This window comes from Kiloniella sp. EL199 (assembly GCF_900313065.1).
In the GTDB taxonomy this organism is placed as follows: domain Bacteria; phylum Pseudomonadota; class Alphaproteobacteria; order Kiloniellales; family Kiloniellaceae; genus Kiloniella.
This window is the reverse complement of the sequence record NZ_OMPU01000013.1, coordinates 115344-346029: the sequence shown is the minus strand read 5'-3', so window position 1 is coordinate 346029 and position 230686 is coordinate 115344. Positions and strand designations below refer to the sequence as shown.

Annotated in this window: 219 protein-coding genes, 1 tRNA gene and 2 pseudogenes (1 of these 222 running past the window's edge); 103 read left to right on the top strand and 119 right to left on the bottom strand. The window is 45.0% G+C overall.

What is annotated here, in order from left to right; genetic code table 11:
* Positions 1 to 213 precede the first annotated feature (213 nt).
* Positions 214 to 957, top strand: coding sequence for a glycosyltransferase family 25 protein (locus tag D9A03_RS16505; RefSeq protein ID WP_120498304.1), 744 nt, complete (start codon positions 214 to 216; stop codon positions 955 to 957).
* A gap of 33 nt (positions 958 to 990) precedes the next feature.
* On the opposite strand, the gene D9A03_RS16500 is transcribed toward D9A03_RS16505, so the two are convergent.
* Entirely contained in the window at positions 991 to 1830 is an 840-nt protein-coding gene (locus D9A03_RS16500) for a glycosyltransferase family 2 protein (RefSeq protein ID WP_120498303.1), read from the bottom strand.
* A gap of 150 nt (positions 1831 to 1980) precedes the next feature.
* Here D9A03_RS16500 and D9A03_RS16495 point away from each other — a divergent pair, with 150 nt between their 5' ends.
* The 6 genes from D9A03_RS16495 (at position 1981) to D9A03_RS16470 (ending at position 8091) form a co-directional block, all read left to right on the top strand.
* Positions 1981 to 2928, top strand: coding sequence for a nitrilase-related carbon-nitrogen hydrolase (locus tag D9A03_RS16495; protein WP_216825516.1), 948 nt, complete (start codon positions 1981 to 1983; stop codon positions 2926 to 2928).
* A 230-nt stretch (positions 2929 to 3158) separates the two neighbouring features.
* Positions 3159 to 4727: a SulP family inorganic anion transporter gene (locus D9A03_RS16490; RefSeq protein ID WP_120498302.1), complete on the top strand. Its 1569-nt coding sequence runs from the start codon at positions 3159 to 3161 to the stop codon at positions 4725 to 4727.
* A gap of 250 nt (positions 4728 to 4977) precedes the next feature.
* A complete protein-coding gene (locus tag D9A03_RS16485; RefSeq protein ID WP_120498301.1) occupies positions 4978 to 5400 on the top strand; it encodes a GFA family protein in 423 nt (140 codons plus the stop codon).
* Between the two features lie 90 nt (positions 5401 to 5490).
* Positions 5491 to 5928: an N-acetyltransferase gene (locus tag D9A03_RS16480; RefSeq protein WP_162938211.1), complete on the top strand. Its 438-nt coding sequence runs from the start codon at positions 5491 to 5493 to the stop codon at positions 5926 to 5928.
* 25 nt (positions 5929 to 5953) lie between these two features.
* Positions 5954 to 6466, top strand: coding sequence for a DUF523 domain-containing protein (locus D9A03_RS16475; protein WP_371682966.1), 513 nt, complete (start codon positions 5954 to 5956; stop codon positions 6464 to 6466).
* A gap of 101 nt (positions 6467 to 6567) precedes the next feature.
* The gene (locus tag D9A03_RS16470) at positions 6568 to 8091 is read left to right on the top strand and encodes a YifB family Mg chelatase-like AAA ATPase (RefSeq protein WP_120498299.1); all 1524 of its coding nucleotides are present in this window, start codon (positions 6568 to 6570) and stop codon (positions 8089 to 8091) included.
* A gap of 59 nt (positions 8092 to 8150) precedes the next feature.
* Here D9A03_RS16470 and D9A03_RS16465 read toward each other — a convergent pair whose 3' ends face one another.
* Positions 8151 to 8399, bottom strand: a complete 249-nt coding sequence (locus D9A03_RS16465) for a ParB N-terminal domain-containing protein (protein ID WP_120498298.1) — start codon at positions 8397 to 8399, stop codon at positions 8151 to 8153.
* A 337-nt stretch (positions 8400 to 8736) separates the two neighbouring features.
* On the opposite strand from D9A03_RS16465, the gene D9A03_RS16460 reads away from it, so the two are divergent.
* Positions 8737 to 10278, top strand: a complete 1542-nt coding sequence (locus tag D9A03_RS16460; protein ID WP_120498297.1) for a PAS domain-containing sensor histidine kinase — start codon at positions 8737 to 8739, stop codon at positions 10276 to 10278.
* A 74-nt stretch (positions 10279 to 10352) separates the two neighbouring features.
* On the opposite strand, the gene D9A03_RS16455 is transcribed toward D9A03_RS16460, so the two are convergent.
* The 7 genes from D9A03_RS16455 to hisB form a co-directional block, all read right to left on the bottom strand.
* Positions 10353 to 10709 (bottom strand): HIT domain-containing protein, encoded by a 357-nt coding sequence (locus D9A03_RS16455; protein WP_120498296.1) that lies wholly within the window; start codon positions 10707 to 10709, stop codon positions 10353 to 10355.
* 90 nt (positions 10710 to 10799) lie between these two features.
* Positions 10800 to 11138 (bottom strand): phosphoribosyl-ATP diphosphatase, encoded by a 339-nt coding sequence (locus D9A03_RS16450; RefSeq protein ID WP_120498295.1) that lies wholly within the window; start codon positions 11136 to 11138, stop codon positions 10800 to 10802.
* A 20-nt stretch (positions 11139 to 11158) separates the two neighbouring features.
* Positions 11159 to 11920, bottom strand: coding sequence for an imidazole glycerol phosphate synthase subunit HisF (gene hisF, locus D9A03_RS16445; RefSeq protein ID WP_120498294.1), 762 nt, complete (start codon positions 11918 to 11920; stop codon positions 11159 to 11161).
* Between the two features lie 105 nt (positions 11921 to 12025).
* The gene (hisA, locus tag D9A03_RS16440; RefSeq protein ID WP_120498293.1) at positions 12026 to 12766 is read right to left on the bottom strand and encodes a 1-(5-phosphoribosyl)-5-[(5-phosphoribosylamino)methylideneamino]imidazole-4-carboxamide isomerase; all 741 of its coding nucleotides are present in this window, start codon (positions 12764 to 12766) and stop codon (positions 12026 to 12028) included.
* Between the two features lie 12 nt (positions 12767 to 12778).
* Entirely contained in the window at positions 12779 to 13333 is a 555-nt protein-coding gene (locus tag D9A03_RS16435) for an N-acetyltransferase family protein (RefSeq protein WP_371682965.1), read from the bottom strand.
* A complete protein-coding gene (gene hisH / locus D9A03_RS16430) occupies positions 13330 to 13971 on the bottom strand; it encodes an imidazole glycerol phosphate synthase subunit HisH (RefSeq protein WP_120498292.1) in 642 nt (213 codons plus the stop codon). The genes D9A03_RS16435 and hisH overlap by 4 nt, the downstream gene beginning before the upstream one ends.
* 54 nt (positions 13972 to 14025) lie before the next feature.
* Entirely contained in the window at positions 14026 to 14613 is a 588-nt protein-coding gene (hisB, locus tag D9A03_RS16425) for an imidazoleglycerol-phosphate dehydratase HisB (RefSeq protein ID WP_120498291.1), read from the bottom strand.
* 429 nt (positions 14614 to 15042) lie between these two features.
* Here hisB and hslV point away from each other — a divergent pair, with 429 nt between their 5' ends.
* From hslV to msrA, 5 genes are all read left to right on the top strand, one after another.
* A complete protein-coding gene (gene hslV, locus D9A03_RS16420; RefSeq protein WP_085901820.1) occupies positions 15043 to 15600 on the top strand; it encodes an ATP-dependent protease subunit HslV in 558 nt (185 codons plus the stop codon).
* The gene (hslU, locus tag D9A03_RS16415) at positions 15600 to 16934 is read left to right on the top strand and encodes an ATP-dependent protease ATPase subunit HslU (RefSeq protein WP_120498290.1); all 1335 of its coding nucleotides are present in this window, start codon (positions 15600 to 15602) and stop codon (positions 16932 to 16934) included. Before hslV ends, hslU begins: the two co-directional genes overlap by 1 nt.
* A 36-nt stretch (positions 16935 to 16970) precedes the next feature.
* The gene (locus tag D9A03_RS16410) at positions 16971 to 17147 is read left to right on the top strand and encodes a DUF1737 domain-containing protein (protein ID WP_120498289.1); all 177 of its coding nucleotides are present in this window, start codon (positions 16971 to 16973) and stop codon (positions 17145 to 17147) included.
* Positions 17148 to 17391: 244 nt separating this feature from the next.
* Entirely contained in the window at positions 17392 to 17838 is a 447-nt protein-coding gene (gene msrB / locus D9A03_RS16405) for a peptide-methionine (R)-S-oxide reductase MsrB (RefSeq protein WP_120498288.1), read from the top strand.
* The gene (gene msrA, locus D9A03_RS16400; protein WP_120498287.1) at positions 17839 to 18345 is read left to right on the top strand and encodes a peptide-methionine (S)-S-oxide reductase MsrA; all 507 of its coding nucleotides are present in this window, start codon (positions 17839 to 17841) and stop codon (positions 18343 to 18345) included.
* Between the two features lie 108 nt (positions 18346 to 18453).
* Here msrA and D9A03_RS16395 read toward each other — a convergent pair whose 3' ends face one another.
* The 4 genes from D9A03_RS16395 to D9A03_RS16380 all read right to left on the bottom strand — a co-directional run bounded on the left by D9A03_RS16395 (position 18454) and on the right by D9A03_RS16380 (position 21726).
* Positions 18454 to 18837 carry a helix-turn-helix domain-containing protein gene (locus D9A03_RS16395; protein ID WP_120498562.1) on the bottom strand — a complete coding sequence of 128 codons (384 nt, stop codon included), beginning with the start codon at positions 18835 to 18837 and terminating at the stop codon, positions 18454 to 18456.
* A 46-nt stretch (positions 18838 to 18883) separates the two neighbouring features.
* The gene (locus D9A03_RS16390) at positions 18884 to 19486 is read right to left on the bottom strand and encodes a Smr/MutS family protein (protein ID WP_120498286.1); all 603 of its coding nucleotides are present in this window, start codon (positions 19484 to 19486) and stop codon (positions 18884 to 18886) included.
* Between the two features lie 179 nt (positions 19487 to 19665).
* A complete protein-coding gene (locus tag D9A03_RS16385; protein ID WP_254055073.1) occupies positions 19666 to 20871 on the bottom strand; it encodes a murein transglycosylase A in 1206 nt (401 codons plus the stop codon).
* Between the two features lie 108 nt (positions 20872 to 20979).
* Positions 20980 to 21726 carry a Tim44/TimA family putative adaptor protein gene (locus D9A03_RS16380; protein WP_120498284.1) on the bottom strand — a complete coding sequence of 249 codons (747 nt, stop codon included), beginning with the start codon at positions 21724 to 21726 and terminating at the stop codon, positions 20980 to 20982.
* 114 nt (positions 21727 to 21840) lie between these two features.
* Here D9A03_RS16380 and D9A03_RS16375 point away from each other — a divergent pair, with 114 nt between their 5' ends.
* The gene (locus D9A03_RS16375; RefSeq protein WP_120498283.1) at positions 21841 to 22398 is read left to right on the top strand and encodes an FxsA family protein; all 558 of its coding nucleotides are present in this window, start codon (positions 21841 to 21843) and stop codon (positions 22396 to 22398) included.
* A gap of 21 nt (positions 22399 to 22419) precedes the next feature.
* On the opposite strand, the gene D9A03_RS16370 is transcribed toward D9A03_RS16375, so the two are convergent.
* Both D9A03_RS16370 and D9A03_RS16365 read right to left on the bottom strand, forming a co-directional pair.
* Positions 22420 to 22938, bottom strand: coding sequence for a hypothetical protein (locus D9A03_RS16370; RefSeq protein ID WP_216825515.1), 519 nt, complete (start codon positions 22936 to 22938; stop codon positions 22420 to 22422).
* 108 nt (positions 22939 to 23046) lie between these two features.
* A complete protein-coding gene (locus tag D9A03_RS16365) occupies positions 23047 to 23601 on the bottom strand; it encodes a thioredoxin family protein (protein ID WP_120498282.1) in 555 nt (184 codons plus the stop codon).
* Positions 23602 to 23796: 195 nt separating this feature from the next.
* On the opposite strand from D9A03_RS16365, the gene D9A03_RS16360 reads away from it, so the two are divergent.
* On the top strand, positions 23797 to 24354 hold the full coding sequence (locus tag D9A03_RS16360) for a histidine phosphatase family protein (RefSeq protein ID WP_120498281.1): 558 nt from the start codon (positions 23797 to 23799) through the stop codon (positions 24352 to 24354).
* A 9-nt stretch (positions 24355 to 24363) separates the two neighbouring features.
* Here D9A03_RS16360 and D9A03_RS16355 read toward each other — a convergent pair whose 3' ends face one another.
* Entirely contained in the window at positions 24364 to 25239 is an 876-nt protein-coding gene (locus D9A03_RS16355; protein ID WP_162938210.1) for a LysR family transcriptional regulator, read from the bottom strand.
* 178 nt (positions 25240 to 25417) lie between these two features.
* On the opposite strand from D9A03_RS16355, the gene D9A03_RS16350 reads away from it, so the two are divergent.
* Together D9A03_RS16350 and secB are read left to right on the top strand one after the other, a co-directional pair.
* Positions 25418 to 26071 (top strand): DUF2306 domain-containing protein, encoded by a 654-nt coding sequence (locus D9A03_RS16350; protein ID WP_120498279.1) that lies wholly within the window; start codon positions 25418 to 25420, stop codon positions 26069 to 26071.
* 124 nt (positions 26072 to 26195) lie between these two features.
* Positions 26196 to 26696 carry a protein-export chaperone SecB gene (gene secB / locus D9A03_RS16345; protein WP_120498278.1) on the top strand — a complete coding sequence of 167 codons (501 nt, stop codon included), beginning with the start codon at positions 26196 to 26198 and terminating at the stop codon, positions 26694 to 26696.
* Between the two features lie 112 nt (positions 26697 to 26808).
* Here secB and dnaQ read toward each other — a convergent pair whose 3' ends face one another.
* Genes dnaQ through D9A03_RS16320 form a run of 5 tightly spaced genes read right to left on the bottom strand, consistent with a single transcriptional unit; the run spans position 26809 to position 30542 of the window.
* Positions 26809 to 27507 carry a DNA polymerase III subunit epsilon gene (gene dnaQ / locus D9A03_RS16340; protein WP_120498277.1) on the bottom strand — a complete coding sequence of 233 codons (699 nt, stop codon included), beginning with the start codon at positions 27505 to 27507 and terminating at the stop codon, positions 26809 to 26811.
* Positions 27508 to 27528: 21 nt separating this feature from the next.
* Positions 27529 to 28185: a dephospho-CoA kinase gene (gene coaE, locus D9A03_RS16335; protein ID WP_120498276.1), complete on the bottom strand. Its 657-nt coding sequence runs from the start codon at positions 28183 to 28185 to the stop codon at positions 27529 to 27531.
* A 49-nt stretch (positions 28186 to 28234) separates the two neighbouring features.
* Positions 28235 to 29095: a shikimate dehydrogenase gene (locus tag D9A03_RS16330; protein WP_120498275.1), complete on the bottom strand. Its 861-nt coding sequence runs from the start codon at positions 29093 to 29095 to the stop codon at positions 28235 to 28237.
* Complete coding sequence (locus tag D9A03_RS16325; RefSeq protein WP_120498274.1) at positions 29096 to 29728, bottom strand: Maf family protein; 633 nt, start codon at positions 29726 to 29728, stop codon at positions 29096 to 29098.
* The gene (locus tag D9A03_RS16320; protein WP_120498273.1) at positions 29721 to 30542 is read right to left on the bottom strand and encodes a pyruvate, water dikinase regulatory protein; all 822 of its coding nucleotides are present in this window, start codon (positions 30540 to 30542) and stop codon (positions 29721 to 29723) included. Before D9A03_RS16320 ends, D9A03_RS16325 begins: the two co-directional genes overlap by 8 nt.
* A 684-nt stretch (positions 30543 to 31226) precedes the next feature.
* Here D9A03_RS16320 and hemE point away from each other — a divergent pair.
* The 3 genes from hemE to rho all read left to right on the top strand — a co-directional run bounded on the left by hemE (position 31227) and on the right by rho (position 34223).
* Positions 31227 to 32258: a uroporphyrinogen decarboxylase gene (gene hemE, locus D9A03_RS16315; RefSeq protein WP_120498272.1), complete on the top strand. Its 1032-nt coding sequence runs from the start codon at positions 31227 to 31229 to the stop codon at positions 32256 to 32258.
* A gap of 22 nt (positions 32259 to 32280) precedes the next feature.
* Positions 32281 to 32724, top strand: a complete 444-nt coding sequence (gene hemJ / locus D9A03_RS16310; RefSeq protein ID WP_120498271.1) for a protoporphyrinogen oxidase HemJ — start codon at positions 32281 to 32283, stop codon at positions 32722 to 32724.
* 242 nt (positions 32725 to 32966) lie between these two features.
* On the top strand, positions 32967 to 34223 hold the full coding sequence (gene rho / locus D9A03_RS16305; RefSeq protein WP_046505658.1) for a transcription termination factor Rho: 1257 nt from the start codon (positions 32967 to 32969) through the stop codon (positions 34221 to 34223).
* 84 nt (positions 34224 to 34307) lie between these two features.
* On the opposite strand, the gene D9A03_RS16300 is transcribed toward rho, so the two are convergent.
* Entirely contained in the window at positions 34308 to 35291 is a 984-nt protein-coding gene (locus tag D9A03_RS16300; RefSeq protein WP_120498270.1) for a quinone oxidoreductase, read from the bottom strand.
* A gap of 27 nt (positions 35292 to 35318) precedes the next feature.
* Positions 35319 to 35813, bottom strand: a complete 495-nt coding sequence (locus D9A03_RS16295; RefSeq protein ID WP_120498269.1) for a methylated-DNA--[protein]-cysteine S-methyltransferase — start codon at positions 35811 to 35813, stop codon at positions 35319 to 35321.
* 153 nt (positions 35814 to 35966) lie between these two features.
* Here D9A03_RS16295 and D9A03_RS16290 point away from each other — a divergent pair, with 153 nt between their 5' ends.
* The 8 genes from D9A03_RS16290 to D9A03_RS16255 all read left to right on the top strand — a co-directional run bounded on the left by D9A03_RS16290 (position 35967) and on the right by D9A03_RS16255 (position 43371).
* Positions 35967 to 36713, top strand: coding sequence for a phosphatase PAP2 family protein (locus tag D9A03_RS16290; protein WP_162938209.1), 747 nt, complete (start codon positions 35967 to 35969; stop codon positions 36711 to 36713).
* Between the two features lie 119 nt (positions 36714 to 36832).
* Positions 36833 to 37084 (top strand): DUF6489 family protein, encoded by a 252-nt coding sequence (locus D9A03_RS16285; RefSeq protein WP_120498267.1) that lies wholly within the window; start codon positions 36833 to 36835, stop codon positions 37082 to 37084.
* Between the two features lie 182 nt (positions 37085 to 37266).
* Complete coding sequence (gene mnmE, locus D9A03_RS16280; RefSeq protein ID WP_120498266.1) at positions 37267 to 38622, top strand: tRNA uridine-5-carboxymethylaminomethyl(34) synthesis GTPase MnmE; 1356 nt, start codon at positions 37267 to 37269, stop codon at positions 38620 to 38622.
* Positions 38623 to 38777: 155 nt separating this feature from the next.
* Positions 38778 to 38978, top strand: coding sequence for a YqaE/Pmp3 family membrane protein (locus tag D9A03_RS16275; RefSeq protein ID WP_120498265.1), 201 nt, complete (start codon positions 38778 to 38780; stop codon positions 38976 to 38978).
* A 57-nt stretch (positions 38979 to 39035) separates the two neighbouring features.
* Positions 39036 to 40904 carry a tRNA uridine-5-carboxymethylaminomethyl(34) synthesis enzyme MnmG gene (gene mnmG / locus D9A03_RS16270; protein WP_120498264.1) on the top strand — a complete coding sequence of 623 codons (1869 nt, stop codon included), beginning with the start codon at positions 39036 to 39038 and terminating at the stop codon, positions 40902 to 40904.
* Entirely contained in the window at positions 40894 to 41526 is a 633-nt protein-coding gene (rsmG, locus tag D9A03_RS16265) for a 16S rRNA (guanine(527)-N(7))-methyltransferase RsmG (protein WP_120498263.1), read from the top strand. The genes mnmG and rsmG overlap by 11 nt, the downstream gene beginning before the upstream one ends.
* Before the next feature lie 16 nt (positions 41527 to 41542).
* Entirely contained in the window at positions 41543 to 42379 is an 837-nt protein-coding gene (locus D9A03_RS16260) for a ParA family protein (RefSeq protein ID WP_254055072.1), read from the top strand.
* 59 nt (positions 42380 to 42438) lie between these two features.
* On the top strand, positions 42439 to 43371 hold the full coding sequence (locus D9A03_RS16255) for a ParB/RepB/Spo0J family partition protein (protein WP_120498262.1): 933 nt from the start codon (positions 42439 to 42441) through the stop codon (positions 43369 to 43371).
* A 16-nt stretch (positions 43372 to 43387) separates the two neighbouring features.
* Here the strand turns inward: D9A03_RS16255 and holA are convergent, their stop codons facing one another.
* The 5 genes from holA to D9A03_RS16230 all read right to left on the bottom strand — a co-directional run bounded on the left by holA (position 43388) and on the right by D9A03_RS16230 (position 49424).
* Positions 43388 to 44422 carry a DNA polymerase III subunit delta gene (gene holA, locus D9A03_RS16250; RefSeq protein WP_120498261.1) on the bottom strand — a complete coding sequence of 345 codons (1035 nt, stop codon included), beginning with the start codon at positions 44420 to 44422 and terminating at the stop codon, positions 43388 to 43390.
* A 27-nt stretch (positions 44423 to 44449) separates the two neighbouring features.
* Positions 44450 to 44944, bottom strand: coding sequence for an LPS assembly lipoprotein LptE (gene lptE / locus D9A03_RS16245; RefSeq protein WP_162199385.1), 495 nt, complete (start codon positions 44942 to 44944; stop codon positions 44450 to 44452).
* A gap of 49 nt (positions 44945 to 44993) precedes the next feature.
* Entirely contained in the window at positions 44994 to 47555 is a 2562-nt protein-coding gene (gene leuS / locus D9A03_RS16240) for a leucine--tRNA ligase (protein ID WP_120498259.1), read from the bottom strand.
* 143 nt (positions 47556 to 47698) lie between these two features.
* Entirely contained in the window at positions 47699 to 48235 is a 537-nt protein-coding gene (locus D9A03_RS16235) for a DUF3576 domain-containing protein (RefSeq protein WP_120498258.1), read from the bottom strand.
* Positions 48236 to 48356: 121 nt separating this feature from the next.
* Positions 48357 to 49424, bottom strand: coding sequence for a porin (locus D9A03_RS16230; RefSeq protein WP_162938208.1), 1068 nt, complete (start codon positions 49422 to 49424; stop codon positions 48357 to 48359).
* Between the two features lie 415 nt (positions 49425 to 49839).
* Between D9A03_RS16230 and D9A03_RS16225 the strand changes: the two genes are divergently transcribed.
* The gene (locus D9A03_RS16225; protein WP_120498256.1) at positions 49840 to 50655 is read left to right on the top strand and encodes a sulfotransferase domain-containing protein; all 816 of its coding nucleotides are present in this window, start codon (positions 49840 to 49842) and stop codon (positions 50653 to 50655) included.
* A gap of 12 nt (positions 50656 to 50667) precedes the next feature.
* Positions 50668 to 51336: a YggS family pyridoxal phosphate-dependent enzyme gene (locus D9A03_RS16220; RefSeq protein WP_120498255.1), complete on the top strand. Its 669-nt coding sequence runs from the start codon at positions 50668 to 50670 to the stop codon at positions 51334 to 51336.
* 38 nt (positions 51337 to 51374) lie between these two features.
* Here the strand turns inward: D9A03_RS16220 and D9A03_RS16215 are convergent, their stop codons facing one another.
* From D9A03_RS16215 to ribA, 4 genes are all read right to left on the bottom strand, one after another.
* Positions 51375 to 51863 (bottom strand): hypothetical protein, encoded by a 489-nt coding sequence (locus D9A03_RS16215; RefSeq protein ID WP_162938206.1) that lies wholly within the window; start codon positions 51861 to 51863, stop codon positions 51375 to 51377.
* An 83-nt stretch (positions 51864 to 51946) separates the two neighbouring features.
* Positions 51947 to 52477, bottom strand: a complete 531-nt coding sequence (locus D9A03_RS16210) for a L,D-transpeptidase (protein WP_120498559.1) — start codon at positions 52475 to 52477, stop codon at positions 51947 to 51949.
* Between the two features lie 72 nt (positions 52478 to 52549).
* On the bottom strand, positions 52550 to 53638 hold the full coding sequence (locus tag D9A03_RS16205) for a hypothetical protein (RefSeq protein WP_120498253.1): 1089 nt from the start codon (positions 53636 to 53638) through the stop codon (positions 52550 to 52552).
* A gap of 195 nt (positions 53639 to 53833) precedes the next feature.
* Positions 53834 to 54967, bottom strand: a complete 1134-nt coding sequence (gene ribA, locus D9A03_RS16200) for a GTP cyclohydrolase II (protein WP_120498252.1) — start codon at positions 54965 to 54967, stop codon at positions 53834 to 53836.
* Between the two features lie 661 nt (positions 54968 to 55628).
* Here ribA and D9A03_RS16195 point away from each other — a divergent pair.
* The 3 genes from D9A03_RS16195 (at position 55629) to D9A03_RS16185 (ending at position 58690) form a co-directional block, all read left to right on the top strand.
* Entirely contained in the window at positions 55629 to 56324 is a 696-nt protein-coding gene (locus tag D9A03_RS16195; RefSeq protein WP_047764063.1) for a response regulator transcription factor, read from the top strand.
* 65 nt (positions 56325 to 56389) lie between these two features.
* Positions 56390 to 57229: an MBL fold metallo-hydrolase gene (locus D9A03_RS16190; RefSeq protein WP_120498251.1), complete on the top strand. Its 840-nt coding sequence runs from the start codon at positions 56390 to 56392 to the stop codon at positions 57227 to 57229.
* Between the two features lie 138 nt (positions 57230 to 57367).
* Positions 57368 to 58690 (top strand): adenylate/guanylate cyclase domain-containing protein, encoded by a 1323-nt coding sequence (locus D9A03_RS16185; protein WP_120498250.1) that lies wholly within the window; start codon positions 57368 to 57370, stop codon positions 58688 to 58690.
* A gap of 39 nt (positions 58691 to 58729) precedes the next feature.
* Here D9A03_RS16185 and D9A03_RS16180 read toward each other — a convergent pair whose 3' ends face one another.
* From D9A03_RS16180 to D9A03_RS16135, 10 genes are all read right to left on the bottom strand, one after another.
* On the bottom strand, positions 58730 to 59917 hold the full coding sequence (locus D9A03_RS16180; RefSeq protein WP_120498249.1) for an ABC transporter permease: 1188 nt from the start codon (positions 59915 to 59917) through the stop codon (positions 58730 to 58732).
* Positions 59914 to 60912, bottom strand: coding sequence for an ABC transporter permease (locus tag D9A03_RS16175; protein WP_120498248.1), 999 nt, complete (start codon positions 60910 to 60912; stop codon positions 59914 to 59916). Before D9A03_RS16175 ends, D9A03_RS16180 begins: the two co-directional genes overlap by 4 nt.
* Positions 60912 to 62828 (bottom strand): ABC transporter ATP-binding protein, encoded by a 1917-nt coding sequence (locus D9A03_RS16170; RefSeq protein ID WP_120498247.1) that lies wholly within the window; start codon positions 62826 to 62828, stop codon positions 60912 to 60914. The genes D9A03_RS16175 and D9A03_RS16170 overlap by 1 nt, the downstream gene beginning before the upstream one ends.
* Before the next feature lie 55 nt (positions 62829 to 62883).
* A complete protein-coding gene (locus tag D9A03_RS19810; protein WP_162938205.1) occupies positions 62884 to 63225 on the bottom strand; it encodes a hypothetical protein in 342 nt (113 codons plus the stop codon).
* Positions 63226 to 63422: 197 nt separating this feature from the next.
* On the bottom strand, positions 63423 to 64643 hold the full coding sequence (locus D9A03_RS16160) for a glycosyltransferase family protein (protein WP_120498245.1): 1221 nt from the start codon (positions 64641 to 64643) through the stop codon (positions 63423 to 63425).
* Positions 64640 to 65287, bottom strand: coding sequence for a histidine phosphatase family protein (locus D9A03_RS16155; protein ID WP_120498244.1), 648 nt, complete (start codon positions 65285 to 65287; stop codon positions 64640 to 64642). Before D9A03_RS16155 ends, D9A03_RS16160 begins: the two co-directional genes overlap by 4 nt.
* Positions 65280 to 66485 (bottom strand): glycosyltransferase family protein, encoded by a 1206-nt coding sequence (locus D9A03_RS16150; protein WP_120498243.1) that lies wholly within the window; start codon positions 66483 to 66485, stop codon positions 65280 to 65282. The genes D9A03_RS16155 and D9A03_RS16150 overlap by 8 nt, the downstream gene beginning before the upstream one ends.
* A gap of 2 nt (positions 66486 to 66487) precedes the next feature.
* A complete protein-coding gene (locus D9A03_RS16145; protein WP_120498242.1) occupies positions 66488 to 67675 on the bottom strand; it encodes a glycosyltransferase family 4 protein in 1188 nt (395 codons plus the stop codon).
* A 13-nt stretch (positions 67676 to 67688) separates the two neighbouring features.
* Positions 67689 to 68912: a glycosyltransferase family 4 protein gene (locus D9A03_RS16140; RefSeq protein WP_120498241.1), complete on the bottom strand. Its 1224-nt coding sequence runs from the start codon at positions 68910 to 68912 to the stop codon at positions 67689 to 67691.
* Between the two features lie 82 nt (positions 68913 to 68994).
* A complete protein-coding gene (locus D9A03_RS16135) occupies positions 68995 to 70293 on the bottom strand; it encodes a glycosyltransferase family protein (protein WP_174233662.1) in 1299 nt (432 codons plus the stop codon).
* 459 nt (positions 70294 to 70752) lie between these two features.
* On the opposite strand from D9A03_RS16135, the gene D9A03_RS16130 reads away from it, so the two are divergent.
* Positions 70753 to 73389, top strand: a complete 2637-nt coding sequence (locus tag D9A03_RS16130; RefSeq protein WP_162938204.1) for an ABC transporter transmembrane domain-containing protein — start codon at positions 70753 to 70755, stop codon at positions 73387 to 73389.
* 21 nt (positions 73390 to 73410) lie between these two features.
* Positions 73411 to 73875: a cyclic nucleotide-binding domain-containing protein gene (locus tag D9A03_RS16125; protein WP_120498239.1), complete on the top strand. Its 465-nt coding sequence runs from the start codon at positions 73411 to 73413 to the stop codon at positions 73873 to 73875.
* A 124-nt stretch (positions 73876 to 73999) separates the two neighbouring features.
* Here the strand turns inward: D9A03_RS16125 and xth are convergent, their stop codons facing one another.
* Both xth and D9A03_RS16115 read right to left on the bottom strand, forming a co-directional pair.
* Entirely contained in the window at positions 74000 to 74797 is a 798-nt protein-coding gene (gene xth, locus D9A03_RS16120; RefSeq protein ID WP_120498238.1) for an exodeoxyribonuclease III, read from the bottom strand.
* Positions 74798 to 75347: 550 nt separating this feature from the next.
* Positions 75348 to 76103 carry a gamma-glutamyl-gamma-aminobutyrate hydrolase family protein gene (locus D9A03_RS16115; RefSeq protein WP_120498237.1) on the bottom strand — a complete coding sequence of 252 codons (756 nt, stop codon included), beginning with the start codon at positions 76101 to 76103 and terminating at the stop codon, positions 75348 to 75350.
* A 172-nt stretch (positions 76104 to 76275) separates the two neighbouring features.
* Here D9A03_RS16115 and D9A03_RS16110 point away from each other — a divergent pair, with 172 nt between their 5' ends.
* Entirely contained in the window at positions 76276 to 77079 is an 804-nt protein-coding gene (locus D9A03_RS16110) for a sterol desaturase family protein (RefSeq protein WP_120498236.1), read from the top strand.
* A 415-nt stretch (positions 77080 to 77494) separates the two neighbouring features.
* On the opposite strand, the gene D9A03_RS16100 is transcribed toward D9A03_RS16110, so the two are convergent.
* Positions 77495 to 77785 (bottom strand): putative quinol monooxygenase, encoded by a 291-nt coding sequence (locus tag D9A03_RS16100; protein ID WP_120498234.1) that lies wholly within the window; start codon positions 77783 to 77785, stop codon positions 77495 to 77497.
* A gap of 165 nt (positions 77786 to 77950) precedes the next feature.
* Here D9A03_RS16100 and D9A03_RS16095 point away from each other — a divergent pair, with 165 nt between their 5' ends.
* Positions 77951 to 78880, top strand: coding sequence for an AraC family transcriptional regulator (locus tag D9A03_RS16095; protein ID WP_120498233.1), 930 nt, complete (start codon positions 77951 to 77953; stop codon positions 78878 to 78880).
* Positions 78881 to 79054: 174 nt separating this feature from the next.
* Here the strand turns inward: D9A03_RS16095 and D9A03_RS16090 are convergent, their stop codons facing one another.
* A complete protein-coding gene (locus D9A03_RS16090; protein WP_120498232.1) occupies positions 79055 to 79975 on the bottom strand; it encodes a LysR substrate-binding domain-containing protein in 921 nt (306 codons plus the stop codon).
* A 300-nt stretch (positions 79976 to 80275) separates the two neighbouring features.
* Here D9A03_RS16090 and D9A03_RS16085 point away from each other — a divergent pair, with 300 nt between their 5' ends.
* Genes D9A03_RS16085 through D9A03_RS16075 form a run of 3 tightly spaced genes read left to right on the top strand, consistent with a single transcriptional unit; the run spans position 80276 to position 83426 of the window.
* A complete protein-coding gene (locus D9A03_RS16085; protein ID WP_162938203.1) occupies positions 80276 to 81295 on the top strand; it encodes a zinc-binding alcohol dehydrogenase family protein in 1020 nt (339 codons plus the stop codon).
* Positions 81296 to 81324: 29 nt separating this feature from the next.
* Positions 81325 to 82521 carry a pyridoxal phosphate-dependent aminotransferase gene (locus D9A03_RS16080; RefSeq protein WP_216825514.1) on the top strand — a complete coding sequence of 399 codons (1197 nt, stop codon included), beginning with the start codon at positions 81325 to 81327 and terminating at the stop codon, positions 82519 to 82521.
* Positions 82518 to 83426, top strand: a complete 909-nt coding sequence (locus D9A03_RS16075) for a fumarylacetoacetate hydrolase family protein (protein ID WP_120498229.1) — start codon at positions 82518 to 82520, stop codon at positions 83424 to 83426. The genes D9A03_RS16080 and D9A03_RS16075 overlap by 4 nt, the downstream gene beginning before the upstream one ends.
* Positions 83427 to 83715: 289 nt before the next feature.
* On the opposite strand, the gene D9A03_RS16070 is transcribed toward D9A03_RS16075, so the two are convergent.
* The 5 genes from D9A03_RS16070 to D9A03_RS16050 form a co-directional block, all read right to left on the bottom strand.
* Entirely contained in the window at positions 83716 to 83919 is a 204-nt protein-coding gene (locus D9A03_RS16070; protein ID WP_120498228.1) for a hypothetical protein, read from the bottom strand.
* Between the two features lie 51 nt (positions 83920 to 83970).
* Positions 83971 to 86184: a molybdopterin cofactor-binding domain-containing protein gene (locus tag D9A03_RS16065; protein ID WP_162938201.1), complete on the bottom strand. Its 2214-nt coding sequence runs from the start codon at positions 86182 to 86184 to the stop codon at positions 83971 to 83973.
* Positions 86181 to 86651, bottom strand: a complete 471-nt coding sequence (locus D9A03_RS16060; protein ID WP_120498226.1) for a (2Fe-2S)-binding protein — start codon at positions 86649 to 86651, stop codon at positions 86181 to 86183. Before D9A03_RS16060 ends, D9A03_RS16065 begins: the two co-directional genes overlap by 4 nt.
* A gap of 194 nt (positions 86652 to 86845) precedes the next feature.
* Positions 86846 to 87988, bottom strand: a complete 1143-nt coding sequence (locus D9A03_RS16055) for a HAMP domain-containing sensor histidine kinase (RefSeq protein WP_162938200.1) — start codon at positions 87986 to 87988, stop codon at positions 86846 to 86848.
* Positions 87989 to 88162: 174 nt separating this feature from the next.
* Complete coding sequence (locus D9A03_RS16050) at positions 88163 to 88846, bottom strand: response regulator transcription factor (RefSeq protein WP_120498224.1); 684 nt, start codon at positions 88844 to 88846, stop codon at positions 88163 to 88165.
* Between the two features lie 1343 nt (positions 88847 to 90189).
* Between D9A03_RS16050 and D9A03_RS20125 the strand changes: the two are divergent.
* Positions 90190 to 90339, top strand: a pseudogene (locus tag D9A03_RS20125) (IS481 family transposase); the annotation flags it as partial.
* 115 nt (positions 90340 to 90454) lie between these two features.
* Here D9A03_RS20125 and D9A03_RS16040 read toward each other — a convergent pair.
* The 3 genes from D9A03_RS16040 to D9A03_RS16030 are packed head-to-tail and all read right to left on the bottom strand — an operon-like array spanning position 90455 to position 92280.
* On the bottom strand, positions 90455 to 91036 hold the full coding sequence (locus tag D9A03_RS16040) for an FMN-dependent NADH-azoreductase (protein WP_120498223.1): 582 nt from the start codon (positions 91034 to 91036) through the stop codon (positions 90455 to 90457).
* A 38-nt stretch (positions 91037 to 91074) separates the two neighbouring features.
* The gene (locus D9A03_RS16035) at positions 91075 to 91863 is read right to left on the bottom strand and encodes an SDR family oxidoreductase (RefSeq protein ID WP_120498222.1); all 789 of its coding nucleotides are present in this window, start codon (positions 91861 to 91863) and stop codon (positions 91075 to 91077) included.
* A gap of 42 nt (positions 91864 to 91905) precedes the next feature.
* On the bottom strand, positions 91906 to 92280 hold the full coding sequence (locus tag D9A03_RS16030) for a nuclear transport factor 2 family protein (protein WP_120498221.1): 375 nt from the start codon (positions 92278 to 92280) through the stop codon (positions 91906 to 91908).
* A gap of 96 nt (positions 92281 to 92376) precedes the next feature.
* Here D9A03_RS16030 and D9A03_RS16025 point away from each other — a divergent pair, with 96 nt between their 5' ends.
* Positions 92377 to 93297 carry a LysR family transcriptional regulator gene (locus D9A03_RS16025; protein ID WP_120498220.1) on the top strand — a complete coding sequence of 307 codons (921 nt, stop codon included), beginning with the start codon at positions 92377 to 92379 and terminating at the stop codon, positions 93295 to 93297.
* 163 nt (positions 93298 to 93460) lie between these two features.
* On the opposite strand, the gene D9A03_RS16020 is transcribed toward D9A03_RS16025, so the two are convergent.
* The 4 genes from D9A03_RS16020 to amt all read right to left on the bottom strand — a co-directional run bounded on the left by D9A03_RS16020 (position 93461) and on the right by amt (position 99649).
* Entirely contained in the window at positions 93461 to 94162 is a 702-nt protein-coding gene (locus D9A03_RS16020) for an outer membrane lipoprotein carrier protein LolA (RefSeq protein WP_162938199.1), read from the bottom strand.
* An 84-nt stretch (positions 94163 to 94246) separates the two neighbouring features.
* The gene (locus D9A03_RS16015) at positions 94247 to 96631 is read right to left on the bottom strand and encodes a DNA translocase FtsK (protein ID WP_120498218.1); all 2385 of its coding nucleotides are present in this window, start codon (positions 96629 to 96631) and stop codon (positions 94247 to 94249) included.
* A complete protein-coding gene (locus D9A03_RS16010) occupies positions 96631 to 97944 on the bottom strand; it encodes an aminotransferase class I/II-fold pyridoxal phosphate-dependent enzyme (protein ID WP_120498217.1) in 1314 nt (437 codons plus the stop codon). Before D9A03_RS16010 ends, D9A03_RS16015 begins: the two co-directional genes overlap by 1 nt.
* Positions 97945 to 98263: 319 nt before the next feature.
* Positions 98264 to 99649 carry an ammonium transporter gene (gene amt, locus D9A03_RS16005; protein ID WP_120498557.1) on the bottom strand — a complete coding sequence of 462 codons (1386 nt, stop codon included), beginning with the start codon at positions 99647 to 99649 and terminating at the stop codon, positions 98264 to 98266.
* A gap of 404 nt (positions 99650 to 100053) precedes the next feature.
* Here amt and D9A03_RS16000 point away from each other — a divergent pair, with 404 nt between their 5' ends.
* From D9A03_RS16000 to D9A03_RS15985, 4 genes are all read left to right on the top strand, one after another.
* Complete coding sequence (locus tag D9A03_RS16000) at positions 100054 to 101904, top strand: autotransporter assembly complex family protein (protein WP_120498216.1); 1851 nt, start codon at positions 100054 to 100056, stop codon at positions 101902 to 101904.
* Between the two features lie 18 nt (positions 101905 to 101922).
* Complete coding sequence (locus tag D9A03_RS15995) at positions 101923 to 106335, top strand: translocation/assembly module TamB domain-containing protein (RefSeq protein WP_120498215.1); 4413 nt, start codon at positions 101923 to 101925, stop codon at positions 106333 to 106335.
* A 302-nt stretch (positions 106336 to 106637) separates the two neighbouring features.
* Positions 106638 to 107903: a UbiH/UbiF/VisC/COQ6 family ubiquinone biosynthesis hydroxylase gene (locus tag D9A03_RS15990; RefSeq protein ID WP_254055071.1), complete on the top strand. Its 1266-nt coding sequence runs from the start codon at positions 106638 to 106640 to the stop codon at positions 107901 to 107903.
* Positions 107904 to 108203: 300 nt separating this feature from the next.
* The gene (locus D9A03_RS15985; protein WP_120498214.1) at positions 108204 to 108902 is read left to right on the top strand and encodes a hypothetical protein; all 699 of its coding nucleotides are present in this window, start codon (positions 108204 to 108206) and stop codon (positions 108900 to 108902) included.
* 68 nt (positions 108903 to 108970) lie between these two features.
* Here the strand turns inward: D9A03_RS15985 and D9A03_RS15980 are convergent, their stop codons facing one another.
* From D9A03_RS15980 to D9A03_RS15960, 5 genes are all read right to left on the bottom strand, one after another.
* The gene (locus D9A03_RS15980) at positions 108971 to 109369 is read right to left on the bottom strand and encodes a gamma-butyrobetaine hydroxylase-like domain-containing protein (protein WP_120498213.1); all 399 of its coding nucleotides are present in this window, start codon (positions 109367 to 109369) and stop codon (positions 108971 to 108973) included.
* Between the two features lie 27 nt (positions 109370 to 109396).
* Positions 109397 to 109579, bottom strand: coding sequence for a Trm112 family protein (locus tag D9A03_RS15975; RefSeq protein ID WP_120498555.1), 183 nt, complete (start codon positions 109577 to 109579; stop codon positions 109397 to 109399).
* A 45-nt stretch (positions 109580 to 109624) separates the two neighbouring features.
* Positions 109625 to 110296, bottom strand: a complete 672-nt coding sequence (locus tag D9A03_RS15970; protein WP_120498212.1) for an LON peptidase substrate-binding domain-containing protein — start codon at positions 110294 to 110296, stop codon at positions 109625 to 109627.
* A 76-nt stretch (positions 110297 to 110372) separates the two neighbouring features.
* Positions 110373 to 111287, bottom strand: coding sequence for a co-chaperone YbbN (locus tag D9A03_RS15965; protein WP_120498211.1), 915 nt, complete (start codon positions 111285 to 111287; stop codon positions 110373 to 110375).
* A 169-nt stretch (positions 111288 to 111456) separates the two neighbouring features.
* Positions 111457 to 111990, bottom strand: coding sequence for a prolyl-tRNA synthetase associated domain-containing protein (locus tag D9A03_RS15960; protein ID WP_120498210.1), 534 nt, complete (start codon positions 111988 to 111990; stop codon positions 111457 to 111459).
* Between the two features lie 166 nt (positions 111991 to 112156).
* On the opposite strand from D9A03_RS15960, the gene D9A03_RS15955 reads away from it, so the two are divergent.
* Positions 112157 to 112231 (top strand) — tRNA-Gly (locus D9A03_RS15955).
* Positions 112232 to 112363: 132 nt separating this feature from the next.
* Here D9A03_RS15955 and D9A03_RS15950 read toward each other — a convergent pair.
* Entirely contained in the window at positions 112364 to 113140 is a 777-nt protein-coding gene (locus D9A03_RS15950; protein ID WP_120498209.1) for an ABC transporter substrate-binding protein, read from the bottom strand.
* Positions 113141 to 113330: 190 nt separating this feature from the next.
* Here D9A03_RS15950 and D9A03_RS15945 point away from each other — a divergent pair, with 190 nt between their 5' ends.
* Positions 113331 to 113537 (top strand): DUF2842 domain-containing protein, encoded by a 207-nt coding sequence (locus D9A03_RS15945; RefSeq protein WP_162938198.1) that lies wholly within the window; start codon positions 113331 to 113333, stop codon positions 113535 to 113537.
* Between the two features lie 41 nt (positions 113538 to 113578).
* Complete coding sequence (locus D9A03_RS15940) at positions 113579 to 113932, top strand: hypothetical protein (RefSeq protein WP_162938197.1); 354 nt, start codon at positions 113579 to 113581, stop codon at positions 113930 to 113932.
* Here the strand turns inward: D9A03_RS15940 and D9A03_RS15935 are convergent.
* The gene (locus tag D9A03_RS15935) at positions 113905 to 114240 is read right to left on the bottom strand and encodes a hypothetical protein (protein WP_120498206.1); all 336 of its coding nucleotides are present in this window, start codon (positions 114238 to 114240) and stop codon (positions 113905 to 113907) included. The two genes, D9A03_RS15940 and D9A03_RS15935, sit on opposite strands and share 28 nt — an antisense overlap.
* Positions 114241 to 115019: 779 nt before the next feature.
* Between D9A03_RS15935 and D9A03_RS15930 the strand changes: the two genes are divergently transcribed.
* Entirely contained in the window at positions 115020 to 119855 is a 4836-nt protein-coding gene (locus tag D9A03_RS15930) for an NAD-glutamate dehydrogenase (protein WP_120498205.1), read from the top strand.
* A gap of 88 nt (positions 119856 to 119943) precedes the next feature.
* Here D9A03_RS15930 and D9A03_RS15925 read toward each other — a convergent pair whose 3' ends face one another.
* From D9A03_RS15925 to D9A03_RS15915, 3 genes are all read right to left on the bottom strand, one after another.
* The gene (locus tag D9A03_RS15925; protein WP_120498204.1) at positions 119944 to 120657 is read right to left on the bottom strand and encodes a DNA helicase; all 714 of its coding nucleotides are present in this window, start codon (positions 120655 to 120657) and stop codon (positions 119944 to 119946) included.
* A gap of 281 nt (positions 120658 to 120938) precedes the next feature.
* Complete coding sequence (locus D9A03_RS15920) at positions 120939 to 121259, bottom strand: YbjQ family protein (protein WP_047764029.1); 321 nt, start codon at positions 121257 to 121259, stop codon at positions 120939 to 120941.
* Between the two features lie 50 nt (positions 121260 to 121309).
* Positions 121310 to 121492 carry a hypothetical protein gene (locus D9A03_RS15915; RefSeq protein WP_216825512.1) on the bottom strand — a complete coding sequence of 61 codons (183 nt, stop codon included), beginning with the start codon at positions 121490 to 121492 and terminating at the stop codon, positions 121310 to 121312.
* Positions 121493 to 121610: 118 nt separating this feature from the next.
* On the opposite strand from D9A03_RS15915, the gene D9A03_RS15910 reads away from it, so the two are divergent.
* The 3 genes from D9A03_RS15910 (at position 121611) to D9A03_RS15900 (ending at position 123244) form a co-directional block, all read left to right on the top strand.
* Positions 121611 to 122159: a YaeQ family protein gene (locus tag D9A03_RS15910; RefSeq protein WP_120498202.1), complete on the top strand. Its 549-nt coding sequence runs from the start codon at positions 121611 to 121613 to the stop codon at positions 122157 to 122159.
* 67 nt (positions 122160 to 122226) lie between these two features.
* The gene (locus D9A03_RS15905) at positions 122227 to 122520 is read left to right on the top strand and encodes a hypothetical protein (RefSeq protein ID WP_120498201.1); all 294 of its coding nucleotides are present in this window, start codon (positions 122227 to 122229) and stop codon (positions 122518 to 122520) included.
* A 139-nt stretch (positions 122521 to 122659) separates the two neighbouring features.
* Entirely contained in the window at positions 122660 to 123244 is a 585-nt protein-coding gene (locus D9A03_RS15900) for a helix-turn-helix domain-containing protein (RefSeq protein WP_120498200.1), read from the top strand.
* 69 nt (positions 123245 to 123313) lie between these two features.
* Here the strand turns inward: D9A03_RS15900 and D9A03_RS15895 are convergent, their stop codons facing one another.
* The 7 genes from D9A03_RS15895 to D9A03_RS15865 all read right to left on the bottom strand — a co-directional run bounded on the left by D9A03_RS15895 (position 123314) and on the right by D9A03_RS15865 (position 131326).
* Positions 123314 to 125098, bottom strand: coding sequence for an ABC transporter ATP-binding protein (locus tag D9A03_RS15895; RefSeq protein ID WP_120498199.1), 1785 nt, complete (start codon positions 125096 to 125098; stop codon positions 123314 to 123316).
* A gap of 3 nt (positions 125099 to 125101) precedes the next feature.
* On the bottom strand, positions 125102 to 126046 hold the full coding sequence (locus D9A03_RS15890; RefSeq protein WP_120498198.1) for an acetamidase/formamidase family protein: 945 nt from the start codon (positions 126044 to 126046) through the stop codon (positions 125102 to 125104).
* A gap of 2 nt (positions 126047 to 126048) precedes the next feature.
* Positions 126049 to 127668, bottom strand: a complete 1620-nt coding sequence (locus D9A03_RS15885; RefSeq protein ID WP_254055069.1) for an ABC transporter substrate-binding protein — start codon at positions 127666 to 127668, stop codon at positions 126049 to 126051.
* 85 nt (positions 127669 to 127753) lie between these two features.
* A complete protein-coding gene (locus tag D9A03_RS15880) occupies positions 127754 to 128674 on the bottom strand; it encodes an ABC transporter permease (RefSeq protein WP_120498197.1) in 921 nt (306 codons plus the stop codon).
* A complete protein-coding gene (locus D9A03_RS15875) occupies positions 128674 to 129522 on the bottom strand; it encodes an ABC transporter permease (protein ID WP_120498196.1) in 849 nt (282 codons plus the stop codon). The genes D9A03_RS15880 and D9A03_RS15875 overlap by 1 nt, the downstream gene beginning before the upstream one ends.
* A complete protein-coding gene (locus D9A03_RS15870; protein WP_120498195.1) occupies positions 129522 to 130136 on the bottom strand; it encodes an ANTAR domain-containing response regulator in 615 nt (204 codons plus the stop codon). Before D9A03_RS15870 ends, D9A03_RS15875 begins: the two co-directional genes overlap by 1 nt.
* On the bottom strand, positions 130133 to 131326 hold the full coding sequence (locus D9A03_RS15865) for a transporter substrate-binding protein (RefSeq protein WP_120498194.1): 1194 nt from the start codon (positions 131324 to 131326) through the stop codon (positions 130133 to 130135). The genes D9A03_RS15870 and D9A03_RS15865 overlap by 4 nt, the downstream gene beginning before the upstream one ends.
* Before the next feature lie 444 nt (positions 131327 to 131770).
* Here D9A03_RS15865 and ftrA point away from each other — a divergent pair, with 444 nt between their 5' ends.
* A complete protein-coding gene (ftrA, locus tag D9A03_RS15860; protein WP_254055068.1) occupies positions 131771 to 132844 on the top strand; it encodes a transcriptional regulator FtrA in 1074 nt (357 codons plus the stop codon).
* A gap of 334 nt (positions 132845 to 133178) precedes the next feature.
* Here the strand turns inward: ftrA and D9A03_RS15855 are convergent, their stop codons facing one another.
* A complete protein-coding gene (locus tag D9A03_RS15855; RefSeq protein ID WP_120498193.1) occupies positions 133179 to 133589 on the bottom strand; it encodes a GFA family protein in 411 nt (136 codons plus the stop codon).
* Between the two features lie 143 nt (positions 133590 to 133732).
* The gene (locus D9A03_RS15850; RefSeq protein WP_162938195.1) at positions 133733 to 134638 is read right to left on the bottom strand and encodes a leucine-rich repeat domain-containing protein; all 906 of its coding nucleotides are present in this window, start codon (positions 134636 to 134638) and stop codon (positions 133733 to 133735) included.
* A 353-nt stretch (positions 134639 to 134991) separates the two neighbouring features.
* Here D9A03_RS15850 and D9A03_RS15845 point away from each other — a divergent pair, with 353 nt between their 5' ends.
* Together D9A03_RS15845 and tdh are read left to right on the top strand one after the other, a co-directional pair.
* Complete coding sequence (locus D9A03_RS15845) at positions 134992 to 136179, top strand: glycine C-acetyltransferase (protein WP_120498191.1); 1188 nt, start codon at positions 134992 to 134994, stop codon at positions 136177 to 136179.
* A gap of 279 nt (positions 136180 to 136458) precedes the next feature.
* The gene (tdh, locus tag D9A03_RS15840) at positions 136459 to 137490 is read left to right on the top strand and encodes an L-threonine 3-dehydrogenase (protein WP_120498190.1); all 1032 of its coding nucleotides are present in this window, start codon (positions 136459 to 136461) and stop codon (positions 137488 to 137490) included.
* Here the strand turns inward: tdh and D9A03_RS15835 are convergent.
* On the bottom strand, positions 137487 to 138293 hold the full coding sequence (locus D9A03_RS15835; protein ID WP_120498189.1) for a TIGR02391 family protein: 807 nt from the start codon (positions 138291 to 138293) through the stop codon (positions 137487 to 137489). The genes tdh and D9A03_RS15835 overlap by 4 nt on opposite strands.
* 198 nt (positions 138294 to 138491) lie before the next feature.
* Here D9A03_RS15835 and D9A03_RS15830 point away from each other — a divergent pair, with 198 nt between their 5' ends.
* The 6 genes from D9A03_RS15830 (at position 138492) to D9A03_RS15805 (ending at position 143057) form a co-directional block, all read left to right on the top strand.
* Positions 138492 to 139394, top strand: coding sequence for a LysR substrate-binding domain-containing protein (locus tag D9A03_RS15830; protein WP_120498188.1), 903 nt, complete (start codon positions 138492 to 138494; stop codon positions 139392 to 139394).
* A gap of 171 nt (positions 139395 to 139565) precedes the next feature.
* A complete protein-coding gene (locus D9A03_RS15825; RefSeq protein ID WP_162938194.1) occupies positions 139566 to 140396 on the top strand; it encodes a LysE family translocator in 831 nt (276 codons plus the stop codon).
* The gene (locus D9A03_RS15820; protein ID WP_120498186.1) at positions 140393 to 140956 is read left to right on the top strand and encodes a cysteine hydrolase family protein; all 564 of its coding nucleotides are present in this window, start codon (positions 140393 to 140395) and stop codon (positions 140954 to 140956) included. Before D9A03_RS15825 ends, D9A03_RS15820 begins: the two co-directional genes overlap by 4 nt.
* 38 nt (positions 140957 to 140994) lie before the next feature.
* Positions 140995 to 141480 carry a cupin domain-containing protein gene (locus D9A03_RS15815; RefSeq protein ID WP_120498185.1) on the top strand — a complete coding sequence of 162 codons (486 nt, stop codon included), beginning with the start codon at positions 140995 to 140997 and terminating at the stop codon, positions 141478 to 141480.
* A gap of 335 nt (positions 141481 to 141815) precedes the next feature.
* Complete coding sequence (locus D9A03_RS15810) at positions 141816 to 142490, top strand: YafY family protein (RefSeq protein ID WP_216825511.1); 675 nt, start codon at positions 141816 to 141818, stop codon at positions 142488 to 142490.
* Between the two features lie 60 nt (positions 142491 to 142550).
* On the top strand, positions 142551 to 143057 hold the full coding sequence (locus D9A03_RS15805) for an SgcJ/EcaC family oxidoreductase (RefSeq protein WP_120498184.1): 507 nt from the start codon (positions 142551 to 142553) through the stop codon (positions 143055 to 143057).
* Between the two features lie 67 nt (positions 143058 to 143124).
* Here the strand turns inward: D9A03_RS15805 and D9A03_RS15800 are convergent, their stop codons facing one another.
* Complete coding sequence (locus D9A03_RS15800; protein WP_120498183.1) at positions 143125 to 143763, bottom strand: LysE family translocator; 639 nt, start codon at positions 143761 to 143763, stop codon at positions 143125 to 143127.
* 339 nt (positions 143764 to 144102) lie between these two features.
* On the opposite strand from D9A03_RS15800, the gene D9A03_RS15795 reads away from it, so the two are divergent.
* The 3 genes from D9A03_RS15795 to D9A03_RS15785 are packed head-to-tail and all read left to right on the top strand — an operon-like array spanning position 144103 to position 145442.
* Entirely contained in the window at positions 144103 to 144696 is a 594-nt protein-coding gene (locus tag D9A03_RS15795) for a DUF2975 domain-containing protein (protein WP_162938193.1), read from the top strand.
* Between the two features lie 21 nt (positions 144697 to 144717).
* Positions 144718 to 144936 (top strand): helix-turn-helix transcriptional regulator, encoded by a 219-nt coding sequence (locus D9A03_RS15790; protein WP_120498181.1) that lies wholly within the window; start codon positions 144718 to 144720, stop codon positions 144934 to 144936.
* Positions 144937 to 144977: 41 nt separating this feature from the next.
* On the top strand, positions 144978 to 145442 hold the full coding sequence (locus D9A03_RS15785; RefSeq protein WP_120498180.1) for a hypothetical protein: 465 nt from the start codon (positions 144978 to 144980) through the stop codon (positions 145440 to 145442).
* Between the two features lie 95 nt (positions 145443 to 145537).
* Here D9A03_RS15785 and D9A03_RS15780 read toward each other — a convergent pair whose 3' ends face one another.
* The gene (locus D9A03_RS15780) at positions 145538 to 146605 is read right to left on the bottom strand and encodes a porin (protein ID WP_120498179.1); all 1068 of its coding nucleotides are present in this window, start codon (positions 146603 to 146605) and stop codon (positions 145538 to 145540) included.
* A gap of 167 nt (positions 146606 to 146772) precedes the next feature.
* On the opposite strand from D9A03_RS15780, the gene D9A03_RS15775 reads away from it, so the two are divergent.
* Complete coding sequence (locus tag D9A03_RS15775) at positions 146773 to 147159, top strand: hypothetical protein (RefSeq protein ID WP_216825510.1); 387 nt, start codon at positions 146773 to 146775, stop codon at positions 147157 to 147159.
* Between the two features lie 375 nt (positions 147160 to 147534).
* Here the strand turns inward: D9A03_RS15775 and purH are convergent, their stop codons facing one another.
* The 8 genes from purH to D9A03_RS15735 form a co-directional block, all read right to left on the bottom strand.
* Positions 147535 to 149109 (bottom strand): bifunctional phosphoribosylaminoimidazolecarboxamide formyltransferase/IMP cyclohydrolase, encoded by a 1575-nt coding sequence (gene purH / locus D9A03_RS15770; RefSeq protein WP_120498178.1) that lies wholly within the window; start codon positions 149107 to 149109, stop codon positions 147535 to 147537.
* Between the two features lie 181 nt (positions 149110 to 149290).
* Complete coding sequence (locus D9A03_RS15765; RefSeq protein WP_120498177.1) at positions 149291 to 150148, bottom strand: NAD(P)-dependent oxidoreductase; 858 nt, start codon at positions 150146 to 150148, stop codon at positions 149291 to 149293.
* A gap of 1 nt (position 150149) precedes the next feature.
* Positions 150150 to 152102 carry a nucleoside-diphosphate sugar epimerase/dehydratase gene (locus tag D9A03_RS15760; RefSeq protein WP_120498176.1) on the bottom strand — a complete coding sequence of 651 codons (1953 nt, stop codon included), beginning with the start codon at positions 152100 to 152102 and terminating at the stop codon, positions 150150 to 150152.
* A gap of 110 nt (positions 152103 to 152212) precedes the next feature.
* On the bottom strand, positions 152213 to 153070 hold the full coding sequence (locus D9A03_RS15755; RefSeq protein ID WP_162938192.1) for a glycosyltransferase family 4 protein: 858 nt from the start codon (positions 153068 to 153070) through the stop codon (positions 152213 to 152215).
* 164 nt (positions 153071 to 153234) lie between these two features.
* Positions 153235 to 155034 (bottom strand): heparinase II/III family protein, encoded by a 1800-nt coding sequence (locus D9A03_RS15750; RefSeq protein WP_120498174.1) that lies wholly within the window; start codon positions 155032 to 155034, stop codon positions 153235 to 153237.
* Positions 155035 to 155046: 12 nt separating this feature from the next.
* Complete coding sequence (gene rpe, locus D9A03_RS15745) at positions 155047 to 155709, bottom strand: ribulose-phosphate 3-epimerase (protein WP_120498173.1); 663 nt, start codon at positions 155707 to 155709, stop codon at positions 155047 to 155049.
* Positions 155710 to 155827: 118 nt separating this feature from the next.
* On the bottom strand, positions 155828 to 157009 hold the full coding sequence (locus D9A03_RS15740) for a diaminopropionate ammonia-lyase (RefSeq protein WP_120498172.1): 1182 nt from the start codon (positions 157007 to 157009) through the stop codon (positions 155828 to 155830).
* 31 nt (positions 157010 to 157040) lie between these two features.
* Positions 157041 to 158210, bottom strand: a complete 1170-nt coding sequence (locus D9A03_RS15735; protein ID WP_120498550.1) for a M20 aminoacylase family protein — start codon at positions 158208 to 158210, stop codon at positions 157041 to 157043.
* Positions 158211 to 158330: 120 nt separating this feature from the next.
* Here D9A03_RS15735 and D9A03_RS15730 point away from each other — a divergent pair, with 120 nt between their 5' ends.
* Both D9A03_RS15730 and D9A03_RS15725 read left to right on the top strand, forming a co-directional pair.
* The gene (locus D9A03_RS15730; protein WP_120498171.1) at positions 158331 to 158792 is read left to right on the top strand and encodes an Lrp/AsnC family transcriptional regulator; all 462 of its coding nucleotides are present in this window, start codon (positions 158331 to 158333) and stop codon (positions 158790 to 158792) included.
* A gap of 476 nt (positions 158793 to 159268) precedes the next feature.
* Positions 159269 to 161461: a methyl-accepting chemotaxis protein gene (locus tag D9A03_RS15725; RefSeq protein ID WP_120498170.1), complete on the top strand. Its 2193-nt coding sequence runs from the start codon at positions 159269 to 159271 to the stop codon at positions 161459 to 161461.
* A 45-nt stretch (positions 161462 to 161506) separates the two neighbouring features.
* Here D9A03_RS15725 and D9A03_RS15720 read toward each other — a convergent pair whose 3' ends face one another.
* Complete coding sequence (locus tag D9A03_RS15720; RefSeq protein WP_120498169.1) at positions 161507 to 162886, bottom strand: RsmB/NOP family class I SAM-dependent RNA methyltransferase; 1380 nt, start codon at positions 162884 to 162886, stop codon at positions 161507 to 161509.
* Positions 162887 to 163069: 183 nt separating this feature from the next.
* On the opposite strand from D9A03_RS15720, the gene D9A03_RS20120 reads away from it, so the two are divergent.
* Positions 163070 to 163330, top strand: a complete 261-nt coding sequence (locus tag D9A03_RS20120; protein WP_162938191.1) for a DUF1674 domain-containing protein — start codon at positions 163070 to 163072, stop codon at positions 163328 to 163330.
* A 53-nt stretch (positions 163331 to 163383) separates the two neighbouring features.
* Positions 163384 to 163665: a chorismate mutase gene (locus D9A03_RS15710; protein WP_120498168.1), complete on the top strand. Its 282-nt coding sequence runs from the start codon at positions 163384 to 163386 to the stop codon at positions 163663 to 163665.
* A gap of 127 nt (positions 163666 to 163792) precedes the next feature.
* Here the strand turns inward: D9A03_RS15710 and D9A03_RS15705 are convergent, their stop codons facing one another.
* Positions 163793 to 164713, bottom strand: a complete 921-nt coding sequence (locus tag D9A03_RS15705; protein WP_120498167.1) for a DMT family transporter — start codon at positions 164711 to 164713, stop codon at positions 163793 to 163795.
* Positions 164714 to 164912: 199 nt separating this feature from the next.
* Here D9A03_RS15705 and D9A03_RS15700 point away from each other — a divergent pair, with 199 nt between their 5' ends.
* The 3 genes from D9A03_RS15700 to D9A03_RS15690 all read left to right on the top strand — a co-directional run bounded on the left by D9A03_RS15700 (position 164913) and on the right by D9A03_RS15690 (position 168400).
* Positions 164913 to 166457, top strand: coding sequence for a PLP-dependent aminotransferase family protein (locus D9A03_RS15700; protein ID WP_120498166.1), 1545 nt, complete (start codon positions 164913 to 164915; stop codon positions 166455 to 166457).
* 195 nt (positions 166458 to 166652) lie between these two features.
* Positions 166653 to 167441: an HAD-IIB family hydrolase gene (locus D9A03_RS15695; protein WP_120498165.1), complete on the top strand. Its 789-nt coding sequence runs from the start codon at positions 166653 to 166655 to the stop codon at positions 167439 to 167441.
* Positions 167378 to 168400, top strand: a complete 1023-nt coding sequence (locus tag D9A03_RS15690) for a LysR family transcriptional regulator (RefSeq protein WP_120498164.1) — start codon at positions 167378 to 167380, stop codon at positions 168398 to 168400. Before D9A03_RS15695 ends, D9A03_RS15690 begins: the two co-directional genes overlap by 64 nt.
* 191 nt (positions 168401 to 168591) lie before the next feature.
* On the opposite strand, the gene pgsA is transcribed toward D9A03_RS15690, so the two are convergent.
* The gene (gene pgsA / locus D9A03_RS15685; RefSeq protein ID WP_120498163.1) at positions 168592 to 169149 is read right to left on the bottom strand and encodes a CDP-diacylglycerol--glycerol-3-phosphate 3-phosphatidyltransferase; all 558 of its coding nucleotides are present in this window, start codon (positions 169147 to 169149) and stop codon (positions 168592 to 168594) included.
* Positions 169150 to 169345: 196 nt separating this feature from the next.
* On the opposite strand from pgsA, the gene D9A03_RS15680 reads away from it, so the two are divergent.
* A complete protein-coding gene (locus D9A03_RS15680; protein WP_120498162.1) occupies positions 169346 to 169966 on the top strand; it encodes a DUF2062 domain-containing protein in 621 nt (206 codons plus the stop codon).
* A 117-nt stretch (positions 169967 to 170083) separates the two neighbouring features.
* On the opposite strand, the gene D9A03_RS15675 is transcribed toward D9A03_RS15680, so the two are convergent.
* The gene (locus tag D9A03_RS15675) at positions 170084 to 170338 is read right to left on the bottom strand and encodes a DUF1344 domain-containing protein (protein ID WP_085906301.1); all 255 of its coding nucleotides are present in this window, start codon (positions 170336 to 170338) and stop codon (positions 170084 to 170086) included.
* A gap of 291 nt (positions 170339 to 170629) precedes the next feature.
* Here D9A03_RS15675 and D9A03_RS15670 point away from each other — a divergent pair, with 291 nt between their 5' ends.
* Positions 170630 to 171055, top strand: coding sequence for a GFA family protein (locus D9A03_RS15670; protein WP_120498161.1), 426 nt, complete (start codon positions 170630 to 170632; stop codon positions 171053 to 171055).
* Between the two features lie 2 nt (positions 171056 to 171057).
* Positions 171058 to 171753: a DUF2461 domain-containing protein gene (locus D9A03_RS15665; protein ID WP_120498160.1), complete on the top strand. Its 696-nt coding sequence runs from the start codon at positions 171058 to 171060 to the stop codon at positions 171751 to 171753.
* Positions 171754 to 171956: 203 nt separating this feature from the next.
* Here the strand turns inward: D9A03_RS15665 and D9A03_RS15660 are convergent, their stop codons facing one another.
* A complete protein-coding gene (locus D9A03_RS15660; protein ID WP_120498159.1) occupies positions 171957 to 173129 on the bottom strand; it encodes an XRE family transcriptional regulator in 1173 nt (390 codons plus the stop codon).
* Positions 173130 to 173134: 5 nt separating this feature from the next.
* Positions 173135 to 173713 carry a hypothetical protein gene (locus D9A03_RS15655; RefSeq protein ID WP_120498158.1) on the bottom strand — a complete coding sequence of 193 codons (579 nt, stop codon included), beginning with the start codon at positions 173711 to 173713 and terminating at the stop codon, positions 173135 to 173137.
* Between the two features lie 536 nt (positions 173714 to 174249).
* Between D9A03_RS15655 and D9A03_RS15650 the strand changes: the two genes are divergently transcribed.
* Together D9A03_RS15650 and D9A03_RS15645 are read left to right on the top strand one after the other, a co-directional pair.
* Positions 174250 to 174468, top strand: coding sequence for a hypothetical protein (locus D9A03_RS15650; RefSeq protein WP_120498157.1), 219 nt, complete (start codon positions 174250 to 174252; stop codon positions 174466 to 174468).
* Between the two features lie 23 nt (positions 174469 to 174491).
* On the top strand, positions 174492 to 175814 hold the full coding sequence (locus D9A03_RS15645; protein WP_120498156.1) for a deoxyguanosinetriphosphate triphosphohydrolase family protein: 1323 nt from the start codon (positions 174492 to 174494) through the stop codon (positions 175812 to 175814).
* 206 nt (positions 175815 to 176020) lie between these two features.
* Here the strand turns inward: D9A03_RS15645 and D9A03_RS15640 are convergent, their stop codons facing one another.
* Positions 176021 to 176386 carry a helix-turn-helix domain-containing protein gene (locus D9A03_RS15640; RefSeq protein ID WP_085906294.1) on the bottom strand — a complete coding sequence of 122 codons (366 nt, stop codon included), beginning with the start codon at positions 176384 to 176386 and terminating at the stop codon, positions 176021 to 176023.
* Between the two features lie 211 nt (positions 176387 to 176597).
* Here D9A03_RS15640 and D9A03_RS15635 point away from each other — a divergent pair, with 211 nt between their 5' ends.
* Positions 176598 to 177542: a hypothetical protein gene (locus D9A03_RS15635; RefSeq protein ID WP_120498155.1), complete on the top strand. Its 945-nt coding sequence runs from the start codon at positions 176598 to 176600 to the stop codon at positions 177540 to 177542.
* Between the two features lie 89 nt (positions 177543 to 177631).
* Here the strand turns inward: D9A03_RS15635 and D9A03_RS15630 are convergent, their stop codons facing one another.
* The 10 genes and pseudogenes from D9A03_RS15630 to D9A03_RS15580 form a co-directional block, all read right to left on the bottom strand.
* Entirely contained in the window at positions 177632 to 179200 is a 1569-nt protein-coding gene (locus D9A03_RS15630) for a polyamine aminopropyltransferase (RefSeq protein WP_120498154.1), read from the bottom strand.
* 14 nt (positions 179201 to 179214) lie between these two features.
* Complete coding sequence (locus D9A03_RS15625; RefSeq protein WP_120498153.1) at positions 179215 to 179451, bottom strand: hypothetical protein; 237 nt, start codon at positions 179449 to 179451, stop codon at positions 179215 to 179217.
* Between the two features lies 1 nt (position 179452).
* Positions 179453 to 180028 carry a hypothetical protein gene (locus D9A03_RS15620; RefSeq protein WP_120498152.1) on the bottom strand — a complete coding sequence of 192 codons (576 nt, stop codon included), beginning with the start codon at positions 180026 to 180028 and terminating at the stop codon, positions 179453 to 179455.
* A 10-nt stretch (positions 180029 to 180038) separates the two neighbouring features.
* On the bottom strand, positions 180039 to 180893 hold the full coding sequence (locus D9A03_RS15615; RefSeq protein WP_120498151.1) for a DUF350 domain-containing protein: 855 nt from the start codon (positions 180891 to 180893) through the stop codon (positions 180039 to 180041).
* The gene (locus D9A03_RS15610) at positions 180893 to 181528 is read right to left on the bottom strand and encodes a DUF4178 domain-containing protein (RefSeq protein WP_120498150.1); all 636 of its coding nucleotides are present in this window, start codon (positions 181526 to 181528) and stop codon (positions 180893 to 180895) included. The genes D9A03_RS15615 and D9A03_RS15610 overlap by 1 nt, the downstream gene beginning before the upstream one ends.
* An 86-nt stretch (positions 181529 to 181614) precedes the next feature.
* Positions 181615 to 182304 carry a PspA/IM30 family protein gene (locus D9A03_RS15605; protein ID WP_120498149.1) on the bottom strand — a complete coding sequence of 230 codons (690 nt, stop codon included), beginning with the start codon at positions 182302 to 182304 and terminating at the stop codon, positions 181615 to 181617.
* A gap of 39 nt (positions 182305 to 182343) precedes the next feature.
* Positions 182344 to 182871: a YjfI family protein gene (locus tag D9A03_RS15600; protein ID WP_162938190.1), complete on the bottom strand. Its 528-nt coding sequence runs from the start codon at positions 182869 to 182871 to the stop codon at positions 182344 to 182346.
* 198 nt (positions 182872 to 183069) lie between these two features.
* On the bottom strand, positions 183070 to 184041 hold the full coding sequence (locus D9A03_RS15595; RefSeq protein ID WP_162938189.1) for a potassium channel family protein: 972 nt from the start codon (positions 184039 to 184041) through the stop codon (positions 183070 to 183072).
* 534 nt (positions 184042 to 184575) lie between these two features.
* Positions 184576 to 184890, bottom strand: a pseudogene (locus tag D9A03_RS20115) (histidine phosphatase family protein).
* 31 nt (positions 184891 to 184921) lie between these two features.
* Positions 184922 to 185236, bottom strand: a complete 315-nt coding sequence (locus tag D9A03_RS15580; RefSeq protein WP_120498144.1) for an antibiotic biosynthesis monooxygenase — start codon at positions 185234 to 185236, stop codon at positions 184922 to 184924.
* A 105-nt stretch (positions 185237 to 185341) separates the two neighbouring features.
* On the opposite strand from D9A03_RS15580, the gene D9A03_RS15575 reads away from it, so the two are divergent.
* Complete coding sequence (locus D9A03_RS15575) at positions 185342 to 186217, top strand: LysR family transcriptional regulator (RefSeq protein WP_120498143.1); 876 nt, start codon at positions 185342 to 185344, stop codon at positions 186215 to 186217.
* An 89-nt stretch (positions 186218 to 186306) separates the two neighbouring features.
* Here D9A03_RS15575 and acs read toward each other — a convergent pair whose 3' ends face one another.
* Entirely contained in the window at positions 186307 to 188247 is a 1941-nt protein-coding gene (gene acs, locus D9A03_RS15570; RefSeq protein WP_120498142.1) for an acetate--CoA ligase, read from the bottom strand.
* A 269-nt stretch (positions 188248 to 188516) separates the two neighbouring features.
* A complete protein-coding gene (locus D9A03_RS15565; protein WP_120498141.1) occupies positions 188517 to 190202 on the bottom strand; it encodes an EAL domain-containing protein in 1686 nt (561 codons plus the stop codon).
* 435 nt (positions 190203 to 190637) lie between these two features.
* On the opposite strand from D9A03_RS15565, the gene D9A03_RS15560 reads away from it, so the two are divergent.
* Positions 190638 to 191873 carry an MFS transporter gene (locus D9A03_RS15560; protein ID WP_120498140.1) on the top strand — a complete coding sequence of 412 codons (1236 nt, stop codon included), beginning with the start codon at positions 190638 to 190640 and terminating at the stop codon, positions 191871 to 191873.
* 152 nt (positions 191874 to 192025) lie between these two features.
* Positions 192026 to 192505, top strand: a complete 480-nt coding sequence (locus tag D9A03_RS15555) for an Hpt domain-containing protein (RefSeq protein ID WP_162938188.1) — start codon at positions 192026 to 192028, stop codon at positions 192503 to 192505.
* A 25-nt stretch (positions 192506 to 192530) separates the two neighbouring features.
* Here D9A03_RS15555 and D9A03_RS15550 read toward each other — a convergent pair whose 3' ends face one another.
* From D9A03_RS15550 to tsaD, 4 genes are all read right to left on the bottom strand, one after another.
* Positions 192531 to 192947, bottom strand: a complete 417-nt coding sequence (locus D9A03_RS15550; protein WP_120498138.1) for an EVE domain-containing protein — start codon at positions 192945 to 192947, stop codon at positions 192531 to 192533.
* A gap of 96 nt (positions 192948 to 193043) precedes the next feature.
* Positions 193044 to 193325 carry a YciI family protein gene (locus tag D9A03_RS15545; protein ID WP_120498137.1) on the bottom strand — a complete coding sequence of 94 codons (282 nt, stop codon included), beginning with the start codon at positions 193323 to 193325 and terminating at the stop codon, positions 193044 to 193046.
* A gap of 41 nt (positions 193326 to 193366) precedes the next feature.
* On the bottom strand, positions 193367 to 194371 hold the full coding sequence (locus tag D9A03_RS15540; RefSeq protein ID WP_120498136.1) for an NAD(P)H-dependent glycerol-3-phosphate dehydrogenase: 1005 nt from the start codon (positions 194369 to 194371) through the stop codon (positions 193367 to 193369).
* Positions 194368 to 195450, bottom strand: coding sequence for a tRNA (adenosine(37)-N6)-threonylcarbamoyltransferase complex transferase subunit TsaD (gene tsaD / locus D9A03_RS15535; protein ID WP_120498548.1), 1083 nt, complete (start codon positions 195448 to 195450; stop codon positions 194368 to 194370). Before tsaD ends, D9A03_RS15540 begins: the two co-directional genes overlap by 4 nt.
* A gap of 372 nt (positions 195451 to 195822) precedes the next feature.
* Here tsaD and D9A03_RS15530 point away from each other — a divergent pair, with 372 nt between their 5' ends.
* The 13 genes from D9A03_RS15530 to D9A03_RS15470 all read left to right on the top strand — a co-directional run bounded on the left by D9A03_RS15530 (position 195823) and on the right by D9A03_RS15470 (position 214202).
* On the top strand, positions 195823 to 196683 hold the full coding sequence (locus D9A03_RS15530) for a PHB depolymerase family esterase (protein WP_120498135.1): 861 nt from the start codon (positions 195823 to 195825) through the stop codon (positions 196681 to 196683).
* A gap of 207 nt (positions 196684 to 196890) precedes the next feature.
* Positions 196891 to 197841, top strand: coding sequence for a hydroxymethylbilane synthase (hemC, locus tag D9A03_RS15525; RefSeq protein ID WP_120498134.1), 951 nt, complete (start codon positions 196891 to 196893; stop codon positions 197839 to 197841).
* Positions 197842 to 197860: 19 nt separating this feature from the next.
* Positions 197861 to 198574, top strand: coding sequence for a uroporphyrinogen-III synthase (locus D9A03_RS15520; protein WP_120498133.1), 714 nt, complete (start codon positions 197861 to 197863; stop codon positions 198572 to 198574).
* 138 nt (positions 198575 to 198712) lie between these two features.
* Complete coding sequence (locus D9A03_RS15515; RefSeq protein WP_120498132.1) at positions 198713 to 200347, top strand: COG4223 family protein; 1635 nt, start codon at positions 198713 to 198715, stop codon at positions 200345 to 200347.
* Entirely contained in the window at positions 200347 to 201783 is a 1437-nt protein-coding gene (locus D9A03_RS15510; RefSeq protein ID WP_120498131.1) for a heme biosynthesis protein HemY, read from the top strand. The genes D9A03_RS15515 and D9A03_RS15510 overlap by 1 nt, the downstream gene beginning before the upstream one ends.
* 247 nt (positions 201784 to 202030) lie before the next feature.
* Positions 202031 to 202606 (top strand): hypothetical protein, encoded by a 576-nt coding sequence (locus tag D9A03_RS15505; RefSeq protein WP_120498130.1) that lies wholly within the window; start codon positions 202031 to 202033, stop codon positions 202604 to 202606.
* Between the two features lie 457 nt (positions 202607 to 203063).
* Entirely contained in the window at positions 203064 to 204272 is a 1209-nt protein-coding gene (locus D9A03_RS15500) for a M24 family metallopeptidase (RefSeq protein WP_120498129.1), read from the top strand.
* 176 nt (positions 204273 to 204448) lie between these two features.
* Positions 204449 to 204904: a carboxymuconolactone decarboxylase family protein gene (locus tag D9A03_RS15495; protein WP_216825507.1), complete on the top strand. Its 456-nt coding sequence runs from the start codon at positions 204449 to 204451 to the stop codon at positions 204902 to 204904.
* Between the two features lie 15 nt (positions 204905 to 204919).
* Positions 204920 to 205837 carry an RNA polymerase sigma factor SigJ gene (gene sigJ, locus D9A03_RS15490; protein WP_120498128.1) on the top strand — a complete coding sequence of 306 codons (918 nt, stop codon included), beginning with the start codon at positions 204920 to 204922 and terminating at the stop codon, positions 205835 to 205837.
* Positions 205838 to 206005: 168 nt separating this feature from the next.
* Positions 206006 to 206872 (top strand): LysR substrate-binding domain-containing protein, encoded by an 867-nt coding sequence (locus D9A03_RS15485; protein WP_120498127.1) that lies wholly within the window; start codon positions 206006 to 206008, stop codon positions 206870 to 206872.
* 155 nt (positions 206873 to 207027) lie between these two features.
* Positions 207028 to 209019: an acetoacetate--CoA ligase gene (locus D9A03_RS15480; RefSeq protein ID WP_120498126.1), complete on the top strand. Its 1992-nt coding sequence runs from the start codon at positions 207028 to 207030 to the stop codon at positions 209017 to 209019.
* A gap of 467 nt (positions 209020 to 209486) precedes the next feature.
* A complete protein-coding gene (locus D9A03_RS15475; protein ID WP_120498125.1) occupies positions 209487 to 211616 on the top strand; it encodes a site-specific DNA-methyltransferase in 2130 nt (709 codons plus the stop codon).
* Between the two features lie 3 nt (positions 211617 to 211619).
* Positions 211620 to 214202 carry a DEAD/DEAH box helicase gene (locus D9A03_RS15470; RefSeq protein ID WP_120498124.1) on the top strand — a complete coding sequence of 861 codons (2583 nt, stop codon included), beginning with the start codon at positions 211620 to 211622 and terminating at the stop codon, positions 214200 to 214202.
* A gap of 86 nt (positions 214203 to 214288) precedes the next feature.
* Here the strand turns inward: D9A03_RS15470 and D9A03_RS20205 are convergent, their stop codons facing one another.
* From D9A03_RS20205 to D9A03_RS15460, 3 genes are all read right to left on the bottom strand, one after another.
* Complete coding sequence (locus D9A03_RS20205) at positions 214289 to 214417, bottom strand: hypothetical protein (protein ID WP_256386301.1); 129 nt, start codon at positions 214415 to 214417, stop codon at positions 214289 to 214291.
* Between the two features lie 14 nt (positions 214418 to 214431).
* Entirely contained in the window at positions 214432 to 216345 is a 1914-nt protein-coding gene (locus D9A03_RS15465) for a hybrid-cluster NAD(P)-dependent oxidoreductase (RefSeq protein WP_120498123.1), read from the bottom strand.
* A 178-nt stretch (positions 216346 to 216523) separates the two neighbouring features.
* On the bottom strand, positions 216524 to 217210 hold the full coding sequence (locus D9A03_RS15460; RefSeq protein ID WP_120498122.1) for an SOS response-associated peptidase: 687 nt from the start codon (positions 217208 to 217210) through the stop codon (positions 216524 to 216526).
* A 218-nt stretch (positions 217211 to 217428) separates the two neighbouring features.
* On the opposite strand from D9A03_RS15460, the gene D9A03_RS15455 reads away from it, so the two are divergent.
* Both D9A03_RS15455 and D9A03_RS15450 read left to right on the top strand, forming a co-directional pair.
* Entirely contained in the window at positions 217429 to 217833 is a 405-nt protein-coding gene (locus tag D9A03_RS15455; RefSeq protein WP_120498121.1) for a hypothetical protein, read from the top strand.
* Positions 217834 to 218227: 394 nt separating this feature from the next.
* Entirely contained in the window at positions 218228 to 218638 is a 411-nt protein-coding gene (locus D9A03_RS15450) for a hypothetical protein (protein WP_120498120.1), read from the top strand.
* Positions 218639 to 218686: 48 nt separating this feature from the next.
* Here the strand turns inward: D9A03_RS15450 and D9A03_RS15445 are convergent, their stop codons facing one another.
* On the bottom strand, positions 218687 to 218986 hold the full coding sequence (locus tag D9A03_RS15445) for a PilZ domain-containing protein (RefSeq protein WP_120498119.1): 300 nt from the start codon (positions 218984 to 218986) through the stop codon (positions 218687 to 218689).
* 359 nt (positions 218987 to 219345) lie between these two features.
* Here D9A03_RS15445 and D9A03_RS15440 point away from each other — a divergent pair, with 359 nt between their 5' ends.
* Positions 219346 to 219984, top strand: coding sequence for a glutathione S-transferase family protein (locus tag D9A03_RS15440; protein WP_120498118.1), 639 nt, complete (start codon positions 219346 to 219348; stop codon positions 219982 to 219984).
* Positions 219985 to 220229: 245 nt separating this feature from the next.
* Complete coding sequence (locus D9A03_RS15435) at positions 220230 to 221633, top strand: MFS transporter (RefSeq protein WP_120498117.1); 1404 nt, start codon at positions 220230 to 220232, stop codon at positions 221631 to 221633.
* A gap of 93 nt (positions 221634 to 221726) precedes the next feature.
* On the opposite strand, the gene recQ is transcribed toward D9A03_RS15435, so the two are convergent.
* On the bottom strand, positions 221727 to 223565 hold the full coding sequence (gene recQ, locus D9A03_RS15430) for a DNA helicase RecQ (RefSeq protein ID WP_120498116.1): 1839 nt from the start codon (positions 223563 to 223565) through the stop codon (positions 221727 to 221729).
* 185 nt (positions 223566 to 223750) lie between these two features.
* Between recQ and D9A03_RS15425 the strand changes: the two genes are divergently transcribed.
* A complete protein-coding gene (locus tag D9A03_RS15425; protein WP_162938187.1) occupies positions 223751 to 224161 on the top strand; it encodes an Hpt domain-containing protein in 411 nt (136 codons plus the stop codon).
* Between the two features lie 77 nt (positions 224162 to 224238).
* Here the strand turns inward: D9A03_RS15425 and D9A03_RS15420 are convergent, their stop codons facing one another.
* From D9A03_RS15420 to D9A03_RS15410, 3 genes are all read right to left on the bottom strand, one after another.
* A complete protein-coding gene (locus tag D9A03_RS15420) occupies positions 224239 to 224955 on the bottom strand; it encodes a Bax inhibitor-1/YccA family protein (protein ID WP_120498114.1) in 717 nt (238 codons plus the stop codon).
* A 111-nt stretch (positions 224956 to 225066) separates the two neighbouring features.
* The gene (locus D9A03_RS15415) at positions 225067 to 227601 is read right to left on the bottom strand and encodes an ABC transporter permease (RefSeq protein ID WP_120498113.1); all 2535 of its coding nucleotides are present in this window, start codon (positions 227599 to 227601) and stop codon (positions 225067 to 225069) included.
* 5 nt (positions 227602 to 227606) lie between these two features.
* The gene (locus D9A03_RS15410) at positions 227607 to 228341 is read right to left on the bottom strand and encodes an ABC transporter ATP-binding protein (protein WP_120498112.1); all 735 of its coding nucleotides are present in this window, start codon (positions 228339 to 228341) and stop codon (positions 227607 to 227609) included.
* A 288-nt stretch (positions 228342 to 228629) separates the two neighbouring features.
* Here D9A03_RS15410 and D9A03_RS15405 point away from each other — a divergent pair, with 288 nt between their 5' ends.
* The 3 genes in view from D9A03_RS15405 to D9A03_RS15395 are tightly spaced (at most 16 nt apart) and all read left to right on the top strand, a layout consistent with a single transcriptional unit that may run on beyond the window.
* Positions 228630 to 229280, top strand: a complete 651-nt coding sequence (locus D9A03_RS15405; RefSeq protein ID WP_216825506.1) for an arylesterase — start codon at positions 228630 to 228632, stop codon at positions 229278 to 229280.
* On the top strand, positions 229277 to 230455 hold the full coding sequence (locus D9A03_RS15400) for an FIST C-terminal domain-containing protein (RefSeq protein WP_216825505.1): 1179 nt from the start codon (positions 229277 to 229279) through the stop codon (positions 230453 to 230455). The genes D9A03_RS15405 and D9A03_RS15400 overlap by 4 nt, the downstream gene beginning before the upstream one ends.
* A 16-nt stretch (positions 230456 to 230471) precedes the next feature.
* Positions 230472 to 230686, top strand: partial view of an NADP(H)-dependent aldo-keto reductase gene (locus D9A03_RS15395; protein WP_120498111.1) — the 5' end (the start) only. Its footprint extends 826 nt past the window's final position; the window shows 215 of its 1041 coding nt (coding positions 1-215); it begins with the start codon at positions 230472 to 230474; its stop codon lies off the right edge, out of view.

Below are 230686 nucleotides of genomic sequence, written 5' to 3'. Positions count from 1 at the left end.
GGATAAACACACTCATCATATGTGGTTGTAATAATTTTTCTAGTATTACAGCTATTTTATTGACCTTTCTTTTACATCTCCAGGATCTGTCCCTACTACACTTGACGCCATAAGAGCGATTAACACAGACTAGATATGCTCTATCATCCTTGCGAACCTGTATGGTCAGAACTATAAGCCCTATCTAGCCGCAAATTCATTTTAGGATTCTTCATGACTCAGCAAATTCCGATTTTTATTATAAATCTCGAAAGATCTGCCGAGAGAAGAAAAAAAATTGAAGACCAATTTAACTCAATCGAGTTGAATTATGAGTTCTACAAAGCCATCGATGGAAGAGAACTTGATTGGAAAAGCATAAAAAACTATGCACATAGCTATCGTTTAAAGGAGTTTGGTAAAGATATGACTCCTAATGAAATCGGGTGCTATCTGAGCCACTTTACACTGTTTGAGCGCATATTAAATGAAGGGCATGAAATGGCCCTGATTATTGAAGATGATGTTAAGATTACAAAAGAATTACCAGCTGTTTTAAAAGCTATTAAAAACGTCAAAACACCATGGGATATGATACGCCTTGCATCTTCCCGTGACCGCAAATTTGAGATTTTAGAACCAATCACCGAGATAGCTGACTTAGTAAAACTCAAAGGCAATGCGTGCGGAGCCGTTGGATATATTCTGAACCAGTCCGGTGCTGAAAAACTTTGTAATTATTGCAAAACTATTTTCCATCCAATAGATATCGCGATGGATAGAGTATGGGAAAACAAGCTACAAATCCGAGCCGTTTATCCCTTCCCTATTGTACATGATAATAGCGTTCAATCAGATATTCGGTCTGATAGTCCTCCAATTCAAGATCCTCAAAAAACAATACACAAGCTTCGTCGGAAACGAAGAAAGATTGTCGATGGAATCAACAAAAGATTGTGGGAATTCAGAAGCGATTAAGAATGTCGTTTTGTAATTTAAAGTAAGGGCATTTTAGCGATTTAAACGGCGTGAAATTCCTTGAACAGCAATATGCCGATCACTTTCCAACAATTTTTGGAAATATTCAGGATTCCTCAACTCTTTACCTTCTCGCCCAGGAATGGATCTACTGTGAAAAAGATGAAGAACTGGCGAGCAATAATTGGCATCAATTCGATAGACGCCACTTCTGATCAATCTAACCGTGAAGTCTGAATCCTCAAGCCCATGGCCTTCATAACTCTCATCAAACCCATCAACCCGGTAAAAATCTTCTTTCCAGACACCTAAATTACAGGTTTGAACTTTTTCCCAGTTTTTTGCCTGTTTCTTACGAGCTATGTCTGATTGAGGTATCCTGAGAAACTGAAAAGGTCGATTGCATTGACCTGTCAGCCCCATAGCAAACAGAATCCCAGTGGGCCAACGGAAAAAATTCCATGCTTTCTTGAAAATTTTCGCCGTAAAACGTTTTTTCAAATAAACTCTACGACCTGCGACAAACCATTTCCCTTGAGCAAGCTTACGATGAAATGCAATAAAGGAGGGCATCAGACAACAATCACCATCAATAAAAATAAAATAATCACCTTCTGCCAATGCAGCAGCACCATTTCGTACCGCAGCCACTCGAAACCCGTTATCCTCGTGCCAAAAATGCTTAATGGTTATATCTGACTTATCTGCAAAATTTTTGATGAGTTGCTTTGTATCTGGACCAGATCCATCATCCGCAATGATGACTTCAAAATTTTTATTTGTCTGATATTCCAATGATCTCAATACAAAATCCAATGCCTGCGGCCAGTTGTATGTGGTGATAATCAAACTGATTTTCGGCACGGGATGCATATTAATCTCAATTTATGCTTTGGATATAGAACAAGAAATCAAAGCCTTTGTAATAGAGACCATGGCTTTTGCCAATTATCTTATTCAGTTTAAAGATTTTCTTTGGATACATTTTCTATATCATGGAGCATATAACACAGGAGAAAACGCGTGCCTCTATCCCCTTTAAATATCGCTCTTTGGGCCGTAAATCTGGAAACGCCTCTGAAATCTCTGTCTGATTGGATAGAGATTACCAGCCAGCGGATGGAACAGGCCAAAGAGCAGGGGACAGATCTGTTACTTATGCCCGAATATGTTTCAGAACAGTGGATGGCTTTTGCTCCGGCTGGTATAGGCCCTGATGAAGAAATTCCCTGGATGGCAACACAGGCAACAGAAGCTATAGACCAGTTAAAAGTTTTGGTAAAAGCTCATGATATCGCGTTATTGGCAGGCACTTTCCCCGTTGCGATTGATACCAAGGATGACGTTTCTGATTCTCCCGTCAATGATAACAGTGGTTATTACAACAGGGCACATCTGTTTTTGCCTGATGACAGATATATCACACAAGATAAACTCTGTCTGACACCAAATGAACAAGACCCAAAGGTCTGGTGTTTGACACCTGGCAACAAGATCAAAGTTTTTACATGGCGAAGCTTGCGGATTGCAATCCTGATTTGTCTGGATATAGAAATGCCAGCTTTGTCATCACTTATAGCCGATCATGATATTGATTTAATTCTTGTTCCATCAATGACATCAAAACTTGCAGGCTACAATCGCGTTTTCGGCTGTGCCAAGGCCAGAGCAATAGAATTACAAGCCGCAGTAGCCGCTGTCGGTCCAATTGGGGCCACGCATTTTTTTGGCAAAAAAAGACAAAACCAAACCTCTGCTGCAGCTGTGTACATTCCCTGTGAAGAAAGCCTTGGACATATTGGCGTTGCAACAGAAATTTCACCAACAGATACCACTGTCGGGCAAGGACCTTTGATTGTTGCCAAAGATATCCCCTTTGATGAAATTCGTCGATTGCGAAGCGGCTCAGCAGAAGTTTGGCCCGGAGCCTGGAATGCTGATCACGTAGTCGTCGAAGACAACGAAAAATGAAACGACGTCTTTGTTCTATTATTTTAGCCCTAGATATGTGTCAAACACATACCCCACAGAACAGGCAAGACGCAGATTAGATATTTTCTAAAGTAAATAAATTTGTTAGAAGCGCGCCAGAATAGATACGTGAACTAGAATACGGCGGCTTTTCCAAAAGGCAAAGATCGCCCTTAATTCGGGCAAAAGGTAATCCTTACTGCCTTAAAGAAGATCCGATCGGATATCAGATGAAAGCCTACAATTTTTGCGACCCGAAAAATATCAAAGCTGATGTTCTCTCGGGATTAACCGTTGCTCTTGCTCTTGTACCGGAAGCGGTCGCTTTTGCATTCGTGGCACAGGTCGATCCACTCGTTGGCCTTTATGCTGCTTTTATCGTTGGCCTGATTACCTCGTTAATCGGCGGACGTCCCGGGATGATTTCCGGCGCTACTGGTGCATTGGCCGTTGTAATGGTCGCCCTTGTTGTTTCACATGGCGTACAATACCTCTTTGCTGCCGTGGTCCTCATGGGCATTTTGCAAATTCTCGCCGGTATTTTTAAACTCGGGAAATTTATTCGTCTGGTTCCACATCCCGTGATGCTTGGTTTTGTGAACGGTTTGGCTATTGTCATCTTCCTTGCGCAGTTGTCCCAGTTCAAAGTCACCCCAACTGATCCAAACAGCGAATGGCTGAGTGGTACAACTCTATACATCATGCTGGGTCTTGTTGCCCTGACAATGGCGATCAGCTATCTCTTGCCAAAGGTGACAACGCTAATCCCTGCACCATTGGCAGCCATTGCTGTTGTCAGTGCCGTTGTTATTGGTTTTGGACTTGATATCCCAACCGTTGGTAACATGGCGTCTATTGCTGGCGGTCTTCCGGAATTTCATATCCCGAGTGTTCCTTTCACGCTTGAGACACTCTACATTATTTTCCCATACTCTCTCATTCTCGCAGCAATTGGCTTGATTGAATCCCTGTTGACCCTGACCTTGATTGATGAAATCACTGAAACCAAAGGCGGTACATCGCAAGAATGTATGGGGCAGGGCGTTGCGAACCTGGTAACAGGTTTCTTTGGAGGTATGGGTGGCTGTGCCATGATCGGGCAGTCAATGATCAACATTAAATCAGGTGGTAAAGCCCGTCTTTCCGGTGTTGCAGCTGCACTCTTTCTTTTGATCTTCATTCTCTTTGCTTCAGATCTTATCGAGCTTATCCCGCTTGCCGCATTGGTCGGCGTGATGTTTATGGTGGTGATCGGCACGTTTGAATGGTCAAGTTTTCGCATCTTGCACCGCATTCCAAAAACAGATGCTTTTGTCCTGATTTTGGTTTCCGGTGTTACAGTTTATAGTGATCTTGCCATTGCCGTTGTGGTTGGTGTCCTTGTTTCTTCACTGGTCTTTGCCTGGAATTCAGCTAAACACATCTATGCGCGTGTTGGCACAACAGAAGATGGCAAAACAACTGTATATGAAATTTCCGGCCCACTGTTCTTTGGATCTATCAGCTCTTTCAGAGATCTTTTTAATCCCGCAGATGATGCTGATGATGTAGTTGTCGATTTCCAAAATGCCCGTGTTTGGGATCATTCAGGTCTGGAAGCAATCGATGGCTTGGCTGAACGTTACACCCGTAGAGGAAAAACGCTGCACCTTCGTCATCTAAGCCCCGATTGCCGCCATCTCCTCGAAAAGTCAGTCAGCATGGTCGAAGAAGACAAAGAAGGTGATCCGCACTACGGTGTTTTTGTAGATTATAATAAAATGTACCATGAAGATGATGAAATCGCTGATAAAACTTAAACATCAATTGTCATAATCTGTTATAAAAAGAGGGCTTTGGTCCTCTTTTTTTTCGGCCATCAAATGGCTACCTCTATTCCTCTTCTGATATATTTAAGGTAATCGAAAGGGCTTTATCGCCATTCTCCATTCGGCATAAATTGACAAAACACGACAAACAAGTGATCTTAATACTAAGTTCTATTTTTGTTCTCTTCCTTATGCTCTGAAATACAGAGCCATTGATAAGATACCCTGGAAACTTGATCATATGTCTGACCCAACGTCACAAAAGACCAAGCACACAGGCAGATGCCTTTGCGGAAATATTCGCTTTGAAATAAAATCCGAACTCAACGATATTTCAGTATGCCATTGTCAACAATGTCGGCAATGGTCTGGTCACATCTGGGCGTCAACAGATTGTCCAACTGATCAACTGACTTTCACGTCTTCTCTCTCAAGCCTAATCTGGTATAAGTCTTCCGATCATGCCAAGCGCGGGTTTTGTAAGACCTGTGGATCTTCCCTATTCTGGAAGCTGAATAAAGAAGGTGAGGAGGGGGATTACTATGCTATTTCAGCCGGATCTCTAAATGATACATCCCCTCTAAAAATGAAACGCCATATCTTTTGCCGCTACAAAGGTGATTATTACACCTTGGAAGATAATATTCCCCAAGAAGAAACCTAATAAGCTAAGAAACCTGAAAGCTAAAGAACCGAGCCAAACGAAAAGCCTAGTTTATCCCAATACTAGATTATGCCAATACAGGTCACATGGATGTTCAGAGAAGTTCAGAATTCAGACAAAGAAACAGTTATTGCAATGGCAAAGAGCTATTACCTCGAAGACGGAAATAGCTATGGAGAAACCAGAATAGAAAAGGCAATTGCCTCTATTTTAGCGGGCGAGCCCCTTGCAAAACTCTGGATCATTGAACAAGAGCGCACTGTCATCGGCTATCTTTGTGTATCACTTGGCTTTTCTCTCGAAACCGGAGGGCGTGATTTCTTTATTGATGAGCTTTTTGTTAAAAGGGCATACAGAAATCAAGGCATTGGCACAAAAGCGCTTGAACTTGCCTGTGAAGAATCAAAAAAACTGGGCGCAGAACGCATTGTGTTAGAAGTTGAGCAAAGTAATCCCCAGGCAAAAGCTCTCTATAAACGGTTTGGGTTCGAGTCACATCCGCGTTATTTAATGTCTAAGTTTCTGTGAATAACAAAGGCTGCACAACGCTATTATGAATAATAAACCTGATATAAATCTCAGTAATATTAGAGAATCCGGTCCACAGCCCATGCTTTCGAAAATACTAGTAAGTGCCTGTTTAATGGGAAAGCCTGTACGCTATGATGAGTGTTACGCATCCAAAGGCGCAGAAAAACTACACCACTTACAGGGACAAGGACGTATTGTTTTACTTTGCCCCGAAATTGCTGGAGGGCTACCAACTCCCAGAGCCCCAGCTGAACGTGTATCTGACCAGATAAAAAGCCAAACAGGTGAAAATTTCACCAATGCTTTTATCCACGGCGCAGAACAAGCTCTCACTCTATGTCTGAATCACAACATCAAAATCGCGATCCTCAAAGAGAACAGCCCCTCCTGTGGTAGTGATTTTATCTACGACGGCTCCTTTACCGGAACAAAAATCAGAGGTTCAGGCATCGTCACAGATCTATTGCGTGCGAACGGTATTTCAGTTTTTAGCGAGCATAACATTGATCATGCTATTGATTTGGCAAACCAATAAGTCAATACAATAAATTACACTTAAAATATAAATTTCTTCTTTTACGTGCATCAAAGAATGATACACTAAGTTCTCCATTTGTTCTGCTTGAGTAAAAGAAAATGACCGTCCAGATCAATACTGTTTCTTTTCAGGGTATAGAAGTTCGCGACATCGAAGTACAAGTCCAACTATCAAGTGGATTGCCCGCTTTTCATATTGTCGGATTACCAGATAAAGCCGTTGCCGAGAGCCGGGAAAGAGTACGTGCAGCTTTAACCGCAATTGGTCTCGCGCTTCCTCCGAAAAGAATCACAGTCAATCTGGCCCCGGCCGATTTACAGAAAGAAGGCAGTCATTACGATCTTCCCATCGCGCTTGGCATCCTTGCCGCCATGGAAATTGTGCCGGCAAGCGAGCTAACAACCTATCTTGTTCTTGGAGAATTGGCACTTGATGGAACTATCCGGGCCGTAAATGGCATTTTACCCGCCGCTTTACAGGCCTTGGCAAGTGATAAGGGCATTATTTGCCCTGAAAATCAGGGCGGAGAAGCTGCGTGGGTGAAAGGGTTAGAGATTATTGCCCCGCCCAGCCTTTTAGCTCTCACAAATCATATCAATGGACGCCAGATACTCTCGCCTCCCAAAACAGCATTACCTCAGCCGGCGAGTGATCGCCGACACCTTCCTGACCTAAGGGACGTTAAGGGCCAGGAAACAGCCAAACGTGTTCTTGAAATCGCAGCAGCTGGCGGCCACCATTTGCTGTTTAATGGGCCACCCGGGTCTGGAAAATCAATGCTCGCTTCTCGATTACCGTCTATTTTGCCAGAACTTCTGCCCGAAGAAATTCTCGAAGTCAGCATGATTCACTCCCTTGCAGGTTTGTTAAAGAATGGCGCGTTAGAGAATTTACGCCCCTACAGAGATCCGCACCACTCTGCCTCTGCGCCCGCCATTGCAGGCGGCGGGCCCAAAGCAAAACCCGGAGAGATATCTCTTGCTCACAGAGGCGTTCTTTTTCTCGACGAACTCCCCGAATTTAATCGCAATGTATTGGAAACTTTACGGCAACCACTGGAAACCGGTAAAATTTCCATTGCTCGCGCAGAAGCCCATATTACATATCCTGCACGTGTTCAGATGATTGCTGCAATGAATCCCTGCCGTTGCGGAGAGGTTGATCCTGTTACCCAGATTTGCGCCAGAGGTCCAAGATGTAGCACTCAATATCAAGCCCGTATCTCTGCACCACTCTATGATCGAATTGATCTCTATCTCGATGTTCCCCCCGTCAGAGCATCTGACTTATCCCTGCCACCTCCGAAAGAAGGTAGCCGTGATGTTGCTCTTCGGGTTCAGGCAGCACGTGATATCCAAACAGAACGATATGCAGCTTATCCAGAACAGAAACGACCCCATTGCAATGCAGAAGCAGAGGGCGAAATTCTGGATAAAATTGCCTTACTCGGTCCCAGGGAAAAAGAATTGATGCACCGCGCCTCAGAGACGTTCAAACTCTCAGCCCGCGCTTATCATCGCGTTCTCAAGGTTTCACGAACTATCGCCGATCTGGATAATCAGGAAATGATTGAGACAAAGCACATAGCCGAAGCTTTACGTTATAAAAAGCCAAGAAAGTAAGGCCGTAAACAAGGCATAAAATCACTAAAAAAGATTGGTCGGTAAAACCTGTTCAGAAGCTACCTTTGCTTGGCCTGCAGTATATGTCCCTTAATTGTCGTTTCACCCAAGGCCTTGCGGGCTTCAAGCCTGTGGACCCCTCGCAACAACACATAGCGGCCTTTTCCCTGACGAACACTTATAGGGTTCTGTTCTGTCTCTTCCATGATCTTGTCAGCAGTGATTTTTAACTTCTCAGGATCAAACTCTTTGCGGCGGCCTGCTGGCACATAAATCTCGTCTATGTTTAGCGTATGAACCTTCAGCACTTTCTTTCTCCCAACCCGGTCAATCCAGACAGTCTAATAATCATTTGCTCTATTGGGAATAGCTTTCCCAGCTCTCAAATTTCCTAAAAAAGAGAAAAGGGTTCATGGACAAGACAAGGACTCCACAAAAACATATATCCCCACATTATATTAAACAGAAATAACAACCCTTAGTTTAAAAGATACAGATGAAAAATCACAAGCGTAGTTATATTAAATGTCTGATTTTTAATATTAATTAAAAATCACTAAAGTTTTACTAAAAATAATTTCAACATGCATCTATAATTAATAACAACTTGTGCGTTTATTCCTCTTAATTTTAACAGGACTCGCAATGCTCGCAATAAATCAAATCAAGTCACTGCATCCCTCTGAGATAAGTGAAATTGGTTCGTGTGAAAGTCTCGTCAACAACTGCCCATACGGCATGTATCGTACAGACTTTGAAGGCTATTTTTCTACTGTAAATCCAGCTTATGCCCGTCTTTTTGGCCTGAATACGGTCGAAGAGTTTTTTGAGTATACTCGATCACCTAACTGCCAACTCTACACTGATCTCGATTTACGCAGAGATATCTATGACAACCTAAAAAAACAGAACCAACTCAGCCAGATTGTATACCAGATATTCAAAGTGGACGGCACAACCCGGTGGGTAAAAGAACACTGTGTCGCTGTCCGAGATCGCTATGGCTCTATTATCGCTTTCGAGGGTTATGTTGAACCGCTGGAAAAGCATGATGATTCAACTGAAACCAGCCTGCTTCCAGAAGCCAGATTCAGGGCCATTTTCGATCAAATTGAAAACATTGCGGTTCAGGGTTACGACCAGAACAGGCGTGTTATCTATTGGAATAATGCCAGTGAGAAGCTTTATGGATACCAACAAACCGAAGCATTGGGGCAAAAGCTGGAAGACCTGATTATTCCTGAAAAAATGCGGGATCATGTCATCAATGTGCACCAACAATGGCTGGAAAAAAACAAGCCAATCCCATCTGGTGAAATAGAACTCAAAAACAAAAAAGGAGATAATGTGCCCGTCTATTCCAGTCACATCACGCTCTTGAACTCTCATAAAGAACATGAAATGTACTGCATAGACGTTGAACTCACTGAAATTAAAAAAGTTGAACGCGCCTTACGAATTGCCAAAGATCACGCAGAAAGAGCCAGCATGGCAAAAACGGCTTTTCTTTCTGCAATGACTCATGAACTACGAACACCTCTCAATGCCATTATTGGTTTTTCCGAGGTCATGGAACAAAAAATATTCGGTGATTTGGGCCATCCCAGATATCAGGAATACGTCAGTGATATCCATCATAGTGGCAGTCACCTCTTGGGAATTATCAATGATATCCTTGACCTTTCCATGATCGAAGCTGGTGAATTAAATCTTGCGAAAACAAATGTTTGTCTGCGAACTGTAATTGCACACACCATTCAAATCGTACAACGGAAGGCTATCACTACGGGCATTTCACTACAGACAAATATCCCCAAGGACATTCCTCGACTTCATATCGATGAAAAAAGCCTGAAACAGATTTTGCTCAACCTGCTCTCCAACGCACTCAAATTTATAGATGACCAAGGCGTTGTTACGATCACCGTCAACTATTCAGAACAAGACGGCTTTCAGATCCAAATTGAAGACACCGGGATCGGTATGAGCGAAGCGGAAATTAAACTCGCTTTGCGACCCTTTACACAAGTTGATAACAGCATAGAACGAAAATACGAAGGTACTGGTCTGGGGCTTCCGTTATCAAGGTCCCTGACGGTTATCAATGGCGGCAGCCTCAAGCTAACAAGCACTAAGGGAGCAGGAACGATTGCTCTGCTTCATTTCCCTGCTGATATGGCTATATAAAATTGAAATCATAAGTAGATACAAAAAACGGAGGCTCTCTAGCCTCCGTTTAAAACTGAACTATATCCCGCATCTTAATTAAAGCATCCACCAAGATCAGCACCGCCAAGCAAATGCACATGATAATGCGGGACTTCCTGATGCGCATGAGCTGCATGATTTGAAATAACCCGATAGCCGGATTCAACGATTTCCTTTTCTTTCGCTATCTCACCAATTGCACGATTCAAGGCAACAATTTCATCAGCAGACGCTTTTTCCGAAAAATCGGCAAAGGAGACATAAGGCCCTTTTGGTATGATCAAAATATGAACCAGGGCTTTGCGGGCAATATCATTGAAAGCCAGAATATGTTCATTTTCAAAAACCTTCTCGCAAGGAATTTCGCCTCTGAGGATTTTCGCAAAGATATTATTTTGATCATAGGCCATTGTTATTATTCCTTTAAAATATAATTACCTCATAAAACAGCAGCCTGCATGATCCGTCAAGATTACCTGTAGATCCAGCTGTGATTAAGATCAGTATTTTATACGAGACGCCTTCTCGGCAATGCCGGAAATCCCTTTGCGGCCTTCCAATGCTTCCCAAACATCACAGGGCTTTACACCCCGGGCTTCCCAAAGAACCAGAAGATGATAAAGCAAATCAGCTGATTCAGCCGCAAGCTCTTCTTTTGATCCATTCACAGCCTCAATAACGGTTTCAACCGCTTCTTCTCCAACCTTCTGGGCAATCTTGTTTACACCCTTCGAAAACAGGCGCGCCGTATGAGATTCTTCCGGGTTGTCACCTTTACGACTGACAATAACATGGTGAAGTTCATCCAGAATATCTGCCGAGAGTTTCTTTTTCGCCATTTGCCTGATCCAATATTCGTCTAGACAGTTCTAACGGGGACACCTGCCTGTGCCATATGATCTTTTGCTTCTGCAATACTATAAGTACCAAAATGGAAAATTGACGCCGCAAGTACAGCCGTGGCATGACCTTCTTTGACTCCATCAACCAGATGATCAAGATTTCCAACGCCTCCGGATGCAATTACTGGAATGCGCACAGCATCAGCAATCGCCCGGGTCAGGGGTAAATTGTACCCCTGTTTGGTGCCATCGCGATCCATAGAGGTCAAAAGCAGCTCACCGGCACCATAGCGTTCCATCTTTTGAGCCCATTCAACGGCATCCAGTCCTGTTTCCTTGCGACCACCATGGGTGAAAATTTCATACTTACCCGGTGCAACCTGCTTCGCATCAATCGCGACAACAATGCACTGAGACCCAAATTTTTCACTGGCTTCTTTGACAAATTCAGGATTGGTAACAGCAGTTGTATTGATAGAAACCTTGTCAGCACCTGCAAGTAACAGGCTTCTGATGTCTTCAAGTGTACGAATACCACCACCAACGGTCAGCGGCATAAAACACTCTTCTGCCGTTTGGGAAACCACATCCAGCATGATGTCCCGCTTTTCATGACTTGCGGTAATATCCAGAAAACAAAGCTCATCAGCGCCAGCTTTGTCATAAAGACGTGCCTGTTCAACCGGATCGCCAGCATCACGCAGCCCGACGAAGTTCACGCCCTTTACAACGCGTCCGTCTTTCACATCAAGACAGGGAATAATTCTTGCCTTAAGCATTTAATTCTCCGGAACTTACAAGGTTTCCACCCCATGATATCATCCACAATATCAAACGACCTGTTGCCTATTACAAATGACAGTTTGATTATCTCTTAAACCATACTAACTGGCAGCAATCGTAGCAGACGCAATTGCGAGTGCTTCTTTGGCATTAATACATCCATCGTAAATGGATCGCCCGCAGATTACACCTTCAATCCCGGCATCTTCCACCAGCTTTAGTTGTTTGAGATCCTCAACCGAAGCAACACCACCGGATGCAATCACGGGAATTGAAATCGCTCTTGCCAGATTGGCCGTTGAATCAACATTACATCCCTGAAGCAAACCATCCCGGTCAATATCAGTATAGACAATTGCACTGACGCCAGCATCTTCAAACTTACGGGCAAGATCTGTTGCCTTGAGATCACTGGTTTCGGCCCAACCTTCGGTCGCAACCATGCCACCCCGGGCATCAATCCCGACAACAATTTTGCCCGGAAATTTTTTACAGGCTTCCATAACCAATTCAGGGTTTTTAACTGCTACTGTTCCAAGAATGACGCGTGTAACCCCGGCATCCAGCCACTGTTCTATGGTCTTGATATCGCGAATACCCCCCCCAAGCTGGGTAGGCATAGAAACTGTTTTAACAATATTTTCAACCGCAGCCCGGTTTACCGGACGACCTTCAAAGGCACCGTTCAGATCAACCATATGCAGGAACTCAAATCCAGCGTCTTCAAACTCTTTTGCCTGTGCAGCAGGATTTGTATTGAAAACAGTTGCCGTATCCATTTCACCCTTCAACAGGCGAACGGCTTCCCCATCCTTCAGATCAATTGCCGGAAATACGATCATGGTCCTCTACCCTCAGGAATTATTTAAAAGCTTGCTGTAATAGTGCCCGGCGACCCACTTGTCATCTACTTTGGCGTAGCTGTGTTGCGTGCCCCAACGTGTGAAACCCAGTTGTTCATAGACACGAATAGCCTGTTTTTGTGTTTCTCGTACGTCAAGGTTAAGCACACTCAACTGGCGTTCTTTCGCAGCCAGTTCAACTGCCTTGACCATCTGTGCCGCCAGTCCGTGACCGCGGGCCCAAGGTGCGAGAAAGAATGAGGACAACTGACCGGAATGTGCCTGTGCTTCATTGTTCCGTGGTTGACAGTGTAACTGGGCTGACCCACAGATCGTGCCATCAAGTCGCGCGACAAAAACTTGTCGGCCTGGCACAAGCAATGCCCCACGCCAATGATTTTCCAGCGTATCGCGTTCAGGAACACGTAGCCATCCAAAACCACCACCATCTTCAATAGCAGCTTCTGTCGCATCACAAAGATCATAAAGATCTGGCCCGCGAAATTCTGTTAGTTCGTTCACACCGACTGTGGGTTCACGATCAGGCATAATTGGCGTTGCGTTCATGGTTTCCACTTCAGGAAATTGGAAAATAAACTCAAACCGGCAGTTTGAGATTTTTCAGGATGAAATTGAGTACCAATCAAATTATCGCGCCCGATGACAGCAACAATCCTGTGACCATACTCTACTTCGGCAAGGATATGATCCCTGCTTTCAGGGATATAGTGATAGCTGTGGACAAAGTAAATATGTGTCCCGTCTTCCAGCCCGCCCAAAACAGGGTTCTTTTGCAGAACACATAACTCATTCCACCCCATATGAGGGATCTTCAGGCTTTGGTCTTCCGGATCCATTTTGACAACTTCGCCCGGAATCCATCCCAAACCAGCACAGTCTTTGTATTCACGGCCTACAGTTGCCATCAGCTGCATGCCGACACAAACACCCATAAAGGGCTTACCACCTTGAATAACCTGTTCCTGCAGAACATCAATCATGCCATCGACAGCATTCAGGCCGCGCCAACAATCAGCAAAAGCCCCAACACCAGGCAATACAATACGATCTGCTTTTCGCACTTGCTCAGGATCACTTGTCACAACAACAGGCGTCCCCAGTCCAGATTCAGCAGAAGCACGCTCAAAGGCCTTGGCAGCCGAGTGTAAATTTCCAGATCCATAGTCAATGATCGCGAGCGTCATTTTTCAATGCCTCATCATATTTACTTTGAAAAGTTTGCTATCAGCTCAGATTGATCAAAGCACACCCTTGGTCGAAGGAACTTCATCCGCCTTACGCGGATCAATCTCGATTGCTTCACGAATGGAACGTGCCAAAGCTTTGAAGCACGCCTCAATGATATGGTGATTGTTAAATCCGTGAATCTGATCCACGTGCAACGTCATCCCCGCGTTAAAGGCAAAAGCCTGAAACCACTCGCGGAAAAGTTCGGTATCCATATCACCGATCTTGTCGCGATCAAAGGTTACGTTCCAGACCAGATAGGGACGATTGGATAAATCCAATGCAACCCTGCTCAAAGCTTCATCCATTGGTAAAAGACAGGATCCATAGCGACGAATCCCCTTGCGATCACCCAAAGCCTGTTTAAAGGCCTGGCCCAATGCGATGCCCACATCTTCTGCAGTGTGGTGAAAATCAATGTGTAAATCGCCCTTGGCGCGCAGCGTTATGTCCATCAAGGAATGTCGAGAAAGCTGCTCAATCATATGATCGAGAAATCCAACACCTGTTTCCACATCATATTTACCGGAACCATCCAGATTAATGGTTGTCGTAATTTGCGTTTCGTTGGTGTTACGCTCGATACTTGCTTGCCGCACGGGGGTATCCTTCCCAATGACTGAATCAGATTCAATGACTTAAAAGTCTATCCGAAAATTGTCTAAATTGTCCTAAATTGTATAGACGACTAAACAGCTTTTTCTCTAGTAAAGTCGCGGCTTTTGTAACAGGTCAGCCCCCCTGATACCAGAGAGATTTAACCCAACATGCAGATTAAAACATCAAAGGTCTCTTTTTGACCAAAAACATTCTTTAACAGATCAAATAAATGCCCCCCAAGCGTGGTTGTCATACTCTGCCATAGCTTGTATTACCTATGGCCAGAGTATGATAAGAAGACGATAACAAAACATTTACGAAAACAGGTTGCTGAAAAAGTACATAATTTCAGCTTTTCTCAGCACAAACATACTTTTCTCGTATGATCATCCCTTGACGTAAAGCAGTGAATGGACCATTTCAAAACAATGTCTGAACACGATCCAATTAAATGGCGCGGCACGACGATCCTGTCTGTCCGCAAAGGTAACAAGGTTGTTATAGCCGGCGATGGCCAAGTGAGCCTGGGCAACACCGTTATCAAAGCAAATGCACGCAAAGTACGCCGACTGGGCAAGGGCGATGTTATCGCTGGTTTTGCCGGGGCGACTGCCGATGCTTTCACTCTTTTCGAACGTCTGGAAGCCAAACTGGAAAGCTACCCCAGCCAACTGACACGCGCCTGCGTCGAAATGGCAAAGGACTGGCGAACCGATCGCTATCTACGCCGACTTGAAGCAATGATGGTTGTTGCAGATTCCACAACATCCTTGATTCTAACGGGTAATGGCGATGTTCTGGAACCCGAAGATGGTTTGATGGGCATTGGATCCGGTGGATCATTTGCTCTGTCTGCAGCAAAAGCACTTATCGATATCGATGGCATGGAAGCCGAAGAGATCGCCAGAAAATCTCTGGGAATTGCCGCTGATATCTGCGTTTTCACTAATTCCAATTTGATCGTCGAAAGTATGGACGCCAAATAATGACCGATAATAACATCCAACACGCCAGCTCTTTTAGCCCGCGTGAAATCGTATCAGAACTCGACCGCTACATCGTTGGCCAGAACGAGGCCAAGCGTGCTGTTGCCATTGCCCTGCGCAACCGCTGGAGACGCCAACAACTCAGCGACGATATGCGCGAAGAAGTTTTACCAAAAAACATCCTTATGATTGGCCCGACCGGTGTTGGTAAAACTGAAATTGCCCGCCGTTTGGCGAAACTTGCCAATGCGCCTTTCCTGAAAGTGGAAGCAACTAAGTTCACCGAGGTCGGCTATGTGGGTCGTGATGTTGAGCAAATCATTCGTGATCTGGTTGATGCATCCATCCTGTTAACAAAAGAAAGTCAGCGTAAATCTGTTAAGGCACAGGCAGAGCAGAATGCAGAAAACCGCGTTCTTGATGCCTTGGTTGGCGAAGGATCAAGCGAAGAAACCCGGCAAAAGTTCCGGAAAATGCTACGCGAAGGCCAACTAAACGACAAAGAAATCGAAGTTGAGGTGACTGACCATGGCGGCATGCAAATGCCGACCATGGATATTCCTGGCATGCCGGGCGCAAGCATGGGAATGCTCAATCTGGGTGATATTTTTGGCAAAGGCTTTGGTCAGAAAACCAAAAAACGCCGCCTGAAGGTTGAAGAATCGTACGAACTTCTGATGACAGAAGAAAGCGACAAGCTACTGGATGAAGAAAGCCTTGTTCAGGACGCTATCCGCAATGTTGAACAGAACGGGATCGTATTCCTTGACGAGATCGACAAAATCACCATCCGCTCGGAACGTTCCGGTGGTGATGTCAGCCGGGAAGGGGTTCAACGTGACCTTCTGCCGCTGATCGAAGGAACAACTGTCAGCACCAAACATGGTGCCGTTAAAACCGATCACATTCTCTTCATCGCTTCCGGTGCATTCCATCTGTCCAAACCATCGGACATGCTGCCAGAACTTCAGGGACGCTTACCTATTCGCGTAGAGCTAAACGCCCTGAGCCGTGATGATATGAAACGTATCCTCATGGAGCCGGAAAACAGCCTGATCAAACAATATATTGCTTTGATGGGAACCGAAGAGCTAACCCTTTCCTTTGAAGATTCTGCCATTGATGCCCTTGCGGATCTTGCCGCTGAAATCAATACTTCTGTTGAAAATATCGGCGCCCGTCGTCTTCATACAGTGCTTGAAAAACTGTTGGAAGAAATCTCTTTCACAGCAACAGACAGAAGCGGCGAAAGCGTGACAATCACGGCTGATGATGTAAGAGAACAGGTCTCTGGCCTTGCCAAAGATACCGATCTGTCGAAATTTATTCTCTAATCTGCCCAGAACAAAGACAAGTACAAAGGAAAGATGATGAAATTAGATTATCGTTTTATCACTGGTAAAGACGACGACATCTTTTGCAAACGCATCTCTCAGGCATTGGAAGATGGGTATGAGCTCTATGGCTCTCCGTCCCTGACGTTCAACGGTGAAGATGTCATCTGCGGACAAGCTGTTATCTGGCCAGAAGGCAAAGAGAAAAACTAGGTAAAGCCATCAATAGGTTTAAACTTAATCGATGACAGAACAGAATGCAGGTGAGACTTTCACCTGCATTTTTTTATTTAGTCAATAATAACAGACGCATAAACCACTCAACTTACATATTATTTCCTTGATAAATCTTCGCAAATTCTGTCTTCACACAAAGTTTATGGCAGGATCACTTGGCATTTACGGCCCATGCGCCCCATATTCCTATAAGAAATAATGATAAAAGGATCTTTTTGTCATGAAGACCTATAAAAAAAATCAAGAGGCAATCGCACAGCTGACCCCTGAACAATACCGGGTGACACAGGAAAATGGGACGGAACGCCCCTATACCGGCGAATATCTGGAAAACAAAGAGGCTGGTATCTATGTGGATATTGTCTCAGGCGAACCTCTGTTTGCCTCATCAGACAAATATGAAAGCCATTGTGGATGGCCAAGCTTTACCAAACCAATTGTGTCTACAAACATTGCTGAACTCAGGGATAGTACACATGGAATGGAGCGCGTGGAAGTAAGATCCAAACACGGCGATAGCCACTTGGGCCATGTTTTCACCGACGGACCAACCGACAAGGGCGGACTGAGATACTGCATTAATTCTGCTTCGCTGAAATTTATTGCCAAAAGCCAGATGGAAGTAGAAGGTTATGGCGAATACATAGAGCAAGTAGAGGACGTATAGATGACTGAAAAAGCCATATTAGCCGGCGGCTGTTTTTGGGGCATGCAAGATTTGATCAGAAAGCTTCCCGGTGTGGAAAAAACCCGGGTTGGTTATACAGGCGGTGATGTTGCGAATGCAACCTACCGCAATCACGGGACCCATGCCGAGGGTATCGAGATCCTGTACAATCGAGCCCAGATTACTTACCGGGACCTGCTAGAGTTCTTCTTCCAGATTCACGATCCTTCCACACCCAATCGACAAGGAAACGATCGCGGAGCATCCTATCGTTCAGCTATATACTATACCAATGAAGACCAGCGACAAATCGCCATAGATACCATTGCCGATGTCGATGCCAGCGGCCTATGGCCCGGAAAGGTCGTCACAGAACTTGAACCCGCTGGTGATTTCTGGGAAGCAGAGGTCGAGCATCAGGACTATCTCGAACGTGTACCCAACGGCTATACCTGTCACTTCGCACGACCAAACTGGAAACTCCCCAAACGCGAAGTGGCTGAGTAACGTCTGAGTATTTTGAATCTAAAAAGATTTAATCACAGCAAAAGGCGCTTCTGAGCGCCTTTTTTTAAACCTGAAGATGAAAGTGCCCGTAATAAATCTGGAAATCTGCTACTCAGAAGAAGAGTCCAGGTTGTCATCAAACTCTTCTCCCATAACTTTCATCATGGCTTCGATTTGTTCATCATCCAGCGTCGACATTTTTTCGGCGAGGCAATTCGCAAAGTAAGTAGCTTTAGGCGATAATCCTGCCGTGTTAACCGACACTTTGGGGTCAGATCTTATCGCCAGTTCTTCCAGCTCTTCCGCGTCATCCCAGATAATATTGAGATACTGACAAACCCGGTGCACAAAGCGACGGCTTGGCTGCCCCCGGTGCCCGTGTTCGATAGACGACAGGTAGGCAGACGAAACGCCTAGGCCTTTTGCCATTTCCTTGAGGGTAATATTACGCTCTGCCCGAATTTCGCGCAGCTTGTGTCCAAAGGGTGTCATGTAAACATTATATAACAATTACAGCGATGTATCGAGTGAACAGTCTCTAACTTTCTCGCCGTCTTTTCAAGAGAACATATAGAGCTCCACTGCCACCATGATAATGTTTGGCATGGCTAAAGGCCAAAATAGCGCTGCGATTTGGTTCTTCATTCAACCAATAAGGCACCATGGATTTCAAAACACCCTGTGACTGCGGTCCCGATCCCTTACCGGTGATCACAATGACATTTCGCAGATCACGCGCACGACAATCCCTGATAAAACGCTCCAGGGAGCTTTGCGCCTGTGCCTGCGTCTGTCCATGCAGATCCAGCACGGCTTCCATAGGGAGTTTTCCCTTGATAAAACGCTCAGCCTGACGCCGATCCATATTTTCGACCTGTCCGTGGCTCAAGGGGCCCGGAGTTTGCTTCTTCTTGCTTGGTCTCGGGGCCGTTGGCGCACTGCGATAGGATTTGAAAGGTTGATCTTCTTTCAGATTGGGAATATCGGCTTCCAGATGATCCGGATCAAACGCTGGCTGGGGCAATGCACGACCAAAGACAAAATAGTCTCTGTTCTCAAGCGGTTTAACGGTCGTAGAGACAGAACGCCAGAGATCAGAATCCTTTGTTTTCGAAGATATATTTTTATCTTTTTTGGCCACGCAGTATCACCGGAATAATAGGGAGACTCATTTCTCTCTTCTTGCGCCAATTATACTGTCAGTTACGCGCAACTGATGCGGAGGTAATCAAGTTACCTGAAAATTGCAAGTATCTTCTCTGTTATTCCGCTCAAAAGAAAGTGCTTCCTCTAACCACTTACTTGTTCTGCCCAGAATCGTTATGACGAAATGTTTTTTGGTAAAACAGTCTTTGGCAGTAACAGATAGTACTGTCCCTTTTGTTTCATCTTGCCCGCTTGAGCCAAGGCAGGCTCGCCCGGCCCCCAAAAAAAATCCCCCCTTACAGGGCCACGAATGGCGCTACCCGTATCCTGGGCAACCATAAGCCTTTGCAAAGGCTTCTGCGTTCCGGGCCATGTCGTATCCAGCCACAGGGGAACTCCAAGAGGCATATGACGAGGATCAACCGCGAGAGAACGTTCAGGGGTGAGGGCAACCCCCATTGCACCAATAGGTCCGTCACCCTCTATTTTCCGGAAAAAGATAAATCTGTTATTCCGCTGCATAAGCTCATTGGCTTGTTCAGGGTTTTCCCTAAGCCACATTCTAATGGACTGCATGGACATCTGATCCCGAGGGATAATCTTTTCGTCAATCAGTGCCCGACCAATAGCATAGAATTTATGTCCGTTGTTACCGGCATAGCCAACGCGAACAACTTGCCCATCCGGCATTTTCACCCGGCCAGATCCCTGTACATGCAGGAAAAATACATCCACAGGATCATCCGACCAGATTACCTCCAGATTCTGCCCCTCAAGAACACCGCCATCAATTTCGGTCCGGTTGTGATAAGGGACCAGCCGATTACCTTCGACCTTTCCTACTAGTGTTGTCCCCTTAAGCTTTTTATCAAAGTCGCTGAGGCGAACAGAAACAAGATCAGATGGCACATCATAAAGGGGATACTTATAGGTTTCGTCTTTGGTAAAAGATCCGTTTAATTCGGCTTCGTAGTAACCAGTAAAAAGGCCTTCCGGCTCTGCATTATTCTTTACATGATAAGGCGTCAGATTTTCTTGTAACCAAACACCAAAGTCGCTGTGATTATCCGGGTTGGACATAAAAAGCTTCAAATCCTCACACAAAGCTTTCCAGTCCTTGGCCTTGCCGGCAATACCTTCTGGACCTACGTTTTTGGTATCCGGCCATTTTTGATATCGGACGCAACTTCTTTCCAGCGCCGGATAGGCTTTGAACAACTCATCATCATGCCAGCCGGGTAGAGTTTCGTATCCAACAGGGTTCAGCGTCAGGCTTTCTTCAACTGTAACACTGGGGGCTGGGGGTTTGGCAGCCTGATCACAACTGGCTAATGAAAATGCTGCAGCTGGTAAAGAAATCAGAAATAATTTCCGGAACAATCCCTGTCCTTTAGTCGAAACAATTTGCGAAGAAACCTGCAAAGTCACCCCCATGGCTACCAATAAAATTGGTAGCCTGTCGTCAAAGATTCAAACCTGTGTAGAAGCTTAATTGGGACTGCGCGTTTCCACCAGTAACCAATTTGGGTCTTTACTTCTTGTATCACGTGTAAAGGTCCAGATATCAGTCACTTTGGCAACATGATTTGAATCACCTGAAACAGTGTTACCGTTTGCATCACGGGTCACATTAACCTGTTCTGATACAAACTTGACGGTAACAACAGCATGCCGTCCTGACATTTCGGCTTCAATAATGTCCACATCATTGATACCAACCATAACGGTTTCATGCGTTTGCTTCAGTGCTTCGCGTTCATCAATAGCTGATTTGAAATCATGATAAACTTCATCATCCAGAAGATTACGAAGAGTTTTGGTATCGCCGGAAGCAAAAGACCCAATGATCATTTCGAACGCAGCACCCGCACCCTGAACAAATTCAGCGGGGTCAAAAGACCGATCCGACATCTGAATAGCAGAAAGCCCTTCGGCCAATGCAGAATCAGAAGGCAGAACATCTACCGCCACTTTTCCACCATGCAAGGAACCCGTACGGATTTCTTTGGTTGATGTATCGCCAGAATCCAGAAACTGTGAATCGTCGCTATGCCTGTCTTCACGTCTTGGCAAATTAACGACATTGTCGTTCTCGCCACGATCTGAAAAAGGATCATGATCAGGCTTTTCATCAAAACCTGTGCGCTTACCAAGCGTACTGCGAAGTCTAAGGACGAGGAAAACTGCAACTGCAGCAAGAAGAATGATATCGAAAAAAGGCAAGTTGCTACCCATATATGATTTGATCCAATAAATATCGATCAGCTACTAGTGAGAAACCACATTAGTCACTATATTCATAATCACTTAATATAGATTAAATAGGCAAGTGCTTAAGAAAGAGCAAGTATGGGAATTGTTTTCCTTATTCTTTTTATCGGTATTCCACTGTTGGAAATCGCGGTTTTGATTCAAGTTGGCGATCAAATCGGTCTCTGGAGCACGATTGGCTTAATCATTTTGACAGCTGTCATTGGCACCGGAATGCTTCGCCACCAAGGCATAGCAACACTGGCAAATGCTCAAAAACAGCTTAATCAGGGTGCTGTCCCCGCCAAAGAACTGTTTGATGGCTTGTGCCTTCTTGCCGCTGGTGCTCTTTTGCTCACCCCTGGCTTTGTTACCGACAGCATTGGCTTTGCCCTGCTTATTCCCCCAGTTCGGGAACTAATGCGAAATACCTTGGGTAAACGAATCTCACAGGGTTTGCAAAATTCCAGGTTCCAAAGCCCCAGATACCAAAACCAAGGCTTTCACGCTCAAGGATTTTCGAATCATCAACAATCAGGCACTTCCCACGAACAATCACCTTTTGGTAAAGCAGGCTCATGGAATAAAAACGATGACACCGTTATTGATGGCGATTATCAGGATGTCACCGAAAGTGATAAAGATCGCCTGAAATAGTAAAATTTAATGCTTCGAAAATTAAAACTGAACAGGAACAACTTCACCTGTAGAAATCGTGCATCGTCCAACTCCACCATTTGAAAAACCGCTTCGGGGATCACTCAGTGTCATAAGACATTGCATAGAGCGAGAAGCACTAAACAGAACACCTCTGGCCTGGGAAGAATAAGAGGTTGAATTTGTATTCGTTGTTTCTGGATAGTGCTTTTCTTTTTTCTTTTTATCATCGTCACTATCCCAAGAAAAATAATCAGAAGAGTCTGTGGTAGATTCCATATGTTCTCTTTCAATAATTATTTTTCCCTTGAAAACCTCACCATTACCCAGAGCCACCATCGCCTCGGCTCCTGAATCATCAAAAGTATCTTGAGTAATTTTTAACTGGACAGATTGAGAACCTTTTCCATTGGTTGTCTGAATTTGTCCATGTCCCATTGTTGTCTCGGTAGTATCGCAACCCGCCAAAAAGCTCACGCCAATTACCAAAAGGCCTGCACTAATAAATTTTATAATTTTGAGATTAAATCCTGACTTCATCAAGGCATATGCCCCATGTATAAACATGGGAAACATCATCTAAACAGAAGCCTGAATATTAGCGACATACCTGACGGGTCCCTGACAAGAAGTTAAATTATTGCCAACTCAACCTATTTGCCGCCACTTTATAGAACACCCCATAGAAGGAATTTGCTCAACAGGTCCTTTGCCATGTTCGACGACACCCATCATGGCTTCCAGAAGTTCAGGCCTTGCATCTGGAACAACTTGCACTGTTGATGCATTCAAACGACCCCGATATTGCAAACCGTCTTTGGCATCAAAGCCGAAAAAGTCCGGGGTACACACCGCATCATAGGTCCGCGCAACATCCTGACCTTCATCCAGTAAATAGGAAAAGCTAAAATTGTTATCTCGACTGAATTTCTTCATGTTTTCCGGGGAATCATCGGGATAGTTTTGATAATCATTAGACATAATCATAGCCACACCGATCCCAGCGTCTTGAAGCTTTTTGGCATCGGCCACCAGATTACCAATTATCGCTTTTACATAAGGACAGTGGTTACAAATAAACGCGATTAGCGTGCCATTTGGTCCCCTAATATCTTCAAGACTTAAGAACTCTCCGCCGAGGTCTGGCAACTTGAAATCAGGCGCAGGCCATCCAAAATCGCAAACAGGTGTTTTGATCAACATGAATTATCATCCTTTGATATTGTCTGTAATTCGTAGAACCCCCGTATTCCCATCAACGCCCCCCAATAGCGCTATTTGGTTTTCAAGATTCCAATCTCTGTATATCCTCTCTTCTTGTAACTGGTAATAACAACAGTTTTTACCAGATGTAGCCTAGATGCAATAAAGAGTCAGATCTAACACACGGGATAAAAAATGTACCTTCTCAGACACGGACAATCCGAGTTTAACGTGACCTATGCAAAAACGCGCATTGATCCTAACATTCCGGATCCGGAATTAACTGATGAAGGACGATCACAGATCCATGCCGCAGCCCAACACCTAAAAAACAAGGACATTACCCGGATTTTGGCAAGTCCCTATACACGAACCCTTCAAACTGCCGAAATTATCAGTGATATCTTAAACTTACCTATCCAAATTGAAGAACTGATCCGCGAACACGCCTTTTTCTCCTGCGATATTGGATCCCCATCTTCAAAGCTATCCCGGGAATGGCCGCATCTGGATTTTCAACATCTATCGGAATGCTGGTGGCCGGATTTAAATGAAACCGAACATCAGGTAAAATTGAGAGGTCAGGAGTTTCAGCAAAAAATGCTCGCACTTGAGGACTGGTCAAAAACACTGGTTGTCAGTCATTGGGCCTTTATTCGCGGCTTCACAGGCGAGGAAATAGACAATGGTGCTATCCTTAATATAGACCTACAATCCCTCTCAATCGATACGGCTATTTCCACGACACAGTAAACTTCCGTATCAGACATCGCGGGTTATATCCTGCGTAAGTTGACGCATCCATTGATGTGCCGGGTCTCTGTCATAACGTTGATGCCATATCAGTTTAATGTCGACATCATGGACCGAAAACGGAGGCTCAAAAACTTGTAGCTCATAGCGTTCAAGAAAAGGCTGCACGAGCTCCATTGTGGTCGTCGCAATCAAGTTACTGTTTGATACAATAATCGGACTTGCCATATGTGATGCTATTGTTGCCGCAATGCTACGCTCTACACCAAGCGGTAACAGAATGTCATCCAGATATGAATGCCTGTTCCCGTCACTCGAATAAACAAGGTGACGCGCTTTTTTATAGTCAACCAAGCTAAGCTTACCCCGAATAAAGGGGTGATCCTTTGCTGCAATTACAACATGGTGGCTTTTAAATAACTTCAAGGTTCGAAATCGCGCTGGGGGACTGTGGCAAACTGCAGCAGCCATATCCAGCTGATTGGTTTCCATCATTTCTATAAGCTGATGGATGGGGTGAGGGTACAGATTGATCGACAAATTGGGCGCTTCTTTTGTAAACTTTTCAAGAATAAGCGGCGCATAGCGCGCAACGGCATGGTCGGGAAGGCCAAAATGAAATACTCGATCAGAAGTCTGGGGATCAAAGCTCGATGGCTGTGCTATAACGTCGTTAATTTGGATAAGTGCCTGAAAAACAGGTTCCGCAATCTCATGAGATCGCGCTGTTGGATCAACACCATTTTTAGAGCGAATAAAAAGCGGGTCATCCAATGCATGTCTTAATCTTTGTAGTGCATGACTTACAGCTGATTGCGACATACCAAGATGATCTGCTGCACGCGAAATACTTCTTTCCGAATAGATCGCGTTAAAAATTTTCAATAGATTCAGATCAATATTAACATTATGAATTTTATGCATGTTAATTATAATAAATATGCAATGGCATAATATCCAGTTTTATTCAAAGGTATTGGCAACAAGAAAAACGAGTGGCTCTTTCTTTTGGATTGCCAAAAATTGAAGCCATTAGAATGATCAATAGAGATTGGGTAAAATAATGACGTTGCAATCCTTCGCCCAAAAAGGTTTCTGGCTATTTATCATGCTATCAGCAACTGCCATATCACTTTTATCCTTACGGTTTTTGCTACCAAACCCACCCCACGTGGCACCGGAAATTTTACAGAACTATATCAACCATAAAGCAGCTTTCCTTGCGCATGTAACCAGTAGTTTAATCGCGCTGCTTGTTGGCCCCTGGCAGTTTGTCACTGGAATCAGAACTCGATTTCCCAAACTACATCGTTGGTCAGGACGCATTTATATCATTTCTGTCCTCATTGGCGGTATCGGGGGATTTTTCATCGCATGGTCTTCAGAATATGGTCCGATTGCAATTGCGGGTTTTGCACTGCTCTCTGTCGTTTGGCTTTATGTAACTTGCAAAGGCTATCTCTATGCAACAAATCGGCAGTTTCAGGCTCACAGCAGATGGATGTTAAGATCTTTTGCTCTAACGGCAGCAGCAATAACGCTTAGATTGGGCTTACCTGTTGCCCCGGCTCTCGGATATGATTTTGATACAGGTTATATTGCTCTTTCCTGGGCAAGTTGGCTCGTCAATCTGGGAATTGCTGAAATCTATCTCAAGCTAAACTCTTCTGACTATGGGGATAAAACGAAATCTCCACTTGCTCCCCTATCCACATAACATCGCACTTTATTGCCAGATCAGAGCGCAGTTGAATATGAATTTTTAACATCTGGCCTAATCGTTGGTTGTTCAACCCTTCAAAGCATGCTAGCCAATCAGGCAAACATTTAGGGAGCTTTTTATGGCTGAAGAAACAACCGCCCAGCAACAGCCGCTGGTTATCAAAATGCAGTTCATCAAGGATTTATCATTCGAAAATCCACATTCGCCGATGATCTATCCAATGATGTCAGAAAAGGCACCACAGCTGGATATCAATGTTGATGTCACACCGACTCAACTTTCCGACACAGCATATGAAGTTGTTTTGAACATACGTGGTTCTGCAACAATCGACGACAAGACCGCCTTCATGATCGAGCTTGATTACGGCGGGGTTGTTACCCTTGCCGAAGGTCTTGAAGCACAGATCGTTGAGCTATTGTTAATGGTTGAATCGCCACGTTATCTCTTCCCGTTTGCACGCAACATCGTTGCAGACATTACCAGAGACGGTGGTTTCCCACCATTAATCATGAACCCGATTGATTTCCATCAGATGTTCATGCAGCGCAAAAGCGAAGCTGCCGCTGCCGAAGCAAATTCTGAAATGGCAAAAGACGAAAAAACAGCAGACGCTTAAAGTCTTCTGACTGACCCGTCCTGAAATATGTTGATGTTTTTAAAAAGGGTGGCTTTTGCTACCCTTTTTTATTTTTCCAAAACTTCATGAGATTTTCTGTTTGCCAGATTATTCATTTTTTCCAGATTGGATCACTTAAAAGTTCTAGCATCGCACTATGTGCAGCCAATTCTTCCTCTGGAACAGCATGAGGCCTTGCTTCACATACTTTTTTACCGGTCTTGGTTCGACTTAAATCTCGACTTTGAGCACTGCTGCTTGCAGATGAAGCTGCTTTTTTTGCACCGAGATCAAACCCGTGTTGTCGACCGCCCCGAAGTTCCAGATACACCTCTGCAAGAAGCTCACAATCCAATAGGGCGCCGTGGTAGGTACGTGACGAGTTATCAATTTCAAATCGACGACACAAAGCATCCAGATTAACAGGTGATCCTGGGAAAAGCTCTCTGGCGATCACCACTGTATCAATTGGTTTATTCTTCAGGTTCGGTCGACCCGCCCATTTAAGTTCCGAGTTGAGGAACTTCATATCAAACGGTGCGTTGTGGATCACCAGAGGATCTTCGCCAATAAATTCCAGAAACTCATCAACCACATCAACAAAAACAGGTTTATCAGCCAGAAACTCTTCACTAATGCCGTGAACTTTAAAAGCACCTTCTGGCATATCACGCTCTGGATTTATATAGAGCTGTAATGACTTACCCGTCGGCAAATTTTGATAAACTTCCAGACACCCGATTTCAACAATACGGTGCCCTTCTTCAGGTTTAAAACCGGTTGTTTCTGTATCCAGAATAATTTCACGCATGTTGACTATCTAAATCCCAGATTACTGTTTGCATACCAGTGACAGATGAGGAGAAAACCTTCTATCTTTTGTACCACTTGCTCTTTTATCATTTGACCCCAGCTTTTCAACAATCTGTTGTACCTGTTGAAAAGAATATCTTCGTCCCTGATTTGATCTGATAACAAAGTCAGCCCGCGCCCTTTTTTCCATATCAGACATCTGTTTTTTCAGTATTCCCTGATATTTTTTCGCTGTCATTCCCTTGCGTAATAACACCCGCTGATCCTGTATATATTTAGGGCAGGAAACAACAAGAACACTGTCGCAAAACCTGTCTCCGCCTGTTTCAAACAAAAGCGGGATATCCAAAACAACCAACTCTCTTCTTTGTCGGGCATAGCGGTCGATAAAACGGTGCATCCTTTGTCTAACGAGGGGATGTAAAATTGCCTCGAGCCGTTTTAATTTTTCCGGTTGTCCAAAAACAGCATCCCCCAGCTTTTTGCGGTCAATCCCGTTGTTTGTCTCTATCCCGGGAAAAAACCTCGAAATTTCCTTAACTGCGGCCCCATTTTTAGCCATCAGTTGATGAACAACAGCATCAGCATCATGCACAGGGACTTTCAACCGCTGAAACATCTTGGCAGCAGTCGATTTTCCCATTCCGATTGAACCCGTAAGTCCAAGAACATGCATTTAAAACAACCCGTTCCTGATACACTAAAACCTGTAGAAAAATCTGGAATTAACTTTCCAGAACAAATTTGCGTAAACCCTCTGTTACCTTTGGCTTTTCACCAAACCATGCTTCAAATCCGGGTCTTGCCTGATGCAATAGCATACCCAGACCATCCACAATTTTGTTCCCTCTTTCCTTGGCCAAAGCAAGAAGAGGTGTAATCAAAGGCGCATAGACAATATCCGTCACCACACAGGATTTTGGCAGCTTATCCAGTGATAGTTCCAAGGGTGGCTGACCTGCCATACCAAGGCTTGTCGTGTTTACCAGTAAATCACAGCCGTTAAGCACATCATTACGATCATCCCAATCAGCAACTGTAATCATACCATCAGCACTCGATGATAAATCAGCGGCAAGAACTTCTGCGCGCTCTCTTGTACGGTTCACAAGAATAATGTTTTGAACACCTGCATCTTGCAAAGCGACAATCACACCACGAGATGCACCACCAGCACCCAGAACAACAGTTTTTGCCCCAGAGAAATCAAGGGAAAAATCAAGATTTTCAGCGCCTTGTTTCAAGTTCTCGATAAACCCGAAGGCATCGGTATTAGAACCATAAGAGCGCCCGTTTTTAAAAACGATCGTATTCACAGCTCCAATTCGTTTCGCAAGCGGATCAACTTCATCGCAAAACGTCAAGGCAGCTTCTTTGTGCGGAACAGTAACATTTACACCACCAAAGCCTGAATACATAAGCCCGCGCAAAGCCTCTTCAAAATTTTCAGGTTCAATGGCAAGCGGCAAATAGGCACCGTCTATCCCCAGATTTTCAAGCCAGTAACCATGCAATCGTGGGGATTTTGAATGGGATACAGGCCAACCAATTACCCCGGCCAAACGGGCTTTCCCAGAAAGAATCATCTAAGCCAGAATCCTGTTTTGTCTTAAAAATGTGAGAAGAGGGAGAAGCGGGAGCCCCAGGATTGTGAAGTAATCCCCCTGAATCCTGTGGAAAAGCTGTGCGCCGATACCTTCCAGTTGATAAGCCCCAACAGAAAAAAGCGCATCATCCCCCAATCTATTCAAATAAGCAGCGATAAAATCATCATCCAAAGGACGCATGGTCAAAGAAGCCGTTTCATTATGATGCCAGAGCCTCTCGCCATTTTTTACAACGCAGACCGAGCACTCCAACTGATGGGTTTTCCCCGACAAGGCCTTCAAGTGAGCTGCGGCATGATCCAGATCGGTTGGTTTATCAAACCAGACCCCGTTACAGTTCAACATCTGGTCTGCGCCAATGACAAAAGAACTGGGATTTGTCATGGAAATTTTACGCGCTTTAAGCTCCGCAAGAGTTTCCGCAACTTGTATAGCTGTTGCCCCTTCGGATTTTAAAGACTGTTTAACCTCATCCTCATCAATCGCGGCAGGCAGTAAATCTGTAAGCAGAACCCCGGCATTTCTTAAAAGAAGTCCACGCGCTTTACTTGCTGATGCCAGAATAACAGGCGTTTGTTCCAGATTTCCTTGTTCTAGGAGGTTACTATTCATCAGCAATGCCCATATGACGATGATAGTGTTTTATAATTGTTGCAGCAGTTTCTTCTATAGAACGGCGGGTTACATCAATAATTGGCCAGCGATGCTCGTTACAAAACTTCCGCGCCATTTTCACCTCTTCCTTGATAGATTCCAGGTGAACATAGTCTGTTTCTTCTTCATTCGAGATCATTTTCAACCGACTGCGACGGATCTGCATCAGGCTTGCCGGGTCTTTTGTTAGGCCAACAACCAAAGGATTGCCTAAACTTTCCAACTCTTTCGGCAAGGGACATCCCGGAACAATAGGAACATTTGCTGCTTTATATCCCCGGTTAGCGAGGTAGATACAGGTGGGCGTTTTTGATGTTCTGGAAACACCCAGCAATACAATCTCGGCGTCATTCAGATTTTGGGGCAGTTGTCCGTCATCATGATTCAGCGCAAAATTCATTGCTTCAATTCGATTGAAATATTCTGAATCCAGTGTGTGTTGCAGACCGGGTTTACCCGACATTTCCAGATTGAAATAGCTGGCAAGCGCATGGATAACTGGATCAAGAACCGGAATAGAGGGTAATCCAAGACGCCGACATTCACGAATTAAAATCTCTCTAAGCTCTTGATTAACAACTGTAAAAAGAACTGGTCCAGGTTTTTGTCGAATTTGATGCAGAACCTTTTCCATTTGAACCTTGGTTCGGATCAAGCTCCAGACATGTTCAATAGGTTCTTCTACTTTAAACTGAACCATACAGGCGCGGGCGACAGAATTGATCGTTTCGCCTGTAGAATCTGAAACAAGGTGTAAATGGGTTTGCGACATATTTATTTCCGAACTCTTGGCCCAGCCTCTCGGCTTCCCGGCACATTATTGTGCTTCATACATACACATTAAGTCCAAAGCACGAAACCTGTCTGAGCGGGAAAGCAATCTATTTTCATATTTTCTTCAAGGAATAGTTAATTTTTAATCGGCAAAATTCACCTTTTTTAAAGCACCAGAACAAACACCAAGCCAAAGAAAAACAACAATTTATTCTTCGGACAATACGACTATTCTCGTCGCACTCTCAAATGTGAACAAAATTGGGGGTAGTGCGTAAAACTTTGTGGATAACTATAGCTATTTGTCCACATGCTCTTTTTCTACACACCCTGTCCTCAAGTCATTCCCTCACCTTATGCGACAATTCGCTGCAATACTCACATCTGTGCAAAACTTGTAAAAGGACTCCGAAATGTAAAAAAGTTATCCCCATAATTAAGGTAATTAAGGAAAAAATAGGACTCCGAGATTCGTTAACGAGTCCCCATTTTCAATCCACGATGAAATTCACAGAACAATCAGGAATCACGAAAATTTTAAATTGAAGACTTGAAGCTTGAGGACAAGTTATGAATAACTGACTAATCCTCGTGATTCACAGGGATCTACAACAACAACAAATAATTACTATTACATAGTATATTAATAGAGATAACTCTTAACGCGAGGTTCAAAGAGATCGTGAAAACCGAAAACAAACTCATGATACGCGCCCTCAAAGGCGAAAAAACAGAGCGCACACCAATCTGGCTAATGAGACAAGCAGGGCGTTTTTTACCTGAATACAGAAAAACAAGAGCATCTGCGAACGGCTTTCTCGACCTTTGTTACACACCGGATCTTGCAGTAGAAGTTACCCTTCAACCCATTCGCAGATTTGGTTTTGATGCATCAATTATGTTTAGCGATATTTTGGTTATACCTCATGCGCTTGGTCAAAAAGTATGGTTTGAAGAGGGCGTAGGTCCTAAACTCGAAGGACTTAATTCCATAGAAGATCTATCAAACCTCAATATGGATAATCTTCATGAACATTTAGCACCCATGTATGAAACACTAGGTCGTCTGAAAGAAGAACTACCAAAAGAAACGACCTTGATCGGTTTTGCAGGAGCTCCCTGGACAGTTGCCAGTTATATGATTGAAGGTGGATCTTCCAAAGATTATGCCAAAGCTAAAACCTGGGCCTATTCAAAACCTGAAGAGTTTGATCAAATTATTAATCTGGTGGTTGAAGCAACAACCAAATACCTGATCAAACAAATTGAAAGCGGTGCAGAAACAGTACAGATCTTTGATTCCTGGGCAGGCGTATGGCCGGAATTTGCTTTACGTCGTTGGTGCTTGGAACCCTGTAAACAGATTATAGCCGGAATCAAATCAGTTTGTCCAAACGTCCCGGTTATTCTCTTTCCAAGGGGAGTAGGGGACAGCTATCCAGTTTTTGCTAAAGAAAGCGGAGCTGATGCCTTGGGTCTGGATACAACTTTGTCAACGTCCTGGGCCAGAGATAACATTCAATCTCACGTCACTGTCCAAGGTAATTTGGATCCGCTCGTGCTGGTAGCTGGTGGTGACATATTGGAAAAATCCATTGAAACCATTATGAACGATCTCAGTGGTGGCCCCTTTATTTTCAATCTGGGTCATGGCATTGTGCCGCAAACACCAATTGAGAATGTTGAAAAAATGCTAAAGCTCGTCAGGGGCTGAATTAAACGGGAATTTCTGACAAATGGGTGGATTTTTGGGTGAGGGCTATCTCTGGATAAAAGCTCTGCATATTATTTCTGTTATTTCATGGATGGCAGGTTTACTCTATCTTCCGCGCATTTTTGTTTATCATACTCAGGTTCCTGTTGGTTCCGAACGGTCAGAAATTTTTAAAGTTATGGAGCGAAAACTCTTTCGCTTCATAATGAACCCAGCAATGATGGCCAGCTGGCTTTTTGGTATTCTTTTGGTTTTAAATATTGAAGCTTATAGTGATGGCTGGTTTCACGGCAAATTTACCTTTTTGATTGCTTTGACAGTTTTCCATGAAATCGCTGGAAAATGGATGAAAGCCTTTCAGGCTGATGAAAATATACGAAGCGAACGATTTTATCGCTATGCCAATGAAATTCCGACAGTTTTGATGATTCTTATCGTGATTTTTGCAGTCGTGAAGCCATTTTAAGTCTAAAATTTAAATTAAAAGAGAATTCTTTTACTTGACTTCCTTTTTGAGGTACTATAATTCACCCCGCTAGCAAACGTGGGCCAACTTCAACAGCCCGTTACTCCGATTTACATTGCAACAGGATATCAGATCTTTGAGGATCGTCATAAATAAAGACGAAGCCTTTTATAAATCTTAACTTGTATGTTGCATCCTTATCATCTCGTTCATTTTTTAACTGAACCAAACTTTTCCATCATATGAACTTACAAGATCTCAAAGTAAAAAGTCCCGCAGAGCTTCTTAAGCTTGCAGAGGAACTTGAAGTAGAGAACGCCAGCACTCTGCGGAAGCAGGACATGATGTTCGCCATCCTTAAACAAATGGCTGAGAACGATGTGCCTATTTTTGGCTCGGGCGTTTTGGAAATTTTACAAGATGGATTTGGTTTTCTCCGGGCGCCGGAATCAAACTATCTGCCAGGGCCTGATGATATCTATGTCAGTCCAAGCCAGGTAAGGCGCTTTGGTTTAAGAACAGGTGATACTGTCGAAGGACAAATTCGTGCACCAAAAGATGGCGAACGATATTTTGCTCTGTTAAAAGTTAATCAGATTAATTTTGATCAACCGGAATCTTCGCGACACAGGATCAATTTTGATAACCTGACACCGCTTTATCCGGATGAAAAACTCAAGCTTGAGCTTGATGATCCAACAAAAAAAGACATGACGACCCGCGTGATCGATTTGGTGACGCCACTGGGTAAAGGTCAACGTGCATTGATCGTAGCGCCGCCAAGAACAGGTAAAACTGTCTTGATGCAGAATATTGCGCAGTCGATCGTGGCAAATCATCCCGAAGTTTTCCTGATTGTTCTTCTTATTGATGAACGCCCGGAAGAAGTCACAGACATGGCGCGTTCAGTGAAAGGTGAAGTGGTTAGTTCTACCTTTGATGAACCTGCCCATCGCCACGTTCAGGTAACTGAAATGGTTCTGGAAAAAGCAAAACGTTTGGTTGAGCACAAAAAGGATGTTGTCATCCTTCTTGATTCTATCACCCGTCTCGCCCGTGCTTACAACACTGTTGTTCCGAGTTCAGGTAAAGTTTTGACCGGTGGTGTCGATGCGAACGCCCTACAGCGTCCTAAACGTTTCTTTGGTGCAGCACGTAACATTGAAGAAGGCGGCAGCCTGACGATCATTTCTACGGCTCTTATCGATACTGGTAGCCGTATGGACGAAGTGATCTTTGAAGAATTTAAAGGTACTGGTAACTCTGAAATTGTTCTGGACCGTAAACTGTCTGATAAACGCACCTATCCTGCGATTGATATCAGTAAATCCGGTACCCGTAAGGAAGAGTTGCTCGTAGACAAGGCAACACTCAGTAAAATGTGGGTTCTTCGCCGTATTCTTACACCAATGGGCGTAACAGATTCTGTTGAATTCTTGGTTGATAAACTGAAATCATCCAAAAATAATGACGAATTCTTTGATTCAATGAACCAATAATTGGTTTCGTGAACAAAAAAGGGCTGCCAGTTTTCTATGGTAGCCCTTTTTTATTTTATTTTAATTTCGGATTGATAATCAGCTTTAATGTGCAGGAACCAAAATAGTTGATCCTGTGGTTTTCCTTGCTTCCAGGTCTTCATGTGCTTTGCGAGCATCGTATAGTGCATAGCTTTGGTTGACATCAATCTGTATTGCGCCAGAAGAAATTGCCTGGAACAAAGCGTTTGCTGAAGCTGTCATTTCTTCATGAGTTCCACAATAGTGTGCCAAACTCGGACGGGTAAGGTAAATTCCACCTTTTGCATTGAGAATGAGGGGTTCTATAGCTGGGACCGGGCCTGATGCATTTCCAAAAGTTACCATGGTGCCACGAACTTTCAGGCAATCCAAGGATCCCTCGAAGGTGTCTTTGCCTACTGAATCGTAAACAACATTTACACCCTTACCATCTGTAATGTCCTTTACCCGATCGACAAAATTTTCAGTTTTATAATTGATGGTATGATGACAGCCTTTTGCTTTGGCTATTTCTGCCTTTTCTTCTGAACCAACTGTACCAATAACTGTTGCTCCCAATGCGTTGAGCCATTGAATAGCAAGGGATCCAACGCCACCAGCTGCGGCATGGAAAAGAACATAATCACCTGATTGGACGCAATAGGTGCGTCTGATCAAATATTCAGCAGTCATCCCCTGTAGCATTACAGATGCTGCTTCTTCATCAGATATTCTTTCAGGAATAAGAATAACTTTATTTGCAGGGATTATCCTATGTTCTGCATAAGATCCTATCGGGCCTGTTCCATAAGCAACTCTGTCTCCAATATGTAAATCGGTAACACCAGGACCAATATCCTCAATGATACCAGCCGCTTCCAAACCTATTCCAGAGGGAAGTGATGGTTGTGGGTACAGACCAGTTCTGTGGTAAACATCAATGAAGTTCAGCCCTATAGCTGTTTGTTTAAGTCTTATTTCGCCTTTGCCTGGTTTACCAATCTCAATGTTTTCGTAATGTAGGACTTCTGGCCCTCCATACTCATAAAATTTAACGCCTTTGTTCATGGTTCACCTGTGTTTGTTATTATTGGATTAAAGACCGGGGAGACTTGGTTGGTTTTCTTCAAAATGTTTATAACCTTCGAGAAACAAGAGCTCTTTTTTAGACTTTCCGCCTTCACCACCGGAAAAACCACCGAGTGCCTGATTTCCTGCAATGACACGATGGCAAGGGATAATGATAGGAATAGGGTTTGCACCACAGGCTCCGCCTACTGCTCTGGCGACTGATTCAACCTCATGGGCAATATCCCCATAGGTTTTAACTTTTCCATAGGGAATTCGATACAAGGCTTGCCATACATTTTTTTGAAAGTCTGTTCCTTGTGGTGCCAAAGGAATGTCATCAAAATCATTCCGTTTTCCGGCAAAGTATTCTTCCAGTTGTTTTTTGCATTTTAAAAGCAGGGGAGTAGGAGTTTGTTCATATAGATCTTTGTTATTAATCCATTGCAATCGAATAACTTTACCATCTTCCTCTGCAACATCCAGATAGCCTTGTGGCGAAGAAAAGGTTAAGTGATACATTGCAGTTCCCGGTTGTCAGATGCTTGTAATAGGATTAGGAGAAAACGCGTAAATTGCATTATAACGTTTTTTATTGTTTCGCGATATTATAACAGCATATTTAGTGATATTTGGTAAGGAATACCAACCGCTAAAATATTTAAGGGTTCAATAGTGAATAACTCTGATCAAAATTTGCCAGCATGGAATTTCAAGAAACTGTTTCTGGGAAACCTTATTGTTGGCTTGGTTGTTTATTTTTCAATAGACCAGGGTTTTAAAACGCCTTGGGATGAGCAGATATTTTTCTATTTGAATGGTTCTTTGCAGGAAGGTCGTACTCTTTGGAATAACTATTGGGCTTTCACTAATAGCAAAATTTTTGACAGTTTAAGTGGTCTGTTTCTGGTTGCTCTTTGCCTTTGGTATATATTGTTCAACAGAGCAGCCTGTTTTCAAGAACGCCTTTCAAGGGTCTTTCTGTTAGTGGTTGCTGTTATTCTAACCATGATAATAATTTCATGTGGTTTTGAGCTTTATTATCATCAAAGTCCGTCGCAGGTTTTGATCCCTTTTGTGAATATAAATGATCTTGTTTCCTGGATAGAGGTTAAAACAGGGACACGAAAATCATTCCCTAGTGACCATGCCGCCATTTCTTTTATTTCTGTTATTTTCATGTGGCGATATTTTGGAACTTCTTATGGAATTCTTGTAAGTTTTTTTGCGGTTATAAATGCAAGCCCCAGGTTGGTCGGGGGAGGGCACTGGTTTGGTGATGTTGCAATTGGCGGTGTTTTCTTGGCCTTTATGGTTACGATCTGGCTGATTTATACTCCTATGCTCAATGTAATGCGCAAGGCAGTGCACTGGATTTTTGCCAAAGAACCCTTGGTTAGTTTTAGTAAAAGCTGGAATTGAATTGTTTCGTTAAGGTAATGTTTCACGGGAAACAAAACCTTATATAAAAACTTGTAATTCTTTTCCTGTAAGTAAGGTATGGTATTTGAAAGAGTATTACCTAACTGCAGGAAATCGCGATGAAAATCACTTTTGACATAGATTGTACCCCAGAAGAAGCACGGCAGTTTCTTGGGCTTCCAGACGTTTCTGAACTTCAAAAAGATGCAATTGAAGAAGTTAGGAAAAAAATGATGGAAACTATTCAATCAAGTGATCCCGAAGCTTTAATGAAAACCTGGATGCCAGCTTCTATGCAAGGATTTGATCAGATGCAGAAGATGTTTTGGTCTCAATTTTCACAAGATGATTCAACAAAAACAAATAAGTAACTCTCTTAATTTTTCCTTTTAGATATTAGTACTGGTTTCATTCTGTGATTTGATAGAATTTCTGCAGTTCTGCTATGTCATAAAGGTTTTTGACCTGATGTTTGTCTGAGGCTAATGTGCGAATTCCGCTTATATGTGAATTCCAGTGAATTGAGCATGAAACTCTTATTGGTTTAGACAAAATGGCTTCCGACACTATTTTTGCCTTATCAACTGCGCCAGGACAGGCCGGTGTTGCCGTGATCAGAATATCAGGCAGCAATGCCAAAGCTGTTTTGGAAAAGATGTCATCCTCTTTTCCAGAGCCACGTGTTGCAGCGTTGATAAAGTTGTTTGATCCAGAAGATAAAGCTGAACTTGATCGTTGTTTGGCCCTTTGGTTTCCTGGTCCAGCTAGTTTTACAGGCGAAGATGTTGTGGAATTACATCTTCACGGTGGTCGTGCAGTTGTTGATGGTACCATTGAAGCTTTGGCAAAATTGCCTAATTTTCGTCCGGCGGAAGCTGGTGAATTTACCCGACGTGCTTTTGACAATGATAAACTCGATTTAACAGAAGTAGAGGGTTTATCTGATCTCATTGCTGCTGAAACCGAAGCGCAAAGGAAGCAGGCCATTCGTCAAATGGATGGAGAACTTTCCAATCTTGTCGAAGGTTGGAGAGATCGTCTGGTTCGTATGTTAGCCTATATGGAAGCTGAAATTGATTTTCCTGATGAAGAGCTGGAAGAGGGGATTTCTGATCAGGTTAAACACAATATAGAGCAATTAAAGAAAGATATTAAACATCATCTGGATGATAGTCATCGTGGCGAACGATTACGGAATGGAATAAAAATAGCAATTGTGGGTCCACCAAATGCGGGAAAATCGTCACTTCTAAATGCTTTGGCACGACGTGAAGTTGCTATTGTTTCTGATGTTGCCGGGACAACGAGAGATATTATTGAAGTACATCTAGACCTATCTGGTTATCCCGTTATTGTCTCTGATACAGCGGGCCTGAGAGAAATAGAAGAAAACACAACAGACGGAATTGAACTAGAAGGAATAAGACGAGCTAAATTACATGCTGAGTCCGCCGATTTATGTCTGGCTGTTTTTGATATTGAAGATAGAGATAATCTGGATCAAGAAACTCTAAAGCTGTTGGATAGCGATAACAGTTTTATAGCAATCAATAAATGTGACAAAACTGAAGAAAATCTCTCAGACACTATTTTTGTTCCTGGGTTTGATGTAACTAGCATATCCACCAAATCCGGTGAGGGTATTGGTATCCTTTTAGAAAAGCTGAATACCTGGGTTGTTGCTAATATGGGACTCTCAGGTAGTTCGTCCGGTATTACGAGACAACGCCATAGATCGGCATTGCAAGAGTGTTTGGACTCTCTTGATCGTTCTCTTCTGACAGATCTTCCAGAACTTTGTGCAGAAGATTTACGTCTTGCTACACGTTATCTTGGTAGAATTACAGGAAAAGTAGATGTTGAAGAGCTATTAGATGTTATTTTCCGTGATTTTTGCATTGGAAAATAGGCTGATTTAGCTTACATAAGTGAAGTGTTTTGTGAATTATGTTTCACGTGAAACAGGCCATATAGTTATGAATATGGCTGAAAAATAAGTTGAGAATAAAATCGCTTATTATTAACTCATCAAAAGTGTGAAGAGATTTCTTAAGGGAAAAGAGAATGCGTTTACTATTGGCTATAATCATCCCATGGCTCCAGTTCTTCACAATAGGAAGACCTATTGCCGGAATTTTTTGCTTTATTTTACAAATCTCCACTATTTTCACCTTAATTGGATGGCCTGTGGCTGCGATTTGGTCTGTTTATGCTTTGAGCCAATATAAGACGGATCAAAAAATTAAAGATGCTCTGGGCAAATAGTCTTTAACTTAGTTCTGAGTATTTTTTGTATTCAAAAATATAGCAAAGCGATCAGCTATGAAAAACTATGATGTTATTGTTGTTGGGGGCGGACACGCTGGAACAGAAGCTGCTGCTGCTGCTGCCAGGATGGGGGCTGCGACGCTTCTTGTCACCCATAAAAAATCGACTATTGGGGTTATGTCTTGTAATCCTGCCATAGGCGGTCTTGGCAAAGGGCATCTGGTAAGAGAAATTGATGCGCTTGACGGTTTGATGGGCAAAGCCATTGATCGTGGCGGAATTCAGTTTCGCGTTTTAAATAGAAGTAAGGGTCCTGCTGTCCGTGGACCAAGAGCACAAGCTGATCGCAAATTATATAAAGAAGCCATTCAAGATCTCTTGGATGATCAGGAAAATCTGACAATTCTTGAAACGCCTGTTGAAGATCTTATTCTGGACAAGAATGATGTTTGTTGTGGGGTGATCACAGCGTCTGGGGAAAAAATCTTTTCTTCCTGTGTTGTTTTAACAACAGGAACTTTTTTAAACGGTCTAATACATCTTGGGAAAAAACAAATTCCTGCCGGGCGAGTAGGGGATGAACCTGCTATCGGGTTATCCAGGACACTTTCCCGTTTTGGGTTTGAATTAGGACGCTTGAAAACGGGCACACCGGCCCGGTTGGATACCCGGACAATTGATTATAGTAATCTGGTTGTTCAGCCAGGGGATACACCACCTGAACCTTTTTCCTATATGACAAAGGAAATTACACAGGAACAGGTAGCCTGTCATATCACCTATACCAATACTGATACCCACGATATTATTGCTAAAAATATAGACCAATCTCCGATGTATTCCGGACAGATTGAAAGCAAGGGTCCACGTTATTGTCCCTCTATTGAAGATAAAGTTGTTCGATTTAAGGAAAAAGATCGCCATCAGATCTTTTTGGAGCCAGAAGGGCTGGATGATGTAAATGTCTATCCAAATGGCATATCAACTTCTCTTCCCGAAGATGTTCAAGAGGACTTCCTGAAAACAATCCCTGGACTTGAGAAGGCAAAGATCCTTCAACATGGTTATGCTATTGAGTATGACTATGTTGATCCACGTGAGCTGCGGCCAACTTTGGAAACTCGAAAAGTCCAAGGTCTATATTTTGCTGGCCAAATAAACGGAACGACCGGATATGAAGAAGCCGGGGCTCAAGGCCTTATTGCTGGCGTAAATGCTGCTTTGAAATCGCAAGGATCTGAGCGAGATTTTGTGTTAGATCGTGCTGATGCTTACATGGGTGTCATGATTGACGATCTGGTGAGTTTGGGTGTTACTGAACCTTATAGAATGTTCACCAGCCGGGCAGAGTATCGTTTAAAACTTCGGGCAGATAATGCAGATCAACGCCTGACACCAATTGGGCTTGATATAGGGTGTATTAGAGAAGACAGAGCTTCTGTCTTTAAAAATAAGATGTCAAAGCTTTCAAAAGCAAGAGCTTTTGCAAAAGAACACTCTGCAACACCAAATGAGCTGATTTCCTATGACATCAATGTAAACAAAGATGGACAAAGAAGATCCATTTTTGATTTACTTCGTTACCCTGATGTTACTATAGAAGTTCTAACTAAAGTATGGCCAGAGCTTTCACAATTTGATCAGGTCATTGTAGAACAGCTTGAAATTGATGCTAGCTATGCTGGCTATATAGAGCGACAAGATGCAGATATCAGAGCCTTTAGAAAAGATGAAGCCCTAAAGCTACCTGAAAATTTTGATTATGCATCTGTCCCAAGTCTGTCTAATGAGATAGTTCAAAAACTCAATCAATCAAAGCCGGAAACCTTGGGCGCTGCATCACGTATTTCTGGTGTTACACCAGCAGCTTTGGTTGCACTCTTAAGATATGTAAGAAAATTAGATAAAAATTATGTTGCCTGATACTACCGGAATTGATGGTTTTAAAAAGCATATTCCTGTTTCACGTGAAACAGAGGATAAATTGAAATGTTATGCAGATCTTCTTGTTAAATGGAATAAGGCAATAAATCTGGTGAGCAAAAATACCTTACCAGATTTATGGACCCGCCACTTTTTAGATTCAGCTCAGCTTATTAAATATCTTCCTGAGACTGATCATAAAAAAACAATTGTCGATTTTGGCAGTGGTGCAGGTTTTCCAGCTCTTATTCTTGCCATTCTGGAGGCAGGGAATGTGCATGCGATGGAATCAGATCTTAAGAAATCAATGTTCTTACGTGAAGTTTCACGTGAAACAGATGCTGGTTTAACTGTTCATAATAACCGTATTGAAAAGATCGAACCTTTCGCCGTTGATGTTTTTACAGCACGCGCTTTTGCACCACTTACCAAGATTATAAACTTTTCCCAACCCTTCTTGGAGGTCTCAAAGGCTGAAAAAGATCCAGAATTTTTGCTTTTAAAAGGGCGAAATGTAGATGAGGAATTGACCGAAGCAGAGAAAAAGTGGACTATGAAAGTGTCGAGGTACAATTCTTTGTCTGATGATGATGCAGCAATATTGAACCTCAAACTTCTATAACTTGGGGGGATTGATCATGTCAGTACAAGATATGGATTCAATTTCAAGTAAAAAGAAACGCGAAGCAAAAGTCTGGTCCATTGCAAATCAGAAGGGTGGAGTTGGTAAAACGACAACAACGGTAAACTTGGCCACTGCTCTTGCAGCTTGCAAAAAGAAGGTTTTGATTATCGATCTGGACCCTCAAGGCAATGCCAGTACAGGATTGGGTGTAGAGCCTGATGCCCGTCAGCAAAGTATTTATCAGGTTATGATCGAGGGATTACCTATTACGCGTGCCGTCAGATCAACAGATGTTCCCCGGATGCATGTTATTTCTTCTGGTGTGGAACTTTCAGGTGCTGAGCTTGAGCTCGTAGGTCTAGCAGAGCGCGAATTCAAACTTGTGAATGCTATTGGGCCACTTCTGGATCAATTTGATTACATTTTGATTGATTGCCCGCCAGCACTTGGTCTGTTGACCTTGAATGCGCTGGTTGCTTCTGATGCTGTTCTTGTACCTCTTCAGACAGAGTTCTATGCCCTTGAAGGACTATCTCATCTCCTGCGTACTATTGACCGCGTGAAGAGGGGGCTTAATCGTCGTCTTCAAATTCAGGGTGTTGTCCTTACCATGTATGACAGAAGGAATAACCTCTGTGAAATGGTTGCTGCTGATGTGCGGGCTTTCTTGGGAGAGAAGGTTTTTAATACAGTTATTCCTCGAAATGTCAGAGTGTCAGAGGCGCCTTCACATGGCAAACCGGTCCTGTTGTACGATGTAGCCTGTGCTGGATCTCAGGCCTATATCAAGCTGGCTGGGGAAATTCTTAGAAATGAACAAGTTCGTATTACAGCACCAGCTGTCGCGTAGGATTAATCGGTCATACGCCGGATAGAGTAGATAACAGGATTAGTTGAGAGGGTCGATTGGTGGCTGAAGCTCAGGATAAACGGAAAAATTTAGGCCGCGGTCTTGCTGCTCTTTTTGGGGACGAGACGGAAGACTATGCTTCGTTGGATAAAGTACGTTCAACAAAGCAGGTTCCGATAGAGCATATTCACCCCAACACAAAACAGCCTCGTCGTCATTTTGAAGAAGAGGCACTTGCGACTCTTGCCGATTCAATTGAACAATCAGGATTATTACAGCCTATTTTAGTACGAAGGCACCCTGAACTGTCTTCTGAATACGAGATTGTTGCGGGGGAACGCCGTTGGCGGGCTTCTCAACGGGCACAGTTACATGAAATTCCGGTTGTTATTCGCGAACTGAATGATGCGGAAGTTCTTCAGGTTGCCATTATTGAAAATGTGCAGCGTCAGGATCTGACACCGATCGAAGAAGCGACGAGTTATCGACGCCTGATGGATGAATTTGGCCATAAACAGGATGATGTTGCTAAAATCATTGGGAAAAGCCGTAGCCACATTGCAAACATGCTGCGTTTGCTATCCTTGCCGGATGAGGTACAGGAGCTTGTTGAAAAGGGTGATTTGAGCGCAGGTCATGCCCGCGCACTTGTTGGGGCTGAAGATGCGGTTGATTTGGCTCAGGAAATAGCTTCAAAAGGCCTTTCTGTTCGCGAGACAGAACGCCTGGCTAAAGCGATGAAGAATGAGTTGAAAGAACCTGAAAATGATCAGGCTCATTTAAAAAAGCCTATCACTAGCTCAAAGATTAAGCCGAGTTCAGGGCCACAAAAGGACGCAGATACCCTTGCCTTGGAGCGTGATCTTTCAAATATGTTAGGCCTAAAGGTGAGTATTGATTTCCACGGGCAAGGTGGGGCGCTTAAAATTTCATACGATACACTGGAACAGCTTGATAATGTTCTGCATCGGTTAACCCAGTCTTCTGAGTAAACGGCTTTTAAAGAGCTTAAGCGCGGCGGCGCGTAGGGGCGTTTGCTGTAATTTCCAGAAGTGTTCTGGCGCAGAGGGTTTCAGCCGGAGCGCCCGTTTTTTTGCAATTTGCTTCAGTCTCTAAAAGCATGCCGAGTGATTTGGACAGAGCGTTTGGCGACCATTTTCTTGCCTGGGCTTTAAAGGGGTCAGCAACTTTCCAGAACAAGGGTGGGCGAAGTGTAGATACAGCTTTGTCCATGGGGACACCTTGTGCAACAAGACCGGCGGTTAAATGCAATCTTTGAAAATGTCTGGTGACGGCTCTCAGGATGGTGATTGCATTCTGATTTTCCTGTTGTGCCCGTAACAGATTTTTTTCAAGTTTTTGAATATTTCCTGTTCCGACGGCAATTGCTAAATCATCCAGTGTTAATGTGGCGGTATCACCGATACAAGCCTGCGCATCTTCAAGAGAAATGGGAGAGGAATTTTTTCCTTTGTATAGGCATAATTTCTGTAATTCTCGGCGCGTTAATCGTCTATCTGTACCAAGATTTGCCACGAGGAAGCCGAGAGCGTCGTTTGAAAGAGAAAACCCTTCATTTTCAATGGTTTGACGAATTAGACCTGGGAGGTTTTTTTCGTCATCTTTGTAACAGGCAATCGCTGCGGCAAGATTTTCGGTTTCAAAAACTTTTCTGAGTTTGGATCTTCCTGGTAAATCTCCGCCTTCTAGAATGATGAGGGCATCGCCAACCGGATCAGAAAAGTAATCGGAAAAAACTTGGGCTAAGGCATCACTGGCTGAGCGTATTCGTATCACACGTCTGCCACCCATCATGGATATGGCCGCTGCTTCATCACTGATCAATGAAGGTTCTTTTTTAAGAGCATCATTGTCCAGGTTGACCACACGAAAGGGATCTTGTGCATCATCAACAACTGAATGAAGTAGGTTTTGGCTTCGCTCTAAAACCAGCCCCTCATCGGGACCATAAACCAGTATAGCTTTTATGCTGCTGTCAGGAGACTTTGAAAAACTATCAGCTTTGGCAGCAGGTATTTTCACGTATCTAAAGCCTTATAGGGTTATTTCTTACTGTAATTTATTGAAGTAGGCACCAAGCTGTAAAGCCATATCATCTGCGACCTGACGTAATACACGATTACGGGCGGTATCTTCAGCAACAAGGTTTGCATAGGGATCGTCAAGCTTGTCAAAGCTGTTGGTAGATCTTGCGATGGAAGAAAAAACAGCATTATTGCTTGATAGGCTTATTAGCGAATATTTCACCATTATAGTCAAATTTGTCCTGGAGGTCGTATTATCAAGACGGACAGCAAGATCCTTTTCCGTTTCGGTAATCGTGGCTTTTAAAACATAAAGCGGTTTTCTGGGTTGCCCCAGAGGATTCATTCTGTCGCGCAACAGGTTGTGAAGGATTTGTCCCGGACGATCGGGAAGGGGACTAATTCTAATCGTTTGCAAAGCCTGATGTGAAGAGTACCCGGTTTCTGCACTCTTCTTGTAAACAGGTTGAAATCCGCAGGCAGTGAGGCTGATAAGGCCGAGAATTAGCACAACTGGCATACATAATTTTTTGAGAATAATGGGCATCATCAGGGCCTTAAAAGCAGATTTATACAACAATATTTACGATACGGTTTTTGACGATAATAACTTTCCGAATATCTTTGTCATCAATTGCTCTTTGAACCCCGGCTTCGGACAGCGCAGCTTCTTTAATTTGATCTTCGGTCGCTTCAAGAGGCAATGAAATTGTCGCGCGCAGCTTACCGTTAACCTGAACGGGAAGTTTTACAGTGTCGTCTACGATCAGGCTGTCATCGGCAACAGGCCAGGATACATTAACAATAAGATCGCTATGGCCAAGTTGATTCCAAAGCTCTTCGGAAATATGTGGCATCATTGGCGAAACAAGACGAACGAGAATTTCAAATGCTTCGCGTAAAGCCCAGAAATCATTATCTTCCGTTGCTTTGAATTGACCAATAGCATTCGTCAACTCGTATATTTTAGCGACAGCAGCATTAAAGCGGAAGCTTTCAATATTCTCGCTTATGGATGCAATTGACTTGTGAACCGTTCTTCTTAGTTCCAGTGCTTGATCATTGAATTTATCTGGCTGTGCCGTATTGACAGCAGGAAGGCTATCCAACTGTGTTGTGATCAGACGCCACATACGTTGGGTAAATCGCCAGGACCCGTCAATTCCGGATTCTGTCCATTCCATATCACGATCGGGTGGGCTGTCAGAAAGCATAAAAAATCTTGCTGTATCAGAACCATAGCTGCCAATAATATCGGCAGGATCGATGGTATTTTTCTTTGATTTACTCATCTTGATCGATGGACCGACGTTTACTGGGCCACCATCTAAAGTGACAAAGTTACCACTATCATTTTTCTCGATCTCTTCGGGGGAAAGCCATTCGCCTTTGTCGTTTTGATAGGTTTCATGGCAAATCATGCCCTGAGTGAAGAGGCCCTTGAAGGGCTCTTTCGCAGTCAGATAACCACACTTCTCAAGCCCGCGGGTGAAGAACCTTGAATAGAGCAGGTGAAGGACAGCGTGCTCAATACCGCCGATATACTGATCAACGGGAAGCCAGTAATCTACATCCTTGCGATCAAAGGCATTGTCATCTCTCGGGCTACAAAACCTCGCAAAATACCAGGAAGATTCCATAAAGGTATCAAAGGTGTCTGTTTCTCTGACGGCTGCTTTTCCACAACAAGGACACGCGGTATGTTTCCACGTCGGATGGTGCGCAATGGGGTTACCTGGTTTGTCGAAGGCAACATCTTCAGGCAACTCAACGGGCAGGTTTTCTTCCTTCTCAGGAACAGCGCCACAATCATCACAATAGATAATGGGAATTGGACAGCCCCAATAGCGTTGACGGGATACACCCCAGTCTCTCAGGCGGAATTGGGTTGTTCCTTTGCCGTGGCCAAGGTCTTCCAAATGACTGATAACCTTTTTCTTCGCAGCAGCAATGTCCAAACTATCAAGGAACTGAGAATTAAATAGCGTTCCTTCGCCTGTATAGGCTTCGTTTTCGACATTGAAAGTGTTGGGATCTTCGTCTTTTGGCAGGACGACAGGTGTGACGTTCAGATCGTATTTTCGGGCAAAGTCCAGATCACGCTGATCGTGAGCGGGACAGCCAAAGACAGCGCCTGTTCCATAGTCCATGAGGACGAAGTTTGCGACATAAACGGGAAGCTCAATAGAAGAATCCAGTGGGTGGGTCACTCTTAAACCTGTATCAAAGCCTTTTTTCTCTGCCTTTTCTATGGCTTCTTCAGATGTACCCATCTGGTTGCACTCGGCAACAAAGGCTTTGAGCTCAGCATTATCAGTAGAAAGCTGGTCAGTGAGGGGATGGTTTGCTGAAATCGCACAAAATGATGCACCGAACAAGGTATCCGGGCGTGTAGTATAAACCTCAATCTCTTGATCGGAGTCTTTTATTTTGAAAAAGACTCTGGCCCCTTCGGATTTACCGATCCAGTTGTGTTGCATCGTACGGACTTTATCAGGCCAACGATCAAGTGTTTCCAGGCCTTCTAAGAGTTCGTCAGCAAAGTCAGTGATTTTAAAGAACCATTGGCTTAACTTGCGCTTTTCAACTTCGGCACCGGATCGCCAGCCTTTACCGTCAATTACCTGCTCATTGGCGAGCACTGTATGATCTACGGGGTCCCAGTTCACCCATGACTCTTTACGCTCAACCAGACCCGCTTTCAGGAAGTCCAGGAACATCTTTTGTTCATGTTTATAGTATTGGGGATGGCAGGTGGCTATTTCGCGATCCCAATCAATGGAAAGACCCATGGATTTAAGTTGTTCGCGCATAGCGGCAATGTTTTCGTAGGTCCATTTACCTGGATGGACTCCGCGAGCCATGGCAGCGTTTTCTGCTGGCAGACCAAAGGCATCCCACCCCATGGGGTGAAGAACATTAAAACCTTTGGCTTTTTTGTAGCGTGAGATTACATCGCCAATTGTATAGTTCCGAACGTGCCCCATATGAATCCTGCCCGAAGGATAGGGGAACATTTCCAGGACATAATACTTGGGTTTGTTTGTATCTGTTTTGACAGAAAAACAATTGTTCTCAACCCAGGCTTTTTGCCATTTGGTTTCGGTTTCCTTGACGTTGTAACGGCTCATAATGTTCAGACTTACTTATATATAATATGGGCTTGTGAAAAGCTGGTGACTAACAAGGGTAAAAGGCCACAGATGAATGTCGTTCAATTTCTGCGGCCTTGATTACGGATTGTTCCAATTTCCACGAACGAGGAAAATCGGATCTATTCACTTGATGCAATGCGTAACTGGCGTGCACGGGTAAGAATTGCATCTTCCAACTCTGTCCCGGTTTTAGGATCGACTTTTGAGTCAATCCAACTACCTGTAACGTCACGTTGTTGTTTGAAAACAGAAGCCCGTACGCCATCAGCGCGAAGATCACGGCCAAGAATGAATACGTTAACTTTAAAGCGCTCTGGCTTGGCTTCGTCTGGGCTGTACCAATCTGTAATAATCACACCGCCGAAGGGATCAGCAGAGGTTAGCGGCATGAAAGCTATGGTATCCAGTGAAGCGCGCCAAAGGAAAGAATTTACCCCAATTCCTGCACCGCCATCCTGTGGTTTATTTTTGTCGTCACCACCAAGAAGGTTTATACCACCATCTTTTCCACCGAGCAGCGAACCACCTGTTTGTTTGTAATATTTATCACTTTGGTTTTCGATTTTTTTATCTCTGCCTTGTAAACCACAGGCTGTGAGTAAAAGAAAAGAAAGCAGAATAATCAGGTATCGGGAAGCAAAGCTCTTGAGCGACATGAACGTTTCTTTCGAAGCTTATTAAAATTGGCTCTATAGCTACCATAAAAAAAAGCACAAAAAAATACTGCCAGTGCTAATTTTAGCACTGGCAGTACATTTTGTTTATTGAAAGCTTAAATTAGAAGCTTACAAGAACACCAGTCTGAACTGATGTGAAATCTTCAGAACCACCTTCATAATCACCAGTGATCGCAGAACCGTATACGGAAAGACCCGGAGCAACTTCGTACTGTACACCAGCGGAGATAGCTGAGTTCTCTACGTCAGTACCACCAGAGTTTGCTTCTTGCTCAGACCAAACACCAGCAACAGCAACCTGCCATGGACCAGTTGTGTAGTTGATACCAGCATCAACAGTTAGCTGGTTGTCAAATACATCGTCACCGTCTTCGTAAGAAACACCTGTACCGATTGTGAAGCCAGCGAAGCCAACTTTACCACCGATTCCAGCACCCCAAACAGTGTTGTCACTGCTGTCAACGCCAGCACCTTTACCATTAGTATCAGCCCAAACAGCTGAAGCACCAACTTCAAGAGAAACATCATTGAAAGAACCGGAATAATTTAGACCAGCTTCAACGGTTTGTTCTCTTTGAAGATCAGTTTTACGTCTTGCAACAGATGAACCCTCGGTAGCATCTGGTGCATACGTTAGACCAGCTTTGAAACCGTTAAAAGAAGGTGTGTAGTATGTGATTTTTGTTGAATCGCCAGAGTCTGCTACATCAGCAGCAGTATCAGCATCACCAGATTTGACAGCTGAACCAGTTGGGTTATCGATCATACCGTACATTAGGCCAACGTCAGCACCGGAAACGAACAGACCGTTTGCACCATCCTGGTCGCCAAGTTCAACGCGACCAAAGTCACCTTCGAGCCAGATGTAGTTTTCATCTGTGTTGTTATCGCCGCCCTGATCAGCTTCTAGCTCAATAACAAGACCGTATTTCAGGCCGTTGTCAGCTGTGTTGGAAGCAGTCAGTTTGATTTCAGAGTTTGTGTTGAAATCGTGACCGTTGTTTGAACCAGCATTATCTGTGTTGTTTGTGTCATTATCAGCATCTGTAGAAGAAGCGTGGAACTGAGTGAATACTGACAGGTTGATTTTTCCGTCTTCAGCAAATGCTGGAGCGGAAACTGCAGTAGCTGCAACCATTGCAGAGCTAGCAAGCAGGAATTTTTTCATTTTCGATCTCCAAAAGATAAACTTATGAAGAGGATACTCCCCCTCAAAATTAGTGTGCTCAGATAACACCCTTTTTTTCAGGAACTCAAGCCCTGTTGGCAGATGTGCATTGTTTTTAAGTATCACTGTGGCATTGATGCAACAATTATCCATTTAACCCCAATATTTGTTAAAGAAAATAGGCATTTCATTAATGAATAAGATGCTTTGGGGGGGAGGTAGAATGGTTTAAGGTCAGTTTTCTCAACATCGTCTAGTTTGGATTCCATTATCTCTCATAAAATCAGAACTCCATCATTTATTGCTATATATATAAGGAAACTGCTAGATGTACCTTGTTTGGTTGATTATGTCTGAAGCATCACATTTATGATGTCATGATATTTAGCTATGTCTTATGGAGTAATATTTTACTATGCCTGGAATTTTGTGGCTCGCGTCTTATCCAAAATCTGGAAATACGTGGATGCGTACTTTTTTAGCGAATTTAATTTCTGATTCTAAAGAGCCATTACCAGTTAATAAAATTAGCGAAATATGTTCAGGCGAAGCTAATTCCCTTTGGTATAAAAATGCTTTCAACAAACCATTGGAACAAGCTAGCGAAAGTGATCTTGCTAATATCCGCGCAGATGTTCAACGCGAAATATCCAGACGCAGTAAAAATATCTTAATTCTCAAAACCCATAACTTTCTCGGCGAATATCTTGGCAAGCCCCTTGTTGCTATGGATGCAACAGGTGCTGCTATATATATAGTCAGAGATCCAAGAGATGTCGTGATTTCCGCTGCAGACCATTTTGGTGTTTCGATAGATGAGTCTATTGAAATTATGGCGAAAGAAACGTCGAAATCTGATAAAGTTCTATATGAAGTTTATAATAGCTGGTCTAACCATGTGAAATCCTGGACGCAGATTCCACATAAAACCCTTCTGGTTCATCGATATGAAGATATGCTGGAAAAACCAACCGAAATTTTTGGGGCTATCTCCAAGAAGTTGGGTATCACCAGAGATGATGATAGAATCCAGCGTGCGATCAAACATTCTTCCTTTAAAACCCTTCAGGAGCTCGAGCAAAAACAGGGCTTCACTGAAAAATCTAAAAATAGCGAACGCTTTTTCCGATCAGGTAAATCAGAACAATGGAAAACCGTTCTGACCAATAAGCAGATTAAGCAGATTGAAAAAGATCATGGCCAACAGATGAAACGTTTTGGCTATCTTTAGGGGGGATTGAAGATGTCTCTTATTGCTGAAAACTTGCTCTCCATAAAAGAGAAAATCGATACAGCTGTTAAAACATCCTTTATGAATCAGGGCGATGTTAATTTGATTGCTGTTAGTAAAACAAAACCTTTGGAGGCTGTAGAGGAAGCTTATGCGGCAGGCCAGAAGGTTTTTGGTGAAAACAAGGTCCAGGAAGCCCTATCCAAGTTTCGTGACTTAAAAGATCAGCACAGTGATATTGAAGTACATCTTATCGGTCCCTTGCAAACCAATAAGGCCAAGGAAGCTGTTTCCCTGTTTGATGTTATTGAATCTGTAGACAGGCCAAAGCTTGTAAGTGCGCTTATCAAGGAAATGAAAAAACAGGATCGCTGGCCGGACTGTTTTATTCAGGTGAATACTGGTGAGGAAGAGCAAAAAGCAGGCGTCTTGCCAAAAGATCTGGACAGCTTGATTTCCTTTTCAAAAGAACAGGGGCTACCTGTTATCGGATTGATGTGTATTCCCCCGGTTGATGAAGAAGCTGCAACCCATTTTTCTTTTCTATATGAATTGGCACAGAAACATAATCTTCAGCGCATTTCTATGGGAATGAGTGCCGATTTTGAAAAAGCTGTGCGGTTCGGGGCCACAGATGTCCGTGTTGGATCCAGTATTTTTGGGGAACGCAATAAAATCTGAGCTCACCCTGAGACTATAGGGCTGAGACTATAGGGATTTTACAGGCACTCTTCTATTTTTTTACAGTTTTCAATCCGATCAGGATTCCTGATCGGCATCAACTTCCACCCCATATACCCAACTGTTCTTCTGAATTTATCAGTGTTAAAGTCTTCAACGATGGTTGCACGAATACTGGAGAGAAATGTTGATTTCCGACAAAAGGCACCCAGCAAAATATGTGTTGGCGCTTCGGATTCTTCCAAAGAGTTGGCATAGTCATCGTCGCAAAGGCGATCTTCATTTGCGTTGATCGGGGCGTTATAAAACCAACGCAGTTCGTACCCTTGCGTTTTATGATCTGTCATTGTTGAGCTGTAGTTAGCTCTGAACCATTTTGGACCATATTGTTCCATTGCGGATGCGATTGCTTTACCTGGTTCAGGAGAAGAGACATTTTCTTGCAGAGTTATTTTTATGGGGGAATGATTAGCGGCAAGAACGGCGTCGCCGGATGTATAAGCTCCATAAGTTGCCGTCCTGACCAAAGTCAAATCCCCGGAACTTATGCAAGAAGTGGTAAAAAGTGCAAATATGAGCGGTGATACAAGTCTCTTTAACATATACAGAACTAACCCTGTATGGTAATTTTTGTTTGTTCTTTCATGAATGATAGTAGCTTCAAGAGGTCATTGAGTTCAAGAGCAACACAGCCTTCTGTTGGTGTCAGGTCAGGCTTGGCCACATGAAGAAATATCGCAGATCCCCGGCTTGGAATCACCGGATCAGCATTATGACTGAGGAGTCCGATGAGATCGTAGGTGTTTTCCTGATCTTTCCACAAGACTTCGTAGCGAGATGTGTAGGGAACGATAACAGCTTGATTGTAATAGGGATCTTCTGGTTCATCACACCAGCCATCTCTTTGGCATAAGGGTGCTATCTCAATGGCTTTGCCTATTTCTTTTCTTTGCTCCAGAGATATACGATCTGCGCGATAAAGAACTTTTGTTAAATCCCAGCTTCCAATTGGTGTTTTGCCATCACCTTCAACTTTTTCATTTGCTGGAACGATGCCATTTTTACCAATAGCACAGGGCCAGATTTTGTCACCGAAAGATGCTTGCCACTTGCCATTAATTGATTGAACGATGATATCCATGTTCGTACCCGAGATCAGTCCTTTGAGATAAGCTGGGCCAAACATACATATTCAGTCTGGATTGTCGAGGCTTCAATTATTGCTTTTTAACTGTTGATATTTATCAAGCCCGTTTAACAGATTTTGTGCGAAATCACTTTCGATAGATGCAATGGTTTCCTCAGCCGATGGTGCATTGTCTGTTTTTGGTAATGTCGTTGTGGATTCTATTGGCTGTGATACTGGTTTGGATGGTCTTGTTTGCGGAAGATGTGAGGTTTGCGCGATCAGCACATTACCGCCAGATAGGGGAAACCATTTTCCCGGCTTTGATGCTGGTAGAGGTCGTGGGGCTTCCTGTTGGATATCCAAACTTGCATTCGATGCTCTAATTTCCTGTGAAACAGGTTCTGTGGCTTTAGGTTTTGCCAGGTCATTATACAGGGCTGTCAGCGCTGCTTTTCCTTCAAGTGGTGATGATGTTGAACCCGGGTTATTTGAGACGATTGCATTTTCTGGCTTTGGCTGCTGAACGGGCGCTGGCGGGATAACAGGTGCCAGTTGGGAAAATAACGGAGTTGTTACATTCTGGGATGACGTTTCTAACGCGGCAGTTTGAATGGGACTTTCTTCATCTAGTTCATTTGGTCCAAGAAAAGCTTCTAATATATTTTCACCAATATCTTTGCCAGTGGTCTCTTCTGAAACTGAGTTTGCAATGGCAGTAATAAATCCTGTTGGTCCACCAAAAATCATACCGCCGGCAATCCGTGCGGCTGGCTGGATTTCGTCGCCAGTGATCTCTCTGTACAGAGTTGAAATCACTGGAATGTGTTGAAGTGGATTTATAACATCCAGGAAATCAAAGAACCCGAAAGTTTGTTCTTCTTGCTCAGAACTTTTTGGGTCCGGTGTCTTATGCTTAACAGGCCAGTCTTTCTTCTCTGTCGTATTTGTTTTTGCCGTATTTGCTTTTTCAAGTTCGTTTTTGAATTGGTGTTCTTGTGTTGATTTCGTGACAGAAGCGGTTTTTAGTCCCGTCTCATTCTCTTTTTTGATAGAATCCGGAATTGTTCCAAGCGCAACACTACCTGATCTCAAATTATTATTTTGGCCATGATTATTGGCAGGACTGATCTGTCCTTTTGGGGTAATTTTTTGAGAATAGAGCTGATCCAACATAAGCCTGATAATCACCTGATCGTTAATTCAGGTATATTAATGCAATGATTGGGCCAATTAATTTAGGTCTTTATTTCAGTGTTTTTGGTTCACTTTGATCAACTTGGTGGGAATACTTTTCCCGGAATGAGGAAAGGCTTGCCGATGACAGTGATTATATATCCCTCAAATTCAATGCTTTGAGTGCCTGTTTTATCAGAGCTTGTGTCCGAAGCGCGTTGCTTTGGTTTTCAGATAAAATTCATTGTGGCCGTTTGAAGGGAAGTGGTGTGGGACCATTTCAATGACCTCTATGCCACATTCTATTAAAGAGTTAGCTTTTTCCGGATTGTTGGTGAGAAGCCTGACTTCATCATATCCTAATTGTCGTAGCATTTCTGCGGCAGGAATATACACGCGTTCATCAGGATCAAAACCGACGAGTTCATTTGCATCAGACGTATCGGCACCTCTATCCTGCAGTTCATAGGCTCTGAGCTTGTTCATCAGACCTATACCACGACCTTCTTGTGAGAGATAGAGCAGGATGCCGCCACCCTGTTCTTCCATAAGACTAACGGCACCGCGAAGTTGGTCGCCGCAATCACACCGTAAACTGCCAAGTAGATCGCCGGTAAAACATTCGGAATGCAAACGGATCAGCGTTGGTTGATTCGGGTCAGGGTCTCCGATAACGAGTGCAAGATGTTCTGTACCACCGTCTTTGGGGCGAAAGGCAACAACGGTGGTCTTTTCAGCCACTTCCAATGGAACTTGAGCAGAGGCAACTTTTTTCAGACTATAAGCTGCTGTACTCCGATAGCTTGCAATGTCATCTGCTGAAACGATTAAGAGATTATGTTCTTTTGCAAGTTCTGTGTCTGCACCATCAGGCAGATTCACAAACAGAGCTGCAGGAAGCAGGCACGCCAGTTTTGTTAAAAGAACGGCATTACGTGCCAGGATTTCGGGGACTTCTGTGGTCAGAAAGTTGTCATGCCGTAGGTTGATGCCCAAGGGATCATGTACGGGATCAGCAAGATAAGCTGCGGCTTCTGGTGACATTCCGTCCAAGGCAAAAGCAATAACCTCGGTCGTATTGATAAGCGGTTCTGCTTCGTTGATACCAATTGCTGCTGCACGTCGAGCGGTTAAAAGAAGGCAGGGTTCCGCATTGCTGATATTCCGGAGTCTATTCAGGCTTTCATCAGATGAAGTTTCAGATGCCTGAATTAAGGCAGACTGTCCGTCCGGGCGCTGTACAATAACGGCTGCTCCACGGCGCAATTCTGCAATAGCTCGCTCAACAGCAGGGAGGATCCTTGCGGCATTTTCTTCTAGCGCTGGCACTGATCTGTTCTTTCGTCCGGCTTGGTTACATTTGGTAATCGTAGCTTTTGGTAATGTATATCACCTCTAAACAATGATTCGATCATTATTTAGGGAACACGGTTCTGACATTCCAGATAAATGTCTAAAAGCCATTGCTGAATTATAGCAAAGTACGTCAGTTGGAAAGAGCGAAAATACGAAGTTACGAGAAGGGTTTGCGACAGAAGACAGGATTTGTTGTTTAGCTGCTGACTGTAAGACTCTGTTTCTTTCCCCTTGGCAACTTAATCATCTCTTCAAGATAATATAGAAAATCCAGATAGTTAGCTTTTATGCTTTCATTACACAAATTTTTTTATCAGTTACGATTTGAAATACTCTGTAGATTTCACGATATATAAAAGAACATGACTAAATCTGACAGCTAAAGTGTAACTTTCTTTGTTTATAGCCTTTGCCAAAAGTTCTGTTTTACAGGTTGTGCGGGTGAACTTGAATGTCCATTGTGCCAATGCTATCTAAATAAGTGTTATTTTTAGATAAAAGCTGGTTACTTGATATCTGTAGGAATAACGCAATCGGATTATAAAATCTGTCGCTGAAATGAATGTTGAGTAATAAACGTTGCGAAATAAACATTGTGACGTAAAACAGGGAAACAGAATAAGGGGCCTATGGGATGACGACTTCAAATGGCCGTAGAATATTGCTTGTTGACGATGATGATGCACTGCGTTCTTCATTAAGAGAGCAACTACATCTACACGAAGAGTTTGAAACAACAGAAGCCGTTAATGGTATGGAAGGTCTGGATAAGGCCAAAGACGATTACTATGATGCGATTTTGCTGGATGTTGGTCTTCCCGATATGGATGGGCGTGAAGTTTGTCGTTTAATGAGACGCGCAGGTGTCAAAAGCCCTATTATCATGTTAACGGCGGCTGAATCAGATGCTGATACTATTCTTGGTCTGGACGCTGGAGCTAACGATTATATAACCAAGCCATTCCGTTTGGGTGTCCTTCTAGCACGATTGCGCGCACAACTTCGTCAGCATGAACAAAGCGAAGATGCCGTTTTCACCATTGGGCCCTATACTTTCCAACCCAGTGGTAAAATTCTTATTGAAGGTGAAACGCAAAAGAAAATTCGCCTGACTGAAAAGGAAACGTCTATCCTTAAGTATTTGTATCGTAAAGGGTCTCAAGTTGTTGGCAGGGATACCCTACTCAACGAAGTTTGGGGGTATAACGCTGGTGTAACCACCCATACACTGGAAACTCATGTCTATAGATTGCGACAAAAGATTGAAATCGACCCATCGAATGCAAAGTTATTAGTAACAGAGACTGGTGGCTATCGTTTAGTACCTTAAAAATAGCTCAGTAAAGATCTGTGAATTTTGCATTTGGCTGTCTAGTGGCCGGGAGATTATGAAACGTGTCGGCAACGAGTGATTTTACAGTAAAATTCTGGGGAGTAAGGGGATCAATCCCTTGTCCAGAAAATAGCCACAGACGTTATGGCGGAAATACGTCATGCGTAGAGGTTCGCTGTGGAGATCACCATTTTATATTCGATGCAGGTACAGGTATCAGATCTCTGGGAAATAATATTTGTTCTGCGAGTGATAAACAGCAAATCGATATCTTTTTCTCTCATACTCATCACGACCACATTATGGGCATGCCGTTCTTTGGTCCGAACTTTTACCCCAAAAACAAGGTGCGGTTGTGGGCAGGCCATTTATTGGAACAGCAGAGTAATTTGCATGAAATTCTATGTCGCTATATGGCTGAACCTTTGTTTCCGGTTCCGCCTAAAATATTTTCAGCAAACGTAACGTTCCATGATTTTCATAGCGGTGAAACCCTGGAGCCCTATCCCGGCCTTAAGATTCGTACAACGCCTTTAAACCATCCCAATGGGGCGACAGGATACCGCCTTGAATACAAAGGTAAATCCTTTTGTTATATTACTGATACAGAGCACACTCCGGGGGTCCCTGATCGTCAAATAATTGAGCTGGTCCAAGGTGCTGACTGCATGGTTTATGACAGTAGCTATACGGATGAAGAATTCCCCAAATTTAAGGATTGGGGGCATTCAACGTGGCAGGAAGGGGTGCGTTTATGTGATTTGGCAGACGTGAAACAGTTAATTGCTTTCCATCATGACCCTTGTCACAACGATGATTTCCTGGATATTGAGTCCGAAAAGGCAGAGAAAGCACGTCCGGGCACTTTGTTTGCAAAAGAAGGCCTTGTTCTTAATTTATAAGTCGCTCCGGTTTTGATCACGGAATTCTGACCATGGCTTGATCAAAGTACCTGTAGAATTAATAACAGCTAAAGCTTATTTAGATATAACATGCGGGCAGATCGCAGTGTGATTTAGGAGCAGCTTGGGATTATAAAAATGAAATGGTTTAGCTCGGTTAATGAGACAGCTTTGCCAGAGCGGGTACTTAGGGCCATTCATGAGCAGGAAGATAAAACAGAACGGTTGATCGGCTGGATTCAGCTTGCTGTGGTTTCTATTTTCGGTTCTCTTTACCTTATATCCCCTAAAACCTTCAATGAAGATGTGACCTTTGCGCCGGTCCCTTGGGCCTTGAGCATTTATCTGGTACTGACATTGATACGTATCGTCTGGGCCTATAATTTTCATATGCCTGACTGGTCGCTAGCCTTTTCTGCGCTTTTTGATATGACGCTCCTAATGGTTTTGATCTGGAGCTTTCATGTTCAGTACAATCAACCTCCAAGTTTTTATCTAAAAGTCCCAACCCTTCTTTATGTTTTTATTTTCATCGCAATCAGAGCTTTGAGATTTGAAGCCAAATTCGTTGTCATTGCCGGATTATTTGCGGCTCTGGGGTGGGGGATGATGATTATGTATGTTGTGTCTTTTGATTCAATGGACAGTATGATCACGCGTGATTATGTGCACTACATGACATCAAATTCCATTCTTCTCGGCGCAGAATTTGACAAGATAATCTCTATTGTGGTTGTGACGCTTATTCTGGCTGTTGCATTGGTCCGTGCCCGGGCTTTATTGATTAATTCAGTCTCAGAACGACAAGCGGCGCAGGAACTTTCGCGCTTCTTTTCGCCTGAGGTCGCCAAAAAGATTGCGCATTCAAAAGATAAAATAATGGTGGGAAGCGCCGAAAGGCGTGAAGCAGCGATTATGAACTTGGATATGCGTGGGTTTACCAAGCTGGCTGCTGTTGAATCGGCAGAGATTGTTATGGGTACTTTGGCCGAATACCAGCAACTTTGTGTTCCAATTATCCAAAAGCATGGCGGATCAATTGACAAGTTTATGGGGGACGGCATCATGGCAACTTTTGGGGCCTCTGTTCCCTCTGAAACCTATGCTGCGGACGCTTTAAGAGCCATGGATGAAGTAATGGATGTAACGGCATCATGGCAAAGAGACAACGGTGAAGAGGCGCCGCTGGTTAATGGGTCAGTTGCCGTTGGGCCTGTTCTCTTCGGGGCTGTTGGTGATGATACGCGTCTGGAATACACTGTGATTGGCGATGCGGTTAATCTATCGGCAAAGCTTGAAAAGCATAATAAGGATGTTGGTGTGCGTGCTCTTGCTGATCAAACGACCTACAAAAAAGCTGTTGAACAGGGGTACCAACCTTTGTTAGAGCGCAAAGTGTTGGAGAAGAGTCAGGTCGTGGGTGTTTCTGGTGCCATGGATCTTGTCGTAGTTGCTGATTAGTTTGTGGTTAGAATAAACTCTCTTCTTTCCATAAACGGTTTATTTATAGGGATCCGCAGCATCACGCAGTCCATCACCTAAAAAGTTATAGCAAAGCACAACCAAAACAACGGGTTGTACGGGTAATAGCAGCCATGGATATAAAACAACGGCGCTGATATTTTGCGCTTCGTTGAGTAGCACACCCCATGATGTGATCGGCGCTCTTAGTCCCAAGCCTAGGAAAGACAAGCTAGTTTCGCCCAATATCATCATGGGAATGGCAAGAGTTGCAGAGGCGATGAGATGACTGCTGAACGAAGGTAAAAGGTGTTTGCCAATAATTCTTGCATGTGAAGCGCCCATTAACTGTGCTGCTGTGGTGAAGTCCTCTTCACGCAAACTCAACAATTTGGACCTGACGGCACGGGCTAATCCCGGCCAATCCAGAAAGCCTTGAATAATTGATATCCCAAAGAAAACGCCAAGGGGGCTCCAGGTAACAGGCAAAAGGGCGGAAAGTGTCATAAATAATGGCAGGCTTGGAAAGGACTTGAGTATTTCAATAGCTCGCAGAACGAAATTATCGACGAGACCACCAAAGTATCCGGCCAAACCGCCAAAGAAAGTGCCGAGTACAAAGCTAATGGCAACACCAATCAAACCAATGGTCAGAGAAATTCTTGAACCATAAATAATGCGGCTAAAGACATCTCGTCCCAATCGATCTGTTCCCCAAATGAAAAGGGTACCGTTTTCTGCCGGACAGACGAAATGAAAGTCTCCACTGATCAGGCCAAGATAATCATACTCCTGATCGCTACGGCAAAAGAAACTTAGCTTCTGAATATCAGATGTGTTCGGCGTGTATTCCCGTTTCAAATTTTCCATATTGAGGTTGTAATCAAAGCCATAGACAAAGGGGCCTATAAACTCGTCTTCATGGAAAAAGTGAATGGCCTGCGGCGGGGCATAGATAAACTTTGTTTCCCTGTTATGTAAATTATAGGGGGCCACAAGTTCCGCCAGAATCGCAACAATGTACATACAGAGCAAAATAACGCCGGAATAAACCGCAAGTTTGTGTTTCTTGAATTTCCACCACATGATCTGCCATTGTGATGCAGTGAAATAGCGCTCTTGCTGTGGCGTTAGTTTCGTTACTGACTGTGGATCAAATGGCGCTGGATTGACGTAATGTTCCATAGGTCGAATTGGATGCTGATGATCTGTTGTGTTTTTACTCATTTTTCAGCTCCCCCGCCCAGACGAATTCTCGGGTCGATCGCAGCAAGAATCAGGTCTGAAATAAAGACCCCGATAACGACCAATGATGCTTCGATGATCAGGAATGATCCCGCCAGATACATATCTTGGCTCAAGAGTGAATCAACCAGCATCGGGCCTGTTGTCTCCAATCCCATAACCACGGCAACCAGCACAGATCCGGAAAGTAAATCAGGCAGAATAGATCCAATATCCGCGATAAAGGGATTTATTGCCAAACGAAGCGGGTACTTCATAAGGATTTTTAGGGGTGTCTGACCTTTGGCTTTTGCTGTAATGACATATTGTTTTGATAGCTCGTCCAGCATGTTGGCTCGTAGCCGCCTTATCATACCGGCGGTACCGGAAGTTCCAATGACCACAACGGGAACCCATAGATGTTCCATGACGGACAAAGCTTTATCCATACTCCACGGCTTACCGATAAATTCGTCGTCCATCAGGCCGCCAATAGAAGTACCGAACCAGACATTGGCAAAATAGAGTAAAACCAAAGCTAGTAAAAAATTAGGTGTTGCGAGGCCAATGAAGCCAACAAAACTGAAAACGTAATCACCGACAGAGTATTGTTTTACGGCGGTGTAGATACCTATCGGGAAGGAAAGGACATAGGTAAAGAGTGTTGCGGCAAGGGCGAGCACAATCGTTAGTGTGATCCGATCGCCAATAACTTCAGTTACAGGTAATTCATGTTCGAATGAATAGCCAAGATCACCTTGTAAAAGCCCAAAAACCCAGTCGAAATATTGTTCATACATGGGCTTGTCCAAACCGTATTCGGTGCGGAGATAATCAATTTTTTCCTGATCGACGTTTTCACCCTGTGCCTGCATTTCGGCAATCTGTGTTTCCAGATAATCCCCGGGCGGCAACTGAATTAAAGTAAAGATCACAGCTGAAATAATAAGCAGTGTTGGCACCATAGCCAAAATACGATTGACGATATAGGTCAACATTATACGTTCTCCCTCATATCTGTTTGAGGGATTGCATCGCTACCAGTACCTTTATGAACACGAACATAATGGCCACCACCCAAATCAACCATGGCCATATCATGCTGATTATTTACGGTAAAAGGCGCTGGCCAATTTTCCGGTACCGAGGCTTTTCCTTCCAGTAAATCCTTTAAGTCAAGCGGATGATCTAGATCGGGATCAGGTACTGCAGATACCAACGCCCGGGTATAGGGATGAACCGGATTTTTGAAGAGTAGTTCTTTCGGGGCGGTTTCAACCAATCGCCCTCTGCACATGACGATAATTCGATCAGCAATATAATCAATAACCGCCAGATTGTGACTGATAAAGATATAGGTCAGGCCCAAAGCTGCTTTTAAATCTTTCAGCAGGTTAAGAACTTGTGCCTGAATAGAGACATCCAACGCTGATACGGGCTCGTCACAGATCAAAAGGTCGGGTTGTAGGGCCAATGCTCTGGCAATCCCGATACGTTGACGCTGCCCCCCTGAAAATGAATGCGGATAGCGATTTATATGCATTGGTGCCAATCCAACCACGTCCATCAGGCTTTCAACGTACTTTCGTCGTTCTTTGGCGTCTTTCATGCCATGTATCAACAAAGGTTCGCCGATTAACTCTTGCACCGTCATACGGGGATTAAGTGAACTATAAGGGTCCTGGAACATGAACTGAACACGTTCACGAAAATCAAAGAGATCTTTTTTCTCCAGCGCAAGAACATCCGTCGGATTATTATCCTGATCCCGGAAAATAATTGATCCCTGATCAGGCCTCAGGGCGCGCATGATAATTTTTGACAGGGTGGTTTTCCCGCACCCGCTTTCCCCAACCAAACCGAGACATTCCCCACGATTGACAAAAAAGCTGATATCATCAACGGCGAGTGCTTTTTCCGCTGATCTTTGAGAGAAAAACCCCCCTTTTCTGATCGAAAAAGATTTTGAGATGTTATTTACCTCAAGCAAAGGGGGATCATCTTTACAGATTTTTCGTCTTTGTCTCTTTGCTTTGAGAATGGGATTGTCCGGGTGGTGTTCAATTTCACGAATTGGCTTGAGCCGTTCATTAGGCTTCATATCAAAACGTGGAACCGCGTGAAGCAAGGCCTTGAGGTAAGGGTGTTCTGCTTTTCTGAAAATATCTTCCAGAGTACCGCTCTCCATAACCTCGCCGTGGTACATGACCACGACTTCATCGGCCATATTGGCAACAACGCCAAGGTCGTGTGTGATCATGAGAACGGACATATCTAGCTCGCTCTGTAAATCTTTGATGAGCTTTAGAATTTGTGCCTGAATGGTGACGTCCAGAGCCGTGGTGGGTTCGTCGGCAATTAGCAGGGCGGGGTGGCATACCAGTGCCATTGCAATAACGGCGCGCTGACGTAAACCGCCTGAAAGTTCAAAGGGATAGGTACGCATTGCGCGGGCTGGGTCGGGGAACCCCACCATACGTAACATGTCGGTTGCAAGTTCCAGTGCTTGAGCCGAGGTAATATCGCGATGCAGCTCCAGGGCCTCGCAGATTTGGTTACCAACGGTGTGTACTGGCGAAAGCGAGGTCATGGGCTCCTGAAAAACCATAGAGATTCGACCACCGCGGATCTGCCTCATTTGCCTGCTATCAGGTTTGATCCTTGCCAGATTCAGGATTTCACCCTGTTTTTCCGGATCGGAAAAAAGAATCTCCCCGCCTGCAATTTCAGCTACTTTGGGTAAAATTCCCATGATTGCTTGACTGACAACCGATTTTCCTGACCCTGATTCACCGACCAGAGAAACTGTTTTTCCCCTTGGGATACGAAAGGATACGCCCTTGACGGCGTTCAAAGTGCCTTCTGGAAGCTTGAATGCGACACGGAGGTCTTTGACCTGTAACAGATCGTCCACGATTATACTCTGGCCCCGTTGTTAAACCCTGTTGGCTTGATCTTTTTATATCTTCTTAAATTCCCGACATTTTTGGATCCGGCATTTCACTGCTGCCTTCTGGATCAAGTCCAATATCTAGCATATTGCCAATGGTGCTTGGGTCAAGCGGCAGGTTACACTCTTTCGCAAATAGTATGGCTGACCAGACCAGATATCTGAAGCCATATAAGTTGGAATCTAAAGTAATTTTTTGCTCTTTGTCTTTTAAAACCAGATGTAAGACACCTTTGGGTTTTTGGTCATTGTCTTTGTCTTTCACGGGACGTCCGTAATAGCGTAACTCTATGTTTTCTATATTTTTAAATAGAATTTTTCGTTGTTTGAAGTCTGTAATCTCAACCTGTTCACTATCCACGGTTACGCACGTTTTGTGGCGTCGAAGGGAATGAAATCCAAATAGTATAAAGATAATAAGGATCGCGCTAAAACAGATCTGGGAAAAGGTATTATTCAGACCATAAATCAGCCCGCCAAGACCAATTGATAAACCGAAAGCTGTTTTTAGGTAATCGAGATAAATATCAAAAAGAGGGTATTTAAAACTTTGCGGAGTTATTTGGGGCACAGTATGTCTCGCTTATTGTGTCTTTTCTCGATTAGATCTTTGATAAAAAGTGCTGTTTTTTGTGTGCCGCGAACATCGACTTTTATTTTTGATCCAGGTTTTTGTGTGTTGGATTTTTGAGTTTGGGATTTTTGCACAACATCATCTATTTTTTGGGCCAGATTTTCCGGGGTTAGATTTGCTTCTGATAACAGTGACAGCACGCCAGCTTTTGCAAGTTTTTTTGCACGATCCGTTTGTTCACTTTGACCATCAGCTGAAAAGGGAACAACAATTGCCGGTGTTTCGGTCATAAGTGTTTCCATAACGGTATTATACCCGGCCTGACTAATTGAAAGCTGTGCTTTGGAGAGAAGCGTATAAAAATCCGACCGATTTCGTTCAACACTTAATCCGTCAGGTGCACGTTTGACGATGTCGTTGAACTCTTGGTCGGGTAGATTGGTTCCCAGAAGCAATCGCCAAGGCACATTTTTTAAAGTGGAAAAATCCTTGGCTTTGATTGTTGCTTCAGCCAAGGGCAAGGCTACGGCACCGCCCCCACCAGAGATAAGTACACCCTCTCGTTTCGTTGCTGAACGGGTATCTGGACTTTCGATGTCATGTTCAACGACATACCCGGTATAAACGATTTTATCCTTAATTTTAGCAGCGAGCGGGAAGCTGTCTTCAAGAGGCATAAAGTCGGGATCACCATGTACCAGAACGTGATCGATATCTTTCTGAACCCGATCAATAATCCATTCACTTTTCCCGGGGGTTTTATGCGTTGTGAGTATATCCCGGATAGAACTGATAACCGGGATGTTCATGGATTTGGCCAGATCGATCAAGGGATCTAACTCGAATCGCATCTGGCGCCTGCCAAAGGGAAACATCTCGATCAGAAGAACATCTGGTGCAGCTTCGCGAAAAGCCGATAACAAAAGTTCTTTTCGTTGTTCTTTCCACGTATCATCAACAACAGATCCTTCAATGTTCTTTAGAATTTTAAAGCTGTTATCCGAGGCATGAAGTGCGGGAAGCTGAAGAAAGTCGGCATCACCAATATCAAGATAAGAAACGGGGCGTCCGCCTGATGCAAAAACAACAGACATTCCTGCGTTTTCCATTGCTTTTGCAAGTAAAGAAGCACGTCTAAGGTGCCCAATACCCAGAAGATGCTGAACATAGATAAAAATATTAACCGTACTTTTTTTTATCGTCATCTGGCCGTTTCTTTGGAAGATGTGGAAGAGTTAACAGGTAGTGGAAAGCCATCAGTGAGTGATAACAGGCTGATATTCATTGCTTTTACACTGATTTCACCGATAGGGGAAATCTGAAAAAGATGAGCACAGTTATCTCTGATTTTTTCTTTTGGTTTGCCAAGCATGTCCCAATCTGTTGCGGCAGCATAAATGGCTCTGAGGACGCCTTTATGAGCTACAGCCACAAATGATTTATTTGATTTGGCTATTGTGTTTAGAAAAGGTTTCAGGCGTATTTGGACATCTCTCGGGCTTTCACCCCCGGGGGGGCAAAGATCAAGCCCAAGGGCTTCCATTTTTTGCATTTCTGGCCCCAGCTTTTCCCTCAATTCCGGTAATCTCTGTCCTTCCCAACTTCCCCAGGACATCTCGATTAATAGAGGAACAATTTCAAACTTCTTTTGCCCTAGCAGTTCTGCTGTTTGTCGGGCGCGTTGCAAAGGGCTGACATACCAGGGCACTTCCATCCATTCATCTGGAAGCTGCCACTTTTGAACTGTTTCGATGCCTTGTTCAGAAAGGGAAATATCAGACCTTCCCTGCATTCTTTTTTCAGCATTCCAAATGGTTGGCCCATGCCTGAAGATCAAGAGTTCAGCCATTTTTCAAAAACTGTTGCAGGGGGTTATCATTCAAAATGTTAGAGAGAATTGTCGCTGTGTTTTCAGCGCCATTTGTATTAAGACTGGATGGCGGCTTTTGTTTGTTTTGTAATGTTTTTTCTATGGCTGTAGCCAGTTTTTCGGACGTCAGTGTTTCTTCATCTACATAGGTAAGGGCGTTTTGTTCTGATAATAGCTTGGCCCTGAGAGTCTGTTCTGTTTCAAGACCACCGGAATAGGGAACAATGACACGGGGACACCCGGCACGCAGAACCTCCATAACTGTGTTATAGCCGCCCTGACTTATGGATAGGGCGCAGTTAGCCAAAAGAGATGTGAAATCCGGCCTTGAACGCTCAACAATCAAGTTGTCATTTGACTGTGCTTTGTACTTTTCAAACAACTTTTCCGGTAGGCTATGGCCAATAAGTATGCGCCAAAGTTTTTCTTTCAAGATACTTTGTTTTCTCGCACTCAAGGCCGCGTCTATCAGGCGCTCGCTGACAGCACCGCCACCAGTTGAAACCAGAACTTCATCAATGCCATCTGTCGGGTGAGGAGTGCCGTCAACTTTTTCATCAACGACATAGCCGCTATAGAGAATTTTATCGGCGATATCCCGGGCAGGGTGAAAGGTTTTATCAAAGGGAATTAGATTTTGATCGCCGTGAATAAGAACATGGTCGAAATGAGTATCTACCCAGGCAAGCATTTCGGTAATACGTTCCGGTTTTGGTGCTTTGACCAGAATATCCCGAACAGATGAGACAATCTTACTCGAAAACTCAGATGCTTTGGCAGCTTCGAGTAAAGGAATAAGTTCGAAGCGCATTTGCCGGCGGCCAAAGGGAAACATCTCCAACAGTACAAGCCGTGGCTTTGTCGCGTGATAAATATCAACAAGATCCCGGGCCCGTTTGGCCTTGAAGGCCTTGTCGATTGGTTGGTCGTTTTTATCAAGTAACTCTGTAAATAGAATACCATCAGCACGAACGGGTTCCAGTTGATAAAACTCTGCACTGCCTGTATCCAGCCCGGGAACTTCCATACCACCAGATACAAAAGCTACTGAAAGGCCGGCTTTGTTCATAGCCCGGGTGAGAGTTGCTGCTCTTTTTTGATGTCCAATGCCGAGAAGGTGTTGAACATAAAAAAGAACGTCAATGCGTTTCACAGAATTCTTGGTTTCAGTTGTCATGATTATAATGTCTTGTTTTTCTTTGCATAATCCAACAGAGGTAACCCGGGTTCTATATAACCTTTTCTGGATGTCGCCAGGATTGCATCCAATCGTTGCCCGGCTGTCATCAGACTATGCATTGCTTCGACTTTTTGTGCGGCAGATTTCCCCATCTCTCTACGACGAACGGGGGCGGTTAGTAAACTTCTAAGCGCTGCGGCAAATGCTACGGGGTCTCCCGGTGTTGTCAGCAGGCCAGTTTCGCCATCTGCAACCACTGCTGGCACCCCGCCTGTATTTCCCGCAATGACAGGTAATCCACCAGCCTGAGCCTCAAGAAAAGCCAGACCATAAGCTTCATTAACCGCAGGCCAGGTATAGATATCACACGCCGGAATGATTGTTGCCAGTTCATTGGAATCAAGCTGACCAGTATAGGTGATTTTGGTCTTTGGTACCCATATAAAGCTAGCTTCCACGTCAGGTCTCGCCTGCCCATCTCCTACAATAATCAATTGCCAGGACAAGTCTGGAAGACCGCGCAAGGCTTTCGATAACACCTTGTATGATTCCAGTTTGTCTCCCGGGCGCATCATGGCAATTGCGAGTAACCATTGTTTATGCGGATCAAGCTCATATTGTTCGGCAACAGTTTTTCGGCATTGTGACCAATTTTCCCGCTTTGCTATAATTGGGTCGGGAACAATAAAGGGTGGCAGGGACCAGTTTCTTATATTTTCAGGCAGGCAGTGCGTATCATGTGGATTAAGGCTGATGACACACTCTGCCTGATTTACTGCTGCGACAACGGCTTGGTGACTTAAATCCCAAGGACCATTTGCCCGTTTGTTGGCGATAGATGCTTCGATGGGAATGTAGGGAATATTGAGCGCATCACATACAAGGGGGCCAATCCAGTCTGGCGCCTTGTAATAAAGATGATACGTGATCCAGATATCAGGACGCTGGTTTTCTGGTTTATTTTGGATTTTCTTTATGTATCTCGCGGCAAGTTTTTTGCCTATCTTCTTTAGTCTGGCTTGGCGATTTTGATCGCCTGTTGCGTCTCTACTTCGTAGATGAGACGCTATTTCAACCTCGTGCCCTTGTGTTTCCAAGGCTTGGATAAGTAATCTGGCAACGTGGCGATCGCCCGATGGCGTAGGGTGGCGGGGTGATTTTAGAGGGGCGTAAAAAGCAATCCGCATTTCTATCGCCTGACTATTGTGCCGTGAACCGGTTAAAAAGCTGATCTATGCCTTGTTTCATGGAAAACTCACCTCTCACGCGCTTTGCTCCGGCTTTCCCCAGTTTTTCCCTGAGTGCGGGATCTTCGATGAGTTTCTGGAGGACATCACCTAAAGCATCCGGGGTCTCTGGTGGAACCAGTATACCCGTTTCGTTGTTAACAATAAGCTCAGGTATAGCAGATATATTCGTTGAAAGGCAGGCCAGAGCTTGACTTTGTGCTTCCATAAGCACATTTGGCATGCCGTCACGATCACCATCTTCGGTGATTCTGGACGCTAATACGAAAAGATCTGCTTTTCGATATTGTTCCAGAACAACCTCCTGAGGTTGAGCACCCATCCAGGTGATTTTATCGTTAATACCTAGTGATTCAGCTTGTTTTTTCAGATCCTTACTTAATGTTCCACCTCCGATATGGATGAAGTGCCAATGTAAGGTTGGTGGTAAAAGGGAAAGAGCTTTCAGTAGATCGTCGTAGCCTTTTTTGGCAACCGCCCGCCCGACGGATATCAAGGTCACGCTTTTATCTTTTGAACTTCCGTCATTCAGAGAGTGGCTGTTCGCTGTTTTATCAAAACGGTCAAAATCAAGACCGTGATAGACTAGGTCTACACGGCTTTTGTCGGTGGTTAAGCCTCGTAAATAGTCCACGTTAAACTTTGTACAGGTCGCTAACCACTTAATGTCAGACAGCTTTTCTCTAAGTTCCCATTCTGGTGATGTCCATATATCCTTGGCATGGGCTGATCCACACCAGGGAATACCCCGCATAAAGGATGCATAGCGCGTTACAGAGGAGGGGGTGTGTAAAAAGTGTGCATAGAGCCAATCGACCTCCTCTGGTAATTCAGCGGCAAGAACACAGGCTTGGGCAAAACGTCTTATCCGATTTGGCGTTCGGTCGCGTTTTAAGTCTTTGATGAACAGGGAAAAGGCCTTTTTATACCCGGCCAACTTTCGAACCTTCCACCAGCTTTGTAAAACTCGTAAAGGTTCTTGATAGACATATTCGGGCAGATAACGAATAGGTGCCTTGATTTCCTGATGAATAGGGTGTGTGGACGTATCCGTAGGGTGGCGCAATGAGACCAATGACAAGTCTAGCCCGCGTTGTTCCAGAGCCAGAAGTTCTTGTGCGATAAATGTTTCAGAAAGGCGTGGGTAACCCTTTAGGATTACGGCTATTTTTTTCATACCGTTGGATTATATCTCTTTTGCTGCTGTATGCTTTTGGGAGAGAAATATTTTGATGAAGAGCATAATCCAGCAGGTGGGGTTAATTTGTTTTTGATAGCTTGTCGATCAATCCCAGTTTCGAAAGTTTGGCTTTGAAGCAGTGATCAGCAAGTTTGATGACGTTTTTCTGGCCATCAAGCAAACCCGGGACAACGACATCAGATGGTAAATGTTGTTGAGGCAAATTCCTTAAGGCAGTGGCCATTTTTTGTGGATCGCGTTTGCCATCATTTTCGAGCATACAAACCAAACCCAGTTCCTGGGCACGGCTGGCCCGGATGTACTGTTCCATTCTGGGCACAGTCCTTGGCACGATGAGTGCACGCTTGTCGTAGGAAAGGATCTCGCAGAATGTATTGTATCCACCCATGCCGACGATGCCGATGGCTCTATCGACAAGGCTTTCGAACTGGGCGTTAAAGGTTATGGCTTCAACATTAGGTAACTTGCTGGCGCGAACCTGAAAGTCATGCTGAAGGTCACTATTCATAAAAGGACCAAGAGCAATCAGTGCTGGATAAGGAAGATTTGGGTCACTTTCATAGGCAGAAAGGACCCAATCAATGATTTCTTCACCATCACCACCACCACCGACAGTTACGAGTAAATAAGGCGTTTCTTCGTCGATTTTTTCAAGTACGGGCATGGGAACATCATTGCCCCCGGTCCGACGCAGATAGCCAGTATAGGTCATTTTTCTTTGGACGGATGGGGGGAGATCAATACCGTCCAGCGGGTCGCATATTTGCGGCAGGCCATAGACCCATATGTCATCATAGTATTCTGACAAGGCAGGTGCTGTATTTTTACGCTCCCACTCATTTGAAAGAAGATCTGGATCATCCATGACATCTCTGAGACCAAGCACACAAGGAGTACCGCGGCTTTTTAGCAGGCGAAGTGTGTCTTCTACTTCACCTCTTAGCCCCAGTGGTTCCTTATCTACAATGAAGAGATCCGGATCATAAAATTCTGCGGTATGTTTGATAATGGATGATCTGATACTCAGGGTTTGTTCAATATCAATATGAAGGTTGAGCGAAGTATAATCGCCATTTCTGAGTTTAATGACTCCGGGAATACGGACAAAGTCAACACGGGCTTTAAATCCAAAAGATCCGATGATTGGTGAACCGGATAAAATCAGAACAGATAGGTTCTTATGCTCTTCTACCAAAGTATGGGCAATTTCTCGACAGCGCCGTAAATGGCCCAGACCAAAGCTATCGTGACTATAAATCAGGACACGTGTGCTTTTATGGTCATCAACAATATGTGTGCTGTCTTGTGTAATGGTTTTGCTCCCCTCGGTAATGTTGGCGACTATGCCACATTTCATTCCCAGGACCCAAGAAAGAATGTGCGAATAGAGCTTTTTGATATAATTTTTCTTAGGTGGTTAAATCAAGCTTAATGTAATCATTTGTTATTAAAAATTCTTTTGTCAGAGAGGTATACTTAATAATTCCACATATCCAGTTTTATCAGGTTAATATGGTTTTTTGCTTTGAGCATTACACAACGAATAACAATGTGTTTATCTCTGTGAGTTTACCCCGATTTGTACTTCGGCTAGGCTGGGTGATCTCAAGTATTAAATTTTGTAGTTTGTTTACTCATTAGAGTTTAAGGCTTATTTTGTAACCTGTTTGAAATACAAATGTATTGGCTATGGTTTTAATTCATTTAAAGCCGGGTGCGGGGGATCTGGGACGCAATGGAACAACGACTTTTCAAGTATATTTGGAAACATAGCAAACAAGATCAGTTAAAGATCCTGTTTCTAGTGTTGGCATCGATGCCCTTTTATTTCCTTTCGCTGGATTTACCCAAAAGTATCATAAATCGCGCGGTTGACTCTCAGAATTTCGCTGACATCAATTCGACGTTGTCTTTCATGCGATTTGAGCTTCCTTTTGGTGAAGAAATTTTTGGCCATACAGTTGTTTTGTTTGAAGGTTTTGATTTAACGCAAATCTCTTTGTTAATTGCTTTATGCTTTTCTTTTCTGGGATTGGTATTGGTGAATGGACTTTTTAAGTTTGTCATTAATACCTTGAAAGGTCGGTTAGGCGAACGGATGCTCCGAAGACTGCGTTATGAGTTAACGGATCGTATTCTTCGTTTCCCAGTCATGCACAGCCGCCGCGTTAAGCAGGCGGAAATTGCAACAATGCTGAAAGATGAAGTTGAACCTCTTGGCGGGTTTATCGGGGATGCTATCGTAACGCCGTTCTTCCTTGGTGGGCAGGCGCTTACGGCGCTGATCTTTATTATGGTTCAGAACGTATGGCTTGGCATTGTTGCCATGAGTATTGTTCTCGTCCAGGCGTTTCTTATCCCTAAACTCCGCAAACGTATCCTAAATCTTGGGCGGCAACGTCAAATGACGGCACGTGCCTTGGCGGGGCGCGTTAGTGAACTGGTCGAAGGTGCTGTAGAAATTCAGGCACATGATACCAGTAATTATGAACGTGCCGAAATATCTAGCCGGTTGGGTAAGATTTTCAAAATCAGATATGAAATATATCAACGAAAGTTTTTTGTTAAATTTTTAAACAACTTACTGGCACAGATAACACCTTTTATATTCTACCTGGGGGGCGGATATCTGGTTATTACAGGGCAGTTCGAGATTGGTACTCTTGTGGCTGTTCTTGCTGCTTACAAAGATTTGCCTCCTCCTATCAAAGATCTCATTAACTGGGATCAGCAACGAAATGATGTACAGATCAAGTACGAGCAGGTCGCAGAGCAATTTCAGCCAAGTGGTATGATCGAAGCAGAAATGCAACGCCTTGAGGAGGGACACAGTCCTGCACTTACAGGGGATATCGTTGCAAGCAATCTTAACCTGATAGACGAGAGTGAAAACAAGCTTTTGGAAGGTATTAGCTTTACCATTGGGGTTGATAAAAAAATTGCAGTTGTTGGAAATGCAAGCAGCGGTAAGGAATATTTAGGGCTTGTATTGGCTAACTTGGTTAAATCGTCCTCGGGATCGGTTAAAATAGGTGGGCAACCGATAGCAAAGTTACCTTCGGCGATAACCGGGCGTCGCATTTCCTATGTAGGGTCAGAGGCTTATCTTTTTCCCTTGTCTGTTATGGATAACCTTTTTTATGGCTTGCGGAACTGGATGATAAATGATCCGTCCCGGTTACCAAATTCAGAGGCAGAATTCGTTCGTGAAAAGCAAGAAGCATTGCGTACGGGGAATACAGTGCTCAACCCAAAGGGAGAATGGGTTGATTTTGTTTCTGCTGGGATCTGTGAATCATCGGAATTGATCCCGCGTGTAACAGAGGTTTTAAGGCATGTGGATCTGGAAGAGGATGTATACCGCTTTGGGTTGAGCGGGATTGTGGACAGTGAGAATCGCCCGGATATCGCGGAAAGTATTCTGGGGGCACGAATTGCGCTGAAGGAACATCTGAAAGCGACTGGTGAGGAAGATCTCGTTATCGCTTTTGATCCCGAAAGCTATAACAATAATGCAACGTTACGTGAAAATCTCTTGTTTGGTACACCACGTAAAAAACAATACGCGGGCAATAATTTACTGGCCATGCCTATTCTCAGGGAGTCAGTAGAAGAGGCAGATTTAAGAGATCGCATCTATAATATGGGCCTTTCTATTGCCCGTACGATGGTTGAACTCTTTATGGGGCTTCCACCGTCTCATCAATTCTTTGAGCAGTTCAGTTTTATATCCGCTGACGATCTGCCTGAATTCGATAAAATTGTTAAACGTGCGGACAAGAGCAGTTTTTCTGATATTTCGGATTCTGACCGGGAAGCTTTGATGTATCTGCCTTTCGATTATGTCGAGGCTCGCCATCGTCTTGGACTTGTGACTAAAGATGTTGAAGAGAAAATTCTTAAAGCCCGGAAGATCTTTGCTGAAAAGCTGGAAAGCCGTGATCCGAATGCGGTAGAGTTTTATGACCCCGATAATTATAACTCTGCAGCGAGTATCCAGGATAATATCCTTTTTGGTCGTTTGGCTTATGGGCGTGCCGAAGCAGGTGCGACAATAGGTCGGGTTATGACAGAGCTTCTCGATGATCTGGGGTTGCGATCCGAAGTCATAGAAGTTGGACTTGAATTTAATGTCGGTATTGCCGGAAATCGTTTGAGTAGTGTTCAGCGCCAAAAGCTAGCTTTGGCCCGATCACTGATCAAGCGTCCTGATCTGCTCATTTTGAATGAAGCAGCAGCTGTTATGGATTCCCAAAGCCAGAACAGACTGGTGCCTTCTATTATGGAAGCTCAGGAAGATCGAGGGATTTGCTGGACATTGCAAAGGGCAAGTCTGTCGCAACATTTTGAATATGTCATTGTCATGCAGAATGGAAAAGTTGTCGAGAGTGGTCGTTTCGACGAATTAAACAAGGATGGTAAGGTTTTAAAAAGCCTTATTGATGACGAATAAAGTCACAGGGATGTAAAATAGATGTCGATTGAACAAGAAGTTGAAGCCCTAAAGAATATTCCGCTTTTTGCGAATATTGATCCCTCAAGGTTAAAGCTTATGGCTTTTGCGAGTGAACGCCTGATTTTTAAAGAAGGAAAAGAGCTTTTCCATCAGGGGGATGCAGGAGATGCCGCCTACATCTTTATCGAGGGAGAAGCGGATGTCATTGTTGACACTGATGACGGGCCCCTTGTTGTTGCTTCTTTTGGGAAAAACGATTTTGTTGGCGAGATTGCAATTCTTTGTGATGTGCCAAGGACAGCGACCATTAAAGCCAAATCAGAGCTGATAACATTAAAGATTACCAAAGAACTCTTTTTCAATATGGTAATGGACTTCCCGGAAATGGGTGTCGAGGTCATGCGAGTGCTGGCACATCGTATTGATCATACGACTAGCCAATTGACTGAAGCTCGGAATGCATTGGCAGAAAAAACGGGTTAAATGATAACTATTGTTTCGTGTTTTATTTGATGGCCCAATCTTCTACTGGGGTATCCACTTTGGCACGAGCTACTTCCCCGTGAACCTGTGCTAAGTGAGTTATAAATCCTCTGATGTCGAAAAATTAGATATCAATATCCACGATATTTGGAACGTGATCAGAGGGTTTTTCCCAACCACGTGTATGCCTGACAACTTCAAAATTCTTCAAAGCGGATTTCAGACTTTGAGTTGCTAGAATGTGATCTAGCCGCCAGCCGTAATCTTTTTCAAAAGAGGGTTTATAACGATATCCCCACCAACTGTAGAGAGGCTGATCATCAGGAACAAAGTGACGGCCAACATCAATTAAATCACCCGATTTTCTAAGTTTTGCCATCAATTCACTCTCCAAAGGAGTATGCCCAACAGATTTTAGGAGCTTTTTGTGATTCCAGACATCCTTTTCCAATGGGGCGACATTAAGATCGCCAACAAGGATTAGTTTTTTCTCTTTTGTATCAGGATTTTTGACCCACTTTGCCATTTCTTTGAGGAATTGAAGTTTATGAGCAAATTTATCATTTTGTTCCGGATCCGGAATGGGGCCGCCTGACGGAACATAAAAATTATGCACTTCCAAGCCATTTTTTAACGTAACTGATAGATGTCTGCGATCATCTTTTTCGCACCAAACGATTTTTTCATTTTTTTCAACAGCGTTTTTGCACAGGATAGCAACGCCGTTATAGCTTTTTTGTCCATGGAAAAAGACTTCTTCATAACCCATTGATTTTATATCTGATAGTGGGAATTCACTATCTTGTACCTTTGTTTCTTGCAGGCAGAGAACGTCTGGATTATGGCTATCGGTAAAGTCTTTGAGGTGACCTAAACGTTGTCTGATTGAATTGATATTCCAAGTAGCAATACGAAGGGACATAAATTTATTCCATGCACGTAATGATTTTATTCCGCATTCGATATGAATTTGTTTCGAATGCGGAATAATTTTTATTTTTTGTTTCGAATGCGAAATGAAGAGTGATTTGATTGAACAAGATCAGCATTATAAATGCAGAACTTTAAAAACTTTACCATACAGATTGTAAAAATAAAAGAAAGGAACACCTGATTGGGGGGATTAACCAGGTGTTCCCGCTTCTTCGCAGAGTTTCAAGGAACCGGAGGGGGGATTCCAGTTCCTTTAACGTCGCCATGAGTGAGGTAGGAGGCGACATGATTCTAAGATAAGCCATCCAGTAGGGATTTCAATAAACCTGTGGATAAAATTTAAGTTACAGGATTATATTCTTAATATACTTATACTAATAAGCACATATTCCTGTAATAATTAATAATTTGTCGTTAAAATTGAAACTATCGTCAGGGACTCCACAGAAAATAAAGATTTTTGTAACAGGCAAAAAAGAAAGCCTGTCAGAGACTGAAGTAATATAAACTTCCTGGAGCGAGTTAATATAGACTTGAAATTATTTTACTCTATGACTGACAGCGTTCCCAAAAGCCTTGAAGATATCTTTTGACACATTGTTATCTGCGGCCTTGTATTCTGGATGCCATTGAACGCCCAATACAAAAGAATTTTGTTCAGGCATGGAAATAGCTTCAACTGTTCCATCCTTGGCTATGGCATCAGCGACCAAACCATTGCCAAGTTGATTTATGGCTTGATAATGGAGTGAGTTTACCTTTGCTTCATTGCTTTTCAGGATACTAAATAAACATCCATTTTGTGCGATAGAGATCGTATGATTAGGACCATAATCGATATCCATGTCTTTTGTATCCGGACTACTGTGGTCCATGCGCCCGGGGATCTTGCTGACCTGAGGATGCAAGCTGCCACCCAGAGCTACGTTCAGCTCCTGAAACCCTCTACAGATAGCTAAAAGAGGTACCTCCTGCTTCAAGGCTTCATTAATCAAAGCAAAGGTGGTCTGATCACGCATGGGATCATAGGGCTCAGCTTCGGGGGATGGCTGTGTATTATAGCGATCAGGGTGAACGTTGCTGGCACTGCCGGTTAACATAATACCGTCTAACTTTGAAACCAGCTTGGGTATATCCAACAGATTACCAAGAGCGGGGATGATTACCGGCATTGTATTTGAGGACACAGCAACAGCGCGTAAATATTTATCATCAACCGCGTGATAGGGTTTGGGAGTATCAGCTTTGTAAAGACAGGCAGATACACCAACAATTGGCAGTACTGAATTCGTCATTGGGCTTTTAAATCAAATATGTTCATGAAAACTTGATTTGTGATGGTACTATTTAGGCTATTCAGTGCAAGTCTGTTCTGGTTTTGCGAAGAAAGAAAATAACCAGGTAAGTGAACAGTGAAATTATGAGAATGATGACCTGACAATGAACGTAATGTTGTGTGATGTGTAAATGGAAACACTAGAAGAGGTATTACTGGCCTATAAAGGAGGGCTTGTCTTTCTATGGCTCTTAGTTTTTTTTGTATTAGAGCGAGCTTTTCCTGCGGAACCTCTGATAAAAATAGGTGGATGGTTTGAGAAGTTCTTTCCCGCTAGAGTCAGGCGAAACATTGGCCTATGGTTTTGTAATTTAATTCTTTCTCCGCTGGTTGTTATACCGCTAACGGCTTGGGCAACGTCTCATGCTATTGGTTGGCGACCAGATTTTTTGTCAGGCAGTGCAGGTATTATATTTGATCTTATTCTTTTGGATGGATTGATTTATTGGTGGCATCGTCTCAATCATGAAACCCCGTTTCTCTGGCGTTTTCATGAAATACACCATCTGGATACAAATTTGGATACAACTTCGGCACTTCGCTTTCATTTTGGCGAGGTTTTGCTGTCTGCTTTCATGAGAGTCTTTGTGGTTATCGTTTTTGATATACCGTTAGTGTCTGTCATAATATTTGAAACCATTTTATTGATTTCTACGCTTTTTCACCATTCTAATGTGCAATTACCAGAAAAGCTTGAGAAAGTTTTATCATTGGTCATTATCACACCGGCTATTCACTGGGTACATCATCACGCGCTTCGCCACGATACGGATAGTAATTATGGAACAGTGTTTAGCTTTTGGGATAGGATTTTTCGCTCAAAAAGCAAAGGGCAAAGAACAATTGGCATGCCAATCGGTGTTGAAGGAGCACAAGATAAAGGGTTTCTTCAGTTGTTAATTAGACCTTTTAAAAAGGTTTTATGGTACAAATGAAATAGTAATAAGGAAAATTTGCTTATTACTGTTTTGAAGCGGATATGAATTTTTTGGGTATGTAAACCAAGGCTCTTTGATTTAGCAAAGAGCCTTGGTTTTATTTGCTACTCTCAAATTTCTTTTCGATGATAGCAATTAGCGCCTTGCGATGCTGGTGTGTTCCATTCCTCTATAAGTGTCGTGCTTGACTCATTCTGTAAGATTTTCTGGGAAATGAGTCCCTTTTGTGAACGCCGTGCAACAATCTTTGCGAATAAATTATCAGATATAGGCTCTGTTATAATTGTCTTAGTCACAAAAGGTTTGGCTAGTGATTTTGCGTTTAGTGACTTCGGCATGGACATGATCACAGCCCCTGCCGCTATCATGCTTAAGACTTCTCTGCGAGTAGGTTCCATGAATCTTTCACTTGTCATATCATAATGCGTTCGAAATATTGCACTTCTGGTGGTGAGGTCATGAAAGATACAAGTTGTTCCATGACACCGTTTTCCTTAATCGCAGCAATATATGCTTGATGATGTTTCTGGGATTTCCACTCTTCAAGAATCAATAGCTTGTTTGTTTCTTCATTAAAGAGAATTGATACAGAGAGTGCACCTGCAAAACCACGAACAGCAGGCAGCTTTTCCTCCAAAAATGTATGTAAATCAGCGTAAGCACCGTCACGCACTGTCATTTCCAATGTTACCCAAATACTCATAATTACCTCCTAAATTGTATGAATTCTTTTAAACGTTCTGGATATGGGGGGATATCTGAGATAAGTTAAAAATGCCGGAAATCGCGCACAATTTATACTATCCTATCTTGTCATGCTGACATTCCAGAATAAAGAAAATAGTCAATATAAATAAGGAAAAGTTTTATGTTATCTAAACTCAAACCAAAACCAAAACCAAAACTCGCGGAATTTGGTTTGTGGAAGGATCAAAGTTTGGTTATTCCCGAGGGTTTGTCAGAATTTTTGGATGTACAGATCGTGATGAAATACGATCAAAAATCTATTTATCACAAACAAATTAAGTCAAGCGCTATGAATGTCGAATTTTTCAACAATGTAGCCAGCCTGTGTTTTGTTGTAAAAGGGAAAGAGACCTTCATAACATCTAGAGAAGAGGAAATTGTCGTACATGAAGGGGAAATGATTATGTTGCCGCGCAATGTATTCATGGTATCCAATTTTTCAAATAGAGAAGGTCCGCTAGAGGCTCTATTATTTTTCTTTGATCATGGCGTTATTTCAGAATTTGAGCAGCAAAACAGAGCGTTTTCTTCTAATCCTCTGCCTGGAACGGGCGCCTATAAAATATCGTCACACGGCAGCCTGACGGCTTATATGCAATCAATACTTGGAATTTATCAGAATATAAAAGGTACGCGTGATCTTTTACATACAAAAATGATGGAGCTTTTGTATCTTATTGCAGCAGTAGACAATCCCCAACGCTTACAATCATTTCTGTATGAAAATAGCTCTGACAGTGGTAGACGGAACATTCGGTACCTTATGAAAAAGCATGAAGCTCATAATTTGAATGTAAATGATTATGCTCAATTATCTGGCAGATCAGTATCAGCATTTAACAGAGAATTTAATCGACAGTTTGGCACTTCCCCAAGTCGCTGGCTAATTAATGCCCGGCTTGATCGCGCGTACAATATGATACTGATGTCAGATATGTCTATAACAGAAATTGGGCTGGAAATTGGATACGCAAATACATCCCACTTCATAGCCCAATTTAAAAATAAATTCGATATAACTCCCAAACGCCTTCGCTTAAAAAACCTTTGAAGTCCGGGCAAAGTAATATGTTAGTTAAAGGAATAGCTGTAAAGACTGGTTTTTAGTAGCAGGTGGTTTCTTGCCGGGGGCTTTCTTCAACAGACCGTGTAATATTACGAAGTGCAGATCCCGAGTTTAGTTTCCACAAGTTGGTTAAGTCCTCCGATTTTAGTCGGAGGAGGTTCAGTTTTCCGCAATTCCAGGAGTAGTCTTTGCCTCTTCATAAAGCCAATTAATAAAAGAGCGGAGTGGGTTTCTTGGCGGGTGATGCATTTTTGGATACACTATAAAATATGGCCAATCAGATATTTGTTTACGTTTAAATGGTGCTATTAACGTACCTCTTTTAATCTCTTCATTTATAAGGATACTTCTGCCAAGCATAAAGCCTTCCCCATTAACAGCTGCTTGGATAGTCAAGTTGCTGTCAGTATATGATTGGCTTGGGACTAAGCTTTTTGAAAGTTTGATGTTTTCCCGGACTATCCATGTATTCCAATTAAGATTTGTTTTTTCTTTTCCAAATGTGTGGTCCGCAAGGAGAGTGCATTTGCCAATATCAGCCAAAGAAACAGTGTTTTTTGCCCAATAGTCTGGACTACAAACAGGCATCACATATTCGTCAAATAATTTTGTTGAATGGCATCCCGTGTATGAACCAATACCTGATCTTATTGCGACAGTAAATTCTTCATGATTAAAATCCTTTATATCAAAGGATGCCTCTACCATAACCCTGTTTTGAGAATAGTTGTTAGAGTAAGTGGGCAACCGACTGATTAGCCATCGTGAGGCGAGAGAAGGGAGGATACTAAGCCGGATTTCATTGTTGTTTGGGCGGTTTTTTGTGTAGAAAACATTTTCTTCAAGGGAATCAAATAAACGATTTAATTGACTGGAAAATAGAATGCCTTCTGGGGTTAATATTGTCTTATTAGATAATCTTTTTAAAAATTTAACTCCCATCCAATCTTCCAAAAGAGAGATTTGTTGACTTACGGCAGAAGCACTAACACACAGCTCTGCTGCTGCTTTTGAAAAGCTGCCATTTCGTGCAACTGCATCAAATGCACGAAGTGAATTCAGTGGAGGGAGCTTTCTCATAATGATCGTTCTACCGATTATTGAATCTTCAAAATATACACATGCAAATAAACAGTAATGGTAGAGTTTGAGTCAAGTTTCTCTAATTAATTTTAGCTAAATTAAAACGAATGGTAAAGGAGTGAATTTGCCTTCGAATTAATATATCTATTTGAAAATAAACAATTAAATATGAAAGGACTCATTCTGCAATTAGAATAACTATTGGTAGAGTGAGTATTTAGTGAGGTCATTTATGCCTGTTTATGCTCTATGCCTATTTCTTGAGTACTAATGAATATAGAGATAGGGTTGAATATTATGAAAGCTGTCTATGTCCAGGAAAGCCTGCCTACAGATCACCAAAACTGTTTCATTGAGGGTGAACTGAATACGAATGTCCCGGAAGGGCGTGATTTGTTTGTCAGGATTGATGGGATATCTGTAAACCCGGTTGATTGTAAGCAGAGGCAATTGATTGAAGATCGCTTGTCTGAACCGCGTATTCTTGGGTGGGATGCTTGTGGTGAGGTTATTTCTGTAGGGAATGATGTCGAAAACTATAAACCTGGTGATCGTGTAATTTATGCCGGAGATATTACTCGTCCTGGTTGTTACGCGCAAACTCAGCTTGTTGATGAGAGGGTGGTTGGGCCTAAACCAGATAAGCTGACTGAAGAGGAAGCAGCCTCTCTTCCCTTAACCTCATTAGCGGCTTGGGAAGGATTATTTGATCGATTAAAAATCGATAGAACCTCGACTCAAAAACAGGTCATTCTGATTATAGGCGGTGCTGGTGGATTAGGATCGATGGCTGTTCAGCTTGCTCGGCAACTTTCTAATTGCACTGTTGTTGCAACGGCTTCCAGAGAAGAGAGTCGGCGATGGTGCCTTAAAATGGGTGCGCATCACGTAATCGATCATTCCAAAGATTTAAGAGAACAGCTGAATCAGCTTGGCTTTAATACAGTCCCTTATATTTTGAATTGCAGTAATAATGCACCTTATTGGGAAACGATGAGCGAGATTATCTCTCCCGAAGGTTCAATCTGTTTGGTAGCGAGTACAAAGGCAAAGCTGGATCTGGATCTTTTCATGAAAAAAAGTGTTCAAATCAATTGGGAGCTTATGTTTACAAGATCGCTTTTTTCCACAAATAACATGCCGAGACAAGGTGAAGTGCTACGACATATCTCTGAATTAGTAGATGCGGGCATTATTACGCATACCAAAACCAAAAGTGCCGGGAAGATATCAGCAAGCTCAATTGCCAAGGCACATGCTCTGGTGGAAAGTGGGCGGATGATCGGAAAGGTAACACTTGAGGGTGTGGATGTGTAGTTAGTAAGGAAAAGGCCAAAAGTAAAATGATGTTAAGATCAAATTTCAAAGGTGCCGAACTGCCATTAATATTTCAGTTTGCCCAGATCGCACGTAACTTGTCTGGTGTTGATGGGGAAATAATATCACTAGAACAAGGGCAAGCCGACTTTCAACCTCCAGATGCCGTTAAGAAAGAAGCGCAAAATTTTATAAAAGAAAAACCAGTTCACTATACCACAATTGATGGGTTAACTGAACTGAAAGCCAAAATTGCGGCTAAATATCAGAGAGAGAATAATCTGGATGTAAAACAGGAAAGGATATCTGTTGGTGCAGGTGGTAGCCAAATTATCTTTGAAGCTTTAGCTGTTACCCTATCAGCTGGTGATGAGGTAATTGTTCCAACTCCTTACTGGCCAAGTTTTGTTCAAGGTATTCAGGTTAATAATGGAAAGCCGATCTTTATCGAAACGGCTTTGGAAACAGGTTTTAAATTTGATGCACAACAGCTTGAACATCATATTTCATCCAAAACTAAATGGCTGATTTTGAATTCACCAGGAAATCCTGCAGGGGGATATTACAGTGCCGAGGAGTTACACGAAATATGTCTTGTTTTAGATCGTTACCCAAACCTGCTGGTTATGTTTGACGAAATCTATGAACACATGCTGTTTGATAATAAAGTTCATCAAAACATACTCAATATTCGCCCCGACCTTAAAGAGCGGGTTCTTTTGGTTAATGGTGTATCTAAATCGTATTCTATGACCGGGTGGAGAATTGGCTATGGAATAGGGCCTGTCGAACTTATAAATGCAATGAAACTATACCGGTCAGCATCTACTTCCAGCCCTTCATCAGTTAGCCAGATCGCTGCTTTAAAAGCCCTGGATACACCGCTTGTTGATTTGAAGAAACAGTCCAGGATTCTAGAATTTCGTCGTAACGATGTTCTTCGAAAACTTAATGATATAAACGGTTTGGAATGTGGAACACCTGATGGGGCAATGTATGTTTTTCCTCGTTGCAAACAGCTACTTGGTACAAGACAACCCAATCGCAAGAAAATCGTAACTGATATCGATTTCTGCGAGTATCTGATCTTTAATGCAGGCGTTAGTACCGTTCCTGGAACAGCTTTGGGGCTTCCTGGGTACTTTCGGATGAACTTTGCACTCAAAGAAAAAGTATTAGATGAAGCAATTGCTAGGATTACTAAAGCGGTTAGTCAGTTGTCATGAAAAATATTCAAAGTTTGAAAATTGCCCAAATTTATCATGACTTTGGGTTGAAGTTAATACTTTCAGTTGATGGCAGAGAGTGGAGAGATGCTTCTAAATACATAAAATGGGAAAATGCGGAAGATTTAACAGTTGATAACTTTTCCCGTATAGAAGCTGAAGATTTTTATCAAATGCCGATAATTTCAGTCAAAACAGGATTTCATCAACCTATACCAACGCCGGGTAAAATAGTATGTATCGGGCTGAACTATTCTTCACATTCGGCAGAAGTCGGTCATGAATGTCCGGCTGAACCACTCGTTTTTCTAAAATCACCAACTTCCATATGTGGGCCAAACCAAGATGTGATTAAGCCAGTCTGGGCTGAGAAGCTTGATTGGGAAGTTGAGCTTGGGGTTGTGATTGGGCGTAAGGCAAAGAATGTTAGCCGGGAATATGCGCAAAACTATATACTTGGTTATGTTGTCGTGAATGATCTTTCTGATCGAAGTGCCCAGCTGGAAAGAGGTGGGCAATGGACCAAGGGGAAAAGTGCAGACGGATTTTGCCCTGTTGGCCCCTTTTTGGTCACTCCTGAGGAAGGGCAGAGTATTGATGATTTAGAGCTTATGTTGTCGGTGAATGGAGTAATTCGCCAGAATGCAAAGGTCAGTGATATGCTCTTTTCACCCTTCCGGTTAATTGAATATATTAGCACTTTTATGACGTTAGAGGCCGGTGATTTGATACTAACGGGTACCCCTCATGGCTGCTCAATAGGACAGGCAGATCTTTCATATCTTTGTGTAGGAGATCGCGTTAATGCGCGTATTTCTGGACTTGGGGAGCAGGAAATAAAAATTGTAGAAGATATTAATACTTTGTATCAGATGCAGGTTAATGACGGTGCAGGAAATCGTTAGGGTCGATTTTGAATTTTATTCGATCTAGGCAGGGAAATACTTGAATGATGTCATTATCTTGACCACTGAAAATTAAACTATTTGGTAAAAACCTATCCTTGGATTTATGTCTCATAAAAACCGGCTTGTGTAGCGTCAAAAGATTTTGGAGTGATGAAAGCTGTACCGAGAGAAACTCATCTAGAGTGACATATTTTTTCGCTATAATTGATAAATGTTATTTGGTGTAAACAGAAATATTAGAAAAGGATAATGACTTTAGTTGTAGAAGTCTTGACTTGATCTGACACTACCGCCTTTTCACCGGAGTGAATTGGCAGCAGCGCATCTCTTGCAAGAGAGAGTGGTTATCCGTTTTGATGGTGGTGCTGACCATACCCTTAGCATTTGGCGTGCCGGTGACCACAACTTTAAGGGTGACCGCTTGTGCCGCCGCGATAGAGACGGTGAGGCTTATTGCCAAGGAGGCAATCAAATATTTCGTCTTTTTCATCAAGGTTTTCCTTTGTTTTCCAAATCAATAGGTGTTTCATCGCATCAGCGATTATTCATCGGGGATGGGGAGATCGTCGAAGCTGACAGGTAATTTCAGTGTTCGATAGCCGGTCGCGTCCCGGATGGCGTTTGCAAGTGCGGGGACAGTCGCAATAATCGGGGCTTGCCCAACGCCGGCAGGCGGGATTGAACTGTTGTCGATTATTTCAATTTCAAACTCTGGTGTATCACCCATCAACGGTGTTGGGTAATCGCTAAAGCTGATCGATGCCAAACCGCTATCGTCGATTGGGGCTGTTTCCATAAGCAATTGGCCGATGGCCATCATTGCACATCCTTCAATCTGCGCTTTAATCTGATCTGGACTGATGGCTAGGCCGACATCCAGTGCGACATAACACCGTTCAGCGCGGATTTCCTGTTGCTCATAGTCAACGACAACATCAAAGGCCGCTGCAACATAGCTGTGTTCCTGATAAATTCCGCAGGCAAATCCCCGTCCAATTCCAGGGATGCTTTGGTGTGGGTGAGTATCGCACATCGCCTTGACTCTGCTCAGGCAGTTTTTAAGGCGGACTCTGCTTGATCCGAGGTTTTGAAGCCGGAATTCAACCGGATTCTTGCCGAGTTTTCGCGCGAGTTCATCAATGGCGCTCTCGATTGCGAAGACATTGGGACAGGCCCCGAGCGAGCGCCATTCACCGGCATGAAAGGGCAGCTCGACATCGCTCATCTCGATGCGCCGATGCTGTGCATTATAGGGTGCTACCAATTCACGAGACGCCCCGAAATCATGCATCGCCATACGCATTACGGAAAGCAGCGGTTGCGGTGCCATAAGTTCAGTAAGCAAAACATGACCACTAACACAGGCGTGCCGCCAATCCGTAATGTGACCAACCGTATCCGTTCGAATTTGAACACGATGAGAGGAAGGTGGTCGCGTTCTGTCTGCGAGAAATTCATCACGCCGTGACCAGTGCACTTTGACCGGACGTTTTACATGTTGGGCGAGGAGCACAGCCTCGCGGACGACATCGTAGAGTACGCGTCCGCCAAAACCGCCGCCAACGCGCATTGCATGAATAGTTACCCTGTCTGGCGACCAGTCAAGATCAGCGGCAGCTTTTTTCTGGTTGACGAAAATATCCTGTGTACCTGTCCATATGTCGACGACTTCTTGTCCGTTGCGCAGGCTGAACTCTGCCACAGCTGTGCGCGGTTCCTGCGTCGCATGATGCAGGATAGGCAGGTCAAACCGCATATCGACTGTCCAGGCCTCTGATGTATTGATATCGTCATCGACAATCGAATGTTCCAGCCTCCCGCTAGAAAGAGCTGTATCGACATCAACCTGCGCAGCGATATCTTCAGCCGAAAAGCTTCCTGGTCTATCCCATTTCACTTCAATTTGCTCAAGTGCATTGTCGAGCGCGCCGGGTGTTTCCGCAACAACTCCAACCAGGCCTCGTGGCACGTCGATGACAACCTGGATGACTCCTGGCATCGTATCTGCTCCGCCGTCATGGATCTCAATGATCCGTGCATCGGGGGCCGGTGCTTGAACAGCGCGTCCGAATGCCATATTTGGGCGGCGTATATCACCTGCAAATATTGGCCCACCGGTAACAATCTCAAGGGCCTGGACTTGCAAAGCGGTGCGTCCGATCTGCCGTTTCTTGCGACTGGCATCGAAGGTGTAGGCATGACTTGCGGGCAGATTATCCTCGGCAAGTGTTAACTCAGAGCCTCCCACGATGTCAGCATAGGTCAAATAACGATCTTCCTCTGTAGTAAAGCCGCCTGTTGTATCTTTGAGTGCCTCTGGGTTGAGGCCAGTAATCACTGCCGCTTTTCGCCTGAGTTCTTCACGCAGACTAGCCGCCGCTTCAGCGACAGGACGTGCATGTAGCGCTATGGCCTCACTGCCTGTTGTAAACCGCATATGCGGTATATCGCGTGTCGACGGGAACTTAACGGTAATTGTCGCGATATCGACATTGAGTTCTTCGGCAACAATTTGCGCCAACCCAAGAGAGGATCCTTGACCCATTTCATGCACCGGGCTCAACATCGAGACTTTTCCGTCTGGGCTAACAGTGATCCATGCTTCACCCTTGATTTCGGGTGTAGCGAGAGATGGCAGGATCGGTGCAAAATTGCGGCCGACCAGATAAGTGACCGTTAGACCTGCCGCTGCATAACCAGCCCCTTTGAGGAAGCCACGCCTAGTGAAGCGGGGTTTTGACTTTGCATTGCTCATGATTGACCTCGCATCTGACTGGCGGCGCGATGGATTGCTTTTCGAACGCGCGCTTGAGTGCCACACCGGCATAGATTGTCTCGCATAAATTCGTTGATCGCTTGGTCATCTGGCGCTGGATTTTCTGCAAGAAGAGCCGCCGCTTGCATGATCTGACCAGCCTGACAGTAGCCGCATTGTGCAACACGCTCATCAAGCCATGCCTGTTGTACGGGATGCAATTGTGTTTGCGGACTGCTCAGGCCTTCGATAGTGACGATTTCGTTTGTTTCGACATCCTGTGCGCTTATATAGCAGCTCCGCGTTGGAAGGCCGTCGACATGAACGGTGCAAGCACCGCAATCGCCATGGCCGCAGCCGAATTTAGCACCGACAAAACCCAATCTTTCCCGTAATACAGTTAGAAGCGTTTCTTCGCTCCATACATCCTCAACTTCATACGTTGCGCCGTTGATCTTGAGTTGCATTAGAAATCTCCCCGATTTGCCGTTTTTTGTTCTTCTTCATTGGCAAAAACAACCGGGGACATCGCAACCAGCATCGGCACGATAGACGTATCTGCTAGGAATTTGATATGCATTGGAAACCTATTGATTGATATTGACTTACGCAACAATACCAACGAGCAGGGTGTCCAAGAGGTAACCGGAATTTGGCTTTTCTAATTTTTTTTGGTCAAAGAAAGAACGGCACGCATTCCACCATTCTCAAGGGGTGTAGTCTCACAGAGCCAACTACATCGCGTACATATACGTTGAACCAGGTTCAATCCCACGCCCACGCCCACGCCCTCTCCCTGTTCGTTGGAAAGTTGGGGGGATTGCGTATCCAGAAAATTTTCAATTGTCAGCACATTGTTTTCAAGTTGTACATTAACGCGCCCTTTCGGGGTGTGTTGGAATGCGTTACGGATCAGGTTTGAAACCACGATATAAAGCGCGGCAGGAGAAGCCGCCACTGAATTCGTATTCTTCATCTTGACCTGATGCTCTATATTTTCACTTTGGGAAAGATAGGACAAATCATCCAATACGTCTGACAGCAAGGCGGGATAATCAACCTCTTCTTTGATCAGGTCAGGCTCACGTTCTCGTCCCAGCCACAACAAGGTTTCAATCAATTGTTTCATGTTTTTTGAAGCACGATTGATGCGGTCTACGATTTTGATTTGCTTGGTCGTGAGATCGTGCTTTGCCAGAAGCACGATATTCCCACTCACGACAGTAACTGGGGTCCGTAACTCGTGGCTGGCATGTTGCAAAAATTCCCGTTCCCTGATGACAAACTCATCAAGGCGAACGAGGGAGCCATGAAGTTCGTTTGCGACGCTATTCAGTTCGATAAAACCGAAGTTGGGGATAGGGTGATGCAGGTTTTCCGATTTCAGGTTTTGTGCCCATAACGCTAATTCTTGTGCCGGATCGGCCAATCGCTTTCCCAGGAGTCCTGTAATTATCAAGAAAAGAATGATAACTCCGCCTGCAATAGGCAACGTAACAAGAGAGAAATTTATGATTTCTCTGAAGAAAACACTGTTTTTATCATCCTGATTAAAATTCTGGACAATAAAGAGGATCCTGCCGTCATTGAGTTCATAGGGGAGGATCATATAGAGCAAATCCAGGCGTTTCTCTCCGGATTTTATTTGTTTCTCGAAGCTTTTTAGTTGCACATCGAAAAGTTTTCCTGGCTTGATTTTATTTTTTGGAATTTCCCCCCGTATTTGTTCCGGAATATCCTCAAATGTTTCATATGTCGTAATATTAAAACTATCAGGAGGTGGCGCTTGGGGATCCGCAGTCAAATCCCTTTCATATTGAAGCCCGTACAATTCAATTCCAAAAGAAGTCGCTATATACGCGCCATGAATCAGATAAAAAATCAAAATGATGGTGTAAAAAAGTAAAATAAAGCCGAGGCACCACAGAATATATCTTCTTATAACTTTGGGAAAAGTCCGAAGCTTTTGTTCCATACCTTACGCCTCCCTCAAAGCCACGCCTTGTCCGGCAACAGTGTGTATAAGGTCATGTTGAAACGGCTTGTCAATTCGTTGACGTAACTTGTAAAGATGCGTTTTAAGAGCATTTGTATCTGGCGGTTGCCCCTGCCACAGGGCCACCTCCAGACGAGAACGGGAAACCAGCTTGGGACTGTTTTGTGACAAGACCTCAAGGATCGTCCAACCTGTCGGTGACACCTTGATGTCTTTTCCGGCACGGGTGACAACGCGTTTGTCAAAATCGACCGACAGATCAAGCAGATTGAACTTCTTGAATTCTCCGCTTCGTCTGCGGGATAAAACCCGGGTGCGCATCAGGAGTTCTTCCATTGCAAACGGTTTGATCAAATAATCATCAGCACCTGCTTGAAAGCCTTGAAGCTTGTCCTCCAAGGTATCTCTGGCTGTAAACATTAGGATTGGGGTGTCCACACCATTAGCTCTTAACTCTTCACAAATACTCATCCCATCGCGAAAGGGCAGCATCACATCAAGCAAGATAACGTCGTAATTGCTCTGTTGAGCAAGCTCAAAACCCCGTATCCCATCAAAAGCGTGATCACATTCGACACCTTCCAGTTCTAGGTAATCACTGACGGTTCCGGCGATATCCATATCATCTTCAATCAATAGAACCATAATATTGGCTGATGATGTCATGTTCATAATTCCTGCTGATGATAAATGCATGTCCCATATAAAAGCATAATCTATGCCCAGGTAAACAGTTGGTGAAACCTTCGCGGCAACCTCTCTCGTATCTGTAACAAAGCATTCTTCGAGATGAACGTATGTTTTACTACAATCTGACGGGGAACACTCCATCGCCATGCAAAAGTTTGACTGAAAAGGACTCGCTTTCATTCACCTGTATTTGTTCGATTTGCGTGTAATATGGAGAGTCGGCAAGAGCTTGTTCCGCACCAAATAAGCATAGGAAATTAATAGAGCACTTAGTCTATTCATTGTTTTCAAGAAACCTTTCAAGCGTCCTAAAAATATGCGATCTCCCACAACTATTCCTCAGCACAGCTTGAAATGCAATGTCAACGCGCGGTCATCAGTGACAGCCGGAGTATAGGTCACTCTGGGTTCGAAGCAGAAGATTGACAGAACGAGTTCAATTGATCGTGCCATTCGACGTTCTCGGCCCTAAGCTGACATTGAAGCCCCACAAGCTTTCTCGTAACAGATGCTTCAAAGCAGGCAGTATTCAATTGCACTGAACGGGTCAGCCTTCTAACCTCAACCCAAATCAATTATCGGGATATGTGAGTGACTTCAATTTGCAGTTTTCTTGTATTTAGGCGGGACGAATTTGAACTTGTTCGATCAGTTTGCACTGAAGTAGGTCGGTCTGTTTACGGTATTATTGATCCTTCAATGAGATACAGGTTTTCCGCTGCAGGGATGAGTGAAATTCTCAGGCGCCAGTCTTGTCCATGTATGATGGTCTTCGTGAAGGAGAAGAGTATGGGCAAGTGCTTATCTTTGAGGCTGGGCAGGATGAAGCCAATAACATCATAAGCTCATACGCGCAGCAAATTTGGTCTTGGAGGGGTTTCCAGATCGGTTTAGCCCAAGTGGGCACGGGTTTAAGATTTCTGACGACCTAATTGAACGCGAAGAAACATTTGAGCTGCTATTCCGCACAACTGGATAATTTTGAACAATTCACCTTTCGACAAACACTTCCTGTAGCGGTGGCTGCGAAGGCATGGTCAGACAGGAGTCTAACTTATGCGATTCACAAGCTAGCACAAAGCATTATGACACAGAGCGTTTCACCACATTCGATGCATCCAAAACATGGGCAAGTTTTTCAGAAGCACAGCCCTGATTTTTCGGCACATGTTGGAACTTCAATTGCCATTAATCTCGCGTATTCTGCGATTCAAGAACTTGGTTTGGATGTGAGGTCAAGTAGCAAAAATCCAAGATGGTTAGACAAGAAGAGGTTTGTCTGGAATCCAGATGTGCTGGAGGACCTGAATGAAAGCATTGAACAACTACAAGCGGATCTTGATGAATGGATATATCATTACAACACGCAACGCACCCACCAAGGTAAAATCTGTTGCGGAAGAACACCCTTCGAAACTATGATTGAGGGGAAACAAATCTGGAAAGAAAAGTTTGTAAATCAAATCTGATCTGACAGATCATCACCGTAAAACGGACAACTGTCAGATCAAGTCCGAACTTTTACACTTTTGTTTTCACAAGTTGGCTAAATCCTCCGATTTTAGTCGGAGGAGATTCAGCCTCTTAAATATGATTTTGAGCCTCCGTTGAACAAAAGTTACTATTGGCAATAGTGGCTATGGCTTGATTAATTCTAGTCTCATCAATTAGAAGTTGATCAGCAATGATAAAATGTAAATCCTTAAGCCCAATCATATTTAATGATGTACGTATCCACGGCATAGCATGGTCATAATCTGATGAGACCTCTACTCCATCAGATGCAATTACAATCCAGCAGGGGCGATTTTTTAGAAGCCCGACTGGCCACCCTTCAACATAATGGAAAGTTCTTTGTGCGATAGCAATCTGATCAAACCAGGCCTTGAATACAGCAGGTACACTGAAGTTATAGATTGGAAGCCCAATTACCAAAGCATCTGCCCATTCCACTTCTCCGATTAGTTCTTCGCTCCAGCTTAATGCATCTACCTTTTGCTGCAACCAGTCTTCGTTGATAAAAGGAATAGTTGCTCCAGTACCAAGATCTCTCTTTTTTGTTTGGCTAATATCATTTTCTTCAAGACGAGAGACAACCATTTGACTCAAGTCGCGAGTGACTGATCCTTTTGATCTTGCAGATGTATCAATATGTAAAACTTTCATAACTTTTCATTCCGCTTTTTCTAATAGAATTATTTTTATTAGCGTGCTGTAAAGCCGCCGTTTACAAAAAAGGTTTGGCCTGTTGCCCAGGTTGAAGCTGGTGTTGCAAGGAAAACGACCCAGGGCACAATATCTTCTATTTGGCCCAACCGGCCGCTAACACTTGCCTGGGCTAACCAGTTCAATGTTTCAGGTGTTTCTGCAGAAGTTAAAAATGATGTTTCAACTGGTCCGGGGCAAATTGTATTAACCGCCACTCCGCGATGACCAATTTCTTTTGCTAAAGCCCGGGTAAAATCTTCCAAAGGAGCTTTTGATCCCGCATAAGCTGCGTAATGTCCTGTGAAAGCACTCAGCAAACTTGTACCGATATTTATAATACTTCCGCCAGCGCGTATACGGTTCCCAGCTTCCTTCATAACGAAAAAAGCAGCTTTTGTATTCAGTGCGAAAACTTCATTAAATTCACTTTCCAAAGTATCGCTCACAGGTGCCTTATGCATACGTCCTGCATTGTTAACGACAATATCAACGCCACCCTGTTCTTTTTCTATGGTATCAAACAGTAACTTTATTTCTTCACAAGAAGTAAGGTCAGATTGCACGACCATTCCTTTACCACCTGTTTGAGTCACGGTTTTGAGTAAGTGTTTAGCTTCTGTTTCAGATGATGGGCTATTATAGTGAATGATTGTAACAGCCCCGGCTTGAGCGAGCCCCTCTACAAAACCTGCTCCTAGATTTCTGGCAGCACCTGTAACTAAAGCTATTCTACCTTCCAGCGGGCGAGCAAAAGGGGAAGGATGAGAAGTATAAATCTCGGACATGATATCTATCCTGTAATAATTCGGTAGCTGGCTAAAATGTTGTTATGCGGCAGCGTCAAAAGCATGGTTAAGGAGAGCGGTTTCTGCATGTTGCTGTACGGATAGGACCATGCCGTCTTTTACTTGCCATACATGGGTGAAGGGAACCTCAAACTCGGAACTGGCAACGGTTACCTTCCCCACATAACGTCCGACAATGATTACTGTCATGCCGTCTTGTAGCTCAAGATCCCGTTCTACCCGGAATTCGGCAAAACGTGATAGCAATTTACCAAAAAAATCTTCATATATAGCTTTAGCTCCATGGTAAGTGCCTGAATAAGGGAAAGTTTTACAGATTGTAAATTTCACATCATGAGAGAACAGTTTTGGGTCGCGTGTTTCGTACCAATGCCGGACAAGTTCAAGTTCAGTCATAAATCATTTCTCCATATCATTTGTTACTTTCTGCCTTGTGGTTAGCATGAAGATTATATATTGATAAAATCAATTGTATTGATAATAGTAATTGATATGGATGATCTTAAGAATGTTGACCTTAATCTTCTCAAAGCACTGGTTGCGCTTGTTGAAGAAAAGAATGTTACGAAAGCGGGTGAAAGATTAAGTCGAGGCCAGTCAGCAGCCAGCAGTTCTCTTGCCCGATTAAGAGAAATCGTGGTTGATGAACTACTTGTTCGATCTGGCCGGGAAATGACGGCGACACCTCGGGCTGAAGAATTATTACGTAATATCCGTCCATTACTGGATCAGATTTCCAACATACTTCATACAAAAGAAAGCTTTATCCCACAGACAACAACACGCACATTTCGTCTAGGTTTGCCAGATGATTTGGAAGTTACTCTTTTGCCACTTGTTATTCGTGCTTTATCGGAAGAAGCTCCACAAGCTCAATTGATTGTAAAATCTATAGATTATGAGACTTTTTCGAGTAGCTTGGATAGTAACATCGTAGATTTAGCAGTCACTGTAACTGATGATGAGATTCCATCTTGGCTAAGAAAAGCTTCTTTGGGAAATACTGGCTTTACTGGATTGTATTGTCCTAACCGAATAGCAAATGCTCCCTCCACTTTAGAGATTTATCTTCAACACCCGCATATTCTTGTTTCTATTCTGGGAGATGCTAATGGTATCGTTGATGATGCACTGCGTTTCATAGAAATGAAAAGAACCATTAGTGTTGTTGTTCCAAGATTTGCGACTCTTCCAACGATTTTGCAACAAACAGATATGATTGCGACAATTCCAGACTATGTCGCCAAATGTTTTTCTAGTACATATGGCCTCAAGACATTTATACCACCAGTAAAACTGGAGGAATATTCTATTGACGCAGTTTGGCATGGTGCTCGAAATCAAAGTAAAGCAGACCAATGGTTCCGGAATCTTATAGCAGAACAGGCGCAAGCCCTTTTTAGTTCTGATTAAAAAAGTTCTCTTAGTTAAAAGTGCTAGTGTGCCGCAAAATATGATTTTGTCCTGAAGCATATAAAACAGGATCTCTTTATTATGTGTATGATTTTCAGGGATAATTTTTATTTAATATCCTGAAAATCATACTAATAAGTTCAATCTTGCTGCGCTTGATTATTTATTTTTCAGGGTTTTGTCTCTTTAGGTCCAAATCATCTGTTTTAAAAATGGCTTCATCAATTTTGGTATCGTAGACGGGGTTTATCAAAGACACCTGTGTTGTAATGCCTTGCGCATCAACAACTTCCCACTTTTTAAGAGAAATTGGGTTGTCACTAAATAAAAGTGTCATTTGTGTTCCATCTGACTCGCCTTCTGCTTTCAATTCCAGTTGAATTGTGCTGTCAGATTCTTGAGCACGAAGAATTTGGATATCCTTGTGTAACTCAACCTTTTCTCTAATTAAAAACCATAGAGGGGTTTTCCAAAGGGGAAGGTAAGTTGATTGCTTTAGTTTTTTATCGAAATAAAGCAGGGTTGCACCGTTGGCAACCATGACAATGGGAACAGGCGGATCGTATTCAAAACGCATTTGCCCTGGCCGTTGAATGTTGACTTTTCCTTCCGATAAACTGCCATTGCTGGAAATTTGTATAAAACGTGCAGATACGGATTTTAAGTCGTTCAAATAACCTTCCACACGACGGACGATAGACACCTCATCGGGGGAAAGCCCTTGTAGCCCATTAGGTTCACTTGATGCATTTGAATCGGCATGAGCTATGGAATTGCCAAGCGATAGCGTCCCGGCGAACAGAGATAATGTCAGGGCAACTGTCAGTAAGGTTTTAACTGAAAATATTTGTGCGATCTTGATCAAAGCTTGATCCTTATAAATCAATAATTCAATAATAGGTTTGTGCGCTGTACCTTGATTAAAAACAAGGTCGTAGCTCTACGTATTCTATTCATTTCTGTCCGGAACCAGTACTTCGCGCTTTCCTACGTGATTGGCTGATGAAATAACGCCTTCATCTTCCATTCTTTCAATAATTGTTGCGGCCCTGTTGTATCCTATTTGAAGGCGGCGCTGAACGTAGCTGGTTGATGCTTTTCGGCTTTTAATCACTTCTGCAACTGCTCGGTCATAAAGTTCATCCGCCTTGCTGCTGTTCCCGCCACTGCTGGATGGTGCAGCAGCGTCAAAATCAGGACTTTCAGAGTCTTCGGTTGTTACTGATTCGATGTAGTTTGGCATGGCCTGTTTCTTCAGCCAGTTAACGACTTCCTCGACCTCTTCATCTGTTACCAGTGGGCCGTGGACACGTTGAATTCTGCCGCCCTGACCCATGTAAAGCATATCACCTTGCCCAAGAAGCTGTTCTGCACCCTGTTCACCAAGGATCGTTCGGCTGTCGATTTTTGATGTGACATGGAAGCTTATACGTGTCGGGAAGTTAGCTTTGATTGTACCGGTAATAACATCAACAGATGGACGCTGCGTTGCCATCATAATGTGAATACCCGCGGCACGGGCCATTTGTGCGAGTCGTTGAATAGCAGCTTCGATGTCCTTGCCAGCCACAAGCATAAGATCGGCCATTTCATCGACAACGACGACGATGTAAGGCAGAGCGTTCATATCAAACGGTTGTTCTTCGTGGATTGGCTGTCCGGTTTCTGGGTCAAACCCTGTCTGGACTTTACGTGTCAGAATTTCACCGTTCTTGCGGGCTTCTGCCATGCGGGCGTTATAGCCGTCGATGTTTCGGACTCCTAGTTTGGACATAGCGCGATAACGGTCTTCCATTTCACGTACAGTCCACTTGAGGGCAACGACAGCCTTTTTGGGTTCTGTCACTACAGGTGCCAACAGGTGCGGAATATTGTCGTAGACGGATAACTCCAGCATTTTGGGGTCGATCATGATGAATTTACATTCATCAGGTGTAAAGCGGTATAGTAGCGAGAGGATCATGGCGTTTACAGCCACTGATTTACCTGATCCTGTGGTTCCTGCGATCAGCAAGTGTGGCATGCGTGCAAGATCCACAATGGATGGAATGCCACCGATATCTTTCCCGAGGATAATGGGAAGTTTGCCTTTGTCTTTGTCGTAGTCGCTGGATCCCATTAATTCTTGCAGATAGACGGTTTGTCGTTTGCTGTTTGGCAGCTCTATACCAATTGTTGTTGATCCGGGAACAACAGCGACACGTACCGAAATTGCTGACATTGATCTCGCGACATCATCGGCAAGGCCAACAACCCGACTTGTTTTGGTGCCGGGGGCGGGTTCCAGTTCATAGCGTGTGACAACGGGGCCGGGGCGAATTGTAACAATCTCTCCTTTGACGCCAAAATCATCAAGAACAGTTTCCAGCAAGCGTGCTGTTTTCTCCAACGCGTCTTTGCTTAGGCTGTTTTTCCCTGTATCGCTGGGCGGATCGTTGAGTATGGAAATCGGAGGCAACTCATATTCACCATCAACGGTTTCCAGATTGAGGCGTCCTTGTTCTTCCGCTTTTATCCGCTTGCTTGGTTTGGCCGGTTTTGCAGATGTTTCAACACGAGCATTGGTGATCTTTTCGTCTTCCAGGGTCGGTTCAATTCTATCTTTCTTTGCCCGTCTGCGGATTGCTTGATCTCTTTTTCCCCGGATATCCGGTGTTGCATCATTGTCGTCACGATTACTTTTGAATGGGTTGGGCGCATTGAAGATATGTTTGATTTGCCCCGCTGCGGAAAAGCCAAACTTTAATCCGCGCCCTATTGTTTGCCATTCTTCTTTCCTGAGGGCGATAGCATAGAGGAAAAGAGGAATGGAAATAAGGAATGAAGCCAGGGAAAGTGCCCAAGACAAGTCACCTAAATAAGGCTGTGACTCGTTAAGGGCCAACTGTCCGAAAGTGCCACCCAGATTGGATGTCTGACCCAGCCCTAACCATCCTTCTGCTTGCGGGAGCCATGCACAGGCGACAAAGAGTGTGATGATTAACAGGGGGAGAGTCATAACTCTGGTCCAGGGATGGCTAAGGCTATGATCTTTGAAGCATCTCCAGCACCAGGCGGTAAGTATAAGCGGCAGGCAATATACGGATAAGCCTACAAAAGGGAGCAAGAAGCTAGCAATTTGTGCGCCATAGATACCTAACAAGTTCTCTGCAATACCATCTGTGGCCCTGTTAAAGCCGGGATCTGTGGGGCTGTAACTCACCAAAGACAGGAATAGCGCGATTCCTGTAAGCAACAGTATGACACCCAGGCATTCTATAAGACGCTTTTGGAAAAAGACGCCAGTGCCCTGAGGAAGCAGTTGAACTTTATCTGATTTGGCTGATCGTGCCATTAATTACGGGCCCCCAAATCGTTTGCTGTAGAATTATTCATACTGTCGAGCAGGTCGCGAATACTTTCGAGAGTCCTTTCCATGAAGTCAGGATCATATACCAAGGCAAGGCGGATATAACGATCTCCTGGTGACGATCCTGTACTGTTGGCGTGGCTCATGTAAGCACCGGGCATGACACGGATACCTGCTTCCTGCCAAAGCCGCTTTGTAACTTCTATACCATCGCCGACTTCTAGCCATAAACAAAATCCGCCAGCAGGAATTTCCACGGGTATTCTTTTCCCGAGAATTTTTTGTGCAAGGTCGAAATTCTTCTTATAGAGCTTGCGGTTAACCTCTACGTGCTCTTCATCTTGCCATAACCGTGTTCCTGCTGCTTGCACAGGAATTGGAACGCCTGCGCCCCCAACCTGACAGGTTGTGTTGATCATGGAAATCCATTTCTCATCACCGGCAATGAAACCACAACGAAGGCCAGCAGCACTTGATCTTTTGGAAAGAGAATGAAAAACCAGAATATTGGCTAAAGGATCTGCCTGAGAACTATTCGAAAGATTTGCGTCCGTTTCTGCTGCTATTTCCCCGGCTATTTCCCCGGCTATTTCTAGGGCTGAATGGGGAGGCGTATCGTTATAGATTTCGGCATAACATTCATCAAAAACAACAACGAAGTTGTACTTTCGAGCCAGAGAGATCAGATCTTTAATACGCTGTGGATCAGCGACCGCTCCTTCGGGGTTAGAGGGGCTGCAAAGTACGCAAAGTTCGGTCCGTTTTAAGATATCTTTGGGAATAGTCGTATAATCAGGCAGGTAGCCGCTTTCTTTGGTTGCGCTGACGGTAACAACTTCGGCTGCTGCAGCTGCGGCTGCCCCAGTATAAACATGATAACAGGGGTTGGGAGTAAGGAATACGGGGGCTTCTTCTCCCTTTTTGGGCGTAGAGAGTACAGTAAGGGCGGTCATGAAGAGTCCTTCACGAGTACCAGGCACAGCCAGAATATGTTTGTTTGGATCAATAAAATTTTGCGGTAAGTTGTAACGTTGTTCCAGCCAGTTAGCACTGGCAGAAAGATATTCTGCTGTCCCCTTTGACAGGGGGTATTTTGACCAGCCTTTAGCTGCTTTTTCGATTTCTTCGGCAACAAATGCCGGTGGCTGTGTCTGTGGTTCACCGATAGACAGATTGATCACCTGTCCATCTTCAAGACATGATCGGCCAACCGGAAGGTCTCCGAGTAGGGTACGAAGACGGGTAAAGGGATGAAATTCCTGTAATTTTTGTCGATCAACAAACTGTCTTGTTATCACGTGAACTCTTAACCTCGGACTCTACTATTTCGGTCAGCATGAATTGGTTTAATTAATGTAACTAAATACCAATTCGGGCAAGAGCGTGGCTAGAGAAAAGAAAATTTTTTGCGAGTTTAGTGATGTTTTCAAATAAAAAGACCGCCTATCACGGGGGTGTGACAGGCGGCAAGTTAAGACCCTACTAGGAAAGAGCTCGGATAGCGGTCTGTAGGGCCTAAGGAGGATGAGACGTACCGGAAAAGGGATGACCGGATGTTCTCGGATGATTTCACGATAGGTTGTGAGATCACCAACTTCAGTGGGGAGACTGAAAACGTTAGACGAGTTTTTGTGAGCCTCGTCCAAATTCTGGGTAGGCTTCCAAGCCTAGTTCGCTGACATCAAGACCGTTGTATTCATCTTCATCGGAAACCCGAATACCGACAGTTATCTTGAGCAGAACCCATAGGCCAGCGCTGCAGACAATGGTGAAAGCGCCGATGGCAATAATACCTGTCAGCTGGGAAACAATGGTTCCGGAACCAAAAATGCCAACAGCCAGCGCTCCCCAGATTCCTGCGCAGAGGTGAACGGGAATAGCGCCGACAACATCGTCAATTTGCAGGCTGTCAAGTAGGGGGACGGCAAAGACTACGATAGCACCGCCAATGCCGCCAATGATAATGGCCATATATGCGTGGGAAACATCTGGTCCTGCGGTAATCGCAACCAAACCGGCAAGAGCACCGTTGAGGGCCATTGTCAGGTCAATTTTTTTGTAGAGAATCTGTGTCAGGATCATGGATGCTACAACACCAGCAGCGGCGGCGATGTTCGTGTTTACAAAAACGATGGCCATGGCGACGGCATCTGCTGCAGACCCAAGTGCGAGCTGAGACCCGCCGTTAAATCCAAACCACCCCATCCACAGAATAAATGTACCGAGTGTTGCGAGTGGGAGGTTAGACCCCGGAATTGGCTTAACCCGACCATCTTTTGAGAATTTACCTTTGCGTGGCCCCAGTATGATTGCGCCGGTAAAAGCTGCCCATCCACCAACGGAATGAACGATGCTTGATCCGGCAAAATCGCTAAAACCAAGCTCGGACAACCAGCCGCCACCCCAGCTCCAGGAAGCTTGAATTGGATAAATAACTGCGGTCAGGACGGCAATGAATAACATAAATGGCCAAAATTTTATACGCTCGGCGAGGGTGCCAGAGACAATAGAGGCAGTCGCGGCGACGAAAACCATCTGAAAGAACCAGTCTGACATAACGGAATAACCGTTTGATGTGACAGCAGTGATCAATTCTTCGGTACTGGCTTCTGCGGAAAGAAGAGCGACTTCTGCGTTGCCTGAGTCATAAAAAAAGCTGAACGTTCCTATAAAGCCACCTTCTTCTACACCAACGTACAATAGATTGTAGCCGACGAGATAAAACATAAGGCCTGCAATAGAATAGAGGGCAATGTTCTTCAGGCAAATTGCGGCTGTGTTTTTACTGCGCACCAAACCGGCTTCCAGCATGGCAAAACCGGCTGCCATCCACATAACGAGAACACCGTTAATCAAAAAGGAAAATGTGTTGAAGACAAAAGCAGTTTCTTCTGTTACTGCGGCATGTGCTGGTGTGGAGAGCATAAGCAATGAGGCTGTTATCGCAAATGGTGTGACAGTGCTTTTGCGAACGTTTTGTAGGGAACTGAGAAGGCTGGACATTGTTTCTTCCATTATTTGCGTTCTGGGACTGCTCTTCTAGTTCCAAGAAACGTGCCAACTTTTAGAAAAATTAATATCCTTTATTTTCATATAGATAAGTGTTGTATATGGCACTTGCACGTGGATTCAAACTGTGCAGCGCAAAATAATTTTTGTCTAAATTTTAATCACGTATAATTTGTTGGTCAAATAATAGGCAAATTAAAAAATTATCTTTACAGCATAGGTATAAGCCACGATTGAATGGCAAGCTCTAAAGCGATAGTTATTGGTTAAGTAGAGTTCAGGGGAAGTGTTATTTTTCTGTACTAAGTCATCGGATCAGTTAGTTTAATTGGGCAAGCTAGTCCGAATAGGGCCTGTATTGTAAAGCCCTAGTATCGAAGCAACAGGGTGCGCTCTTTATGAGACGATTTAATTTCCTTGGGAATGGTCAAAAATTCCTGAAGACAAGCATAACTTTTTTGGCTTTTATCCTGCTGAGTTTCGGGGCGTTTATTCCTGCCAATGCACAAGACTTATTATCGACAGTTGCTTCAGAGATATACAAGTATGAGGTTTCTATTTCTGGCGATATGCAAGGTGACTTGTTAGGCCTTGTTGAAGAATCTTCCCGTTTGGAACAGCTCAAGGACAAGCTCCCCTCCAGTTTGGCGGCGCTTAAGCGCAGAGTAAGGGAAGACAGTGAGGGATTTGATAAGGTTCTGCGCTCTGAAGGTTATTACGATAACAAAATTTCTTATGAGGTTGACGATAGTCAAAGGCCCATCAGTGTTGCTTTTGATATTAAGACAGGTCCTCAATTCCAGCTCCATACATTCCGTGTTGTATTCAAATCCGGGAAGCAGATTCCCACAGCGTTAAATAATGCAAACATTGGAATATCAACGGGTGTTGCTGCCCGCTCAGAAGCTATTGTCGAAGCTAAGAATCAGGCAATTGTAATTTTGGCTGATCATGGGTATCCGGATGCTAAACTTGCCGATCAGGAAGCAATCGTTGATTTTGCGACACAAAAAATGGATGTGACGCTTGTTCTTGATGAAGGCCCGAGACTGGTTGTGGGGAATCTGGAATTTGAAGGTTTGGCAGAGGTTGATGCAAATTATCTTCATCAACTGGGACAGTGGAAAGCCGGCATACTTTATAATGCAAAGATCATAGACGAACTGCGCCGTAAGTATTTGCGGACGGGGTTGTTTGAAGCTGTCCGGATGAAACCGCTGGATACAAGTAATGCGGCCCGCGATGGCACCTATGTGACCCCGATAACTTTTGTATTTGTTGAGCGTGAGCATAAATCGGTTGGTCTTGGGGCCAGCTTTTCAACAAGTGAAGGGGCCGGAACACAGTTTTTCTGGGAAAACAGGAATACCTTTGGTCAGGGTGAAAAACTGCGGGCAGATCTGACTGTTGCGGAGATACGTCAGCAACTAAAGCTCGGGTTTAATAAGCCAAATTACCTCAGAAATAATCAGAGCTTTAATGCCAATACAAACATCAAGCACGAAGATACTGATGCCTACGAAGAGAAATCTGTAAGCGCTTTTGTGGGTATAGATCGCAAATGGAGTAAAAATTGGACTGTCGGTGGTGGTCTTGAGCTTGAATTGTCCGAAATTGAAGATGAAGACGATACTGAATCCTTTGCCTTTGCAAGCATTCCCCTTAGTGCGCGATACGATTCAACAAATGATCTGCTGGATCCAACAACAGGCTTTCGCTTTGGTGTAACAGCAACACCTTATTACGGATTGACGGCGGCTTCCCCGGATTTCTTCAAGACGGAAATTGACGGATCGACCTATTATTCCATTTTGGATGATGACAGACTGGTTTTTGCGACGCGTGGTAAAATCGGTCTGTTGGCCGGGGATAGTTCCAGCGATATACCGGCAACCAAGCGATTTTATGCTGGTGGTGGTGGATCAATCCGAGGCTATGAGCATCAAACTGTTGGCCCTCTTAATTCAAGCGATGATCCCATTGGTGGGCGATCTCTTGTTGAATTTGGCGCAGAAGCCCGGGTGCGTGTAACTGAAGATATTGGTTTGGTTCCTTTTATAGAGGGCGGTAACGTTTACGACAGTGCGGTTCCTGACTTTTCAGGGAATTTCCAATGGGGTGCTGGTCTTGGGTTGCGATATTATACCGCCATCGGGCCGATACGTTTGGATGTGGCAGTTCCGTTAAACAGACGTGAAGAAATCGATGATGCTTGGCAGTTTTACGTTAGTATAGGACAGGCCTTTTGAGATGAAGGTTAGTTCAAAATGAAAATGAGTAAAGGCAAGATTATTGCCTCGGTCATCGTTGCACCATTGGCTCTTTTTCTGATTCTGTTGTTGGGTGGTTATGTTTATCTGCAAACGGATAGCGGTCGGGCGATCCTGTTGGCACAGATTGAGGCAGTGGTAAATGACCCCGCTGGCTTGACCATTTATCTACAACAGCTTGATGGTAATGTTTTTTCCAATGCGCGGCTTGGTAAGGTTATTCTGCGGGACCCTCAAGGTGACTGGCTTGAAGCAACAGACCTTGTTCTGGATTGGTCTCCACAGGATTTGTTGTTTGGCCAGTTAAAAATAAACCAAATCTCTCTTGCTTCTCTGGTTGTGAAACGTAATCCGGACTTGCCTTCTGCACCGGAAGAGGAGGAGAGCACATCATCACCTCTGCCTTTATCTATAGATATAAGCCTTGGGCAGCTTGATATAGCAAAGATTGATCTTGCCGAGAGCATGTTGGGGCGAAAGGCTCTGTTGGCCCTGTCTATGAAGCTTTCTGTACGGGATGAATCCGGGATTGTCAGTACTCTTAATATTGACCAGCTGGATGCGCATCAGGGGGTTGTCAGTGCCAGAGTTAATTACCTGCCTGATGCAGACACCTTGTCAATTGACGCACAGCTTACTGAGTCTCAAGGGGGATTGATTGCACGGGCGTTAGATCTTCCCGATTACCCTGAAGTGAATTTTGCTATCACGGGGCAGGGACCCTTGGTGAATTGGCAGGGGCAGCTCAAGGGCCACGCGGGGGAATTGTTTGAAACTAACCTCTCTCTTTCCAGCCAAGGGCAGGATACAATTACTTTTAATCTTTCCGGTACTACAGAGTTTTCAGAGAAATTTGCGTCTTCCCTGCCTTTGGTAGATAGCAAGCCGATTGATATGGCATCGACAGTTCTTTGGGACAGAGAAAATGATCTGATCACACTGTCATCTCTGGAGGTTGCGAATTCTAACCTGAGTGTTTCTATCAGTGGTGATGTGGATCTCGACAAGGAAAGCGTTCATGTCTCTGCCAGCACCTTGTTGTTACGTGTCGATACTCTTAATTCGTTGATTACACCGGCCTCGCTTGGGCGTGGGGTTGTCGATCTTGATATCGCTGGTGATTTTCAGTCGATGAATATCACGACGACCTTTCAGGCGGGGGGCATAAAGCTTAATCAAGGTGCGCAGACTGATACCGAAGCTCAAAATATTTTAGGTATCGGGGATATTATCGGGAGTATTAGCTCTGATATCAATTTGATGTCGCTGGAAATGATTCCCGTTAATGCATCTGCTGCTCTCACAGAAGTTAGCGGGCTTCCTCCTCAGGCAGAGAGCTTGCTGGGGCGTAACTTGCGTCTTGAGCTTGAGAGTCATTATGTCCTTGAAAGTGGATTGTTAAATATCCCGATGCTGCGTGCACGCGGGGCTTTCATCGGTGCAGATGTCAGAGCGGCCATGGCAACCCGTGAGAATACGGCAAGCTCAAAGATTGCGATCGTTCTGGATGATCTTTCCCGGATTGCACCGATAAAGGGAAAGCTGGTCACCGAATTAAATTTGCAGAGTCTGGATGTCGCCAATCAGGTGACGGGTGATATCTCGATTACAGCTCAAAGCCTTGATGTGGGTGAACCTGTCCTTCAGGAACTCGTGAGTACCGATCCATCCTTGAGGGCAAATTTGAATTTGGGTGATGGGATCTTCAGGATATCGGATGTCTCTTTACCGCTTCCGGTGGCACAACTTACCGGGGCAGCTGAACTTCCTGCCACCTTTGAAAGTCTTTTGGCTGATGTAAAAGTCGAAGCCCCGGAGCTTTCAAGGTTGAATAAGGTTGCCGGACTTGACTTATTGGGGGCAGGAAACTTTGAAACCACACTAAGCGGCGAGATCACAGATCCAGAAGCAGAAGGAACGTTAACGCTGTCCGCTTTGAATCTGAATCAGAATAAAATCGGTGATTTGGTGACAACCTTTAACGCGAAGACATTGGCGAGTGGGGCAAGTGGGGGTGTTGATTCAGAGCTTCGCGGAGGGATTCTAGCTCTGGATCTGGCGTTTGGATTTTCTATGGCAGATTACGGGAAACTGGAAGTCTCGGATATTCTGTTGCAAACGGGGCAGAATAATATGTCGGGTACGGCAACGGTTCCCTTTGATGGGGCGCCGCTTATTGCTGATATCCGGGGGGATTTCCGTGATATTTCCTCTCTGGGAACAGCCTTTGGGGTTGGTCTCGCAGGTGCAGTCTCGGCCAATGCAGCCCTCACAGAAAAAGGCGGTGTGCAACATCTGGCTTTGGACGCGAAGGCAAATAATTTCTCACCTGACTCCGGGGGGACAGTTATCAGGAATCTGGATGTGACTGCCACATCACAGGGGAATTTTAATGATCCCTTGTTGGTGATGACGGCCATTTTGTCCGATGTTTCTGTTCAGGATCGTTTGATAGAACAAGCCCGGCTGGATGTTAAGGGCGGTTTATCCAATGCTGATTTTACCTTTGCAGTGGACAGTACAATGGCACCTTCTGTTGCTTTAGGTGGTGGCGGCAAATTGACGCTTCCAGTGGCGGGGAAAACATCACACACACGTTTTGAACTGTCTCAGTTGGATGGCACGATTGCAGACAAGGTTCTGGCTTTGCGCCAAGCTCTTGTTGTGCTTCAGGATCAGGATAAAACCAGTATTGATCCTTTCGAGCTTGCATTAGATGGTGGCGTGATAACCGGGGCTGGTGAGCTGACAGAATCCAGTGCAGATGCGCAAGTGGAAATCAAAACCTTTCCCGTAGATCTGGTGAACTTAGTTGCCCCTGATCTGGAAATAAAAGGGATGTTGGCCGGAAAGGCAAACTTGTCTCTGCGTCCTGAAAGTGCACAGGGAAATCTTTTGCTGAGGGCTGAAAATATCAAGCTTTCTGACGACTCAGATTCAACGATACCGCCGTTGCAAACAACCTTAGCCGGGTCGTTGAATAATAACCGCTTTGATTTTCAAAATGATGTAACAGGGTTGGAAAAATCAAAGATTCAGGCCAAAGGTTCCGTACCTCTACAGGTTGGGCTTTCACCTTTCTCTGTCACTGTTCTTGAAAACCAGCCTCTGGCTGGAGATCTTTTGATTGATAGTGAAATCGAAAGTTTGTGGGCTATTCTGGCGCTGGATACGCAGGAAATGCTCGGAAAACTTCGTAGTGATCTCAAGGTTTCCGGGACTGTTGCAAATCCGCAGTTGATCGGCACAGCCACTGTGCGTGAAGGGCGTTATGAAAATATTGAACTGGGAACGCTGCTTAAAAATATCACCCTTGATGCCGGGTTGGAAAATAGCCAGTTGTTGCGATTAAACCTTCTGGCGAATGACAATAAACAGGGGGTTTTGAGATCTGAAGGCACCGTGCGCTTTGAAAATTTAAGCAACCCACTGGTTGATTTGGCTATCCAACTCGACAATCTTGCAGCGCTCGATCAGGATCAAATAGCCGTACAGACGGATGGTAATATCGCAATCAAAGGTTCGCCCGCCAATATGACGGTAGCGGGGGATATTACGACCCGTGAAACCAATATTAATATTGGTAGCGCAGTTGCCCCAAGCGTCGTAGATCTGGAGGTCACTGAAATCAATCGTCCAAATAAGAGCCAGTCAAAATCAGTTGATGCAAAAGCTGAGAAAGAACAAAAACCTTCAAATATTTCACTGAATTTACTGTTGAATATGCCACGAAAGGTTTTCATTCGCGGCCGAGGTCTTGATTCTGAATGGGAAGGCAGATTCACCATCAAAGGGCTTGCCAATGCCCCGGTGATTGAAGGGTACCTGAGTCCGGTAAGAGGGCAGTTCTCTTTCGCAGGTAAAAACTTTAAATTGCGACAGGGCAAGATCGCGCTGCTGGGCGGTACCCAGATTAATCCAGAACTTGATCTTTCTGCAATCTACGAAGCTGATAACGTGACGGCGGTTGTGTCTATACAGGGGACAGCGACCAACCCCAAGATCAGTTTCTCTTCCCCCGATGGCTTGCCCGAGGATGAGGTACTTTCCCAGGTTCTCTTTGGAAAAGCTTCGGGCAAGCTTTCGGCGGTCGAGGCCCTTCAGCTTGCATCGGCGATTGCATCCCTTTCCGGTACAATAGATTCTGGTGGTGGTGTTCTCGGCTTTGCCCGGGATACTTTGGGCGTAGATGTTCTGACTGCAGGAACAAATTCTGATACCGGATCACCGGAAGTGAGCGCCGGAAAATACATCACCGATAATATCTATATCGGTGTTGACCAAGGGGCTTCAGCGGACAGTACCAAAGCAAAAGTCCAGATTGACCTGACGCCCAATATTACGCTTGAGAGTGAAACCGGACAAACGGCAGACAGCAAGGTCGGTGTTTTCTGGAAATGGGATTACTGATTGTTTTAATTGAATCAATACTTGATCAGAATTTTTGTTTAAAATTCTCAGGTTAAATTGTCGCAAATCCCTAGGTGGTGCCGATTATAGTTGTTTAATTTAGTTTTTTGCTCAAGGCATGAAGAGAGAAGTGTAGATACTCCTACACGAACGATGAAACAACGACGAGAAAGAATTAAATTAAACAACTATATCTTTTGGCAAAGGCTTTAATCCCTCTTATATAGGAATGAGTAAGTTCGGTGCGATTGGATTATCTTTGTTCTGAATGCACTTATCTTAAAAAAAGATCCTGAATATAAATGACTCAAAATAATATGGCTCAAAAAGATCTAAGCGTTGAAGTTCTTGTTGTTGGTGGTGGCCTGGTTGGCTTGACTCTGGGTGTTGCCCTTGCTGGCGCAGGGATGGATGTCGCTGTTGTTGATCGCGAAGAACCTTCTGATCAAAAGGCCACGCCTTTTGATGGTCGTTCATCTGCCATTGCTCTGGGATCTCAACGGGTTTTTGATCAGGTTGGCCTGTGGGATGGGATGACATGGGCGGCAGAGGCTATTCGCTATATCGAGATTACCGATGGTCAGATTGATCGTGGCGCATCTCCGCTTTCCATGTCTTATGACTTTAGTGAAGTCGGTGATATGCCGATGGGGTGGATTGTGGAAAATCGCGCCATCAGGCTTTCGACACATGCCAAGGCCGCTGAGCTTGAAAACCTTCATCATCTGGCACCGCATAGCTTGCGGGAACTGGAAAGAGATAAACGCGGTGTTGTTGCCTCCTTGGATGATGGCACACATATCAAAGCGCGCTTGGTAATTGGTGCAGACGGGCGCGGTTCCCAGTTGCGTAAAAATGCCGGGATTAAGGTATCAGGAACGGATTATCATCAGAATGGTATTGTTTGTACTGTGGTGCACGAAAAACCCCATAATGGTGTTGCTTTCGAACATTTCTTGCCTTCAGGTCCCTTTGCGCTTTTACCGTTACCTGATAGCGAAGAGGGTGTGCATCGCTCGTCACTGGTCTGGTCGGAAAAAAGAGACCTTGTTGATGGCTATATGGCCATGAGTAATGAAGATTTTGCCAATGAACTTCACCGCCGATTTGGTGAAAGTCTCGGGGCCTTTACGGTAACAGATATGCGTTGGTCCTATCCTTTGAGCTCATTACATGCGGAACGTTACACAGATACCCGTCTGGCCCTTGTGGGGGATGCAGCCCACGGAATGCACCCGATTGCCGGACAGGGGCTGAATCTTGGGTTGCGGGACGTTGCTGCGCTGGCGCAGGTCGTTGTGGATTCCAGAAGAGTAGGTCTCGATGTTGGATCACCACAGGTTCTGGAAGATTATGCCAAGTGGCGTCGTTTTGATAACGTACTCTTGCTCGGTGCCATGGATGGTCTTGTGAAACTGTTTTCCAATGATTTGGCACCTGTTCGTGTGGCACGTGATCTTGGTTTGGCCACCGTGGACAAAATTCCGCCAGTAAAACGTTTTTTTATGAAGCATGCCATGGGAATTGTCGGGGATCTTCCTCGGTTGATGCAGGGTGAGAAACTATAGTTTCGCTTAATTTTAATTTCATATGAGTATGAATTCGCTTGGGCTTTCCATAGGTACAGATGCTTGGTCATAAAGATGAATAAACTGGGCCAAAAAATTCGACTGAAAATTTGCCAGAGAACTCATCAGGAAAGCTTTCTGGACCAATGACATAAAATCGCCAGAGTTGGTTGTTATCTTTATGCTAACGTTTGAGAATATAATGTGATATCTCACAAAAATGTTCAGTATGTATCTTGGCATAGGCTGGCCTAGCTTAGGATGGAATGAGTAGAAGTTGTTTGCGTTGGAGAGATATCAGTGTCTTTCGTAAAAGACGAAATTAAATGGCCCAAAAGTATCCTTGCAGGCCTGTTTTTTCTGACCATAGGCTTGATGCCTGTGAGTAATGCTCAGGCTGCGGGTGATTCAGTTATTGCCCAAGGCGGAAACGGAGAGGTTTTTTTTGCGGCTTTACCTGATCAATGGCAGGCTTTGCCCAGAAATACACAGGCCCAATCAACAACCGCTGAATGGCTGCCGCCCGGGCAAGACGTCAACAACTGGAAAGACATGATTACCGTTCAGGTTTTTCCGGGATGGGCTGACGGTGATGTCGTCAGTTTTCTGGATGAGCTGGCTGCGATTTATAAACAGAATTGTGAAGTAAGCGGGGCAACACCCCCCCTAAAAGATCAGGTTAATGGTTTTCCAACTGGCTTTCGTTTGATCAACTGTACCCGCGATTTAACTCGCAACACGGGTGAAGTGGCTCTTTTTCGGGCAACAGTCGGCCAAAATGCCTTATATTTGATTCAACATGTTTTTCGCGTGCCTGAATTTGAAATCGGTGCGCAACCGGTCACGAACGAGGCAATGAAACAGGCTTTCGAAGGTATTCGGACCGGGTGGGCATGTAATCAGAATTCTAAAAAACATCCTTGCCCGCCAAGTTGGCAAAGCTCTTTGTCTAAACTGGATGGCAAGCCATCTGTTGTTGTGATAAAGGCCCAAAACTAATCAGACTGCGGGGCATGGACAGAGGGCAACACGGCGTGAATACGAGAGTAAGAAAATAAAAGTTGTTCTTAAGGGATTCTTGAAAGACCCCGTTTTTCCATTTCATTCAGATATCTTTGCCAGATGGTTTCTTGCTCGGTTGCAAGTTTATAAAGGTATTGCCAGGAATAGATCCCTGTATCGTGCAAGTCATCAAAGGTTAGTTTGACGGCATAGTTGCCAACGGGCTCAATGGCAATAATGCCAACCATACGACGCCCGGAAAGGATTTGTTTCTGGCTAGGATGATGGCCTTGCACTTCGGCAGAGGGGCTTTCCACCCGAAGGTACTCAGCAGGCAAGACAAAGGTCATTCCGTTTTCAAAAGTTATGTGAAGAGATCTTTCGTCTGATTTGTATTTCAGATCCGTTGGCCAGTGTTCGGTATGAAAACCCTGCGCGTTATCTTCTTCGATTGACTCTGACATTAAAGGTCTATCCAGAATCTGTTTGATTTAATCAATTGCTCTGGCTTCGTCAGTCAGCATCACCGGGATGCCATCGCGAATGGGGTAAGCGAGTTTTGCCTGACGGGATATCAGTTCTTGATTCTCTGCATCATATTCCAATGGACCCTTGGTTTCCGGGCATACAAGTATTTCGAGTAATTTTCTGTCGACGCGTGGTTCACTGCTCATAATTATATCCATTGTGCACTGATCTATCCTGTCATCAGTGCGATTTTACTGTTTGGCAAAATTCTGATTACTTTGGTGAACGGCCATATCCATAATTGTTTCCATGATATCTGCTCGTTGTACCAAAGTGGAGGCCTCTAATATTGCTTGCTTTTCTGCGGATGAAAAGGGGCAAATCATCGCAAGAGTATTTACCAAACGATGATTGTTTGTGTGTTCTATTGCCTTCCAGTCCGCATCAATATTGTTAACGTCAAAATAGCTACGCAAACACGATAAAAGTCGGGTGCGATCCAGATCTTCTGGCTCGGTATTTTCCAGATCCGGACGATAAGGCTTGTAGTCGGGCAGAACACGTCTGTAGCCAAACTCAGCGGGTTTTTCTTCGGCAATATTGTAACGAATCAAGCCTTGAAGAGAGATGAGGTATCGTCCGTCATCTGTTTCCATAAAGGATGTTATTCTGCCAAGACATCCAACTTTATAGAGAGATACAGTGTCATCATCCAGGGTATCTTGACTGGACGTGCTGCTTGGTTGAATCATGCCGATACATCGGCTTTGCCCCAGTGCATGATCAATCATGGTAAGATAGCGGGGCTCAAAAATATTGAGCGGAAGTGTTCCCCCAGGGAGTAACAGCGCGCCTTCCAATGGGAAAATAGGAAGTTCGTTCGGAAGTTCGTTAAACTTTGGGTCGAAGATACCACCGGTCATAGCATGCCTTTTATGACTGTATTAATAGGGGAACCCGCCTTGTTTTAAGTCTATTATAATCGCGCAAATAATCGGTTTAGCTAAAGAGTAACGAAGATAGTTTGCCGCGCGCTTTCATTGTCATTGGGTCCATCATGCCCCAGGCTTCAAAAAATTTCAAAAGCTGAATACGCGCTGCATCGTCATTCCATTCACGATCATGCTTGATAATGTATAACAGATGGTCGGCAGCTTCTTCGTGACTGCCTTCTGCCTGTAGTGCCAATGCCAGATCAAACCTTGACTGATTATCTGTCTGATCTTTCTCAACTTTGTTTTTCAACGCAACAATTTCTTCGTTACCAAGGCTTTGACCCGCAAGCTCAAGTTTGGTCACAATTGCTGAAAATTCGGGCTTGGTCTTAATGTCGTCGGGTACCTGGTCAAACAGTGCCTGAGCTTCTTCTTCCATATTAGCACTGATTTGACATTCAAGCATACCAATAAGAGCAGGCTCATTATCAGGCACATGTTCCAGAATCTGACTATAGATGGACATGGCTGCCATATCGTCCTGATTTTCCCGGGCCATTGCTGCTTGTTCAAGCGCGTCTGCAAGTGGGTCGCTTTTAACACCCCCGGTTTTCTTTATGACAGTGTCAATGAACTTGGTGATTTCGCTTGGTGGGAGAGCTCCGTTAAAACCGTCAACAGGTTGTCCCTGGAAAAACGCGTAAACCATTGGTACAGATTGAACGCGCAGTTGTGATGCCAACATCTGATTTTCATCTATATTCACTTTGACAAGCTTTACAGCGCCTTTTGCTGCTATAACGGCTTGTTCTATGGCGGGCATCATTTGTTTGCATGGCCCACACCATGGTGCCCAGAAATCGACAAGAACAGGCTGGGTCATAGAAGCTTCCATGACATCTTTGGCAAAGTCTTGCTGATTTGTGTCCTTGATCAGGTCAGTTTGTGGTGCTGAGGCGCTGCCGATGAGTTCTTCCATAGTTCAATATCCGAGCTTTTAAAAAATGATCTCTGAAGTACATAAATTTTTGCAAGCACATGAAGTTTGGTGTTCCAAACTTAGGCTTCAACCCCAATTTAGCTTCAATTCCAGAGAATTTGTCTTTGTACCTGAAAAGATGAGGTTGAATTACCTGAACTGCAAGGGGTCAAGTTGCGTCTTGGGCAAGTTGTGACAAATTATCCATATCCAGCTCTTCTGGCGGGTGATCAATTGCTGTCAAAAACTGCACTAGATTTTCAGGTGTAATTGATGTCGTCATGGTATTGGTCAGGGGGTGTGAATTAATTGGTGATTGCTTCATCATTTGTGAATCGAGAATCACTTTTACGGCGTTATCTTTGTCGTTAATTGCGGTAAAGGGCGAGACTGATCCAGGGGTAATGCCTAGAAATTCCATCAGACGATCTGCACTGCCAAAAGAAAGCTTCCCTGCGCCCAAGGCTTTTGCGAGTAACTTTATGTCGATTTTTCTGTCTTCATGACAAACAAGGAGCCACATCTGTCCTTTTTTATTACGTAGAAAGAGGTTCTTTGTATGGGCGCCGGGGATGTCACTGCAATGTTCTTTGGATTCTTCCACAGTATAAACGGCAGGATGAGTAATAGTTGTGGTTTCGATTCCAAGTTCAGTCAGCTTGTTAAAAAGATTATCAGGGGTGCAAGGAGTGTTACTGGTCATATTTTTCTACCTGCCAGATTGTGCAAATTTTGTTTATAATTAAGGATATGCCTCGTTTTTTTTATCTTTGAAACCAGAAAGGATAAAAGCAGATTGTTTTTTTGTTAAAAAAGCCCTTGCAAAGTCAAACTTCGTGGCGTAAATACCCCTCCACCAACACAGAGACGCGGGCGTAGCTCAGTGGTAGAGCATCTCGTTGCCAACGAGAATGTCGTGAGTTCGAATCTCATCGCCCGCTCCAATGTATGGATGAAAAAGACCCGGCCTTGACCGGGTTTTTTCGTTTTAAAATAAACCTTTAAGAATTTTAGTTAGATTTTGTTTCCCATTTGTGGAAAAGAAGAGCCAGATAGTTGTTATTGGACACTTCTAATCAATTAACTTGCACTTCAATACCGGTTTCCTGACCCCAGATCGATAAGCTGGGAAAGTGTTTGCTAAGTATGGCAGCGTGTTTGCCTTCTTTAATGAGTTCGTTAAGTGCTTTCTGCCATCTGTCAACTTCCGCCGCAGGCGTATTTTTGGAAAAGGCCAGATAAAGGTCAGCTTGAGAGAGGATGGCTATGGGTTTTACCTGTGAAAAGCTTAAACTGTTTTTTTGCAGATCAAAGGACATTGCCAAGTCTGAGACCTGTAAAGCTGATACTCGATTAGTTAACAACAGATCCAGTTGTCTGCTTACCTGGTAGATTAATGTTAAATTATTGAAATCCATCTTTTCAAGTGCCTTATGAACAGCGCCTTCAGCTTGTGTTCCAATACTAGGTATCTTTTTTAAGTCAGAGATATTCTGGCCGGTAAAATCAAAATTCCTTTTAACAAAGATGTAGTCACGGACACTAAAGAGTGGGCCAACCCATTGAAAGAGGTCTTCTCTGTCTTTGGTTCGGCTGATTGAAAAAATGCCAGTATTGGGCTTGGTGAGAGCTGTTTTGTAGGCTCTTTTCCAAGGTAAAACTCTGGGGGTTTTCTCTATACCAAGCTTGTTTCCCAAAGCTTTGACAATATCTGCACCAATTCCCTTTAGCTCATCATTCTCGAGATAGTTGAAAGGGGGATAATTTTCTGTGAGGAATTGTAAATCTGAAGCTTTGGAAAGTGAGGTGCTGAAAAGCAGAAATAAAATACAAAAAGAGCGTAGTAGTCTCATGAAATCCTCATTTTCTACCCCTCATTGACTACTATAGTATGTTTATTGTTAAAGATGCCTTAAATTTTTTGCTTGAATCATCATGATAACTTTAACAGCAATACTTTTTTATGCTGGCTCTTGTTTCCGAGGCGGGATATAAAAATTACCTTCCATTTTAATTCTTAACTGTTGTTCAAGAGTCACAGCTTTGGTTAAAAACCTTATTGGGTATCTATTTTTTTTCTTTTTTCTGGGGCTCTATTCGGCAATGGTTATTTCTATTGGAACAGACTGGCTTCCGGATCATCCGGCTGTGCATCTTTTGTACTATCCCTTTGTGGGACTTATCTGGATTTACCCGGTGATCAAGATGATGTTCTGGATGAAGCGACGGCGTGAAAGAGAAGAGAGTTAATGCGATTGAACAGATTCTCGTGGGTATCAGCGTGTTTTTTTGTGACAATAATTGCTGTGGTGCCAAATGATGCCAGATCCTTCGACAATCTTGGTCACGAAGAAACACTTGATTTTTGCGTGACAGAACTCGGGAAGCGAATAGGGGCTGAAAATGCTCTCAAGATGGAAGATCACTGTGGGTGTGCTGCGGACCTCGCCTTGGAAAAAACGCCAGATTCTTTAAAGGTACCTTTGGCGCGCCTGGTGCGTCATCAGGGCTTAAGGCCCGAAGACCGAGCGGCACTCAAAGCTGAATCGGGTAATCTCTTCCTCTACATTGCAATGCTCGACAGCCATTGTCCCAAAATTCTGAGCGATCCACAGCTTCAAAAACTTTTATTGCCATCGCAATAAAGCTTGCATTCGGCGATAACGTCACCAGCTTTGTTTTCCAGTTTGCTGTGCAGTGACTTTGGCCTGATCTTTTTCATAAACCATTTACTAAGAATCGTAAGTTCAAGAGAATGAACCTTTGCTTCTACCAGAAGACAGTATTGGTCTTTGTTTACCGATGCAGATAAATCTGCGAGCACATCGTACTGATTGGAAGACAATTTATCTCTGATTGTGTCGACTGACAGCGGCGTAGCAGAAAAGCTTAGTCTGATAAATCGATAGGAATTAGATAGGCTGTATTGTTGCGGTTGAGCTGAATTCTTCATGATCGGATCTCGTGTAGCGAAGATTTAAACAAGCGGGCATTGTTATGGTCGTTGACATTTTCATGTCCCCGGTCATTCGCGTACTCGTATACATTCGCGCAGATATTGCTGTGTCTGTCCGATACATATTCATAGAGTTACCCCGTCCCATGTTTTAATGCAAGTCGCAGATGAACAAGTCACAAAGGTGTCATCCTACCTTATGAGCCCGGAAGGAAACCCAGAGGTTTTTTCGAGGCGCTATTTGCCCCCTTTGTCCGGGTTTGTTTTTCTTCCTATGGAGCTCATTATCTATTGGTTTTAAAGATTTTAAAGGATAGAGAGAATTGTGGATATTTTACGGCCTGAAGGTGTCACAAAAATATTCATAGGGGTGTCTCAAACACTAATGTGTCTGGTTACTCTATCGAGAAAGCTTTGATGTTTGAAAGTGAGATTGCATGGTCGAATCTTGGCGAATCTGTTTAGTAATCCGAAATATTTCAATAACTTTGGCCGATACCAAAAACAGATAGAGCCAATGGACTCTTTTTGTTCTCGTCTGTTCGGTGGTTTTATCGCATGTACCCTAAACTTATGAGCGAAAATATCGTGGATAACTTTACTCTTCTGTAAGTATTGGAAAATTATCCTGTGGGCGACGTATTTTTTACTAACAATGGCTCTGAAATAGGTTAACGTGGTTTGTCCTCCACCTTTAAGGGCGGACCTGGGGTGGAGACGTCGAATAGAGCAATAACCTGATAATTAAAAAGCGACAGCGGTCCGAGGAAAAAATAATGGCCATTCATGGCAATGACAGTACATCTGAATGTATTGATAAAGTAGTCAAGCTGGTTCATAAAAAAATAAGTGCTGATAAAGCCCAGATGATTGAACAGTTTGTACGCACTTTCTACGAAAATGTCCCACCGGATGATTTGCGTGAAGAGACAGCAGATAACCTTTTTGGGGCTTCTTTGGCCCTTTGGGGGCAATTGCAGCAGCGCAAAGCCGGAGAAACCAAAATAAAGGTCTATAACCCGCGGCCTGAAGAACACGGGTGGAAATCGTCCCACACTATCATCGAAGTTGTTAATGACGACATGCCGTTTCTTGTTGATTCGGTCACAGCGGCGTTGGAGCGTCTGGATGTTGAGGTGCATTTGGTCGTGCACCCCGTCCTTAGTTGTATCCGTGATGCAAAAGGTAAACTGAGTGCCATAAACTCTAATGGGGGTGGTAAAGGTATCCTGACTGAATCTGTGATGCACATACAGGTTAGTGAACAGGTTGCTGAAAGTCATACCCAGATTGCGCATGAACTGACCAAAGTTTTCGAAGACGTCAAAGCTGCGGTCGAAGATTGGCAGCCAATGCTGGGCAAGATGAGCGACATTATCAATGAACTCAAGAAGTCGCCACCCTCTTTGTCCAAAACTGAAATTAGCGAATCCATTTCTTTTCTGGAGTGGATGACTCAGGATAACTTTACCTTTCTTGGCTACCGCGAATACAAATTTGAAGGAGAGGGCACCAATTCAATTCTGAAGGTGTTGCCAAATTCGCTGGGCGTTTTGCGCGATATTGATGTTCATGTTTTTGATGGTTTGAGAGATTTCGGATCTTTACCCGCAGAAGTACGGGACTTCATGACCAAGCCTGTTCTATTGCGTATCACAAAAGCGAACCGCCGCTCGACAGTACACCGTGCGGTGCATCTGGATACGATCGGTGTGAAGCGCTTTGATGATAAAGGCAAGGTAATCGGCGAGATTCTTTTTGCGGGACTTTTGACCTCGACGGCCTATGCCCGTTCACCAAGCGATATTCCGCTTCTGCGTCACAAGGTAAAGAAGGTTCTCGACAAATCCGGCTTTAAGTCTGGTAGTCATGACAGCAAAGGTCTGGCACATATTCTCGATACCTATCCTCGGGACGAATTATTCCAGATTTCAAGCGCTGAACTGTCCACGATCTCTCACGGTATTTTGCATCTACAAGAACGCCGTCGGATTGCGCTTTTTGTGCGTAAGGATCCTTTTGAACGCTTTGTTTCCTGTTTGACATATATTCCGCGTGATCGCTTTGATACAGCGCTGCGCCGCAAGATCGGAGCGATCCTTTGCGAAGCTTATAATGGACAGGTGAGTGCGTTTTTTACCCATCTCTCAGATACTGTTCTTGCACGGGTCCATTTTATCATTAAAACCACACGCGGTCAGGTGCCGGATGTGGATGTCAGCGAACTGGAAGCTCGTATTGCTGATGCTGGTCGCTCTTGGCAGGATCGTCTTGAACGGGTTCTGATTGAAGATCGTGGCGAAGAACAGGGAATCCGGGCGATGCGTCGTCTCGGGGCAGCTTTTCCGGTAAATTATCAGGAACATTTTAACGAAAACGATGCCGTTTTTGATATCACCCGGGCCGAAGAAGCGCTTGAGGGTGATGGCCTGGCTATGAATCTTTACCGTCCGCTTGGGGCAGATCCCGAGCAGGTCAGATTCAAGATTTATTTGCGGGATAATCCGGTTCCATTGTCTGATGTTTTGCCGATGCTGGAAAACATGGGATTGAAGGTTTTCAGTGAAATCCCTTATCACTTTAATTCTCTGGAAACCGGCGAAAGCGTGTGGATGCACGATTTCAACATGGTGATATCGGGTGATCAGGAAATTTCCATTTCCAGCTTGCGCGAAGGTTTCCACGAGGCTTTTGCTTCTGTCTGGCATGGTCAGATGGAAAACGATGGTTTTAACAGACTGGTTTTGGTTGCTGGACTGAAAGTTCGCGAAGTCACTGTTCTGCGTGCTTATTGCAAGTATCTTTTGCAGGCACGTATTCCTTTCTCTCAAAGTTATATGGAACAGACTCTGGCCAATAATCCGGACATTACCCGGATGCTTGTTGATCTCTTCCTTGTGCGCTTTATGGGCAAAGGCACAGAGCGCGATGAACAACTGGCGAGCGACCTGAATAAAAAGATCAATGACGCGCTGGATAATGTCAGCAATCTTGATGAAGACAGAATTATTCGTCGTTTCCGCAATGTGATCGAATGTACTTTGCGGACAAACTTTTTGCAGAAAACGGAAGAGGGCGACTTTAAAACCTACCTGTCGTTCAAACTTAATTCTGAAAAGATCACTGATCTTCCACTGCCAAGGCCTTATCGCGAGATCTTTGTGTATAGCCCGGATATCGAAGGTGTTCACTTACGCTTTGGGCCTGTTGCCCGTGGTGGGCTGCGTTGGTCAGATCGGCGTGAGGATTTCAGAACTGAAATTCTTGGCCTCGTCAAAGCGCAGCAGGTTAAGAACTCGGTTATCGTACCTGTGGGATCCAAAGGTGGCTTTGTTGTCAAGAACCCCCCACCAGCGAGTGATGGGCGCGAAGCTTTTATCGATTCAGGTATCGAGTGTTATAAAACCTTTATCCGCGGTTTGCTGGATCTAACGGATAATCTGGTCGCTGGCGAGATTGTACCGCCCGAAAGATTAGTCCGTCGTGATGGCGATGATCCTTATCTGGTTGTGGCGGCTGATAAAGGAACTGCGACCTTTTCTGATATCGCAAATGGTGTTTCTGCTGATTATGGTTTCTGGCTGGATGATGCTTTTGCGTCTGGTGGGTCAGCTGGTTATGACCACAAGAAAATGGGTATTACGGCAAAAGGGGCCTGGGAATCTGTTAAACGCCACTTCCGTGAATTGGGTAAGGATATTCAGACCGAACCCTTCACGGCGATCGGTGTTGGTGATATGTCTGGCGATGTATTTGGGAACGGTATGTTGCTGTCAGATCAAACCAAGCTTGTTGGTGCCTTTAACCATCTGCATATCTTTGTTGATCCTGATCCAGATGTGGCAAAATCCTTTGCCGAGCGTAAACGTCTTTTTGATCTGCCGCGCTCATCCTGGACAGATTATAACGAAAAACTGATTTCCAAGGGCGGTGGCGTCTTTGATCGCAGTGCCAAATCTTTGAAAATCAGTAAAGAGATGAAAGATCTCTTTAATATTTCCGAAGATGAATTGGCGCCTAATGATTTGCTGCGTGCCATACTGAAATCAGAGGCTGAATTGCTCTGGTTCGGGGGCATCGGGACCTATGTCAAGCATTCAACTGAAACTAATGGTGATGCCGGGGATCGTGCGAATGATGCCTTGCGTCTCAATGGCAAGGAGTTGCGTTGCAAGGTCGTAGGTGAGGGTGCCAATTTGGGCATGACCCACCGTGCACGTATTGAGTTCGCGCAAAACGGTGGTCGTGTAAACGCTGACTTCCTGGATAACTCTGCGGGTGTTGACTGTTCTGACCACGAGGTGAACATCAAAATTCTTCTCGGTGCTGTCGAGCAGGATGGCGATATGACCCGGAAGCAGCGTGACAAACTGCTGGAATCCATGACTGATGAGGTCGGTGATCTGGTTTTGCGCGATAATTATCTGCAAAGTCAGGCGATTTCGGTCACGGCAAATATTGGTGGGCGTCTGCTTGATCGTATTGCCCGTTATATGCGGTCCTTGGAAAAGCAGGATCTTCTGAACCGTGCTATTGAGTTCCTTCCTGATGATGAGATGGTGCTCGAGCGCATGAAGCAAGGTCTTGGTTTTGAGCGGCCAGAGCTTGCGACCTTGATGTCCTACAGCAAGATTTCTCTCTATGACGAGTTGTTAAGTTCTAACCTGCCTGACGATTCTTATATGGAAGATACGCTGATTGACTATTTCCCAACGGCATTGCGGAAAAAGTTTACCAAGCAGATTGGCGAGCACCGCCTGCGTCGTGAAATTATTGCCACAGCGGTGACCAATGACATGATCAATCGTGTCGGTATTACCTTTGTTTACGAGGTAAAGGAAAAAACCGGCATGGCGTCGTGTGACATAGCGCGGGCCTATACAATTGCCCGTGAAGTGTTCGACATGAATACGCTGTTTGATATGATCGAAGGGTTGGATAACAAAGCACCTGCCTCGCTTCAGGCAACGCTTCTGGCGGAATGTGGGCGTTTGATTGAACAGGGCACTGTCTGGTTCCTGCGTCACGGGGCTCACCCGCTGGATATCCGTAAAGAAGTCAATTCCTATGGCAAGGAAGTCGGCACGATCGCTGCGCAGCTGGAAAAACTGCTTTCAGCCGAGAACAAGGATTTGCTGAAATCGAAGATTGCCGGTTACAAGGCACAAGGTGTTCCGGCTGATATTGCCAAACGTATTGCAGGTCTGCGTCTTTTGACACCAGCCTGTGATATCGTCCGTCTGGCTCACACCCTGAAAATGCCTGTGGATACCGTTGGTAGCACTTATTTCTCTATCGGTGAACGCTATGGCTTTGACTGGTTGCGTAGTGCTGCGGGGCGTCTGCCGAGCGAATCTGCATGGGATAAGTTGGCTGTTACGGCGATTGTTGATGATCTCTATGGTCACCAGGGTGAATTGACATCCCGGGTGCTCGAGGCGGCGGGGAAAACCGACCGTGTCGAAGCCGCAATCAAAGAATGGGCTGAATCCAAACGTCCACTGGTAAACCGGACCGAGCAGATCCTTGCGGAACTGAACGCCGCCGGAAAGCCGGACTACGCGATGTTGGCTGTCGCCAACCGTCAGCTCAAGAACATGGTATCTTCCTAAGACAACATCGTTGCTTTTGTTTAGGGCTTAAAATAAAGGCCAGCTTCATATTAGAAGCTGGTCTTTTTCTATGATTGAAAACTGTTTCCTAGTTTATGTGATTTACCTGAACGACATCGTTATGCAGAAAACAGCTTTTGTTGAAAAGTTTTAGATCCAGTGGATTGGGAAGCCGAATATCTGAAAGGTCAGGAATCAGTTTTCCAGAAAGTTCAAATGACCTGTCGATCTGTGAGATGAGCACAAATATCACACCAGTTTCTTTGGCATAATCCTTTAGAGATTGAATCTGTATTGAAAGGTCGGGCTTGGTGCGCTTTTGATCCAATAGTTGCAGGTAATCAATGACAACAAGCTTGGGTGTAGCACCAGATTTTATTTTCTCGATAATGTAATCGGCACTGATTTCGTCCGACACATCAATCTCTAGATTGTTATTTGTAATCAGATTGTTCTCGCCAAATGTTTCAATGCGTTTCAGAGCATCTTTTTCATTGTAATCTAGAGTAAAGAAAATGCTTCGATGGCCTGACTTAACGGTTTCGGCGACCAATTGCAGCCCCAAGAGAGTCTTTCCATGTCCTTGACGTGCGCCGAGCAGGGCCAGTTCTCCTGACTTCAGCTTTGAAAGTAGTTTGGCGGGGTGAAACTGTTTTGATGCTTTGGCTGAAAGCAAACTCCAGTTAGAAAAGCCTTCTTGTTTTGCAATGCTGTCCAAAGCTTTGTTTAGTGGAATTTCTTGATGACGTGCCAGCAGTTTCGCTTTGCGTTTCAGCTGGTATATTGGTGCAGATAGCTTCATTCGGAAACCTCCTGTGACGAGCGGCTGATACAATCCCTCCTTATGCATAATGCTCGAACAGTTGGTTCGATGAATTCAATAACCCTGTATGTAAGATACTTTCCCGTCGGAGGGGGGAGGCAAGGGCAACAGCCTGTGAAAACGTAGATTACTGCGCCAATGATTTAGGTTCAAGTGAGTTATGTTACGGAAAGTTGGAAAAGCTCTTCACAAGAAAAGGCCGGTACAACCGCACCGACCTCAATCTAAAATCACATAAGGTGTGCACACGAAGTGTGTGTTTAGGCGTCTTCCAAAACCACGGCAGTACCGTTTGCACTGACCATCAGCATGGAACCTCCGATTGATTCATAGTCGAGGTCAACGCCGATAATGGCGTTGGCGCCTGTTTCCTGTGCCTGTTCGATCATGTCGTTCATGGCGTGATCCTTGGCACCCCGCAGGGCTTTTTCATAGCCGCCTGCACGCCCGCCAAGCACATCGGTAACCTTGGCAAAGAAATCCTTTACGAAGTTTGCGCCGACGATGGCATCACCGCTGACGATACCTTTATAGGCAACGATGCGTTTTCCTTCGATGGAATCAGTTGTGACGATCTGCATGAAAATTCCCCGTTTCTATAAGAATTTATTGAATAGAATTGTTCTTCTATTCATGCCTTTTCGGCAAGGACATGGCAATGATCAAAGAAAAATAATGTACTGGGTGGGACTTTGCCAAGCGACGGCATTTTCGACGTTGATATCTTGGTGAGTGCGCTATCTGCTGAGGTGATCGGGCCGTGTGCTGCCTTTTCCGCTTTCACAAAGCTGCTAATCCCAGTAAACAGTTTCATATTCAGTAAATAGACCCCGTAAACAATCATCTATTCCGGTCTCAAATAACCACCCCAGATTAATCACTGCTCATCATTCCGCTCCATCAAACCTTCAAAAGCAAAACAGGTACACCTCATGGCAAAGAATGCCACCATTTATAAAGTCGAGCTTTCCGTTGCCGATATGGATCGTCACTATTACGAGACCCATAATCTGACCGTTGCCAAGCACCCTTCGGAAACCGATGAACGCCTGATGGTGCGGGTGCTGAGCTTTGCGCTGAATGCCCATGAACAACTGGAATTTACTCGCGGCCTGTCCACAGAGGACGAGCCTGACCTGTGGCAGAAAAGCCTGAGTGGCGAGATTGATGTGTGGATCGCGCTGGGTATGCCGGGGGAAAAGATCGTGCGCCAGTCCTGTGGCAAGGCCAATAAAGTGCTGATCTATTGTTACGGCGGCAACACAGCAGAAATGTGGTGGGAGAAAATCAAAAACAGCACCACCCGGTTTGACAACCTCGAAGTCACAAATTTCTCAAGAGATGATACCCGCGCTCTCGCGGACCTCGCCAACCGCTCCATGAGGTTATCCGTGACCATACAGGATGGAGATGTCATGGTCGCGATTGATGACAGTACGTTGCACGTAACGCCGATTAAGTGGAAAAACATTGCTACGTAAGCATAATTTTATTCGCGTAGTTGTGTTTCTTTCGTTGATGTTGGTAATACTAGAATAGTGAGGAAAAGTGTCTGCAGCTCCAAAATATATTCTTCATAGCCCTCTATTAGATGAAAATCTCTTAGAAGAGTGTGTTGAAACTACCCTTAGAGAAAATGGGTCTCTGATAGCAGTTGTTGGTATGGGGTGCGAAAGGATTGAAGATATCATTGATGAAATTATCGTTGGAGATGCTCAGTATGAAGAGCGTCGATTTATAGCTACGACATCTCATCCTGATGAAAGCTATGAAGAAGTGCTTGAGTTCGTACAATTATACGATTTCGGTCAGGGCGGGGTAATACATGAAGTTCGTTTGTAAGGGAAATTCTAAGGCTTGTTAAGTCACCTCTATATTAATTCGTATTACCTTGTATTTGGCGGTCAAACCTCTTCCATCTGGCACCGTCTTTAAAAATCCACTATGGTGGAAATTCCACTAAAGAGGTTTTAGGCAAGATATGAGTACAAAACGCAAGGGTATTCCGCAGATTGGGGATAAGGTGCGGGATGCGCGCAAGGAAAAGAAGCTGACGCTGGATCAGCTGGCGAAGCTTTCGGGGGTGTCCAAATCAATGCTTTCGCAGATTGAACGCGGACAGGCCAATCCGACCTTTGCGACGCTCTGGAGTCTGACGCAAAGCTTTGGCATGGATATCTATGAACTGCTAGAGGGTGCGCCGCGCGAGCCGGAAGTGGTCAAGATAGAGGCGGTGCCCGCAAACTTGACGCCCACTATGTCCAGCCCGGACGGAAGTTGTGTGATGCGCATTCTCTCCCCCGTTGAAAACGCCGCGCTGTGCGAGTGGTACGAACTGAGCTTCGAAGCCGCTGGGGCCTTGCGCTCTGCCCCCCATGTCGAGGGAACCCGCGAACACTTGACTGTGCTGTCGGGTCGAATAAAAGTTGAATCTGCCGACGATACAGAAACCGTCGAAGCAGGCGGCACAGCACGCTATCCCGCCGATTGCGACCATGCCCTGATTAACGTGGGTGAAGGCAACGCGGTTGCCTTGCTGGTGGTTGAACGCCTGCAAGGCTTATAGAATTTAGTTTCTCATACACAGATCAATTTAAATCAATGAGTTCATTATGATTTAAATAACCAGCTATTTTTAGCGATATTCCTGAACATCACGAACAAAATGTCCGTTTCCAATATGATGAAGCTCGGGAATGATGGGGGTGTAATCCAGCTTCTGAATTGGACTTGGTACTTCACCTGTTGGTAATTTGCGATCTTTTCGTTTTATCGTTGGATCAGCAATTGGAACCGCATCCAATAATCTTTTGGTGTAAGGGTGTTGCGGGTTGTTAAAGACAGTATCTCGTGGGCCACATTCAACAATTTGTCCCAGCAACATCACGGCTACTCTGTGACAAACCTGCTCTACTACGGCCATATCATGGGATATAAATAGGAATGAGATATCTAACTCGTCCTGAATTTTTTTCAAAAGATCAAGAACTTGGGCTTGAACAGAAACATCAAGAGCAGAAACGGATTCATCTGCGATGATGACTTTGGGTTCCAGACTAAGTGCACGGGCAATACAAATACGTTGCCTCTGTCCACCCGAAAATTCGTGAGGATGGCGATCCATGTATTCCGGACCCAGTCCTACCTGAGTGAATAGTTTGGCAACACGATCCTGAAGTTCGGAACCATTTGCCAGACCATGTATGATCAATGGTTCACCAACCAGATCTCCAACAGTCATGCGGGGGTCCAGCGCTGCATAGGGATCTTGAAAGACCATTTGCATTTTCCGTCGCACCGGCAGCATTTCTTTTGCTGAAAGTCCGGCTAATTCTTGTCCATCAACTTTTATAGATCCATTCCAGGGGATGAGGTTCGTTAGTGATTTTCCGATCGTTGACTTTCCACACCCACTTTCCCCAACCAGAGCAAGGGTTTCGCCGGGATAAAGGTCGAATGACAATTTTTCGACGGCATGAACGCGGCTAACAGGTCGTTGTAGCAAGCCACCTTTAATATCAAAGCGAACGGTGAGATCCCGAACTTCAACAAGAGGGGAGACCGGATCTGATGCTTCGTTAATATGTTTGGGAACAGGAGAGATATCTTTAAAGCTCCCCAATTTTGGGACAGCTGCAAGAAGATCTTTTGTATAGGGTTCTCTTGGCGTCAGAAAAAGATCCTTAACGGGTTGGCTTTCAATAATTTTCCCCTGATTCATGACAATGACATTATCGGCCATCTCGGCGACAACACCCATGTCATGTGTAATAAGGATAATAGCTGTATCAAAGTCGCGTTTGAGGTCGTTCATCAAGCTCAGGGTTTGCGCCTGAATCGTAACATCCAACGCTGTCGTGGGTTCATCTGCGATCAGAACCTTGGGGTTGCAAGACAGGGCCATGGCAATCATTACGCGTTGGCGCATCCCGCCAGAAAGCTCGTGTGGATATTGCTTCATCCGCTTTTTGCTCTCATTAATCCGGACAGCATCAAGGGATTTAAGCGCAATGGTTTCCGCATCTCGGCCATAAACATTCTGATGGGTACTGATTGCTTCGACCAATTGACTGCCAATAGACATAACCGGGTTTAAAGAAGTCATAGGTTCTTGAAAAATCATGGCGATATCTCCACCACGGATTTTTTGCATTTCCCTATCTGGCAAGCCAGTGATGTTTTGTCCTTCAAGCAGGATTTCCCCCTGCGTTATGTGCGCAGAAGGGGGGAGAAGACCCATGATCGACAGTGCGGTTACCGATTTTCCAGACCCGGACTCTCCGGCAATACAGAGTGTCTCTTGTGAATTCAGTTGAAAAGACAGGGTATCAATAATTGTTTTTGCACCTGTTGGGGTCGCAACCTGAGTGATCAGATCGCGGACCTCCAGAACGGGTGAACGGCTTTGGGTTTGAGACATAGACTACTCTAAAACCAGGCGTGGAAAGTAGAAAGAGACGATCCAGTTCGGTTGATCGACAATCTCGCTTATTCTGAGATCTCCGCAAACGGAACAGAGCATATAGGCATCAACGGCTTTCATGTTATAGCGCTTACTAAGAAGATCAACCATGCGGCTGACCGCTCCGCGTGCACCTTCCATAAGATCATCACCGATACCCGTTGTGACTTCGTATCCCTTACTATCAAGATGATTGGTAACAGGTCCGGGTGTTGTAAAGCGAGGTGTCTCCAGCTTTTCATTTTTAATGAGGTCAAGAGTTACGACCGTGTTCATCGGGCTTTCAATGGCAGTTCCGCATACTTCACCGTCTCCTTGGGCCGCGTGCGTATCACCGATAGAAAATAAACCCCCGGCAACTTCAACGGGAAGATAAAGTTGTGTACCTGCGGCAAGATCCCGAATGTCGATATTCCCGCCTACACGTCGTGGCGGCACAATAGAGTGCAGGCCCACTTCGGCAGGTGCCAGTCCAATAGTTCCAGCAAAGGGTTTTAAGGGAACTTTTCCGCCGGGTCCAAATGCGGATGTGCCAAGGGCATCCTTATCATAGCTCCAGATGTGAAGAGCAGGATCTTCAAATCTGTCAGCGAGTAAACCGAAACCAGGAATATTTGCGGTCCATCCAAAGCCTGAGGGTTTGAATTCCTCAATGGATACCTTGATGACATCGCCTGGTTTAGCGCCGTCAATAAAGATTGGACCGTTGACGGGGTTAACTTTCCCAAAATCCAGTGTTTTTATATCTTCTACAGTAGATTTTGGATTTAATTGTCCTGCAGATGAATCCAGACATTCAAATTCCAATGTTGATCCGGGTGCAACAGTCTTAACGGGTGAGAATGAATTATCCCACCCGAAGTGATGCTGTGCAGCATGGATTGTATAATCATATGCGTTGCACATTCTTACATTCCATCCTTCACAAATACTGTGTCATAGTGGACAGGAATGTGAACAGGATCGACAAAAATACCGTCCGGACCATCCAGTCGTTCTGAACGAATTGTGAAACGTTGCTCGTTAAAGATTGGAACCCATGGTGCTTCGTCTTGAATACTGGTGAAGATTTTTTTCCATGCGGCTTCGCGTTTGGCTGCATCGGCTGGATCAGTCATGGAATCAGCTTCAATAGCCATTTTGTCCAGTTCCGGATTACAATACCAAGACCAATTCCAGCCACCCTGTACGGCACCGCTACATCCTAAAATAGGGCCATAGAAGTTGGATGGATCAGGGAAATCGGCAATCCATGCCATACCGCCTGACCAGATCATTGGGGCTTGATCATCTTCACCGCCAGCAGCAATTACATTGCTTTGTGCAAGGGATTTGATTTCAGCTTTAATACCAATTGCGGCTAGGTCTTGCTGAATTGCTTGTGCAATACGAGGCTGAGGATCTGTATTTGCAACATAAAGTTCGGTTGTAAAACCATCTGCGTGCCCAGCTTCAGCAAGTAAGGCTTTAGCTGCTGCCTGGTCAAAGGCAAAACCTTTGTAAGCTGGATCATAGCCCGGCATCAAAGGAGGAAGCGGTTGGTTTGCAACAACAGCACGGCCATTGATCATCCGAATGATACGATCTTTGTTAATGGCCATGTTGACAGCACGACGCACTTTAACATCATCAAAGGGTTTCATTTTGACATTAAGGGAAATGTATCCGGTGTGCAGCTGGCTTCCCTCGACGATGTTATCAGCATATTTGGGGTCTTTGCTTACTTCCAGAAATTTCGCGGGCGGAATACCGTCGCCAGCAATATCAACTTCTCCGTTTTGTAAACGAAGAAGAGCGACCAAAGGCTCCTGACCGACTTCAAAAATGATTTCGTCCAAATGGGGGATTCCCGCGTGGTAATAATCAGCGTTCTTTTTGAAAACAAGCCGTTGGCCCAAAATCCACTCTCCTAGTGAATAAGCACCTGTTCCAACAGGATGTTTACCAAAATCTTCGCCCCATTTCTCAACGGCTTCTTTGGGAACGATAGAAGCAAAGTTGATCGCGAGAACATGCAAGAAAGTAGCATCGGGGCGTGATAATTCAATTTTCACTGTGTTGTTATCAATAACGGTTACACCAGATAGATGGCCAGACCCATCAGAAGCGTCATCAAAACCTTTAACCGAAGCAAAAAATCCTGCACCAGGGCTTTGGGTCTTTGGGTTTGTGACACGATCAAGTGAATATTTTACATCGTCGGCTGTCATTTCGCGTCCGTTGTGAAATTTGACACCATTTCTGAGTTTAAATGTATAGGTAAGGCCATCATCAGAAATGGTATAGCTCTCGGCTAGATCTGTCGTAAGCTCTGTTGTGCCGGGCTTATAATCCAGCAATGAATCAAACAGGCTTTTGATCATGGACCAGTTTTGCCAGTCATAACCAATAGCAGGATCCAGTGTTGAAACATCGTCCTTGTAAGTAACAACCATTGAGCCGCCATCATTTGGACCGGCGTTAGCTGTACCAAATGATGCAATTAAAGCTATGGCGGCAACGGTTCCTTTTAGCCAATTTTTTTTCACTTTGGGTCTCCCTGTATATAAGAATGCGCATATAAAAATCGTATATATGCGAATGATTGATTTCCCGATTTTCGGAAAACCTTGTTCATTTCAGTTTTATTCTTGGGTCAACAAACAGTGCGATAATATCCGCAAGGAAATTACCGATAACGATAGAACAGGCTGCGACTAGCGTTACGCCCATTATAATGGGAATATCGACGCGCTGGATTGCCTGCCAGGCGAGCTGACCAATACCTGGCCAGCCAAAAACAGATTCAACGACAACAATACCGCTCATAAAAATACCGATATCAATGCCAATCATGGCAATAATCGGCAGCAGGGCATTAGGGACGGCGTGGCGCAGAATAACGCGAAATTTGCTTACGCCTTTGGCCCGTGCTGTTCGAATGAAATCTTGTTCCAAAACATTAAGCATTGAAGAACGCATCATACGGGCATACCAGCCCGAACCAAGTAGCCCCAGTGTTAATGCTGGTAAAACGAGGTGTTTGGCATCGCCGTATCCACCAATGGGAAACCACCCCAGTTGCACGGCAAAAACGTAGAGTAGTAAGATACCAACAACGAATTGTGGCGCCGATACGCCAACAAAAGAAACAACCATCAAGGAGTTATCGACCGAACTGTTCCGTTTTACGGCGGAGATAACGCCCATGGTCAAGCCAAGAAAGAGCTCAACGGATATTGCCGCGACCATAAGCAAGAGGCTTGCGGGAAGACGGGACCAAATCAGTTGGGCTACTTCAGTTTTCTGGATGTAAGAGCGCCCAAAGTCCCCTTGTAATAATGAGGTTAAATATCGCCAGTATTGCTCATAAACAGGCAGATCAAGACCGAGTTGATGGCGAATGTTGTTTACTGTTTCCGGGGTCGCACTTCTTCCGGCGATCTGTCTTACTGGATCAGCAGGAAACAGATATAACAACATGTAAGTGACAATGGTAATGCCCAAAAGAATAAGCATTGCTTCGAAAAGGCGTCTGATAACATGGGATAACATCAGTGTTTTCCCTTCATGGTCGGATCAAGTATTTCCCGAAGAGCATCCCCAACAAGGTTAAAACCAAGTGCGAGACTTACGATGCCAAGGCCGGGCAAAAATACGAGCCAGGGTGCTGTGGCAAAATAAGTTTGGTTTTCAAAAATAATATTGCCCCAGCTTGGTGTTGGAGGTTGTACTCCGACCCCGAGGAAACTCAGAGTTGCTTCGAGCAAAACTGTTGTCGAGATGCCAAGTGTTCCAAAAACAATTGTGGAGTAGATGAGGTGGGGGGCAATGTGTTTTAAGAGAATACGAAAGTGTGAAGCGCCCAGGGATCGTTCAGCAACAATGAAATCTCGTTCGGCAAGAGAAACAGTTTCTGAATAGATAACTCGGGCGACTTGAACCCAATTCACCATAGCAATGACCATGGCAACGATCCATAGGCTAGGGGTGAAAATAGCGGCAAGCACAATGGCCAATAACAATGCCGGAAAAGCCATCATCAAATCAGTAAATCGCATAAGAATTGCGCCGACGATACCTCGGTAAAATCCAGCAATAATCCCGACAATTGTACCAATTGTTATCGCAGCTCCATTGGCGATGACACCAATGATAAGTGAAGTTTGGGCACCGTATACCAAGCGTGAAAACAAATCGCGTCCCAATAAATCTGTCCCTAGCCAAAATTGGGTATTTGGGGGCAAAGGGGCGCCTTCCAGTGTTAGGCCTTCAAAGAGCTGAAGTTCAGGGGGGTAGGGCGTAATTAATGGGGCGAATATAGCAGCGAGAATGATGGCGGAGATTATAAATAATCCCAATGCACTCAGTTTTCTGCTAAGAAGAGCTTTGATTACGTACATTACGCCATCCCCTTATCTGCCGAGAAGTCGTTTATAAGCGAGACTGCCTGGCTATGGCTTAGGGTAGAGGCGAAATCTTCGATACTCTGGCGGTTGTTCATGGCTGCTGACCGAAGGATGGCGAATGCGGCTTCGTCTTGCAGGTGACCACACTCCATGATCAAAAGTAGTGCGCGAAAGACGACTGGACGGCTGGAAATTCTTTTTTCCAATGTATCTATTCGTATCAACTGTTCTTGTCGTTTTTCATAATTTGCGCATGCAATTACAAGTGTTGAGAATACGCCGCTTGATTGAATAGGTTTGATAAGGTGGGCTGAAGTCTCTTGTGAGAGCATCCATTCAAGCCGCCCGGGTGCTTCACTGGAAATTAGGGCAATGAGAGGAACAGGTGGGCACCCTTTTGCCCAAGGGAAGAGACCATCATAACCGTTATCGCCATCAAAAAAGATAACATCTGGCGGAGTGTCGTCTATTTTAAAGTCAGGCCAGATGACTGTACTTTCGACACCCAATCGATCAAGGTGCCGTTCTAGTCGACGAATATTATCATCATGCCTGTGAAGGATCGTGGCTTTGTATCCTCTAAAATTTGGTGTGCGAAAGGCGCTCATTTGACCACCTTTAAATGTGAAGCTTCTATTGATGATGATGCAGAATCAAAGTTGTTTACGGTCTTTGCAAACAGAGAAGATTCAAAGTTCACCAGATAAGGATCTGCAGTAATGGCTTGAGGTCTTGATGGCAAAATTTCAAATCCGTCTCGAGATTTTATTCTGCCAATATAATAAGGTAACGCTGTGTGAAGTGTTTTTTCGCTGATTTCTGTTTCACCTAATGGTGTTTGAAATTTCCTGTTAAACAGTTCTTTTTTTACAGCTTCAATATTGTCTGTTTGGGCATCTTTGATCGCTTCGGCCAGATAGTATGTTGTCGCATATCCGTTTACAAAAAAGGCAGATACGGGTTTTTCCTTTGACCTTTTTTTATACACCTTTTTTAGGAAGTTTAAATTTTCAGTGGTATTAAGATTTTCAAAATACGGTGAAATGCTCAGGTGACCTTCAGCTGCATCGTAACCGATTTTCTCCAACTCACATTCTGTAATATTACAGCTAATGATTGGGCAGTTTTCAGGGCGGAAGAAATCATCGGTTTTGCCTGCGGAATAAAATGCCCGGTAAAGGGCATAGCTAGAAGAATCAATGAGGTTGTTGAGAATAAAGCTGGGGCGAGTTTCCCGAATGGTTTCTATCATGCGTTCAACATCTGTCGAATGGAAGGGCAGATAGTTCTCGCCAGTAACTTCCCCGCCACAGGATGTAATTAATTCCCGGGCGATACGATTGACTTCCCATCCCCAGACGTAATTTGTGCCTGTCAGGTAAACTTTCTTGCCAAATTCAGGAATAACTTGTTTGAACATGGGAACAATGTGCTGGTTCGGACATGCACCTGTGTAGATGATGTTTTCGCAGCATTCAAAACCTTCATACGGTGCGGTATACCATAGCAGCCCGTCGTGTTTTTCGATGATAGGGGTCACTTCTTTTCGACTGATTGATGTGACAGTACCGATGATTTGCTGACAGTCCTCTTCACGGAGCAGTTTTTCTGTCAGGCGTTGGTATTCATTTATATTCCCGCCTGGGTTGGCTATTTTGGGAGTGAAATTGAAAGCATAACGACTATTCGCATTGATTTCGTCCATAGCCATAAGCGCGCCATCCAGACAATCCTGTCCGATCAGGTTATAGGCACCTGTTGTGGAATAAAGCAGACCAACGGCTATTTCTCGGTTCATTTCTTACTCCCAAAACCAACGAAGCCACACCTCTCTATTCCTGATGGCTGGGAATAGAGAGGTGTGGCTTCGTTGCCATTTCGACTTATGTCGAAGATATTTTTTGTTTCACAAAATTGTCTAACGATTGTTGTTAGAAAACAGTGCGTGAATTTATAATTTGTTAAGAGGAGTATAATTATATTTTTGTGATGTTCAATGTGTAATTCTTGAAATATTGTTTCTTTTTAATAAATATTCATATTATTCAACAGCTTAAGATTAAAAAATATCTCTCTCAGCAATCCCAATTATGAGATTCCACCCATAAAACATCATTGCTGACGCTTTTATCGCGAGTTGAAAATACTCCCTGAAAACATTCAAAACTTCATACAATTTTTTAACAAGATACGGTTGTTTCATATTTACTAGTTGGCATGAATGACTATATTCATGTAAATAATGTCAACTAATTCAGATAGTGAAAAATCTGCCATGCCACAAAAGCCACAAAAGTCTCGCCAGAAAGCGGCCTCGGAAATAAGCGAAGAAAAGAATGGAGAAGTGTCTCAGAAAATACCTGTGAAAAAGTCAAACCACCTTGTTGCGGCAGTGATTTATGACGGCCTCTGTACCTTTGAGTACGGCATGGTTGTGGAGGCTTTTGGTCTGGATCGTCCCGAGTTTGATGACTGGTATGATTTCACGACCTGTTCGGCAGATAGTGGGCCTTGTCGCGCCATTGGCGGGCTACAGGTCACCGCGGAAAAGGGGCTGGAAGTACTGGAAAAGGCAGACACCATTGTGGTGCCGGGTTGGCGCTCTGTGCACGAACGCCCGCCAGAGGCATTGTTGGAAGCCATCTGGGCGGCCTATTATCGCGGGGCCAGAATCGTGTCGATCTGTTCCGGTGTCTTTGTGCTGGCGGCGGCGGGAATCCTGCGCAATCAAAAGGTCACGACTCACTGGCGCTATGCGGATCTTTTGGCCGAGACCTATCCTGATTTACACGTTGATCCCAATGTCCTCTTTATTGATGAGGGGCGAATCATGACTTCGGCAGGGTCCGCTGCGGGGCTCGACCTCTGTTTGAATATTATCCGCAACGACTTTGGCCCTGCCGTGGCTAATAAAGTCGCCAAACGTCTGGTGCTTCCGGCACAGCGCGATGGTGGACAGGCGCAGTTTATCGACCGCCCACAGGTGCGGAGAGAACTGGCGATGGATGACCTTCTGGCTTGGATCAGAAAACATCTTCACACCCCGCTGCGGGTGGAAGAGCTGGCCAGACGCGCGCATATGAGTCTGCGGACCTTTATCCGGCGATTCAAGGAAGCAACGGGGCTGCCCCCGGCGAAGTGGATGATTCAGGAACGTCTGGCGCTGGCCTGTACCTGTCTGGAAGAAACCGCGATGTCTGTGGAGGAAATCGCCTCGCACTGTGGTTTTGGCCTCGCCGATACCCTGCGCCATCACTTCCGTGATCAAATGGGAATCAGCCCGACCCGATACCGCCAGAACTATCAGATCCTCTAACCTGTGGCAGCGCCACAGGTGTCAGTTCGGCGTTTGAATCTGGGGCGTATGTTTCATATGGCGAGGTTAATACGCTTGTTCGTGATTCACTTTTTATGATTCAGGATTCTGGTCAAGAGGGTTACTGATTCAGCCCTTTTGCATCAGGAATGGATCAGAGCTGATTCAGATTTATTGTCTAAGGTGTGTTTGAAACACATTAAATGAAGGTGCTTGGTGGCCGTATTTCAAATCAGAAATATCGTCATAAAAAAGTAGAGCCTGAATCCTGAGTGCATTTACGCAAGGCTTTGCCTTGTGAAGAGCGAACAAAAGCACAGAAGCGGTCTGGCCCCTATTCTTCGGAATGGTCTGAATCATCACGGTCACGCGCGTATTGTTTTGCATGGGGAAAGGCTGGCAGGGTTGTTTCACGACGAATGGTCCAGCTTTCATAGCTGGGAACCAATTGATCAGGGGTATCCAGTGTCCCGAGATGTACTTCAATCTCATCGTCCGTTTGTGCAAAAACCGATGACCCACAGTCCGGGCAAAAATGCCGTCCCTTGAAGTCGCGTGTGTCGCCTTTGATTGTGACAGCCGTTTCAGGGAATACAGCGGCGGCATAAAAAAGAGCGCCATGATGTTTACGGCAATCCAGACAGTGACAAACGCCCACCCGATAGGGCTTCCCCGTCGCCACAAGTCGAACCTTGCCGCAGAGGCATCCCCCGGTGAATTGTTCCGCTTCTGTGAACTGTTCCATGCTGAGTCTCCTTTAGAGTTGGATTACCTGTAGATTTTCTCAGACTTAATTTGAAGCAAGTATCTGGCCCCGTATCAGGTTTTAGAAATGAATCAAGTTTTGAAAGTTTATGTCGTCACCTCTGACCAAAGATACAGGGCTGACTAAAGATACACGGCACAGCCGCTTTCTTCCAGTTCATCCAGCCAGTGCGGCGGGTTACGCAGACGCGTCCAGCGCAGGTCGAGCTTCCTGAGTTTGGGAAGATCCCGCAAGCTGTTTGGCAGTGATGTAAAGTTGTTGGCCCTGAGGTCAAGGTGAATCAGGTTATGTGCATCCCCCAGTGAATCAGGAATCTCTGAAACGGCGTTGTTCCGCAGATCAAGGACTTCGAGCTTCGCCAGATCTCCGATGGCATCTGGCAGCGTTGTGAGCTTATTACCCTGTAGATAAAGTTCGCGCAGAGGCATCAGGGTGCAAAGATCATCGGGCAGTGAGTCGAGCTGGTTATTATAAAGCCTCAGCTCTCGCAAAGCCCCGAGGTTTTTTACGGCATCTGGTAAGTGATTCAGTGTGTTGTCCGTCAGGTTGAGGTACTGAAGCGCGGGCAGGGACCAGAGTGATTCAGGCAGGTCGCTGATCTGGCTGTTGCTGGCATAGAGGATCTTCAGTTTTCGTAGCTGTCCTATGGTTTCTGGCAGGCTTTCCAGCGGTTGGTGGCTCAGGTCCAGTATTTCCAGCTCTGTCAGGGTGCCGATTGAATCAGGCAAGGCCTTGAGCCTGTTGCCATAGATATAGAGTTCCTTGAGCTGGCGCAGCCGTTCGAGAGCTTCGGGGCACCGGGTCAGATTATTGCGTCCGATAAAGAGCTTTTTCAGATGGTCAAGCGACAGCAGATCTTCCGGGAATACATCAAGCCCGCAGTTTTCAGCCGCAACATGCCGAACCACGCCGTTTTCCTGTTGATAACAAAGCAGGCCGTCTTCGCGATCACTGATGTGGGGAACTTCGCGGATCTCTATTGTCTTTCCGAGAGAGGCAAAGGGCGTGCGTATTGGGGCTGATGTCATTGGAAGTGGTGTCCTTTTGTATTTGTCAGGTTTTATTTGTCTGGCGAACTGAACCATATAGTGCGTGGGTTGCCGTGCGGATATGGCGGGAAGAGCCGGGGGCTTATTCCTGTGCCTGCTTTGTATGCCACGGTTGTAATGATAGTATTGCCGATAACAGCTATAGGGGAAACAGGAGTCTTGATGCTGTGCCCGGATTGTTATGCTCAGATTGTTACTCTTAGATTGTTACTCTTAGCGCGGATTTTGGGTTACGGGTAAAATTCTGGGCAGTAAGTAGCTTGACGAATCCCTTATACTAGATAATATATCTATTATATTGAACTTCCATTGAAACGGGATCGCGTCGAATTATGAGCAAGTCCATTATCAAGCATCTTACAGGTGAAATCGCCGCCTTGAAGGAAGCAGGCCTCTACAAGGCTGAACGGGTGATTGAATCATCCCAGTCCTCGGCGATCAAGGTACAGTCCTCTGGCGAAGTTCTGAACTTCTGCGCCAATAACTATCTTGGTCTCTCCAATGATCCCGCTTTGGTCGCGGCGGCGCAAAAGGCTCTGGATGATTATGGCTTCGGTCTTTCTTCCGTGCGTTTTATCTGTGGCACGCAGGATATTCATAAAGAGCTTGAAGACCGTCTTTCCCGCTTTCTGGGACAGGAAGATACCATTCTCTACTCCTCATGTTTTGATGCCAACGCTGGTCTGTTTGAAACGATCCTCGGCGCCGAAGATGCGGTGATTAGTGATGCCTTGAATCACGCCAGTATCATCGACGGGGTCCGCCTCTGCAAAGCCAAGCGCTACCGATATGCCAACAGTGACATGGAAGAACTGGAACGCTGCTTGAAAGAGGCACAGGACCAGCGTTTCCGTTTGATCGTGACAGATGGCGTTTTCTCTATGGATGGCTATATCGCTAACCTGCCGGCTATCTGTGATCTTGCGGACAAGTATGATGCTCTGGTGATGGTGGACGACAGCCATTCCGTTGGTTTCATGGGGCCAAATGGTGCCGGGACACCTGATTATTGGGGCCTGCGTGACCGGGTTGATATTATCACAGGCACTTTGGGCAAAGCGCTGGGCGGGGCGTCCGGCGGCTATACCTCTGCGAAAAAAGAGATTGTGGACTGGCTGCGCCAGCGCTCGCGCCCCTATCTCTTCTCCAACTCTCTGGCCCCGGTGATCACAGCAACGACTCTTGCGGTATTGGATCTGGTGGAAAACGGGCAGGACCTGCGCGCCAAACTGGTGGAGAACAGCAACCATTTCCGCAAAGGCATGGCCGAGCTGGGCTTTGATTTGCTCCCCGGCGAGCATCCTATTATTCCAGTGATGATCGGGGATGCGGCCCTTGCAACAAAGTTGGCAGATGCGCTGTTACAGCGGGGCATTTATGTCATCGGCTTCTCGTTCCCCGTAGTGCCAAAAGGACAGGCGCGTATCCGCACCCAAATGTCGGCCGCCCACACGAAAGAACAGATCGACCGGGCCATCAAAGCCTTCGGCGAAGCCGGAAAAGAACTGGGGATAATATAAGTATTGTACGCTCAAACGCCGCTGAGGCTTATCCTCACTTCGTTCCGGGCGTGCATTTGCACTTGCCAGATCCTCTATAGGATCTGGTTGGCGCAAGATTAGACAAGTAAGAGCTATCACCAAATTGCTTACCGCAATTTGGCAAGTCCGACCGGACGCCCGAGTTTATAGGAGGTAAGCCTCAGTGGCGCTTGAACGAAAATACGTCCTCTTGAGAAGCGGTACAAAAACTACAAAACTAACATAATTATATCAGCTCTGGCTGGTTGGAGTTTAGATATGAAAACCTTGGCGAAGTTAAAGGCAGAACCCGGCATCTGGATGCGCGATGAAGTCAAACCGGAAATCGGCCCCAATGATGTTCTGATCAAGATCCGCAAGTCGTCGATCTGTGGCACCGATGTACATATCTATAACTGGGATGACTGGGCCAAGGCCACGATCCCGGTGGGCATGACCGTGGGCCATGAGTACGTTGGCACTATCGAAGAAGTCGGCAGTCAGGTTTCACATCTGGAAATCGGACAGCGGGTCTCGGGCGAAGGTCATCTGACCTGCGGGCATTGCCGCAACTGTCGGGCGGGGCGGCGTCATCTCTGTCGCAATACCGAAGGCGTGGGCGTGAATCGCACAGGCTCTTTTGCCGAATACCTCTGCCTGCCTGCCAGTAACGTCTTTATTCTGCCCGATGATATTTCTGACGACATCGCGGCAATCCTCGATCCCTTTGGCAATGCGGCTCATACCGCGCTGTCCTTTGATGTGGTTGGCGAAGACGTACTGATCACAGGCGCTGGCCCTATCGGCATTATGGCGGCGGCAATCTGTCGTCATGTGGGTGCGCGCCACGTGGTGATTACTGATATAAATCCCTACCGCCTGGAACTGGCCAAGAAGATGGGCATCAAACATGCCGTCAATGTCACGGAAAGCTCGGTTGAAGAGGTCATGTCCGATCTCGGCATGACAGAGGGCTTTGACGTCGGCCTTGAAATGTCCGGTAGTGAGCCTGCCTTTAACTCGATGCTCGGCGCCATGAATCACGGCGGTCGCATCGCCATGCTAGGTATTCCCCCCGGACGTATGGGCATCGACTGGAACGAAGTGATTTTCAAGGGCCTCGTGATCAAGGGCATCTATGGCCGTGAAATGTTCGAAACCTGGTACAAAATGGCCGCCCTGATCCAAGGCGGCCTCGACCTGACCCCGATCATCACCCACCACTACAGCATAGACGACTTCCAGCAAGGCTTTGACGTCATGCGTTCTGGTAACTCCGGTAAGGTGATACTGGATTGGGGGCAGGGTTAATTTCTTCTTGGCATATACGAATTATCAAGCTTGCGGTGGATAAGCGAAAGCAATGACAATAAATCAATAGCATCCTCTTTGGTAATTTCCCATGTTGCTCTTGGTTCATGTGCTGTGGGGTTTCTGAACATGCTAAAAACTCCCCGTATTAGGTTCGCAAAACCCTTTTGTTCGCTTTTTTCGGTGCTGGTTTGAAATGAGTTGATGGCCAGAAGAGGAGGATCGCCTGATAAACTTCTATCTACCAAAGTGTTACCATCATCTGTTAATCCTGTTTTTACTCTTATTTTACCAGAAACGCTTTTAACTGCTTCAAGCACTGCGTGAAAATAGTTATCAACGACTAATTCTTCTTTGCAAAAAGAAAGAATATCAGGATGGACTTCTCTAGTTATTAAAATTTCCCTTAATTGGGTTGCCCTTCGCTGAGCCTCAGAAAGAGTATTTACTTGTTTTGCTGTTACTAATTCACCGTTAGCTTTTAAAGATAAGCCGCTAAATAAAAGGGCTTTATTTAAATTTAGTCGCATTAGATCATATCGTTCCGGGTCTTTAATATAAAGTTCTGGCTTCATTGATTTTCTAATGAATGCGTTAATCCCGATAGGACTTGAATTTTTATTTTGCCATCCTGCTAAAGCGTTAAATAGGCGGAACTTTTTTGTGTTGGTTGGGTCTAGATCAGCAATTTTGCATATATTCAAAAAATGTCTAATTTCTGAACCTGTTAAGCCTAAATTAGTGTGTCCAAGTGCATCGCATATGGACTGTAATTGGCTCTGAGTGAATAATTTTTGCTTCAAGATACAAACCTTAAAGTGATTGTTATCGTGCGAATTTACGTCTCGTAAAGATTGGAAGAATTTGAGATGCTTGAGTTTAAGATGTTCATCTTAGGGTAACAATAAAATATATTCATTCCCAATACAACGTTACACCTGATGAAATTCCTGCTATCTATTCCTTAATGTCACAAATAAATTCTGACTCAGGATGAGTATATGGATAATCTTTCAGCGATGGGCATCTTTGTGAAGGTGGTGAACGAGGGCAGCTTTTCGGCGGCTGCGCGGGCGGCTTCCTTGACGCCTTCGGCGGTGAGCAAGCAGGTCGGGCGGTTGGAAGATCGCCTTGGGGCGCGGCTTTTTAATCGCACGACGCGCCACCTTTCCCTGACCGAGGTTGGTAAAGGGTTTTATGAGCGCTGTTGTCAAATCCTTGTAGATGTGGAAGAGGCCGAGGATGCGGTGGCAAATCTGCATGCCGCGCCGCGGGGAACCTTGAAAATCAATGTGCCTGTGGCTTTTGGGCGTCTATGGATTACCGAACTTATTCCCGAATTTATGAGCCTCTATCCGGAAATGAAACTGGATCTTAATCTACAGGATCGTTTTGTGGACCTGCTCAGCGAAGGTTATGACCTTGCTGTACGTATCGGGGATCTGGAAGATTCCAGCCTGATCGCGCGCAAGCTGGCGGCAAACCGCCGGGTGGTCTGTGCTTCGCCAGATTACCTCAATAAACACGGTGCACCAAAGCACCCGAAAGATCTGGAAGACCACGATTGCCTGATCTACGCCTCGCGCGCTTTTCGCAACGACTGGCGGTTTGAAGGACCTGAGGGCGAAGAGCTGGTTCATGTCAGTGGCGCAGTGGAAACCAACAACCCCGAAGTCATTATGGACCTGACCTGCAAGAACATGGGCATCAGTCTGTTGCCTCTCTGGCTGGTTGGTCCCGCCATTCGGAAAGCCCATATCGTCGAAGTCCTGCCCGATTACCATGTCCCTGACAGCGCCATCTACGCTATCTATCCCCCCGGCCGCCACCTGTCTCCCAAAGTCCGCGTCTTCGTGGACTTCATGGTGGAAAAATTCAACCTGCCCGAAAACCATTTTATCTAAGGGGCATTGCCCCTTTCGTTGTTGGAGTGGGTTGAAATTATAGTGTTTAGGCAACAGACTGGGTATCTCCAAATCAAATCCTTGATTTGGCAAGCCCATCAGAGACTATAAGTGGGCGCCCGAGTTAATACGAGGAGAAGCATGCGCGGTACTTGAGCGCAATACGTCCTCTTGAATGACGGTATCAAACATAACCAGATTGATTCCCCCAATCTGGCAAGTCCGACCGGACGCCCGCAGCGAAGCGAGGACCAGCATGCGCGGCGTTTGAGCGCAATACGTCCTCTTAAGGGACGGTACAAATACTCCGCAATACGCTTTCTTGAGAAGCGGTACAAAAATAAAAAAGGAACTCTCATTCCCATGGATACCCTCAGCGTTCTCTCTACTATTGCTCTGGTGAATATCATGGGGTGGCTATCGCCGGGACCAAACATGTTTGCAGTGATGAGCGCGTCACTCAGTCAGGGGAGGCGTCATGGTGTGTTGACGGGCTTGGGTATTTCGCTGGCGAGTTTTATTTGGGCAATATTGGCTGTTCTCGGTGTGATTGCCCTGTTTGACCTTTTTCCTCAAGTGGTGCTTGGTCTCCGGTTGATGGGGGCGGGGTATTTGCTTTGGTTGGGCTTCAAGGCTTTTAGAAGCGTTTTCACCATGCCCAATGGGGATATGTCTTTGTATCATTCCGATAACTCTGGTTTTAAAGCCTTCCGTTCCGGTTTTATAATTTGTGCGACAAACCCCAAGGCGGCATTGTTTTTTGGCTCTGTGCTAACGGCTTTTGTACCTGCCAATGCCTCTAATGAATTATTGATAGAAATCCTTGTCGTTTGTCTTGTGTTTGGTGTGTCAGGCCATACCATTACCGCGACAGTTTTTTCTACGGACTTTGTTGTTCAGAAGTTTGTTGCTGCGCGGCGACAGATTACAGGTGTCTTTGGCGCAACTTTTACCCTGCTTGGCGTCGGTGCAGCCTATGATGCTATAAGGCGATTTTCATGAAACTCCTCACTAACACCGCACTTGTTATTATTGATGTGCAGCGAGCCATTGATGAAGCTTTCTGGTCTCAGCATGGGCCCCGAAATAATCCGGCTGCGGAACAAAACATGTCGGCTGTGCTGAAGTACTGGCGCGATACCAAGCGCTCTGTCTTTCATATCCGTCACGATAGCGTAAATGCTGATTCTACCTATGCACCGGGAACGGAAACTCATGCCTTTAAGCCCGAGGTTATGCCTCTATCCGGTGAAGTGGTGATTGGCAAAGCGGCGAACTCTGCTTTTATCGACACAAGGCTTGAACAAACGCTCCGGGATCAGGGAATTGATCACGTTGTGATGATGGGCGTGATTACCAACAACTCTGTTGAAGCAACAGTGCGGCATGCTGGTAATCTTGGCTTTACGACCTATTTGATAGAAGACGCCTGTTTTACTTTTGCCTTTCCTGACTACAGCGGCACCCTGCGATCTGCGCAGGAGGTCCACGATATGTCACTTGCCAATATGGATGGTGAGTATTGCCAGGTTATCAAGGCAGCACAGGCACTGGAAATCTAGACACAGGCTTTTAAAACAAAAAAATTAACGGGGGAGCTATGAATAACTATCTGATCAAAAAACATGAAATAGAACAGATGCAGGGCACGGAAAAAGAGCATTTTCTCAATTCCAATGCTGTGCGTACAAACAAGTCCCTCGGCGATCTCACAGGCCTGACGGGTCTTGGTTTTCATATTATAGAGGTCGAGCCGGGCCGGGATACAACGGAATATCACGTACACTATCATGAAGATGAATGTGTCTATGTTCTGTCTGGCACAGCTACGGCCTATATTGGTGATGAAGAATACCAGATCAGTGAAGGTGATTTTGTTGGCTACCGCGCTGGTGGTGAAGCCCACGGGATTACGAACACAGGCACAGAAATCTTTAAATGCATCGTTGTCGGCCAACGGCTCGCTTTTGACATGGCTGATTATCCTCATAAGGATAAACGTATCTTCCGTGAAGACGGCAAGCCATGGCAACTGGTGGACAGAGAAAACATCGAAACCCCCACCGGCCCCGTCGGTGAAAAGTAAAGATTTTATTTTTACCGTCTCTTGAAGAAGACGTATTCTCGTTCAAGCGCCACTGAGGCTGGTCCTCACTTCGTTCCGGGCGTGCGTTTTCACTTGCCAGATCCTTTATAGGATCTGGTTGGAGCTCAATTATGGGGATAAATTACCATCCAAATTGCGTACTGCAATTTGGCAAGTTCGACTGAACGTCCGAGCTTATGCGAGGTAAGCCTTAGTGGCGTTTGAACGTAAATACGTCCTTTTGAGGGACGGTACAAATACTCCGCAAATACGCCCTTTTGAGGGGCGGTAACATTACTTCAAGGGAGGTCAACATTTCACGCGCAGAACGACTTTTGAGTTTGATAGAGGAATTCAGGCGTCATCGCCGCCCCGTTTCCGGAAATGATCTGGCGCAGGCATTGGGTATATCAATCCGCACACTCTATCGGGATATCGCATCCCTGCGAGCGCTGGGGGCAGGCATCGAAGGGGAACCCGGTATTGGTTATGTCCTGCGTCCGGGTTTCCTTTTGCCGCCGGTGATGTTCACGGCAGAAGAGGTGGACGCACTGGTTCTCGGGTCGCTCTGGGTGGCGGATAAGGCAGAGGCACCATTGGCAGAAGCCGCGCGAAAGGCAATGGCTAGATTGACAGCGGTTATGCCGATCGAACTTGTTGATCGCGTGGAAGCTCAATATGCCGTTGTGGGACAGGGCGAACCATCTCATCAAGAGACAATTGATATGACGGTGGTGAGGCAGGCGATTCAAAACGAACGGAAGCTGCTTGTTCACTATCGCGATGGAGCGGGTAAAAGTTCCGAACGTGTTATATGGCCGTTTTTTTTGATCTATTTTAATGGCGGTCGCCTTATTTCGGCATGGTGTGAGTTAAGGGATGATATACGCCACTTTCGGACGGATCGTATTGAAACCCTTTTTGAAATACCTACACGATATCCACGCCGTCGACACGATCTTATAAAGCTTTGGCGTGAAGCTGAATCTTGTGAAAATTCCTCAAAATGACTACTGCCATTTTCTGACATGCCAGCGGGTTAGTGTTCTTTTGTAAACAGAGGAACACACATGACATCTACAACATTTCAAAGATTGCTTTGCCTTGCGGCTTTTCTGCTCGGCACGCAGGCAATCCACGCCCAATCACACAGCATTCAGGTAAATCAGGCTCAGAAAGGTCAAGCTATGGAACAGAATCAGATTCACACCGTCATTGAAACGAATAACGCGGCTGTTGCTGCGGGTGATATAGAGGGTGTGCTTGCCACTTTTGAGCCAAATGGTGTTCTGGTGGGCGAACCCGGAATGATCGCCAAGGGCACACCTGCATTAAGAGAGACTTTCAAGCAATTCATTGCGATAAATCCCAAGATTACGATTATTAACCATGACGTTATTCAGGCTGACGATATTGCCATTCACTCCTCAACTTGGAAGATGTCTGGATTGGCACCAGATGGCTCCCTCATCGAACAAAGCGGATTTTCTGTGGTGGTGCTTCGTAAACAGCCCGATGGCAGATGGTTGATGGTGATCGATAATCCATTTGCAGGTCAACTTTTGTCCAAAAATTAATCATAAATTTGAAGAAATTTCCTTTTTAAGGGCTTTCCGGGTAATGGTAAGGCACGGAGCTTTGCCGTTACTTGCTCACTGTCACACCAATCATTTTGATGCCCGCAAAGACCAACGCTGCGCCCGCGCATTTATTCAAGGCATTGGCAAACCATGCTTTGATTCCACCCTTAATTCCGCTGCGGGTAATACGCTCACCCATATAGGCATAGGCACTATAGATCGGAATTTGAAGGGCGTAGGTTGTGACCCCCATGATCAGGATTTGCGGTGCGATTGGGTGATCGAGATCAATAAACTGAGGCAAAATTGCCGTGAAGAACAGCATGGCTTTGGGATTTGATATCATGATGAACAGGCCCTGCAAAAACAAGGCAGAGCGGGTTTTCTGTCCCTTTTCAGGGGTGATGTTTATCAGTGCAGATTTGCTGAACAGGGCTTTACAGCCGAGATAGAGCAGAAAAGCGACCCCAATCCATTTAATCGTGGAAAATACCGTGGTGGACGCAAGTATAAGCGAGGATATACCTGTGGCTGACAGGGTAAAGTATATAATGCCACCAACTGCAATTCCGAGAATGCCAAATATTGCCCGCCCCAATCCATGGTTTGCCCCTTGAGTGACAACCAGTATGGCCGACGGCCCCGGGGATGAAATGACGATAGCAGTCGTGGTGGCAAAAAGAAGAAAAAGATGGAAATCCATGAATGGAGCCTGTTGGAAAATCGTCAGCGAGTTAATAAGACCAACTAACAGGATATAAGAGCAAACAGGCAAATCTTTTCTTGCTACTCCGATTGTTCTTGTGTGCTGAGCGTTATCTTGGAATCAGAATTTTCCGCATTCATAACTGATAAAATCAATACTTTTGCAGTCGATTCTTAAAAAAAATCATAAATGGTTATCTCATTGATATATTTTGTTTTTAGGTAAGATATTTCCCTTTATCGAATATAAATTATCGTTTATCGATAAAAATATATTGATTTTCAAAATTCATCGCAGTACTTATTTTCTCAGATACCGACATTTATGGAGATAAAAATGGATGGTTTAGAGAAACAGATCAGCCTTTTCAGTTATCGCATTCGTATGTGCCTCTTTGCGCTTTTGGGTGTGATTGTAATCGCTACTGTACTTGGTCTCACGTTGGATAAAGGGGCTCTTTGGGTCGGTATAGAAGGTATCAATCTTGGCTTTGTTTCTGGTGAAGAGATTGTGCTTGATGATGAAATGGATCTGCCTGAGTTACCCGATCATCTTTTTTATGGCGATATGATTCTGCTTGTGGTGACCGTGTTGTTCTATGGCTTGCTGATTTTCCAGTTGGAAAGATTGTTTGCTGCTTATCAGCGTGGAGAGCTTTTCACACCAATGAATGCAAGGCGCATTCGTAATGTAGGGCTGTTGTTTTGTGGTGCGGCCTTGATCGGGTTTTTGGATAGTTTGAATCAGCTTTATCTGATGCAGGAACTCATGGCGGTGTCGGCTGACGAAGGTTTTGAAGATGGTTGGGAAATCGTCAGCGAAGTACATCTGCCTATTCCTTTCCTGCTTGGCGGTCTGGCAATCATTCTTATCGCCCGGGTCATGGAAAAGGGCGCCCTGTTACAAGATGAAATGGATCATTTGATCTAAAGCGAACGCGAGGAAAAACAAATGATCATTGTTAATTTAGATGTCGTGTTGGCTCAGCGGAAAATGCAATTAAGCCAGCTTGCGGAACAGATTGGTATCACCGTTCCTAACCTGTCGGTGCTCAAGGCTGGTCGGGCAAAGGCAATCCGCTTTTCTACACTGGATGCCATTTGCGAAGCACTGGATTGTCAGCCCGGCGATATTCTCGCCTTTGAAGAAAACGGCGACGATACGGAATAACGCTGACAGCAGCGCGAATATGAATAGAAGGAAATATGGAAATGAAATCAAGTATCAGTAATCAATCGATCTTTTTAGTCGGGATTGTCGCAATTGCTATGTCGATGACCTTGATGGTCTCAAACGCTAATGCAAAACAAGTACACTGTCGCGAATATCAAACCAAGGTTCTTGTTGGTGGCAAAAAGGAAAACGCCTATGGAACAGCTTGTCTTAAACCGGATGGTTCCTGGCAAATTCAAAAAGACGCAAAGGGAAATGCGCAACTAAAAATTGGACATGCGCGTCAAAGAGTGCAGGACACGCGCGTTATTGTCATGCCAGCTTCTGAAGTAGAGATGATGTATTATGATGACGCGCTGGTTGTTGTTGACGAATATTGGTATGACGAACCGGAAATCTTTTTCTACGATGAACCTGAAACCTACGTTTTCATTGATGACTACAATGATGAAGAAATCTATATCGTCGAAGATGACCATGACGAAGTGATCATTCTGGATTAAGTGGGCCAGTTAGATTTATTAATGTCGTATCACTTGGAGATTATGTCCCTTCCATGATACGACATTAATTTTTTCAGAAGCTTCAGAAATTACAATTAGAAGCTAACAAGAACACCACTTTGAACCGATGTGAACTCTTCAGCGCCGCCTTCGTAGTCACCGGCAATTGCTGAACCATATACGGCGAGGCCTGGTGCAACTTCGTACTGGATGCCTGCAGAAACGGCCGTGCTTTCAAAATCATTACCTGATGATGCTGTTACATTGGTTGTTTCTGACCAAACACCGGCGACAGCGAATTGCCATGGTCCTGTTGTATAGTTGATCCCGGCATCAACTGTATTCTGGTCATCATAAACATCATCGCCATCTTGATAGGTGTAACCTGCACCTACAGTAAAGCCAGCATATCCAACGTTAAAACCGATACCTGCTCCGAAGAACTGGGCGTCATTCTGATCAGTACCCGCATCTCCGCTGTGATCAGACCAAACACTGCTGGCGCCAACTTCGAGTGAAACATCGTTGAAGGAACCGGAATAGTTAAGCCCGGCTTCTACAGTTTGTTCAGCACGTGTATCGACAACGCGGTTGGCAACTTCTGCACCCTGACTTGAATCAGGTGCATAGGAAACACCCGCTTTGAAACCATTAAAGCTAGGGGTGTAATAGGTAATTTTCGTTGCATCAGAAGAATCACTGATGTCAGCGGCAGTTGCTGCGACGGATGCACTGCTGGTATCAAGTGTTGATCCTGTTGCGTTATCAATCATACCATAAAGCAGACCAACGTCTTTACCACTTACAAGCAAGCCATCATCTGCACCATCCTGATCCCCGAGTTCGACACGACCAAAATCACCTTCGAGCCAGATATAATTTTCATCTGTGTTATTTGTGTTACCCTGATCGGCCTCTAATTGAATCTCAAGCCCATACTTAAGGCCATTATCGGCAGTGTTAGAAGCAGTCAGCTTGATTTCAGAGTTGGTGTTAAAGTCATGCCCGTTATTTGTCCCTAGCGTAGTATTGTCAGCATCGGTAGCTGATGCATGAAATTGAGTGAAGACCGATAAGTTGATTTTACCATCTTCAGCTTTTGCTGTTGGGGTTAGCGCAAAAGCAGTAACCAGTGCCGAGCTGGCCAGTAAAAGGGATTTCATTTTATTCTCCACATATATAAATAAGTACCAAACGGTACTTATTTATAAGTAAAGCAACTCATTACAAGGGGTAGGTGAAAATTAATTTGTTATATTTGTCAGTTAGTCGTCAGACTAAAGCGATAGTGTTTACTCAATTTATAAGTAAATGCAGAGGGCATTGAATAATGAGACGAATGGTTTGTTGGGGTGGTCTAATCTCTTTGGGGTTTGCCTTCATCCTTTTAGGGGGATGCAGCAACACAGGGGCAGATTATAGACCGATTGTTGATGGTGGGGCAGATACTGCGGCCTATGAAAGTGACCTCACTGCTTGTGCCAAAGTTGCCGATCAACGTAGTTATTTGAATGGTGATGTTCAAAATGCTGCCCTATTGGGCACAGGCCTTGGAGCCATTGTTGGCGGACTAAGTGATGGTTGGGGCGGAGCCTTGGTTGGTGGCGTCATCGGTGCAGCTGGTGGTGCCGGTGCCGAGGCTTGGGACACCCAGGATGAACGCAAGCAAATCGTCAAGAATTGTATGAAGGGGCGTGGCCATAACGTTGTTGGTTAAGACTTCATTGTTCTTCAGATCTTCTTGGGAAATGCTGTGCCAACCCGAACAGCGTTTATGTCTCGGTCAGCCATCGGCTTTGTTTCTAATTTTCCCCCAGAAACAGAGTGAATTAATGTTGATCTTCCGTGGTTGATAACCCGAGCCCCAAGAAGGTCTGATCCAGGCGAATTTTGCAGGGTATGTCTAAGTGCATAGTAAAACTGGGTAATGTTTTGATTTTCGCGTTGTTCTCTAAAGAAGTTTGGGGTGAGAACGGTGTTATACTGTGCTCAATAGTGATGATCAAAACTCATTCTTAGGTTCTAAAATCAAAAAAGGCTGCCCCGAGGGATAATCTCAGGAGCAGCCTTTCAAATTTGGAACTAGCCTGTCTTAGTGACGGAAGTGACGCATGCCGGTATAGACCATGGCAAGCCCTGCTTCATCAGCAGCGGCAATAACTTCATCATCACGCATGGATCCACCTGGTTGAATAACTGCGGTTGCGCCGGCATCCGCAGCGGCAAGGAGGCCATCTGCAAAGGGGAAGAAGGCATCGGAAGAGACGACGGAACCGATAGTCCCTGCCTCGTTCAAACCAGCAGTCTCAGCAGCTTCTTTACTTTTCCAGGCAGCAATCCGTGATGAATCAACCCGGCTCATCTGTCCGGCGCCAATGCCAACAATTGCACCGTTTTTCGCATAGACAATAGCGTTGGATTTTACGTGTTTCCCAACCCTGAAAGCGAAAATCATATCGGCAATTTCCTGCTCGGTTGGTTGGCGTTTCGTCACGACCTTCAGGTCCGCAGCTGTAATGCGGCCATTATCCCGTCCCTGTAGCAGGAATCCGCCGGATATGGTTTTCATTGTCATGCCTGCATCGGCCGGGTTTGGCATTTCACCGGTAATTAGAACTCGCAGGTTTTTCTTGGCTGCAAAAATAGCTTTGGCTTCGTCATCAATCGCGGGGGCGATGACAACTTCTGCGAAAAGGTCGGCAACTTGTGTGGCCGTTGCTGCATCCATTGTTTTGTTGGTGGCAATAATGCCGCCAAAGGCACTTGTCGGATCACAGGCGAGGGCCGCTTTGTAGGCGTCACTTAAATTATCTGCTGTTGCCACGCCGCAGGGATTGGCGTGTTTGATAATGGCAATTGTCGGGGCATCGAATTCAGAGACCAGCTCAAAGGCTGCATCGGTGTCGTTCAGGTTGTTGTAGCTAAGCTCTTTCCCCTGTAGTTGCTGTGCGGTGACAACACCGGGGCGGGCATCAATCGACTTGTAGACCGCGGCTACCTGATGGGGGTTCTCTCCGTAGCGCAGAGATTGCTTGAGCTCACCGCCCAAAGTGGTCTCTTTCGGAAAGTCTACTTTACACTCATTCTGTAACCAGCCGGAGATCATGGAATCGTATTTGGCTGTGTGACTATAGGCCGCCGCTGCTAACTTTCGACGGAGGTTCTGTGTTGTCGCTCCATTATTAGCCTTCATCTCGTTCTGTACGAGCGCGTAGTCACTCGGATCTGTGACAATTGTCACAAAACTATGGTTTTTTGCGGCTGCGCGAACCATGCCCGGGCCGCCAATATCAATATTTTCAACACATGTGTCATAGTCAGCACCAGACTTGAGTGTCGCTTCGAAGGGATAGAGATTCACAACAACCAGGTCAATCGGTGCAATGTTGTGTTCAGTCATTGCATCCGTATGTGTCTTGAGGTCACGTCTGGCCAGAATGCCCCCGTGAATTTTCGGATGAAGCGTTTTAACCCTGCCGTCCATAATTTCAGGAAAATCAGTGTGACTGGATACCTCCTTCACAGGAATACCCGCTTCGCTCAGTGTGCATGCAGAGCCTCCTGTAGAGAGAATTTCAATTCCTTGGTCAGCGAGGAATTTACCGAATTCGACAAGACCGGTCTTATCAGAAACGGAAACGAGGGCGCGACGGATGACGTCAGACATAGCAGTTCCTTGCAGCTGTCTTCCACCCCGGTTGCCCGCCAGGGCGGGAAGTAAGGATCATATAGATGAATTTACCATCAAGAATGATCAGTGTTGGCCGAAATTTTCTTAGGCGAGGGCACTAATAAACTGAAGAGGCGTTGGATGCAATGATTTGGTGTGCAGAATACCTGACATAAAACTATTTATTTGATACGAAAAGTTCTGCCAGACCTTCTTCAAAATCACGAGGAGATAATCCTAACAATTGCGTCATTTGGTTGGTATCTACGTTTTTGTCTTCCATAAGTCTCTGGACTTCTTGTGATGTGATGGAAGGGAGAAAAGGGAGCCAACGAGTTAAGAGAGCCAATATTTGTACAAGTGTTTGGTTCATAGGTATCACGGCACAATTTGACCCTGAAGCCGTCGCAATTTTCTTTATAAAATTTTTATATGTTAAGGCCTTTGGGCCAGCAATAAGAATACTTTTACCGATGCATTGCGGTTTTTCCATCGCAAGAAGGATTGCCGTAACCACATCTTCAACATGGATTGGTTGTATTAGGCTTCTCCCTTTGTTGGGTAATGGAATTACTTTAAATTTTTTAATAAACAAGGCCATTCTTTGGATATTGTTTTCACCTAAAGCGCCATAGATCATGGTTGGATGCAACATAGTCCAAGGGCCTTGCCAAGATTCAAGGTGCCGTAGAGCATGATTTACTTCTTTTGCAGCTAAATCAGGAAAGGAAGTGAGATGTCTTGTGGATCCAACGACAATCAATTGTCCGATTGATTCCGGGCAATGTTTAAGTATCGCAGTGGTAAATCTGGCGTGCGCTAAATTAATAATGATATCATCGGGGTGAATTAAATCTTTGAAGCTATCGATGTTGTTTAAGTCAGCAACGTATCCTTGACCAGGAAGATGAGCTACTGCATCAGCATTACGTGATACATTAATGATCTCGTATTTATTTGAGTCCAAGCGATTACTTAAAATTTGACCTGTTTTTCCTGATGCGCCAAAAACAATGCAACGGTTTTTTTTAGGCATATCAAATTATTGCCTGAGCTTGTTTTTGTAACTCTGTTTTAGTGTCGGTATTGTTTTTATGAACACCGTCGTATTCTGGAACAAGCTGCGATAATAACCTTATAATTTCATCGCGTTTTTTGTCGTGAATCAATTGCGTCATTTTTTCTAAACTGTGGGTTAGTAATTCCTGATTAACAATTCGAGGCTTGGCAAGTTTTAGACTGTTGTGTGTTGTCGGTATTAGAGGTTCTGTTTCGTGGAAAAGTTCTTCGTATAGCTTCTCGCCGGGGCGGAGACCTGTAAATTCGATTTTAATGTCTTTATCTGGTTCAAATCCACCAAGACGTATGACTTGTTTAGCAAGATCTGTAATCTTGACTGGCTCGCCCATATCCAGAACATAGATTTTACCTGCATCCTTACTGGCCATTGTTGTTCCGAGAGTCATGGTCTGTAGTACCAGCTCAACGGCTTCTTTGATTGTCATAAAGTAACGGGTAATTTCCGGATGAGTAACCGTAAGGGGACCGCCAATTTTTAATTGGCGTTCGAATAGGGGTACCACTGAACCGGTTGATCCTAATACATTGCCAAATCTGACAGTAACAAAGCGTGTACTATTCTCATCTTTTCCAACCAGATCCATTGCCTGGCAGTAACTTTCGGCCAAGCGTTTGCTTGCACCCATAATATTAGGCGGGTTAATGGCTTTATCGGTGGAAATAAGAACCATGGTCTTAACGCCGACACGCCGACATGCATCTGCAGTGTTTTTAGTTCCCAATACGTTGGTGTGGACACCCTCAACCGGATTGGCTTCGACGAGTGGGACATGTTTCAGAGCTGCTGCGTGAAAAACCAGCTCTGGCTTGAAGCGATCAAATATCTGATTGAGTCTGGAGGTGTCTCTAACATCACCAAGAACGGCATCTCGCTTAAGCTCTGGATAGGTTTCAGATATTTCCATATCAATAGAATAAAGGTTGAACTCGGAGCTATCTAAAAGGGTCATGTGCGCAGGCTTAAAAGAAGAAACCTGCCTTGAAAGCTCTGAACCGATAGAGCCACCACATCCTGTGATGAGGACACGTTTTCCAGAAATGAGTTTCTCCATTGCAAGTCGATCCAGTTTGGCCTGTTGTCGTCCGAGAAGATCCTCTATTGCAATGGGTTTGACCTCTATATCACTGCCTAAATTACTTTTGAATTCTGTTGGATTGGGGAGACGTTCAATTGACAGATTATTGTTTGCGGCAACATCGTTGATAAGTTGCATGCTATCTCTGTCGAGCACTTTTGACACAATAATGCGTTGTGGTGTTCTGTTGCGGAGAGATACTTTGTCCAGCGCTTCTTGAAGCTTATTCAATGGGCCCATAATTGGGAGATCATGCATACGTCTGCCCGCTTCCTGGCCTGTTGGATCAAGTATTCCAACGACTTCATAGGCGCTAGCAAGATCTCTTGTGATGTGGCGCAGGAATGCTTCGGCAATATCGTCAAAGCCGATCAAGAAAACTGGTACTCTTAAATGGCTGTCTTTTTCCATTAATCGTCGTACACCCTGGTCCTTCCATGTGCGATAGATCATACGGGGGCCACCGAGCAAAAAGATCAGGATAAACCAGTTAATAATCAGCGAACTTCTAGGGATGTCTTCAAGACGATTCCAGAAAAAGAGTATTGGTAAGAACAACAACATAATCAGCGTTGAAGCTTTTATGATGTTGAGGAGATCATTCATTGATGCGTAGCGCCAAGTTCCTCTGTAGAAATCAAGCATCCAGAAGGTGCCTATTCCGATTAGAATAAATGTGGCCCAAGCCGGAAAAAGGCTTAACGGTGGTATGGCTGCTGCATCAGTAACATCCATTCGGAGTGCCAAGGAAAACGCAAAAGAGATCGCAAGCATGAAAAGATCATGCGAAAATGCGACCAGAGATTTGCTACGTGAAGTTATAAGCAACTTCATATGTTCTTATTCCTGACAATACGTGGTGATATAGAATGATCTATTAAGTTGCGTTTTACCTTACTGGCAATGATCAAAGATAGCCAGAAAGCATTCATTTTGTTGATTGTTTAATTTTGATTTCTTTTCCTCAGATTCCCTTTTTTCAATAGCTTCATTGTGCTGAATACAATAATCAGAGCAATTATGAGGCTATACCAAGGGTAATCAGCGCTCAGGAACAATGCCAAGGCTATTAGGGTTATGTTACAAGCGAAAATGACAAGAGAAACAGTTTTATGGCTCAAACCATTTTGCACACTAGTTTGATAATAATGTTCTTTATGAGCTTCCCAAACTTTTTGTTTTCTTATCGCTCTTTTTGTCAGTGTTAGGGTGGCATCACATAGATAATAGAGAGGCAGTATAAAAGCTGCAGCCCACATGCCCTTTGTGATGAGAAAGATCATAAACCATCCCAGAATATACCCCAATGGAATTGAACCGACATCCCCCAGAAATATGGCCGCAGGTTCCCAGTTCCAAATTAAGAAACCTGCTGTGACAGCCAGAACAAACAAGGGCAAATAAAGAGCTTCGGTTTGCCAGGAGTAGTATGATGCGATGAGAACAAGGCCTAATGTTATGGTTGATGTTTCGACACCGGTTATACCATCAATACCATCCATGAAGTTATAAAGGTTAATAAACCAGATCCAGGATAATGCAATGAAGAGGTAATCCAGCCATTGGGGAACTATCTCTGGGAATAATTTAATTGTCTGACCATCAAGAGTAATGCCCCATAAACTCATGCAAACAACAATAACTTGAACTAATAAGCGAGATTTTGGTGAGAGGTTCTTTAGATCGTCCAGCCATGAAACAGATATCAAAGCGATAGAACCGGTAAAGATAAACCAAAACCCGGGCAGGAGTGTTGATGACGCAGCGCCGTACCCAGCCCAACCAAGAAGCAAAACTCCCATAAGGGCGAGTCCTCCTCCTCGTGGGGTCGGGATTGTATGACTGCTTCTTTCATTTGGATTATCAAGGATGCTTTTTTTTATGAGTATTTTGCGAAGCATGGCCGTTGCTATGCATGACAAAAACATAAAAATAGCAAATATTGTCAGGATATGGATTAACTCTGTCATTGATCCCATAAATTTGATTGATTGTTTTTTTTCGCAGATTTTTTTGTGTTTACTCTGACAAGTGACCAGTTGATCTCTGTCTTGTTTGTGCTGGTTGTTATACCTGACAAGACGATTTGTTGACTGCGGCGGATTTCACCTGCTTTTCCAAGGTAAATACTCGGTTCCAGTGACAGGGTTGCTCCTTCACAGGAAAATTGCCAGCCGCCCCCTTTTTGCAGGCTTAATAATACTGCATCGCCACCGTTAATGAGAGATGCTTTGACGTCGGAATGTAAATGGAAACGGGTTGCAAATTCTTGGCGTACTCTTTCATCAAGATTTTCCGAGAAATTTAAGCTGTCGCAACCTTCAATTCCTTCGCCTTTTGCGAGGGCGATCAAGGTGCGATTATGAAAAAGGCCCAGTTTGTTTAAATAGCCATCATGCGACATTTCCAAGCGAGCTTGACCATTGTTATCTTCTTCTCTGCGACAGGTAACATTATCTGGGCGTTTGGCGAGACCACCATGTGGGGTCAGATGGGCTGAATTTGTTTCCGCAAGTGTCAGGGTTGTATGTGCTGCTGTTGCCCTTGGTATCCAGCGCCATTGAGGATGGTTTCTGTGAACGCCACAGTTTGTAATAAGCCGTTCCCGTCCTACAGACATTTCAAAACTGAGGGTTCCGGCATGAGCTGTGAGGTCATAACCTGGAGGTGGCGGAGCGCCAGCATCGACAATTACCACGATACGACCGGATTGAAGCCTTTGAAAACCGCTTTGCGGGGCGGCGAGCAAAGGTTGTTTTCTGCCTTCTGAGCGACGCAAAACCATATCAATTTGCCAGCCGTGGTCTTCGTTTGAATCATTGAAAAGGCACAAACCGCCGTCACCATGCAGGAACATTCTCAAAACCGGTGACATGGACTCAATTGCCGAGATTATTGAACCAGGAACTTCCTTTTTCCCGGCATGTAGTGTGGCTCGTATATCAATCAGATGCCTTAGAACTTCCAGATGGATGTGGGGACTTCTTTGTATATGGCCGCCATCGGGTAAAACTTGTAGAGAAAGTTCTTTGCCCAGTAGATTTAGCGCACGTCTAAGCCATGTACTTCCTTCTGGTAAGCAAACACCCGCGTAGAGAAGGCCTTTGATGGCGCGAATAAGCTCTACGCCTGTAAGACCAGCAGGTAAGCAGGCAGAGAGGTATTGTCCCTGTTTGGCAAGGCTGTCATGAATACGTTGGCGAAGATCAATATCAGCAGAACTGCCAATAAATTCATAATGACCAAGCCAGTTATATAGCCGGCATCCTGTTATGGATGGTTCCCAGGTTAAATGATGCCATCGGTTGTTATCCTTAATCCAAAGATTGAGCATTTCACGGGCTGTCCGGCGGGCCTGATCCCCCGCTGCTGCGCGCAAAGACCTTAACCAGTTGAAAGAATGAAACTCTTTAACCCAATCGGGTTCCGCGCCTACTGGATTCCAAAGCGGAGCCGGGTTGTTAATAATCTGGCCCGCAAGCTCAATCTGCCCGGCCAGAATTGCCCTGCCTTTATTGGCGTCTCCCAACCATGGATCTGTGGGGGTAAAAGCCAAATTTGGAATAGCTTTGCGACTTAGTAGCCAGTCATGAAAGGGGGTGATGAGAAGGGGGTATTTAGATTTGTACCCGATTTTCCCGAAAATAACAGGATTGGGCAGCCTAAAGAACGAAGCCATATGTTCGGAAAGGTTGCTCTGGCCATTTATCCAACGGCCAGAGTTTTTTTTAGTATTTGGTTTATGACTTTGGTTTGGGCCTTGCATAGGCGAATGCTCTTATTGCCCCTTTAATTTTTTGATATTATGTGCGTAGTTATCAGATCCTCCGCGGAAAGTTGCGGTACCTGCAACAAGTAGATCTGCACCAGCCTCTACAGCGAGTGGCGCCGTTTCGAAATTTATGCCGCCATCAACTTCCAAATCTATATCTTTGCCAAGAGAATCAATTTTGTTTCTCAGGGCTGAAATTTTCCCAAGAACACCGGGGATGAATGATTGTCCACCAAAACCCGGGTTCACCGACATAACCAACAGAAGGTCAAGATCTTCTATAACGTGATCTACGACATCTACAGGTGTGCCCGGATTCAATGCCAGACCAGCTTTTACGCCCAAAGATTTAATAAGCTGAATTGTACGATGAAAGTGAGGTCCTGCTTCCGGGTGAATAGTGATGATATCTGCACCGGCATCAACAAAAGCTTCGATATAGAGATCAATGGGTGAAATCATCAAATGAACATCAAACGGTTTTTTTGTAACCGGACGAACTGCTTTTGTTATGGAGGGGCCAAATGAGATATTGGGGACAAAGTGCCCATCCATAATATCGACATGAATGTAATCTGCACCGGCTTGATCCAGACGTTGGATCTCTTGTCCTAATTGGGAAAAATCAGCGGCAAGGATAGAGGGGGCGATACGTGTAGCTTTTTGCATTTATCCGGTTCTTTTGTCCAAGAAAGCGAGGCTCTGCTAGTAGAGATAATTTCCTCCACTTTGGTAGCAGTATAGCCCCATCTTCGCAAGCAATTGCCAGATAATGCCTTGTTGTGAACTAGCTTGATATGATTTTGTCGTAGAGCGCTTTGTCTGTTGCGCCTTCTGATCCAATAACCAAGATCTGTGAGGCAGTTTCGATACCAAGGTTTTTACGAAGCGTTTCATCCTTTGCAATAGCAATGATCGCAGCCAGTCCAGCCACAGCAGATTCTCCGGCTACAATGGCAGGGTCGTTGCCTGTTGGTTTTGCGAGCAGCTTCATTGCAGGTGCAATAAACGTATCCGGTATGGATAGAAAATCGGATGCCTCTTCGCGTAAGATGTTCCAGGCCAGAGGAGAAGGTTCGCCACAGGATAACCCAGCCATGATTGTTTCTTCGGTTATGTGAACGGACGTAAGTGTGTCTTTGATGGCGCTTGTGTAGAGGCAATTGGCCAAATCTGGTTCAACAATGATAACGCGTGGAGATTCTTTTCCCCATTTTTGACGTAAGGCTGCACAAACAGAAGCTGCGAGACCACCCACCCCGCCTTGAAGTAATACATGACTTGGAGGAGGGGAGAGTTCCTGAATGATTTCGTTCGTCATAACCCCATAACCGGCCATCACATCAGTTGGCGGTTGTGTGTAGCTTTCCCAGGATGTATCCGAGACAATAAACCAACCGTTTTCTTCAGCATTGGTTTTCGCGATGCGGACCGAATCGTCATAATCGCCATCTATGCGAATCACATCGGCACCATAACTTCTCATTGCTTTGGCACGTTCTTCACTAACTTCTGAATGGATGTAGATTTTGCAATCGGCACCGAATTTTTGAGCGCCCCAAGCCAAAGAGCGGCCATGATTCCCATCTGTTGCAGAGACAAGCGTGATGGATTTTGTCAAAGAGGCATACTTGCCTGAGCGCAAATCTGACAGGAATGCCTGTTCATTGAATTTATTTTTCAGCTCTCGTTGTAGTACCTTGGCGGCTGCATAGGCGCCACCAAGGGCTTTGAATGATCCAAGACCAAATCTTGGTCCTTCGTCCTTATAAAGAATATTTTGGACATTAAGCGATTGGGCCAAGTTCTCTAAACGATAGAGAGGTGTGGCAGCATAACCATCCCATGTCATGATTTCATCGGACGCATATGCAAAATCTTGCGGCGTTATAACACTTTTGAAAGCTTCTCCAGTGTGATGGGTGTAAGAAGCGTGTTTAATGGCATCAGCAGAAAAATCAACAAACATAAATTTATCCTAACTAAAGTAGTGTTCAAAATCATTCAGGAAGGCGATTAGCAACAAGTTGTGCCCAAAAGGCTGCGCCGATTGCAAGTGCATCATCATTGAAGTCATAATCAGAAGCGTGAAGGGGTTTGCCATGGACACCTTTGGTTCCGTTGCCCATCAAAATAAAACAACCCGGCTTTTTCTGGGAAAACAGAGCGAAATCTTCTGAAAATGACATGGGCTCCCGATCACCGTTGACGTTATCGCTTATTTTTTTGGCCGCTTGGATTGCGATTTGGGTTTGTTCAGTGGAATTAATAGTCTCGATAAATTCTGTACTGAAGCTAAAACCTGCTTCGACGTCGTGGCCTTGCGTTATACCATTCAAGAGGCGTTGCATATGATTCTGAATCTGTTCACGATCGTTTGGTGTGCGTGCGCGAACATCGCCTTTGAGTATTGCAGAACCGGGAAGAACATTTCTGCGGCCATCTGTAATAAATTCGGTAATGGAAACGACAGCGCCGCAGCCCGGGTCCATTTTTCGCGCCACAATAGACTGGAAGGCCTGCACTATTTCTGAGCCGACAAGAATTGCGTCGACTCCTTTTTGTGGCATTGCAGAGTGGCCGCCACGTGCTTCTATTGTAATTTCAAACAGGCTTTCGCTGGAGCAAATTGTGCCGGACCTTGTCGAGAATTCACCTAAGGGTACGCCGGGTAAATTATGAAGGCCATATATTTCATCTACTGGAAATTTCTCAAGGAGCCCGTCATTGACCATAGCGGCCGCGCCCAGACCATTTTCCTCATTGGGTTGAAAGATAAAAACAACGGTACCGTTGAAGTTTTGTTTTTCAGACAGGAATTGAGCCGCACCTAAAAGCATGGTGATATGCCCATCATGTCCACAGGCGTGCATTTTCCCGCTTGCCGTTGAACGATATTGATGAGAACTGGTCTCTTGAATGGGGAGGGCATCCATATCGGCTCTTAATGCTATTGCCTGATTACCGCCACCTTTTCTTAGAATGCCAACGACGCCGGTACCGCCAATATTCTCATGGACTTGCATGCCATAGGATTTGAGTTCCGAAGCGATTTTTTGTGCCGTTCTATGTTCTTCAAACCCCAGTTCAGGATTACGATGTAAATCATGACGTATGTCGATCATGGCTTGTTTTTGATGCAAAAATGCATCTGGAGTGACATCAGTCATCATTTAATCCTCTCATTTTGGTGCATCAGAATATAGGGAATTGTTTACTAAATTCATTGAATTATAAATGATTGAATATTAATTTCATAATATTATAGTTTTTTTGAGTTGAAAATAATAATGGATACCTTTGATCATAAAATTCTTTTCCATGTGCAAAAAGATAGCCGTATGACAGCGGAAAGGATCAGTGCTGAAATCGGTTTATCTCCTGCAGCGGTTCAGAAACGCCTGAAACGTCTAAAAGATAGCGGGGTTATCAGGGCAGAGGTGGCGTTGTTGGATCCGAAAAAACTGGGCCATCCGATGACTGTCATCACAGAAATCAGTCTGGAGCGCGAAAATTTGAACGTACTTGATGGTTTCAAGAAGCGTATGCGACAGGCTGAAGAGGTTCAGCAATGTTATTACACAACTGGTGAAGCGGATTTTATTATTGTTTTATTGGTACGGGATATTCAGCATTATGAAAAATTTACTAGGGAATACTTCTTTGGGAATGCTGAGGTAAATAAATTTAAAACTAATATAGTGATGGATTCAGTAAAAGTTGGAATGTCTATTCCTATATTAAACGGTTAATGATCAATTAGTCGTAAATGTAAATCAAGCTGATGGTGAATACGTTTATTGTTTTTAAATTTGTTAATTTGTTATCAGAGACCTCAGCAAAACTCTACAGCGGTTACGTTCATTATAAAACTATGAGTTGATTTGTATAATTTTTGCCAGTTGGCTCCCATTTGTTCTCTTTTTGATCTTGATATGTTTGCGTGAATTAACTCGTGCCAAATACTATTTCGGTTTTTTCTCTGTGTGGATCGTTTTGCTGAGGTCTCTATCAATTGTTTTTGTTTATATTTCCAGTTAGATAGATGGTATTTCGAAGTTAATCAAGTTCATTACTATTAAGATCACAGGTTAAGCTCTTATTAAGAATATTTGCATATCATGGTATGCATGATGGTTATTGAATTACACGCACTCAGAAAAGAGTCATACGCTGAGGGGGAGGCGGTTAGTTCAAATCAAGGCATATTAGGAGGGCCTGAAGGGTGATGACGATCTCAAAATTGTTTGATATGAAAATATCGAGAAAACTTCCAATTCTTTTTGTGATTGTTTCTGCGATATCCGTTGTTTCTATTGGGATATTCAGCGTTAATAACGCTTCTTCAAGCTTGGTTTATATGGAAGAAAAAACGCTTGTAGCGCTCGGCGAAGCCAGAAAATCCGCGTTACAGAATTATTTAAGTTCCATTGAAGAAGATATTACTGTTTCAGCCGCTAATGGCTATGTTCAAGATGCTATGTCCAGCTTTACGGCTGGCTTTCAAGACGAGAAACACAGACATTCCGATCCTTTAAAATCCTTGCATGGTATTTACATTAATGATCCGACTGCTGAAGCGACAAATGCAAAGGGCAATCCGGAAAAAATTGGTGAAAAACATCTCTATGATGGTCCTGACATAGAAGGTTCTTATCATTCGGATCATCGTCAGCTTCATCCCTGGTTCCGTCAAATGCTGGAAGCAAGAGGATATTATGATGTCTTCCTTGTCGATGTTGATGGCAACGTGGTTTACAGTGTTTTTAAGGAACTTGATTACGCTACAAACCTGAACAGCGGAAAATATAAAGAATCAGGCCTCGCCCAAGCTTTTAAAGCGGCTTTCAACGATCAAAAGGCTGGAACTGTAAGCTTTATAGATTTTGCCCCATATGAGCCAAGTTACGGTGCCCCGGCCAGCTTTATGTCAACACCGATTGTTTCTCAAAATGGTTTTCAGGGTGTTTTAATCTTTCAGATGCCTATTGATCGAATTAATAGCGTCATGCAACAAAATGCAGGTATGGGCGAAAGCGGTGAAACCTACATTGTTGGTGCAGATTATTTAATGCGCAGTGATTCACGTTTCTCAGAAGATTCAACCATCCTTAAAACCAAAGTTGAAACGGACACGGTTAAAAAAGCTCTTGCAGGTGAGGCAGGTATTGCCATTGTGCCGGATTATCGTGGCATAAGTGTTTTATCTGCCTATCAACCGCTTGACCTTCACGGTGTTCGCTGGGCCTTGATGGCAGAAATTGATGAGGAGGAGGTTTTACACCTTTCAGATGCTTCCGTTATATATATTCTCGTAATTAGCGTGGTTGTATTATTTATTGTCGCACTTCTTGGCTGGTATTTTGCCCGATCAATTGTAAGGCCTCTTGAGAAATCCACGTCCGAGATGTTGCAATTGGCAGAAGGGGATAAAGCCTTTGAAATATCAAGTCTGGACCGGACGGATGAAGTCGGTGATATTGCTTCTGCATTGCAGATCTTCAAAGAGAATGCACTTAAGCAGGATGAAATGATAGAGAAAGAGCAAGAACTGGTTGCTCTTCGTGAACAAAGAACTAAACGTATTGAAGAGTTGGTTGGCCAGTTTGAAGCGGATAGTAACCAAATTTTGACAGGTGTAAGTGCAGCGGCGTCCCAGATGAATACAACGTCTGGTGAAATGTCTTCCGTGGCACAGGACACGGCACTTCGATCCAATACAGTTGCTGCTGCTGCTGAAGAGGCGTCGGTTAATGTGCAGACCGTGGCTGCTGCTGCTGAGGAATTGAGTTGTTCCATTGAAGAAATCAATCGGCAGGTTGATCAGTCAAGCCAGATTGCCAGCGATGCCGTTTCCAAAGCGGATGCAAATATTGCAACGATCAAAGGACTGGAAGAAGCATCAAATCGTATTGGAGAAGTAGTTGGATTGATTTCTGATATTGCTGAGCAAACAAATCTTTTGGCTTTGAACGCGACAATTGAAGCAGCAAGAGCAGGTGAAGCCGGTAAAGGCTTTGCTGTGGTTGCCAGTGAGGTGAAAAATCTTGCTAACCAAACAGCCAAAGCAACAGAAGAAATTAGTGGTCAAGTTGATGAGATGCAGGATGTGACCAAAACAGCGGTTACTGCGATTGAGGCCATTGGTAAAACAATTGAATCCATGAATGAAATTTCGGTTTCTATTTCTACAGCAATTGAAGAGCAGGGCTCTGCAACGCAGGAAATTTCTCGGAATGTTCAAGAAGCATCCTCAGGAACAGCTGAGGTAACGTCGAACATGCAAGGGGTTAGTGAAGCCTCTACACAAACGGGAACGTCTTCGCAGCAAGTTTTGGAAGCTTCGGAAGGCTTGGCACAACAAGCGAATGATATGCGTAAGAGTGTGGAGGAATTTATCCAAGGAATTCGCGCAGCGTAGAGATAAGTCCTTTAAGGAGATAATCCCCCTTTAAAGAAATAATCTCTAGGCAACTCTTCGAAGGCGGCAGGCGTAAAATCCGTCCATGCCGCCTTCGTCATGTCTGTGGCATGGCAAGCACCTGAGATCACCTTCTTTTGTCAGTAGCATTCCCAGCCAGTCAGCAGTTCCAAGTTCTTCGGGTTTGACGGGAACACGTTCAAAGCTAGTTCCGTTTTTCTTGAGAAAGCGTTCAATCTGATACTGACCTTCTTCTGGTTCAAGCGAGCAGGTCGCATATACCATTGTGCCGCCCCTTTTGACCATTTTGGCGCAGTTTTCAAGTAACTCACGCTGCAAATCAGACAAGGTTTGGATGTCTTCGGGGCGTTTAATTCTGCCTAATTCGGGGTGCTTGCGCAACGTACCCGTTGCAGAACAAGGGGCATCTAGAAGAAGGGCGTCAAATTCTTCTTTGGGTTGCCAGGTTGTGGCATCGGCTTGAATGACTTCTGCGTCAAGTTGAAGGCGTTCGAGGTTTTCATGTACACGTGTCAGGCGTTTTGCCGAAGAATCCACTGCGGTAACTTCTGCTCCTGCTGTGACGAGTTCGGCTGTTTTTCCGCCAGGTGCAGCACAGATATCACCGACGTTTTTGCCTTCGACCGATCCGAGCAGAAGAACTGGAAGGCTTGCTGCAAAATCCTGAACCCACCAATGACCTTCTTGATAACCTTCGAGGAATACCGGATCGCCTGTGCCAGCAGGTAACCGTATAGAATTGCCAGAGGTGACAACGCCCCCGAGTTTTTCAGCCCATTCTTCGGGAGCTTCCTTTACTGTCAGATCCAATGGAGCTTCGGCAAGGTGGCTAAGCGAAATTGCCTTGGCGGTTTCTTCACCATAGGTTTCGGCCCATTTCTTCCAAAGCCAGTTTGGCAGGTTATCCTGACTTTCGTCCATCTTTGCCAGCATGTCTTTGCCTTCGCGTGCGAGACGGCGCAGGACAGCGTTCATGACGGGTTTGTTGCCACTGAGCTTTGGACTTCTGGCGAGGTCAAGGCTAGTGCTGACGGCAGCATGAGGCGGTGTATCGAGATAAAGTAACTGGACGGCACCCAGACGAATAATGTCGCGGACATCAACCATTTTGGCTGGTAAGCGCCGCTTCATACAGGCATTGATCGCCTTATCAATCTGACCAAGGCGACGCATAAGAGTTGAAATCAACAAACGGGCAAAAGCTCTGTCGCGCCGTTCCATGCTTTCAAAATCAGCCTTGTTATTATTCAGGGCTTCATCAAGGGTTTGTTGTTCCCGCATGATGTTTTTCAAAAGGGTTAGGACGAGCTTTCTCGGATTAACAGGGCGGCCACTTTGAGATTTGTTAACTGCTCTGTTTTTGGATCCGGAAACTTTGGTGTGTTTGTTGTTTTTTTCAGTCATGGGCTAGGGTTTACCATGAAAGCAACGGGAAGAAAGAGCTATTTTTGCGCAGGTGCTATGTTCCTGGTGAAATATTGATAAAGATGCAGGTAGGCTCTTCCTTGAAATAGGCGCGACAAGATGCGGTATATCTTTTGGTTTGAAGGCTTGGCATTGTACTCGTGGCATGCCATATGAATAGTTATGACAAGATCTTTTACGACACATATACCTAATCAAAAAGTTAGGAAGAATCATTTTCCGGCACCGGGAGATGTTGCTTCTGGTGCCAAGCGTAAGAAAGTTACACCTGATGACCTTGATAAGGCGATGGAAGCACGGCTTGAACGGGAAAAGCAATTGATGGAGGGCCTGGATAAAAAGCCTGAAATTGGTGGACCAAGCGGGCCAGAGCCGACGCGTTATGGTGACTGGGAACGTAAAGGTATTTGTGTTGATTTTTAAATTTGCTTTATTTGCATAGTTTCTAATCCCCTTAGTTGGAGTAACCAAAAGTTATGGAGCTTCTCAGCCCTTATCGTCGGCGCATTGATGATCTTGATGATCAGATCATGGAGCTTTTTTCTCAGCGTTTTGAGGTCATTCGCGAAGTGGCCGAGTTGAAAAACAAACATAATATTCCGGCTGTTTTGCAAGACCGGGTTGATGAAGTCCGCGAGAGAAATGCCGAGACTGGTGCTCAAAAGGGCCTTGATGCTGATTTTGTTCGCAAGCTCTATACGCTGATTATTGATGAAGCCTGCGATCTCGAAGACCGTTTGATGGGTAATAAAGAGTAATTGTAACTGTTAAGTTTAACTCTACTTTCCCTCTTATCTGCATAGCTTGTCTTGGTTGTTCGCTTGAGCTTGTTTAAGTTTTCCTTTTCGAGCCTCGAATCAAAGCCAATATTAATGATTAATTCCGTCAACTTGGTCTGGTTCTCAAACCAAGCCTCTTGATTGGACGCAAGTTCACCAGGGCAACACCGATTACAGTCATGGTCATGCCAACCAATGCTGTGGACCTGAAGGTTTCATCGTAGAGAACCCATGCCATTAAGGCGGCAGTCGGGGGAACGAGAAAGAACATGCTTGATACCTTCGAAGCCGCACCTTTGCGGATCAGGATGTAGAGCAGGCTTATGGCCCCTACGGAGAGAACCACCACTAGCCAGAACATTGCAAAGATCATTTCCCCGGTCCAGTTTATGACCATACTTTCGGTATAATATGCAAGTATGCCTGTGGGTATTGAGGCAGCTGCATATTGAATCACGGCACCAGTACGCAGATCCATCCCGCCACAAAAACGTTTTTGGTAAACCGTACCAATGGAAATACCGAAAAGAGCTAAAACGGCAATGCTGACACCCAATGGTGTTCCCAGACCATTTTCAAGTTTGGCCCAGACAACAAGAATAACGCCGCTAACGCCTAAAATAAGACCGACCCACTGTCTGACCGTTATCTGTTCTTTCAGGAATATACCGGCTACAAAGGCTACCAAGAGCGGTTGAATGCCGACAATCAGTGCAGCAACACCAGCTTGAAGACCCAATTCAATTGATGCAAAGACCCCCCCAAGATAAGTCGCATGCAAAAGAATGCCTGCGACAGCGATGTGGAGTATTTGTTTTGGATCTCTGGGCCATTTCGCTTTCCAGATAAGAGAAACTAGTAGAAGCAAGCCTACTGCCAATAAAAATCTGGTAGCGAGGAGAGTCATGGTTTCGGCGTAAGGCAGCGCCATTTTGGCAAAGACAAAGCCCGTGGACCAAATCAAAACAAAGGTACAGGGCGCAAGTATAGCCAAGAGGTTCGAATTTTCTTGCTGTGTATTTGTCATGAGACTCTGCTTTTATGCGGATAGATTATATTTTCATAACAAAGTTCGTTGATGTGTGCAGTAACCATATTGTCAGGGTGCAATTTGTCAGGAGGCAGGCCAGAAATCTGCCTAAAATCTATTTGAAGGTAGATTGAAAACTGGTTCTAATTACTTAAAATATTCTTGATAATTATAAGAGCCAATTTTGAGGTCAGGTATGGTCGGAAAGTCAACAAATACGCCTTTGTTAGATGTTGTCTTGGATAAAACCAGTGAACATTCCCTGCAGCAGCAGCTTTTTACGCAACTGCGAGAGATGGTCCTGAGCGGGCGATTACAGCCAGGGGAAAGGTTGCCCTCTACCCGTGCGCTTGGAAAAGAGTTGGCCTGTTCACGTAATACGGTTCTAGGAGCTTTTGATCAGTTACTTGCCGAAGGTTATTTGGAAGGTGTGAGTGGTTCGGGGACCTACATTTCGAAAGAACTGCCAGATGATATCGGCCTCGTTCCGGTTCGGCCCTCTACTTATTCTCAAACCAATCCGGATGTCATGCCGCGCGGACTTTCCCGGCGAGGCGATCAATTGGCAATCATGCAGAAGGAAAAACGTGCTCATAAAAATTACCCGACATTTTCACCGGGTATGACAGATGTTGAATCTTTCCCCTTTCCTCTCTGGGCACGTTCCCTTTCTCGTACCTGGCGATATCCAAAAGATGATTTGCTGAGGAATCCCGATCCTTGTGGATATATTCCACTACGTAAGGAAATTGCAGACTATTTACGTGTTGCTCGAGGAATAAAGTGTGATTGGCAACAGGTGATGATTACTTCTGGGGCGCGGCAGGCAACTGATTTCATGGCTCGAATCCTTTTGGATACAGGGGATACTGCCTGGTTTGAAGAACCGGGCTATCCTGGATTGAAAGGGCCTTTACACTCTGCGGGTATAGAGATGGCATATGTGCCCGTTGATGAAGAAGGGCTTTCGGTTGAAGCTGGCCATGCAATGGCAAAAAATGCACGAATGGCGGTTGTTTCGCCATCGCATCAATATCCTTTGGGTGTCGTCATGTCGTTGAGGCGACGGCTCGAGCTTCTTGACTGGGCCGAAGAGAATAATGCGTGGATCTTAGAGGATGATTATGAAAGCGAGTTCAGATTTTCCGGCAAGCCAATATCTTCTTTGCAAGGTCTGGAAGCTGAAAGACGGGGACATTTGCAGGCGGCTTCCAGAGTCATTTATCTTGGTTCGTTTTCCAAAGTTTTGTTCCACGTTTTGCGCTTGGGGTATCTCGTTGTGCCTGAACATTTGGTTGATGCAGTCAGTTCAGCGCGAATGCTGATGGATGAACGCTCCTCTCTGCTAGCGCAGCCTGCTCTTGCTGACTTCATGGCGGAGGGGCATTTTTCATCACATATCAGGCGGATGCGAAAGGTATATGCACAGCGTCAGGAAATGCTTGCGAAGGGAATAGAGCGTTACTTGTCTGATTATCTCGTCATAAATCCAAATATCGCCGGATTGCATATTACGGCCTATTTTACGGATACGGCTTGCCGTAAAACAACTGACCGTGAAGTTGTTGCCGCGGCTGATAAGGTCAATATCTCAGCATCACCTCTCTCCCTTTTTTACGGGGATAAAGCCTTAGCCAGACAAGGGCTTTTGATGGGGTACGGGGCGTGTCATCAGGATCAGATTGAATCCGGCTGTAAAAGGTTGGCATCCGTATTTGAAAAGTTGGTGGCCAAGGTGTGATACGAGGTGTGATTCGGGGCGTGGTGCTGGACGTGATTCTGGATTAGCAGTTAGATGAGGAATAACCAAGGACGCTTCTTTTCTTTTCCCGGCTCCCCTTGTACACAGGAGGGTAATTATACGCAGGTGATATTCACAGGAGATACTTATGGGTCTTGGTTTATCAATTTTAGCCCTAATAATAGTGGAGCAGAAATGAAACCCTTAAGCGATTTTCCACGAGCTGTTAAAAGCCAGATTCGCTACGTGCTGACCGATATTGATGACACGGTTACGACAGACGGGCAGCTTAGTGCCGAGAGCTATGTGGCGCTGGAAAACCTGACAAAAGCCGGGTTTAAAGTTATCCCCATTACCGGACGTCCGGCAGGATGGTGTGACCATATTGCCCGTATGTGGCCGGTTGATGCTGTCGTTGGGGAAAATGGCGCATTTTACTTTCGCCATGATCATCATGCCAAAAAAATGACCTGTCGCTTCTGGAAGGAAGAAGAAGAGCGCGCGGAAGACCGCAAGCGTATCAATCAGTTGCGACAGTCGATTCCTCGGGACGTTCCGGGATCTGGAATCGCCTCTGATCAAGACTATCGGGTTGCTGACCTTGCTGTGGACTTTTGTGAAGATGTTGTGCCGCTTGGTCAGGAATCAATCGACAGGATTGTCTCGCTTTTTGAAGAGGCAGGAGCCAAGGCAAAGGTGAGTTCAATTCACGTAAATGGCTGGTTTGGTGATTATGACAAGCTGTCCATGACTGAAGTTCTGTTTCGTGAAGCATATAGCCTGGAGCTGGATCAGGTTCTGGATCAGGTTGTTTTTTCCGGTGATTCACCAAATGATGCGCCAATGTTTGCGCGGTTCCCGCACTCTGTCGGTGTGGCGAATGTGAAAGATTTTGCCGGCAGGATGCCTCATGAACCGACATGGGTCACCAGCGAGCGGAGCGGCAGGGGATTCGTCGAACTGGCGAAGATGCTGTTGAGCTGATGTCTGACTTTGACCTTGATCTGCGCGCACTGGATATCTTTGTCACTGTTGTTGAAACAGGGGGCATGACAGCGGCTTCCCAGCACAAGGAAATCTCTCAATCCGCGGTTTCTCAGGCTGTGGGTGCGTTAGAGAAAAAGATGGCTGTACAGTTGATGGATCGCTCTGTACGTCCCCCGGCTTTGACATCGGCAGGGCGAACCTTGTTCGAACGCGCGAAGTCGCTGCTGGATACGGCGCGGGAAACATCCTTTCTGGTCAGGGCCTATCAGCAGAGATCACTGCCGAGACTGAACGTGGGAATGGTTGATTCCTATGGGACGACAGTAGGCCCTCATCTGGTCAGCGGGCTGATGGATGAAGCTGTGGAATGGTCTGTGTGGTCCGGCCTGACAAAGCTTCACTTCAAGCGCCTCTTTACCCGCGAAGTTGACGTGGTGATAACCGAGGGCAGCATTCCGGCGGATGAACGGATTATTTCGCACCGCTTGCTGAAAGAGCCTTTTGTTCTGGCGTTGCCAGTCAATTATCGAAAGCCGGTTCAAAGTCTGGATCAATTGAATCAGGACTTACCATTGGTGCGGTATAGTTCCCGATCTTTGACGGGGATGAATATCGAGAATCATATGAGATCACTTGATATTATTGCGCGGCGTCGATTTGAATTTGATACGGCAGATACGACTTTGGCGATGGTTGCAGTGGGGATTGGCTGGGCGATCACAACGCCACTGTGCTTGTTACAGGCAAAAACACATCTGGGTAATATCCGTTGTGAGCCATTGCCCGGTCCTGCTTTTTCCAGAAGTTTAATGCTGGCCACGCGCCGCCATGAACTTGAATCGTTGCAAAAGATGATAAGCGACATATCTCGCGATACGCTAACGCAAAAATGTATGCCGGAAATTGCGCAATTTGCCCCGTGGGTGACGGACAAGATTGAAATTGGCGAAGACTAGCAACACCAAAATCGTCAATTGATATCTGGTCGTTCAAGCCGATATCGCCGTTTAATTTAGCTCTTGCCGCCCATGGTTTATGGGGTGTCTCATCGTTCATGCCGGTTTCCGACACTTCTTTCTTCACGCCTTGAGCAAAAATGATGCTAAATGGCTATCGTTAAGAGGTGGCGTTAAGGGATGGGAAATGCCTAGCTGGCTTCCCGCATGGATTTGATATATCCCAGCGCGTAGTCAATACCGGACCATGCTGTGACAGCCGTTGCGATTGCCAATAGCCAGAATGATACCTGTACCGTATCCATATACTGGCTGAAAAATCCGCTAAGGGCGTACAGACCGACTGTCCAAACCTGAGCACAGGCCTGAACGATGGCTTTGATCTTGCCACTGGATCTTGCGGCCATGGTAAAGCCCTGTTGCTGGGCAAAGATGCGCAGATAAGAAACCACGATGTCACGGGTGATGATGATGGCAACGAACCAGACAGGAATCCAGCCGATCCCCAAAAAGCCGATAAAGACCATAGCGCGATAGAGACTGTCACTCATGGGATCAATGATCATGCCCAGTTTGGTGACCTGTCCATAGCGACGGGCGATATGACCGTCAGCCATGTCCGAAATCTCTGCAATCATCATGACGACAATAGCAGCAAGTAAATATGATTGTGTTCCCTGCAGGAGAAGATAAATGACGATAAAACCTGCGCCACTTCTAAACACACTAAGCCAATTGGGAAGATTCATGCCGTCGCTGCCCTTTGCATGAGATAGTTTCAAGGTCCTCTGGTTTCCGCTATCTCGTGAAAGGCGGATTTTTGTCCGTGGACTATGGATAATTTTGGTTTATAACAGTCGCTAAGAGCAGTCACAAGGACGATAAAAAAAAGATCACCAAAAATGGTGCCAAAAGTGGTCATAGAGGGCGTTTGTAAAAGACTAAATGAGATTCTGGTTCAAGAAGAAAATTCACGCCCGTAATAAGAAGGAAACCATTGCTGGTTTGCTTCGTCTTCTGTATTTCCGTCTCGCTATTCCTGTCCTGCGGTCGGTTGACCAGCCTGAAATTGTTGCCCGTGGTGTCATGATGGGCTTGGCCCTCGGAATGACACCGACAGTCGGTATTCAGCTCTATAGTGTTTTTGTTGTCTGGTGGCTTTGTCGATACGTTATCAAATGGCAATTTAGCCTGATCATTGCCATGGCCTGGTCCTGGCTTTCTAACCCCATCACCATGATCCCGCTTTACTATCTCTATTATATCACTGGTCGATTAATGCTGCTGGATTTCGATGGCGAGCAGAATTTTGAAGATTTTTCACGGATGATGAGTGAGCATCTGACACTAGACGGTGGCATTTGGGAGACGATTGTAGAGGTTTCCCACTTTATGCTGGAGCAGGTCGGGACCTCAATTCTGGTTGGGTTTCTTCCCTACAGTGTCGGTCTTGGTGCCTTGGGGTACTGGTTGTCTTTTAAACTGGCAACACGCTATGCCGTTGCCCGCAAGAAACGGCTTGCAGGATCGCGAGATAAACTTAAGAATCCTGATTTAGAAAGCTAAACTTCTTAAAACATGTACCCAGAAATGAACAAACCGATAAGGGCGAATGGGGTTTGGTTTCGCTGGCTTATCGGCTTATTCAGGTAACTATGTGTGCGTGTTTAACGCGCTGACTGATTAAGAAGCTGGCGCAATGTTGGTAACCAGATTTTTGCCTTCTTTTTCATCATAAGTCAGAACAACTTCTGTACCGGGCTCGAGGCCTTCTACTGTCAGACCGTTAACAAGCTCCATCACAGTACCGTTTTCAAGAATAATTGTGTTTGTTGCTGGGTCCGCAGTCATAACGCGACCTGTCATTTCAGCTGCACTTGCGATTGATGCAGATGCGATAAGACCAAGAGCGATAACACTTGTAAGTAATTTTTTCATTGTCTGTTCCTTTGTTGACAAATTGAGTGTGTCGATAAGCAAAAGTTAAGTTCTCGCCGGGCATTTGAGAAGGAACAAGAAGAAGACAAAGTTGGGTGCATCTTTCGAGCATTCCTGTGTCAGAAAAGGGGTAAGTGTCTGAAATATGGCAATTATCAGATGCTTCGGTCATGATCCTCTCTTAAAGAAGGCAAGGGGGTGACATTTCGTTTATAGGTTGCCTTAATTAAGTCACTTTTATTTTGCAAGTTACTTTTGATTTGATCAAAAACACAACCAAGGGAGATAGAAATGACCGAAATAATCGAAGGTGGATGCCTATGTGGACAAGTTCGATATCAGACCAATTGTCAAAAGCCGCTTTTTAAGGTGAATTGTCATTGCCGCGATTGCCAAAAGTTGAGTGGGAGCCCTTATGTTGCCGTGATGGGCGTGCCGAAAACCAGCTTTTCGGTCACCGGAGATTTGAATTGCTTTGAGCATCAGGGCGGAAGCGGTGGTGCGATGAAAAGCTATTGCTGTTCGAAATGTAACAGCCGAATCTACGGGACGCCGGAAATTGCCAAAGGGATGGTTTTGATTGTAGCAATGAGTCTGGATAATCCTGAACTTTATTCAGCTGATGCAGATATGTTTGTTAAACAGGCTGTATCCTGGGATATGATGAACAGTGATATTCCAAAGTTTGATGGCAGCATGTTCCAGCGAGGGGGATAAAAATGAGCACTGACTTTCCCGGTTTTCCCAAAGCAGGGTTTGAGTTTCTCGACGATCTAAAAGACAACAACACCCGGGATTGGTTCGCGGAAAACAAAGCGCGGTACCGGGAAACGTTGCAGGATCATTTGCTGGATTTTATACAGGCAATGGTCGAGCCCCTTGCTGAAATTACCCCTCATTTTGTGGCCGATGCCCGTCGCAATGGCGGGTCGATGTTCAGGATTCACCGTGATGTCAGATTTTCGAAAGACAAGCGGCCCTACAAAGAACATGCGGCGTGTCATTTCCGTCATTCATTAGGACGGGATGCTCACGCACCGGGTTTTTATGTCCATCTGGCAACGGACGAAGTGTTGTATGGTGGGGGGATCTGGATGCCGCCAAGTGACGCGCTTTATATGATCAGACGCGCAATCGCTGATCGCCCAAAAGAGTGGGAAAAGGTTTTATCGGACCCCAAAATACGCGATGTTTTCGGTGAAATCGGTGGCGATGGGCTCAAGCGTCCACCAAAAGATTTTTCAGCAGATGAGCCACATATCAAAGACCTTAAGCGAAAAACCTTTTTCCTCATGCATCGGACAACACCAAAAGCAGCTCAACGTCCCGAGTTTTTAAACGAAGTTGTTGAAGGATTTAAAACGGCAGCGCCACTGATGAGATTTCTGTGTAAGGCCGTTGATGTTCCTTTTTAGGTATCTATCAGAATGCTTATGTGTAACGAACGGCAATCATCCATCTCAAACCGCAATAATTGCGACTAATAAATCAGACCATGAGTTATAGCTTCTTATGCCACAAGAGGTCATGACCACGCTAAAAGTACTGGCGACTTACAGACGGTCAATGTCGACGGTGGGGGGAGAGTGCCGCCCAATATATATAGTTACTTATAAACTTACCTGTTAACAACCACACTCAACTTGGATGCATTTTCATTAAATTCGACGTCAGGAATATTTGGCATTCCAATAGTTTCTCGTATCAAAGAGTTACTAAAATTCAAATGGGCTTTCATTTCAGGTAAGAAATTTTTATGGGTGTTCATAATCAACTGCACAGCATTTTTAATTAATTCAGGTTGTTCTAATTCAATATATTTTTGATGCTCGGGTTTATCTCCTGGCTCACAAGTTCGCCAGCCCTTATGAGAAATATGTATAAATGCTTTTTGTCTAGCTGCGTCTGTAATCAGACCTAACTCATGAGCTCTCATAATTAGAGCAGCAATCGAAACTTTCCATCTTAGCTTCATTTCCAGTAAGCTATCCCAAGGTATCCGTTTACTGTGAAATTGGGGGAATTCGGTCATAAAAGTTGTTTTTGGTAGTAACAGACAAGAAGCAAAATGATTGGCCTGCTTCTCTATCATTGGGTTTTCAACAACATCATTATTCATACCTTTATGCAGAATTAGGTGACCTAATTCATGCGCAAGGTCGAACCGACACCTTACTGGCGATTTATAGTCATTTCGTACCACGACAGGAAATATGTCATCATTACAAAACGCATCAACTTTTTGGGAAATCTCTGGGGCAGTACAAATAATCACACCACTCGTTTCAAGAACACGTACCATGTTAGAAATTGGCCCAAATCCTAACCCGAGAATAACTCTTACCTCATTGGCTATGGCTTCAATTTCTAATTTATGATGAGCGTTGGACGTAATATTTTCTGTTCCGCATTGTTCATCCAAATCAAAATGGGGGAGCTCTAAACCTAATGGTTCAATATAATTTCTTATGTACAAGCAAACAGCAATAAAATCTTCAGCGTAAATTTTTGCTCGATCTCTTATGTAATTTGGAATAGAAACACTTCTGAAGTGCAACCTATCATTACTAATTGATATTTCATTTTCTTTAAAAAAATATTCGACATCAACGCCAAGGTGGTTGGCGATCAGCAACAACTGATCTCCTGAAAATGATTTACTTTCTTTTCCTGTTTCAATTTTATGTACGTACTGCCGTTTTACAGAAATCAAATCAGCAATATCTTGCATCGACATTCCGACACGGTTACGTGCATAAGTTAACTTTTTACCTTTAAATTCATGTAACATAACAATTATATTAATTTTCTAGCGTTCTTAGATTTAGATTTTCTTACCAACCCACCAGCTGGGAGTTCAACTCCTGATGGAGAGGTGTTAGCAACTTCAGTAAGTAAGCTCACTCTACCTTTTGCTAATTCGAGTAAATTTAATTCCTCCAGTACCTCGCCAGTATTTCTATCAATCTTTAAATAGTGGCAGCCTGAAATAGAAGCTTCATGAGATTCAATGTCATAATCTGCACTATAAATAATGCGTAAAAGAGGATCAAAACGCTCGAATTCGTCATCTTTTTTTTCAAACATATTTTTTTCAAATACATTCTTAGCTAAAGAATCTCTTGGTGACGAAATTATTTTGATCGCTTGGCCTTCAAATTTAAAATAATTATGCCCACCCTTTTTGCATAAAAATTCAATAAGATTAGGCCTTTCTAACGACATTTGTAGCAACCGCTGTTGCCGTTCTTCGTATGCCGCAAATCCGACAGAGCGGCTAGAATGACCTTTTTGTTGGTCAAAAATACGAACAGAGGAATTACAACTATTTTCAATGCAAAAGTAGATATCAATTAATTTTTCTTCTATAGACATTTTTCAAAGCGCCCTATGTTGGTATTTTTAGATTCTGTTACCCAACTTAAAGCTATTTAACTTTATTGTAAATGGGTTTTGTTTGAATTTGTCACCCTATCAAGCGATGAAAATATAACGTTTCTCAATAAAAAGCCTAAACGATCAAGATTCACCGTAAAGACCTCAAGACTTGCCCTAACAGATTATGGTCTTACCCTCGATGATGAAATGGTTACCAACCACGTAAAAATTCATGAAGGTAAGCTCAGCGCTCCTTGAAATGGGGAGTAAAATCGTCACTTTATATCGAAGAAATGTTCTCTACTGGTCATGATAATGCCAATCGGACGTTTTTTACAGAATATGCTCCATAGGATGTCAGAGTTATCGGTACTGGCTTTCACGCCGATAAAGGAGATGCCACAAAATTATTAAGCCTTTCGAAACTCAACTATGACATTATATAATTTACTGACTGTTGAGCGAAAATACCCTAGTTTACTTTTTTAGTCTTAGTGGTTAGTGTCTATCTGACGTACCTAGAGGGAAACGCTATGGATAAACAAACTATTACTCAAATTATTTGTGAGATCGTAAGAACTGTAGAAGAGAAACAAAGCGCCGTTGCGCCAAAAGACTTGTTCTCCGAATTACAGAATATCCCACGTGGTGACATCCAAGAAGCGATTAAAATAGGTCTTCGTAATGGAAATCTCAAATTCGATGATGAATTTAAGGTTGGCACAAGTACGAAGCAATGCGAAGCGGCATAATTCAGTAAACATTTGGGGTAATAATGGACTCAAGAGAAGACCGTCGTCACAGTGTAGGCGATGATGATCAACGTAACCGTTTTGCCCGAGACAGAGATCGCATCCTTTATTCTTCCGCATTTCACCGACTTTCTGGGGTAACGCAGATCGTCCGTGCCGGTGAAGAAGACATCTTCCACACGAGACAACAACATAGCATCAAAGTCGCTCAAATAGGGCGTAGATTAGCTGAACATTTATTATCTAGCGACGAGGGTGATGCGCATAAAGATAAGATTGATCCTGAAGTTGTCGAAGCAGCCTGCCTAGCTCACGATTTAGGTCATCCCCCATTTGGACATGCAGGGGAAGCAGTCTTAGATGATCTTGTTCAAAATAAAGGAAAAAACTCAGATACCGGAGTTGGTGAGCCAGACGGTTTTGAAGGTAATGCCCAGACATTTCGTATTTTAACCAAACTAAGTGTTCGGCACGAAGATGTAAATGGATTGAATCTTACACGTGCAACACTGGCAGCGGTACTAAAATATCCGTGGATGCGGAACCTCGACGACAAAAATAAAAAGAAAAAATGGTCTGCGTATAAAACAGAGGAAGCAGATTTTGATTTCGCTCGAAAATCCTATTCTCACGAAGATAAAACTGTGGAAGCTGGTCTCATGGATTGGGCCGATGACATTGCTTATTCTGTCCACGATCTCGAGGATTTTCACCGCTGTAATGCTATCCCTTGGCATATCATATTTCACGATGAAGGTATGAGTGAACTTGTAAAAAATACATTGTCCACCTGGCATAATTCACCACCAGGCGCAGAGAAAACGTTAGAGAATGCAATAAAAACTATCAAAAATCTTTTTGACGTGTATGGCAAAATCTTACGTGAACCCTATGTTGGCAGTCGTAAGCAACGTCAATGGCTTCGTGATCTCACTTCCACACTGATAAGTCGATACCTAAATGCCATCTCCCTCGAAGGGGATGAACCAAAACTTAAGATAGCTCCTTTACAAGAAGCGGAAGTGCTTCTACTTAAACAAATTACCCGAGATTACATTTTCACCAACCCGGCTTTGGTTGCCCAGCAGGAAGGGCAAGCTAAGCTGATTAAAGATTTATTCAACATAATCTACGACAAGTGTGAAATTAATAGTTTTCCTAGATTTCTGCCACAACGCCTAAACTACTTATGGGAATTGTCTAAAGAAAATAATATTTGCAAAGACCCAAAAGCACGATTTGCTGCGGACTGCATCGCTAGTCTTACAGAGAACGAAGTCATCGGTTTGCATAGTCGTTTGTTTGGTAGCACTAGTGGCTCAGTACTACACCCAATAGTGCGCTAATTAATATGAATTGTGCTGTCCGCTTTGGGTTGAGTGCAAAAGTTCGGTAACAATTCTAACATTATATAAAACAATTAAATGCACAACCTTTGGTGTTATTGCGTTTGTAAATTAATCGGTCGTTTTCTTGATGCTGTAGTAGTTTCAAAAGCCCGATAAGTGCGGTTTGAAATTTCAGTGATTGCAGTTCGTTAAAGCTAGGTTGATCAATCGGGAGATTCGGTCTTGGAGGTCTCTTTGTTCAGCGCATCCAATGGTATCTCGGTATTCTCAATATGTTCCAGCCCCCAGGTTGTCACTTCGCGCATGAGCGGGCGGAGACCCTGTCCCTTTTGAGTGAGGTGATATTCATAGCGTGGTGGATTATCCTGATAGGATGTTTTTTCAATAATACCTGATTGCTCTAGGCGCTTGAGACGATCAGCAAGTATATTTGTCGATATTTTCTCTGGAGAACTCAAAAGCTCTTTATATTGGCTTTTACCAAAAAACATCAGGTCGCGAATGATGAGAAGAGTCCAGCGATCACCCAGAATTTCCAGTGTTTGGGAAATAGGACAAGTTGATCGCATTGGCCGCTTTCTGACTAGAGTAAGATGGCAATCTTAATTGCTGTTAAGAGAGAAAAATCACCTCATAGATAGTCTATCATTTTATTTGGTTCAAAATAAAAACAATATCCTCGCCAACAGTTCCAAAAGAAAACTTGCTGCGTCTTTTTGTGTCTTGATTGCCCGGATCAGGAGAGAGATAAGGATAAGTCTAATCTAAAGGGAGTTTGAGATGTACCTTGTGGCAGATGCAGGTGGCCCCATTGGACGCGCGGTAACAGAGCAGTTGGTTGGACAAGGACAATTGGTTCGGGTTTTAACTGCGGATGCAGCTTGTTGTGATTTATGGCGTGGTCGTGGGGTTGAGGTAAATGAAGGTGACCCCAAACATGCAGCCAGTTGGACAAAGGCCCTTTCCGGGGTACAGACACTCATTGTTATCTTGCCGCCCTTTTTAAGTGAAGAGGGTTTGTTGGGGGCTGTGGATGACTATCGATCTGCCTTGATAGATGCACTTTCTTCCGGTGGTTCTGATTTACGGGCTGATCATGCGCGAGAGATAAAAATTGTGCTGTTATCAGCGATGGGCGCAGAAAAAAAACTTGGTTGGGCGGATAGGCTTGGGCAGTTGGAAAGCGATCTCAAAGACATTTGTGAAGACCTGACGATCATCCGGACTGCTTATCTTATGGAAAATCTGGCATCCGGGATGGCGATGGCCAAACACCATTCTGTTCTTCCCAGCTTTTTTATTGAGAAACAAAGCTATGCGATGGTGGCACGAAACGATCTTGTCAACATTCTGGTATCGGCGGCCCTTGACCCGCTGGCAGGCTATAGTCTGCTAGAGCTGCATGGGCCAGAAGCCTATAGTCTGGACGATATTGTTGAAGCCGGACGTAATGTTCTGAATAAACATATTGCATCTCTGTCACTGCCCGAAGATGACTGGCTCCAGATCATGATTGATCAGGGACTGGACGAAAGTGCTGCTGTGCTGTGGCGGGATTACTATACGCAGATGAATCTCGGAAATATCACAAGTGATCCAAAGGCAACCCCGATTGCCGGGGAGAGCAAGTTATCGGATGCTCTATTTCAAGTGTGGAAGCTGATACGGCAAAGAGAGCGTGCGGCAATCGACCCGGATAAGAAGATATATGAAGGTTTGGTTTAGTTATGGGGCAGGTACCGATGTTTGATCAGGGGGTATAGAAAATTTTGACAACCTTATCTACGAGGTTTTGATCTCATCCCCAATAGTCATCATTGCCTGCTCCATTTTTGCCAGCCATCCAGATAATAGGTCAATAATATCGGGCGATCCAATGTGTTCACATTGACATCCGGTGGGGTTAAGTCTTTGCCAAAAACAAACATGTTCTGAATGATTTTGTTATTGAGGAAGCGAGTTGCGGGCAGGTCGTCCTGGCGTTTCATTTCCAAAGGTGCATTAGCTGCAAGTACAAACCCCCAGTCACCGAAAGAGGGGACCAGAACATGAAAAGGTTTCGTGTGTGAAAAGCCGCTGGCTGCGACGGTTTTCTGAATGCTCCAGAATGCTTTTCCTGTGAAAAAGGGGCTTGCGGCCTGCGTGACAAAAATACCCTCAGGTGTGAGGTTCCGTCTGATTAATCGATAAAATGCCTTTGAGTAAAGGCGTACCAATGCGTTGTTATTAGGGTCTGGGAGATCAGCAATAATGAAATCATATGCTTGTGTATTTTCCATAAGAAAACGTTGGGCATCCTGGTGAAGGACGGATACTTTTTTGGAAGTATTCATGACGTCGTTATTAATTTCACGTACCCATGGGTTTGTTCGTGCGATCTTGACAACTGCCGGATCCAGATCTACGAGAGTGATCTCTTCTATTTCCGGATATTTTAATAACTCTCTGACGGCCATGCCGTCGCCTGCGCCAAGTAGCAGGACCCGATTAACTTTTGCTGTGTGCTGGATTGGAGCATGTACCAGCGCTTCGTGATAACGATATTCGTCTGATGATGAAAATTGAAGATTTCCATCCAGGAATAATCGAATCTCTGATTTATTCTTTGTCAGGACAATCTTTTGAAACTTGGTTTCCTGTGACAGGAGTACTCGTCCGTCAAAAACACTGTCATCCCATAATTTCAAAAGCTTTTCGGCACTGAATATTGTTCCTGCAATCATTAATGTTGCGAGTATGGATAGTATCCAGAGTGGTTTTTTGGCTCGGCCAAATGTTTGCGGGAAAACGCGGATTATCATAAAGGCAATCAGCATATTGACGAGGCCAAAGGATAGGCCTGATCGGAAGGTGCCGAGAAAGGGGAGCAGAATAAACGGGAATGCAATGGTTGCCAGCAAGGCGCCAAAATAATCCAGTGACAGAACATGGGCGATGTTTACACGCAGTGAATTATAGTCTTTTAGAATCCTTGTCAGAAGCGGTATTTCAAGACCAATGAGATATCCGATCATGATCGTGATAATATAATAAAGTTCCTGAAAATAATTTGTGTGCGAGAAGCCAAAGTAGAGAGCGGGTATTGATATTCCGCCGAGAAAGCCCAGTGCGATTTCAATAACAGTGAATCTGAAAAGAAGATTTTTTTCGATATATTTGGAGGTGAAAGACCCCACCCCCATAGAGGCCATATAGAGACCTATTGTTAATGAGAAATACTTGACGCTATCCCCTTCGAAGTAAGAGACAGTGGTCGCAATCAGTAACTCGTAGACAATGGAGCACAGGCCAGCGATAAACACTGTTGTGATCAGGGTAAATACTTCCAGGGATCGTTTCTGATCCCTGGAAGATGTCGTTTCTGAGGAAATAACTTCAGTCATTATGTAAACTCAAGCTATTTGCCACGGGCAGTTCCACCGCCATCATGGGATGTTCCCCCTTGGCTTCCGGATCGGGCGCTTGGCCTGTCGTAATAGGTATTTACACCGCCCCAATAGAAAAACGAAGGTCCGGAGTTATAGCCTTGATATCCCATATAGCCCCAGCCTGATTTAGCCGGAATGAATAGCAGAGCGTACACTAATAGAAGGAGAACGCTGATGATGGTTATTGTTTTTGTCGTTTTGTTCATCTTAATGCTCCTTTCTTTCGTAACCTGCCATGCTTAATAAAGTGCGGTTTTTTATTTCATTCAAGATTATGCCGATAATCAACAATAGAACGCCAATCCACATGTGAGGGAGGGCACTAGCCGCTTGTTCAGTTATGTTGACTTTCATGCTACCTCGGTTGGTGCTTGAGCCACCTGTTATTGCAAGAAAGTAAGTTCCTTTTTTGGGGATCGTAATTTTCTGTGAAAAATGAGACTCAGATTCAGACCATGCGCCATCAGAATCGTAACCACTTTCTCGCCATAGCTCCTTGCCAAACGAAAAGAGATATTCCTTTTGGGAGTTCTGGAGAACAAGCTCGAGATAGAGCCAGGATTTATCTTCCAGATACCCTTGCACATCAATGTTATAAACGGTGTAGTCGGAGGTAACTTCCAGCGGACCGATGGAATCGTTGAGTTGGTAATTGCCTTTGGTAACGTCACTTGTTGTGCTGAGCACAAAACCAGTTCCAAGGAAGAGAATGGCAAAGCCGAGCAAGACCAGGGCAACTTTGCCTAAGTCTGTTTTATGTTTTTCTATTTCGTTATTCAGCATATCGGCCCCCCTACAGCAAAATGGCCAGAACAATAGCGAAGGCGATGGCTACTGTTGCTTCAAGAAATCCTGCCGCCAGGTTTCTGTCTTCGGATATTTCCCTGTTCAAGTCATCACCGACAAGAATTAACTTATCCATGAAAAATCGTACGATGACCAAGAGGACCATGCCGCTAATAGCGAGTTCTGCGAACAGTACAAGATTATAGGTCCAGCTAATAAAGCTTGCGTGTGCAGCGCCAGCTATGATGATTCCCAAGGCAATAAAAGTCCCAGCCAAGGCAATTCCGGCAGCCGTGTTTTCTGAATCAATTTCTTCATGGGTGTTATAGGGAGTTAAGAGTTCGTAGATTTTTGAGAATAAAATCAGAACAATTTGTCCCAAAACGAAGAACGCGATTGCTGTATCAAAGCCGCCGCCTTGACCGTGAATAGAACCGCCAGCAACGGCACCAGTTGCCAGATATAACCCAAAGCGAACGGAGGCGACCCCGATATTGCGACCTTCGATAACTTTTTTTACAGAACAAAATTTGTTGAATAAAAGTTTGTCCATGACAACACGTGATGCGTTCAACATCAGGATGCCGAGAAAACTGTATCCGGCAACAAGGCTCAGGTCTTGGAGGAAGTTTGTTGAATCACCCGTAACGGCCCCGACAAATGTAAGGGTCGTCGCCAGAAAATAGCCACTCATTTCCAACCCGATTGCCGGATTGTCTGCCTTGGTTAGTTCATGAGGTATGCTGTATGGTGTCCATAAGTCTTTAAGCCATTTTGCAATTAAAAGCATGATGGCAAAAAGCCCAAGGTAAGCGAGTGCTTCCCCCAGGCCTGTAAAGAGCGTTATCCAGTCGATATTCATTATTCCCCCCCACTGTTGGAATAGACTGTAATTCGTGATTCTCTAATCGCTTCGGAAACGTGAACTTCAAAAGATCCGTCAGACCAGCGTTCAACACCAATAAAGCGAGGATCTTCTTCTGATTCGAATTCCCAGTAATAAAAATCCTGAGCGTTACTCATATCGCCTGCGCGAAAGAACTGTGCACTACCGGAATCTTCGTAGTAGAATTTTTTTCCTTCGTAGGAAAAGCTACCGTCTTCATCGTTGTCAAAGCGTTGCAGGTCTTCCTTGGAAATTCCAAGTTCAGCGAGGCGCATCTTGGATGTTGATACTGTTATTTCCAAATCATCATCACGTTCAACGTTTATCCAGATTTTTTCGTTTCCGGTTTCGCATTCAAGCTCGAACCATTTGTAGTTGCCTTCGCGATATTCATGACGGTCGAGAACAAGGAAATCCATATCATCCAGTCGCTCGCCAAAGCCATTGACGCGGAAGACACCACCCTTTTGAAGGTTTTCAACAGACGGCTGAGCTGTATGAGTTGCTGCGGCATCATTTGATGCCGGGCCTTGTTTCTTTTTGTTCACGATATAGATACCGATCAGTGCGCCGATGGCCAGAATCAGAAATATTAAAAATAATGTGGACATGATCAGCACCCCCTTGCCTGTTATGTCAAAGTAATTGCCGGACGAAATATCATATTCGTCCGGCAAATTTTACGTGGAAAGTTTGATTATTTCTTTTTTGCTTTCAGGCGTTCCAGAACATCAGAGCCTTTTGCATTGGTTGGTTTGATACCAGCGGCCTTTAGTTTGTCTTCGAGGCTGCTATCTTCTGCTGTATCAGCAAGTTCCTGGGCCGCTTCAAATCGTGCACTGCGTTCATCCTGTTTTGCTTTCAATCTTTCGAGTGAATCAACAGCATTGCGCATTGATGAATTTGCACCACTGTGTCGGGCTGCGACGGCAGCTTGTGCTTTTTGAACGCTTTCAGTTGCCTTAACAGTATCTACCTGTTGTTTCAGGCGTTTGAGGTTGCCTTCTGCTTGTGAAATGGACTTGCGTAACTGTGCATCGCTATCGGCAAATGATGTTGCCAATGCCTGCTCGCTATCCCGTTCCGTTTCAAGGTTTGCTATTTTTTCTGCAATTTCGGATGCAAGTGTTTCGTCACCATTTTCAAGTGCTTTGACCGCGTAGTTTTCGTACTCGGCGATGTTTTCATTCAGGCCGGCAACTTTTCTGTCCGCCATTTTGCGCTTTGCTATAATTCCGGCTAGCGCATCCTTGGATTTGGCAAGTTCGTTATCTGCATCGCGAATTTCCTGGTCAAGAATACGCAGGGCCTGATGGTCAATGATTGCTTCGCCGGTTTCACTAACGCCACCGCGAATTGCTGTAAAAACTTTACTCCAGATACTCATAATTTAACTCCTTAAGTGTGCTTTTGCGGTAGGTGGTGATCAGGCGCTTTTGCGAAAAGCAGTGTCAAAAGCTTCGACAGCCTGAATGGCGTTATCGGCAAGTGTTTCGATCTCTTCCAGGATGCTTTCCAATTTTGAGCCAGCACTCAGTGCGCCAAAGATTTCGTAATAATCTTGCCCGTCAGGACCGGGAGCAATGCCAAAAGTTGAAAGCGGCATGAGCTTGTGAGAACGTAAAAGCATCGCGTTAAAAGCTTCGGCATCATCGACATCTTTCACAGGCCATAACAGGCTTTCTGCAACGATTTGGCTTCCGCTTACACTCATGAAAATTGGCAGGTCGCCAAATTCATTCATTGTAATGAGAATCCCGGGGTCTGCACCTTCGACGAGTTCAATAAGCAGCTCTTTGTTGGTCGCATTGTCAGATGCGGAAATCGCATCAAATAAACTTTCAGTGGTCCAAACATCTTCCTGGTTCATTATCTTCTTTCCCTTTGCTGTCGGTATTTCCGGCATTAATCCTTCGCGAAGAGCATTTTCGCAATCTTTCAGAACTGTGCTCATTTCAGGAGGGATCCATACCTCCCGTTTCACAAACCCTCTGGCTTTTAATCGTTCCCGATACAGAGCTTGGTAATGAGAGGACTTTTTTGCGTTCACAATAATATCTCTGCTTCGTTATTAGTCATTCGATTTTCTTACATGTTATATGTTACATGTAATATAGGTGATGATGGGTTCAAGAGTTTTTTTGAAAAAATGTTATGTGCCAAATTTTGACCAGTCGATATCGATTTGAGAAAGACGTCTTTTGGCTACAATGAAGAGAGAGTCCCCGGAATTGATATCGTTGCTGGCATTGAGGCAAAGTCTTGTTGGGTCCTGTGAAGGGGCGACCGCGAGCAATGTTGCGTTGTGATGACGTTTCAAGCCAATCAGGATATCAAGATAACTCATCGTAGGAATGTTATCGGGTACTTGTACTGAAAACTGGGTTGCACTACCGACAAGCGCTGATAATAATTCTTCGTGAAGTTGTGAAGATCCGGGGTCTTGCATTGCCCGGACCAGTAGATCACCAGACATGTCGACAATGGTTTCAATCTTGGAATTCACATTCCGCAGGAGCTTCGCGTACTCTTCTACCTGAAAATAGGCAACTACGTGGGTGTGACCGTTCAATAGTGCATTGACGCCAATTCCAATGGCTAGTGTTTGATCGTCATTACCACCATCAATAATAACGCATGAAGCTTCTGTTACATTGGAACGCTGTAGAACATCATCAGTCGCAAGCTGACTGCCAGAGACAAAACTTACTTTCTCTGGCATCGGGTTTTCCGTCACGGTACTGGAACAGAGAACGATCTGTCGATTTTCAGCTTCATCGGCAAGAATAGACTCAATGATTTTTCGGGTTCTTTCTTTTCGCCACCCGAAGATAACAATGTGTCCTGTCATGTAGAGATAACTCCCTTTCCCAAGATGTCGACGTCGTATCAGGGTTGAAAAATCGCCCGCCAATTTGCCAATGAATGCCCCCAGCAAGCCAATGCCGCCAGCCATATTAAAGATCACAGTGATAACGCGACCGCCTTGTGACATGGGGGCAAAATCGCCGTAGCCAACGGTTGTTCCTGTTACAAAGAAAAACCACCAAAAGGTATCAGCACGGATGATTGGGCTATCACTGGGTTCTAAAATAAGTAACCCAACCCAAGTAAGCGTAAACAAAAATATAGTTGTTGCTATTAGAGATGGCCAACTGAGTCGATAGACGTAAGCTAATAACGGTCTTAGCTTTTTTATGAAAAACACGCGAAACAGTCCCCCCCAAAGTACGCTGACGCAATTTGGAGTAGCATTTACTTCGTGGAGGTACAAGTTAGACATACTTCTATGATGTTTTACTGATGCCTTTTTCGTGTCTTTTGCTACTTAAGATAGTTACATAGACATGTCAGTTTTATTGAAGGGAAGCGTGATTCTGTGATGAGTTTTTCGAACAACTTATCGAAATTAAGTGCTAATAAATTTTGCCCTCCAACTGTTTTTACCAGACATTGGAGGATGCATGAGAACCGGGTAGGCATTTCCCAAGTCGATATCATGCCCGATATTTGCTGCCTCTGCGATGGGCCAAAAAACAGCACGGTGCGCCACGATCAGGGGCACGCCGTTGGTGTTCAGAATATCATTTACAGCTTTGAGAACCCGTTCCGAGAAACTGAGGTAATCTTCCGCACCCTGTGGCGTTATTCCCTTTTGCTAATCGGCATCGACTTCTGGGTTTGTTTTAAGTTGGCCTTCTAAAGAACCATAATGGCATTCCTGTAGTGCCAATGATTCAATCAAAGACACTTTGTGGACTTCATTAATGATTTCGGCGGTCTTTTTTGCTCTGCACAGTGTGCTGGTATAGATCGCTGTAATATTTTCGTTCTTTAGAAGGACCTGTGCCTAATATGCCTGCTTGATGCCTTCGTCGTTAAGTGGGATGTCACGCTGTCCCTGATAACGCTTTTCTTTGTTCCAGTCCGTTAGGCCGTGTCTTAGAAAATAGAAGGATTTTTCAATGAGCATTTGGGTCGCTTATCGGGGTGGCAAGTATTTTTCAGGAGAAATTTACTAAACCTGACTCTTGATGTGGTGTCAAAACATCTATCTTCAAACTGCTCATATCAATAAGGGGGATGAGGTCTTGCAAAGACTGTTTGCTTGTCATCAAATCGTTTGATTTATGGGCATCTTCTTTCGTATCCCAATAGTAAATATCCATCCATAGACCATCATCATCTTTTGAGAGGGACTGATACCTAAATCCGGGTAGCTTTTCGAGGTCGGGAACCATTGCCTGAACGGCATCAATCATCTGTTGGTCGGTTACGTTTGGTGCCGCTTGCCAACTCACAATCTCAACAACATACATCGTCTTATCCTTTTACTTCGTATAAATGACGAGGCATCATATTGCTTAAATAAACGAGAACAATTATCATAATTGATAACTGGTTATTCTTATTTTGGAAATAATATGGATGACTTTAACAGAGCCTTGATCTTTAAGTCTGTGGTCGAACAGGGGTCGATGGCCGCCGCCGCACGATTCATGAATGTTAGTCCTTCAGTGGTGACAAAGCGGATAGCAGAGCTCGAGCAATCACTGGGCGTTCAGCTATTGCGCAGGACTACTCGGCGAATATCTGTGACCGAGGCTGGGGATAATTTTTATAACCGCATGACATTTCTTCATGGTCAGTGGCAATCTTTGTTAGATGAAACGGAAAGCCTGGGGCAAGAGCCTAAGGGAATTTTGAGCATTGCGGCACCACCGCCTGTATTAAACAGGGTTCTGGTGCCCGTATTGGATGGTTTCCTCGATCAGTATCAAAAAATAGAGATTGAATTACAGTCCGTATCCTATGAAGAACTTCCTCGAGCCGCTGCGGATCTCTCTCTTGCCCGGAAATTAGACAATTTTGATTCCGGTGCTTTTATTGGACGGTCGCTCTGTCGCTATCATAACCAGCTTTTTACCAGCCCTGATTATATTGCGCATATGGGTGTGCCGGAACAGCTCTCGGATTTGGTGGATCACGCTTGTTTGGTCTTTGAAAGCCAAAGCCACGAAGCGAAATGGCGCTTTGAGCATGGACAGGAGGTTTCTGTTCACGGGCGTTTGGTGAGCAATAATACAGAGGCCTTAATTGCGGCTGCTTTACGTGGACAGGGGATTGCCTATATTCCGGAAATTATCATTCGTGATGAAGTACAGAGGGGAGATCTTGTCCCTGTTTTAAAGGAATTAACCAGCCGTCCTTTTGAAATGTGGGCTTACTATCAGCAACTTGACTTTGTGCCTTTGAAGCTTCGAGCTTTATTGGAGTATTTGGCTCAACAATGGAGATAGTGTTCATACCCTTTGTATTTTTGTGTTCTGAGGCAAAGAAAAAGGGCCGAAACTTGGTCTCGGCCCTTTCTGGTTAATTTGCAAACAGCTTACTTGTTCATTCTGTTTTCAATAAGATCATCAACGACGGATGGATCTGCCAGAGTGGACGTATCCCCCAGGCTGCCATAGTCGTTTTCGGCAATTTTACGCAAAATACGACGCATGATCTTACCTGAACGTGTTTTGGGTAAGCCTGGTGCCCATTGCAGCATATCCGGTGTTGCAATCGGGCCGATCTCTTTTCGGACCCAGGCGACGAGTTCTTTGCGCAGTTCGTCACTGGGTTCTTCGCCTGCGTTTAGCGTCACATAGGCGTAAATGCCTTGGCCTTTGATGTCGTGCGGATAACCAACTACGGCAGATTCAGCGACCTTGGCATGCGCGACGAGTGCAGATTCAACTTCCGCCGTTCCCATACGGTGACCGGAAACGTTGATTACATCATCTACACGCCCCGTGATCCAGTAATAACCGTCTTCATCCCGGCGACAGCCATCACCCGTAAAATAAAGGCCGTCATAGGTCGAGAAGTAGGTCTGAACAAAGCGGTCGTGATCGCCGTAGAGTGTTCGCATTTGTCCGGGCCAAGAGTCTGAGATACAGAGATTACCCTCTGTTGCTCCTTCTAACGTTTTTCCGTCGTTATCAACCAGTAGCGGTTTCACGCCAAAGAAAGGACGCGTTGCAGAACCTGGTTTCAGAGGAGTTGCCCCCGGCAGTGGCGTAATCAGAATGCCGCCTGTTTCAGTCTGCCACCATGTATCAACAATCTGGCAGCGACCTTCACCAACAACCTGATGATACCACATCCATGCTTCTGGGTTGATAGGTTCACCCACTGTGCCAAGAAGACGAATTGTTGATCTGGAGGTTTTCTTGACAGCTTCCAAACCTTCACGCATCAACGCCCGGATAGCCGTCGGGGCTGTGTAGAAGATGTTGACCTTGTGTTTGTCGCACACTTCCCAAAAACGTGAAGCTGTCGGGTAATTTGGCACGCCTTCAAAAACAAGCGTTGTCGCGCCATTGGTCAGCGGGCCGTAAACGATGTAACTGTGGCCAGTAATCCAGCCAACATCGGCCGTACACCAGTAGATATCACCGTCATGATAATCAAAGACGTACTTGTGTGTCATTGATGCATAAACGAGATAGCCACCGGTTGTATGAAGAACGCCTTTGGGTTTTCCTGTTGAACCGGATGTAAAGAGAATGAAAAGCGGATCTTCGGCCTTCATTTCTTCAGCGGGGCACTCTTTGTCAGCTGCGGCGCAGGCTTCATCCCACCATACGTCGCGCTTGTCGTCCCAGTTGATATCACCACCCGTGCGTTTTACAACAAAAACGGTGTCCACATCAGGACAGGATTCCAGTGCTTTGTCTGTATTGGCCTTGAGGGGGACTTTGCGTCCGCCACGCAAACCTTCGTCAGCGGTGATCACACAGTTTGATTCACAGCCCTGAATTCGACCAGCCAGTGCATCTGGCGAAAAGCCACCAAAAACAACAGAGTGAACAGCACCAATTCGGGCACAGGCCAGCATTGCATAGGTGGCTTCGGGGATCATCGGCATGTAGATGGTGACGCGATCACCTTTCTTTACGCCGCGGGCTTTCATGGCGTTGGCGAAACGGCTTACGTGATCGTGAAGCTGACCATAAGTGATGTATTCATGTTCGCTGGGATCATCCCCTTCCCAGATGATAGCCGTGTCATCTTTTTTTGTTGGCAGATGACGATCAATTGCGTTGTAGCAGACGTTTGTTGTGCCATCTTCGTACCAGCGAATATGAACATCGCCGGGGCCATAACTTACGTCTTTTATTTTGGTAAAGGGTTTAAACCAGTGAATGCGTTTTCCATGTTCAGCCCAAAATGCTTCGGGGTCTTCGATGGATTGCTGGTACATTTCAAGGTAACGGGGTTCATCTACCCATGCTTTTTGGGCGAGATCTTCCGGTACGGGAAAAACAGTGGCGTCCGACATGTTTCGGTCTCCCTATATTATTATTTATTGTTGCGCTGCTTTATTTTTATCAGCGGTTTTTTATTCGCAGGGATTATTTACGGAATTTCCTGATTTCTCAAGGGTAATTTGGAAATAATCGATAAGCCACTGTCTTGTTAGTGAAAATTATATTGCGATGCAGCATTGCTCTTTGGTGAATTTAAACAGGCAATCGTTCTTTGAGCTCGGCTACGGGCTGCAAAGTTGTGGAGAGATAAATATAAGAGAGTGTCTTGTGCTTGTTAAAACTATGCCCAACTTTCTTGGGAACCAGTACGTCGCCCTGTTGCCCGGGGTTTATCCGGTTCTTCAAAAATACTGATGTCGTTACAGGGGCGACCAAAATAATACCCCTGACCATAATCGACATTACAGTTGATCAGTAGTTGAGTGGTTTCTTCGTCTTCGACCATTTCTGCAACAGTTTTGATGTTGAGTTTGCGGCAAAGATCGGCAATGGCCTTGAGAATATGTGCAGATGTTTCATCTTCCAAAGCATCGCGTATGTAACTGCCGTCAATCTTCAGAACATCAACCTGGAACTGGCGAAGATACTGGAGTGAAGCTTCACCAACGCCAAAATCATCAAGGCAAACCTTGTGCCCTAGGTTACGCAAGGTTTGCATTGCTTCATTTGCGATGACCGGGTCAGGGATTCTTGTCGATTCTGTTACCTCGAAAAGGAGGGAATCCGGATTATCTTTGAGCGGTGTTAACAGAGGCGTTAGTTGTTTGATAAAATCTGCATCACCAATAGACGCAGCCGAAAGGTTTATAGCGATAGATCTGTTGTATTCGCTGCTTGGGTTATCCTGAATCCATCTGATTGCCTTCCGGCAGATTGCCAGGTCAAAGCCCTTGATAAGATTCAAATCTTCTGCCGAGCGAATAAAATCCTGTGGCGATCCAGTTTCATCATTGATTCGCGCCAGAACTTCATAGTGGTGTATTTCGCGTGTCTTCAAGTCGATAATAGGCTGGAAGACAATGATAAAATCCTCCCCTTCCGTTACTCTGATAATACGTTCGGCAGTTTTTTTGATCCGCGCCAGAATTTCCGGAAGAGAGTGTGCCAGATCAGCGAGGCTGAAATTATCGCTTTGGTCATGCGCAAATTGTTGAATCATAAAGCTCAGTGCCTGCGCAGCATTGCCCCCGGAAATACCACTGTCGGCCAAAGCAATGCTTGCCTGTTCAACTTTGAGGCCGACTCCATCGGGGTCTGCGTCCTTAACCTGACGCGAGATCTCGTCGGTTAGTTTATCGATATCCAGATCCGGGCGGCTGATCAGGCCATATTTACCATTCCCGAATGAGGCTGCAGAGTTTGCTTCTGATGAACTGGCGCGAAGGTAACTATTGATTGTTTCCGAAAGCTCTGACTGGGCGTCTTTATCCAGTTTATTGGCGAAATTCTCGTAATCTTCCAACTCGATAAAGGTTAATTTATCCTCTGGATTATTTTTCAGATGCTCTGTAACTGTTTGCCCAAAACTAACACGATCATGAACGATATCGCCGCCAGCTTGACGCGTTGTTTGCGGGGATGTTGCTGAAATAGTTGCGGGGATTTTGCAAGAAAGAAAATAATGCTTTTCCAAATCTTCGACATAGTAGCCAGTGAGGGAAAGAGGCTGAGCTTTTCCAGATTTGTTTTTAAAATCAATGTTCATGGGATTGGGCCGTACACCACCAACCATGCCAGACAAAAGATGTTTGAGAACGGGTTCCTCGTGGGATAAGACAAGATCGCCTATTTCTGTGCCAATAAGTTCTTTGACTGATCGGCCAAAGATGGCCTGTGTTGCACCGCTGACAAAGACAATTTTATGGTTTTCAGAGAGTTCTAGCAAAAGATCCGCTCTGCAAAAGGCAAAAGCGAGAAAACGATCACGTTCCTGGCGCAAGGAACTTATTAAACTTTCATTGCCCATTGGGTCCCCGGGTTTTTCTGCTTTCTTATCTCTAAAAGCGCGAAAGTAATTGTTCAGGGTAAAGCCAAGAAGTTAAAGCAAAGTGAAAACACCTATAGGTGTAATTTTGTATTGATCTAAATCTATTGAGTGAAATCAATAGTTTTTAATCTGGATTATAATATCTAAGGTTAGTGATTAGTTTGATTCAATTGGTGATTTCTGCAGTAGAGGGTATGCTGGTTATTATGAAACCTGTTATGCGACATCTACTGGCTATTTTGATCATTATAATTGTTTGCTTCGCGATTATCTTGATCTTCCCCGGATCTTTAGAAGCCTTTGGCGCTAAATTCTGGGATGCAGCTCTGTGGATCGGTAGCTGTTTTTCTTGAAGACTAATTCAAAAACTCTGTTGTATCCCTATTGTCCAAAATCCGAGTGTGAGTAAATTTTATGACGAACGCTGATAATACAATTCCGTCCACCAGACCTATTTGGGTTGTCTTGTTGTCAGGTTGCCTTGTTTTGTGTCTTGCCTTTGGAATCAGGTCCAGTTACGGCCTTTTTGTGAAGCCGATCTCGGATGAACTAAACTGGGGGCGCGAAGTTCTTGCTTTCTCGCTGGCTGTTCAAAACTTGCTTTGGGGCGCTGCGCAACCCTTTGCCGGGATGGTTGCTGACCGTTATGGGGCCGGGCGTGTTTTGGTTTTGAGCGCATTGATTTATGCTGGCGGTATTGTCCTTGGTGTCATGGATTATTCGCCAATTGCATCTCATATAGGGCCGGGCTTTTTTGTTGGTATTGGCTTGAGCGGGACAACATTCGGTGTTGTTTTGGCGGTTATCGGACGATCTGTGACGGAAGACAAACGTTCTTTGGCGCTGGGTATTGCAACGGCATCTGCTTCTTTGGGGCAGTTCCTGATCATTCCTCTTGGCAGTAGCTTGTTGCAAAGCTTTGGCTGGCAGAATGCTTTGTTAATCCTTGCCAGTCTTTTGATGTTGATTGTACCAGCAGCTTATTTTTTACGGGGTGTTTCATCGACAACAGATGGTTCTTCACCTGAATCTGATGTGACGATGACAATGTCAGAGGTTTTAAAGGAAGCTGCTGGGCATAGAGGATATTGGTTATTAATTGCGGGCTTTTTTGTATGTGGCTTTCATCTGGCTTTTATAACTGTTCACTTTCCATCCTATGCCATTGATAAAGGCCTGGCCCCTGAAGTGGGGGCCTGGACATTGGCATTGGTTGGGCTAGCAAATATTTTTGGCTCTTACACTGCAGGGGCCTTGGGCGGCGCTTACCGAAAGAAATATCTATTGTCGGGAATCTATATTGCACGCTCTGTGGCAATTCTTGCGTTCATTCTTATGCCGGCCTCAACTGTTTCCTTTCTGGTCTTTGGCTTTACGATGGGATTGCTGTGGTTAAGCACAGTACCGCTAACATCCGGTCTTGTTGCACAGATCTTTGGCCCAAAATATATGGGGACTCTGTTTGGCTTTGTTTTCTTTAGCCATCAGGTCGGCAGCTTTATTGGTGTATGGTTAGGGGGGGTGTTATACGATTCTACCCAATCCTATGATTTGGTGTGGTGGATCTCTATCTTCCTCGGTGTTTTCGCTGCTATCGTTCACTGGCCAATTACAGATCAACCCTTGCGGCGGTTTTCTCAGGCAACTTGAATCCTTAACCAAAGTTCCAGAAGGAAAACTACTGACGGTTGAACTGATCGGCGGCACATTTTTCTTTGTGCTTGATTAGGGTTTCATCCTGTAAACTAGATGATAATATAGTCGAAGCTTTTATCGTTTCGGAAGTACTTTAGGTAGTAAAAGTGGAAGTAAAATTGCATATGCCAACCAACAATCTGAAGCCCAAGGTGCCATCGGAAGGTGGGCCTGAACTTGAGGACATCGTTGCAAAGGCAGAGCAAGCGCTTTTCGAGATGGAAGACGATTATGAAATTCTGGTCAATGAAGAGACTGGAAAGATTTATGAGTTTCTGAAAACGGCCAAAAGTGGTCAAGGTGACCGTGCCAAATGCATTAAAGAAATTCACAGGATCGGTCATAACATTAAGGGGCAAGCGGCGACGTTCAGCTATCCGCTATTGTCATTGGCTGCCAAATCAATGTGCCATTTCATTCAGGAAAATTCAGAAATTGCCAGCGAACGTCTGGATTTGATTGAAGCGCACGTCAATACGATGCGAATGATCATTGCGCAGAAAATTAAAGGCGATGGCGGTAAAGAAGGTCAGGGGCTCATAACAGCCCTTGAAGGGGCTGTCGGTAAAATTCTGGCGAAAGAGTAAAATTTACCTGTACTGGTCGGGTTGTTTAAGCGGGTTTCGTATCACCCATTGCACAAATAATTTCCCATTCATCATCACTTATCGGCATTACAGAAAGTCGTGATTGTTTGATCAGTGCCATGTCTTGCAGTGCAGGGTGTGCTTTGATTTCTTCCAGACTCACAGGCTTGGTCATGGGGTAGAGTGTTTTGACATCGACCATCCCGAAACGTCCGGATTTATCTGTATGATCGGGGTAGTATTCTTGGCAAACTTCGACAATGCCGACAATCTTCTTTTCTTTGACAGAATGATAGAAAAATACCCGATCCCTGATTTTCATTGCCTTCATATTGTTCGAGGCCTGATAGTTGCGTACACCGTCCCAGTGCTCAACATCTTTGGCTACCTGATCTTCCCAAGACCAGTTACCGGGTTCCGTCTTCATCAACCAATATGCCAAAGTGACCTCCTTTTAAAGGCTGTATCTCTTAAACAGAATAGCACTGCTCGCTGGGTACACAAGCAGTGCTATTAATATTCAGATGGGTATTAAACCTTATTTGGGCAGAGCCTGTTTCCAAGGGGTGATTGTTACCTGCTCGAAAAGGCCAGCTTTATTGTAGGGATCGTTGTCAGCGAAGTCCTGTGCTGCTTTTACATCATCAAATTCGAGAATAAGAAGGCTGCCGGTCATGCTTTCATGGTCAGTACCCAAAGTTGGACCTGCGACAACAATGTAATCAATGAACTGACCAAGATATTCCAGGTGGGCCGGGCGGTTTTCAGCGCGGACATGAGCGTGATTTTTTTTATCAACACATGAAAAAATGAACTTCATTTGATGTTTCCTAATGTTTGAGAGTCAAGATCTTGGTTCGATTACATCTCTGCTTTTTGCGGGCGGGCGAGAAGTTGAGCGATGGCTTCATCAATATCTGCATCGTTGTGTAATATGTTACAAACCGCATTACAAATCGGCATATCGATTGAAAGATTCCGGGCGAGTTCAGTTACTGATTTACTGGAACTTAACCCCTCGGCGATTGTAATCCGACCCTTGAGGTAATCTTTTATCGCAACTCCTTCGCCCAAAGCTTTGCCAAGAGCGTAGTTTCTGGATTGTGTAGCTGTACAGGTGAGGGTGAGATCCCCCATTCCTGACAGACCCATAAGGGTTTCACGGCGTCCGCCTTTGACAAGGCCAAGCTTAACGATTTCAGACAGGCCGCGGGTTATCAGAGCGGCACGGGCATTATCGCCAAGCTTTCGCCCTTCGACGATACCACAGGCAATCGCAATCACATTTTTCACAGCACCGCCGATCTCGGCCCCGATAGGGTCCAGAGACTGGTAAATTCTAAAGGAGCGATTGTTGAGTGTTTTTGATAGACTTTTACCTAAATTCTCATCTGCACAGGCAAGAGTTACCGCGGTGGGCAGCTTGTTGGCAACTTCGATGGCAAAGGTTGGCCCGGAGAGGACAGCAATGGGATTTTGCGGGAGTATTTCTGCAACCATTTCCGTCATCAAAAGCCCGCTTTTGATTTCGACCCCTTTGGTGCAGAGGACAAGGGGGGTTTGGGGATTGATCTGGTCTTTACTGGCCTTTAAGGCGGTTCCCAAATGTTGAGAGGGAACAACCAGTAAAAGAACATCGCAGTCTTGAAGGTTTGAGGTTTTTGTTGTTGCGATAATTCTAGAACTCAGGCTCGCGCCTTTCAGGTAGAGTTTGTTTTCATGATCAGTATTGATGTTTGTAACAACGTCTTCATTCCGTGACCATAAAATGACATCATTTCCAGCCTCTGCGGCGACGGCAGCAAGGGCGGTCCCCCAAGCGCCAGCCCCGAGAACCCCGATTGTTTTTTCGGGTTTGTCTGTCATACCTTTGATGCCTCTACGCCAGTGAGCTGATCAAGTGGCCAACGAGGGCGCGGGGCGAAATCCAGCGAGTCTGTAAGCCCTAGGCGAAGGCGTTCTAACCCTGCCCAGGCAATCATAACACCGTTATCTGTACAGAGTTTGACCGGCGGGGCTAGCAAGCTGGTATTATGCGCATCTGTGAGTTCTGTCAGACGTGCCCGTAGTGTCAGGTTCGCAGCAACACCGCCCGCTACGACCAATGGTCCCGGTTGGCCATAGGTATCTTGAAAGACATCCATGGCTTTTTTACAGCGATCAACAAGAACATCCCCGACCGCCAGTTGAAATGAAGCGGCAAGATCGGCTTTATCTTGGGTACTCAGATTTGTAATGTCAGCTTCTGCACTTCTTCCCTTGCTGGCACATTCAAGGATTTGTTTGCGTATGGCTGTTTTCAACCCGGAAAAAGAAAAATCACATCCCGGACGCCCTTTCATCGGGCGTGGCAGGTCAAAGCGTTTGGGATCACCATTCTTGGCAATCTGTTCGATCATTGGACCGCCGGGATAGGGGAGCCCCATCATCTTGGCTGTTTTATCAAAGGCTTCGCCAACGGCATCATCAATCGTGCCGCCCAAACGGGTATAGCGTCCAACATCTTCGACGGCAAGAAGCTGGCAGTGCCCACCGGACACGAGAAGAAGAAGGTAAGGAAAATTTGCTGCTTCTTTTTCTGTGAGACGCGCTGTTAAAGCATGCCCTTCGAGGTGATTAACAGCAAGGAAAGGCAACTTGCGTGCAGCGGCGATTGCTTTGGCAGTCATGACACCGACAAAAACACCGCCAATTAGACCAGGGCCTGCTGTTGCTGCGATGCCGTCCAGTTGATCAAATTCTAGGTCAGCCTCTTCCAGTGCAGATCTGATGAGGCGATCAAGGTGGTTCATGTGACTGCGTGCTGCAATTTCGGGAACGACACCACCATAGGGTTTGTGCTCTTCCAACTGGGTAAGCACTTTGTTGGCGAGAATGTTATGATCACTGTCAACGATTGCCGCGGCTGTTTCATCGCAGCTGGTTTCTATGCCAAGTACTTTCATGCTTTTTGTGTCGGCCATGCTTTCCAATTCGGTTAATTTACCTGGGTTGGCTGATTTACCCGGTTCGGCTGATTAACAAGTGAGATTATGATGTTTTTGCATCTAGCCTTTACCAAATCTCATTGTTCAAAATCTATGCGTAGAAAATACCATTCGGGACGCTTGGGCAAGGTTTCGCTGTTCAAACAGGGCTAATTAGTTTTTTAATTTCTTTGACAGGTTTTTTTATTTTTAAACAGATATAACTAAAAATTGTTTTTCTGTGAGATGGAAAAGCCGCCAAGGTCGTTTACTTAAGAGTAAGTCATCATTTGTCTGGCTATTTGATAAATCTGATTTCTTCGGATCTAATTCTATTAAGCGGATTTTTTTATGAAGCGAATTGAAGCTCTTGTTGTGATTGGTTTGTTGTTGGCGGGGCTATTTATTGCTTCGATGTCGCAAGCAGCGAGTCCACAGTCAAAAGCGTCCTCTATGATTGAAGAAACTGTTTTGGAATCTGGACGCTATATCGTTGTGATGCCCGGGACTGAAAAAAGTGCAAACCCTTATGCAACCCTGTTTTATTATCATGGTTATGGGCAGAGTGCTGATCTGGTCCTGAAGAATAATGCTTTACTGAAGCTTGCTTCTTCACGGGGCGTGATGCTGGTTATTCCTGATGGCCTGAATCGCAGCTGGTCCAATGTAGGTGCACCAAGCGAACGGCGCGATGAAATTGCCTTCACCAGAGATATTCTAAGGGATGTGAAGTCTCGACATGACGTGGACAAGACCCGTTTATGGGTTTCCGGTTTTTCCCAAGGTGGATCGATGGCTTGGGATGTCGCGTGTTACATGGGCAAGGAATTTTCCGCCTTTTTCCCAATCGCCGGTTCGTTTTGGCGTCCCCATCCTGTTGCCTGTGAAAACCCTGTAAACATTCGTCATATTCACGGGCTGGCAGATCGTGTTGTTCCGATGACAGGTCGACCTATCGGATCGCGGTGGCATCAGGGCGATGTGAAAACCGGCGTAGGTATCTGGCAAGAAACCAATCGCTGTGAAGCCGATCCTGAAATTGTTTCTCTTGATGATATGTCCTGTGAGGTCTGGCGCGGGTGTACGACAGGTAAAGAGATGGAGTTGTGTCTTCATAAGGGCGGGCATAACATTAAAATGAAGTGGTTGGCTCAGAGTATGGATTGGGCCGAGACTTTAAAAAACGCAATGGTGGGCGAGGAAAAGCTGTAAACGATTTTTCTATCAACTGTATTTACCGCACTTAATCGTCATGCATCTTATCGTCTGGGGCAGGTTTAATCTGCGTCGGTTCGCCGCGCGACTTGTACACACCATAAGAATTGTCGAAAGCTGACTGAAAGAGTAAGGTGCGCTTGATTGAACTTTCTCTGGGTAAATTCATTTATTCAGACTTACAGGAACGCATGGCAATAATTTATGACTGATAATCCAATTCTTCGTCTTGGTACCCGGGGAAGTCCCCTTGCTCTCGCACAAGCTTATGAAGTTAAATGCCTGTTACAAGAAGCATATCCTGATCTGAAGGGCGAAGAGTCTGTCGAAATTGTTGTGATTAAAACCACTGGCGATATGATTCAAGATCGGGCACTGTCTGCAATTGGCGGTAAGGGACTTTTTACCAAAGAGATTGAAGACGGCCTGCAGGATGGCAGTATTGATATCGCTGTACATTCAATGAAAGATGTTCCGACGTGGTTGCCTGACGGATTGGAAATTTCGACGGTTCTTGAGCGGGAAGATCCCCGTGATGCACTTTTCTCATCCAAAGCAAACTCACTGGCAGAACTTCCACAAGGTGCTGTTGTTGGCTCTGCCTCTTTACGCAGGCAAGCCCAAATCAAGGCAAAACGTCCTGATCTTGAGGTCATTACCTTTCGCGGGTCGGTTCAAACACGGTTACGTAAACTGGAAGAAGGGCAAGTCGATGCCACTCTGCTTGCTGTTGCTGGCCTGAATAGATTGAAACAATCCGATTTGATCACGGCAGCTCTTTCAACCGAGGAAATGTTACCTGCACCGGCACAAGGTGCAGTGGGGCTAGAGGTGAGAACAGGGGATGATCGTGTCCGCGCATATGTTGATGCCATTCATCATGAGCCAACGATGCAGCGTATTACGGCGGAGCGGGCTTGCCTGGCAGAGCTGGATGGATCTTGTCGGACACCTATTGCAGCACTTGCAGAAATAGAAGGTGATGAGCTTTATCTTCGCACAATGCTGGCGGCAACAGATGGTAGCGAAATTTATACAGCAGAGCGGCGTGGTCCTATAGCGTCGGCCGAGGAAATGGGACGATCAGCGGGTCAGGACCTAAAGGAACAGGCCGGAGAAGAGTTTTTTAAAATTCTGGAAGAGCAACAAACCTGATTTGTCATAGAGGTCTTTAATGATCACTCATCTTGTCACGCGTCCACAAGCGGATCAGGAGCCTTTTGCCTCTGAGCTTCGACAATTGGGGCGCGAGGTGTATTTTGATGCGGTCTTTGATATTGCCTTTCAAAACTCTGTTGAACTTGATCTTTCTGACGTACAGGCTGTTCTCTTTACCTCTGCAAATGGTGTACGTGCTTATCAGCTAAATAGTAAAGACCGTTCTCTGCCAGCACTTTGTGTAGGGGAAAGTTCTGCTGAAGCAGCGCGTAAATGTGGATTCGAGTGTGTCTATTCCGCTAATGGTGATGTGAGTGATTTGGCAAAGCTGGTTCGTGTGAAATTGAAGACTGAAACAGGCGTTTTATTACACCCTGCAGCCTCAAAAGTAGCAGGAAATTTACAGAGCGATCTGGGACAATCCGGTTATTCTTATCGTCGTGAAACTCTATATGAAGCAACGTCATCCCAAAGATTGCTTCAGCAAACAAAAAATCTATTCAAAGAAAGAAAAATCAAAGAGGTAAGTTTTTTCTCGCCACGATCTTCAAAAGTATTTTTATCATTATTATCTCAAGAGAAATTACGATCTAGCCTAGAGGGTTTGACGATCTATTGTTTAAGTCAGGCTGTTGCCGAATGTTTTGATGAAATATCCGGGATCAAGCTACTGGTTTCTGAGCAACCGAACAGGGCTGATATGATAAAGTTAATTGCATCAAGCAAATAAGTGTACGTACGTACTGGATTTTGCCTTAACTCTGGCGCATAGTTTCCTTAATGACGTGTTTTGATCGTGTGATGATCAGAGTCACATGGGTGTTTTGCTCCGCAAGGATCAAACACAATCTGGATAACAGAGGATAATATGGCCAGCAAACAGGGCGACAAACCAAGCAAACCGACAACAGATTCTTCTGTCAAAGATGAGAGCAAATCGCTTGATAAAGAAGCGGTTACAGAAAGTCCAACACAGGAAATTATCAATGCTTTTGGTGGCTTGAGGCCGTTAGCCAGCAAACTGGGAATTGCTGTCAGCACTGTTCAAGGCTGGAAAGAACGGGATTCAATTCCATCGGCCCGTCACGAAGATATACTGAAAGCTGCGGCGAAAGCCAAGGTTACGCTGGATGTGGCGAGAGTTCGAGAAAGTGATCTTTTACTGTCGGATGAAGCGGAACAAGGTGCTGCAAGCGATTCCTCCTCTGGCAATTCCACTACAAAATCTAAAGCATCGAGCTCAATTCCCGTTTCAGGTTCAAAATCGACCATCGGCGAAAAAGATAATGATACTCAAAAAAACGTGGGTGCTGAAAAAGCGAACGATGTTGCTGATGGCCAGATCCAAGCTGATGACCAGCTGCCTGATGCACCAACAGCTGCTGTTGTAAAAAAGGGCGGAGGTCTGAACAGTTTCTTTTACGGCATCGGATTCTGTGCTCTGGCGATGGCAGCGGCAGTTTTCTTCCGAAGTGAATGGCTACCCCTTGTCGAAAAGATACCTACATTTGGGGCTGGTGCCGAAACAATGAATATCAGCTCTTTGGAAGATCGAATTGCGGGATTGGAACGGGACGCTTTTAATAGCCAAAACAAGAGCGTGGATGAAAATCGTTTCCTGGCACTGTCAGAGACAGTGCGTACATTGAAGTTAGAACAATCTGAACTCGAAAGACAGTTGAACGGTCTGACAAGTGGTGGCGTTGTTGTGACATCAAGTGACGCGGATAAAAGCCTGATTGATGCCCTGAAATCAGAGTTGGAACAAACGCGTGAGCGTCTGGATGGAATCGAAAGTAGAGGACTTGCTTCTTCATCAACAGGCAATACTTCCAACGGAGCTTCTGTCCAACAGTTGGCGGCTATTCGAACACAAATGAATGCGCTTGTATCTGAAGTTGAAGGTATTAAAGCGGGTGGATCTGCACCGTCGCAGACATTGATTACAAGCCCGGCAACAGGTGATGTTTATCTGGCCCTTGGTGTTTTACAGCTGCGTGATGCCTTGCGTGGATCTGGCCCCTTTGTGAAAGAACTGGATCTCGTCCGTGCGGTTGCCCCGGAAAACAGCACTATTGGTGAATTGGTATCTCCACTATCTTCTTTTGCGGCTGTGGGATTGCCCAGTTTAACTGACCTAAGAGCAAGTTTTCCAGCCGCAGCACGTGAAGCACTTTCAGCTGATAAAATTGCCGGAGGGCAGACTTGGGTCGATAAGGCAATTGGTCGTGTTACGGATGTGGTTTCAATTCGCCCGATTGATATTCTTGATGGGCAGGGAACATCAAGTGTTTTGGCCCGGGCAGAGAACTATCTGAAAGATGGTGATTTATCGGGCGCTTTGCAGGAGCTTGAAAACCTTACTTCTGCGGCGACTTCGGGAATGCAAGATTGGCTTGCATTGGCCCAACAGCGTCAGGAAGGGGAGAAAATCAGTCAAAAACTAGCTTTGCTTCTGATCGGTGTTACGGCACAGGGTAGTGGTGCCGGAGGTATCGAATAATGAAACGGACACTGATTTATTTTCTCAAGCTGGCGATTGTTCTGACAATTGTTATATGGATTGCGAACCGTCCTGGTCTGGTTTCCGTTGACTGGATTGGTTATCGTCTGGAAACAACGGTCGGGGTTCTTTTCCTTGCGGCTGTTGCTTTGGCAATATCTGCGGCGTTTCTGTATCGGCTCTGGCGTAGTCTTATCAACGCGCCAGCTCTTTTTGGGCAAGCCCGGCAGGATAATCGCAAGAAACGCGGATACAAGGCGTTAACGCATGGCATGGTTGCTGTGGCTGCTGGCGAAGCGCAGACAGCTCTGGCTATGGCGCGTAAAGCAGAAAACCTTTTGTCTGATGAACCTCCCTTAACCATGCTTTTATCTGCACAGGCAGCTCAGTTGCAGGGAAATGAAGAGGCTGCGACAAACTATTTCAAGGCCATGCTGGAGGACAAGGAGACTCGTTTTCTCGGGTTGCGAGGGCTTTTGATGCAGGCACAACGCCGAGGTGATTTTACCGAGGCGCTGGAGTTGGCAAAACAAGCGCACGCTTTGAGCCCGAAAACGCCGTGGGTTCAGGAAAGTCTGTTTGAACTCTCGGAAGCAACGGGACAATTTGCAATTGCAGATCAGGCTTTGAAAGAAGGGGCGAAGACAAAGAATCTTACTCCTGCAGAAGCTGCCCGAAAACGCGCTGTAGTTAAATTGCAACAAGCTCTGAAAGCGAATGATCAGGGTGAGGTTCAAGCCTCGCTCTCTTTTGCCAAAGAAGCCTATAAATTGGCGCCAGATCTGGTGCCTGCTGTGGCGTTTCTTGCCGAGGCTTATAATCGTGCCGGGCGAGTGAAGGATGCAGAAAAAACATTGAAAAAAGCTTGGGGTAAACAGCCTCACCGTGATCTTGCCCGTGTATTTCTGACGCTTTGGCCTTCTGAAAGTAATGTTGAACGTGCTAAACGTTTGGGACAGATGGTTGCGCAGAATAAAGATCATTACGAAAGTCATATTGCGCTGGCAGAAGCCAATTTAGCCGCGAAATTATGGGGCGAGGCGCGTCGTCATCTGAAGCAAGCTTCTGAGCAAGGAGGTCCAAGCCGATTGGTTTGTCGTTTGATGGGGCGGTTAGAGCAGGAAGAGCACGGTGATAATCGTGCGGCGGCAGAATGGTTTGAGAAGTCTGAAACTGCCCTTATTGCCCATAATTGGGTTTGCCAGTCTTGTGGTGCAATTGCTGAAAGTTGGCAAGCTCACTGTGGTGATTGTGGTTCCTTTGATTCCCTGACTTGGAAACGACCGGCAATTATGGCGGAAGAAAATACTATTGAATCAAAAGAGCTTGAAACCGTAACTGGCACTGCGCTGGTATTGGAAAATGGTGAAAAGAACGAGATTGTCATCACCAAGCCGACAGCTATTGAAGGGGCCGCAAGAGAGACTGGGGCTTGATGGCCCTCCTTATGAGCCGTGAATAACGTTCACTTCTTGATAAGGTTGCTGTGACGATTTCATAGTAAGCTTCTTCGATTATATCTTCTGCATTAACTCTGAGAGTTATATTTGTTTATGCACCTTTTCTAGCAGCTATACCGATAATGGATGCGTTCTGTTTTTATTAAAATAGCATCTCTTTGTGGAATGAATTCAGAGACAAGATCAGCTTTTAGATACTTTATTAATTATTGATATTTATCATATGGTTACCTGGTGGGGTTCTTTGAAAGTTATTGCTGTGGTCAAATATCCTTATTTAGTTGTCTTGATCTTTGTGAGTGTGTTTTTCGTTGTGGTTACAAAGGCCTATGCCGATACAGATCATGTTACTGTTTTTAAGGAAACGCTGGAAGTTTCCGTCAGTAACAAACGCGCACTTTTGGTTAAGAATGGGGAAAAAGTTTCTAAATTTAGAATCAAAGACCTTGAAGAGCTGCCTCTTTACGAAGTTTTTGTACCGCCAATTTGGGAAAATGAAGACGGGAAGTATCAGGGAGTGATTTTATCTGATATTTTAAGGGCCTCGGGCATGGTGGATGCGAATCGGGTTAAATTGGTCGCGTTAGATGGGTATGCCATTGATTTGACGCTTTCGAAGCGGCCCGCAAATTGTTTTTTTGTTGCAACAAGATATCTGATGCATGAGATCAAGGTCGATATGAAAGGGCCGATCCGTCTTCTCCTCCCTTGTATGATCGGCGGGAATGACAAAAGTTACGCAGAGATTTCAACCACGAACTGGATTTGGAATCTAAAAGAGATTCACATGCTTGACTAATGTCGAGTCAAAGAGATTCTCAATAATTATCTTTCTTGTTTAGATGTTTAAAAAGTTGATGTTTGCAACTTGATTGAAGGAGATGATTAATAAGTGACTGTTTTCCTTTGTTATTAAGGTAAATAATTCTAAGTCATTAAAATATATAAAAATTTACACAAAATTAGCCTAATAAATTCTTGTTGCACATGGGATATAGTTTGTCCTAAGCAAGAGGCGTTATGGTGATTGTGTGCGGCTGAACAATAATAGCTTGGCGTACAATTCTTATACGTTTGAGTCACGACTTTTCCCTTAAAAGCTTGTTGGCTTAGCGTGTCGAGGGTCATCTTCCCCCGAAGATGATCCTCATCCATTTAAAAAACAAATGTTGTAATTAATACTATAAATTATTTTTATGGATGATTTTTTGATACCAATAGGCTGAAAATTAATTCCCTTACTATTGGAGTCAGCAATGGAACGCACACTGCGCATCCGTAACGGAGAAAAAGTACAAGGCACATTTTCCAGAGCGGAAATGGAACGTCGTGTCAGTAATTTACGTCGGCATATGGCTGATAATGATATTGATGCCGTGATTTTGACCTCTTATCACAATGTCAATTATTTCAATGATTTTGTGTACTGTGCTTTCGGACGTCCTTACGGTTTGATTGTTACCCAGGACAAACATATCTCGGTCACTGCGAATATCGATGGTGCACAGCCGTGGAGACGCAGTTTTGATGACAATGTCATCTATACGGATTGGCAAAAAGATAACTATTTCTTTGCGATTAAAGATGAATTGTTGGGTCAAAATCTGGGCCGCGTTGGGTTGGAATTCGATCACATTAACATCGATAATAAGAACAAAATGGCCGTGGCCCTCGGAAGTCCCGAGTTTGTGGACATTGGCGCACCGACCATGCGGATGCGGATGATCAAGTCTGCAGAAGAAATCGAGATCATCAAACATGGCGCGGCAACAGCTGATATTGGCGGGGCGGCCTGTGCAGAGGCCATTGCTGTTGGTGTTCCGGAACACGAAGTTGCGCTACATTCAACACAGGCAATGATCCGTCATATTGCTAAGACCTTTCCTGATGCAGAACTTATGGATACCTGGACCTGGTTTCAGTCAGGAATCAATACAGACGGCGCCCATAATCCGGTGACTAGTCGGAAGATTGAATCAGGTGATATCCTGAGCTTAAACTGCTTTCCGATGATCGCCGGATACTACACCGCGCTTGAGAGAACGTTATTTGCCGAGTACGCGTCTGATGCACATATGAGGTACTGGAAAGCCAACGTCGAAGTACACGAAGTTGGTTTGGAGCTGATTAAACCTGGCGTCCGTTGCTGTGATATTGCACTTGAGCTCAACGAAATCTTCAAGAAGCACGATATGCTCCAGTATCGAACCTTTGGCTATGGTCACTCATTCGGGACACTAAGTCATTATTATGGTCGCGAAGCCGGACTGGAACTACGTGAAGATGTTGAAACAGTTCTCGAGCCGGGTATGGTTGTCTCAATGGAGCCTATGATCATGATTGAAGAAGGCAATCTGGGTGCGGGTGGTTACCGTGAACATGACATTCTTGTTGTGGGTGAAAATGGTGTCGAAAACATCACCAAGTTCCCTTATGGCCCTGAGCATAACATCATCAGCAAATAAATATCTTCCCCTGATTAAAGCCTCTATTTTGGAGGTTTTGGTGTCTCAAACTTTGAACCCGGCATACTTGTGCCGGGTTTTCTTTTTGCATAGATATTTAATAACCGATGTCACATTAAGGGCTCTTCAAGCGTCATATTCCTGAAAGCAACATCAAAGACAACAAAGGAAATACGATGATGACGACTTCTTCTGTGCCCCTAACATCTGAAAAACCTGTTCTGCATGAAAAAAATGATCCCAAACTGATAGGGTTCCTTGGACAGGTTCATGTGATGATGGCAGAGCGTGGTTTGGCACATTCCCTCTCTGCGCTTATTGAGTTACGGGCGTCCCAAATGAACCAATGCGCCTATTGTGTTGATATGCATATTTCTGACGCACGCAAAGCCGGGGTTAGTCAGGAAAAATTGGATAAAGTGATTGTTTGGCGTCATGTGGATGTATTTTCTGCGCCAGAACGTGCAGCATTAGCGTGGACCGAGGTACTGACAATATTTGATTCAAAAACAAATTATGCGAAACTTCGTTCTGAGTTACGAGAACATTTTTCAGACAAGGAAATTACGGTAATTACAACAGATATCGGAATGATCAATCTGTGGAATCGTGTACAGATATCCAAGCATTGATACGGCAACATTCATATGATGGCTGAAACTAAAACAGATATGTTTGAGCTAGCGCGACCCCGTCTTATGGGGCTTGCGTATCGCTTGTTGGGCTCTATCAGTGATGCGCAAGATATTGTGCAAGATACCTATCTGAAATGGATCTCCTATTCTGGCCCGGAGATAGAGAATCCTGCTGGTTGGCTGTCACGTGTTTGCACAAACCGTTGTTTGGACGAACTGAAATCTGCCAATCGTCAAAAATTAGATTACATTGGGTCTTGGATACCGGATCAAATTCAAACGGAATTTGAAGTCAGCGCTGAAGAACAATTGGAAATAGCCTCATCTTTGACAACAGCCTTTCTTCTTTTGTTGGAACGATTGACACCAAAGGAGCGGGCGGCGTATCTACTACACGATGTGTTTTCTATGCCATTTGACGAGGTTGCCTGCATTCTGGATATGCAATCCGCGAATTGTCGTAAATTGGCAACGCGCGCACGTGAGTATGTGGCAAAAAACAATGTGCGGCACGTACCGGAGAAACAACATCAGGAAAAACTGTTAGAAGCTTTTCAGGAAGCAATCAAAACCGGGAATGTCAAGATTCTAGGAACGATGTTACGGGCTGAGAGTGATTTACGTGCGGATAGTGGTGGCAAAGTACTGGCTGTGCAGGATGTAATCGTCGGTCATGATGCGATCTGTCGATTTGTTGAGGATATTTTATCCCACGCATGGAGCGAGATGACGATGACGACACAAATACTGAATGGCACTTTGGGATTGTTAATTGTGGATGAAGGTAACGTTCACGCTACTCTATCATTTGGATATGATGCAAAAGGTCAGATAAGTCAGATATACATCATGCGACATCCGGAAAAACTGAAGCAGATGACGTCGACCAGAGGAGTTTTGTCAACATCAGGTGCTATATTTTGGAAATGATATCTCCGCTCTAGATATTGTTCATGGGTGAGGAAAACGTCCTTCTCGCGAACAGGCTTTGTCCTTGTTATGAAATATTGATAAGCTTTATCTTGTCTGTAAAAAGCACTCAGGGTCCTAAATCCAGCGAGTCTGATCAAGAAAGTCCGATAATGTGTTTTCCACACCATGATTAATATTCCCACAGATCTGTTACGTACCTTTTCTACCGTGAATGATTTAGGAAGTATAACCCGTGCAGCTGAGACACTGGGGAGGTCACAACCTGCGATCAGTCTTCAGTTGCAGCGGCTGGAAGACCTGTTGGAAATATCACTTTTTAACCGGAGCGGACGGAAGATTACACTCACTGAAGAGGGTGAAATTCTGCGTGGATATGCCAAGCAAATTCTTGCGCAGAATGATGAGGTCATTTCCAGATTGAAAACTCCGAAAGTTGGGGGTGTTGTCCGGGTCGGCTTGCCAAATGATTTTGCCGTTTCTCTGTTGCCGACAATCCTTGGTGGATTTACCAGTGCTCACGATGGGATCACACTGGAAGTTGATTGTGGGATCAGTCGTGATCTTATTCAGGCTGTGGATAAAAATGACTATGATGTGGTCATCGCGCTTTGTTCGGATACACCTTCACCCTCTCTGGCAAAAACATGGTCGGATCGTCTGGCGTGGGTCGGGAATGGTGATGAAGCGTTATTGTCGCAAGATACCTTGCCATTAATTGTTTATCCGCAGGGGTGCATCTATCGACAGCGATCAGTAGATGCCCTGAACAGGGCGGGAAAAAAATGGCGTATTTCCTATTCCAGCCCTAGCCAATCAGGTATCGAGGCAGCAGTAAAAGCGGGCTTGGGCCTGACTGTTTTATCTGAAAAAACAGTCCCGGACAGTCTGGAGATTGTGCCTGTAGAGAATGGTTATCCCGGACTGGCGGACGTCGAAGTTGGTCTCTTTTATCGTCAGGGTGATTTAAGCGAGGCCGGGTTGCGGTTGGTTAATTATATCACAGCTTCGATGGATGAACTTCATCAGGAATAGGCGTAAAAGTATCCGTTAAATTTGCTGAGATCTTGATTTCAGTCCACACAACGTGCGCATTTATATCCCATCCCTTGACGGTTGGTGTGCGGTGCAGCATAAATGATCGCTAGTCAAAATCGACACATAAAAAATATCAGGGAGCGACGGGCGATATGACTTCTGTGACCAAACCTCAGTGGGTACCAAGCGAAGATCGTGTGCAAAACGCGATTGTCACTGACTTTATGGCCTGGCTGGATCGACAGGACAGGGCGAAGGTGAATAGTTTCGCTGATCTGCATCAGTGGTCTATCAAAAATATCGCTGATTTTTGGTCTGCTGCTTGGGATTATTTCGATCTCCCCGGGGATAAAGGAGCGCATGTCTATACGCGTAACGATCAGGATATCAAGGCAAGCGCGTGGTTTTCCCAATCAAAAATAAATTTTGCAGAGAATCTGTTGCGCTATCGCGGTGATCAGGAGGCTCTTGTTTTTTGGGGCGAAAAAGGACGCCAGAGATCTTTAAGCCGGGACGAGTTGTACAATGAAGTTTCTCGTCTTGCTCAAGCACTGAAAGCACAGGGAGTTGAACCCGGTGATCGTGTCGCGGGGTTGATGCCGAATATGCCCGAAGCCATCATTGCGATGCTTGCAACAACTGCTATCGGTGGTGTTTGGTCTTCGGCTTCACCGGATTTTGGTGCTCAGGGAATTCTGGATCGGTTTGGCCAGATTGCCCCAAAAGTTTTAATAGCCCCCGATAGTTATGATTATAACCTGAAAAACCACGACGTTCTTGGTAAAATAACTGATGTGGTCAAAGAGATTCCGGCCATTGAAAAGGTCGTTGTGATTTCTTGGTCAGGTGGGGGGGTGGATTTATCTGGATTGGATAATGCCGTCGACATGCGGGATTTTATCGATCCATTCCAACCCACAGAGATAACTTTTTCTAGACAGGGATTTGATCATCCCTTGTATATTATGTTCTCTTCCGGAACCACGGGGGCACCAAAGTGTATCGTTCATCGTGCAGGTGGCGCGTTGATGAAGCAGTTGGTTGAGCACAAGTTCCACGGTGATTTGAAAGAAAATGACCGCCTGTTTTACTTCACGACCTGTGGATGGATGATGTGGAACTGGTTTGCCGCTGGATTGGGCTGTGGCGCAACCTTGATTTGTTATGATGGATCTCCGTTTGCAGGAAGTCCGACAATTCTTTTCGATCTGGCAGAACAGGAAAAAGTCACCCATTTTGGTACATCGCCAAAGTATCTGGACACTTTGAAAAAAGCTGGTGAAAGCCCGATTGAGAACTATAAGATGCCAGCACTTCGGGCAATTTTCTCAACGGGGTCTCCTTTGTTACCCGAAGGTTTTGATTTCGTTTATGAGCATGTGAAAAAGGATGTCCAGTTGGCATCCATTGCCGGTGGAACAGATATTCTGGGTTGTTTCATGCTCGGAAATCCTATCGGACCTGTCTATCGCGGCGAAATACAAACACCTGCATTGGGATGTGCAGTTTCTGCCTTTAGTGATGAGGGTAAGCCTGTGTCTGACGCCAAGTCGGATGACGGGTCCAACGAACGTGGCGAGTTGGTCTGTACTGAACCCTTCCCATCCATGCCACTCTGTTTTTGGGGCGATGAAGACGGATCCCGTTATAACAAAGCTTATTTTGAGCGCTTTGATAATATCTGGACGCATGGTGATTTTCTGGAAGTCACAGAAAATGGTGGCCTGATTATCCATGGCCGTTCTGATGCAACGCTCAACCCTGGTGGCGTTCGTATTGGTACCGCTGAGATCTATCGTCAGGTCGAAACACTAGAAGAAATCCGTGAAGCGATTGTTGTTGGCCAAAATTGGGACGGCGATGTGCGCGTGGTTCTTTGCGTTATTTTGCAAGATGGCATCGAAGATCTAAGTGACGAACTGATTAAGAAGATCAAAACCAGAATTAGAACTGGTTGTACACCGCGACATGTCCCGGCAAAGGTTGTTGCAGTGTCAGATATTCCTCGGACAAGATCAGGTAAAATCACCGAGCTGGCCGTACGCGATATCATTAACGGACGAGAAGTGGGCAACAAGGAAGCTCTCGCCAACCCCGAAGCCTTGGATCTCTATCGAAATATTCCGACATTACAGGAAGATTAAAGGGACATTTTCTTTGGTTTCATTGTCATCAATTAGGTTAAAACCATCGCATTCATGTGGTATGTAAAACTAGAGTGCGCGCGAAGTGCGCTCTTTATACACGAAGCTGACTTTTAGTCAGCCCTATCTCAAATCTACCGACTTTAGTTGGTAGGGATCTAGTTTAAGTCAAACATATTAGAAATAGTCGTCATACCTAAGAAGAAACTCCAGAAGCGAACAAGTAATACGCGATTTCCAGCTTATTCCAAATATTGGGAGTGGATTCTGAGGGGCTTCTTTCGCAAAGGAGTTTTAGATAGCCAAAACAGAGTATTTCTGCGATTGTTCCTGAAAACAGCCTAAAGCCCCATAAAACAAACATATTTCACTAATTGGTCAATTGGCCGCAAGAGCAAGAACATGAGAAAACACACTGGCCAGCAGGCGAACAAGGCAATCATTCCAACTAAGTCAGAGGCTTGGACATGTCACGGCTGACGGACCTGATTGCACAAGCCAAAGCCAAGGATCCAAAGCTTGGAGATGAGCTGGAGCGAGAGTTCAAGACGCTGGCCAATCGTCGCCAGTTTGGGTTGAACTTTGAACGCCACGCGCCAGAGAGTGTGGAACTACCCGGTCGTCCCATCCGCAAGGGGGATAAAGTGCGCGTGCTGCCACCGCGCGGGAATGCATCTAAAGGTGATCAGCGACTTTGGAAGGTGGTCAAGACGAGCCGTCAGGATGGCCAGCGCGTCGCACAGTTGGACTTGCTTGGCGCAGCAGAGCTAGAAGTGCAGACTGTGCCCGTCGAAGACCTAGTCGTTGTGGCGGAATTTCGCGATTACATCTATCCCGGTTTGGTCAGTACAGGCAAAGTCGAACGCGGCGGCGACAAGCCCTGTCATACAGTGATCAATGGCGAGAATTTCCACGCGTTAGAGGCGCTGACCTATACCCATCGCGGCAAGATCGACGTGATCTATATTGATCCGCCCTACAACACCGGGGCGAAAGACTGGAAGTACAACAACGACTATGTGGAGGGCGACGACCTTTATCGCCACTCGAAATGGTTGGCGTTTATGGAGCGGCGACTAAAACTAGCTGCACAATTGCTTAATCCAATTAACTCAACATTAATCGTTTCGATCGACGAAAAGGAATATCTGAGGCTTGGCTTGCTTCTTGAACAAGTTTTCCCCGATGGGCGCGTTCAAATGGTGTCTAGTATTATCAATCCGAAAGGCGCTTCGCGTGGCGCATCATTCGGAAGGACGGATGAATACCTTTTCTTTGTCTGGTTGGGAGACGCCGCGCCAATTCCTGGACCTTTAGGAAACGAGTGGAAGATTGTCCAAGACAAACGTGCTGGAAAATTGAGGTGGGCTGAGGCACTTCGCTCCGGCTCTGATCCATTGCGGACAGACAGCCCTAAGCAGTTTTATCCTGTATTTTTTCGTAGCGGCGGTGATGGGCCAGAGTTCCATTCGGTAGGCGAACCATTCTTTGGTGACGGTTGGCAGGGTGTCGAAGCGCCTGAAGGATGCGTGGCAATTTGGCCTATTCGCTCCAATGGTGAAGAAGGCAGATGGCAAAATAGCTCTGCTGGCCTTCGAACGTTGATCGAAAAGGGATATGCAAAGCTGGGAAAATGGCGAGGCACTTCGACTTCGATAACCTATCTTTTCCGGGGTGAGCAGAAAAAAGTCGAAGCAGGAATGTTCCCGATTATCGGGCGAAGGTCCGACAATTCTATCATCGTTGATGACGCAGCTTACAAGCCAACTTTTGTTCCAGGTACTCAGTGGCGCATTTCGTCTCATAATGCAGAGCAAGGTGGCACAAACTTGCAAAAATCGTTTATACCCGGTCGCAAGTTCCCATTTCCCAAGAGCCTCTATGCGGTTGAAGATGCGGTGCGTTTCTTCGTTTCAGACAAAACAAACGCTACTATCCTTGACTTCTTCTCCGGTTCTGGCACCACTGCGCACGCTGTCATGCGCCTCAACAAGCAGGATGGAGGCCGCCGCCAATGTATCTCCGTCACCAACAATGAGGTTGGCGCAGACGAACAAAAGGTGCTGATCAAAGACAATCTTCGCCCCGGCGATCCCGATTGGGAGAAATGGGGCATTTGCGATTATATCACCAAACCGCGTATCAAGGCTGCGATCAACGGACAGACACCCGATGGCGAGCCAATCAAGGGCGATTACAAGTTCACCGATGAATTCCCGATGGCGGAGGGTTTTGAGGAAAACGCCGAGTTTTTCACGCTAACCTATGAGACTCCGGTCTCGGTCAGCCACAATCGCGCTTTTTCCCGAATTGCGCCGCTTCTATGGATGCGGGCGGGCAGCGAGGGGCGACGCATAGACGCGTTGCCAGACACAGGTTGGGATGTTGCCGATACTTATGGCTTGCTGACCGATCTGGACGCCGCAGCGTCTTTTGTGAATGCTGTCGAGGCCGCAGGCTGCATTCGCATTGCCTATATCGTGACTGACGACGACAGGCGTTTCCAGTCGGTTGCGCAGCGCCTTCCTGATGGGGTCGAGCCAGTGCGCCTATATGAATCTTATCTTACCAATTTCCGCTTCGCGATGGGGCGCTGAGACATGAAATTTACACTTAAAGATTATCAAAACGATGCCGTTTCCGGTGTTCTGGATCGGCTCAAGAAAGCCCGCAAACGTTGGCATGAAGACAAAGAGATCAGTGCCTTTTCTCTGACAGCCACTACCGGAGCGGGTAAAACTGTCATGGCCGCTGCCGTGTTTGAGGCACTGTTCTTTGGCTCTGACGATCACGAGTTTGAACCGGACCCCGGTGCAGTGGTGATCTGGTTCAGCGATGATCCATCATTGAACGAACAATCCAAGTATCGCCTGATGGAAGCCGCTGACAAGCTGACGGTCTCTGACCTTGTGACTGTCGAAAATACGTTCGGGCGCGAGACGTTTGAACCGGGCAAGATTTACTTCCTCAACACACAGAAGCTGTCCAAAAACTCTATGCTGGTGCGCGGGCATGACCCAGACGACACTGGCGTGGAAAGCATAGATGGCACGCCGCTGATGCCGGACGCACGATCCCACACAATCTGGGATACGATCCGCAACACGGTCGATGATCCAGACTTGACGCTTTATCTGGTGCTGGACGAAGCACACCGCGGGATGCGGGACACTTTAAAGGGCACCAAGACAATCGTGACACGCTTGATCAACGGCAAAGGCTCTGTACCCGGCATTCCGGTTGTATGGGGTATCTCAGCCACTGTGCAACGTTTTGACGATGCTGTGAAGTCGATGCAGGACAGGACAGCACTCCCGAATGTAGTGGTCAGTTCAAAGTTGGTGCAAGAATCAGGACTGTTGAAAGACACGATCAATCTGGACGTCCCAGATGAAGCTGGCGACTTTACAACAGTCTTATTGAGACGGGGCACACAGAAGCTACGCGACATAACCAAAGCATGGGACGCCTACGCAGTCGAGCAAGGGGATGGTGGCAAGGTCACGCCATTGATGGTCTTGCAGGTGCCCAATTCCCCTAACAAAGAAGATGTTGGTACTTGGCTGCAAACAATATTCGATACTTGGCCAGAGTTACCCGCTGACAGCGTGTTCAATGTCTTTGGGGAACACAAAACAGAGACCTTTGGGGGGCATTCTGTGCCTTATATTGCCCCTGAGCGTGTTCAAGAGACGAATCAGGTAAGGGTTCTTCTGGCAAAAGATGCCATCAGCACCGGCTGGGATTGTCCTCGCGCCGAGGTCATGGTGTCATTCCGTGCCGCGAACGATCAGACGCATATCACGCAGTTGTTGGGGCGCATGGTACGGACACCGCTCGCAAGGCGTATTCCGGGCAATGAGCGATTGAATGCAGTTGATTGCCTTTTACCCAACTTCAACCAGACGACAGTCAAAGCTGTTGTCACGTCGTTGATGACGGGTGGCGATATGGGCGATAGTCTACCCGGTCGCCGCGTGCTCATTAACCCCAAAGAAATGTTTCCAAACCCTGAAATTCCACAAGGGGTTTGGGACAAGTTGCTTTCTTTGCCTTCAAAGTCACTCCCAAAGAAACAAGCCAGACCGATAAAGCGATTGACTGCCCTTGCCCATGAATTGGCAGCCGACGGGATACTGGCGAATGCTGGCAAGACTGCCCATGCCCACTTGCACGTGTTGCTTGATCAGGCCCAAGGCGACTTTTCAGAGGCCATAGCCAATGCTCGCCAATCAGTCTTGGTCGTCGAAGGCAAGACCGCCAAGACAGACGTAAGCACACAAAAAATGACATTCGATGACTTTGTTGAAGATGCTGACTTAGCCGTCATTGATGATGCCTACAAGCGCGCTGCGAGATTGCTATCGCCCGACTTGGCAAAGACCTATAGCGAGCATTTAGCCAGTCAAAATGATGACGATGCTGACGAAGAAGAAGCTCTGGTCGAAGCACACACCGATATTGCCGCAATCGGAATGGTTCCTGCGATTAAAGACGTCCTTGAAAAAGAGGCCGAAAAACTCGCCAACACATGGTTGACTGATTACAAAGAGGCAATAAAGGCGCTCAAAGATGAACGTCAGGACGTGTATCGCGAGCTGCGAGAATTGAGCACCAATCCTCTTGACGTCAACTTGGCAATGCCAAGAAATAGCCTGCAACCGACAATAGAATTGAAAGAAAATGGTACCGAAATACCGTTGCCGAGCTTTGACGCTCACTTGTTGTGCGACGATGAAGGCTTGTTTCCCGCAGATTTCAATACTTGGGAAACGGAAGTGCTGACGCAGGAAGCAAAGCAAGCCAATTTCTTAGCGTGGTATCGCAATCCCTCCTCGGCAAGCCCCGAATCTTTGGGTATTACTTACCTTGATGACGATCAGCATAGTATTGTACGACCTGATTTCGTGTTCTTTTCACAAGTAGACGGCGACGGGATACAGGCGAATATCATTGATCCGCATGGGCAATTTCTAGCAGACTCGCTGCCAAAATTGCTTGGTCTTTGCGATTATGCACAAGAGCATGCGGCCCACTATGGTCGAATTGAAGCCGTTGCCAAAGTTGGAGACGCCTTCCGGGTATTGGATTTGACTGATGAAGCCGTTCGAGAGCAAATTCGATTTGGATCAAGTGCTAAGGCCTTGTTTGAGGGCGCGGTATCGAAAGAATACCAAAGTTGAGCTAATTAGTCGCTAGCGTTTATTCTGAAACGACTAAGCAAGATCGGAAGTCAGAGCTTGGGATGCTATCTTTAAGGCGATTCCGGTTACTGATAAGGTTGGCTTTGTGTCAAAAGGTGCAGGGCAACATGGCTCCCGAACCCTTTGGTCGCAATTTCCTGATCATAGAGAATATTGGCAATCTGTAGAGCATTTCCTGAAGAATTTATAGGCATCTTGGTTTAAGCACTCAAAGATCAACCTCGATATCACTTTTGGGAAAGCTGCAGCAGGCGAGGAAGAGATTGTTTTTTGTATCTTCCTCGCTGAGCGCCATGGCGTTTGGTGCTGAGATTTCGCCGTGTTTTAGCTCACTTTTACAGGTGCCGCACAGACCGCCGCGACAGCTGTAGGGAATATCGATTCCTGCAGCTTCAGCCGCGTCTAGAACAGCTTGATTTCCCTTGATTTCTGCAGTCACACCTGATTTGGAAAAGTGAATTGAATAGCTTGCGGTTGATCTGTCTTTAGAGGGCAGGATTGGTTCGATGGTAAAGCTTTCCTGATTGTACTGATCTTCTGGAAAACCATTGTTCATCAGTAAAGCTCGTACCGTTGCCATAAACTGATCAGGACCACAGACAAATACATCACGCTCAAGATAATCGGGACAAACTTCTTTTAGCATTTTGGGTGAGATTCGGCCTTTGATACCGTGTTCAATCAAACTGGAGGACGGAACGCCCTGAGTCGTGTTATAGGAAAGCTTTAGCCCGGGGAATTGCTTTGAGAGCAATGACAGCTCTGACCAGGCAATAAGATCATCAATTGTGTGACCGGAATGATGGAAATGGATGTCATAATCCAACCCTGTATCCGTAATGAACCGGGTCATTGATAGCATAGGCGTTATACCTGATCCGCCAGAAATCATCAGGATTTTTTTCTTTTGGTCTTCTCTTAAATGGAAAATACCGGCGGGACCAATGGCTTCTACACTAGAGCCAACGGTTACATGATCATGCAGCCAATTGGAAACACGTCCTTTTTTAACCCGCTTGACCGTAATTGTAATAGTGTCCGGGCGTGAAGGGGGGGATGAAATAGTATAGCAACGGCTGACAATTTCGCCGTTAATTGGAATGTGAAGGGTTAAGAATTGTCCGGGTTGATAGGAAAAACGCTTCACAGGGTCAGCTGTGAATTTAAAGGTTTTTACGTCCTTGGTTTCATCAATGACCTGCACACACCGTAGTAATATGGGATTCTGATCAAAGGTTTCTGATGGCTTTGGTTTCAGATGTGCTGTCATGCGAGATGACTTGAGTTTCCAGTTATCGACGTAGTATGGTTTGGATTTTGTTTTAAGTATTTCGACAGGATCACCAATCTGAATAGTTCCCGTGTTCAAGGGAATCATATTTTCCCCGAAAATTACATCTTTCCCATCCGGAACTTGCCGGAATTCGGTGAGAGTTTTCAAAGGCTCAAGAACTTTATCAGCAGCATGGGCAAAGGGATCAACGGTTGTGAAAACACAGCGTGCGCAGGGTTTGGGTAATTCGAACCTTACATCGCCAATTCTGATCAAGGACCATCCGTCTTCTTCGAAAGGTAGAGTACCGCTAACTGTTATATTAGGACGAAAATTGGCCATGGAAACAGGGGCAAGCAAACGCCTGTTCAATTCACCCAGTGAACTCTCTGCAGTGATCAAAAGTGGAAAGCCATCGGCAAATCCCACATCATTTTCGGGGTGTTGTTTGATAAAGCGTTCAGATCGATTGCCGAAGTAAAGCAATTTCATGGGTTCGCCAAGAAGATCACTTATCCATCCATCCGCTTGGTCACCGCACTCCTGTCCAATAAGATCCGTGCCCCACACATTACTATTTTTGTATTTATCAGCAAAGCTTTCAGGATTGAGAGTGATAGATTCTTTATCCTCATGAGACAGAGTTAAAAGTGCGCCATGATAAGCGCTCTTGATTGCCGTGATCTTTGGGTGTGTCCGTCCGGTAACAAAGGTGCCGTCGGGCTTTGTAATGAGATATCGACGATCCCCGGCCAGTCCGGCTGTTAAAACAGATGCTTTGGACATTGAGATACCGGCAACAGATTTAACGGGATAAATCAAGAGATCACTGACAACTGCTTTGGACATAATAGTGCCTTTTATTGGGTGAGATTGGCCAAGAATGATTGATGATAATGATTTGATGCCAAGAAGAACAAGGGCAGATAGCAGATATATTTTAAAAATAGATTCAGTGGAGAGATTCTATTTCATATAGAAAATATTGATCAGTTTTTGGTGATTCAAAATTGCCACACTTTTGCGCTTAAAAGAGTTGAGCTTGTTGAATCTGGGGTTCATGACAGGCAGGACCTTCGTTGCGGGCATTATTGACATAGCTGGTGACGGGTGTTGCTTTGAGATTATTGATTGGGAGCGGTTTCAAGAGATCGTGCCCTCCTTTGAATAACCACGTATTGTAATTTTTTCTTGGCACAATTACCGGCATTCTATGGTGAATGTGGCAAATGTCGTGATTGGCTTCGGTTGTTAAGATGGCACAGGATTGTACTTCACTGCCATCAGCTCCAAGCCAATCATCCCAGATCCCTGCAAAAGCAAAGGGCGCATTGTCAGTCTGTGTGATGTAATAGCCTTGTTTTGCAGCAGGGCCTGTCTTCCCGGCATATCCGCTTTGCCACTCATAGAAGCCGTCGGCGGGGATCAGGCAACGCCTGCCGCGAAAGGGGCCTTTGAAGGATGGCTTTTCGTTGACTGTTTCGCTCCGGGCGTTGTGTATTGGATTGTTCAGGTTTGGTTCTTTAACCCAGTTTGGAATCAATCCCCAACGATGCAATGTGAAATGTTTCCTTTTATCAGACCCTAGAACAACAACTGCAACTGGTTGGGTCGGACAGATGTTATATCGTTCTTCCAGATTGGGTCGTTCTGGAAAGTCCATAAGGTCGCTTAGATCAGCGATAGGGGTGGTTAAAGCAAAACGTCCACACATGATTCAGAAACATTAATCCTTGAAAATTTATGCCTAACTTACCAGTTTTTTGTCTTGAGGAAACTATCTCTTCTGGTGCGATTTAGTCTTGTAATCAACGTTTGATGTAATCCCGGAGTTTCATTTTTATGCTTCTTGATCTATACCCTTGTTTTATATCGGGGCGCTTGAGAAGCGAGATAGCCTCTAATAACGAATTTTGATGCGAGATCGAACCTATGATTTTTGGATTTTTTGGACGGAAAAAAGAAATCCATATGATCGATGATGGCTTGAAGCGCACAGGTACGTTTAGCGCCGTTGTTCCAGATGCTGTAAAGCTGACTTTGTGGCGCTTGGCAAAAGACAGAGGGTTACTTAGAGATAATCCAGAGGGAGCCCTTCATGATTTGGCTGGGTTCTTGAGTTATTGTATTCTGGGGCAAGAAGATTTTGAAGATTTTAACGGCGCTGAAGAGTCAAAAGAAATGCTGCGTCGATTAGAGATGGTCAAGGTTTTTGAAGATGGTATTGATGCTGAAATTGTTCTTTTAACTCTTCACGCTGGATTGGCTGATGAAACTACAGCTGGGCAATATTCAATAGAAGAGGACGCTGATTCAACTGATGTTGTTCAGGGTTAATATGATTTAGTGTGATTTTCTGGGAGAACAAGGGCGGAGAACACTTCTTTTGGCTAAGCTGTTTTACTATATGATGTGGATATTTTTTATCCCCTTTATCCTGTTGCTAAACATGATTGAAGGGAAAAATGACTATCCATTAAAACAGCCAGATCGCCGTGGAGGCGGTGATACGAACGCCCCGAAGAAAAAAACAGAAGAAAACCGATAAAGTTACTGCCCATAAACCTGAGTTAACGTATAATGGGCAACTTGGAAGTGAATTAAGGGAATTAAGATCATTAGTGAGGGATTTTCAGAAACGGAGCGGATCAGGTTCCACAACCTTTTACAGGTTGCAGCGTTAAGCCCGTATGACGGAGAGCGAGAGAATGCCCTTGCGGCAGCTAAGCGTATGGCAGTAAAACATAATATGTCGTTGGAAGAGGCTGCAGAAGGTGGTCCGAGAGATGAGCCAAAACAAAAGGCGCGTCCGGCTTCCTATAGTATGTCGGCGACGGAACGTGTTTTTGCCAACTCGCTCCATTTGATGGATTCTCATCTTGCACAGGAAAAAGCCCGTCATGAAGCAGCACTAAAGGCCGCTTATGAACGAGGCTTGTCCAAGGATGATAAGCCTCAAAAATCACTCGGCAGCCCTGTGAAAGTCAGAAACAGAAAACCACGGGGTATGCCGCCAAAAATTCACGCCGCTGTTTTGTTGAGGGAAACAGAACTATCCATTCGTGAAATTTCGAGCATTACAGGGCTGGATGTTTATAAAGTTACAGCAATGAAACTTAAGAACAGAAAGCCAGCTGCTTAAAGATCAGAGAATTATAAACAGAACCAATGTTCTCTGAATGACAATCTTTTAAATATTATTAAAAAGAGCCCCCTGGCGATGATCGTGAAGTGGCGCACTGTGTGGATGTCTGTCTCTAAACTGTACGCCGACACCATCCCAGGCATGTCGAACGACTGTACCGGAATACCGTCCCAAACTGCTTAGATCAAGTTCGACAACAGTACCGATAGGAGGGCGACAAAAAGTTTCCAGAAAGAGTCCGTTTCCGGATAGATTTTGAACGGAACAAGGGTGCCAAGAACCATCAATGCCCAAAGAGGCGTTATCCCCTGCGGCATATCTTTTATATTGGCGGTTTTCTATCATCAAATACACTTGTACCAAATCATTTATAAGAACGATTCTAGGTACTAATTCTTACCAATTCCTTTCTAAAACCTTTCAAATACCTATAAACTTGTGTGATTTCTGTGAACAATGAATCCTATGCGTGCATTTAGGGTTAAGGACCACATCTTTGTGCGGAGCTATGCTCTTTTTCGAGGCAGTTTTCCTTGACCGAAAAGCTTTGATGACTGATGTGTTATATAACCGTTTTACTTCGTTCTTCTACTTTGCTGCTTAATTGCTTGTATTGATCTATTTACATGCTGTTATGCATGCTTGAGATAAAGATAGTTAAAACGCTTGTAGGTGATTTGTTTCAGCACAGGAAATAGCATCAAATGTATAAACTGCACTACTATCCCGGCAATGCGAGCATAGCCCCACATATGTTGATGGAGGAGCTTGGCGTTGACTATGAGCTTGTCTATGTGGACCGTAATAAACAGGCACATAAAAGTCCAGAATATCTTGCTTTGAATCCTTCTGGCCGTATTCCTGTGTTAGAAGATGGTACGATGGTTATTTCAGAGACCGCGGCAATTTGTTTACATATTGCTGATCGCCATCCTGAAGGTCGGATGGTGCCGGATATTGCGACGCCGGAACGGGTCAAGTTTTACCAATGGCTGATGTTTTTAACCAATACGATTCAGACAGAGTTTCTGGTTTATTATTACTCTGAACGTTATAGCAGTGATGTATCGGATGCCCCGGCGATAAAGGAAGCAGCTGAACAACGTCTCATTAGTTATTTTGAGATTGTCGAAGCTCAGCTTGCAAAAAAAGGCCCCTATATGATGGGAAAAGTGGTCTCGTTTTTGGATTTTTATCTTTTGATGCTCTGTCGTTGGGGGCGTTTTCTGTCGACAAAGCCAAGCGAAATGAAGCATTTGGGTAAACATGTTCAACTTATGAGCAAGCATCCGGCGGTTCTCAGAACTTTTGAGCAAGAGAAGCTGGAAGCACCTTTTGCCTAAGAAAATTTTCTGAATTTTTTGATTTTTAATAACGGTTGGTGGCTTATTATCAACCGTTATTTTTACCTCTGAATTTCAAATATTTGATATATAAGACTAATGCTTATTTCTCTTTTGTTCTGCCAGAGTAGTGAATAGAGAAGCGAAAAGTCGCAACTAAGGTAGAATTATCTTAATAAATATTCTCTAGTGGTAAGAATGGAATCTGGTAGGGGCTTTGTACCTTATGCCAAGGGGAATAATAAATGTTATCAGCGATCACTAATTCTTGGTCACTTTTACTCGGCATTGCCTTTCTGATGTTAGGCAATGGATTACAAAGTACTGTGCTGAGTGTACGTGGCTCTATAGAGGGGTTTTCGACCGAATCAATCGGTGCTGTGATGACCTGTTATTTTATCGGGTATCTTGCTGGATCATTTGTGACGCCTAAGGTTCTTGCCAATGTAGGGCATGTGCGTGTTTTTGCGGCGCTGGCCTCGTTGTCTTCCGCTTCAGCATTGATGCATGCGGTTTTTATCGATCCCTATACTTGGGGTGCGATGCGTCTTATAACCGGATTTTGTTTTGCGGGATTATATATCGTCGCTGAAAGTTGGCTGAACGATAGCTCAACCAATGAAACCCGTGGACAGCTATTGGCTGTCTATATGGTGGTTGTGTACGGCGCTATGGGGTTGGGGCAGCTCCTGATTAATATTTCCGACCCGGGTAGCTTCTTGCCTTTCATTTTGATGTCGGTACTGGTTTCCCTTGCTCTTATTCCTACAACCCTGACGGTTGCACAGGTTCCAACTTTTGAATCGCCTACTCCCGTTAGCTTAAAACGACTTTTTAATATTTCTCCATTAGGTTTTGTCTGTGCATTTGCTGTTGGTGCTGTTCAAGCCCAAATTTTTGGTTTGGGGGCGATTTATGCCAAAGAATTGAACATGACAACCAGAGATATTTCCTTTTTTGTGGTGGCAATGTCTATTGGCGGCGTCGCACTTCAATGGCCGATTGGCAAGGTGTCTGATCATTTTGATCGACGTAAAGTTCTGATTGTTGTGGCGCTTCTAGCAGGACTGATTGGTATTTCAATGGGTTTCTTCTCAGGTCCAGAAGCGACGGTATGGTTTCTGGGCAGTGCCTTTCTGTTCGGAGCGCTTTGTTTGCCTTTGTACTCATTGGCGATTGCACATACGAATGATTATCTGGATGCATCTGAAATTGTTGGTGCGACGAGTGCATTGATTGTTATTGGTGGAATAGGCGCAATTGTGGGGCCGATCATCAGTACATTTTTGATGGGGCAACTGGGACCAAATGCTTTTGTATACAGTATGTCAGTAACTTTGTTACTGATTACAGCATTTGGTGTGTTCCGTATGACACAACGTAGCTCTGTACCAATTGCAGAACAGGGCGATTATATCGCAGTGCCTGCAGAATCATCCACAATGGTTGTCGCGATGACACCAGAAGGAGAAGAATGGTACGAGGAGGTCATTGCCGAAGCGGAAGCAGAGGAAGAGACCGCTGATACAACCATCGGGGATGAAGAAACCGAGTCAGATACTCTGGAAGACGGTCCTGCGTTTTGGGAAGAGGAAGCCCCGTCAGAAGAGGAAATGTCCGAAACTGAGAATACGGCGAAAAACGGTTAGTTTTATGGCCAATGAAGGTTGGCAATGGGTATGGTTGCGAAGGCTCGGAATAAAAACGGGCCAGGGTACCCAGAAAATGATTCCAGAAAATTATTATCGGTTTTCGTTGATAATCTCGAGGAATATATCGGCATAGCGTTCAAGTTTGCGCTTGCCGACACCGGGGACATTTGCCATGTCGCCCAAATCAACCGGGCGCGCCATAACCATTTCCAAAAGGGTTTTGTCGTTAAAGATCACATATGGGGGCACCCCCTGATCCTTCGCAAGTTCAAGGCGTTTTGCTCTTAAGGCCTGAAAGAGTGCTTCGTCTTTAGGGTCGTCGATTGTTGCTGCAGGACCAAAAGATTTTTTATAATGACTGCGAAGTGATGCACGGGTTTTCTTTGCCGGATCACGGCGGAACTGAACCGTCTTTTCACCTCGTAAAACGGGGCGACAATCTTCACCAAGCTGAAAAGATCCATGGCCTTCCATATCCACTTTCAAATAGCCAAGGGCGACGAGTTGGCGGAAAATGGATCGCCATTCCTGTTTCAAGAATTCTGTGCCAATGCCAAAGGTGCTTAGTTGATCGTGTCCAAGTTTTTCAATGCGTTCTGTCTTGGCCCCCAAGAGAACATCAATGACGTGTGCTGAACCGAAAATTTGCCCCGTTCGATATACGGTAGAGAGTGCTTTTTGCGCAGCTTCTGTACCATCAAAGCTTTCGACAGGTGTCAGGCAGGTATCGCAATTGCCACAAGGTTCAATTGGGTTGTCATCAAAATATTCCAGTAGAACCTGTCGTCGACAGCGCGTGGTTTCGCAAAAGCCCAATAAGGCTTCCAGCTTTCTGTTTTCGATCCGTTTTTGTGCTTCGGGTGCATCGGATTGTGATGCCATGTGATAGAGCCGGGCGACATCGTTCATGCTGTAGATCATCCAGGCCTCTGCCGGAAGACCATCACGCCCTGCGCGACCTGTTTCCTGATAATAAGCTTCCAGACTTTTGGGCAGATCCAGATGGATCACGAAGCGGACATCGGGTTTATCTATGCCCATACCAAAAGCAACAGTGGCCACCATGATCACAGCATCTTCTTTGAGAAAACGATCCTGATTACCTGATCTTATGTCTTTGGAAAGACCTGCATGGTAGGGCAAGGCATTAAAGCCCTTTTCACTCAGGGATTGAGCAATTTCTTCTACCTTGTTTCTGGACATGCAGTAAATGATACCGGACTGTCCCGCATGTTCGCGTTCTAGCAGGTCGATTAGCTGTTTTTTTGGGGCAGCCTTCAAGCCAATCTTGTAACGAATATTTGGTCGATCAAATCCGGCGACAAAGGCACGGGCTTCACTTAAATGAAGGCGCTCTTTGATATCTTGTCTGGTTGGCCCGTCAGCTGTCGCAGTCAGGGCAATTCTGGGAACCCATGGAAAACGTTCTTTCAAGAGGCTGAGTTGCAGGTATTCCGGTCTGAAATCGTGCCCCCACTGTGAAACACAGTGCGCTTCATCAATGGCAAAGAGCGATAGGTCACACTGCTCTAAAAGATTCAGAAAGCCATCAGTGAGAAGCTTCTCCGGGGCGACATATACCATGTCGAGTTCTCCGGATCGCATGCCTCGTTCCGTGGCGAGTATTTCGCCGTAGGGCAGTGTCGAGTTCAAGGCCGCAGCTTTGACGCCCAGTTGTTGAAGCGCGGTAACCTGATCCTGCATCAGGGCAATCAGAGGAGAGACAACAACCGCAAGGCCGGGACGACAAAGTGCGGGAATTTGATAACACAAAGATTTACCGCCACCCGTTGGCATCAAGACAAGAGCATCACCACCATCAATTACATGGTCAATGATAGCCTCTTGATCTCCACGAAAGCTATCGTAGCCAAAAATTCGGCTAAGTATATCCTGTGCGGAAGGTATTTGGGGGGCGAAGGCATCCATGCTTGGCTTATAACCAAGTCTTTCGTGGTCGGTCAAAAAGAGTTTGTTAAGGGGTTGTATTGTATTTTATAGCGAGATCTTGTTTTATGTTGCCGACTTGTGTCTAACGAGATCTGGAAATAGCTGCTGTTAATAATATCAATACCTTCTTTTGCTTGTCATTTTAATATGAAAAGGATGTGGATGTGTCAGAGACAGGCCAGGTACCCCATATCGACACAGAACTTGCTGAAATTTATCGAGCAGGTGTGCAAGATGATTTTTCTGCGCTTGAAAATATACTCGAAAAAATAATCAACAATCCTGACGACCAATTCGAAGCCATCGATCAAGCTCGTGGTATTGTCCATAATATCAAAGGGCAGGGTACAAGTTTTGGTTTTCCACTTATTACAACAATTGCAGATAGTTTCTATAAGCTTTTAAAGCACGAGCTTGAGCAAAACGCTCTCCATGCTTCGACGCCTAAGTTATTTGAAGCCCATCTCAAGGCTATGAAGTCGATCATTGTCAACGAGATTTATGGAGAGGGACCTGATTTGATGCAGATTATTGCGGAATCGCTTAAGAAGAATGTGAATCAAGTAATTTACTAAAAAAATAGAATTTCAGAGATGAAAAAAGCCCGATGCTAATTCACCGGGCTTTTTGTATGACTTGATGTTATCAGCGCTTATTCGCGGTTACCAAAAAGCTGTAACAGGAACAAGAACATGTTCAGGAAGTTCAGGTATAGTGAAAGGGCACCCATAATAGATTTTTTCTGGGCAACTTCCGTATGGTCACTTTCCATATACATTAGTTTGATGCGCTGTGTGTCGTAAGCGGTAAGGCCTGCAAAGATCAGAACACCAAGAACGGAAATTACAAACTCAAGCCCAGAAGAGCCTATGAAGATGTTCACGATACTTGCGATAATAAGACCAAAAAGACCGATGATCAGGAAAGATCCCATCGCTGACAGGTTCTTTTTGGTCGTGTAACCGACAAGACTCAAACCGGCAAAAGAGGCCGCTGTGATGAAGAATACGCGGGCGATTGAGCCCATTTCATATGCAATGAAGATAGAAGAGATAGAAACTCCCATCAACACAGAGAAAACCCAAAATAATATTTGAGCAGTTGAAGCTTGAAGGCTGTTAATACGAGCGCTTAAGAAAAAAACCATTCCTAGTGGTGCAAGCATAACTACCCATTTTAAAGGTGAGCCAAAAATTGCGTACATAAGTTCAGGGCTCTGGGATACTCCGAAAGCAGCAAGTCCGGTAATGACTAGGGCAATTGACATATAGTTGTATACGCCAAGCATATATTTGCGCAGACCAGCATCAATGTCGGCTGCTGTTGCCTGGCCATATCCAACACTGCGTTGTGTGGAACGGTCGATCATAAGAAACCTCGTCTCGTTTACATAAAAGCTGTCCCTAATATTGGGTCTTGTTGCTTAAAAATCAACAATAATCGGGTTCTTCAGTCGGATATTATGGTTTTGCCTGAAAATTTATTCATTTCGTAATAATGCAGCGGGGCGTTGTCGTAGTGCACTCCATGTCCCGGCATAACCACAAACCAGTGTTGCGAGCAAAGCCAGCAAAGGGGTGAAGAGAACAACTTCGGTAAGTAACGCGAATTCGAGGCGTAAAATATAGATCGTAATTGCCCAGGAAGCTGCGGCACCAATAACAACTGCAACCATGGCAGAGATCAGGCCTAACATGCCAAATTCCAAAAAGAAGGTTGCTGCGAGTGATTTTCTACTCGCGCCCAAGACTTTCAGAACAATCGAATCGTATACCCGGCGGCGATGTCCCGCGGCGACGGCACCGCCCAGTACAAGGGTGCCCGCCAACAAGGCAACAACAGCAATAACGGAAAGGGCAAGGGCAACGTGACTCAGTAATTCTGTGGCCGCTTCCAGTGCTTCTTTGACACGAATAGAGGAAACATTTGAAAATTGATCGGTGACTTTGATCTCTAACGCATCCTCTATGTCAGGCAAGGCTTTGACGGTCGCAATATGTGTTTGTGGTGCTTTAGACATCAGGCCGGGAGAGAAAACCATAACAAAATTGATTTCCAAACCACCCCAATCGATTTTTCTCAAGTTTGCAATCTCGACATCAATGGGACGTCCCAACAGGTTGATTGTCAAACTGTCCCCAATACTAAGACCCAGTCCTTTTGCCACGGCTTGATCAAGAGAGACCAAAGGCTTGCCGTTATAGTCTTCTGGCCACCAGTTTCCATCGACGAGTTTGGTGTTCTCCGGCATTTCGGCGGACCATGTCAGGCCGCGATCACTGCGAAATACCCATTTGATTTCGCTTGGAATTTCCAACTCGGAAGGGGGGGTGCCATTTACGGCTGTAATCCTGCCGCGCATCATGGGGACACGCCGTAATTCATTGACGCCAGCCGTGCTTTTCACAAGTTTGTCAAAATCTTCAACCTGTTCAGGCTGGATATCGATAAAGTAAAAGCCGGGGGCTTCTTCTGGCAGGCTTTGTGTGACGGCCTGACGAACATTCCCTTCCAATAGCGCAACAATGACAAGGACAGTAAGTCCTAATCCCATTGACAGGATGACGCTTGTTGTTGGCGCACCCGGTCGGTGAAGGTTTGCAATTGCTGTGCGCAGGGCTGGGTGCGTTGCCCGTGGCAAAAACCTGGTGAGTTTGGTTATGAGCCACCCAACGCAGTGATAAATGGCGAAGGTACTGATTGCGCCAACAATAAAGAACCCGGCAATTCTGGGATTACTTGCAAAGGTAACTGCGGTCAGCGCGAGAAGAATAGCGCTAAGACTTAAAGCCAGCATCGCCTTTGGCGTTGGACGTCCAGTAATCGGGGATGTTAAATCTCTGAAAAGACGCGCAGGCGAGGTTTTCCCCGCTTTGGACAACGACCAGATTGAAAAGGTGAAAGCGGTGAGGAAGCCGAAAGCTGCTGCAAGTAAAAGAGGTTCAGCATAAAATTGTGCAGCGATTTCCCACCCCAAAATATCTTTGGCAAAGGCGCTGGCAATATAAGGCGCGGATGCGCCTGCAAACAACCCTGTAATAGTGCCGATCAGAGTAAGGAAAAGTATTTGAATAAGATAGATCTGGAAAATTAACCTGGAAGGAGCCCCAAGACATTTCAGTGTTGCCACCACACCTACTTTGCTGTCCATAAAGCTTTTCACTGCGTTTGCGATACCAACACCGCCAACGAGCAATGTCGCTAGCCCGATAAGTGTCAGATACATGCCCAGGACATCAATAAACTGGCTGATGCGTGGTGCAGCCTTTTCTGAACTTCTTATTCGCCAACCTGCTTCCGGAAAGGTTGTTGTAATTGCTTCCTGAAAAGCTTTGAGATCTGTTTCGATGGGCAAGGCCAGACGATAGTCATATCGAACCATGCTGCCGGGTTGAATAAGGCCTGTTCCTTCAAGACTTTCTCCGAACACCATCACAGTGGGGCCATAGGTAAAGGCGCGGGTTGAAAGATCAGGCTCTTTTATGAGGGATGCTCGTATTTCATAATGTTCATTGCCAACGACGATCTGATCGCCGACCGCTAGATTGAGTTTTCGTAAAAGGTTTGGGGCGAGAATGGTGCCCCATCCTTTGTCGGTTTTAGCAAGAGCATCTGAAAGCGTGATATTGGGCTCAAGGATCACATCGCCGTAAAGGGGATAAACGTTATCAACGGCGCGCAATTCTATCAGGGTGCGTTTGCCACCCTCTACCGCTTGTTTCCCCATCGTACGCATCTCGCGAACAAGAGAAATTTTCCCCTTCTCTTGAAGCCAGTTCAGTTGGGCGTCCGAAGCTTTGCGATGCACCAGATTAAGCGCGATGTCACCGCCCAAGAGATTGCGGCCGTCATTTCGTAATCCCTGTTCAATGGCCGCCGAGATTGAGCCAACGGCGGCAATGGCGGCAACACCCAAAAACAAACAGGCCAGAAATATACGAAAGCCTTTTATGCCACCCCTGAGTTCGCGAAAGGCATAACTGGCAGCAAGAGAGAAAGGTAAGCGTTTTGACATAGTGATTAGCCCTGCGATGCCAGAGCGGGTGACGTATCTTGAGCTGCATTACTACTGATTTGTTCTTTCAGTTGTCCATCCTGAAGGGTGATGGTTCGATTGCACATTGCTGCAAGACGGGGATCATGCGTGATGAGAATCAAGGTGGTGTCATGATCTTTTTGCAGTTTGAAAAGCAGTTCAATGACCATTTCCCCAGTTGTGCTATCAAGATTACCGGTGGGCTCATCTGCCAGCAGTATTTTGGGCTCTGCAGCAAAGGCCCGGGCAAGCGCCACTCTTTGCTGTTCACCGCCGGAAAGTTGTCCAGGGAAATGATCCAGTCTATGCCCTAGTCCAACAGCTTCGAGCCTTTCCTGTGCACGTTTCAATGCATCTGGCTTGCGTGCAAATTCAAGAGGGACAGCGACGTTTTCCAGAGCCGTCATTGTTGGAATGAGATGGAAGTCCTGAAATACGATACCAATGGCGTCTCGGCGAAAACGAGCGAGGGCGTCTTCGTCCATTTTTCCCAGGTCATGTCCGTCAATTTCAACACTGCCGGATGTTACCGCTTCGAGGCCCGCCATTAACATCATCATGGATGATTTTCCGGCACCGGATGGTCCAACCACAGAAACAGTCTCGCCCTTGTCTATGTTCAGATTAATGTCTTTGAGGATATCAACCTTTCCGGCCAATGAGCTCAAGGTCAGATTGACATTTGAAAGACAGACAAGATTTTTTGAGCCCGAGGTCATAGTAAGAAAGACTTTCTCTGCATTGTCATAAAGCGTTGATCAGAAACCTATATGGTAGTGGATATCAGGATTTCAATCATTGAGATAGTTGACAGTTGATTTCTTTGGACGAAAAAAATTGCTTTAAAAGATTGAATTGAGGGTCAGGTATGAAAATTAAAAAAGCAAAACTGAAGAAGAAATAGTCAGGATATCGTGAACAAGACTTGTTCCTTTAAGATATCGAACATATTTCAAAGTATAGTATGTAATGGTTGTTGCTTTTATTGGAAATGATTGATCCTATAGATGATGATTAAATTTCTTTGCAGACGCTTATTCCGTCTTACCTCATATTTTTTTATTACTCTTTTAACCGCAAATTTATCCTATGCAGAAACACCAGTTAAGCTTTTGGCTTTTGGTGATAGTCTGACTCACGGTTATGGCCTGGAGGCAGGCGATACCTTCCCTGAACGGTTACAAGTTGCGTTGCGCGAATCCGGATACAATATCACGGTTATTAACGGTGGGAACTCAGGTGATACTTCGGCATCGGGTCGATCTCGTCTGGATTGGGCTCTGTTAGATGAAGCTCAGATTGTTATTGTTGAACTCGGTGCGAATGACGGGTTGAGGGGGCTGGAACCATCGCAAACGCGGGAAAACCTTAGTCAGATCGTTGCCGGGTTCAAAGATTCAGGCGCGAAAGTCCTTTTGACGGGTATGCAAGCCCCCAGAAATCTGGGCACTGAGTATGTGGCCGAGTTTGATAAGATTTATCCGGAGTTGGCAGAGGAATATAACGTTGCTTTTTACCCTTTCTTTCTGGAAGGGGTGGCGCTTGATGCCTCATTGAATCAGGCAGATGGTATCCATCCAAATCGGCAGGGTGTGGATTTAATTGTTCAGAATATCTTACCCTATCTTGAGCCTTTGCTTGAGGAAGGGAAAGAATGAATATGATGCAGGAGGCTCCGAGGTTTAAGGCGGCTTTTTCTTCTTCGCCGGATTGGTCAAAGGCCTGTGCAGAGATTCTGAATGGTTTGGGTGACCTGCCACCTGAAGCGAATTTGGGTTGTATCTATGTCACGGATATCTTTGCGGATGACTTGTCGAGTATTTTGACTTTTTTAAAGACAAAAACAGGCCTTGATAACTGGACAGGAACAGTCGGGATCGGGATTGGAGCAAATGCAGCAAATCAACTCGGTCGTTTTTCTGCCGTAGAACTATATGACGAACCGGGCGTAAGCGTTATGATCAGTTCGTTTCCATCCGGTTCGTTCCAGGTGTTTGAATCAGGGCAAATGGAAACGGATGAAGGCATCAAACTTGCGGTAACCGGAGAAGGCGTTGAAAAATGGCTGGAGACAAATACGCCTTATCTTGGATTGATTCATGGTGATCCACGTCACTATGATCTTCCTTTGCAGATCTCGTCTCTTTCAGCTGGATTAGAGACGTATCTTGTGGGTGGTTTAAGCTCTTCACGTGGCGAGTTACCGCAAATCGCAAACCATATAACTGATTGTCCTTTATCCGGTGTTTTCTTCAATGATTCTATCCCAGCGATCACAGGTTTAACGCAGGGATGCACGCCAATCGGTCCCAAGAGAGTGATTACTTCAGCGGATGAGCAGAAGATTTATACAATCGATGGGCGTTCCGCGCTGGATGTTCTCAAAGAAGACATTGGAGAGCTTTTGTCACGGGATCTGAGCAAGATTGGTGGCTATATTTTTGTCGGCTTTTCGGTTGAAGGCAGTGATAGTAATGACTATCTGGTACGAAATCTGATGAGTATTGATACCAGTGATGGTTCCCTGAACATTACCGAAGAAGTTTCAGTGGGACAGCCGATCTTTTTTTGTAGACGAGATAATGAGGCAGCACGAAAAGATCTCAATCGTTTGCTGGATGACATGCGCGCGCGTTTACCGCGCGCTCCCAAAGCCGGGTTGTACTATTCATGTCTGGGAAGAGGGCAAGCATTATTTGGACCAAATTCTGAAGAGCTCAATATCCTTCGCCAGGAATTTGGGGATATGCCGATGGTAGGATTTTATGCCAATGGTGAAGTATCCCATGATCGATTGTATGGCTATACCGGGGTTTTGACGCTTTTTTATTAAAGCTATTGAGGATGTTATGAGATATACTAAACTTGGCCGCACAGATATTAAGGTCAGTGAAATTTGCCTGGGGACCATGACCTGGGGAGAACAGAATACACAAGCCGAAGCCTTTGAGCAGATGGATTATGCGCTGGAGAAAGGTGTTAATTTTTTCGACACAGCTGAAATCTATGCAGTACCGCCAAAGGCCGAGACCTATGGCCGCACAGAAGAAATAATCGGGAACTG

Coding starts and splice junctions, on each gene's coding strand:
- D9A03_RS16235 (WP_120498258.1), bottom strand. CDS start 48,235: ATGTCGCTCAAGAGCTTTGCTTCCCGATACCTGATTATTCTGCTTTCT.
- D9A03_RS16065 (WP_162938201.1), bottom strand. CDS start 86,184: ATGAGCAATGCAAAGTCAAAACCCCGCTTCACTAGGCGTGGCTTCCTC.
- D9A03_RS16085 (WP_162938203.1), top strand. CDS start 80,276: ATGAAAGCTGTCTATGTCCAGGAAAGCCTGCCTACAGATCACCAAAAC.
- hisH (WP_120498292.1), bottom strand. CDS start 13,971: ATGACGCTCGCGATCATTGACTATGGATCTGGAAATTTACACTCGGCT.
- D9A03_RS15805 (WP_120498184.1), top strand. CDS start 142,551: ATGACATCTACAACATTTCAAAGATTGCTTTGCCTTGCGGCTTTTCTG.
- D9A03_RS15455 (WP_120498121.1), top strand. CDS start 217,429: ATGATTTTTGGATTTTTTGGACGGAAAAAAGAAATCCATATGATCGAT.
- D9A03_RS15675 (WP_085906301.1), bottom strand. CDS start 170,338: ATGAAAAAATTACTTACAAGTGTTATCGCTCTTGGTCTTATCGCATCT.
- D9A03_RS15755 (WP_162938192.1), bottom strand. CDS start 153,070: ATGGGAGTTTTGCTTCTTGGTTGGGCTGGGTACGGCGCTGCGTCATCA.
- D9A03_RS15450 (WP_120498120.1), top strand. CDS start 218,228: ATGGCAGTAAAACATAATATGTCGTTGGAAGAGGCTGCAGAAGGTGGT.
- D9A03_RS15890 (WP_120498198.1), bottom strand. CDS start 126,046: ATGTGCAACGCATATGATTATACAATCCATGCTGCACAGCATCACTTC.
- D9A03_RS15495 (WP_216825507.1), top strand. CDS start 204,449: ATGATGACGACTTCTTCTGTGCCCCTAACATCTGAAAAACCTGTTCTG.
- D9A03_RS16375 (WP_120498283.1), top strand. CDS start 21,841: ATGGGAATTGTTTTCCTTATTCTTTTTATCGGTATTCCACTGTTGGAA.
- D9A03_RS16380 (WP_120498284.1), bottom strand. CDS start 21,726: ATGGGTAGCAACTTGCCTTTTTTCGATATCATTCTTCTTGCTGCAGTT.
- D9A03_RS15895 (WP_120498199.1), bottom strand. CDS start 125,098: ATGTCTCAAACCCAAAGCCGTTCACCCGTTCTGGAGGTCCGCGATCTG.
- D9A03_RS16125 (WP_120498239.1), top strand. CDS start 73,411: ATGTCGATTGAACAAGAAGTTGAAGCCCTAAAGAATATTCCGCTTTTT.
- acs (WP_120498142.1), bottom strand. CDS start 188,247: ATGTCGGACGCCACTGTTTTTCCCGTACCGGAAGATCTCGCCCAAAAA.
- D9A03_RS15720 (WP_120498169.1), bottom strand. CDS start 162,886: ATGACTGAAAAAAACAACAAACACACCAAAGTTTCCGGATCCAAAAAC.
- D9A03_RS15435 (WP_120498117.1), top strand. CDS start 220,230: ATGTTATCAGCGATCACTAATTCTTGGTCACTTTTACTCGGCATTGCC.
- D9A03_RS16300 (WP_120498270.1), bottom strand. CDS start 35,291: ATGAACAAAGGCGTTAAATTTTATGAGTATGGAGGGCCAGAAGTCCTA.
- D9A03_RS16175 (WP_120498248.1), bottom strand. CDS start 60,912: ATGTTGACCTATATCGTCAATCGTATTTTGGCTATGGTGCCAACACTG.
- D9A03_RS15635 (WP_120498155.1), top strand. CDS start 176,598: ATGTACCTTGTGGCAGATGCAGGTGGCCCCATTGGACGCGCGGTAACA.
- D9A03_RS15960 (WP_120498210.1), bottom strand. CDS start 111,990: ATGACCAGTAACACTCCTTGCACCCCTGATAATCTTTTTAACAAGCTG.
- D9A03_RS15725 (WP_120498170.1), top strand. CDS start 159,269: ATGACGATCTCAAAATTGTTTGATATGAAAATATCGAGAAAACTTCCA.
- D9A03_RS16320 (WP_120498273.1), bottom strand. CDS start 30,542: ATGTCGCAAACCCATTTACACCTTGTTTCAGATTCTACAGGCGAAACG.
- D9A03_RS15520 (WP_120498133.1), top strand. CDS start 197,861: ATGATCACTCATCTTGTCACGCGTCCACAAGCGGATCAGGAGCCTTTT.
- D9A03_RS15920 (WP_047764029.1), bottom strand. CDS start 121,259: ATGCAGATCGTCACAACTGATTCCATCGAAGGAAAACGCATCGTTGCC.
- msrA (WP_120498287.1), top strand. CDS start 17,839: ATGACTGAAAAAGCCATATTAGCCGGCGGCTGTTTTTGGGGCATGCAA.
- D9A03_RS16450 (WP_120498295.1), bottom strand. CDS start 11,138: ATGGCGAAAAAGAAACTCTCGGCAGATATTCTGGATGAACTTCACCAT.
- D9A03_RS15515 (WP_120498132.1), top strand. CDS start 198,713: ATGGCCAGCAAACAGGGCGACAAACCAAGCAAACCGACAACAGATTCT.
- D9A03_RS16325 (WP_120498274.1), bottom strand. CDS start 29,728: ATGAATAGTAACCTCCTAGAACAAGGAAATCTGGAACAAACGCCTGTT.
- D9A03_RS15410 (WP_120498112.1), bottom strand. CDS start 228,341: ATGACCTCGGGCTCAAAAAATCTTGTCTGTCTTTCAAATGTCAATCTG.
- D9A03_RS20120 (WP_162938191.1), top strand. CDS start 163,070: ATGACAAGATCTTTTACGACACATATACCTAATCAAAAAGTTAGGAAG.
- D9A03_RS15610 (WP_120498150.1), bottom strand. CDS start 181,528: ATGTCCACATTATTTTTAATATTTCTGATTCTGGCCATCGGCGCACTG.
- D9A03_RS16370 (WP_216825515.1), bottom strand. CDS start 22,938: ATGAAGTCAGGATTTAATCTCAAAATTATAAAATTTATTAGTGCAGGC.
- D9A03_RS15405 (WP_216825506.1), top strand. CDS start 228,630: ATGATGATTAAATTTCTTTGCAGACGCTTATTCCGTCTTACCTCATAT.
- D9A03_RS15815 (WP_120498185.1), top strand. CDS start 140,995: ATGAATAACTATCTGATCAAAAAACATGAAATAGAACAGATGCAGGGC.
- recQ (WP_120498116.1), bottom strand. CDS start 223,565: ATGGATGCCTTCGCCCCCCAAATACCTTCCGCACAGGATATACTTAGC.
- pgsA (WP_120498163.1), bottom strand. CDS start 169,149: ATGAATCTTCCCAATTGGCTTAGTGTGTTTAGAAGTGGCGCAGGTTTT.
- D9A03_RS16455 (WP_120498296.1), bottom strand. CDS start 10,709: ATGGCCTATGATCAAAATAATATCTTTGCGAAAATCCTCAGAGGCGAA.
- D9A03_RS15730 (WP_120498171.1), top strand. CDS start 158,331: ATGGATACCTTTGATCATAAAATTCTTTTCCATGTGCAAAAAGATAGC.
- D9A03_RS15445 (WP_120498119.1), bottom strand. CDS start 218,986: ATGATAGAAAACCGCCAATATAAAAGATATGCCGCAGGGGATAACGCC.
- D9A03_RS15965 (WP_120498211.1), bottom strand. CDS start 111,287: ATGGAAGAACTCATCGGCAGCGCCTCAGCACCACAAACTGACCTGATC.
- hslU (WP_120498290.1), top strand. CDS start 15,600: ATGACCGATAATAACATCCAACACGCCAGCTCTTTTAGCCCGCGTGAA.
- ftrA (WP_254055068.1), top strand. CDS start 131,771: ATGTCAACTAATTCAGATAGTGAAAAATCTGCCATGCCACAAAAGCCA.
- D9A03_RS15645 (WP_120498156.1), top strand. CDS start 174,492: ATGGACTCAAGAGAAGACCGTCGTCACAGTGTAGGCGATGATGATCAA.
- D9A03_RS16180 (WP_120498249.1), bottom strand. CDS start 59,917: ATGAGTAAAAACACAACAGATCATCAGCATCCAATTCGACCTATGGAA.
- hemC (WP_120498134.1), top strand. CDS start 196,891: ATGACTGATAATCCAATTCTTCGTCTTGGTACCCGGGGAAGTCCCCTT.
- tdh (WP_120498190.1), top strand. CDS start 136,459: ATGAAAACCTTGGCGAAGTTAAAGGCAGAACCCGGCATCTGGATGCGC.
- D9A03_RS16110 (WP_120498236.1), top strand. CDS start 76,276: ATGGAAACACTAGAAGAGGTATTACTGGCCTATAAAGGAGGGCTTGTC.
- D9A03_RS15440 (WP_120498118.1), top strand. CDS start 219,346: ATGTATAAACTGCACTACTATCCCGGCAATGCGAGCATAGCCCCACAT.
- D9A03_RS15475 (WP_120498125.1), top strand. CDS start 209,487: ATGTCACGGCTGACGGACCTGATTGCACAAGCCAAAGCCAAGGATCCA.
- sigJ (WP_120498128.1), top strand. CDS start 204,920: ATGATGGCTGAAACTAAAACAGATATGTTTGAGCTAGCGCGACCCCGT.
- D9A03_RS15565 (WP_120498141.1), bottom strand. CDS start 190,202: ATGGGCAATGAAAGTTTAATAAGTTCCTTGCGCCAGGAACGTGATCGT.
- D9A03_RS16185 (WP_120498250.1), top strand. CDS start 57,368: ATGAAATGGTTTAGCTCGGTTAATGAGACAGCTTTGCCAGAGCGGGTA.
- hisA (WP_120498293.1), bottom strand. CDS start 12,766: ATGATCGTATTTCCGGCAATTGATCTGAAGGATGGGGAAGCCGTTCGC.
- D9A03_RS15575 (WP_120498143.1), top strand. CDS start 185,342: ATGGATGACTTTAACAGAGCCTTGATCTTTAAGTCTGTGGTCGAACAG.
- D9A03_RS15630 (WP_120498154.1), bottom strand. CDS start 179,200: ATGACTGAAGTTATTTCCTCAGAAACGACATCTTCCAGGGATCAGAAA.
- D9A03_RS16475 (WP_371682966.1), top strand. CDS start 5,954: ATGAATAATAAACCTGATATAAATCTCAGTAATATTAGAGAATCCGGT.
- D9A03_RS15700 (WP_120498166.1), top strand. CDS start 164,913: ATGGTCGGAAAGTCAACAAATACGCCTTTGTTAGATGTTGTCTTGGAT.
- D9A03_RS16080 (WP_216825514.1), top strand. CDS start 81,325: ATGTTAAGATCAAATTTCAAAGGTGCCGAACTGCCATTAATATTTCAG.
- D9A03_RS15930 (WP_120498205.1), top strand. CDS start 115,020: ATGGCCATTCATGGCAATGACAGTACATCTGAATGTATTGATAAAGTA.
- D9A03_RS16060 (WP_120498226.1), bottom strand. CDS start 86,651: ATGCAACTCAAGATCAACGGCGCAACGTATGAAGTTGAGGATGTATGG.
- D9A03_RS15415 (WP_120498113.1), bottom strand. CDS start 227,601: ATGTCAAAACGCTTACCTTTCTCTCTTGCTGCCAGTTATGCCTTTCGC.
- D9A03_RS16025 (WP_120498220.1), top strand. CDS start 92,377: ATGGATGATCTTAAGAATGTTGACCTTAATCTTCTCAAAGCACTGGTT.
- D9A03_RS15540 (WP_120498136.1), bottom strand. CDS start 194,371: ATGACAGACAAACCCGAAAAAACAATCGGGGTTCTCGGGGCTGGCGCT.
- D9A03_RS16395 (WP_120498562.1), bottom strand. CDS start 18,837: ATGACACCCTTTGGACACAAGCTGCGCGAAATTCGGGCAGAGCGTAAT.
- D9A03_RS16095 (WP_120498233.1), top strand. CDS start 77,951: ATGTTATCTAAACTCAAACCAAAACCAAAACCAAAACTCGCGGAATTT.
- secB (WP_120498278.1), top strand. CDS start 26,196: ATGGCTGAAGAAACAACCGCCCAGCAACAGCCGCTGGTTATCAAAATG.
- D9A03_RS15705 (WP_120498167.1), bottom strand. CDS start 164,713: ATGACAAATACACAGCAAGAAAATTCGAACCTCTTGGCTATACTTGCG.
- amt (WP_120498557.1), bottom strand. CDS start 99,649: ATGTCCAGCCTTCTCAGTTCCCTACAAAACGTTCGCAAAAGCACTGTC.
- rpe (WP_120498173.1), bottom strand. CDS start 155,709: ATGCAAAAAGCTACACGTATCGCCCCCTCTATCCTTGCCGCTGATTTT.
- D9A03_RS15800 (WP_120498183.1), bottom strand. CDS start 143,763: ATGGATTTCCATCTTTTTCTTCTTTTTGCCACCACGACTGCTATCGTC.
- D9A03_RS16230 (WP_162938208.1), bottom strand. CDS start 49,424: ATGAAAAAATTCCTGCTTGCTAGCTCTGCAATGGTTGCAGCTACTGCA.
- D9A03_RS16480 (WP_162938211.1), top strand. CDS start 5,491: ATGTTCAGAGAAGTTCAGAATTCAGACAAAGAAACAGTTATTGCAATG.
- D9A03_RS15970 (WP_120498212.1), bottom strand. CDS start 110,296: ATGACCGGTGGTATCTTCGACCCAAAGTTTAACGAACTTCCGAACGAA.
- D9A03_RS15695 (WP_120498165.1), top strand. CDS start 166,653: ATGAAACCCTTAAGCGATTTTCCACGAGCTGTTAAAAGCCAGATTCGC.
- D9A03_RS15600 (WP_162938190.1), bottom strand. CDS start 182,871: ATGAGCACAGTTCTGAAAGATTGCGAAAATGCTCTTCGCGAAGGATTA.
- D9A03_RS16145 (WP_120498242.1), bottom strand. CDS start 67,675: ATGCGGATTGCTTTTTACGCCCCTCTAAAATCACCCCGCCACCCTACG.
- D9A03_RS15665 (WP_120498160.1), top strand. CDS start 171,058: ATGAGCACTGACTTTCCCGGTTTTCCCAAAGCAGGGTTTGAGTTTCTC.
- D9A03_RS15995 (WP_120498215.1), top strand. CDS start 101,923: ATGAAAATGAGTAAAGGCAAGATTATTGCCTCGGTCATCGTTGCACCA.
- msrB (WP_120498288.1), top strand. CDS start 17,392: ATGAAGACCTATAAAAAAAATCAAGAGGCAATCGCACAGCTGACCCCT.
- D9A03_RS15545 (WP_120498137.1), bottom strand. CDS start 193,325: ATGAAGTTCATTTTTTCATGTGTTGATAAAAAAAATCACGCTCATGTC.
- D9A03_RS16330 (WP_120498275.1), bottom strand. CDS start 29,095: ATGATTCTTTCTGGGAAAGCCCGTTTGGCCGGGGTAATTGGTTGGCCT.
- mnmE (WP_120498266.1), top strand. CDS start 37,267: ATGGCTTCCGACACTATTTTTGCCTTATCAACTGCGCCAGGACAGGCC.
- D9A03_RS16205 (WP_120498253.1), bottom strand. CDS start 53,638: ATGTTGGATCAGCTCTATTCTCAAAAAATTACCCCAAAAGGACAGATC.
- D9A03_RS16275 (WP_120498265.1), top strand. CDS start 38,778: ATGCGTTTACTATTGGCTATAATCATCCCATGGCTCCAGTTCTTCACA.
- D9A03_RS15485 (WP_120498127.1), top strand. CDS start 206,006: ATGATTAATATTCCCACAGATCTGTTACGTACCTTTTCTACCGTGAAT.
- D9A03_RS15500 (WP_120498129.1), top strand. CDS start 203,064: ATGGAACGCACACTGCGCATCCGTAACGGAGAAAAAGTACAAGGCACA.
- D9A03_RS16000 (WP_120498216.1), top strand. CDS start 100,054: ATGAGACGATTTAATTTCCTTGGGAATGGTCAAAAATTCCTGAAGACA.
- D9A03_RS15420 (WP_120498114.1), bottom strand. CDS start 224,955: ATGATCGACCGTTCCACACAACGCAGTGTTGGATATGGCCAGGCAACA.
- D9A03_RS15760 (WP_120498176.1), bottom strand. CDS start 152,102: ATGAAGTTGCTTATAACTTCACGTAGCAAATCTCTGGTCGCATTTTCG.
- D9A03_RS16360 (WP_120498281.1), top strand. CDS start 23,797: ATGTACCTTCTCAGACACGGACAATCCGAGTTTAACGTGACCTATGCA.
- D9A03_RS15640 (WP_085906294.1), bottom strand. CDS start 176,386: ATGCGATCAACTTGTCCTATTTCCCAAACACTGGAAATTCTGGGTGAT.
- D9A03_RS15470 (WP_120498124.1), top strand. CDS start 211,620: ATGAAATTTACACTTAAAGATTATCAAAACGATGCCGTTTCCGGTGTT.
- tsaD (WP_120498548.1), bottom strand. CDS start 195,450: ATGAAAGTACTTGGCATAGAAACCAGCTGCGATGAAACAGCCGCGGCA.
- D9A03_RS15530 (WP_120498135.1), top strand. CDS start 195,823: ATGAAGCGAATTGAAGCTCTTGTTGTGATTGGTTTGTTGTTGGCGGGG.
- D9A03_RS16050 (WP_120498224.1), bottom strand. CDS start 88,846: ATGACATCATCAGCCAATATTATGGTTCTATTGATTGAAGATGATATG.
- D9A03_RS16410 (WP_120498289.1), top strand. CDS start 16,971: ATGAAATTAGATTATCGTTTTATCACTGGTAAAGACGACGACATCTTT.
- D9A03_RS15400 (WP_216825505.1), top strand. CDS start 229,277: ATGAATATGATGCAGGAGGCTCCGAGGTTTAAGGCGGCTTTTTCTTCT.
- D9A03_RS16500 (WP_120498303.1), bottom strand. CDS start 1,830: ATGCATCCCGTGCCGAAAATCAGTTTGATTATCACCACATACAACTGG.
- D9A03_RS15950 (WP_120498209.1), bottom strand. CDS start 113,140: ATGAGACTACTACGCTCTTTTTGTATTTTATTTCTGCTTTTCAGCACC.
- D9A03_RS16155 (WP_120498244.1), bottom strand. CDS start 65,287: ATGGCTGAACTCTTGATCTTCAGGCATGGGCCAACCATTTGGAATGCT.
- D9A03_RS15980 (WP_120498213.1), bottom strand. CDS start 109,369: ATGTCAGAGTCAATCGAAGAAGATAACGCGCAGGGTTTTCATACCGAA.
- purH (WP_120498178.1), bottom strand. CDS start 149,109: ATGTCTGACGTCATCCGTCGCGCCCTCGTTTCCGTTTCTGATAAGACC.
- rsmG (WP_120498263.1), top strand. CDS start 40,894: ATGTTGCCTGATACTACCGGAATTGATGGTTTTAAAAAGCATATTCCT.
- D9A03_RS15780 (WP_120498179.1), bottom strand. CDS start 146,605: ATGAAATCCCTTTTACTGGCCAGCTCGGCACTGGTTACTGCTTTTGCG.
- D9A03_RS16225 (WP_120498256.1), top strand. CDS start 49,840: ATGCCTGGAATTTTGTGGCTCGCGTCTTATCCAAAATCTGGAAATACG.
- D9A03_RS15620 (WP_120498152.1), bottom strand. CDS start 180,028: ATGCTGAATAACGAAATAGAAAAACATAAAACAGACTTAGGCAAAGTT.
- D9A03_RS15845 (WP_120498191.1), top strand. CDS start 134,992: ATGAGCAAGTCCATTATCAAGCATCTTACAGGTGAAATCGCCGCCTTG.
- D9A03_RS16470 (WP_120498299.1), top strand. CDS start 6,568: ATGACCGTCCAGATCAATACTGTTTCTTTTCAGGGTATAGAAGTTCGC.
- D9A03_RS16100 (WP_120498234.1), bottom strand. CDS start 77,785: ATGAGTATTTGGGTAACATTGGAAATGACAGTGCGTGACGGTGCTTAC.
- D9A03_RS15875 (WP_120498196.1), bottom strand. CDS start 129,522: ATGTACGTAATCAAAGCTCTTCTTAGCAGAAAACTGAGTGCATTGGGA.
- D9A03_RS15900 (WP_120498200.1), top strand. CDS start 122,660: ATGAGTACAAAACGCAAGGGTATTCCGCAGATTGGGGATAAGGTGCGG.
- D9A03_RS16070 (WP_120498228.1), bottom strand. CDS start 83,919: ATGAAAAAGACGAAATATTTGATTGCCTCCTTGGCAATAAGCCTCACC.
- D9A03_RS15710 (WP_120498168.1), top strand. CDS start 163,384: ATGGAGCTTCTCAGCCCTTATCGTCGGCGCATTGATGATCTTGATGAT.
- D9A03_RS16490 (WP_120498302.1), top strand. CDS start 3,159: ATGAAAGCCTACAATTTTTGCGACCCGAAAAATATCAAAGCTGATGTT.
- D9A03_RS15790 (WP_120498181.1), top strand. CDS start 144,718: ATGATCATTGTTAATTTAGATGTCGTGTTGGCTCAGCGGAAAATGCAA.
- D9A03_RS16285 (WP_120498267.1), top strand. CDS start 36,833: ATGAAAATCACTTTTGACATAGATTGTACCCCAGAAGAAGCACGGCAG.
- D9A03_RS16090 (WP_120498232.1), bottom strand. CDS start 79,975: ATGAGAAAGCTCCCTCCACTGAATTCACTTCGTGCATTTGATGCAGTT.
- D9A03_RS15460 (WP_120498122.1), bottom strand. CDS start 217,210: ATGTGTGGACGTTTTGCTTTAACCACCCCTATCGCTGATCTAAGCGAC.
- D9A03_RS15855 (WP_120498193.1), bottom strand. CDS start 133,589: ATGGAACAGTTCACAGAAGCGGAACAATTCACCGGGGGATGCCTCTGC.
- coaE (WP_120498276.1), bottom strand. CDS start 28,185: ATGCATGTTCTTGGACTTACGGGTTCAATCGGAATGGGAAAATCGACT.
- D9A03_RS16505 (WP_120498304.1), top strand. CDS start 214: ATGACTCAGCAAATTCCGATTTTTATTATAAATCTCGAAAGATCTGCC.
- D9A03_RS16015 (WP_120498218.1), bottom strand. CDS start 96,631: ATGGCACGATCAGCCAAATCAGATAAAGTTCAACTGCTTCCTCAGGGC.
- D9A03_RS15775 (WP_216825510.1), top strand. CDS start 146,773: ATGAGACGAATGGTTTGTTGGGGTGGTCTAATCTCTTTGGGGTTTGCC.
- D9A03_RS15510 (WP_120498131.1), top strand. CDS start 200,347: ATGAAACGGACACTGATTTATTTTCTCAAGCTGGCGATTGTTCTGACA.
- D9A03_RS15880 (WP_120498197.1), bottom strand. CDS start 128,674: ATGTTATCCCATGTTATCAGACGCCTTTTCGAAGCAATGCTTATTCTT.
- D9A03_RS16115 (WP_120498237.1), bottom strand. CDS start 76,103: ATGACGAATTCAGTACTGCCAATTGTTGGTGTATCTGCCTGTCTTTAC.
- hslV (WP_085901820.1), top strand. CDS start 15,043: ATGTCTGAACACGATCCAATTAAATGGCGCGGCACGACGATCCTGTCT.
- D9A03_RS15615 (WP_120498151.1), bottom strand. CDS start 180,893: ATGAATATCGACTGGATAACGCTCTTTACAGGCCTGGGGGAAGCACTC.
- D9A03_RS15830 (WP_120498188.1), top strand. CDS start 138,492: ATGGATAATCTTTCAGCGATGGGCATCTTTGTGAAGGTGGTGAACGAG.
- D9A03_RS15870 (WP_120498195.1), bottom strand. CDS start 130,136: ATGAGCGCCTTTCGCACACCAAATTTTAGAGGATACAAAGCCACGATC.
- D9A03_RS15925 (WP_120498204.1), bottom strand. CDS start 120,657: ATGAAGCTATCTGCACCAATATACCAGCTGAAACGCAAAGCGAAACTG.
- D9A03_RS15865 (WP_120498194.1), bottom strand. CDS start 131,326: ATGAACCGAGAAATAGCCGTTGGTCTGCTTTATTCCACAACAGGTGCC.
- hemJ (WP_120498271.1), top strand. CDS start 32,281: ATGGGTGGATTTTTGGGTGAGGGCTATCTCTGGATAAAAGCTCTGCAT.
- mnmG (WP_120498264.1), top strand. CDS start 39,036: ATGAAAAACTATGATGTTATTGTTGTTGGGGGCGGACACGCTGGAACA.
- dnaQ (WP_120498277.1), bottom strand. CDS start 27,507: ATGCGTGAAATTATTCTGGATACAGAAACAACCGGTTTTAAACCTGAA.
- D9A03_RS16350 (WP_120498279.1), top strand. CDS start 25,418: ATGACGTTGCAATCCTTCGCCCAAAAAGGTTTCTGGCTATTTATCATG.
- D9A03_RS16160 (WP_120498245.1), bottom strand. CDS start 64,643: ATGACGATAAAAAAAAGTACGGTTAATATTTTTATCTATGTTCAGCAT.
- D9A03_RS15850 (WP_162938195.1), bottom strand. CDS start 134,638: ATGACATCAGCCCCAATACGCACGCCCTTTGCCTCTCTCGGAAAGACA.
- D9A03_RS16140 (WP_120498241.1), bottom strand. CDS start 68,912: ATGAAAAAAATAGCCGTAATCCTAAAGGGTTACCCACGCCTTTCTGAA.
- D9A03_RS20205 (WP_256386301.1), bottom strand. CDS start 214,417: ATGCCTATAAATTCTTCAGGAAATGCTCTACAGATTGCCAATATTCTC.
- D9A03_RS16030 (WP_120498221.1), bottom strand. CDS start 92,280: ATGACTGAACTTGAACTTGTCCGGCATTGGTACGAAACACGCGACCCA.
- D9A03_RS15580 (WP_120498144.1), bottom strand. CDS start 185,236: ATGTATGTTGTTGAGATTGTGAGTTGGCAAGCGGCACCAAACGTAACC.
- D9A03_RS15505 (WP_120498130.1), top strand. CDS start 202,031: ATGGTTACCTGGTGGGGTTCTTTGAAAGTTATTGCTGTGGTCAAATAT.
- D9A03_RS15990 (WP_254055071.1), top strand. CDS start 106,638: ATGACTCAAAATAATATGGCTCAAAAAGATCTAAGCGTTGAAGTTCTT.
- D9A03_RS15680 (WP_120498162.1), top strand. CDS start 169,346: ATGAGATTCTGGTTCAAGAAGAAAATTCACGCCCGTAATAAGAAGGAA.
- lptE (WP_162199385.1), bottom strand. CDS start 44,944: ATGCCAGTTGTGCTAATTCTCGGCCTTATCAGCCTCACTGCCTGCGGA.
- leuS (WP_120498259.1), bottom strand. CDS start 47,555: ATGAGCCGTTACAACGTCAAGGAAACCGAAACCAAATGGCAAAAAGCC.
- D9A03_RS16365 (WP_120498282.1), bottom strand. CDS start 23,601: ATGTTGATCAAAACACCTGTTTGCGATTTTGGATGGCCTGCGCCTGAT.
- D9A03_RS15660 (WP_120498159.1), bottom strand. CDS start 173,129: ATGTTACATGAATTTAAAGGTAAAAAGTTAACTTATGCACGTAACCGT.
- D9A03_RS16435 (WP_371682965.1), bottom strand. CDS start 13,333: ATGAACGCAACGCCAATTATGCCTGATCGTGAACCCACAGTCGGTGTG.
- D9A03_RS15735 (WP_120498550.1), bottom strand. CDS start 158,210: ATGACTGATGTCACTCCAGATGCATTTTTGCATCAAAAACAAGCCATG.
- rho (WP_046505658.1), top strand. CDS start 32,967: ATGAACTTACAAGATCTCAAAGTAAAAAGTCCCGCAGAGCTTCTTAAG.
- D9A03_RS15740 (WP_120498172.1), bottom strand. CDS start 157,009: ATGTTTGTTGATTTTTCTGCTGATGCCATTAAACACGCTTCTTACACC.
- D9A03_RS15625 (WP_120498153.1), bottom strand. CDS start 179,451: ATGAACAAAACGACAAAAACAATAACCATCATCAGCGTTCTCCTTCTA.
- D9A03_RS16295 (WP_120498269.1), bottom strand. CDS start 35,813: ATGTATCACTTAACCTTTTCTTCGCCACAAGGCTATCTGGATGTTGCA.
- D9A03_RS16130 (WP_162938204.1), top strand. CDS start 70,753: ATGCCCTTTTATTTCCTTTCGCTGGATTTACCCAAAAGTATCATAAAT.
- D9A03_RS15655 (WP_120498158.1), bottom strand. CDS start 173,713: ATGTCTATAGAAGAAAAATTAATTGATATCTACTTTTGCATTGAAAAT.
- D9A03_RS15605 (WP_120498149.1), bottom strand. CDS start 182,304: ATGAGTATCTGGAGTAAAGTTTTTACAGCAATTCGCGGTGGCGTTAGT.
- D9A03_RS16040 (WP_120498223.1), bottom strand. CDS start 91,036: ATGAAAGTTTTACATATTGATACATCTGCAAGATCAAAAGGATCAGTC.
- D9A03_RS16195 (WP_047764063.1), top strand. CDS start 55,629: ATGACGACTTCAAATGGCCGTAGAATATTGCTTGTTGACGATGATGAT.
- D9A03_RS15670 (WP_120498161.1), top strand. CDS start 170,630: ATGACCGAAATAATCGAAGGTGGATGCCTATGTGGACAAGTTCGATAT.
- D9A03_RS16035 (WP_120498222.1), bottom strand. CDS start 91,863: ATGTCCGAGATTTATACTTCTCATCCTTCCCCTTTTGCTCGCCCGCTG.
- D9A03_RS16220 (WP_120498255.1), top strand. CDS start 50,668: ATGTCTCTTATTGCTGAAAACTTGCTCTCCATAAAAGAGAAAATCGAT.
- hisF (WP_120498294.1), bottom strand. CDS start 11,920: ATGCTTAAGGCAAGAATTATTCCCTGTCTTGATGTGAAAGACGGACGC.
- D9A03_RS15915 (WP_216825512.1), bottom strand. CDS start 121,492: ATGAAACTGTTTACTGGGATTAGCAGCTTTGTGAAAGCGGAAAAGGCA.
- D9A03_RS16135 (WP_174233662.1), bottom strand. CDS start 70,293: ATGAAATGTGGCATAGTCGCCAACATTACCGAGGGGAGCAAAACCATT.
- D9A03_RS15465 (WP_120498123.1), bottom strand. CDS start 216,345: ATGTCCAAAGCAGTTGTCAGTGATCTCTTGATTTATCCCGTTAAATCT.
- D9A03_RS16485 (WP_120498301.1), top strand. CDS start 4,978: ATGTCTGACCCAACGTCACAAAAGACCAAGCACACAGGCAGATGCCTT.
- xth (WP_120498238.1), bottom strand. CDS start 74,797: ATGTCCCTTCGTATTGCTACTTGGAATATCAATTCAATCAGACAACGT.
- D9A03_RS15480 (WP_120498126.1), top strand. CDS start 207,028: ATGACTTCTGTGACCAAACCTCAGTGGGTACCAAGCGAAGATCGTGTG.
- D9A03_RS15910 (WP_120498202.1), top strand. CDS start 121,611: ATGGCAAAGAATGCCACCATTTATAAAGTCGAGCTTTCCGTTGCCGAT.
- D9A03_RS15785 (WP_120498180.1), top strand. CDS start 144,978: ATGAAATCAAGTATCAGTAATCAATCGATCTTTTTAGTCGGGATTGTC.
- D9A03_RS15975 (WP_120498555.1), bottom strand. CDS start 109,579: ATGAGCAGTGAACCACGCGTCGACAGAAAATTACTCGAAATACTTGTA.
- D9A03_RS15765 (WP_120498177.1), bottom strand. CDS start 150,148: ATGCCTAAAAAAAACCGTTGCATTGTTTTTGGCGCATCAGGAAAAACA.
- D9A03_RS15650 (WP_120498157.1), top strand. CDS start 174,250: ATGGATAAACAAACTATTACTCAAATTATTTGTGAGATCGTAAGAACT.
- D9A03_RS15750 (WP_120498174.1), bottom strand. CDS start 155,034: ATGCAAGGCCCAAACCAAAGTCATAAACCAAATACTAAAAAAAACTCT.
- D9A03_RS15795 (WP_162938193.1), top strand. CDS start 144,103: ATGGATGGTTTAGAGAAACAGATCAGCCTTTTCAGTTATCGCATTCGT.
- D9A03_RS16460 (WP_120498297.1), top strand. CDS start 8,737: ATGCTCGCAATAAATCAAATCAAGTCACTGCATCCCTCTGAGATAAGT.
- D9A03_RS16075 (WP_120498229.1), top strand. CDS start 82,518: ATGAAAAATATTCAAAGTTTGAAAATTGCCCAAATTTATCATGACTTT.
- D9A03_RS15935 (WP_120498206.1), bottom strand. CDS start 114,240: ATGAAGAATTCAGCTCAACCGCAACAATACAGCCTATCTAATTCCTAT.
- D9A03_RS16210 (WP_120498559.1), bottom strand. CDS start 52,477: ATGGATATCATCGTTCAATCAATTAATGGCAAGTGGCAAGCATCTTTC.
- D9A03_RS15560 (WP_120498140.1), top strand. CDS start 190,638: ATGACGAACGCTGATAATACAATTCCGTCCACCAGACCTATTTGGGTT.
- D9A03_RS15820 (WP_120498186.1), top strand. CDS start 140,393: ATGAAACTCCTCACTAACACCGCACTTGTTATTATTGATGTGCAGCGA.
- D9A03_RS15690 (WP_120498164.1), top strand. CDS start 167,378: ATGGGTCACCAGCGAGCGGAGCGGCAGGGGATTCGTCGAACTGGCGAA.
- D9A03_RS16260 (WP_254055072.1), top strand. CDS start 41,543: ATGTCAGTACAAGATATGGATTCAATTTCAAGTAAAAAGAAACGCGAA.
- D9A03_RS16150 (WP_120498243.1), bottom strand. CDS start 66,485: ATGACAACTGAAACCAAGAATTCTGTGAAACGCATTGACGTTCTTTTT.